Source organism: Pseudomonas sp. B21-048 (genome assembly GCF_024748615.1).
Classification (GTDB): domain Bacteria; phylum Pseudomonadota; class Gammaproteobacteria; order Pseudomonadales; family Pseudomonadaceae; genus Aquipseudomonas.
This window is the reverse complement of sequence record NZ_CP087168.1, coordinates 1,545,942-1,776,627: the sequence shown is the minus strand read 5'-3', so window position 1 is coordinate 1,776,627 and position 230,686 is coordinate 1,545,942. Positions and strand designations below refer to the sequence as shown.

At 57.1% G+C, this 230,686-nt stretch carries 205 protein-coding genes, 2 tRNA genes, 3 rRNA genes and 15 pseudogenes (2 of these 225 only partly in view); 96 read left to right on the top strand and 129 right to left on the bottom strand.

The annotated features are described in order from the left end of the window. From LOY56_RS08185 to LOY56_RS08160, 6 genes and pseudogenes are all read right to left on the bottom strand, one after another. A protein-coding gene (locus tag LOY56_RS08185) for a transporter substrate-binding domain-containing protein (protein WP_258620961.1) crosses the window boundary here: on the bottom strand, nucleotides 1-995 show its beginning. Its footprint begins 2,218 nt before the window's first position; only the first 995 of its 3,213 coding nucleotides appear in the window; it begins with the start codon at nucleotides 993-995; its stop codon lies off the left edge, out of view. 12 nt (nucleotides 996-1,007) lie between these two features. Then, entirely contained in the window at nucleotides 1,008-1,628 is a 621-nt protein-coding gene (locus LOY56_RS08180) for a response regulator transcription factor (protein ID WP_258620959.1), read from the bottom strand. A gap of 154 nt (nucleotides 1,629-1,782) precedes the next feature. Next, nucleotides 1,783-2,217 carry a response regulator gene (locus tag LOY56_RS08175; RefSeq protein ID WP_258620958.1) on the bottom strand — a complete coding sequence of 145 codons (435 nt, stop codon included), beginning with the start codon at nucleotides 2,215-2,217 and terminating at the stop codon, nucleotides 1,783-1,785. 156 nt (nucleotides 2,218-2,373) lie between these two features. Then, a pseudogene (locus LOY56_RS08170) lies at nucleotides 2,374-2,508 on the bottom strand (hypothetical protein); the annotation flags it as partial. A 3-nt stretch (nucleotides 2,509-2,511) separates the two neighbouring features. Continuing rightward, nucleotides 2,512-2,610, bottom strand: a pseudogene (locus LOY56_RS08165) (RNA polymerase subunit sigma); the annotation flags it as partial. 10 nt (nucleotides 2,611-2,620) lie between these two features. Continuing rightward, nucleotides 2,621-3,361 carry a thioesterase II family protein gene (locus LOY56_RS08160; protein ID WP_258620956.1) on the bottom strand — a complete coding sequence of 247 codons (741 nt, stop codon included), beginning with the start codon at nucleotides 3,359-3,361 and terminating at the stop codon, nucleotides 2,621-2,623. 172 nt (nucleotides 3,362-3,533) lie between these two features. On the opposite strand from LOY56_RS08160, the gene LOY56_RS08155 reads away from it, so the two are divergent. The 3 genes and pseudogenes from LOY56_RS08155 to LOY56_RS08145 all read left to right on the top strand — a co-directional run. Continuing rightward, nucleotides 3,534-5,357 carry a glycoside hydrolase family 15 protein gene (locus LOY56_RS08155; RefSeq protein ID WP_258620955.1) on the top strand — a complete coding sequence of 608 codons (1,824 nt, stop codon included), beginning with the start codon at nucleotides 3,534-3,536 and terminating at the stop codon, nucleotides 5,355-5,357. A 467-nt stretch (nucleotides 5,358-5,824) separates the two neighbouring features. Continuing rightward, entirely contained in the window at nucleotides 5,825-6,214 is a 390-nt protein-coding gene (locus LOY56_RS08150; protein ID WP_258620953.1) for a hypothetical protein, read from the top strand. Nucleotides 6,215-6,316: 102 nt separating this feature from the next. Next, a pseudogene (locus LOY56_RS08145) lies at nucleotides 6,317-6,418 on the top strand (alpha/beta hydrolase); the annotation flags it as partial. Here the strand turns inward: LOY56_RS08145 and LOY56_RS08140 are convergent. Continuing rightward, nucleotides 6,387-7,379, bottom strand: a complete 993-nt coding sequence (locus tag LOY56_RS08140; protein ID WP_258620951.1) for a GlxA family transcriptional regulator — start codon at nucleotides 7,377-7,379, stop codon at nucleotides 6,387-6,389. The pseudogene LOY56_RS08145 and the gene LOY56_RS08140 sit on opposite strands and share 32 nt — an antisense overlap. A gap of 91 nt (nucleotides 7,380-7,470) precedes the next feature. Between LOY56_RS08140 and inhA the strand changes: the two genes are divergently transcribed. Beyond that, the gene (inhA, locus tag LOY56_RS08135) at nucleotides 7,471-8,157 is read left to right on the top strand and encodes an isonitrile hydratase (RefSeq protein WP_258620950.1); all 687 of its coding nucleotides are present in this window, start codon (nucleotides 7,471-7,473) and stop codon (nucleotides 8,155-8,157) included. A 653-nt stretch (nucleotides 8,158-8,810) separates the two neighbouring features. On the opposite strand, the gene LOY56_RS08130 is transcribed toward inhA, so the two are convergent. Beyond that, nucleotides 8,811-9,299, bottom strand: a complete 489-nt coding sequence (locus LOY56_RS08130; RefSeq protein WP_258620949.1) for an SRPBCC family protein — start codon at nucleotides 9,297-9,299, stop codon at nucleotides 8,811-8,813. A 323-nt stretch (nucleotides 9,300-9,622) separates the two neighbouring features. On the opposite strand from LOY56_RS08130, the gene LOY56_RS08125 reads away from it, so the two are divergent. Next, the gene (locus LOY56_RS08125) at nucleotides 9,623-10,021 is read left to right on the top strand and encodes a GFA family protein (RefSeq protein ID WP_258620948.1); all 399 of its coding nucleotides are present in this window, start codon (nucleotides 9,623-9,625) and stop codon (nucleotides 10,019-10,021) included. 73 nt (nucleotides 10,022-10,094) lie between these two features. After that, complete coding sequence (locus LOY56_RS08120; RefSeq protein WP_258620947.1) at nucleotides 10,095-10,496, top strand: lysozyme inhibitor LprI family protein; 402 nt, start codon at nucleotides 10,095-10,097, stop codon at nucleotides 10,494-10,496. On the opposite strand, the pseudogene LOY56_RS08115 reads toward LOY56_RS08120, so the two are convergent. From LOY56_RS08115 to LOY56_RS08085, 7 genes and pseudogenes are all read right to left on the bottom strand, one after another. Next, a pseudogene (locus LOY56_RS08115) lies at nucleotides 10,445-10,731 on the bottom strand (DUF1652 domain-containing protein). The gene LOY56_RS08120 and the pseudogene LOY56_RS08115 sit on opposite strands and share 52 nt — an antisense overlap. 213 nt (nucleotides 10,732-10,944) lie before the next feature. Next, a complete protein-coding gene (gene mrdA / locus LOY56_RS08110) occupies nucleotides 10,945-12,837 on the bottom strand; it encodes a penicillin-binding protein 2 (protein ID WP_258620946.1) in 1,893 nt (630 codons plus the stop codon). 220 nt (nucleotides 12,838-13,057) lie between these two features. Further along, nucleotides 13,058-13,173 (bottom strand): 5S ribosomal RNA (gene rrf / locus LOY56_RS08105). A 148-nt stretch (nucleotides 13,174-13,321) separates the two neighbouring features. Beyond that, nucleotides 13,322-16,213: ribosomal RNA gene (locus LOY56_RS08100) — 23S ribosomal RNA — on the bottom strand. Nucleotides 16,214-16,448: 235 nt separating this feature from the next. Further along, a tRNA-Ala gene (locus LOY56_RS08095) sits at nucleotides 16,449-16,524 on the bottom strand. A gap of 30 nt (nucleotides 16,525-16,554) precedes the next feature. After that, nucleotides 16,555-16,631: transfer RNA gene (locus LOY56_RS08090), tRNA-Ile, on the bottom strand. An 82-nt stretch (nucleotides 16,632-16,713) separates the two neighbouring features. Then, nucleotides 16,714-18,250: ribosomal RNA gene (locus tag LOY56_RS08085) — 16S ribosomal RNA — on the bottom strand. The 16S, 23S and 5S rRNA genes sit together here with 2 tRNA genes alongside, the layout of an rRNA operon. A gap of 670 nt (nucleotides 18,251-18,920) precedes the next feature. Here LOY56_RS08085 and rhtA point away from each other — a divergent pair. Continuing rightward, nucleotides 18,921-19,808, top strand: a complete 888-nt coding sequence (gene rhtA, locus LOY56_RS08080; RefSeq protein ID WP_258620945.1) for a threonine/homoserine exporter RhtA — start codon at nucleotides 18,921-18,923, stop codon at nucleotides 19,806-19,808. A 168-nt stretch (nucleotides 19,809-19,976) separates the two neighbouring features. Next, nucleotides 19,977-20,258, top strand: coding sequence for a hypothetical protein (locus tag LOY56_RS08075; RefSeq protein WP_258620943.1), 282 nt, complete (start codon nucleotides 19,977-19,979; stop codon nucleotides 20,256-20,258). A 141-nt stretch (nucleotides 20,259-20,399) separates the two neighbouring features. On the opposite strand, the gene LOY56_RS08070 is transcribed toward LOY56_RS08075, so the two are convergent. From LOY56_RS08070 to LOY56_RS08055, 4 genes are all read right to left on the bottom strand, one after another. After that, nucleotides 20,400-22,208 carry an aminopeptidase P family protein gene (locus LOY56_RS08070; protein ID WP_258620941.1) on the bottom strand — a complete coding sequence of 603 codons (1,809 nt, stop codon included), beginning with the start codon at nucleotides 22,206-22,208 and terminating at the stop codon, nucleotides 20,400-20,402. A gap of 55 nt (nucleotides 22,209-22,263) precedes the next feature. After that, the gene (locus tag LOY56_RS08065; RefSeq protein WP_258620939.1) at nucleotides 22,264-23,430 is read right to left on the bottom strand and encodes a cysteine desulfurase family protein; all 1,167 of its coding nucleotides are present in this window, start codon (nucleotides 23,428-23,430) and stop codon (nucleotides 22,264-22,266) included. Nucleotides 23,431-23,635: 205 nt separating this feature from the next. Beyond that, nucleotides 23,636-24,250, bottom strand: a complete 615-nt coding sequence (locus LOY56_RS08060) for a LysE family translocator (RefSeq protein ID WP_258620938.1) — start codon at nucleotides 24,248-24,250, stop codon at nucleotides 23,636-23,638. Between the two features lie 100 nt (nucleotides 24,251-24,350). Beyond that, nucleotides 24,351-24,620 carry a hypothetical protein gene (locus tag LOY56_RS08055; RefSeq protein WP_258620937.1) on the bottom strand — a complete coding sequence of 90 codons (270 nt, stop codon included), beginning with the start codon at nucleotides 24,618-24,620 and terminating at the stop codon, nucleotides 24,351-24,353. A gap of 228 nt (nucleotides 24,621-24,848) precedes the next feature. On the opposite strand from LOY56_RS08055, the gene LOY56_RS08050 reads away from it, so the two are divergent. Continuing rightward, nucleotides 24,849-25,952, top strand: a complete 1,104-nt coding sequence (locus LOY56_RS08050; RefSeq protein ID WP_258620936.1) for a sigma-54-dependent Fis family transcriptional regulator — start codon at nucleotides 24,849-24,851, stop codon at nucleotides 25,950-25,952. Nucleotides 25,953-26,108: 156 nt separating this feature from the next. Further along, nucleotides 26,109-26,567, top strand: a complete 459-nt coding sequence (locus tag LOY56_RS08045; RefSeq protein ID WP_258620935.1) for a VOC family protein — start codon at nucleotides 26,109-26,111, stop codon at nucleotides 26,565-26,567. 111 nt (nucleotides 26,568-26,678) lie between these two features. Here LOY56_RS08045 and LOY56_RS08040 read toward each other — a convergent pair whose 3' ends face one another. From LOY56_RS08040 to LOY56_RS08030, 3 genes are all read right to left on the bottom strand, one after another. Continuing rightward, nucleotides 26,679-27,164, bottom strand: coding sequence for a GNAT family N-acetyltransferase (locus LOY56_RS08040; RefSeq protein WP_258620934.1), 486 nt, complete (start codon nucleotides 27,162-27,164; stop codon nucleotides 26,679-26,681). Between the two features lie 114 nt (nucleotides 27,165-27,278). Then, complete coding sequence (locus LOY56_RS08035) at nucleotides 27,279-28,604, bottom strand: ATP-binding protein (protein ID WP_258620933.1); 1,326 nt, start codon at nucleotides 28,602-28,604, stop codon at nucleotides 27,279-27,281. Further along, nucleotides 28,601-29,281, bottom strand: a complete 681-nt coding sequence (locus LOY56_RS08030; RefSeq protein ID WP_258620931.1) for a response regulator — start codon at nucleotides 29,279-29,281, stop codon at nucleotides 28,601-28,603. The genes LOY56_RS08035 and LOY56_RS08030 overlap by 4 nt, the downstream gene beginning before the upstream one ends. Nucleotides 29,282-29,434: 153 nt before the next feature. On the opposite strand from LOY56_RS08030, the gene dsbD reads away from it, so the two are divergent. The 3 genes from dsbD to dsbG are packed head-to-tail and all read left to right on the top strand — an operon-like array spanning nucleotide 29,435 to nucleotide 32,780. Beyond that, complete coding sequence (gene dsbD / locus LOY56_RS08025; RefSeq protein ID WP_258620930.1) at nucleotides 29,435-31,171, top strand: protein-disulfide reductase DsbD; 1,737 nt, start codon at nucleotides 29,435-29,437, stop codon at nucleotides 31,169-31,171. Further along, nucleotides 31,171-32,037: a TlpA disulfide reductase family protein gene (locus LOY56_RS08020; protein ID WP_258620929.1), complete on the top strand. Its 867-nt coding sequence runs from the start codon at nucleotides 31,171-31,173 to the stop codon at nucleotides 32,035-32,037. Before dsbD ends, LOY56_RS08020 begins: the two co-directional genes overlap by 1 nt. Beyond that, on the top strand, nucleotides 32,013-32,780 hold the full coding sequence (gene dsbG, locus LOY56_RS08015; RefSeq protein ID WP_258620928.1) for a thiol:disulfide interchange protein DsbG: 768 nt from the start codon (nucleotides 32,013-32,015) through the stop codon (nucleotides 32,778-32,780). Before LOY56_RS08020 ends, dsbG begins: the two co-directional genes overlap by 25 nt. Before the next feature lie 52 nt (nucleotides 32,781-32,832). Here dsbG and LOY56_RS08010 read toward each other — a convergent pair whose 3' ends face one another. Further along, nucleotides 32,833-33,657: an alpha/beta fold hydrolase gene (locus LOY56_RS08010; RefSeq protein WP_258620927.1), complete on the bottom strand. Its 825-nt coding sequence runs from the start codon at nucleotides 33,655-33,657 to the stop codon at nucleotides 32,833-32,835. A gap of 334 nt (nucleotides 33,658-33,991) precedes the next feature. Between LOY56_RS08010 and LOY56_RS08005 the strand changes: the two genes are divergently transcribed. Further along, a complete protein-coding gene (locus tag LOY56_RS08005; protein WP_258620926.1) occupies nucleotides 33,992-34,540 on the top strand; it encodes an RNA polymerase factor sigma-70 in 549 nt (182 codons plus the stop codon). A 115-nt stretch (nucleotides 34,541-34,655) separates the two neighbouring features. Here LOY56_RS08005 and LOY56_RS08000 read toward each other — a convergent pair whose 3' ends face one another. Continuing rightward, complete coding sequence (locus LOY56_RS08000) at nucleotides 34,656-35,450, bottom strand: ABC transporter substrate-binding protein (RefSeq protein WP_258620925.1); 795 nt, start codon at nucleotides 35,448-35,450, stop codon at nucleotides 34,656-34,658. Between the two features lie 92 nt (nucleotides 35,451-35,542). Further along, nucleotides 35,543-36,169 carry a TetR/AcrR family transcriptional regulator gene (locus LOY56_RS07995; protein ID WP_258620924.1) on the bottom strand — a complete coding sequence of 209 codons (627 nt, stop codon included), beginning with the start codon at nucleotides 36,167-36,169 and terminating at the stop codon, nucleotides 35,543-35,545. A gap of 133 nt (nucleotides 36,170-36,302) precedes the next feature. Here LOY56_RS07995 and LOY56_RS07990 point away from each other — a divergent pair. The 5 genes and pseudogenes from LOY56_RS07990 to LOY56_RS07970 form a co-directional block, all read left to right on the top strand. Further along, nucleotides 36,303-36,686: pseudogene (locus LOY56_RS07990) on the top strand (acyclic terpene utilization AtuA family protein); the annotation flags it as partial. 28 nt (nucleotides 36,687-36,714) lie between these two features. Continuing rightward, the gene (locus LOY56_RS07985) at nucleotides 36,715-37,629 is read left to right on the top strand and encodes an SDR family oxidoreductase (protein WP_258620923.1); all 915 of its coding nucleotides are present in this window, start codon (nucleotides 36,715-36,717) and stop codon (nucleotides 37,627-37,629) included. A 44-nt stretch (nucleotides 37,630-37,673) separates the two neighbouring features. Next, nucleotides 37,674-37,799 (top strand): annotated as a pseudogene (locus LOY56_RS07980) (biotin/lipoyl-containing protein); the annotation flags it as partial. A 71-nt stretch (nucleotides 37,800-37,870) separates the two neighbouring features. Further along, nucleotides 37,871-38,419 (top strand): exonuclease domain-containing protein, encoded by a 549-nt coding sequence (locus tag LOY56_RS07975; RefSeq protein ID WP_258620921.1) that lies wholly within the window; start codon nucleotides 37,871-37,873, stop codon nucleotides 38,417-38,419. A gap of 74 nt (nucleotides 38,420-38,493) precedes the next feature. After that, nucleotides 38,494-38,778 (top strand): pyrimidine/purine nucleoside phosphorylase, encoded by a 285-nt coding sequence (locus LOY56_RS07970; protein ID WP_007895072.1) that lies wholly within the window; start codon nucleotides 38,494-38,496, stop codon nucleotides 38,776-38,778. A gap of 73 nt (nucleotides 38,779-38,851) precedes the next feature. Here the strand turns inward: LOY56_RS07970 and LOY56_RS07965 are convergent, their stop codons facing one another. Continuing rightward, entirely contained in the window at nucleotides 38,852-39,658 is an 807-nt protein-coding gene (locus LOY56_RS07965; protein WP_258620919.1) for an MOSC domain-containing protein, read from the bottom strand. A gap of 136 nt (nucleotides 39,659-39,794) precedes the next feature. Further along, nucleotides 39,795-40,730, bottom strand: a complete 936-nt coding sequence (locus LOY56_RS07960) for a chemotaxis protein CheV (RefSeq protein WP_030132292.1) — start codon at nucleotides 40,728-40,730, stop codon at nucleotides 39,795-39,797. Nucleotides 40,731-41,190: 460 nt separating this feature from the next. On the opposite strand from LOY56_RS07960, the gene LOY56_RS07955 reads away from it, so the two are divergent. The 3 genes from LOY56_RS07955 (at nucleotide 41,191) to LOY56_RS07945 (ending at nucleotide 43,633) form a co-directional block, all read left to right on the top strand. After that, on the top strand, nucleotides 41,191-41,661 hold the full coding sequence (locus LOY56_RS07955; protein ID WP_258620916.1) for a hypothetical protein: 471 nt from the start codon (nucleotides 41,191-41,193) through the stop codon (nucleotides 41,659-41,661). 422 nt (nucleotides 41,662-42,083) lie between these two features. Then, entirely contained in the window at nucleotides 42,084-42,977 is an 894-nt protein-coding gene (locus LOY56_RS07950; RefSeq protein ID WP_258622587.1) for a sensor histidine kinase, read from the top strand. Next, nucleotides 42,974-43,633, top strand: a complete 660-nt coding sequence (locus LOY56_RS07945; RefSeq protein WP_258620913.1) for a response regulator transcription factor — start codon at nucleotides 42,974-42,976, stop codon at nucleotides 43,631-43,633. The genes LOY56_RS07950 and LOY56_RS07945 overlap by 4 nt, the downstream gene beginning before the upstream one ends. Nucleotides 43,634-43,695: 62 nt before the next feature. Here LOY56_RS07945 and LOY56_RS07940 read toward each other — a convergent pair. Further along, nucleotides 43,696-43,860, bottom strand: a pseudogene (locus tag LOY56_RS07940) (lipid kinase YegS); the annotation flags it as partial. A gap of 324 nt (nucleotides 43,861-44,184) precedes the next feature. Here LOY56_RS07940 and LOY56_RS07935 point away from each other — a divergent pair. Further along, on the top strand, nucleotides 44,185-44,493 hold the full coding sequence (locus LOY56_RS07935; protein WP_258620911.1) for a hypothetical protein: 309 nt from the start codon (nucleotides 44,185-44,187) through the stop codon (nucleotides 44,491-44,493). 64 nt (nucleotides 44,494-44,557) lie between these two features. Here the strand turns inward: LOY56_RS07935 and glp are convergent, their stop codons facing one another. Then, entirely contained in the window at nucleotides 44,558-45,784 is a 1,227-nt protein-coding gene (gene glp / locus LOY56_RS07930) for a gephyrin-like molybdotransferase Glp (RefSeq protein ID WP_258620909.1), read from the bottom strand. Then, nucleotides 45,768-46,307 carry a molybdenum cofactor biosynthesis protein B gene (gene moaB, locus LOY56_RS07925; RefSeq protein WP_258620908.1) on the bottom strand — a complete coding sequence of 180 codons (540 nt, stop codon included), beginning with the start codon at nucleotides 46,305-46,307 and terminating at the stop codon, nucleotides 45,768-45,770. Before moaB ends, glp begins: the two co-directional genes overlap by 17 nt. An 81-nt stretch (nucleotides 46,308-46,388) precedes the next feature. Between moaB and mobA the strand changes: the two genes are divergently transcribed. Further along, nucleotides 46,389-46,991 carry a molybdenum cofactor guanylyltransferase MobA gene (gene mobA, locus LOY56_RS07920; protein ID WP_258620907.1) on the top strand — a complete coding sequence of 201 codons (603 nt, stop codon included), beginning with the start codon at nucleotides 46,389-46,391 and terminating at the stop codon, nucleotides 46,989-46,991. A gap of 76 nt (nucleotides 46,992-47,067) precedes the next feature. Next, nucleotides 47,068-47,289 (top strand): YgdI/YgdR family lipoprotein, encoded by a 222-nt coding sequence (locus LOY56_RS07915; protein ID WP_039770418.1) that lies wholly within the window; start codon nucleotides 47,068-47,070, stop codon nucleotides 47,287-47,289. A 74-nt stretch (nucleotides 47,290-47,363) separates the two neighbouring features. On the opposite strand, the gene LOY56_RS07910 is transcribed toward LOY56_RS07915, so the two are convergent. From LOY56_RS07910 to LOY56_RS07900, 3 genes are all read right to left on the bottom strand, one after another. Continuing rightward, entirely contained in the window at nucleotides 47,364-48,254 is an 891-nt protein-coding gene (locus LOY56_RS07910) for a pseudouridine synthase (protein WP_258620906.1), read from the bottom strand. A gap of 71 nt (nucleotides 48,255-48,325) precedes the next feature. After that, on the bottom strand, nucleotides 48,326-48,646 hold the full coding sequence (locus tag LOY56_RS07905; RefSeq protein ID WP_258620905.1) for a transcriptional regulator: 321 nt from the start codon (nucleotides 48,644-48,646) through the stop codon (nucleotides 48,326-48,328). A gap of 164 nt (nucleotides 48,647-48,810) precedes the next feature. Next, nucleotides 48,811-49,047 (bottom strand): glutaredoxin family protein, encoded by a 237-nt coding sequence (locus tag LOY56_RS07900; protein ID WP_309474883.1) that lies wholly within the window; start codon nucleotides 49,045-49,047, stop codon nucleotides 48,811-48,813. A gap of 209 nt (nucleotides 49,048-49,256) precedes the next feature. Between LOY56_RS07900 and LOY56_RS07895 the strand changes: the two genes are divergently transcribed. Next, a complete protein-coding gene (locus LOY56_RS07895; protein WP_258620903.1) occupies nucleotides 49,257-50,969 on the top strand; it encodes a monovalent cation:proton antiporter-2 (CPA2) family protein in 1,713 nt (570 codons plus the stop codon). 1 nt (nucleotide 50,970) lies between these two features. On the opposite strand, the gene LOY56_RS07890 is transcribed toward LOY56_RS07895, so the two are convergent. Beyond that, nucleotides 50,971-52,179 carry an ammonium transporter gene (locus LOY56_RS07890; RefSeq protein WP_258620902.1) on the bottom strand — a complete coding sequence of 403 codons (1,209 nt, stop codon included), beginning with the start codon at nucleotides 52,177-52,179 and terminating at the stop codon, nucleotides 50,971-50,973. Between the two features lie 304 nt (nucleotides 52,180-52,483). On the opposite strand from LOY56_RS07890, the gene LOY56_RS07885 reads away from it, so the two are divergent. The 7 genes from LOY56_RS07885 to LOY56_RS07855 all read left to right on the top strand — a co-directional run bounded on the left by LOY56_RS07885 (nucleotide 52,484) and on the right by LOY56_RS07855 (nucleotide 59,707). Further along, a complete protein-coding gene (locus LOY56_RS07885) occupies nucleotides 52,484-52,798 on the top strand; it encodes a YqjD family protein (RefSeq protein ID WP_008009371.1) in 315 nt (104 codons plus the stop codon). A 1-nt stretch (nucleotide 52,799) separates the two neighbouring features. After that, a complete protein-coding gene (locus LOY56_RS07880; RefSeq protein WP_258620901.1) occupies nucleotides 52,800-53,189 on the top strand; it encodes a phage holin family protein in 390 nt (129 codons plus the stop codon). Beyond that, nucleotides 53,186-53,527 (top strand): hypothetical protein, encoded by a 342-nt coding sequence (locus LOY56_RS07875; protein WP_258620899.1) that lies wholly within the window; start codon nucleotides 53,186-53,188, stop codon nucleotides 53,525-53,527. The genes LOY56_RS07880 and LOY56_RS07875 overlap by 4 nt, the downstream gene beginning before the upstream one ends. Nucleotides 53,528-53,677: 150 nt before the next feature. Further along, nucleotides 53,678-55,009 carry a deoxyguanosinetriphosphate triphosphohydrolase gene (locus LOY56_RS07870; RefSeq protein WP_258620897.1) on the top strand — a complete coding sequence of 444 codons (1,332 nt, stop codon included), beginning with the start codon at nucleotides 53,678-53,680 and terminating at the stop codon, nucleotides 55,007-55,009. A gap of 168 nt (nucleotides 55,010-55,177) precedes the next feature. Then, entirely contained in the window at nucleotides 55,178-55,582 is a 405-nt protein-coding gene (locus LOY56_RS07865) for a response regulator (RefSeq protein ID WP_258620896.1), read from the top strand. A gap of 247 nt (nucleotides 55,583-55,829) precedes the next feature. Beyond that, on the top strand, nucleotides 55,830-56,456 hold the full coding sequence (locus LOY56_RS07860) for a response regulator (RefSeq protein ID WP_007895044.1): 627 nt from the start codon (nucleotides 55,830-55,832) through the stop codon (nucleotides 56,454-56,456). An 8-nt stretch (nucleotides 56,457-56,464) separates the two neighbouring features. After that, nucleotides 56,465-59,707: a transporter substrate-binding domain-containing protein gene (locus LOY56_RS07855; protein ID WP_258620895.1), complete on the top strand. Its 3,243-nt coding sequence runs from the start codon at nucleotides 56,465-56,467 to the stop codon at nucleotides 59,705-59,707. A gap of 74 nt (nucleotides 59,708-59,781) precedes the next feature. Here the strand turns inward: LOY56_RS07855 and LOY56_RS07850 are convergent, their stop codons facing one another. Both LOY56_RS07850 and LOY56_RS07845 read right to left on the bottom strand, forming a co-directional pair. Further along, on the bottom strand, nucleotides 59,782-60,264 hold the full coding sequence (locus tag LOY56_RS07850) for a GAF domain-containing protein (RefSeq protein ID WP_258620893.1): 483 nt from the start codon (nucleotides 60,262-60,264) through the stop codon (nucleotides 59,782-59,784). Beyond that, on the bottom strand, nucleotides 60,261-61,151 hold the full coding sequence (locus tag LOY56_RS07845; RefSeq protein WP_095055472.1) for an ATP-binding protein: 891 nt from the start codon (nucleotides 61,149-61,151) through the stop codon (nucleotides 60,261-60,263). The genes LOY56_RS07850 and LOY56_RS07845 overlap by 4 nt, the downstream gene beginning before the upstream one ends. 154 nt (nucleotides 61,152-61,305) lie before the next feature. Here LOY56_RS07845 and LOY56_RS07840 point away from each other — a divergent pair, with 154 nt between their 5' ends. Further along, on the top strand, nucleotides 61,306-63,627 hold the full coding sequence (locus LOY56_RS07840; protein WP_258620892.1) for a response regulator: 2,322 nt from the start codon (nucleotides 61,306-61,308) through the stop codon (nucleotides 63,625-63,627). Here LOY56_RS07840 and LOY56_RS07835 read toward each other — a convergent pair. From LOY56_RS07835 to msrB, 3 genes are all read right to left on the bottom strand, one after another. After that, nucleotides 63,611-64,072, bottom strand: a complete 462-nt coding sequence (locus LOY56_RS07835; RefSeq protein WP_258620891.1) for a MarR family winged helix-turn-helix transcriptional regulator — start codon at nucleotides 64,070-64,072, stop codon at nucleotides 63,611-63,613. The genes LOY56_RS07840 and LOY56_RS07835 overlap by 17 nt on opposite strands. Then, nucleotides 64,069-64,554, bottom strand: a complete 486-nt coding sequence (locus tag LOY56_RS07830; RefSeq protein WP_008009392.1) for a glutathione peroxidase — start codon at nucleotides 64,552-64,554, stop codon at nucleotides 64,069-64,071. Before LOY56_RS07830 ends, LOY56_RS07835 begins: the two co-directional genes overlap by 4 nt. Nucleotides 64,555-64,763: 209 nt before the next feature. Next, complete coding sequence (gene msrB / locus LOY56_RS07825) at nucleotides 64,764-65,159, bottom strand: peptide-methionine (R)-S-oxide reductase MsrB (protein WP_258622586.1); 396 nt, start codon at nucleotides 65,157-65,159, stop codon at nucleotides 64,764-64,766. A 225-nt stretch (nucleotides 65,160-65,384) separates the two neighbouring features. Between msrB and LOY56_RS07820 the strand changes: the two genes are divergently transcribed. Both LOY56_RS07820 and htpX read left to right on the top strand, forming a co-directional pair. Next, entirely contained in the window at nucleotides 65,385-66,596 is a 1,212-nt protein-coding gene (locus tag LOY56_RS07820) for a pyridoxal phosphate-dependent aminotransferase (RefSeq protein ID WP_258622585.1), read from the top strand. Nucleotides 66,597-66,913: 317 nt separating this feature from the next. Then, the gene (htpX, locus tag LOY56_RS07815) at nucleotides 66,914-67,801 is read left to right on the top strand and encodes a protease HtpX (protein WP_258620890.1); all 888 of its coding nucleotides are present in this window, start codon (nucleotides 66,914-66,916) and stop codon (nucleotides 67,799-67,801) included. Nucleotides 67,802-67,868: 67 nt separating this feature from the next. Here the strand turns inward: htpX and LOY56_RS07810 are convergent, their stop codons facing one another. Then, nucleotides 67,869-68,525 (bottom strand): thiopurine S-methyltransferase, encoded by a 657-nt coding sequence (locus LOY56_RS07810; RefSeq protein ID WP_258620889.1) that lies wholly within the window; start codon nucleotides 68,523-68,525, stop codon nucleotides 67,869-67,871. A 103-nt stretch (nucleotides 68,526-68,628) separates the two neighbouring features. Between LOY56_RS07810 and LOY56_RS07805 the strand changes: the two genes are divergently transcribed. Then, nucleotides 68,629-69,396, top strand: coding sequence for a class III extradiol ring-cleavage dioxygenase (locus tag LOY56_RS07805; protein WP_258620887.1), 768 nt, complete (start codon nucleotides 68,629-68,631; stop codon nucleotides 69,394-69,396). 68 nt (nucleotides 69,397-69,464) lie between these two features. Here LOY56_RS07805 and LOY56_RS07800 read toward each other — a convergent pair whose 3' ends face one another. Beyond that, nucleotides 69,465-71,138: a DEAD/DEAH box helicase gene (locus LOY56_RS07800; RefSeq protein WP_095055466.1), complete on the bottom strand. Its 1,674-nt coding sequence runs from the start codon at nucleotides 71,136-71,138 to the stop codon at nucleotides 69,465-69,467. Nucleotides 71,139-71,248: 110 nt separating this feature from the next. On the opposite strand from LOY56_RS07800, the gene LOY56_RS07795 reads away from it, so the two are divergent. Then, nucleotides 71,249-71,482, top strand: coding sequence for a hypothetical protein (locus LOY56_RS07795; protein ID WP_258620885.1), 234 nt, complete (start codon nucleotides 71,249-71,251; stop codon nucleotides 71,480-71,482). Nucleotides 71,483-71,571: 89 nt separating this feature from the next. Continuing rightward, nucleotides 71,572-72,363 carry a crotonase/enoyl-CoA hydratase family protein gene (locus LOY56_RS07790; protein ID WP_258620883.1) on the top strand — a complete coding sequence of 264 codons (792 nt, stop codon included), beginning with the start codon at nucleotides 71,572-71,574 and terminating at the stop codon, nucleotides 72,361-72,363. A 159-nt stretch (nucleotides 72,364-72,522) separates the two neighbouring features. Here LOY56_RS07790 and LOY56_RS07785 read toward each other — a convergent pair whose 3' ends face one another. After that, nucleotides 72,523-73,278, bottom strand: coding sequence for a spermidine synthase (locus tag LOY56_RS07785; protein WP_258620882.1), 756 nt, complete (start codon nucleotides 73,276-73,278; stop codon nucleotides 72,523-72,525). Between the two features lie 150 nt (nucleotides 73,279-73,428). Between LOY56_RS07785 and LOY56_RS07780 the strand changes: the two genes are divergently transcribed. Continuing rightward, nucleotides 73,429-74,775 (top strand): class II 3-deoxy-7-phosphoheptulonate synthase, encoded by a 1,347-nt coding sequence (locus tag LOY56_RS07780; protein ID WP_258620880.1) that lies wholly within the window; start codon nucleotides 73,429-73,431, stop codon nucleotides 74,773-74,775. A gap of 120 nt (nucleotides 74,776-74,895) precedes the next feature. On the opposite strand, the pseudogene LOY56_RS07775 reads toward LOY56_RS07780, so the two are convergent. Next, nucleotides 74,896-75,300: pseudogene (locus tag LOY56_RS07775) on the bottom strand (DNA glycosylase AlkZ-like family protein); the annotation flags it as partial. 64 nt (nucleotides 75,301-75,364) lie between these two features. Then, on the bottom strand, nucleotides 75,365-75,580 hold the full coding sequence (locus LOY56_RS07770) for a DUF1127 domain-containing protein (RefSeq protein WP_258620879.1): 216 nt from the start codon (nucleotides 75,578-75,580) through the stop codon (nucleotides 75,365-75,367). Nucleotides 75,581-75,676: 96 nt separating this feature from the next. Between LOY56_RS07770 and LOY56_RS07765 the strand changes: the two genes are divergently transcribed. Further along, nucleotides 75,677-76,531: a LysR substrate-binding domain-containing protein gene (locus tag LOY56_RS07765; RefSeq protein ID WP_258620878.1), complete on the top strand. Its 855-nt coding sequence runs from the start codon at nucleotides 75,677-75,679 to the stop codon at nucleotides 76,529-76,531. Here LOY56_RS07765 and LOY56_RS07760 read toward each other — a convergent pair. After that, nucleotides 76,521-77,255 (bottom strand): sulfite exporter TauE/SafE family protein, encoded by a 735-nt coding sequence (locus LOY56_RS07760; protein WP_408980378.1) that lies wholly within the window; start codon nucleotides 77,253-77,255, stop codon nucleotides 76,521-76,523. The two genes, LOY56_RS07765 and LOY56_RS07760, sit on opposite strands and share 11 nt — an antisense overlap. Nucleotides 77,256-77,379: 124 nt before the next feature. On the opposite strand from LOY56_RS07760, the gene LOY56_RS07755 reads away from it, so the two are divergent. From LOY56_RS07755 to LOY56_RS07740, 4 genes are all read left to right on the top strand, one after another. Beyond that, on the top strand, nucleotides 77,380-78,336 hold the full coding sequence (locus LOY56_RS07755) for a LysR family transcriptional regulator (RefSeq protein ID WP_258622584.1): 957 nt from the start codon (nucleotides 77,380-77,382) through the stop codon (nucleotides 78,334-78,336). A 75-nt stretch (nucleotides 78,337-78,411) separates the two neighbouring features. Continuing rightward, nucleotides 78,412-78,873, top strand: coding sequence for a MarR family winged helix-turn-helix transcriptional regulator (locus LOY56_RS07750; protein ID WP_258622583.1), 462 nt, complete (start codon nucleotides 78,412-78,414; stop codon nucleotides 78,871-78,873). Between the two features lie 344 nt (nucleotides 78,874-79,217). Beyond that, nucleotides 79,218-79,637 carry an organic hydroperoxide resistance protein gene (locus tag LOY56_RS07745; protein ID WP_258620876.1) on the top strand — a complete coding sequence of 140 codons (420 nt, stop codon included), beginning with the start codon at nucleotides 79,218-79,220 and terminating at the stop codon, nucleotides 79,635-79,637. Nucleotides 79,638-79,669: 32 nt separating this feature from the next. Then, the gene (locus LOY56_RS07740) at nucleotides 79,670-80,683 is read left to right on the top strand and encodes an alpha/beta hydrolase (RefSeq protein ID WP_258620875.1); all 1,014 of its coding nucleotides are present in this window, start codon (nucleotides 79,670-79,672) and stop codon (nucleotides 80,681-80,683) included. 113 nt (nucleotides 80,684-80,796) lie between these two features. On the opposite strand, the gene LOY56_RS07735 is transcribed toward LOY56_RS07740, so the two are convergent. Beyond that, nucleotides 80,797-81,366, bottom strand: a complete 570-nt coding sequence (locus LOY56_RS07735; RefSeq protein ID WP_028619992.1) for an elongation factor P — start codon at nucleotides 81,364-81,366, stop codon at nucleotides 80,797-80,799. 48 nt (nucleotides 81,367-81,414) lie between these two features. Continuing rightward, nucleotides 81,415-82,557, bottom strand: coding sequence for an elongation factor P maturation arginine rhamnosyltransferase EarP (earP, locus tag LOY56_RS07730; RefSeq protein WP_258620874.1), 1,143 nt, complete (start codon nucleotides 82,555-82,557; stop codon nucleotides 81,415-81,417). Nucleotides 82,558-82,680: 123 nt separating this feature from the next. On the opposite strand from earP, the gene LOY56_RS07725 reads away from it, so the two are divergent. Together LOY56_RS07725 and LOY56_RS07720 are read left to right on the top strand one after the other, a co-directional pair. Next, nucleotides 82,681-83,088, top strand: coding sequence for a hypothetical protein (locus LOY56_RS07725; RefSeq protein WP_258620873.1), 408 nt, complete (start codon nucleotides 82,681-82,683; stop codon nucleotides 83,086-83,088). A gap of 14 nt (nucleotides 83,089-83,102) precedes the next feature. Continuing rightward, a complete protein-coding gene (locus LOY56_RS07720) occupies nucleotides 83,103-83,585 on the top strand; it encodes a transcription elongation factor GreAB (protein ID WP_258620872.1) in 483 nt (160 codons plus the stop codon). A gap of 16 nt (nucleotides 83,586-83,601) precedes the next feature. On the opposite strand, the gene cysB is transcribed toward LOY56_RS07720, so the two are convergent. From cysB to LOY56_RS07695, 5 genes are all read right to left on the bottom strand, one after another. Next, the gene (cysB, locus tag LOY56_RS07715; RefSeq protein ID WP_007899921.1) at nucleotides 83,602-84,576 is read right to left on the bottom strand and encodes an HTH-type transcriptional regulator CysB; all 975 of its coding nucleotides are present in this window, start codon (nucleotides 84,574-84,576) and stop codon (nucleotides 83,602-83,604) included. A 112-nt stretch (nucleotides 84,577-84,688) separates the two neighbouring features. Further along, complete coding sequence (locus LOY56_RS07710) at nucleotides 84,689-85,192, bottom strand: universal stress protein (protein WP_258620871.1); 504 nt, start codon at nucleotides 85,190-85,192, stop codon at nucleotides 84,689-84,691. A 97-nt stretch (nucleotides 85,193-85,289) separates the two neighbouring features. Beyond that, nucleotides 85,290-86,195, bottom strand: coding sequence for a 5'-nucleotidase (locus tag LOY56_RS07705; protein ID WP_258620869.1), 906 nt, complete (start codon nucleotides 86,193-86,195; stop codon nucleotides 85,290-85,292). A gap of 25 nt (nucleotides 86,196-86,220) precedes the next feature. After that, nucleotides 86,221-87,177 (bottom strand): putative 2-dehydropantoate 2-reductase, encoded by a 957-nt coding sequence (locus tag LOY56_RS07700; RefSeq protein WP_258620867.1) that lies wholly within the window; start codon nucleotides 87,175-87,177, stop codon nucleotides 86,221-86,223. Next, on the bottom strand, nucleotides 87,174-87,560 hold the full coding sequence (locus tag LOY56_RS07695; RefSeq protein WP_258620866.1) for a co-chaperone YbbN: 387 nt from the start codon (nucleotides 87,558-87,560) through the stop codon (nucleotides 87,174-87,176). The genes LOY56_RS07700 and LOY56_RS07695 overlap by 4 nt, the downstream gene beginning before the upstream one ends. Here LOY56_RS07695 and LOY56_RS07690 point away from each other — a divergent pair. Together LOY56_RS07690 and LOY56_RS07685 are read left to right on the top strand one after the other, a co-directional pair. Then, nucleotides 87,559-87,987 carry a PilZ domain-containing protein gene (locus tag LOY56_RS07690; protein WP_258620865.1) on the top strand — a complete coding sequence of 143 codons (429 nt, stop codon included), beginning with the start codon at nucleotides 87,559-87,561 and terminating at the stop codon, nucleotides 87,985-87,987. The genes LOY56_RS07695 and LOY56_RS07690 overlap by 2 nt on opposite strands. Nucleotides 87,988-88,149: 162 nt before the next feature. After that, complete coding sequence (locus LOY56_RS07685) at nucleotides 88,150-89,226, top strand: 3-deoxy-7-phosphoheptulonate synthase (protein WP_258620864.1); 1,077 nt, start codon at nucleotides 88,150-88,152, stop codon at nucleotides 89,224-89,226. A gap of 69 nt (nucleotides 89,227-89,295) precedes the next feature. Here the strand turns inward: LOY56_RS07685 and LOY56_RS07680 are convergent, their stop codons facing one another. After that, nucleotides 89,296-89,577: a GNAT family N-acetyltransferase gene (locus tag LOY56_RS07680; protein WP_007899932.1), complete on the bottom strand. Its 282-nt coding sequence runs from the start codon at nucleotides 89,575-89,577 to the stop codon at nucleotides 89,296-89,298. A gap of 629 nt (nucleotides 89,578-90,206) precedes the next feature. On the opposite strand from LOY56_RS07680, the gene oprI reads away from it, so the two are divergent. Beyond that, nucleotides 90,207-90,458, top strand: coding sequence for an outer membrane lipoprotei OprI (gene oprI, locus LOY56_RS07675; RefSeq protein ID WP_003172710.1), 252 nt, complete (start codon nucleotides 90,207-90,209; stop codon nucleotides 90,456-90,458). Between the two features lie 123 nt (nucleotides 90,459-90,581). Here the strand turns inward: oprI and LOY56_RS07670 are convergent, their stop codons facing one another. From LOY56_RS07670 to LOY56_RS07660, 3 genes are all read right to left on the bottom strand, one after another. Next, a complete protein-coding gene (locus LOY56_RS07670) occupies nucleotides 90,582-91,553 on the bottom strand; it encodes a L,D-transpeptidase family protein (protein ID WP_258620863.1) in 972 nt (323 codons plus the stop codon). A gap of 177 nt (nucleotides 91,554-91,730) precedes the next feature. Further along, complete coding sequence (locus LOY56_RS07665; RefSeq protein WP_007899882.1) at nucleotides 91,731-92,024, bottom strand: hypothetical protein; 294 nt, start codon at nucleotides 92,022-92,024, stop codon at nucleotides 91,731-91,733. 56 nt (nucleotides 92,025-92,080) lie between these two features. Beyond that, on the bottom strand, nucleotides 92,081-92,686 hold the full coding sequence (locus LOY56_RS07660) for an arylesterase (RefSeq protein WP_258620862.1): 606 nt from the start codon (nucleotides 92,684-92,686) through the stop codon (nucleotides 92,081-92,083). A 10-nt stretch (nucleotides 92,687-92,696) separates the two neighbouring features. Between LOY56_RS07660 and LOY56_RS07655 the strand changes: the two genes are divergently transcribed. From LOY56_RS07655 to greB, 3 genes are read left to right on the top strand one after another with little or no spacing between them, the layout of a single operon-like run. Beyond that, nucleotides 92,697-93,380, top strand: coding sequence for an ABC transporter ATP-binding protein (locus tag LOY56_RS07655; protein ID WP_258620861.1), 684 nt, complete (start codon nucleotides 92,697-92,699; stop codon nucleotides 93,378-93,380). Continuing rightward, nucleotides 93,380-95,884 (top strand): ABC transporter permease, encoded by a 2,505-nt coding sequence (locus tag LOY56_RS07650; RefSeq protein WP_258620860.1) that lies wholly within the window; start codon nucleotides 93,380-93,382, stop codon nucleotides 95,882-95,884. The genes LOY56_RS07655 and LOY56_RS07650 overlap by 1 nt, the downstream gene beginning before the upstream one ends. Before the next feature lie 47 nt (nucleotides 95,885-95,931). Continuing rightward, entirely contained in the window at nucleotides 95,932-96,429 is a 498-nt protein-coding gene (gene greB / locus LOY56_RS07645) for a transcription elongation factor GreB (RefSeq protein WP_018929803.1), read from the top strand. Between the two features lie 18 nt (nucleotides 96,430-96,447). On the opposite strand, the gene LOY56_RS07640 is transcribed toward greB, so the two are convergent. The 3 genes from LOY56_RS07640 to LOY56_RS07630 form a co-directional block, all read right to left on the bottom strand. Next, the gene (locus LOY56_RS07640; RefSeq protein WP_258620858.1) at nucleotides 96,448-96,756 is read right to left on the bottom strand and encodes a class I SAM-dependent methyltransferase; all 309 of its coding nucleotides are present in this window, start codon (nucleotides 96,754-96,756) and stop codon (nucleotides 96,448-96,450) included. A gap of 251 nt (nucleotides 96,757-97,007) precedes the next feature. Then, nucleotides 97,008-97,442, bottom strand: a complete 435-nt coding sequence (locus LOY56_RS07635; protein WP_030132338.1) for a DoxX family protein — start codon at nucleotides 97,440-97,442, stop codon at nucleotides 97,008-97,010. A 103-nt stretch (nucleotides 97,443-97,545) separates the two neighbouring features. Further along, nucleotides 97,546-98,967, bottom strand: a complete 1,422-nt coding sequence (locus tag LOY56_RS07630; protein ID WP_258620856.1) for a transglycosylase SLT domain-containing protein — start codon at nucleotides 98,965-98,967, stop codon at nucleotides 97,546-97,548. A 236-nt stretch (nucleotides 98,968-99,203) separates the two neighbouring features. On the opposite strand from LOY56_RS07630, the gene LOY56_RS07625 reads away from it, so the two are divergent. The 3 genes and pseudogenes from LOY56_RS07625 to LOY56_RS07615 all read left to right on the top strand — a co-directional run. After that, entirely contained in the window at nucleotides 99,204-100,013 is an 810-nt protein-coding gene (locus LOY56_RS07625) for a TatD family hydrolase (protein ID WP_258620854.1), read from the top strand. 243 nt (nucleotides 100,014-100,256) lie between these two features. Next, nucleotides 100,257-101,738, top strand: coding sequence for a methyl-accepting chemotaxis protein (locus LOY56_RS07620; RefSeq protein ID WP_258620852.1), 1,482 nt, complete (start codon nucleotides 100,257-100,259; stop codon nucleotides 101,736-101,738). A 154-nt stretch (nucleotides 101,739-101,892) separates the two neighbouring features. Further along, nucleotides 101,893-102,105: pseudogene (locus tag LOY56_RS07615) on the top strand (terminase); the annotation flags it as partial. Nucleotides 102,106-102,114: 9 nt separating this feature from the next. On the opposite strand, the gene LOY56_RS07610 reads toward LOY56_RS07615, so the two are convergent. The 3 genes from LOY56_RS07610 to LOY56_RS07600 form a co-directional block, all read right to left on the bottom strand. Continuing rightward, the gene (locus LOY56_RS07610; RefSeq protein ID WP_258620850.1) at nucleotides 102,115-102,912 is read right to left on the bottom strand and encodes an acyl-CoA thioesterase II; all 798 of its coding nucleotides are present in this window, start codon (nucleotides 102,910-102,912) and stop codon (nucleotides 102,115-102,117) included. A 150-nt stretch (nucleotides 102,913-103,062) separates the two neighbouring features. After that, nucleotides 103,063-103,821: a CHAD domain-containing protein gene (locus LOY56_RS07605; RefSeq protein WP_258620848.1), complete on the bottom strand. Its 759-nt coding sequence runs from the start codon at nucleotides 103,819-103,821 to the stop codon at nucleotides 103,063-103,065. A 93-nt stretch (nucleotides 103,822-103,914) separates the two neighbouring features. Beyond that, complete coding sequence (locus tag LOY56_RS07600) at nucleotides 103,915-104,193, bottom strand: hypothetical protein (RefSeq protein WP_052964059.1); 279 nt, start codon at nucleotides 104,191-104,193, stop codon at nucleotides 103,915-103,917. A gap of 232 nt (nucleotides 104,194-104,425) precedes the next feature. On the opposite strand from LOY56_RS07600, the gene LOY56_RS07595 reads away from it, so the two are divergent. Further along, on the top strand, nucleotides 104,426-105,466 hold the full coding sequence (locus LOY56_RS07595) for a patatin-like phospholipase family protein (RefSeq protein WP_258620846.1): 1,041 nt from the start codon (nucleotides 104,426-104,428) through the stop codon (nucleotides 105,464-105,466). Nucleotides 105,467-105,633: 167 nt separating this feature from the next. On the opposite strand, the gene LOY56_RS07590 is transcribed toward LOY56_RS07595, so the two are convergent. The 6 genes from LOY56_RS07590 to kdpF all read right to left on the bottom strand — a co-directional run bounded on the left by LOY56_RS07590 (nucleotide 105,634) and on the right by kdpF (nucleotide 113,827). Next, entirely contained in the window at nucleotides 105,634-106,323 is a 690-nt protein-coding gene (locus LOY56_RS07590; protein ID WP_258620845.1) for a response regulator, read from the bottom strand. A gap of 48 nt (nucleotides 106,324-106,371) precedes the next feature. Continuing rightward, nucleotides 106,372-109,023, bottom strand: coding sequence for a sensor histidine kinase KdpD (locus LOY56_RS07585; RefSeq protein ID WP_258620844.1), 2,652 nt, complete (start codon nucleotides 109,021-109,023; stop codon nucleotides 106,372-106,374). A 156-nt stretch (nucleotides 109,024-109,179) separates the two neighbouring features. After that, a complete protein-coding gene (gene kdpC / locus LOY56_RS07580) occupies nucleotides 109,180-109,725 on the bottom strand; it encodes a potassium-transporting ATPase subunit KdpC (protein ID WP_258620843.1) in 546 nt (181 codons plus the stop codon). 226 nt (nucleotides 109,726-109,951) lie between these two features. After that, nucleotides 109,952-112,009 (bottom strand): potassium-transporting ATPase subunit KdpB, encoded by a 2,058-nt coding sequence (gene kdpB, locus LOY56_RS07575; RefSeq protein WP_258620842.1) that lies wholly within the window; start codon nucleotides 112,007-112,009, stop codon nucleotides 109,952-109,954. 10 nt (nucleotides 112,010-112,019) lie between these two features. Further along, a complete protein-coding gene (gene kdpA, locus LOY56_RS07570; RefSeq protein ID WP_258620841.1) occupies nucleotides 112,020-113,729 on the bottom strand; it encodes a potassium-transporting ATPase subunit KdpA in 1,710 nt (569 codons plus the stop codon). Between the two features lie 8 nt (nucleotides 113,730-113,737). Then, a complete protein-coding gene (gene kdpF, locus LOY56_RS07565) occupies nucleotides 113,738-113,827 on the bottom strand; it encodes a K(+)-transporting ATPase subunit F (RefSeq protein ID WP_007899818.1) in 90 nt (29 codons plus the stop codon). A 421-nt stretch (nucleotides 113,828-114,248) separates the two neighbouring features. On the opposite strand from kdpF, the gene LOY56_RS07560 reads away from it, so the two are divergent. Beyond that, nucleotides 114,249-114,416, top strand: a complete 168-nt coding sequence (locus LOY56_RS07560; RefSeq protein WP_258620840.1) for a DUF2897 family protein — start codon at nucleotides 114,249-114,251, stop codon at nucleotides 114,414-114,416. Nucleotides 114,417-114,535: 119 nt separating this feature from the next. Here LOY56_RS07560 and fabF read toward each other — a convergent pair whose 3' ends face one another. The 4 genes and pseudogenes from fabF to LOY56_RS07540 form a co-directional block, all read right to left on the bottom strand. Continuing rightward, on the bottom strand, nucleotides 114,536-115,810 hold the full coding sequence (gene fabF / locus LOY56_RS07555; protein WP_258620839.1) for a beta-ketoacyl-ACP synthase II: 1,275 nt from the start codon (nucleotides 115,808-115,810) through the stop codon (nucleotides 114,536-114,538). A 32-nt stretch (nucleotides 115,811-115,842) separates the two neighbouring features. Next, the gene (locus tag LOY56_RS07550) at nucleotides 115,843-116,637 is read right to left on the bottom strand and encodes an SDR family oxidoreductase (RefSeq protein WP_258620838.1); all 795 of its coding nucleotides are present in this window, start codon (nucleotides 116,635-116,637) and stop codon (nucleotides 115,843-115,845) included. Nucleotides 116,638-116,842: 205 nt separating this feature from the next. Then, nucleotides 116,843-117,178, bottom strand: a complete 336-nt coding sequence (locus LOY56_RS07545; protein ID WP_258620836.1) for a helix-hairpin-helix domain-containing protein — start codon at nucleotides 117,176-117,178, stop codon at nucleotides 116,843-116,845. 320 nt (nucleotides 117,179-117,498) lie between these two features. Then, nucleotides 117,499-118,303, bottom strand: a pseudogene (locus LOY56_RS07540) (nucleoside-diphosphate sugar epimerase/dehydratase); the annotation flags it as partial. 467 nt (nucleotides 118,304-118,770) lie between these two features. Between LOY56_RS07540 and LOY56_RS07535 the strand changes: the two are divergent. From LOY56_RS07535 to LOY56_RS07525, 3 genes are read left to right on the top strand one after another with little or no spacing between them, the layout of a single operon-like run. Further along, on the top strand, nucleotides 118,771-119,481 hold the full coding sequence (locus LOY56_RS07535; protein WP_258620835.1) for an SDR family NAD(P)-dependent oxidoreductase: 711 nt from the start codon (nucleotides 118,771-118,773) through the stop codon (nucleotides 119,479-119,481). Between the two features lie 12 nt (nucleotides 119,482-119,493). Next, the gene (locus tag LOY56_RS07530) at nucleotides 119,494-121,116 is read left to right on the top strand and encodes a hypothetical protein (RefSeq protein ID WP_258620834.1); all 1,623 of its coding nucleotides are present in this window, start codon (nucleotides 119,494-119,496) and stop codon (nucleotides 121,114-121,116) included. Then, entirely contained in the window at nucleotides 121,113-121,322 is a 210-nt protein-coding gene (locus tag LOY56_RS07525; RefSeq protein ID WP_258620833.1) for a hypothetical protein, read from the top strand. The genes LOY56_RS07530 and LOY56_RS07525 overlap by 4 nt, the downstream gene beginning before the upstream one ends. Nucleotides 121,323-121,451: 129 nt before the next feature. Here the strand turns inward: LOY56_RS07525 and LOY56_RS07520 are convergent, their stop codons facing one another. Both LOY56_RS07520 and LOY56_RS07515 read right to left on the bottom strand, forming a co-directional pair. Beyond that, entirely contained in the window at nucleotides 121,452-122,540 is a 1,089-nt protein-coding gene (locus LOY56_RS07520) for an acyltransferase (protein ID WP_258620832.1), read from the bottom strand. 57 nt (nucleotides 122,541-122,597) lie between these two features. After that, the gene (locus LOY56_RS07515) at nucleotides 122,598-122,756 is read right to left on the bottom strand and encodes a hypothetical protein (protein ID WP_258620831.1); all 159 of its coding nucleotides are present in this window, start codon (nucleotides 122,754-122,756) and stop codon (nucleotides 122,598-122,600) included. Nucleotides 122,757-123,653: 897 nt separating this feature from the next. Here LOY56_RS07515 and LOY56_RS07510 point away from each other — a divergent pair. The 7 genes from LOY56_RS07510 to LOY56_RS07480 all read left to right on the top strand — a co-directional run bounded on the left by LOY56_RS07510 (nucleotide 123,654) and on the right by LOY56_RS07480 (nucleotide 131,858). Next, nucleotides 123,654-125,096: a UbiA family prenyltransferase gene (locus LOY56_RS07510; RefSeq protein ID WP_258620829.1), complete on the top strand. Its 1,443-nt coding sequence runs from the start codon at nucleotides 123,654-123,656 to the stop codon at nucleotides 125,094-125,096. Next, a complete protein-coding gene (locus LOY56_RS07505; protein WP_258620827.1) occupies nucleotides 125,093-126,406 on the top strand; it encodes an FAD-binding oxidoreductase in 1,314 nt (437 codons plus the stop codon). The genes LOY56_RS07510 and LOY56_RS07505 overlap by 4 nt, the downstream gene beginning before the upstream one ends. Next, nucleotides 126,403-127,143: an SDR family oxidoreductase gene (locus LOY56_RS07500; protein ID WP_258620823.1), complete on the top strand. Its 741-nt coding sequence runs from the start codon at nucleotides 126,403-126,405 to the stop codon at nucleotides 127,141-127,143. Before LOY56_RS07505 ends, LOY56_RS07500 begins: the two co-directional genes overlap by 4 nt. A gap of 152 nt (nucleotides 127,144-127,295) precedes the next feature. Further along, nucleotides 127,296-129,227, top strand: coding sequence for a glycosyltransferase family 39 protein (locus LOY56_RS07495; RefSeq protein WP_258620821.1), 1,932 nt, complete (start codon nucleotides 127,296-127,298; stop codon nucleotides 129,225-129,227). Then, nucleotides 129,224-130,174, top strand: a complete 951-nt coding sequence (locus LOY56_RS07490) for an NAD(P)-dependent oxidoreductase (RefSeq protein WP_258620820.1) — start codon at nucleotides 129,224-129,226, stop codon at nucleotides 130,172-130,174. The genes LOY56_RS07495 and LOY56_RS07490 overlap by 4 nt, the downstream gene beginning before the upstream one ends. Nucleotides 130,175-130,176: 2 nt before the next feature. Further along, nucleotides 130,177-131,463: an NAD(P)/FAD-dependent oxidoreductase gene (locus LOY56_RS07485; RefSeq protein ID WP_258620818.1), complete on the top strand. Its 1,287-nt coding sequence runs from the start codon at nucleotides 130,177-130,179 to the stop codon at nucleotides 131,461-131,463. Further along, nucleotides 131,460-131,858: a GtrA family protein gene (locus LOY56_RS07480; RefSeq protein WP_258620816.1), complete on the top strand. Its 399-nt coding sequence runs from the start codon at nucleotides 131,460-131,462 to the stop codon at nucleotides 131,856-131,858. Before LOY56_RS07485 ends, LOY56_RS07480 begins: the two co-directional genes overlap by 4 nt. A gap of 168 nt (nucleotides 131,859-132,026) precedes the next feature. Here the strand turns inward: LOY56_RS07480 and LOY56_RS07475 are convergent. Both LOY56_RS07475 and LOY56_RS07470 read right to left on the bottom strand, forming a co-directional pair. Beyond that, nucleotides 132,027-132,165: pseudogene (locus tag LOY56_RS07475) on the bottom strand (IS5/IS1182 family transposase); the annotation flags it as partial. Then, nucleotides 132,160-132,518: pseudogene (locus tag LOY56_RS07470) on the bottom strand (transposase); the annotation flags it as partial. The pseudogenes LOY56_RS07475 and LOY56_RS07470, both read right to left, overlap by 6 nt. 320 nt (nucleotides 132,519-132,838) lie before the next feature. Here LOY56_RS07470 and LOY56_RS07465 point away from each other — a divergent pair. Continuing rightward, nucleotides 132,839-136,222 carry a glycosyltransferase gene (locus LOY56_RS07465; RefSeq protein ID WP_258620814.1) on the top strand — a complete coding sequence of 1,128 codons (3,384 nt, stop codon included), beginning with the start codon at nucleotides 132,839-132,841 and terminating at the stop codon, nucleotides 136,220-136,222. A 172-nt stretch (nucleotides 136,223-136,394) separates the two neighbouring features. Here LOY56_RS07465 and LOY56_RS07460 read toward each other — a convergent pair. Together LOY56_RS07460 and LOY56_RS07455 are read right to left on the bottom strand one after the other, a co-directional pair. Beyond that, a pseudogene (locus LOY56_RS07460) lies at nucleotides 136,395-136,705 on the bottom strand (glycoside hydrolase family 19 protein); the annotation flags it as partial. Between the two features lie 54 nt (nucleotides 136,706-136,759). Continuing rightward, nucleotides 136,760-137,887 carry an acyltransferase gene (locus LOY56_RS07455; protein WP_258620812.1) on the bottom strand — a complete coding sequence of 376 codons (1,128 nt, stop codon included), beginning with the start codon at nucleotides 137,885-137,887 and terminating at the stop codon, nucleotides 136,760-136,762. A 268-nt stretch (nucleotides 137,888-138,155) separates the two neighbouring features. On the opposite strand from LOY56_RS07455, the pseudogene LOY56_RS07450 reads away from it, so the two are divergent. From LOY56_RS07450 to LOY56_RS07410, 9 genes and pseudogenes are all read left to right on the top strand, one after another. Next, nucleotides 138,156-138,370: pseudogene (locus LOY56_RS07450) on the top strand (transposase domain-containing protein); the annotation flags it as partial. A 73-nt stretch (nucleotides 138,371-138,443) separates the two neighbouring features. After that, complete coding sequence (locus LOY56_RS07445) at nucleotides 138,444-138,635, top strand: hypothetical protein (RefSeq protein ID WP_258620810.1); 192 nt, start codon at nucleotides 138,444-138,446, stop codon at nucleotides 138,633-138,635. Between the two features lie 194 nt (nucleotides 138,636-138,829). Next, nucleotides 138,830-139,579 carry a hypothetical protein gene (locus LOY56_RS07440; protein WP_258620808.1) on the top strand — a complete coding sequence of 250 codons (750 nt, stop codon included), beginning with the start codon at nucleotides 138,830-138,832 and terminating at the stop codon, nucleotides 139,577-139,579. Between the two features lie 9 nt (nucleotides 139,580-139,588). Then, on the top strand, nucleotides 139,589-140,266 hold the full coding sequence (locus tag LOY56_RS07435; RefSeq protein WP_258620806.1) for an acetyltransferase: 678 nt from the start codon (nucleotides 139,589-139,591) through the stop codon (nucleotides 140,264-140,266). Continuing rightward, nucleotides 140,263-141,186 carry a hypothetical protein gene (locus tag LOY56_RS07430; protein ID WP_258620804.1) on the top strand — a complete coding sequence of 308 codons (924 nt, stop codon included), beginning with the start codon at nucleotides 140,263-140,265 and terminating at the stop codon, nucleotides 141,184-141,186. The genes LOY56_RS07435 and LOY56_RS07430 overlap by 4 nt, the downstream gene beginning before the upstream one ends. Next, nucleotides 141,183-142,157: a GNAT family N-acetyltransferase gene (locus LOY56_RS07425; protein WP_258620802.1), complete on the top strand. Its 975-nt coding sequence runs from the start codon at nucleotides 141,183-141,185 to the stop codon at nucleotides 142,155-142,157. Before LOY56_RS07430 ends, LOY56_RS07425 begins: the two co-directional genes overlap by 4 nt. Then, a complete protein-coding gene (locus LOY56_RS07420) occupies nucleotides 142,144-142,554 on the top strand; it encodes an FdtA/QdtA family cupin domain-containing protein (protein ID WP_258620800.1) in 411 nt (136 codons plus the stop codon). The genes LOY56_RS07425 and LOY56_RS07420 overlap by 14 nt, the downstream gene beginning before the upstream one ends. 172 nt (nucleotides 142,555-142,726) lie before the next feature. Next, a complete protein-coding gene (locus tag LOY56_RS07415; RefSeq protein ID WP_258620798.1) occupies nucleotides 142,727-143,830 on the top strand; it encodes a DegT/DnrJ/EryC1/StrS aminotransferase family protein in 1,104 nt (367 codons plus the stop codon). Next, complete coding sequence (locus LOY56_RS07410; RefSeq protein WP_258620796.1) at nucleotides 143,830-145,386, top strand: glycosyltransferase family 4 protein; 1,557 nt, start codon at nucleotides 143,830-143,832, stop codon at nucleotides 145,384-145,386. The genes LOY56_RS07415 and LOY56_RS07410 overlap by 1 nt, the downstream gene beginning before the upstream one ends. 299 nt (nucleotides 145,387-145,685) lie before the next feature. Here the strand turns inward: LOY56_RS07410 and LOY56_RS07405 are convergent, their stop codons facing one another. Further along, a complete protein-coding gene (locus LOY56_RS07405; protein WP_258620795.1) occupies nucleotides 145,686-147,680 on the bottom strand; it encodes a nucleoside-diphosphate sugar epimerase/dehydratase in 1,995 nt (664 codons plus the stop codon). A 669-nt stretch (nucleotides 147,681-148,349) separates the two neighbouring features. Here LOY56_RS07405 and LOY56_RS07400 point away from each other — a divergent pair. The 3 genes from LOY56_RS07400 to LOY56_RS07390 all read left to right on the top strand — a co-directional run bounded on the left by LOY56_RS07400 (nucleotide 148,350) and on the right by LOY56_RS07390 (nucleotide 151,565). Then, complete coding sequence (locus LOY56_RS07400; RefSeq protein WP_258620793.1) at nucleotides 148,350-149,150, top strand: ABC transporter permease; 801 nt, start codon at nucleotides 148,350-148,352, stop codon at nucleotides 149,148-149,150. A gap of 13 nt (nucleotides 149,151-149,163) precedes the next feature. Continuing rightward, nucleotides 149,164-149,907 carry an ABC transporter ATP-binding protein gene (locus LOY56_RS07395; RefSeq protein WP_258620791.1) on the top strand — a complete coding sequence of 248 codons (744 nt, stop codon included), beginning with the start codon at nucleotides 149,164-149,166 and terminating at the stop codon, nucleotides 149,905-149,907. 461 nt (nucleotides 149,908-150,368) lie between these two features. After that, nucleotides 150,369-151,565, top strand: a complete 1,197-nt coding sequence (locus tag LOY56_RS07390; RefSeq protein ID WP_258620789.1) for an acyltransferase — start codon at nucleotides 150,369-150,371, stop codon at nucleotides 151,563-151,565. Nucleotides 151,566-151,887: 322 nt separating this feature from the next. Here LOY56_RS07390 and LOY56_RS07385 read toward each other — a convergent pair whose 3' ends face one another. The 20 genes from LOY56_RS07385 to mtnA form a co-directional block, all read right to left on the bottom strand. Further along, entirely contained in the window at nucleotides 151,888-152,940 is a 1,053-nt protein-coding gene (locus LOY56_RS07385; RefSeq protein WP_258620787.1) for an NAD-dependent epimerase/dehydratase family protein, read from the bottom strand. 197 nt (nucleotides 152,941-153,137) lie between these two features. Then, entirely contained in the window at nucleotides 153,138-158,114 is a 4,977-nt protein-coding gene (locus tag LOY56_RS07380) for a glycosyltransferase (protein ID WP_258620785.1), read from the bottom strand. A 694-nt stretch (nucleotides 158,115-158,808) separates the two neighbouring features. Then, the gene (locus LOY56_RS07375; RefSeq protein ID WP_258620783.1) at nucleotides 158,809-160,746 is read right to left on the bottom strand and encodes a glycosyltransferase family 2 protein; all 1,938 of its coding nucleotides are present in this window, start codon (nucleotides 160,744-160,746) and stop codon (nucleotides 158,809-158,811) included. A gap of 130 nt (nucleotides 160,747-160,876) precedes the next feature. Further along, the gene (locus tag LOY56_RS07370; protein WP_258620781.1) at nucleotides 160,877-161,896 is read right to left on the bottom strand and encodes a glycosyltransferase family 4 protein; all 1,020 of its coding nucleotides are present in this window, start codon (nucleotides 161,894-161,896) and stop codon (nucleotides 160,877-160,879) included. Further along, a complete protein-coding gene (locus tag LOY56_RS07365) occupies nucleotides 161,893-162,855 on the bottom strand; it encodes an SDR family oxidoreductase (RefSeq protein ID WP_258620780.1) in 963 nt (320 codons plus the stop codon). Before LOY56_RS07365 ends, LOY56_RS07370 begins: the two co-directional genes overlap by 4 nt. Beyond that, nucleotides 162,852-163,775 carry a glycosyltransferase family 2 protein gene (locus LOY56_RS07360; RefSeq protein ID WP_258620779.1) on the bottom strand — a complete coding sequence of 308 codons (924 nt, stop codon included), beginning with the start codon at nucleotides 163,773-163,775 and terminating at the stop codon, nucleotides 162,852-162,854. Before LOY56_RS07360 ends, LOY56_RS07365 begins: the two co-directional genes overlap by 4 nt. A gap of 54 nt (nucleotides 163,776-163,829) precedes the next feature. Continuing rightward, nucleotides 163,830-164,720, bottom strand: a complete 891-nt coding sequence (rfbA, locus tag LOY56_RS07355) for a glucose-1-phosphate thymidylyltransferase RfbA (RefSeq protein WP_258620777.1) — start codon at nucleotides 164,718-164,720, stop codon at nucleotides 163,830-163,832. Continuing rightward, nucleotides 164,717-165,610, bottom strand: a complete 894-nt coding sequence (gene rfbD, locus LOY56_RS07350) for a dTDP-4-dehydrorhamnose reductase (RefSeq protein WP_258620775.1) — start codon at nucleotides 165,608-165,610, stop codon at nucleotides 164,717-164,719. The genes rfbA and rfbD overlap by 4 nt, the downstream gene beginning before the upstream one ends. Next, nucleotides 165,607-166,683 carry a dTDP-glucose 4,6-dehydratase gene (rfbB, locus tag LOY56_RS07345; protein WP_258620773.1) on the bottom strand — a complete coding sequence of 359 codons (1,077 nt, stop codon included), beginning with the start codon at nucleotides 166,681-166,683 and terminating at the stop codon, nucleotides 165,607-165,609. The genes rfbD and rfbB overlap by 4 nt, the downstream gene beginning before the upstream one ends. Before the next feature lie 227 nt (nucleotides 166,684-166,910). Beyond that, nucleotides 166,911-167,150 carry a LapA family protein gene (locus LOY56_RS07340; RefSeq protein ID WP_258620772.1) on the bottom strand — a complete coding sequence of 80 codons (240 nt, stop codon included), beginning with the start codon at nucleotides 167,148-167,150 and terminating at the stop codon, nucleotides 166,911-166,913. A 27-nt stretch (nucleotides 167,151-167,177) separates the two neighbouring features. After that, nucleotides 167,178-167,474 carry an integration host factor subunit beta gene (gene ihfB, locus LOY56_RS07335; protein WP_003369729.1) on the bottom strand — a complete coding sequence of 99 codons (297 nt, stop codon included), beginning with the start codon at nucleotides 167,472-167,474 and terminating at the stop codon, nucleotides 167,178-167,180. 149 nt (nucleotides 167,475-167,623) lie between these two features. After that, nucleotides 167,624-167,902 (bottom strand): hypothetical protein, encoded by a 279-nt coding sequence (locus LOY56_RS07330; protein ID WP_123357744.1) that lies wholly within the window; start codon nucleotides 167,900-167,902, stop codon nucleotides 167,624-167,626. Between the two features lie 217 nt (nucleotides 167,903-168,119). Then, nucleotides 168,120-169,811 (bottom strand): 30S ribosomal protein S1, encoded by a 1,692-nt coding sequence (gene rpsA, locus LOY56_RS07325; protein ID WP_030128738.1) that lies wholly within the window; start codon nucleotides 169,809-169,811, stop codon nucleotides 168,120-168,122. 120 nt (nucleotides 169,812-169,931) lie between these two features. Next, a complete protein-coding gene (cmk, locus tag LOY56_RS07320) occupies nucleotides 169,932-170,621 on the bottom strand; it encodes a (d)CMP kinase (protein WP_258620770.1) in 690 nt (229 codons plus the stop codon). After that, entirely contained in the window at nucleotides 170,618-172,825 is a 2,208-nt protein-coding gene (locus LOY56_RS07315) for a bifunctional prephenate dehydrogenase/3-phosphoshikimate 1-carboxyvinyltransferase (protein ID WP_258622582.1), read from the bottom strand. The genes cmk and LOY56_RS07315 overlap by 4 nt, the downstream gene beginning before the upstream one ends. 28 nt (nucleotides 172,826-172,853) lie before the next feature. Next, complete coding sequence (gene hisC, locus LOY56_RS07310; RefSeq protein WP_258620767.1) at nucleotides 172,854-173,966, bottom strand: histidinol-phosphate transaminase; 1,113 nt, start codon at nucleotides 173,964-173,966, stop codon at nucleotides 172,854-172,856. 12 nt (nucleotides 173,967-173,978) lie between these two features. Beyond that, nucleotides 173,979-175,073 (bottom strand): prephenate dehydratase, encoded by a 1,095-nt coding sequence (gene pheA / locus LOY56_RS07305; RefSeq protein WP_030128742.1) that lies wholly within the window; start codon nucleotides 175,071-175,073, stop codon nucleotides 173,979-173,981. Further along, nucleotides 175,073-176,158, bottom strand: coding sequence for a 3-phosphoserine/phosphohydroxythreonine transaminase (gene serC, locus LOY56_RS07300; protein WP_258620766.1), 1,086 nt, complete (start codon nucleotides 176,156-176,158; stop codon nucleotides 175,073-175,075). The genes pheA and serC overlap by 1 nt, the downstream gene beginning before the upstream one ends. 228 nt (nucleotides 176,159-176,386) lie before the next feature. Further along, complete coding sequence (gyrA, locus tag LOY56_RS07295; RefSeq protein WP_258620764.1) at nucleotides 176,387-179,071, bottom strand: DNA gyrase subunit A; 2,685 nt, start codon at nucleotides 179,069-179,071, stop codon at nucleotides 176,387-176,389. Nucleotides 179,072-179,374: 303 nt separating this feature from the next. Continuing rightward, a complete protein-coding gene (gene mtnA / locus LOY56_RS07290) occupies nucleotides 179,375-180,451 on the bottom strand; it encodes an S-methyl-5-thioribose-1-phosphate isomerase (protein ID WP_258620763.1) in 1,077 nt (358 codons plus the stop codon). 109 nt (nucleotides 180,452-180,560) lie between these two features. Between mtnA and LOY56_RS07285 the strand changes: the two genes are divergently transcribed. The 5 genes from LOY56_RS07285 (at nucleotide 180,561) to LOY56_RS07265 (ending at nucleotide 185,566) form a co-directional block, all read left to right on the top strand. Beyond that, nucleotides 180,561-181,895, top strand: a complete 1,335-nt coding sequence (locus tag LOY56_RS07285) for a TRZ/ATZ family hydrolase (protein ID WP_258620762.1) — start codon at nucleotides 180,561-180,563, stop codon at nucleotides 181,893-181,895. A gap of 57 nt (nucleotides 181,896-181,952) precedes the next feature. Then, complete coding sequence (gene ubiG / locus LOY56_RS07280) at nucleotides 181,953-182,651, top strand: bifunctional 2-polyprenyl-6-hydroxyphenol methylase/3-demethylubiquinol 3-O-methyltransferase UbiG (protein WP_046042598.1); 699 nt, start codon at nucleotides 181,953-181,955, stop codon at nucleotides 182,649-182,651. Nucleotides 182,652-182,655: 4 nt separating this feature from the next. Beyond that, the gene (gene mupP / locus LOY56_RS07275; RefSeq protein ID WP_258620761.1) at nucleotides 182,656-183,327 is read left to right on the top strand and encodes an N-acetylmuramic acid 6-phosphate phosphatase MupP; all 672 of its coding nucleotides are present in this window, start codon (nucleotides 182,656-182,658) and stop codon (nucleotides 183,325-183,327) included. Nucleotides 183,328-183,523: 196 nt separating this feature from the next. Continuing rightward, nucleotides 183,524-184,264 carry a YciK family oxidoreductase gene (locus LOY56_RS07270; protein WP_008031809.1) on the top strand — a complete coding sequence of 247 codons (741 nt, stop codon included), beginning with the start codon at nucleotides 183,524-183,526 and terminating at the stop codon, nucleotides 184,262-184,264. Nucleotides 184,265-184,639: 375 nt separating this feature from the next. Further along, nucleotides 184,640-185,566, top strand: a complete 927-nt coding sequence (locus LOY56_RS07265) for a GGDEF domain-containing protein (RefSeq protein ID WP_258620760.1) — start codon at nucleotides 184,640-184,642, stop codon at nucleotides 185,564-185,566. Nucleotides 185,567-185,642: 76 nt separating this feature from the next. Here the strand turns inward: LOY56_RS07265 and LOY56_RS07260 are convergent, their stop codons facing one another. Beyond that, nucleotides 185,643-186,404 carry a TenA family transcriptional regulator gene (locus LOY56_RS07260; RefSeq protein ID WP_408980377.1) on the bottom strand — a complete coding sequence of 254 codons (762 nt, stop codon included), beginning with the start codon at nucleotides 186,402-186,404 and terminating at the stop codon, nucleotides 185,643-185,645. A gap of 77 nt (nucleotides 186,405-186,481) precedes the next feature. After that, entirely contained in the window at nucleotides 186,482-188,941 is a 2,460-nt protein-coding gene (locus LOY56_RS07255) for an EAL domain-containing protein (RefSeq protein WP_258620758.1), read from the bottom strand. A gap of 229 nt (nucleotides 188,942-189,170) precedes the next feature. Between LOY56_RS07255 and LOY56_RS07250 the strand changes: the two genes are divergently transcribed. Beyond that, nucleotides 189,171-193,859 (top strand): deaminase domain-containing protein, encoded by a 4,689-nt coding sequence (locus LOY56_RS07250; RefSeq protein ID WP_258620756.1) that lies wholly within the window; start codon nucleotides 189,171-189,173, stop codon nucleotides 193,857-193,859. Nucleotides 193,860-193,925: 66 nt separating this feature from the next. On the opposite strand, the gene LOY56_RS07245 is transcribed toward LOY56_RS07250, so the two are convergent. The 5 genes from LOY56_RS07245 to LOY56_RS07225 all read right to left on the bottom strand — a co-directional run bounded on the left by LOY56_RS07245 (nucleotide 193,926) and on the right by LOY56_RS07225 (nucleotide 198,331). Beyond that, a complete protein-coding gene (locus LOY56_RS07245) occupies nucleotides 193,926-195,743 on the bottom strand; it encodes an ABC transporter ATP-binding protein (protein WP_258620754.1) in 1,818 nt (605 codons plus the stop codon). Then, on the bottom strand, nucleotides 195,736-196,338 hold the full coding sequence (locus LOY56_RS07240) for a DsbA family protein (protein ID WP_258622581.1): 603 nt from the start codon (nucleotides 196,336-196,338) through the stop codon (nucleotides 195,736-195,738). Before LOY56_RS07240 ends, LOY56_RS07245 begins: the two co-directional genes overlap by 8 nt. A gap of 39 nt (nucleotides 196,339-196,377) precedes the next feature. Further along, on the bottom strand, nucleotides 196,378-197,319 hold the full coding sequence (locus tag LOY56_RS07235; protein ID WP_258620753.1) for a rhodanese-related sulfurtransferase: 942 nt from the start codon (nucleotides 197,317-197,319) through the stop codon (nucleotides 196,378-196,380). A gap of 163 nt (nucleotides 197,320-197,482) precedes the next feature. Further along, the gene (locus LOY56_RS07230) at nucleotides 197,483-197,794 is read right to left on the bottom strand and encodes a BolA family transcriptional regulator (protein ID WP_258620752.1); all 312 of its coding nucleotides are present in this window, start codon (nucleotides 197,792-197,794) and stop codon (nucleotides 197,483-197,485) included. 12 nt (nucleotides 197,795-197,806) lie between these two features. Then, nucleotides 197,807-198,331: a DUF2059 domain-containing protein gene (locus tag LOY56_RS07225; protein ID WP_054593477.1), complete on the bottom strand. Its 525-nt coding sequence runs from the start codon at nucleotides 198,329-198,331 to the stop codon at nucleotides 197,807-197,809. A 192-nt stretch (nucleotides 198,332-198,523) separates the two neighbouring features. On the opposite strand from LOY56_RS07225, the gene LOY56_RS07220 reads away from it, so the two are divergent. Next, nucleotides 198,524-199,918, top strand: coding sequence for a class II fumarate hydratase (locus LOY56_RS07220; protein WP_258622580.1), 1,395 nt, complete (start codon nucleotides 198,524-198,526; stop codon nucleotides 199,916-199,918). A gap of 120 nt (nucleotides 199,919-200,038) precedes the next feature. On the opposite strand, the gene LOY56_RS07215 is transcribed toward LOY56_RS07220, so the two are convergent. Beyond that, nucleotides 200,039-200,998, bottom strand: coding sequence for a DMT family transporter (locus LOY56_RS07215; RefSeq protein WP_258620751.1), 960 nt, complete (start codon nucleotides 200,996-200,998; stop codon nucleotides 200,039-200,041). A 201-nt stretch (nucleotides 200,999-201,199) separates the two neighbouring features. Here LOY56_RS07215 and LOY56_RS07210 point away from each other — a divergent pair, with 201 nt between their 5' ends. After that, nucleotides 201,200-201,385 carry a DUF6316 family protein gene (locus LOY56_RS07210; RefSeq protein ID WP_258620750.1) on the top strand — a complete coding sequence of 62 codons (186 nt, stop codon included), beginning with the start codon at nucleotides 201,200-201,202 and terminating at the stop codon, nucleotides 201,383-201,385. 84 nt (nucleotides 201,386-201,469) lie between these two features. Here LOY56_RS07210 and pap read toward each other — a convergent pair whose 3' ends face one another. Next, nucleotides 201,470-202,993, bottom strand: a complete 1,524-nt coding sequence (pap, locus tag LOY56_RS07205) for a polyphosphate:AMP phosphotransferase (protein WP_258620749.1) — start codon at nucleotides 202,991-202,993, stop codon at nucleotides 201,470-201,472. 164 nt (nucleotides 202,994-203,157) lie between these two features. Between pap and mnmC the strand changes: the two genes are divergently transcribed. From mnmC to LOY56_RS07180, 5 genes and pseudogenes are all read left to right on the top strand, one after another. After that, complete coding sequence (gene mnmC, locus LOY56_RS07200) at nucleotides 203,158-205,140, top strand: bifunctional tRNA (5-methylaminomethyl-2-thiouridine)(34)-methyltransferase MnmD/FAD-dependent 5-carboxymethylaminomethyl-2-thiouridine(34) oxidoreductase MnmC (RefSeq protein ID WP_258620748.1); 1,983 nt, start codon at nucleotides 203,158-203,160, stop codon at nucleotides 205,138-205,140. Between the two features lie 124 nt (nucleotides 205,141-205,264). Continuing rightward, on the top strand, nucleotides 205,265-207,037 hold the full coding sequence (locus tag LOY56_RS07195) for an N-acetylglutaminylglutamine amidotransferase (RefSeq protein ID WP_258620747.1): 1,773 nt from the start codon (nucleotides 205,265-205,267) through the stop codon (nucleotides 207,035-207,037). Between the two features lie 3 nt (nucleotides 207,038-207,040). Then, nucleotides 207,041-208,786 (top strand): N-acetylglutaminylglutamine synthetase, encoded by a 1,746-nt coding sequence (ngg, locus tag LOY56_RS07190; protein WP_258620746.1) that lies wholly within the window; start codon nucleotides 207,041-207,043, stop codon nucleotides 208,784-208,786. A gap of 140 nt (nucleotides 208,787-208,926) precedes the next feature. Next, nucleotides 208,927-210,118: pseudogene (locus LOY56_RS07185) on the top strand (osmoprotectant NAGGN system M42 family peptidase). Between the two features lie 138 nt (nucleotides 210,119-210,256). Beyond that, the gene (locus tag LOY56_RS07180; RefSeq protein WP_258620745.1) at nucleotides 210,257-211,462 is read left to right on the top strand and encodes an MFS transporter; all 1,206 of its coding nucleotides are present in this window, start codon (nucleotides 210,257-210,259) and stop codon (nucleotides 211,460-211,462) included. Between the two features lie 123 nt (nucleotides 211,463-211,585). Here LOY56_RS07180 and LOY56_RS07175 read toward each other — a convergent pair whose 3' ends face one another. The 12 genes from LOY56_RS07175 to ccmA form a co-directional block, all read right to left on the bottom strand. Continuing rightward, nucleotides 211,586-211,990: a type II toxin-antitoxin system HicB family antitoxin gene (locus LOY56_RS07175; RefSeq protein ID WP_258620744.1), complete on the bottom strand. Its 405-nt coding sequence runs from the start codon at nucleotides 211,988-211,990 to the stop codon at nucleotides 211,586-211,588. Continuing rightward, nucleotides 211,990-212,202 (bottom strand): type II toxin-antitoxin system HicA family toxin, encoded by a 213-nt coding sequence (locus LOY56_RS07170; RefSeq protein WP_258620743.1) that lies wholly within the window; start codon nucleotides 212,200-212,202, stop codon nucleotides 211,990-211,992. The genes LOY56_RS07175 and LOY56_RS07170 overlap by 1 nt, the downstream gene beginning before the upstream one ends. A gap of 272 nt (nucleotides 212,203-212,474) precedes the next feature. Next, nucleotides 212,475-212,879, bottom strand: a complete 405-nt coding sequence (locus LOY56_RS07165) for a hypothetical protein (RefSeq protein ID WP_258620742.1) — start codon at nucleotides 212,877-212,879, stop codon at nucleotides 212,475-212,477. A gap of 14 nt (nucleotides 212,880-212,893) precedes the next feature. Further along, complete coding sequence (gene ccmI, locus LOY56_RS07160; RefSeq protein WP_258620741.1) at nucleotides 212,894-214,096, bottom strand: c-type cytochrome biogenesis protein CcmI; 1,203 nt, start codon at nucleotides 214,094-214,096, stop codon at nucleotides 212,894-212,896. Then, nucleotides 214,089-214,562 (bottom strand): cytochrome c-type biogenesis protein, encoded by a 474-nt coding sequence (locus tag LOY56_RS07155; protein WP_258620740.1) that lies wholly within the window; start codon nucleotides 214,560-214,562, stop codon nucleotides 214,089-214,091. Before LOY56_RS07155 ends, ccmI begins: the two co-directional genes overlap by 8 nt. After that, nucleotides 214,559-215,095, bottom strand: a complete 537-nt coding sequence (locus LOY56_RS07150; RefSeq protein ID WP_258620739.1) for a DsbE family thiol:disulfide interchange protein — start codon at nucleotides 215,093-215,095, stop codon at nucleotides 214,559-214,561. The genes LOY56_RS07155 and LOY56_RS07150 overlap by 4 nt, the downstream gene beginning before the upstream one ends. Next, nucleotides 215,092-217,095 (bottom strand): heme lyase CcmF/NrfE family subunit, encoded by a 2,004-nt coding sequence (locus LOY56_RS07145; protein ID WP_258620738.1) that lies wholly within the window; start codon nucleotides 217,093-217,095, stop codon nucleotides 215,092-215,094. The genes LOY56_RS07150 and LOY56_RS07145 overlap by 4 nt, the downstream gene beginning before the upstream one ends. Before the next feature lie 3 nt (nucleotides 217,096-217,098). Next, on the bottom strand, nucleotides 217,099-217,554 hold the full coding sequence (ccmE, locus tag LOY56_RS07140) for a cytochrome c maturation protein CcmE (protein ID WP_258620737.1): 456 nt from the start codon (nucleotides 217,552-217,554) through the stop codon (nucleotides 217,099-217,101). Continuing rightward, the gene (ccmD, locus tag LOY56_RS07135) at nucleotides 217,551-217,727 is read right to left on the bottom strand and encodes a heme exporter protein CcmD (RefSeq protein WP_258620736.1); all 177 of its coding nucleotides are present in this window, start codon (nucleotides 217,725-217,727) and stop codon (nucleotides 217,551-217,553) included. Before ccmD ends, ccmE begins: the two co-directional genes overlap by 4 nt. Then, entirely contained in the window at nucleotides 217,724-218,479 is a 756-nt protein-coding gene (locus tag LOY56_RS07130; RefSeq protein WP_258620735.1) for a heme ABC transporter permease, read from the bottom strand. The genes ccmD and LOY56_RS07130 overlap by 4 nt, the downstream gene beginning before the upstream one ends. Nucleotides 218,480-218,555: 76 nt before the next feature. After that, nucleotides 218,556-219,224: a heme exporter protein CcmB gene (gene ccmB, locus LOY56_RS07125; RefSeq protein ID WP_105339828.1), complete on the bottom strand. Its 669-nt coding sequence runs from the start codon at nucleotides 219,222-219,224 to the stop codon at nucleotides 218,556-218,558. Continuing rightward, nucleotides 219,221-219,856: a cytochrome c biogenesis heme-transporting ATPase CcmA gene (gene ccmA / locus LOY56_RS07120; RefSeq protein WP_205887229.1), complete on the bottom strand. Its 636-nt coding sequence runs from the start codon at nucleotides 219,854-219,856 to the stop codon at nucleotides 219,221-219,223. The genes ccmB and ccmA overlap by 4 nt, the downstream gene beginning before the upstream one ends. A gap of 198 nt (nucleotides 219,857-220,054) precedes the next feature. Here ccmA and LOY56_RS07115 point away from each other — a divergent pair, with 198 nt between their 5' ends. Both LOY56_RS07115 and LOY56_RS07110 read left to right on the top strand, forming a co-directional pair. Beyond that, nucleotides 220,055-221,629 (top strand): flagellar hook-length control protein FliK, encoded by a 1,575-nt coding sequence (locus LOY56_RS07115; RefSeq protein WP_258620734.1) that lies wholly within the window; start codon nucleotides 220,055-220,057, stop codon nucleotides 221,627-221,629. Continuing rightward, nucleotides 221,626-221,955 (top strand): EscU/YscU/HrcU family type III secretion system export apparatus switch protein, encoded by a 330-nt coding sequence (locus tag LOY56_RS07110; protein WP_258620733.1) that lies wholly within the window; start codon nucleotides 221,626-221,628, stop codon nucleotides 221,953-221,955. Before LOY56_RS07115 ends, LOY56_RS07110 begins: the two co-directional genes overlap by 4 nt. A gap of 158 nt (nucleotides 221,956-222,113) precedes the next feature. Here LOY56_RS07110 and LOY56_RS07105 read toward each other — a convergent pair whose 3' ends face one another. From LOY56_RS07105 to LOY56_RS07065, 9 genes are all read right to left on the bottom strand, one after another. Beyond that, nucleotides 222,114-222,623 (bottom strand): hypothetical protein, encoded by a 510-nt coding sequence (locus LOY56_RS07105; RefSeq protein ID WP_258620731.1) that lies wholly within the window; start codon nucleotides 222,621-222,623, stop codon nucleotides 222,114-222,116. A gap of 428 nt (nucleotides 222,624-223,051) precedes the next feature. Further along, nucleotides 223,052-223,444: a DUF2802 domain-containing protein gene (locus LOY56_RS07100; protein WP_258620729.1), complete on the bottom strand. Its 393-nt coding sequence runs from the start codon at nucleotides 223,442-223,444 to the stop codon at nucleotides 223,052-223,054. Continuing rightward, complete coding sequence (locus LOY56_RS07095; protein ID WP_007894224.1) at nucleotides 223,445-223,930, bottom strand: chemotaxis protein CheW; 486 nt, start codon at nucleotides 223,928-223,930, stop codon at nucleotides 223,445-223,447. 72 nt (nucleotides 223,931-224,002) lie between these two features. Further along, nucleotides 224,003-224,869, bottom strand: coding sequence for a CheW domain-containing protein (locus LOY56_RS07090; RefSeq protein ID WP_258620726.1), 867 nt, complete (start codon nucleotides 224,867-224,869; stop codon nucleotides 224,003-224,005). A gap of 30 nt (nucleotides 224,870-224,899) precedes the next feature. Beyond that, nucleotides 224,900-225,688, bottom strand: coding sequence for a ParA family protein (locus LOY56_RS07085; protein WP_030130563.1), 789 nt, complete (start codon nucleotides 225,686-225,688; stop codon nucleotides 224,900-224,902). A gap of 43 nt (nucleotides 225,689-225,731) precedes the next feature. Then, a complete protein-coding gene (gene motD / locus LOY56_RS07080; RefSeq protein ID WP_258620724.1) occupies nucleotides 225,732-226,625 on the bottom strand; it encodes a flagellar motor protein MotD in 894 nt (297 codons plus the stop codon). A 12-nt stretch (nucleotides 226,626-226,637) separates the two neighbouring features. Continuing rightward, a complete protein-coding gene (locus tag LOY56_RS07075) occupies nucleotides 226,638-227,378 on the bottom strand; it encodes a flagellar motor protein (RefSeq protein ID WP_030130561.1) in 741 nt (246 codons plus the stop codon). Beyond that, complete coding sequence (locus tag LOY56_RS07070) at nucleotides 227,378-228,514, bottom strand: chemotaxis response regulator protein-glutamate methylesterase (RefSeq protein ID WP_258620723.1); 1,137 nt, start codon at nucleotides 228,512-228,514, stop codon at nucleotides 227,378-227,380. The genes LOY56_RS07075 and LOY56_RS07070 overlap by 1 nt, the downstream gene beginning before the upstream one ends. Before the next feature lie 49 nt (nucleotides 228,515-228,563). After that, nucleotides 228,564-230,686, bottom strand: partial view of a chemotaxis protein CheA gene (locus tag LOY56_RS07065; RefSeq protein WP_258620722.1) — the 3' portion only. 130 nt of this gene lie beyond the right edge of the window; 2,123 of the gene's 2,253 nt are visible here — the last part of the coding sequence; its start codon lies beyond the right edge, outside the window — the gene reads right to left on this strand; the stop codon is at nucleotides 228,564-228,566.

Sequence of the window (230,686 nt, the reverse complement as noted above, 5' to 3'; positions counted from 1 at the left end):
TGGCTGATTATCGTCAGCAACTGCGCGGTCAACCCGCTGAGTCGACCTTGGGCATCGTAAAACGTCAGCGGGGCGAAGTTGTCGATCGCACCGACAGTGATCGTCGGATGCCGGTCCAGCCAGCGTTGTTCACCGGCGCTCAAATGCACCTGTTGTTGACCCGACGTATTGGCCCTGCCGGCACTCCAGCGCGTCTCGATGACCGCGCGTTGGTCCATCGGAATCGCCGCCAGCGCCTTGTCGATGATGCCTTTGAGACGCGGGTTATCCAACGCCAACGCGAAGCCGAACGAATTGGCATCCAGACCGGAAGGCCCCGCCAACTGAACGATATTCCGGTAATTATTGTTGATCAGGTAATTGGCGCTGATGAAGTCGCCCAGGTACACATCGTCAGGCCCGAATGCCACCGCTCCGAGCGCATCAAGGGCTGAGGGATAACGCCGCAAATTGGCATCGGGATAAAACGCTTCAACGGTCCGCGCCTGCAAATAGTCCTCGACCATGGCGATACGTTTGCCGGCAAGGTCGACGGGCATTCGTTCGTCCACTCGGGTAACGAGCATTGGCTGATCTTCGGCATAGGCTCGGGACCGGGTCAGCGCGGGGTCGTCTGCTTCGAAGTTGTTCGACGTCCCGAGCACATCCAGTTCATGGCGTTTGAGGGCATCCATGGCGGCTTCACGAGTGGCATAACGCAGCACATCAATCTTGACGTGCAGCAATTGCCCCAGCAGCTCGGCGTAATCAGCCGTGATGCCCTCCAGCTCATTGCGGTGACGCGTCACTTCGAACGGCGGGTAATCCGCCCCCGTCACCCCGAGACGCAGAACCCGTTTATCGCGTAGCCATTGCCAGTCTTTTTCATCCAGCCTGACCTGAAAACCCGCCACCGTGGATCGCCCCAGCAAATGCAAACTCTGCGGTTCGCCTGCCAGCGTCGACGGAATCTGCACGACAAGGCTCAGCATCAAGGCCATCAGGAACCTGCGCATGACCGGGCTCCTTCAGATCAGACGATTGCGTTTGGCGAAGTCACGCAGGTGCACCGCCGCGTTCACCCCTAACTTTTCGATCAAGCGCGTCTTGTAGGTGCTGACGGTCTTGTGACTCAAATGCATAAGCTCGCCAATCGCCTTGTTGGTCATGCCCCGAGCCAGGTGTTGCAGGATGGTCAGTTCGCGGTTGGAGAGTTTGTCGATCATCTGTTTTTCGCTGCGTTGCAGGGGGTTCTGCGATCCCGAAGGCAGCTGTGCGAAATAGGTGTAACCGGTCATGACCGCATGTACGGCCTTTTGCAGTTGACTCAGGACATTGGTCTTGGCGACATACGCCATGGCCCCCGCGCGCAGGCAACGGTCCTGGAAGAACCAAGGGTCGAGCGAGGAGAACACCAGCACGCGGCACGACAAATCACTGGCCTTGATCCGTTCCAGCACATCCAGCCCATCGCCTTCAGGCATGACCAGATCCAGCACCACCAACATGGGTGAATGCTCACGGAGCATCGACAACGCCTCGCTACCGCGGGCCGCTTCGTAAATCCGTTTGAAACCCTCCTTCTCCAGTACGATTTTGACTGCGGCGCGTACCACCGGATGATCGTCCACAATCAGCACTGACTTCATGGCAACTCCCTGTGCAAAAACTGACGATTTGCGCACGAATGCACTCCGGATAAGGACAAACCGGATACAACGGTTGCTCTGAGACTTTTGCATGGGCGGCGCAATGAAATATACCTGACAGAATTGATAGTACCGACGAACGGTAACCCCGAAATCAACCAATCTGTTGCCGATACCACTCATGATCCAGGGACTCAGCAGTTTTGTATGGGGTCGGATCGACAAGCGCCATCAGCCGTTGAATGGACGCAAGATCTGGTTGTGTCGCGTGGTTTACCTGGATTTTGCGCTGAGCATCGGCAGCAATCGATGGCCACTGAGCCTGCCGGCCATCGTAGATCACAGCATGACGAACCTGCCGGTTATCGAGAAAGAACCCCGGCAAGTCCAACCCTCCCTCCGCCAACGAGGCATTGATGAGTACCAGATCGAACGGCTCGCAACCGTACTCGATCAGCGTCAGCATTTGCGCAAGGCTTTGCACCGGTGCCACCCGGTAGTAACCGAGCTGGTTGAACAGACGCTCGGTTTTCATCAAGTGAAAATGCTCCTCGTCGGCGATCAGGATACGCAAGGCTTTATTTGGCAAGTGTGGCCCCTGGGAGGGTTTCAGATTCGTGAGGGCGCAAGGCTACGGAAGACCTTTCGTGCTTTCTGTAGGACTTTTCCTAAAAAGTAAGCACCCGTGTCGACGATGGTCGGTTTAAAGATTAAAAACCGCAGCCTGCGTTTGGCAGCATTACTGTCAGCCAAACCGTCGAGTGTAGAAACCCTTCACCGCCTGAGTCAGCGCCATGTACGCCAGCAGAATCACCGGCAGAAACACGAAATACAGCGACGGCAGTGCCTGCAGTTTGAAGTAATGCGCCAGCGGCCCCATCGATCAGGAAGCATCCCACTGGCGCAGGCGCACCCGACAATGCTTCATGGCATTGACGATGTGCTTTTGCACCAGCGCCCGGGAAATACCCAGGCGCTCGGCGCTGCGCGCGCTAAAAAACCGACACGGCCAGCTGCGCATGACGCCGGTGATGGGCTTCCAGATAATGCTTGATCATCCGGATCACCTTGGCTTCATGCTCATGAATGAAGAAGTGCCCGCCGGTCATCATGTCCACCGAGAAATTGCCCAGGGTTTCCTCGCTCCAGCCGATCAATTGCTCGGTGGTGGCCCTGTCTTCCTTGCCGCCGAGCACGTGCACGGGGCACTTGAGCCGCGGGCGCGGCATCGGACGCAAGCGTGCGCAGAGCATGAAATCGGCGCGCAGGACCGGCAGCGTCAGGCTCATCAACTCCTGATTGGCCAACACGTCCTCGTGGGTGCCCTGGAAGGAGCGCAGCTGGGCGATCAACTGTTCGTCAGTCTGGGGCTCGGCGAAGCCACGGTCGTAGTCACTGCGCATGGTCGGGGCGGCCGTGCCTGAAGCAAACAATGCCACCGGTTCAGGAGTACCCAGGGCACGAAAGGCGTGGGCCATCTCGCAGGCGAGCAATGCCCCCAGGCTGTGACCGAACAGGGCGTAAGGACCGTGCAAGGACGGCTTGTGTTCCCTGGCCAATTGCAGGGCCAGAGCGCGCATATCGGTCTGCAAGGGTTCGTCGTACCGAGCGCCCCGCCCCGGCAACTCCACCGGTTGCAACTGCAGCCACGGTGGCAACTGGCGCCGCCAACGGCTATAGACCATGGCGCTGGCGCCCGAATAGGGCAGGCACAGCAGTGTCAGCTTTGTCACCGCACTTACCTCAATGGGTTATCTGTTTAGGAGAACGGATGAGGTGCGCGGAGAATTAGTCTGTGGGATGGATCAGATTTATCTGTGGGCGCGACGGTTTGCCGACAACTGAACTCTCTGCGGCTCAAACCGGTCAGCTAGTTAGGCCTTCAATCCCCGGAGCTCTGCGGCAATGACTGATCATTCCGAACGACAAAGCGCCATCGACGCCCACGGCATTATTGGCGACATGCGCAGCGCGGCGCTGGTCAACGACAAGGGCAGCGTGGACTTTTTCTGCTGGCCGGAATTCGACAGTCCGTCGATCTTCTGCTCGCTGCTGGACAGCCCCGAAGCCGGCATTTTCCAACTGGCCCCGGACCTGCCCGACGCCCGTCGCGAACAGATTTACCTGCCCGACACCAACGTCCTGCAAACCCGCTGGATGAGCGACCACGCGGTGGTCGAAGTCACCGACCTGCTGCCCATCGGCGACAGCGAAGATGATTTGCCGATGTTGATGCGCCGGGTGCGGGTGGTCAGCGGACAAGCGACGATCCGCATGCGCTGCGCTGTGCGTCATGACTATGCCAGGGCTTCCACCAAGGCCCACGCACGTGATCGGAGCGTGTATTTCGAGGCCACCGGCCAGCCAGCCATGCAGCTGTGTTCGGATCAATCCTTGCGCGTCGAGGGCCATGCGGCCGTCGCCGAATTCATCCTCGAACAGGACCAGAGCGCCGAGTTCCTGCTCGGCGGCGTTGACGATGCGCGCCTCAAGGAAGGCGCCGCCGCACTGTGCCTGGAACGCACCTTGAAGTTCTGGCGCGACTGGATCGGCCAGTCCAATTATCGCGGTCGCTGGCGGGAAATGGTCAATCGCTCGGCCCTGGCCTTGAAGCTACTGACCTCGCGCAAGCACGGCGCCATCCTCGCCGCCGCCACCTTCGGCCTGCCGGAAACACCCGGCGGCGAACGCAATTGGGACTATCGCTACACCTGGATCCGCGACGCCTCGTTCACCGTCTATGCCTTCATGCGCCTGGGCTTCGTCGAGGAAGCTAACGCCTACACGCGCTGGTTGCGCGGTCGGGTCAGGGATTGTCACGGCAAGACCATGAAACTCAACATCCTCTACGCCATCGATGGCCGTCAGGAACTGCCGGAGGTCGAACTTGCGCACTTGTCCGGCCATGGCGGCGCGACACCGGTACGCATCGGTAATCAGGCCTGGGATCAAATCCAACTCGACATTTTCGGCGAGCTGTTGGACGCGGTGTACCTGGTTAACAAGCACGGAGAAGCGATCTCCCATGAAGGCTGGAAACACACCGTGGAAGTGGTCGATCAGGTCTGCGAAACCTGGCAGCAAAAAGACGTCGGCATCTGGGAAGTGCGCGGCGAGCAGTATCATTTCCTGCACTCGCGACTGATGTGCTGGGTGGCCGTGGACCGGGCCATCCGGCTGGCCTCCAAACGCTCGCTACCTGCCCCGTTCGCGCGCTGGGACCAGACCCGTCAAGCGATCTACAGCGATATCTGGAGCAATTTCTGGAATGAAGAGCGCGGGCATTTCGTCCAGCACATCGGCGGCACCGGCCTCGACGGCTCGATGCTGCTGATGCCGCTGGTGCGCTTCGTCAGCGCCAAGGATCCGCGCTGGATCGCGACCCTCGAAGCCATCGAGAAAACCCTGGTGCGCGCGGGCATGGTCTACCGCTACCGCAACGACGACAGCCAGATCGACGGCCTGCCCGGCACCGAAGGCGCCTTCGCCGCGTGCTCGTTCTGGTACGTCGAATGCCTGGCCCGGGCCGGCCAAGTGGAGAAAGCGCACCTGGAGTTCGAACAATTGCTGAAGTACGCCAACCCGCTGGGGCTGTATGCCGAAGAGTTCGACAGCCATGCCCGGCATTTGGGCAACACACCACAAGCGCTGACGCACCTGGCGCTGATCAGCGCGGCGAGTTTTCTGAACAGGAAATTGAGCGGGGAGAAAAGCTTTTGGCAGCCTTGAAACCAAGTCGCCTTCTTCGCGATCCGACTTGCCCGCGAAAGGGCCATCAGCCCAACACAAGCCTTACTGTCACCAAAGCCCGTCGGAACCCCCTGCTTTCGCTGCATTTTTTGTAGGAGAAAGGCTTACAGATAGTAAACAAAAACACATTCTACATACCCCTGTGACGAGGGAGCTTGCTCCCATTGGGGCGCTCAGCGGCCCTGAAACCTACAACCACATTCCTCCAAAAACACTACATTTGCTGGCTTTATGGCTGCTGCGCAACCGAACGGGGGCCTGCCCCCTCGCCACAGGATCGTAGGCCAAACACCTACATTTATTAAACAAACTCGCCCAATAAACACTCAATCACTCATTCCTACATCCAGAAATACCTTGTTGCCACCGCTTACATCCATCCCTACCATCCACGCTCAACGGGCACAGCGGAGCTGTCCAACAAAACCCGAATTCAAGGAACCAGAATGACCCAGCGCATCCATCGCAGCATCGATACCCCACTCCGATCTGGCCTGAACCGGACTGAACTGTGGGAGGGCCACGACAAAGGCCTGATCAAATGCTGGGAAATCGGCCGCCAACGCGCCGCCCGCTTCCCCGACCTCGCCCAACAATGCCTCACCGGCGAACTTCCGGTGTTGGGTTGGAAAGGGGGCGTCAGCCGCAGCCTGAAGAAACCCGAAAAATACGGATCCCTCAAATACCTTGCCGAATGGCAGGGGTTACGGGGCGAAGATCTGGATATTGATTTGAGTGCAGAACGGTCGTTGACCTGTTCCAGAACCAGAATGGTCGTGACGTTTACACCGGACCGGTCGAAGTATTTCAATCAGGTCGCAGACGTGGAAGCTTGAGAATAAGCCCCTCGGATCGATTTGGATCAGTTCCCTGAAAAAACTCTCGTCTACGAACAACACGGTCCCATCAGCGGCAACCCGGTTATCCTGCTCCCATGAGGCCCTTATAAACGCCGGGTACCGACGGGCGTCGGGCATAACATTGCCGAAGAAGCGCCCAAGGCGACCTTCAAGGCAATACTGGATCTGCTGGAGAGTTGACTGAAAACCGCTCGCGATAGGCTTGTGGTGTCACGCCCATGGCCCGCAGAAAACTGCGGCGCAAGGTCTCTTCACTGCCAAACCCGCATTGCACCGCGACCCGTTTGATCGGCATACCGGTGTCGCTGAGCAGCCGTCGCGCGGTCTCGACCCGAATCAGTTCGATGGCCCGCGCCGGGGTTTGGCCGGTGTCGGCGCGGTAATGACGGACGAAGCTGCGCTCGCTCATGCCGACCTGCAAGGCCAAGGTCGGGATGCCGAGGTCTTTGGTTAGATTTTCGCTGATCCAGGCGTGAAGGTCATCGAAACGGTTGCCTTCCTTTTGCAGGGACAGGGTCACGCTGAACTGCGACTGGCCACCCGGACGCTTGAGAAACACCACCAGTTGCCGGGCGACGTCCAGGGCCATGGTTCGACCGAGGTCTTCTTCGACCATCGCCAGGGCCAGGTCGATGCCCGCGGTGACACCGGCCGAGGTCCAGACCGGTCCGTCGTTGATGAAGATCGGGTTGGGTTCGACCTGTAGTGTGGGATGCAGGTGGGCCAACTGCTCGCAGCGGGTCCAGTGCGTGACCACCCGCCGCCCGTCGAGCCAACCGGTGGCCGCCAGCAAAAACGCCCCGGTGCACACCGATGCCACTCGCCGACATCCCTTGGCGTGCTCACGCACCCAAGCCACCAGCAGCTCGTCTTGAGCCGCCGCGTAAACGCCCCAGCCACCGGCAATGATCAAAGTGTCGCTGCCCTGATCCGGCAGTAGCTCTGCCAATAGCGCCAACCCCGCCGACGACATCACCGTCCCGCCACCGCTGGCAATCACCGATGGCGCATAGGGCGGTGGCAAACCTTGCTGGCGAGCAATATCGTTGGCCGAGGCGAATACCTGCAACGGCCCGGTGACGTCGAGCAGTTGCACGTTGGCAAAGGCCAGCACATGAATGGTTTTCGGGTTGTTCGGCATGCTTGGCGTAATTCGTGGGGTGATTGGCGTATACGCCAGATCCTACGAGCCTACAGTGAAGCCGTCCACCCCAACCAGGAGAAAAAACACCATGACGTTGCAGATCGGTTTTCTGTTGTTTCCACAGGTTCAACAACTGGACCTGACCGGCCCTTATGACGTGCTGGCCTCGCTGCCGGATGTGAAAGTGCATCTGATCTGGAAAGACCTGGTCCCGATCACTGCGAGTACCGGACTGGCGTTGAAACCGACCGTCACCTTCGACGATTGCCCGCCGCTGGATGTGATCTGCATTCCCGGTGGCGGCGGTGTCGGACCCTTGATGGAGGATGACCAAGCCCTGGCCTTCATCAAGGCTCAGGCCGCTAACGCGAAGTATGTCACTTCGGTTTGCACTGGCGCGCTGGTGCTTGGCGCGGCGGGGTTGCTCAAGGGCAAGCGCGCTACCACTCACTGGGCATATCACGAATTGCTCGGGGTTTTGGGAGCGACTCCGGTGAAGGATCGGGTGGTACGCGACGGCAATCTGCTGACCGGTGGCGGGATCACCGCGGGGATCGATTTTGCCCTGACCCTGGCAGCTGAATTGTTCGATAAGGACACCGCGCAATTGGTGCAGCTGCAGCTGGAATACGCCCCGGCGCCGCCGTTTGCTTCGGGAAGTCCCGAGACAGCGCCGGTCAGCGTGCTGGATGAAGCCCGCAAGCGCGCTGCCGCATCGTTGAAATTGCGCTCGGAAATCACCGCACGTGCAGCGGCAAAACTCGATCGCCAGTAGAAGAAATGGCTGTGGGAGCTAAAGCTCCCACAGCCAGTCATCGCCCGCGATGTGGTACGCCGACCCCATGAGCCCCGAAAACTGGTGCAGATGATCCTTCGGCAGCTACTACAGGTACAGGAACGGTTTTCAGTTTTTCTCACACGAAAAAAAACCCGCCGAAGCGGGTTCTCAAGACCATTGCGACATCCTGTCGGCAGCCATCCTGGCTAATGGTCGATCATCCGTGATCCTGAGCACATCCTGTGCTTCAGTTGATGGGTCCAGATTAGACGCATCAAAGAAAGTTAAAAAGACGATATATCATCGACTCAGTGTAAGCCATTGGCTACTCAGCACCTAAAAACCGGCCTATGTAGCAAGAGATCAGATTGCAATTTTCTGCACACGAAAAAAAACCCGCCGAAGCGGGTTTTTCCCAAGACCATATCGACTCCCTGTCGGCAGCGATCCTTGCTATGGTCGATCATCCGTGACCCTGAAGCACTTCCTGTGCTTCAGTTGATGTGGCTAGATTACGCTTGGGATCCAATCTGCAATAGACGACATAGCTACTACTTCGTGTAAGACATTCGCTATAGCCGCCCTTCCGAAAAACCTTAGACTAGCCAGCCATTATGCGTTGAAGCAAAGAGTTTCCTGGCCTGCATCCATCAACCTCCCTGACGCTCATGGGTCTTGGTACTTGTTTCCAGAAATTGTTCGATATTGCTCATCTGCTCATCCCAACCCCGGCTGTCCATGCGGAATGCCTTGAGCCTGCGCGACTGAGGGATGTGATCAAAACCGGACTCGACGACCGTCAATAACGTGTCTTCGTCCATATCCTGAAGTTCGAACTTCACCAGCGTAGTGGGTTCCTGAGAATAATCGGTGTCGGGTTCGACTGCATACGGGTGCCAGCGAAACGAAAATACCCGCTCCGGCTCGACCCGCTCCACCAGTACATTCCACAACAAGTGTTCATAACCAGGATAAGTAATCTGCCCCTGAGTCCACTCGCCGGCAACAAAGCGCTTACCTTCGAGTGCAACGCCGAACCATTGCCCGAAGGCTTCGGCATTGGCCAGCACGCGCCAGACCTGCGAGCGCGGCACCTTGAGCAGGATTTTCCTTTCGATTCGATCTGATGCGGGGTTCATAAGTCACCTCCTGTATTGAACAGTAGGCCTGTAAAGACCATAAGACCAACCTAAAAGTTGTATCAAACGGGTGCCGCAATCCCCCGTACCTGAAATATTCGGCCTCGGTTTTGGCCATAAGTTCTGATTTGAAGGGGGAGTCAGCGGGCTGAAACTGCTAACGTTTGCAACGACGTGGAACCCGCAGCCCATTATGGCCTTCAGGCCACTCCCCAGCGCTGGTTTGCGAAATTGCATCCGCGCGAAGACATCGAAACCACGGCTGCGGCCCTGCTTCTGGCCGCCACTGTCGACATCTCAGCCACACAACCAGGAAAAGCCCCATGAATAACTTGCATGGCAGCTGCTTGTGCAAAGCCATCGAATACGAACTTGATAGCCTCGACATGCCCATCAATCACTGCCACTGCCACACCTGCCGCAAGGCGCACGCAGCGGCATTCGCTTCAACGGCTGGGGTCATGCGTGAGCATTTTCGCTGGATAAAAGGACAGGACCGGCTAAGCACCTATGAGTCGTCGCCGGGCAAGCTTCGGCATTTCTGTTCGATCTGCGGATCGCATCTGATGGCGGAACGCTTGGTCCAACCCCATGTAATCGTTCGCGTGGCGACGCTCGACGATGATCCGAAAATGACCCCTCAAGTTCATATCTGGACATCCCACGACGTGTCCTGGCTTGAATATGAATCAAATGAGAAATGTCCTGAATGGCAAATATAGTTTTCCGGATATAGTCGGCTGGCGGCGCCCCGCTACCCTGCCCCCCAATCTTCCATCATCACAGCGAGCCCCCATGCCTCCACGTTTTCTCCTTGCATTGACACCACTGCTGTTCACCCCCCTTGCGCAGGCCATCGACTGCGCCAACGCCACCGACCAGACGACGATGAATCAGTGTGCGGCGCAGCAGAGCAAGACGGCCGATAAGGAGCTGAATGCGCTTTATCAACAGATCACCGCGCGATTGAAGGACAGCCCTGAGGCCAAAAAGTTACTGGTCGGCGCACAGCGTTCATGGATTGCGTTTCGCGATAACGAGTGCAAGTTCTCGGCGTCCGGGGTAGCGGGCGGCAGTATGTATCCGCTGATCTACAGCCATTGCACAACCGAGCTGACCAAGGCACGGGGCGAGGTGTTCAAGACTTACTTGAAATGCCAGGAAGGGGATTTGAGTTGTCCGGTGCCAGGGGCTTGATGCTGCACCTTGTGAGCTTCGATTTCTTGCCGCATATCAGCCACCAGCGATGCAATAGCGTGGGGGCTGTCCAGTGTCCATACCGGAACGTGGGTGGCCACCAGATCCACTTTTCCGGTCATGCAATCGCAGACCCGAATCGTCAGGGACTGGTCCGCCTCCAGGCTGCAAATACACACAGCGGGCAGAAACCATGCTCGATGATATTTTGAATTTCCAAGGTTGAAAGGAACATAGCTACCTCCCTCACACCAGATATGTGGCCGGGCAAATGCTCCGTCACTCACCCTTTCAACCTGAAAATTCTAGTCCTGAACAGCTGGTGTCTCAACATCGCAAACAGGTTGATTGTCGTCTTATCGACTCTCGCGGTTCGCCGCGGATCTATTTATGGAGAGCGTCCAGCATATGCCCAGTGTTCGCGGGTCTGTGCCGTGAAGCTGGATTGTTAGACGTGAGGGTCACCCGGCGCGTTGTTCGGCGCAGCGTATTGCGGCTTCAAATGACCGTTCTGATCGAGCAACCAGGCGTCCATGATTTGCCGCACCACGGGACCGGCGACGCGACCACCGGCTTCACCGTTTTCGATCATGACCGAGATGACAATCTTCGGATGTTCGGCCGGGGCGAATCCGACGAACAAGGCGTTGTCACGGTTGCGCTCCAGCGTTTTCGCGCGGTTGTAGCGTTCACCCTGTTTGATCGCCACCACTTGCGCGGTCCCGCTTTTGCCGGCGATGCGGTACTGGGCTCCCGCCGCCGCGGCTCGGGCAATCCCGCGCGCGTCGTGCATCACCATCTGCATGCCATGGTTGACCTGCTCCCAGTCACGCGGGTTCTTGAGGATGATATTGGGCATCGGATGCTCGTCCACCGGCGCTATGCCATCCACCGTTTTGGCCAGGTGTGGTCGGTTCCATACACCTTTGTTGGCGATCAACGCAGTGGCTTGGGCCAGTTGCAGGGGTGTGACCTGCATGTAGCCCTGTCCGATGCCGAGGATCACTGTCTCGCCAGGGAACCATGGTTGACGTCGAATCGTGCGCTTCCAGGCCTGAGATGGCATTAATCCCGCAGACTCTTCGAACATGTCCAGCGAGACCTTTTCGCCAAGACCGAACATCGCCATGTAGTCGTGCAAACGATCGATGCCCAGCTTGTGCGCTAGGTCGTAGAAATAGGTATCGTTGGAGCGCATGATCGCCGCATCCATGTCCACCCAACCATCGCCACTATGGTTCCAGTTACGGTACTTATGATCGAAATCCGGTAGCTGGTAATAACCCGGATCGAAGACACGGGTTTGCGCAGTGACCACCCCGGCGTCGAGGCCGGCAATCGCCACTTCCGGCTTGATGGTCGAACCGGGCGCGTAGAGACCACGCAGCACACGATTGAACAGCGGCCGGTCGATGGAATCGTGCAGCGCTGCGTATTCCTTGAAGCTGATGCCCGTCACAAACATGTTCGGGTCGAAGCTTGGCTTACTGACCATGGCCAGTACTTCACCGGTCGACGGGTCGAGAGCGACCACCGAGCCACGGCGATCGCCCAATGCCTGCTCGGCAGCTTCCTGAAGTTTGACGTCGAGGCTCAGTACGATATTTTTGCCGGGGACCGGATCGGTGTATTTGAGTACTCGCAGCACGCGGCCCTGGGCGTTGGTTTCGACTTCTTCATAACCCACATGGCCATGCAACTCGGACTCGTAGAACTTCTCGATGCCGGTCTTGCCGATGGATTGAGTACCACGGTATTCCACCGTATCCAGAGCTTTGGATTCTTTCTCGTTGATGCGGCCGACGTAGCCGATCGAGTGTGCGAAGTGTGCGCCCATCGGGTAGTGACGAACGAACTGTGGCTCTACGTCGATCCCTGGCAGACGGAATTCGTTGACTGCCAGCTCCGCAATCTGTTCTTCGCTGAGTTCGTAAAACAAGGTGACGGGCACGAAGGGGTGGCGAGCCTGCTTCATCGCCTTGTCGAACAGCGTGCGGTCTTCAGCTGGCAGGTGCAGAAGGCTGACCACGTCATCCAGTTCTTCTTTGACGTCGGAGGCGCGTTCACGGGTAATGATCAGGTTAAAACTGGGCCGATTGTCCGCTAGGACAATGCCATTGCGGTCATAAATCAATCCGCGGGTAGGGGGGATCGGCAATACGTGTACACGGTTGTTTTCCGAGATCGTCGAGTGGTAGTCGTGCTCGACCACCTGCAGGACATACAAGCGCACCACCAGCGCGCAGGTAATTGCGGCAACGAACAAGGCGCAGGCCATCAATCTTTTATTGACCAGGCGCGTCTCTTTTTCGTGATCCTTGATGGGTATTGGTTCAGGCATTTCTGCAGCAGCTCTTTGACTGTGGAGGGGGCGCCGATTCGTGGGCTTGAAATCAGTCGGTAAAAACGAGCTGCACCATACCAAAAACGGCGTGGTTACTTTAGCGCCCGTTCTACCGAAACTTCATGAACAATGCAGCCTGGTACAGCCATCACGGTACTTTCCTGCGGACAAAACAAAACCCCTACCTGCAGACGCAGATAGGGGTTTCGGAATTCAATCTTGACGATGACCTACTCTCACATGGGGAAACCCCACACTACCATCGGCGATGCATCGTTTCACTGCTGAGTTCGGGATGGGATCAGGTGGTTCCAATGCTCTATGGTCGTCAAGAAATTCGGGTACTGAGTCGTGACCAGCTGGCCTCGCTTCAGCAAATTGGGTATGTAATAGATTTGTGTGTTTGTTTCTCGAACTTTCGGTTCGTTGCGTCTTCACACACCGCAATCTGGCCTTTCGACGCAAATTGCTTGGGTGTTATATGGTCAAGCCTCACGGGCAATTAGTATTGGTTAGCTCAACGCCTCACAGCGCTTACACACCCAACCTATCAACGTCGTAGTCTTCGACGGCCCTTCAGGGGACTCAAGGTCCCAGTGAGATCTCATCTTGAGGCTAGTTTCCCGCTTAGATGCTTTCAGCGGTTATCTATTCCGAACATAGCTACCCGGCAATGCCACTGGCGTGACAACCGGAACACCAGAGGTTCGTCCACTCCGGTCCTCTCGTACTAGGAGCAGCCCCTCTCAAATCTCAAACGTCCACGGCAGATAGGGACCGAACTGTCTCACGACGTTCTAAACCCAGCTCGCGTACCACTTTAAATGGCGAACAGCCATACCCTTGGGACCGGCTTCAGCCCCAGGATGTGATGAGCCGACATCGAGGTGCCAAACACCGCCGTCGATATGAACTCTTGGGCGGTATCAGCCTGTTATCCCCGGAGTACCTTTTATCCGTTGAGCGATGGCCCTTCCATACAGAACCACCGGATCACTAAGACCTACTTTCGTACCTGCTCGACGTGTCTGTCTCGCAGTCAAGCGCGCTTTTGCCTTTATACTCTACGACCGATTTCCGACCGGTCTGAGCGCACCTTCGTACTCCTCCGTTACTCTTTAGGAGGAGACCGCCCCAGTCAAACTACCCACCATACACTGTCCTCGATCCGGATAACGGACCTGAGTTAGAACCTCAAAGTTGCCAGGGTGGTATTTCAAGGTTGGCTCCACGCGAACTGGCGTCCACGCTTCAAAGCCTCCCACCTATCCTACACAAGCAAATTCAAAGTCCAGTGCAAAGCTATAGTAAAGGTTCACGGGGTCTTTCCGTCTAGCCGCGGATACACTGCATCTTCACAGCGATTTCAATTTCACTGAGTCTCGGGTGGAGACAGCGCCGCCATCGTTACGCCATTCGTGCAGGTCGGAACTTACCCGACAAGGAATTTCGCTACCTTAGGACCGTTATAGTTACGGCCGCCGTTTACCGGGGCTTCGATCAAGAGCTTCGCGTTAGCTAACCCCATCAATTAACCTTCCGGCACCGGGCAGGCGTCACACCCTATACGTCCACTTTCGTGTTTGCAGAGTGCTGTGTTTTTAATAAACAGTCGCAGCGGCCTGGTATCTTCGACCGGCATGGGCTTACGCAGTAAATGCTTCACCCTCACCGGCGCACCTTCTCCCGAAGTTACGGTGCCATTTTGCCTAGTTCCTTCACCCGAGTTCTCTCAAGCGCCTTGGTATTCTCTACCCAACCACCTGTGTCGGTTTGGGGTACGGTTCCTGGTTACCTGAAGCTTAGAAGCTTTTCTTGGAAGCATGGCATCAACCACTTCGTGTTCTAAAAGAACACTCGTCATCAGCTCTCGGCCTTAGAATCCCGGATTTACCTAAGATTCCAGCCTACCACCTTAAACTTGGACAACCAACGCCAAGCTGGCCTAGCCTTCTCCGTCCCTCCATCGCAATAACCAGAAGTACAGGAATATTAACCTGTTTTCCATCGACTACGCTTTTCAGCCTCGCCTTAGGGACCGACTAACCCTGCGTCGATTAACGTTGCGCAGGAAACCTTGGTCTTTCGGCGTGGGTGTTTTTCACACCCATTGTCGTTACTCATGTCAGCATTCGCACTTCTGATACCTCCAGCAAGCTTCTCAACTCACCTTCACAGGCTTACAGAACGCTCCTCTACCGCATCACCTAAGTGATACCCGTAGCTTCGGTGTATGGTTTGAGCCCCGTTACATCTTCCGCGCAGGCCGACTCGACTAGTGAGCTATTACGCTTTCTTTAAAGGGTGGCTGCTTCTAAGCCAACCTCCTAGCTGTCTAAGCCTTCCCACATCGTTTCCCACTTAACCATAACTTTGGGACCTTAGCTGACGGTCTGGGTTGTTTCCCTTTTCACGACGGACGTTAGCACCCGCCGTGTGTCTCCCATGCTCGGCACTTGTAGGTATTCGGAGTTTGCATCGGTTTGGTAAGTCGGGATGACCCCCTAGCCGAAACAGTGCTCTACCCCCTACAGTGATACATGAGGCGCTACCTAAATAGCTTTCGAGGAGAACCAGCTATCTCCGAGCTTGATTAGCCTTTCACTCCGATCCACAGGTCATCCGCTAACTTTTCAACGGTAGTCGGTTCGGTCCTCCAGTTAGTGTTACCCAACCTTCAACCTGCCCATGGATAGATCGCCCGGTTTCGGGTCTATTCCCAGCGACTAGACGCCCTATTAAGACTCGCTTTCGCTACGCCTCCCCTATTCGGTTAAGCTCGCCACTGAAAATAAGTCGCTGACCCATTATACAAAAGGTACGCAGTCACCCAACAAAGTGGGCTCCCACTGCTTGTACGCATACGGTTTCAGGATCTATTTCACTCCCCTCTCCGGGGTTCTTTTCGCCTTTCCCTCACGGTACTAGTTCACTATCGGTCAGTCAGTAGTATTTAGCCTTGGAGGATGGTCCCCCCATATTCAGACAAAGTTTCTCGTGCTCCGTCCTACTCGATTTCATGACTAAGAGATTTTCGCGTACAGGGCTATCACCCACTATGGCCGCACTTTCCAGAGCGTTCCGCTAATCTCAAAGCCACTTAAGGGCTAGTCCCCGTTCGCTCGCCACTACTAAGGGAATCTCGGTTGATTTCTTTTCCTCAGGGTACTTAGATGTTTCAGTTCCCCTGGTTCGCTTCTTAAGCCTATGTATTCAGCTTAAGATACCTAACTTATGTTAGGTGGGTTCCCCCATTCAGACATCTCCGGATCAAAGTCTGTTTGCCGACTCCCCGAAGCTTTTCGCAGGCTACCACGTCTTTCATCGCCTCTGACTGCCAAGGCATCCACCGTATGCGCTTCTTCACTTGACCATATAACCCCAAGCAATCTGGTTATACTGTGAAGACGACATTCGCCGAAAATTCGCGATTAAACTCACAAATTTTACCTTAGCCTGAACAACACCAGTGAAAGTGCCATCCAGTCTATCTTTCTATCACATACCCAAATTTTTAAAGAACGATCTAATCAAAGACTAGAAATCAACATTCAACACCGTCTTGGTGGAATGCTCATTTCTAAGCTTTCAACAAACAGAAGCAGTAGTGGTGGAGCCAAACGGGATCGAACCGTTGACCTCCTGCGTGCAAGGCAGGCGCTCTCCCAGCTGAGCTATGGCCCCGTATTTCTACAGGCGTTTCCCACACAAAATTGGTGGGTCTGGGCAGATTCGAACTGCCGACCTCACCCTTATCAGGGGTGCGCTCTAACCAACTGAGCTACAGACCCAATTTCGGGCTGCTTCTTATCGTCTTCTTCAATGAATCAAGCAATTCGTGTGGGAACTTATGGAGCAGCTGATGTCGTCGATTAAGGAGGTGATCCAGCCGCAGGTTCCCCTACGGCTACCTTGTTACGACTTCACCCCAGTCATGAATCACACCGTGGTAACCGTCCTCCCGAAGGTTAGACTAGCTACTTCTGGTGCAACCCACTCCCATGGTGTGACGGGCGGTGTGTACAAGGCCCGGGAACGTATTCACCGCGACATTCTGATTCGCGATTACTAGCGATTCCGACTTCACGCAGTCGAGTTGCAGACTGCGATCCGGACTACGATCGGTTTTATGGGATTAGCTCCACCTCGCGGCTTGGCAACCCTCTGTACCGACCATTGTAGCACGTGTGTAGCCCAGGCCGTAAGGGCCATGATGACTTGACGTCATCCCCACCTTCCTCCGGTTTGTCACCGGCAGTCTCCTTAGAGTGCCCACCATGACGTGCTGGTAACTAAGGACAAGGGTTGCGCTCGTTACGGGACTTAACCCAACATCTCACGACACGAGCTGACGACAGCCATGCAGCACCTGTCTCAATGTTCCCGAAGGCACCCTTCCATCTCTGGAAAGTTCATTGGATGTCAAGGCCTGGTAAGGTTCTTCGCGTTGCTTCGAATTAAACCACATGCTCCACCGCTTGTGCGGGCCCCCGTCAATTCATTTGAGTTTTAACCTTGCGGCCGTACTCCCCAGGCGGTCAACTTAATGCGTTAGCTGCGCCACTAAGAGCTCAAGGCTCCCAACGGCTAGTTGACATCGTTTACGGCGTGGACTACCAGGGTATCTAATCCTGTTTGCTCCCCACGCTTTCGCACCTCAGTGTCAGTATCAGTCCAGGTGGTCGCCTTCGCCACTGGTGTTCCTTCCTATATCTACGCATTTCACCGCTACACAGGAAATTCCACCACCCTCTACCATACTCTAGCTCGTCAGTTTTGAATGCAGTTCCCAGGTTGAGCCCGGGGATTTCACATCCAACTTAACGAACCACCTACGCGCGCTTTACGCCCAGTAATTCCGATTAACGCTTGCACCCTCTGTATTACCGCGGCTGCTGGCACAGAGTTAGCCGGTGCTTATTCTGTCGGTAACGTCAAAACAATTACGTATTAGGTAACTGCCCTTCCTCCCAACTTAAAGTGCTTTACAATCCGAAGACCTTCTTCACACACGCGGCATGGCTGGATCAGGCTTTCGCCCATTGTCCAATATTCCCCACTGCTGCCTCCCGTAGGAGTCTGGACCGTGTCTCAGTTCCAGTGTGACTGATCATCCTCTCAGACCAGTTACGGATCGTCGCCTTGGTGAGCCATTACCTCACCAACTAGCTAATCCGACCTAGGCTCATCTGATAGCGCAAGGCCCGAAGGTCCCCTGCTTTCTCCCGTAGGACGTATGCGGTATTAGCGTCCGTTTCCGAGCGTTATCCCCCACTACCAGGCAGATTCCTAGGCATTACTCACCCGTCCGCCGCTCTCAAGAGGTGCAAGCACCTCTCTACCGCTCGACTTGCATGTGTTAGGCCTGCCGCCAGCGTTCAATCTGAGCCATGATCAAACTCTTCAGTTCAAACATCTTTGGGTTTTTAAGAAACCCTAAACTTGGCTCAGCAATCGTTGGTTACATCTTTGATTTCTCGCGGAGTAACTTGTGATGCTGATAATCTTGTTGACTATCAGTCTGACTCCACAAGCACCCACACGAATTGCTTGATTCAGTTGTTAAAGAGCGGTTGGTTAAGATCTTTCGTCTCAACCGAGGCGCGCATTCTACAGCAGCCTCTGTTGCTGTCAAGCGGTTATTTTCAGAAGTTTTCAAGGTTTTCCTTAACAACTTCAACCACTTGCGCTTTCGATCTCTCGTTAGCGGGAGGCGAATTCTACAGCGTTACTCGCTGCTGTCAACACCTCTTTTTTCCGCTTTCGACCGAGAAGATCGAACCGTCAAAAGAGCCAAACAACACCGCCCTTTCAACTCCTTCTGGCTTCGATGAACTGAAGCGTAACCACTGTCGAAAACTGCGTAACTCTTTGTTTACCAAGGAGTTTTTCCGTTTCGACTGCGCCGGAAGTGGGGCGAATTATAGGCTTTCAGAATCTGCCGTCAACCCCTGATTTTGTTTTTCTATCAGGCCTTCAAAAATCCCCGCTTATAATAGACGCGCCCGCGACGAATGCGCAGTATATTGCCCATCACATAAAATAATACTTTCGCTTGCCACTTCGGACGATGCCACGCAATGAATGACCACCCCCGCAGCCTTGCCTCGACTTTGTTCTCGGTTGGCCTGCTCTTGATAGCCATGGCATCGATCCAGTCCGGAGCCTCCCTGGCCAAAAGCATGTTTCCAGTTATCGGTGCTCAAGGAACGACCACCCTGCGACTGATCTTTGCCAGTGTGATCATGCTGCTTCTATTGCGCCCATGGCGGGCGAAGCTCACCGCAAAATCCCTGCGCACCGTTATCGTCTACGGAATGGCACTGGGCGGCATGAACTTCCTCTTCTATATGTCCTTGCGCACTGTCCCTCTGGGTATCGCCGTAGCCCTGGAGTTCACCGGCCCATTGGCAGTCGCTATTTATGCCTCACGTCGAGCGATCGACTTTCTATGGATCGCTCTGGCAGCCGTAGGTTTACTGCTATTGATTCCGACAGGCGCCGCGGGCACAGGCATCGATCTGATCGGCGCAGGTTATGCCCTCGGTGCGGGTGTTTGCTGGGCGTTGTACATCTTGTTCGGTCAGAAGGCCGGTGCTGATAACGGGGTTCAAACCGCCGCCTTGGGCGTAATAATTGCCGCTTTGTTCGTAGCCCCCATCGGCATTGTCCACGCTGGCGCCGCGTTGTTGACACCCTCGTTGATTCCCGTGGCTATTGGAGTCGCCATTCTGTCCACCGCCCTGCCCTATACCCTGGAGATGGTCGCCCTCACACGGATTCCAGCCCGAACCTTCGGCACGTTGATGAGCATCGAACCGGCGTTCGGCGCACTGTCTGGTCTGTTGTTCCTCCAGGAATACCTTTCCCTGTCACAGTGGATGGCTATCCTGTGCATCATTCTGGCTTCCGTCGGCGCGACCATGACCATGGGAAGTACCGCCAAGCCTGTGGTTGCAGCGGATTGAAACGAGATTGAGGAAGGTCTGGTATTTGTCGATCAATTAGGCCATGTTTAGGCTAGGTAACTCGGTGTCAGACATGGATTTTTTCAGATAGGGATATCAGAACGCTTCAAGCAAAAGCGAATGCAGGCAGACCCAGGCACAGATCCGGGGCCGCTATTAAGGACAGCAATGAAACGAATGTTGATACTGATCGCCGTACTTGCAACTGCGGGTTGTGCGGCCACCTCGAAACCTCACATGAAACACGGCAAGAAAGGACTGCATATCAACTGTTCGGGACTCTCGTCCTCTTGGGACAAGTGCTACACCAGCGCCGCCAATTCATGCGCGCCCAAGGGTTACAAGGTCATCGCCAAGTCAGGGGATGCGGTGGAAGAACCCGGAGACTATCCGTTTGGCCTCAACCCGGCGGGCTATACCAGCCGCAGCATGATTGTCATCTGCAAGTAACCCTCCCCTTCTATCCCTCTTCTATCGGGTTTGTGTACTGATCAGGGGCAGCTGGACTTCGTCCGTGAAGCCCTGCGTGCACAATAGCCAGCGCCTGTGGAGTGCTCCGGGCGCTGGAACCAGCGCCTGAACTCAAACCGCTCAAATAGCCGCGGTTCGGGTGTTCAACCATTCGAGGGCCGCACCGTCGAGCAACGGGCTCAAGCGTTCCCGCACTTCGGCGTGATAGCCGTTGAACCACTGCTTCTCATCTTCGGTCAGCAGCGACGGTTCCAGACAACGGGTGTCGATCGGGCACAGGGTCAGGGTTTCGAATTTCAGGAACTCACCGAATTCGCTTTTGCCCGCCTCGCGGTTCAATACCAGATTCTCGATCCGCACACCCCAGCGACCCGGGCGGTAAGTGCCCGGTTCGATCGACGTGATCATCCCCGGCTGCATCGCGGTTTGCGGTGCCGCCGCGGCCTGATAGGCGATGACTTGCGGGCCTTCGTGAACATTGAGGAAGTAGCCGACGCCATGACCGGTGCCGTGACCGTAGTCGACGCTTTCGGCCCAGATCGGGGCTCGGGCAATAGCGTCCAGCAACGGCGACAGAATGCCTCGTGGGAATTGGGCACGCGAGAGTGCAATCACGCCTTTGAGCACGCGGGTGCAATCGCGCTTCTGCTCGTCAGTCGGCGCACCCACCGGCACCATTCGGGTGATGTCAGTGGTGCCGCCCAGGTATTGGCCGCCGGAGTCGATCAACAACAGACCGTCACCCTCGATCACCGCATGTTCCTCTTCGGTGGCGTGGTAGTGCGGCATGGCGCCGTTGGCATTGAACGCCGCAATGGTGTTGAAGCTTAGAGACACATAATCCGGACGCCGGGTTCGTGCAGCGGTCAGGTGTTCGTCGATGGTCAGTTCGGTAATGCGCTCACGCCCCAACGCCGCTTCCAGCCAGGCGAAGAATTCGCACAGCGCCGCGCCATCCTGTTCCATGGCCCGACGAATGTGCTCGGCATCGGCCAGGCTTTTCTGCGACTTGGCCAGAGTAGTCGGGTTCAGGCCTTCGAGCAGTTTCACGCCGCTGTTCAGGTTATCCAGCAAACCGGCCGTGACTCGCGCCGGATCGACTTGCAGGCTCTCGCCACTCGGCACGGCACGCAAGGCGGTGGCCACTTCGCTGTAATCGCGCAGGGTCACGCCGTCCTGTTCAAGAATGGCGCGCAACTCGGCGCTCACTTTACTAAGGGCCACGAACAAGGTGGCCTGCTGCTGGCTGATCAGGGCGAAGGACACGAACACCGGGTTGAACGACACATCGCCGCCGCGCAGGTTGAACAGCCAGGCGATGTCATCGAGGGTGGCGATGAAGTGCCAGTCGGCACCGCGCTCTTTCAGCACCTCACGCAGTTTGGCGAGTTTTTCGCCACGGCTGACCGTCGCCTGAGGCGGCAAATGTTGATAGATCGGCTCGTTCGGCAGACTTGGACGATCACTCCAGACTTCACTCAGCAGGTCGATGTCGGTGCGCAGACGTGCGCCGCGCTCTTCGAGTTTGCTGCTCAAAGTACGCGCGGAGGCCACGGCCATCACCGCACCATCGACTGCGACGACACCGCCTTCAGGGGTTTGCTCGGCCAGCCAATCGAGCGGGCCGGGTTGACCCGGTTGCAGCTTGACCAGTTCGATGCCGCTGCCCTTGAGCTCCTTGCTCGCTTGTTCCCAATAGCGGCTGTCGGCCCAGACGCCGGCAAAATCCGGCGTGACAATCAGCGTGCCCACCGAGCCATGAAAACCCGACAGCCACTGCCGTCCCTGCCAATAGCCCGGCAGGTATTCCGACAGGTGCGGGTCCGCTGACGGCACCAGCAGAGCATGAATGCCCTCCCGGCTCATCAGCTCGCGGGTTTGCGCCAGGCGCTGGGGTACCAATCCATTGGTCAAAGGCTGTGTACTCATCGTGTCTCCTGCGAACCACTCATCATTATTATTCGGTGCCGATCAGAGTCGGCGCTTAAGGACCTGTCGCCCAGAATGCCGGAGCACTGGCGCAAGTTGCTTTAATCAGGTGTACCGCTTGATCGATATCCTGTTCGGTGGTGAAACGCCCCAGGCTCAAGCGAATGGTGCGACTGGCCGAGCGTGCGTCATGCCCCAGGGCCAGCAGCACATGGGACGGCGCATTGCTGGCGGAATTACAGGCCGAGGTCGCGGAAAACGCGATCGAGGTACTCAACGCCGCGGAACTGAATTCGCCTTCGTTGAAAGTCAGGCTCAGGGTATGGGGAATGCGCTGGGTCGGGCTGCCATTGAGGCGCACACCCGGAATGTTCAGCAGCGGCTCGAGCAAGCGCTCACGCAGACGCGTAATGGTGGCTTTTTCTTCATTGAACAATTGCGCCGCCAATGCGAAGGCCATTCCCATTGCGGCAATCTGGTGCGTCGCCAGAGTGCCGGAACGTAAACCTCCTTCGTGACCACCTCCGTGGATCTGCGCCTGCAGACGCGGCTGCGCACGAGGACCGACATACAGCGCGCCGATGCCTTTGGGACCGTAGACCTTGTGCGCCGAGAACGACATCAAATCCACCGGCCACCGGGCCAGATCGATCGCCACTTTGCCCGCGCCCTGGGCCGCATCGACATGGAACAACGCATCGCGATCACGCACCACTTGGCCGATGGCCGGGATATCGTTGACGGTGCCCAGTTCGTTATTGACCAGCATCAATGACACCAGAAAGGTGTCCTCGCGCATCGCTTCGCTGACCGCTTGCGGGGTAATCAGGCCTTCGGCATCGGGCACCAGATACGTCACCGCAACGCCTGCATCCTGCAATTGTTTTGCAGTGTCGAGAATCGCTTTGTGTTCGATCTGGCTGGTGATGATGTGGCCGCCGGATACACCGCGGGCCTGGGCCACGCCCTTGAGGGCAAGGTTGTTGGATTCGGTGGCGCCGGAAGTCCAGACAATCTGCTCCGCCAGGGCGCCCACCAATCCGGCGACCTGGCGCCGTGCCTGCTCGACCGATTGTCGGGCCTGTTGGCCGAAGGCATGGGAGCTGGACGCTGGATTGCCGAAGTTACCGGTGAAACCCAAACACTCGACCATGACCTTGATGACCCGCTCATCCACCGGCGTGGTGGCGGCGTAGTCGAAATACAACGGACGTTTATTCATAAAAGACTCGCAGAGCGTGTTCCGGGATCAGGAAGCTCGTCACTGGAAGTTTCAAAGCGCCGCCTCATGAGCGATGCCGAATTTTCAGAACGCCAGCAATACCTGACCGGAGGCCATTAAAGAAGAACAACTTCATTTAAAAGTGCGTAGGAACGCTCCTGAAGTCGAGCTTAACAGGCATCGGGCCACCGGATGAAGCAATGCGTCAGCTAAAGCTTTCGAGCAATAACGGATACAGCGAAGCCACCAACAACAAGGCCATGCCCCAGTTGAACAGCCGCAACCAGCGGCGATCGCGCAACACATTGCGCAACAGTGTGCCGCAACCGGCCCACACACTGACACTTGGCAGGTTGATCAAGGCGAAGACCGCGGCAATCACAATCACATTGGTGAAATAGCCCTGCATCGGTGTGTAGGTGCTGATGGCACCGATGGCCATGATCCAGGCCTTGGGATTGACCCATTGAAAGGCTGCCGCGCCCAAATAACTGATCGGCTTGCCCTCACCCTGTTCATCCTCGGCCACTGGCCCGGAATGAGCAATCTTCCACGCCAGGTACAGCAAATACGCCGCGCCGACATAGCGCAACGTCGTGTAAAGCAATGGATAGGTTTGAAACACCGCGCCCAGGCCAAACCCGACAGCGACCACCAGTACGAAGAAGCCGCAGGTGACGCCCAGCATGTGGGGAATGGTGCGGTTAAAGCCGAAATTCACCCCCGAGGCCAACAACATGGTGTTGTTCGGGCCAGGAGTAATCGAGGTGACAAGGGCAAACAGGGCAAAGCCCAGCAGCAGGTCGAGCGAGAGGGTCATGAAGGCAGTCCATCAAGGTCAGTCAAGTATTGACCCTATCGCACGCCTTGACGGAAACCCACGGACAGTTGTGTGAAAGTTCGAGCAGTACAGTCGTCGTTCAGCTTGGGCGACCGTGCAGCTGTATCGAACGTTCGGCGTTCATCTCGCCGTGTTTGTCGAAACTGAACGATTTTGGCGGCTGCCCGAGCAATTCAGCTTTCTTCGCATGGTACTCGTCAAAGGACAAACCGCGACGATTCAGGGCCTCCAGCGCCAGCTCCCGGGTTTCCTCAGCGGTGTAGGGCCGCAATTCCGGTGAAACATGGCTGGCACATCCGGCAAGAACGGAGACGGCGAGTAACAAGAAAGTGGCGAGTAGAGATTTCATTTCGGACGTCCGCAGAAGCTGGGTTCGGGGCAATGAACACAGGCTACCCGCGTGCCCTGAAGGGCAGAAATCAATGGACTCGATAGTGGGTATTGGATGAACGGATCGCCTCCGCATATTCCACAAATGCATATAAATATTATTTATATATCTTTTGCGGAATAACAGACAACCCTTATAAGCAACTCATGCGTCCATTCATAGCTTTCAACTCGTGGAACCTTTCCCATGCAATTGCTGACCTTACCGTCTTCGCCTGCCTTGGCCATCTCGATACGCGCCACGGCGCAGGTGTTCGAAGACCCTAAATCCCAGGCCCTGCTCGCGCACTTGCAGCAGGTCGCGCCGAGTGAAGCCAGCGTGCTGATTATCGGGGAAACCGGCACCGGCAAGGAACTGGTGGCGCGGCATGTCCACAATCTCAGCGCCCGTTGTAACCGCCCGTTCGTGGCGGTTAACTGCGGCGCTTTCTCCGAATCGTTGGTGGAGGCTGAGCTGTTCGGCCATGAAAAAGGCGCCTTCACCGGCGCGCTGAATGCCAAGGCCGGTTGGTTCGAAGAGGCCGATGGCGGTACCTTGTTTCTTGATGAAATCGGCGATTTGCCAATGGCAATTCAGGTGAAACTGCTGCGGGTGTTGCAGGAGCGCGAAGTGGTGCGGCTGGGATCGCGCAAGAGTATTCCTATCGATGTGCGAGTGCTGGCGGCGACCAACGTGCAACTGGAAAAAGCCATCAACGCCGGGCACTTTCGCGAAGACCTGTACTACCGCCTCGACGTGGTCAGCCTGGAACTGAGCCCGCTGCGCGAACGTCCCGGCGATATCCTCCCGCTGACCCGGCATTTTATCGATGTCTACAGCCAGCGCCTGGGTTACGGCAGCATCACCCTCAGCAGAGAGGCCGAACACAAACTGCGCAGTTACAGCTGGCCGGGCAACATCCGAGAACTGGAAAATGTCATCCACCACACCCTGCTGATCTGCCGCAACGGTGTGATCGAGCGTGATGATTTACGCCTGTCGAACATGCGCATAGAACGTCAGGACGACCATCACAGCGGTGTCGACGACTCATCGCAAGCCTTGCTCGATAGAGCCTTTCAAAAACTCTTCGAAGAACAGGCCGGCGCGCTGCACGAGAAAGTCGAAGATGCGTTGTTGCGGGCAGCCTATCGTTTCAGCCACTACAACCAGGTGCACACTGCCGCCCTGCTGGGGCTGAGCCGCAATGTGACGCGCACTCGGCTGATCAGGATCGGCGAACTGGCGGTGAACAAACGCCGACCGACGGAAAACCTGAAGGGCGAGCGTTTGATGCAGTTGTCGATCTAGCCGATCGCGATGACATCCTGCCAGTCGACGATGAGATTTTAGGAAATCATCTGCTGCTCGTCGGGCAATCGGTTGCGGGGAAGGGGCTGACCTATATTTACTCGACCGGAAATCGGCGAAGGAACACCTTAACCTCCCGACAAAAGGAGAACCGCCATGAGCGTCAAACCTATTCCAGAGGGGTATCACAGCATCACCCCTTATCTGGGCATACAGAAAGCTGCCGAAGCCATCGACTTCTACAAAAAAGCCTTTGGCGCCACCGAAGTCATGCGCCTGTCCATGCCCGATGGCGGCATCGGGCATGCCGAACTGCGTATCGGCGACTGCCCGATCATGCTCGGAACACCGTGTGACGAGGGACCACTGAGCAACCCGGACACGTCGCCGTCCGTGGGCCTGCATTTGTATGTGAACGATGTGGACAAGTCCTATAAACAGGCCATCGATGCCGGTGCCACGGTGGTGTCTGAGGTCAAGGATCAGTTTTACGGCGACCGTTCGGGGACCTTGAAGGATCCCTATGGGCATTTGTGGTTTTTGGCCACGCGTAAAGAGAATCTGACTCAGGAGCAGATCGAACAGCGGGCCAAGGAGATGTTCAAGCAGGGTTGAGGACTTCTGTATCTGATCCGGCCATCGTGAGCCTGCTCGCGATGGGCCATAACCCGATGTGCGAATGCAAACGCATCAGGACCTCAAGGATTTAGACCCTCGATCCGCTTTTCATGAAGATGGCGACAGCGTCTTGTGCATGGGAACGGCGTGGAGTCCGGCCACGGTAAAGGTTTCAGCGCAAGCCCGGTAACCCAGACGATGATAAAACGCTTCGCCGGTACGGGTGCTGTTGAGCCGCGCCTGAGGCACCCCCTGAGCGATCAACCACATCTCGAGGTCTTGCACCAACGCTTGTCCGGCGCCTCGTCGAAACCATTCCGGCTGCACATAACAAAACGCGACCTTGCCGCTGATTGCCGCCATGGCGACGCCGATCGGTTTTTCCTGCCGCAGGGCGATGTTCAGGTACAACCGCGGGTCCATCAGCCAGGGCTGAACGTGTTCGATGGTTTTATTGTGGGTCCAGGTGGCGACGGTTCGCGGATCGTTGCGGTGGTCGAGCGCGCAGCCGACGCGAATGGAGCGCTCGACAATCCGGCTGATGATGCCGGCGTCGGCAGGCGTTGCCTTGCAGATGTGTATCGATGCATCCATGGCGCTGTTACCTCAATCCATTGAGTCAAAGCTGCCGGGAACGATAACGCTGTGGGGGCCGGGTGGCTAATGGAGAGACGTTACTTTTGGTGTGTATGGAAGATTGCGAAGGCGTCAGACCGACTGCAACGGCATCGTCAATTCAACCCGCAAACCATCCGGCCGGCTGTCGAAATGCAGGGTGCAGCCGCAGCGCTGGACGATGGCCTGGACAATCGCCAGGCCGAGGCCACATCCGGTGCTCTGGCCATTGCGCCAGAAGCGTTGGGTCAGGTGTTGCAAATCATCTTCGGCAATCCCCGGGCCGTAATCGCGGACCAAAAAGTGCACGCGATTGTCGATGGTTTCCAGGCTCAATTGCACCGCCTTATCACTTGGGGTATGGCGCAGGGCGTTGTCGAGCAAGTTACGCAATGCCGCAATCGACAGCACCGCGGGCATTTGCAGCGGCGCCTCGGAGAATGTGGCTGGCAACTGAAACCTGATCCGCTGACGATCACCGTTGGCGGCATCCTGAATCGCCAGTTTCGCCACCTGCTCGGCGCTGCATTGCACCCCATCATCGAACGACAGACTACCCTCGACGCGCGCCAGCAGCAGCAATTGTTCAAGCGTGCGATGCAACCGGTCAGCGCCCTCTTCGGCTCGGGCCAAAGACTGATCCCGGGCGCTGCCTTCGGTCATGCGCGCCACTTGCAGATGGGTTTTGATGGCGGTTAGCGGGCTACGCAATTCGTGTGCAGCATCACCGGTCAGGCGTCGCTCGCGCTCGATGGTCTTGCCGATGCGCTGGAACAGCTGATTCTGGGTTTCCAGCAACGGTTGCAACTCACTGGGCAGCGGCTGGATCTGCAACGGTTCCAGGGAATCGGCATTGCGCCGCATCAACGCATCGCGCATACGATTGAGCGGTGCCAATCCCTGACCGATGCCGAGCCACAACAGGCACAAGCAGCCAAGCAGCGCCACGCCGACCGGTACCGAAGCCGCCAGCAGAATGGACATGTTCAGCGCTTCGCGCTCGATCTGCCGATCTGCTGTGGTAATCCGCACATCCCCCCGCGCCAGGGTGAAGCTGCGCCACGGCGCGCCGTCGATCATTTGATCGTGGAAGCCCATTTTTTCGGCTTCCAGGGTTTGTTCGGGGCTACTGTGGCTGCGGGCCAGGATTTCACCGCGCAACGAGCTGACCTGACAGGCCATGCCGCCAGGGATGCTCAGCTGTTCTGCACTGAAATGAGTCCCCTCGCCCTTGCTCGGCAAGGTCGGCAGTTGCTCCAGCAGCCCGGCGACCATCCGCGCCGACGCCACCAGCCGCTGGTCGAGGGAAAACATCATCTGGTTGCGCAGATCACTGAGCATCCAGGCGGCGGCCAGGGCCCAGATCAGCGCAAACGCGGCGCCGAGGGTCAGGCTCAGCCGCAAACGCAGGCTCATCACTTCGATTGCTCTCCGCCATCGGCCGGCCCCAGGCGATAGCCCAGGCCACGCACAGTCTCGACGATACCGTTACCGAGTTTGCGCCGCAGGTGATGGATATGGACGTTAAGGGCGTTGCTTTCCAGTTCGTCGTTGAAACCGTAGACGCTGTCCTTCAGTTGCTCGGTGGACAGTACCCGGCCACGGTTATGTAGCAGGGCTTGCAACAGCGATTGTTCGCGGCGCGATAAATCCACCGATTGACCGCCGAGCTGGGTTTCGCGGCTGCTCGGGTCATAGGTCAAACGACCGTGCTCAATCAGATTGACGCTGCGTCCCGCTACTCGTCGCAGCAAGGTGTGCAGGCGCGCGGCAAGTTCGCGCAGGTCGAACGGTTTGAGCAGGTAGTCGTCGGCGCCAGCCTGCAGGCCGGCGACCCGATCGGTGACCGAGTCCCGCGCGGTGAGGATCAGCACCGGGATTTCCAGGCCATGCTGACGCAACTGCTGCAACAGTTTCAGACCGTCTTCATCGGGCAGACCGAGGTCCAGCACCATGACGTCGAACTCCGCGACTTTGAGCATCGCTCGGGCCTTTGATGCGGTGGCGACGTGCTCGACAGTCAGACCTTGAGCGGTCAACCCGGCGACGATGCCGCTGGCGATCAGCTCATCGTCTTCGCAAACCAGTACGTGCATGGTGAGCCCCGTAGAAAAAAGGTGATTAGGCCGATAGCCGATTAAGCGGACATTATGCCGCAAGTGCCATAGTCACAAGGCGGGTGTGGTTAATCATCGGTTAATCTCCAGCCGCCACTGTGCACCTCACTTGCACAGGGATAAGGCTTACCCATGCGTCGATTGTTTTTATTCGTTGTTCTGTTGATCTCGGGCGTAGCCCAGGCAGCAACGAATCCGTTCGAGACCAAAGCCGATTTTCTCCCGGTGGAAAAAGCGTTCATCTTCACCTCCGAACGCCTTGAGTCCGGGGAAACCCAGCTCTATTGGCAAATTGCCGACAATTACTACCTGTATCAGAAACGCCTGAAATTCGACGGTCTGGCCCCGGAGCAAGTGCCGGTTCTGCCCGAGGGCGAGTCCCATCGCGACGAGTTCTTCGGCGAACAACAGGTCTATCGCCAGGGCCTGGAGCTGAAGATTCCGGCCGGAGCCACAGGTCAGATCAAAGTGAGCTTTCAGGGCTGCGCCGATGCCGGTTTGTGTTATCCACCGCAGACTCAAGTGGTCAACGTTGGCGCAAGTAATGTCCTCGCCGTGCTTGGTGAAGAGGCGCCCGACGAGGCCCTTGCCAGCGGCCTAAAGCAACGGGCTCTGGGCTGGAGCCTGCTGGTGTTCTTCGGCTTGGGGCTGCTGCTGGCTTTCACCCCTTGTTCGTTACCGATGCTGCCGATTCTGGCGGGTTTGATCGTTGGCAGTGGGGCGACGCCCAGACGCGGTTTTGCCTTGGCCGGCAGCTACGTGATCAGCATGGCGTTGGTGTATGCGGCGATGGGCGTTCTGGCCGCGCTGCTCGGGGCGAACCTTCAAGCGCTGCTGCAGAACCCCTGGTTGCTGGGCAGTTTTGCGGCGGTGTTCGTGCTGCTGGCCTTGCCGATGTTCGGTTTCTTCGAACTGCAGTTGCCAGTGGCCGTGCGAGATCGGCTGGAGCATGTTTCGCGCAATCAGCGCGGAGGCAGCCTGATCGGTGCCGGTGTACTCGGGGCTTTGTCCGGCCTGTTGGTCGGTCCTTGCATGACCGCACCGCTGGCGGGGGCCCTGCTCTATATCGCCCAGAGCGGCAATGCCTTGCACGGCGGCCTGATTCTGTTCGCTCTTGGTATCGGCATCGGTGTGCCGCTGTTGTTGCTGGTGACCGTCGGCAATCGCTTCCTGCCCAAACCCGGCGCCTGGATGAATCTGCTCAAGGGGGTGTTCGGTTTCCTCTTCTTGGCCACCGCGTTGCTGATGCTACGTCCAGTACTGGATGAATCGTTGTGGCTCGGTCTGTGTGGCGCCTTAATGTTGATCGCGGCCTACAGCGCCTGGAAACAGTCTGAAGGCTTTGGCCGCGTCGCCCAACTGTTCGGTGCCAGTTCGCTGTTGTTGGGACTGTGGGGCAGCCTGCTGGTGGTCGGTGCGGCGGGCGGCAGTGCTGATCCGTATCAGCCGTTGCAGGTGTACAGCGCCGGCCGTACCGGCACTGCCGCGCCGAGCGCGCATGAGGCATTCGCCACGATCAAGGAGCCCGCCGCCCTGCAACGCGAACTCGACGCGGCCAAGGCCCAGAGTCAATGGGTGCTGCTGGACTACTACGCCGACTGGTGTGTGTCGTGCAAAGTCATGGAAAAACAGGTCTTCGGTAAGCCGCAGGTCCTGCAAGCGCTCAGCGATGTGCGCTTGCTACGGCTGGACGTGACCGCCGACAATGCCGCCAGCCGCGAATTGCTCGGCCGTTACAAAGTGCCGGGGCCGCCAAGCCTGTTGTGGATTGGCACCGACGGCATCGAGCGCCGCAACCAGCGCATCACCGGCGAAGTCGATGCCGGCACCTTTCTGCAACGCTGGACCATCACCCGAGACGCTCGTTAATGCTGACCTTTACCCTCGGCACCTTTGCCATCGCGCTTAACCACCTGCTGCTGATCAGTGCCCTGGCGCTGGCGACCTTGGTCGGCTGGCGGGTGGCCAAGCGTGGTGGTGAGAACCCCGAGTCGGTGCTGTTCAGCCTGTTCCTGCTGGGCATGCTGGCGGCCCGGGTCGGTTTCGTGATCGCCTACTGGGCGCAGTATCGCAACGATCCGTGGCAGATCATCGACCTGCGCGACGGTGGTTTTCTCGCCTGGCCCGGGGTGGTCGTGCTGTTGCTCGCCGCCTTGTATCGAGGCTGGCGCCGCCCGGCCCTGCGTCGCCCGTTAGGCTTCGGCGTAGGCTGCGGTCTGGCATTCTGGCTGCTGGCGACGTTCTCCTTGAATATTTACGAACAAGGCACGCGCCTGCCGCAGATCACCCTGCGCAATGCCGCCGGCCAAACCATACAGCTCAGCGACTACCAGGGCGGTCCGCTGGTCATCAATCTTTGGGCCACCTGGTGCCCGCCGTGCCGCCGGGAAATGCCGGTGCTGGAAAACGCCCAACAACAACGCCCGGATCTGACCTTCCTGTTCGTCAACCAGGCCGAAAGCATGCAGAGCGTCAGCACCTTCCTCGAAACCCAGGGCCTGAGCCTGACAAACGTGCTGTTCGATGGCCGCGGTCGCTTGAGTCAGGCCGTGGGCTCCATGGCATTGCCGACTACGCTGTTCTATAGCCCCGACGGGCACCTGCTGGGCAGTCATCTGGGTGAACTCTCTGAAGCCAGCCTGGTTCGCGCCCTGGAAAACTTCGACACCCCGAACCCGGCCACCTCGGCCACGCCTTCAAGGAAACTGCCATGCTCCGCCTCCGCCACCTGCTGACGTTAACCCTGGGTGCCGCCCTGCTGCACCTGCCGTCGGTACAGGCCGAAGAGCTGCCTGAAGCGATCAAGAAGATCGAAGCCAAGGGCGCCAAAATTGTCGGCACCTTCGACGCGCCCGACGGCCTGCGCGGTTATGCGGCGCAATACCAGAATCGCGGCCTGGCGTTGTACCTGACCCCGGACGGCAAACATGTACTGTTGGGCAATTTGTACGACGCCGAAGGCAATGACCTGAGCAATGCGCCCTTGCAGAAACTGGTCTACGCGCCAATGGCCAAAGAAGTCTGGGGCAAGATGGAAGCCAGCAACTGGATCGCTGACGGCAACAAGGACGCACCGCGAATCGTCTATCTGTTCAGCGACCCGAATTGCCCGTACTGCAATATGTTCTGGGAACAGGCGCGGCCATGGGTCAAGGCCGGCAAAGTGCAGTTGCGGCACATCATGGTCGGCATCATTCGCGAAGACAGCCCGGGCAAATCCGCCGCGCTGCTGGCCGCCAAGGACCCGCAAAAAGCGTTGGCAGACCACGAGAAATCCGGCAAGGACAGTTCGCTCAAAGCGTTGAAAGACGTGCCGCCGGCGATTCAGGCGAAATTCGCCGCGAACATGCAGTTGATGGAAGAACTGGAACTGGCCGCCACCCCGGCGATTTTCTACATGGACGACAAGGGCCAGCTGCAACAGCAGCAAGGCGCGCCGACGCCGGATAAATTGGTGAAGATTCTGGGACCCAAATAGCAAGATCAAAAGATCGTCCGAAGGCTCGGGCCGCGTTCGGACGATCTTTTTTTCAGGCGCTACACGGATTTCTGTCGGCCAGAAACCTCAGCAGCGCCTCGGTGACGAATGCCGGATTTTCCAGATTGGAAATATGCCCCGCCTCCGGCACCAGCACATACGGGCAACCGATCAACCCGGCCATTTCTTTGGTTTCCGACGTTGGTCGCGGTTTGTCCTGATCGCCGCACATCAACAGCGTGGTTGCAGGGTTCAGTTCACCCAGACGCGGCAGCAAATCATCACGACTAAAGGTAATCCGCCCCATGGGCACGATACTTTCACGCAAGCGGTCGGCCGGCAGCGCAGCCAATTTAGCGCGAAAATCCTGATACAACGCCGATTGCGGATCGATGCCCGGACGGAAGAAGATCGGCACCACAATCTCGAGCAGTTGAGGCGAGATCACCCCGCTGTCTTCGATCTGCTTGAACAACGAGAAATAGTATTGGCGGGTCGGTTCCGGTTCGACGCCGACATAGGTGTCCATCAGCACCAGACCGTTGAGCCGTCGCGGCGCCGACAGCGCCAGTCGAACACCCCACATGGCACCGACCGAAAGACCGACCAGTGTGAGGCGATCGATATCCAGATGATCGAGCAAGGCCAGTGCCTGGCGCGCCACGTCATCCAGCGACGTCGTGCATTCGGGCATCCGCCCGGATTCGCCATGGCCCCACAGGTCCAGCGCGATGACCCGATAGTGCTGCGACAGCACCGCAATCTGCGGCGCCCACATGGCTTGGTCCCACAGGTAACTGCCGGCCAGCAGCACCGCAGGGCCTGTGCCTTGATCTAAGTAGTGAAGCGCTTGTCCATCAACCGTTACGAAGGGCATCGACTGTCTCCCTGGTGAAATTCGGATCCATTGAAAAGCACAGGAAGACTGTGCCGGCGGGGACCGGCAGTCAATCGGACCTTTGCGGGTGATTCGCGGTTGCAGCGCCGCTTCAAAAAATTCGACGTCGCAGGCCTGGTGGGTACGAGAGACGATTTGCATGGCCAGCGAGGTGAGTCAGCGTGTCGCTGTACTCAGGTGGCCAACTCCCGAGGAAATAATTCTATTTCTCAATTGACAGTAATTATCATTAATAATAATTTGGCGCTCGATGTGCAGGACGACTCCGATCCTCCATCGTCCCACGACTCTATTGGCAGCCAGGTGATTTCCAATGACGGAACAAGTATCCACAAGCACGTGCGATTCACCGCTACTTCAGGCCTTCGTCGACAACCGACCGATTCTGATCAAGATTGCCGCCCGCATCACTGGCTGCCGATCCCGCGCCGAAGACGTAGTGCAGGATGCATTCTTCCGCTTGCAATCGGCGCCACAAATCACCTCGTCAATCAAGGCGCAGCTCAGCTATCTGTTCCAGATCGTGCGCAATCTGGCGATCGATCATTACCGCAAGCAGGTGCTGGAGCAGAAGTATTCGGGCCCGGAAGAGGAAGGTCTGAACGTAGTCATTCAGGGCGCTTCGCCGGAAAACTCGCACATGAATTTCTCGACCCTGGAAAACATTGCCGATGCGCTGACGGAGCTTCCCGGCCGCACCCGTTACGCCTTCGAAATGTACCGCCTGCACGGTGTGCCGCAAAAAGACATCGCCAAGGAACTCGGCGTCTCACCAACCCTGGTGAACTTCATGATTCGTGATGCGCTGGTGCATTGCTGCAAGGTGTCGGGCAGTCGTGCGGATACCTTTGCACGCCGTTAAAAGCTTCGCGAAGGCTGACTCAAGACCGTAACGCTCACGCTGGCGGTCATGACCCGGAGCAGGATTTAAGCGCGTCACCAAACAAGCGATTCATGGTATTCATCAGGGGTACGAATCAGGGCTTGCGCACTGGCACCAGAGCAATTTTGTACGGATCGAAAATCTTCAGCATCTGCCCATTGTCCCGCAGGCCTTGCAGCAACTTGCCGAATGTTTCGCCCGTGATCGGTGCCTGGGGGCGGATCAGCGCGTAATGGTGATAAACCTGATCGATCCGTTGCGATACCAGCAATTGCTCGCCGACTTTCTCGTTACGCAGCAGGTAATCGCTCAGGTAGGAACGTGTTACCAACGCAATGTCCGCTCGTGCGCGCAGCACCATCAGCAAATTGCTGTCATGGGAATACGTCAGCGTGGCCTTGTAGGCGTCTGCCAGATACTTGGGATCGGCATTGAAATTGGCAAACTCGTAGTGATAGCCGCTGTACAGCGCCAGGCGCTTACCGTTCAGGTCCTTGAAATAATTCTCATCGCGATCAGGTTTCTTCTGCGCGACAAAGATTTCTGCGTCTTCCAGGCCCATGTCGACGAGGGTATGCGGGATGTCCTTCCAGCCCCAGTCCGGATTCTCGAAAATCGCCATGTCGACCCGGCCTTCCTTGAAGTCGTTGAAACGTCGAGGAATCGAGGTGGGGAGCAGCTCAAACCGATAGTCGGTTTGCAACTGATTCAGCGCTTCCACCAGTTGCGGTAACAGACCGGTGTCGGCACCGGACTCCGGGCGCACGGTATAGGGTGGAAAATGCGCGGCACCGACCCGCACCAGTTGTGCAGCCTGAGAAGGCAACACCCAGCACACAGCAAGCACCGCCAGCAAAAGCCGCGACGCCGTTCGAATTGGTGAAGACATCAAAACAGACCACTCCCCAAAAAAATACTCATCAATGCATACACGCTAGGCGGTTTCGCCAACTTAGCCAGTTTCTTGCCGAGATAGACGGCTTACTGCCGCTCTTCAAGCACAAGAATCAAGGCCTCATCGGCCAATTGATCGAGGCTCATGCTGCCGTCGGCACGAAACCAGGTGGTGGTCCAGGACAATGCGCCCATCAGGAAACGACGGGTGGTAAACACGTCGCCACGGATAAAACCGGCATCCTTGGCTTCGCCCAGCACCTGCAGCCAGATGTCTTCATAAATATCACGCAGCGCCAGAACCTGCGCCTGACCTTCCTCAGACAGCGAACGCCACTCATACACCAATACCGCCATGGCCTCGCCGCTGCCACCCATGATCGATTGCAATTCGCAGCGAATCAGCGCCAGCACCCGCTCCCGTACGCTGCCAGCCTCGGCCAGGGCTGCGCGCATTAATGCAGTGTTGTAGCGAATGGTTTCTTCCATCACTGCCTGCAGGATCTCGTTCTTGCTTTTGAAGTGATGAAAAATGCTGCCTGATTGAATGCCCACCGCACCAGCCAGATCGCGCACGGTGGTACGTTCATAACCTTTATTGCGAAACAGGTGAGCGGCCACTTGCAGCAGTTTGCCGCGGGCGCTGTCCGGGTCGGTCAATTGGCCGTTGTCGACCAATTCGCGCATCACCCTCAGGGCTTTTTGCTCGTCCACCCGTTCTCTCCTACAGTCGATCGATCAATTGCGCCGCTCATCCGCTAAAACAGCGAGTTTGCGCGGGCAATTTAAGCTGGCGGGGGCGACCAAGCAAGCGCTTGGGCAGAAGATAGCTCAGGCGTTTCACACCGACAGCGCCATGGTCAGCGCCGCGCTGGTGCATGAGTTCGGCTGGTCGTGGCACGACTACGACAAACTCGCCCAGGCGGCATTGGCCGGCCGCCTTATTGAAGGGGGTGCCCAGTGCACTGGCGGCAATTTCACCGATTGGCGCGACGTGCCCGATTACGAACACATCGGTTTTCCGATCGTCGAAGTCAGTGCCGACGGCCATTTTATCGTCAGCAAACCCGACAGCTCCGGCGGCCTGGTCACGACCCTGACGGTGGGCGAGCAAATGCTCTATGAAATCGGCGATCCGCAGGCCTATCTGCTGCCCGACGTGGTGTGCGATTTCAGTCAGGTCAAACTCGTGCAACAAGGCAAAAACGCGGTGCAGGTGCACGGCGCTCGCCGATCAGGTCAACTAGAGGACCGTCGCCATGGCTTATGACTCGATTTACAAACCCGACCTGTTCGCGGGCCAAAACATCATTATCACCGGCGGCGGCAGCGGCATCGGTCGTTGCACCGCCCACGAGCTCGCAGCCCTCGGCGCGCACGTACTGCTGGTGGGGCGCAATGCCGAGAAACTGAAAAAGGTCGCCGCTGAAATCACCGAAGACGGCGGTAAAGCCAGTTGGCAGGTCTGCGATATCCGCGATGAAGACGCGGTCATCCAACTGGTCAGCGAATTGATCCGCAAACACGGGCCGATTCATGGGCTGGTCAACAATGCCGGCGGGCAGTACCCCTCTCCGCTGGCGTCGATCAATCAAAAAGGTTTCGAAACTATATTGCGCACTAACCTGGTAGGCGGTTTTCTGATGGCCCGAGAGGTGTTCAATCAATCCATGAGCAAGCACGGCGGCGCCATCGTCAACATGCTCGCCGATATGTGGGGCGGCATGCCCGGCATGGGCCACTCAGGCGCCGCGCGCTCGGGCATGGACAACTTTACCAAGACCGCCGCGTTTGAATGGGGCTATGCCGGCGTGCGGGTCAACGCCGTCGCGCCAGGCTGGGTCGCCTCCAGCGGCATGGACACCTACGAGGGCGCGTTCCGGGCCGTGATCCCGACCCTGTGCGAACACGTGCCGCTCAAGCGCATCGGTACCGAGTCGGAAATCAGCGCGGCGATTGTTTTCCTGCTCAGCCCGGCAGCCGCGTTTGTCAGCGGCAGCACGTTACGCATCGACGGTGCCGCCAGCCTCGGCGGGCGGGCCTGGCCGATGCACAAGGCGCAGAACAGTCACTCGTACAACGGTTTTCACCGCGCCTATCTACCCGAGGTACTGCGACCCGACGCACTCAAACCGGACGAATCCAAACCAGACGAGCCAAGCGACAAGGAGTAACCATGCCGGTCATCCAAGGCAGGCTAGACCCCGTTCGCACGCAGATGGTGCTCGAAGCAATGAAAACGGAGCATCCGCTCAAATCGGCAATCGACGGCGTATTCAAACGCCTGCAGGTCAAGGTAGGCGATCAGGTAAAAAATCGTCAGATTTTGTTGGAGGTCGAATAAGCCGCTAGGCGGATCCGCCGGGTTTGGCTACGCTCAAGCCCTATCGGGACGCGGATACCAGGAACCCTGCGATGCCTCACTGGTTGGTCATTGATCTGGAAGCCACCACCGATGAGGGTGGCTGGCCAGTAACAGAAATGGAAATCATCGAAATCGGTGCCACTCTCGTGGACCGCAAAGGCCAGGAACTGGATCACTTCCAGCGCTTCGTGCGCCCGTTGCGCCGGCCCTTATTAACGCCGTTTTGCCAGGAACTGACCCACATCACCCAGGCCAATATCGATGCCGCACAGCCGCTCACCGACATCTGGCCGTTGTTCGAACGCTGGCTCGGCCAACATCACGCGCGCCTGGAAGGCTGGGCCAGTTGGGGCGATTACGACCGCAAACAACTGCTTCAAGACTGGCAGCGCCTGCAACTCGACAGCGCCTTGAGCCGGGTGCCGCACATGAACCTCAAGCAACGCTTCGCCAAGGCTCGTCGGCTCGAGCGCCCGCTGGGGCTTAATGGAGCCTTGCAACTGGCGGGCCTGCAGTTCAACGGTCAGCAGCATCGGGCGCTGGAAGACGCGCGCAATACGGCGCGTTTGTTACCGCTGGTTTTCCCTGCTAATCCTTGAGTGCAGGAGGTGACGCCTATCGACACCTTGTGCATACTGGCCGGCCCTTTTTAGCCCTTTTCGAGGAACCGCCCATGTTTAAAGTCAACGAGTACTTCGACGGCACCGTCAAGTCGATCGCCTTTGGCACCGCTGAAGGTCCAGCGACCATCGGCGTCATGGCACCGGGCGAATACGAATTCGGCACCAGCCAGCGTGAAATCATGCACGTGGTGTCCGGCGCCCTGACCGTCAAACTGCCTGACAGCGATACTTGGGAAACCTTCGCCGCCGGCAGCCAGTTCAACGTGCCCGCCAACAGCAAGTTCCAGCTGAAAGTGGCCGTCGACACCGCTTACCTGTGCGAATACCGCGGCTAACCCCCCGGGTTTCACAGCAACAAAAAAATGCCCGTGTTCTTGAACACGGGCATTTTTTCATTTTGAAGGGCTTTTATTCGAGGATCGTCACCGGCATGCCGACTTCCAGGCGGCCGTTACCGTCGTTGACCAGATTCTGACCGAACATCGCGCCGTCGGCCTCGGTGCGGTATTTCTGCAAGGTGGCCAGTGGTTCACGATCTTCGCTGCGTTCACCGGTTTGCGGGTCGATGGTGGTTAGAATGCAGCGTGAGCAGGACTTGACCACGCGAAACTCGACATCGCCAATGCGGATGCGCTTCCAGCTATCTTCGGCATACGCTTCACTGCCCTCAATCACCAGATTGGGCCGAAAACGCAACATCTCCAGCGGCCGCCCGACCTTGCTCGACAAGTCTTCCAGCGACGCCTGACCAATCAGCAACAACGGAAAGCCGTCGGCAAAAGCCACTTGATCGTCTTCCTTGCCGTAGCCAGTCTGGGTGGTCCGTGCGCGATCAAGCGGCACTTGCACCAGGCGCGTCGGCTTGCCGATGAACTCACTGACCCAGGCACCCGCCGCATCGCCGGCATCGGGGACGCGCAAGGTATCGCGCCAGATGGTCACACCACGCAGCTCTGCGTCGTTGGCGGGCAAGGCGATATCGATCGGTGAATGGCCCGGAGCACTGAGGGTCAAACCACCGTCGACATTCCATAACGCTGACAGCTGACTCATTTTCGCGACCGCGCGCTGGGTCAGAAAGCGCCCGCTGGCCTCGTCCACTAGCATCCAGCGTCGATCGCCGTCCAGCCCCAGCTTGTCCAGGCTGACTTGATTCAGGGGCTCGCCCTTGCCGGATTTCAACGGAAAACGATAAAGCGCGCTCAGACGCAGCATGGCCAGCTCCTTGGTGGGTAAAAACGCCACCCTATACGAGCTTGATTGCCGAATCAAAGGCCCTTGGCGAGGGGACTCGCCCCGTTGGGCTGCGCAGCAGCCCCAAACCCTGCCACCTCGCTCTTCCAGATCGCTATCAGGCAGGCACTGCATCGAGCATCAGGCGCTGGCGCACCACGTCGACGAGTTTGTCGGGCTGGAACTTGGAGAGGAAGTTGTCGCAGCCGACCTTCTTGACCATCGAGTCATTGAAGCTACCCGACAACGAGGTATGCAGGACCACATAAAGGCCGCGCAAACGGGGGTCGTTACGGATTTCGGTGGTCAGGCGATAGCCGTCCATTTCCGGCATTTCCGCATCGGTGAAAATCATCAGCAGCTTGTCCGTCATGACTTCACCCGTATCGGCCCAGGCCTTGAGCATGTTCAGCGCCTTCAAACCATCGCTGGCGATGTGCATCTTCACACCCAACTGACCCAAGGTATCGCGCAATTGCGACAGTGCCACGTTCGAGTCATCCACCAGCAGCACTTCACGGCCGCGGGCGCGTTCCAGCACCGGATCATCGAGTTTGTCGCGCGATACCTTGGCGTTGTACGGAACGATTTCGGCCAGGACTTTTTCAACGTCGATGATTTCCACCAACTGGTCATCGACCTTGCTGATGGCGGTCAGGTAATGCTGGCGACCGGCACTGGTCGGCGGCGGCAGAATGGCTTCCCAGTTCATGTTGACGATGCGGTCCACGCCACCGACCAAAAACGCCTGCACCGAACGGTTGTACTCGGTGACGATGATGGTACTGGTGGGGCTTGGCACCAGCGGACGCATGCCGATCGCCTGGGACAGGTCGATCACCGGCAGCGTCTGGCCACGCAGGTTGACCACCCCGCAGACAAAGGGATGACGCTGCGGCATCAGGGTCAGCTTCGGCAGCTGCAGCACTTCCTGGACCTTGAAGACATTGATCGCGAACAATTGGCGCCCGGCCAGTCGGAACATGAGAATTTCCAGGCGATTCTCACCCACCAGTTGCGTGCGTTGGTCTACCGTGTCGAGAATGCCGGCCATTGATGACTCCTGGGCTTGTTCTAATGAATTCACTAAAGGGAGTTATCGGCTGTTTCTGCCGGAGCTTGACCCCCAGTCAAAATGCCACGATCAAGCATTGATGTCACATTAACATCATGCTTTACTGGCTCCGTGAGTTTCATCTGCTTCAATCCCTTCGGGGCGACCTCGGTTTGCTCGTTAGGTTCCCCTGCGTAAGGGATTCCCCTAGTAACAATCAGGCCTAACCTGATATTCGCAATATCCAATAGCCATTAATGTGACGCCATTCTCATTGCATGAACGGAGTCAGGCTTTTGTGTGCAATCGCAGGTCAGTGGCCATCTACCCTCTCGAGCTCCCCAGTCTGTGCTCATTGCCGGAGTGCGATCTCACGGAGGCCTGGCAGCGCCAGGACACGCATGATTCTCGTCGGCACACACGACATTCCCTCATTTGACATGACGTTGTGGAGATAAGCATGCCAAACGACACCAACGAGTGGGCTCATCGATTTTCAGAGTTCCTCGTCGAGGCTGAAACACTCTTGGCCAAATCCGAGGAATGTCTGAGTCATTTGCAACTGATCAGCAATGACAAGGACGCCATCGATTGCATGCTCAGCACCCTTCTCAAGCTATCGAGCAAAGCCGATGCCCTGGCACTGGTGCCGGTTTCGGAGTTCTCGTTGCATATTCATGGATTGCTGAGCCAGGCTCAGCACCACATGGACCTGAACGATCAAGCTCTGGACGCGCTCAAGAACTGCTTCACCTTAATGGCTTGGCAACTCGAACTCATTGACCAGACGACCGGCAAACTCGGTCTCGATGACAGTGAACAAACTTCGCTGATTGAAGCGTTTGCGTTTCAGGTGGGACAACGTCGGTTTCAACCGCCACCCCATTCCAGACCGTTCAGGCTCGTTTCGCTTTCGGAACGGCAAGCGTAAAATTATCGGTCCTGTTCGTATTGCATTTTTTATTACCTGACATTGTCCTATAACTTGGGTGCGCTCATATCAATCATGACCCTGTCTATTTCAAACAGGGTCTATCAATAAAAAAAACCTTACTTTGGCTATCGGTCATCCTTCTACATTATCGAACGTTTTTCCATTATGGAACCATCGTCCACAACTGCATTTCCTGGCGATAGAGCGCTATATATCAAACGCGACCAACGGTATGTTAAGTGGTATTATGCCGACCATTAGTTGACGTCAATTAATGGCAGAGTGATTCCAGCCTGTCCTATTGAAGGTTGTATTTACTGCATTGCAGCTGTTTGACGGCGACTTGTATTTTCCACACAGAGACTCGTCAACCCTTTGGCCAGTCTGCCCGCAGCGAACATCCATTGGCTCCATCCGCTATGTACGCCAGCCTCAAGTCAATTACCCGATGGCCATCCTCTCGAAAAAACGCGCGCCTGTTCACACTTTCAATGTGCATTTGCTCGGCGCTTGGCAGCCTGCTGGTCTATAGCTTGTCCCTGCCTATACCGATGAGTTTGCTGGTGCTCAATAGTGTGGCGCTGGCGTGCGTCTGGGCGGGATATCGCCTTTCGCGCAAATCGATAAAGTTTCAACCTCAAGAACTCGCTGACCGTCTACTGGAAGTGCAGGAAAACGAACGACACCGACTCAGTCGAGAATTGCACGATGACATCGGTCAATTGCTGACCGCCGCAAAACTCCAAAGTGAATGGCTCAAACGCCGATTACCTCAAGCACTGCAAGATCAGTGTTCGGTACTGTGCGATACGCTGGACGAAACTTTGGCCAGGGTCCGTGACGTCTCGGCCATCCTGAATCCACGGCAACTCGCCAGCCTCGGGCTGGAAGCCAGTTTGCGTGCGCATTTACTCAAGACTTTGGCCAATACCTCCGTGCACTGGAGCCTGGAATGCCATCAACGCTTGACGGGCATACCGGAAGAAATGGCGGTGGCGGCGTTCCGAATCACTCAAGAGTCGATTACCAATGTACTGCGCCACGCCGAGGCCAGAAATTTGTTGGTTCGCCTGCAACGCCTGCCTCAAGGCCTGACGCTATTGATCAGCGACGATGGCCTGGGTTTCGCGCCAGCGGCACATCCCGCTCGCGAAGGGCAATGCGGAATGGCCGGAATGTCGGAACGAATCGATCAGTTAGGTGGCACACTGACCGTAATCAGCGAACCGGGCAAAGGCACTCAAATCGAAGCGCTCTTCCCCTGGGCGCCCCGTGCGCTGGAACGCGCCAGCACGAATAAGGTTATGCGTTGACTTGTAACTTACTTCTGGTGGACGACCACTCGCTGATCAGGGCTGGCGTGCGCGCTCTGGTATTGGATATTCCCGGCTACGCGGTAATCGGAGAGGCCAATGATGGCTCGCAACTGGTCGAGTTGGTCGAGCAGCTATCCCCGGACATCATTCTGCTGGATATTTCCATGAAGGAAACCGGTGGCCTTGAAGCCTTGCAACGACTTAAACGAGCACGCCCGCAGAGCAAAGTGCTCATATTGTCGATGCACACCGACGCGGCGCTCATCATGCAGGCCCTGGAATCAGGGGCTCATGGCTATTTGCTCAAAGACACCACGGCCATCGAGCTCGAACATGCTCTGGATGCCCTGCGCAATAACGAACGCTACCTGAGCCCGGCCATTGCCCACACCGTCATCAATCAGGCGCTGATCCGAACCCAGAAAACTCAAGCGAAAACCCAGGGCTCTCACAACCTGACGGCACGTCAGCTGGAAATCCTGCGACTGATCGTTCGCGGAAAATCTACCCGGGAAATCGCCAATGGCTTGGGGCTGAGCATAAAAACGGTCGAAACCCATCGCTCGCAGATCATGAAACGCCTGCAGATCTACGATGTGGCCGGCCTGGTGCTGTTCGCCGTGCGCGAGCAAATCATCAGTCTGGACGATTAGCTGGATTCAAGACGCTCAGCAGCGGCGAGCTCTCGGGAAAATGCACACGCAATGCCGCCGGGCGCCGTCAGCGCTTCCTCCACCCACCGCTGCGCATCACCGGTTTCCCAAGTCAGTTGAACAGCCAACTCCCAGCCCTGCTGGCGCTTGCCTTCGACAGCCGTACGGACCTCCTCATTGAGTGCCTGCTTGCCATGCAGAATCAATAGCGCCTTGCGCTCACTCATTTTTTACCACTCCCTTATTCCAATTCCATGGGATATGTTGACCCCACAGCCCCTCATAAAAATTTCCAGGATTTGAATTATGTCCAAGGGAAAGGAACATGAGTCCTACAGAGTGGTATTTTTTCTTACAAAACGTGAGGAATCGGCTCAATTGACCCACCAGGGCAATTGGTACACCGTGGTGTCTTCGTAATCAGTCATCACCCGTTAATTTACACAGGGACGTGAAACAAATGAAGGGAACCCCCATAAGGCCCTCAAAAAGCGCAAGCAATAACGGCATCGATCACTTGAGTGATTCTAATGCAAGGAGCCAGCTACTCCATGCATAGCCATGACTTCAGACTACCGGTAACTCCGGTCGCGCCGTTCGCAGAAAATCGCGCCCATCATCAGGCTGACTTCAAAAACAGCATAAAGCCCACCGGAGAAGTTGATATGGAACCTCGCGTCATTGAACTGGAAACACACCTCAAATACATTCGAAGAGACATGGATGAAGTCCGGGGTGACGTCAAATCCATCAAGCACAGGCTTGCCTATTCAGCTGGCGGAACAGCCGTGATCCTGGGACTTCTGACCTGGATCGCCAACAGCCGCTTCGACCAGGTGCTGACACTTTTGGCACATTAAGACATCGTCATGTACGCAAGCCCGATGTAACCACCCGGGCTTGCGTGAACAAACCAGCACCTGTTCAGCTCAAGACTTCATTCAGCGGGATGAAGCTCACCCAATCGCCTTCGATCAGCGTACGGTCCTCCAGCACTTCTACCAGACCGTCAGCCCAGGCAGCACTGCGCAATACGCCAGAGCTCTGATTTCTGTAGACAATTGCCCGGCCATTCTCCAGACGTCCGCGCAAGTACTCACGTCGGTGACCGGCCTTTGGCCAGACAAACCCTGCCGGCACCTGAAATTTCAGGGGTTCAACCTCTTTTGCGCCTTGGCGGCGCAACAGGTAGGGCCTTGCCAACAGAGCAAAAGTCACCAGGGTCGACGCCGGATTGCCGGGCAAACCAATCACAGGCACGCCGCGAAAATGCCCGAAGGTCAGCGGTTTGCCTGGCTTGATGGCAAGCTTCCACAGAGTCAATTCGCCCGCTTCCCGCAAGGCAATACCCAGAAAGTCGGCCTCCCCCACCGATACGCCACCGGTCGAGAGAATCAGGTCGACATCCTTCAGCTCACCCAGGCGGGCACGAGTGGCCGCTAAATCATCGGGAAGAATACCGGCATCAATCACCACACAACCCAAACGCTGCAACCAACTGCACAGCAATACTCGATTACTGTTGTAGATCTGTCCTGGCCCAAGGGCCTGACCTGGCTCAATCAACTCATCACCGGTAGACAAGACCGCAACACGAACCTTGCGAATCACGGCAAGCTCTGCGCAGCCCAGCGATGCCGCCAACCCCTGCTCGATAGGCCCCAGACGCGTTCCAGCGGGCAAAATCAACTCACCGACGGTGGCTTCCTGACCTTGTGGACGGATGTTCTGTCCTGGAGTCATGGTCTCGGTGAAACTCACCCGCTTATCCGCCTGAACCTCGGCGTTCTCCTGCATCTGGACACAGTCCGCACCCGCGGGCACTGGCGCGCCAGTGAAAATCCGCACGCAGGTACCCGGTTTCAAGGGCTCCGGTGCCTGACCTGCAAAAACCTTCTGGCTGACCACCAACGGCTCTCCCGTCCAGTCGGCCAAGTGCAAGGCATAACCGTCCATGGCACTGTTGGGCCAAGGTGGCAAATCAAGTGTCGAAATCAGGTCAGCGGCCAGTACACGCCCCTGAACCTGTGCCAACGGCAAGCGTTCATGCTCATGAATCCTCGAGGCGTCGGCCATTTCCAGTAAACGCGCCAGTGCCACCTCGACAGCCATCAGACTGCCAGTCTTGCCTGGCTTACCCGCGGGATTCACAGGGTGCCGCCTGTTTCAGATGGGCCACGAAATTGCACGGACGATGACGAGAATCCAGTTGCTCGGCGAGAATGCCGTCCCAACCGGTGCGAACGGCATTGGTCGAGCCCGGCAAACAGCATACCAACGTGCCATTGGCCAGACCGGCCAAGGCCCGGGACTGAACCGTCGAGGTACCGATATCCGCCACCGATATCTGCCGGAACAATTCACCAAAACCATCGACCTGCTTATCCAGCAGGCAATTCACGGCTTCAGGTGTACTGTCGCGACCAGTGAACCCGGTACCACCGGTGATCAGCACCACCTGCACGACCTCATCAGCAATCCAGTTGGCGACTTGCGCGCGAATTTTGTAGAGGTCATCTTTAAGCAGTACACGGGCCGCCAGGTTATGACCGGCAGCACTCAAACGGTCGACGAAGACCTGGCCTGAGGTATCGGTTTCCAGGGTACGGGTATCGCTGACAGTCAGCACCGCGATATTGAGCGGTGCGAAAGGTACATCAGCCTTGGCTTTCATAGGCTCGTCCAGTTGTAGGAGAAACAGCCCGGTGTTATATCACAGCGCCTCATTTTTTCGCCGCCCCCATGGAGAAGAGCGATGACCTCGAATACACCTCTGGCGCCTTGCTCCATTCTGCTCCTGGCGGGCGGGCGCGGCCAACGCATGGGCGGTCAGGACAAGGGTTTGCTGGATTGGCACGGCGAGCCACTGATCGCGCATCTGCACCGTAAGACGCGCCCGCTGAGTGATGACCTGATCATCTCCTGCAACAGAAACCTGGAAAAATATGCGCCTTATGCGGATCAGTTGGTGCATGACGATGAAGGCGACTTTCCGGGGCCATTGGCGGGTATTCGCGCAGGCCTGAAGGCGGCCCGTCATGCCTACTTACTCGTGCTGCCGTGCGATGTGCCACGCATCGATGCCGCGCTGCTCCAGAGTATGCGTGAAACCGCCGGACAGCATCCGGACAAACCGTTGATGCTGCGCCATGGCGAACACTGGGAACCTTTGCTGTGCATGATCCCCGTCGCTCTTTCAGCGGCTTTCGAGACCGCCTGGAACGAAGGCGAGCGCAGCCCGGGTCGCCTTATGCGCAAACTGGGCGCCACAGCCCTGCAATGCCCGGATAACGACGCTCGCCTGGCCAATCTCAATACGCCAGAACTGTTAAGCACGCACCACACTGTGGCAGACTGACCCGCGAAGGAACTTGCGCGTTTTGTATACGTCTCAAGCTCAGCAACCAAAAGAATTCCCATTCGGAGACACACTCATGACTCAACGGACCCTCGCCACTTTCATGCTCGCACTAGGCCTTGCCACCCTTGCCGGTTGTGCATCGCCTACAGTGATTACCTTGAATGACGGTCGAGAAATCCAGGCCGTCGACGCGCCTAAGTACGATGAAGATTCAGGCTTTTACGAATTCGAACAACTGGATGGCAAGCACACCCGCATCAACAAGGATCAGGTTCGTACCGTTAAAGAGCTGTAATCTTTGCGGCGTCAGCCACGAAAAAGCCCGCTTTAAAAGCGGGCTTTTTCGTGGCTGAAGAGTTGGCCCTATGATCACCATTGCAAGGTGATAGCACTTTCAAATTCTCTTTCATTACCCGTCACCGGATCGACAAATCGCAACCCTTGGGCCAACAGCTTCAAGGGATTAGCATAGTCATCTTCAACGTCCTTGAGCACCTGCGGATAGAACGGATCATTGCATATGCTGGCTCCCAGGGCTGTCATGTGAACTCGCAGCTGGTGTTTCTTGCCCGTCACCGGATACAGCGCATAACGCCAGAGTTCACCGTTTTTTTCCCTGACCTCGACAGCCGTCTCGGTATTGCTGACGCCCGGACCTTCCTGCATGCGAAAAAACGGCTCGCCGTCGATAAGTCGACTTTTATGGACCAGCGGGAAGGAGTGCTCAGGCAATGCCCGGGCGATTGCTTCATAGCGCTTTTCGATCTGGCGTGTAGGAAACAAGGATTGATACGCCGACCGACTCTGAGGGTTGGCTGAAAACAACACCAGCCCCGCCGTATGCCGGTCAATGCGATGTAAAGGCACCAGATGCGGGTTATCCAGTCGACGGATCAGCCGTCGCAGCAATGTCTGCTCCACGTATTCCCCCGCCGGAGTCACAGGCAGAAAGTGCGGCTTGTCCGCCACTACCAAATGCTCGTCGGCATAGAGGATCGACTCCACCACCGGGATCGGCTTTTCGTCCGGCACCTCACGAAAATAATGAATCCGCAGACCTTCCTTGTAACGCAGATCCAGAGCAATCGGCAGGCCTTGCCCATCGAGGACACGACCGCGAGCAATTCTGTCCAGCCATTGTTCACGACTGATGGCGCTGAAGTGTTCGCACAGGCAATCGAGTACGGTCTGCCACGGCCCCGGCGGCAGATAGAGCGTGCTGGCCTGGTTATGTGCAGCAGAAAAAGATGAAGTGGACATACGAAAAGCTCTAACCCTCAATGCAGGCGGCATTATCCAACAATGGCAGGAACGAACCTAGAAGAGAATCCTCAGGCCGGTATCGACTGCGTGCGTGCGGCCGCTTCGGTGTACTCCTTGAGCCAGCGCAGCACATCGACCGCTTCCCAGCGCCCCGGATCATAAAGCGCATACAACAAACCCTGATAGCCCACGACATCTAGCTCCCGGTGATAGCCCGCACGCTGGAACAAGGCTTCGATTTCGGCGAAACAGGTATTGAAATGCAATTTGTTGAAGGGCGTTTTTCCCTCCGTGACCAGGCCATCCAAACGCAATTCGAGGACGGCCTCACGCACCACGTCCGCCGACATCCGGTTCACGCTGTTCTTCAATTGCTCGACATTGACCAAGGTTCATCCCTCTGACGTCCGGGATCGGCTGCCAAACCCGAAACAGGGAAAAGCATGGCAGGCAATCGGAATAACTGTATACGCATACAGTATCCGAATAACATCGGTTTAGCCAAGGTATCAATCATAAAGTTCGACACGCGGGAACACTGTCGCCGTCCCCCCTACCGCAGGAACGCCACCACTTCATCGGCACCGAACGGCCAGCCCAGCTCAGCGCCGGTATCGACCCGACGCAACACCGGAATACGCAGACTGTAAGCTTCGAACCACGTTTCGTCCTCAGCGATATCCACCAGCTCCACCAACAAACCACGCTCGACAAATTCCATCAGCATGGCTTCGGCGACTTCACAGAGATGGCAACCAAGGGTGCCGAACAGCTGACATTCAGGAAGCATGACGACAAGACCCATCGAAGTAAGCGCTCATTCTAGGCCCGCTATCCAAAGCAGTCGAGCCGATGCCCCACCTGTCCGAGCAATGGCTGATTTCAAGAGATTTCGGCAAACTCCTGACGCAAATCATTCGCTTCAACTGCCCTTTGCGCGATGCTCGTTTCTTTTTTGCCTCTACGCTTGAGTAGCCAGACCCCTTACCGGAGCTTTTTGTGTTCGCCAATCTGTTGATCATCTTCACCGCCTCTCTGGTGGTGATTGCCCTATTCCAGCGCCTGCGCTTGCCACCGGTACTGGGCTACCTGTGCGTGGGGCTGATGATTGGGCCGACAGCGTTCAACTGGGTGAATGAAAGCGAAGAGTTACCCGACCTTGCCGAGTTGGGCGTGGTGTTCTTGCTGTTCTCCCTCGGGCTTGAGTTTTCCCTGTCGAAAATGCTCGCCCTGCGCCAGGTGGTATTTGGCCTGGGCAGCCTGCAAGTCCTGGGTTCCGGGATTGTGCTGGGAGTTTTGCTGGTGCTGTTCGGCATGCCGACCACGCCTGCACTGTTACTCGGTACCGGTTTGGCGCTGTCGTCCACCGCCATTGTCAGCAAGGAGTTGAGCAGTCTCGGTGAGATTTATAGTAGTCACGGTCAGAATGCCATTGCCGTGCTGCTGTTCCAGGACGTGGTCGCGGTGTTGCTGCTGACCCTGGTGCCGGTGTTCGCCGGTACCAGCGATCAGGCCTGGTATTGGGCGCTGCCGTTGACGCTGGGCAAGACCCTGATGCTGTTTATCGGTTTGCTGCTGGTCAGTCGCTGGCTTCTGCCACGGCTGTTCCATGAAGTCGCCGCATCACGGTCCGCTGAGCTGTTCGTGCTGTTGGCGCTGGTGATCGTTCTGCTGACGGCCTGGCTGACTCACCTTCTCGGCCTCTCCCCTGCCCTGGGCGCGTTTCTCGCCGGTATGTTGTTGGGAGAAAGCCATTACCGACATCAGATCGAGGCAGACATCCGTCCGTTCCGGGACATTCTGCTCGGGGTGTTCTTTGTCAGTATCGGCATGCTGATCGACTTGCGGCTGTTCGTCAGCCACGGCCTGCCGATTCTCGGTCTGACGCTGGGGTTGCTGCTGATCAAAGGCACTGTGGTCGCGCTGCTGGTCAAATGGCGCGGCAGCGATGGCGAAACCGCCTGGCGCAGCGGTCTGGCGTTGGCTCAGGGAGGTGAATTCTGCTTTGCCCTGATGGCGCAGATGCAGCAGAACAAACTGATGCCCGCCGATCTTGGTGGCCTGCTGTTGGCCGCCACTTTCTGCTCGATGCTGGCGACGCCTTTACTGCTGCGCGCCGCTCCCCACATCGCCACCCGCCTGCACCGCAAGCCCAACGAAGAAGCCGAACTCGAAGAAATCAGCGCGCTCAACGCAGGCTTGCACAATCACGTAGTGATTTGTGGCTATGGTCGCGTAGGTCAGTCCATCGGGCGCTTCCTGCGTCATGTTCATCAATCCTATATAGCGCTGGACACCGACCCGGTTCGGGTTCAGGAAGCAGCCGTCAATGAAAGCTGTGTTCATTACGGCGATTCACGTCGCGGCGAACTGCTGGTTGCGATAGGGCTGGAACGCGCCAGGCTGCTGGTGGTTGCCGTGGACAAAACGGACATCGCGCTGTTGATACTCAAGGAGGCACGCCGGTTCAACCCGAACGTGCCGATCCTGGTGCGCACACGGGACGACAGTCAGTTGGCCGAGTTGAAGGCGGCCGGTGCCAGCGAAGTCGTCCCCGAGTTGCTGGAGTCGAGCCTGATGCTCGCCTCCCACGCACTGATCATGCTGGGCATACCCGGCCAGCAGGTGCAAGACCGGGTTGACCAGGTACGGCATGACCGCTATCGCCTGCTACACGGTTTTTACCCTGGCGCTGACGATGAGGAACAGTAATTCAATCCTGACTTACGGCACCGATCTTGTGCACCGACAAGTCTGCGCCGTAATACTCCTCTTCCTGGCTCAAGCGCAGACCATGGAACGTCTTGATCGCGCCATACACCGCAAAACCGCCACCCAGCGCCACGATCACTCCCAGAGAAGTGCCGATCAACTGACTGATCAGGCTCACGCCCCCCAAACCACCCAAGGCGGTTTGACCGAAGATGCCGCAAGCGATCCCGCCCCAGACACCGCACAGTCCATGCAAAGGCCAGACGCCCAGCACATCGTCGATACGCCATTTGCCCTGAGCCGCGGTAAAGCACCAGACAAACAGAGCTCCGGCGATGGCACCGGTCACCAATGCGCCCACCGGGTGCATCAGATCCGATCCGGCGCAGATCGCTACCAGTCCGGCCAGCGGGCCGTTATGCAGAAAACCCGGGTCATTGCGTCCGACCACCAACGCCGCCACTGTGCCGCCAACCATGGCCATCAACGAATTCACTGCCACCAGCCCACTGACCCCTTGCAGCGTCTGAGCACTCATCACGTTGAAGCCGAACCAGCCGACTATCAGGATCCACGAACCCAACGCCAGAAAGGGAATGCTCGACGGCGCGAACGCCACCAGCTTTCCATCGCGATAACGACCTTGCCTCGGTCCGAGCAACAATACCGCCGCAAGTGCCAGCCAGCCGCCCACGGCGTGAACCACCACGGAGCCTGCGAAGTCATGGAAACTGGCGCCAAAGCGTTCCAGCAGCCAGGCTTGCAGACCAAAATTGCCATTCCAGATCATGCCTTCGAAGAAGGGATAGATAAACGCCACGATCAGTGCCGTCGCACACAACTGCGGGACGAATCGGGCGCGCTCGGCGATGCCGCCGGAAATGATTGCCGGTATTGCCGCAGCAAAGGTCAGCAGAAAGAAAAACTTCACCAGTCCATAGCCATGATCGGCAGTAATCACCGCCGCCGGTTGCATGAAAGTGACCCCATAAGAAATCCAATAGCCTATAAAGAAGTAGGCCAGGGTCGAAATGGCGAAGTCGCTGAGGATCTTCGACAGGGCGTTGACCTGGTTCTTTTGTCGAACCGTACCCACCTCCAGAAAGGCAAAACCGGCATGCATGGCCAGGACCATGACCGCACCGATAAGGATGAACAATGTGTTGGAGCTATGAACCAGACTGTCCACAGCACTTTGCAGATTTTCCATGGATGGGCAGACCTGAAGGTTAAAAAAGCACCAAAGAAGCTCGCTCGGACTATCGATGCACCAAGTTGCAGCTCATTCATCCCCTCGTACTGATCAGGATGAACCGCTTTGGCGTATCAGACCGGAGCCTTTGCGCAAGTTTTGATTATTTGAGTTAAGGTTTTTCTGAAATCATGCCCGGCAACAGCGCATCGGCGCCGGTCAACGCACCACGACATAGCAAAAGTTGTACCAGTCATTTGTACTGAACCTTCCCGCAAGGCTCATACTCGAACGCTTCACAAGCCACTCATGGAGATCACCAATGGCACGCACCACAGCAAAGACTGCTCAAGAAGTTCTGATGGAAGATTTTCAAACGCTGGTTACCGACACCGAACGGTTGTTGGAACACACCAAATCCCTGGCTGGCGATCAGGCCGACGAGTTGCGCCAGCAGATCCATGACAGTCTGCTGCGCGCGCGCGAAACCCTGAGATTGACCGAAGATTCTGTTCGCGAGCGCGGCAAAGCCGCTGTCACCGCCACGGAAGATTACGTCCAGGCCAACCCATGGCAATCGGTCGGAATCGCGGCTGGCGTGGGTTTCCTGATCGGCCTGCTGGCCACTCGGCGCTGATATGGCAATCGGCGAACCCGGCCCGTCCGCGACGGGCACCGGCTCATCACCGCGACGCCTCGGCGCCGCATTTCTTGGACTGCTGCACAGTCATGTCGAACTGTTCGGCATTGAATTGCAGGAACAAAAAGCACGCACCGTCAGCCTGTTGCTGTTTGCAGGCCTGACGCTGGTCTTTGCCTTGTTATTGCTGGTGGGCTTGTCGACGCTGGTGTTGATCCTGTTTTGGGACACCTATCGTCTGGCAGCAATCATCGGCCTCTGTGTGTTCTATACCCTCGCAGCGTTGTTCTGTGCGATGCGCTTGAGAGCAGCGATTTTCGATGAATCCTCGCCCTTCCATGGCACCCTGGAAGAGTTGGCCAATGATCGGGAGCGTCTGTTGCCATGAGCATGTCTGAACTTCCCCGCAACAGCTCGCGCACGGAAATGCGCAAGGCCCTGATCCGCCTGCGCATGGAAATGCATCGCCAGGAAATTCGCCACGAATCCCAAAACCTGCTGCACCCGTTGCAACGCGTGCGTGGCATGACGCAAAACCTGCAAGATGGCCTCGGCATCAAACACGCCCCGCTCTGGGGCATCGCGGCCGTGATCGGGCTGGGTTTTCTGACCGGCAAGGGTGCCAAGGGTGGCGGTATTGGCAGCCTGACTCGACTGGCTCGCCTGGGCATCACGCTGGGGCCACTGATCAAGCTGATCATGCAGAACTCTTCGCGAAAACATTGATCTGTCTTTTCTGGCTGCATGCTTGACCAGGTTTCCAAGGCTTGTTGACGGTTGGTCACGAACCAAACGTCAATAAACCCTGGCTCCCCTTGCAGGGACCCGTTTGAACCGGGAAGCTAGGGCATCAATCACCCGAAGGAGAAACCAGCCTTGGATTGGCAAACCCTGCTTACCCGCGAACGCCTCGGAAAGCCTGTGCACAGCCCGGAAGAACTCGGCCGCAGCCCTTTCCATAAAGACCACGACCGCATCATTTTCTCGGGCGCGTTTCGCCGTCTCGGGCGCAAGACCCAAGTTCATCCAGTTTCCAGCAACGATCACATCCACACGCGCCTGACCCACTCGCTGGAGGTCAGCTGTGTCGGCCGCTCGCTGGGCATGCGCGTCGGTGAAACCATCCGCAGCGCCCTGCCCGACTGGTGCGAACCAAGCGACTTGGGAATGGTGGTGCAATCGGCCTGCCTGGCCCATGACATTGGTAATCCGCCTTTCGGTCATTCCGGCGAGGACGCCATTCGCCACTGGTTCCAGCAAGCCGCAGGTCGTGGCTGGCTGGATGCGATGAGCGAAGCCGAACGCGATGACTTCCTCAATTTTGAAGGCAATGCTCAAGGTTTCCGGGTGCTCACCCAACTTGAATACCACCAGTTCGAAGGGGGGACCCGGCTGACCTACGCCACGCTGGGCACCTACCTGAAATACCCCTGGACGGCTCGGCATGCCGACTCATTGGGCTACAAGAAGCACAAGTTCGGCTGCTATCAAAGCGAACTGCCTCTGCTGGAGCAGATCGCTTATAAACTCGGTCTGCCCCAGCTGGAAGAACAACGCTGGGCGCGTCATCCGCTGGTGTACCTGATGGAGGCCGCCGACGACATCTGCTACGCGCTGATCGATCTGGAAGATGGTCTGGAGATGGAGCTGTTGGAGTACGCCGAAGTCGAGTCCCTGTTGCTGGACCTGGTGGGCGACGACCTCCCTGAAACCTATCGCCAGCTCGGTCCACAGGATTCACGTCGGCGCAAACTGGCAATCCTGCGGGGCAAAGCCATCGAACACCTGACCAATGCAGCAGCCCGAGCGTTCGTCGAGCAACAGGACGCGCTGCTGGCTGGCACACTGCCGGGAGACCTGGTGGAACACATGCATGGCCCCGCCAAACGCTGCGTCTTGAACGCCAAGGACATGGCGCGCAAAAAAATCTTCCAGGACAAGCGCAAGACGCTCCACGAAATAGGGGCCTACACGACGCTGGAAATCCTGCTCAATGCCTTTTGCGGCGCGGCACTTGAGCAGCACAATGGCCGTACGCCATCCTTTAAGAACCGCCGCATACTCGATCTGTTGGGCAACAATGCGCCCGATCCTCATGGCCCTTTACACACCTCCTTCTTGCGCATGATTGATTTCATCGCTGGCATGACCGACAGCTATGCCGGTGAAATGGCGCTGGAAATGACCGGTCGTTCAAGCCACGGATAGAAGCGTATCGATCAGCCGTATCAGAGATTTCTGAACGGTTGATCGAGCTTCTCGACATTTGTGTACTTCAACATCGACAGAATCGCCTTACACCCTGTGCAGAGCTGACTGATCGATTGTTCGATCCTCTCGCGAAATAATCACCTTCCCTTGCTCGAACGATGACGCATGAAAATCCCTACGTATAAATATGATTGGCGCATCTTGTTGGTGGAAGATCATCCCTTTCAGCTAAGAGCAACTCAATACCTGCTCGAAAGTTATGGCTTCACCCAACTGACTGCCACTGACAGCGCCAAAGGCGCCTTGCAACAAATGCTCAAGGCTGCGCAACCGTTCGATATTCTTCTGTGCGACCAATGCTTGCCAGACCTTCCAGGCCTCGACTTGATCGAATACGCCAGTCACCGGGGAATGATCAGACAGGCAATACTTCTGAGCTGCCTGACATCCCTCGAACTTGATGAACTTAAAGTCATGGCCTGCGAACATGGACTGCCCTTGCTCGGTTATTTGATCAAGCCATTGAAACAATCAGACTTGATAAACTTGTTATCCTTGGCCTCACCCTAAAAACCCAAACATACTAAAATCATCAACAAAGTACAGAATCACACCTCTATCTCAACGTATCCAACCACCTGACGCGCCCTACCGAACTTTGCCGTTCCTCATGTAGAACCTAGTTGGTACGTAGTCCTATTCTTCTTTAGATGTAGGACTTTTCCTATATTGCCGCTATAGCTCCCTCGGTTCATGCGGCCCCTCAACTATCTGAGCTAAGGTGCGCGCTTTATTTGTGTACGTATGGGATTTGATTATGAACTCCGTTTTTATTGTCGACGATCACCCTGTCATCCGCCTTGCTGTCCGAATGCTGCTGGAACATGAAGGTTACAAAGTCGTCGGCGAAACTGACAATGGGGTCGATGCAATGCAGATGGTTCGCGAATGCATGCCTGACCTGATTATCCTCGACATCAGCATTCCGAAACTGGATGGGTTGGAAGTGCTCTCTCGCTTCAACGCCATGAGCACACCCCTGAAAACACTGGTACTAACGGCACAATGCCCGACACTTTTCGGTATTCGCTGCATGCAGTCCGGTGCATCGGGCTATGTATGCAAACAAGAAGATCTCAGTGAACTGATGAGTGCGATCAAAGCGGTCTTATCAGGTTACAACTATTTCCCCAGTCAGGCGTTGAACCCCGTCCGTCGCGACGACGCGCGCTGGGCCGACCTGGAATTGTTTAAATCCGTTAACGATCGAGAGCTGATGGTATTACAACTTTTCGCCCAGGGTCGCACCAACAAAGAAATTGCCAAGGGTATGTTTCTCAGCAACAAGACCGTCAGCACTTATAAAAAACGGCTCATGCAAAAACTTAAAGCCAAATCCCTGGTTGAACTCATCGACATGGCAAAACGTAATGCGTTAGTGTGAGAAACAGGATGCTCAGCCATTTCAAGGATTATCTAATACTCATGGCCGCGGGATTATGCCTGAGCACCTCGGTTCTCGCGGCTCAGACGGCCAGCGAGCACTACACCCTGCTCAGTCGCTCCACGGCTGGGCTCACGGACGTCCAACTGGATACCTCACAACGACAATGGATTAAAAACAAACGTGAATTGATTCTGGGTACATCGGCTCCGGATTATCCTCCTTTCGACCTGACCCTCAGTGGCCAGGACTATGAAGGCTTCACTGCCGATTACGCAGGCATTCTCGGCAAGGCTATAGGGTTGCCGGTCAAGGTCCAGCGCTTCGCTTCCCGAGGAGCCGCGATCGAGGCGCTGGAAAAAGGCCAGGTCGATATGCTCGGCACCGCCAATGGCTTCGAGGCCAACAATGCCGACATCGCCCTATCCAAGCCTTATGCGGTGGATCAACCCGTCTTGGTGACACGAGAAGGAGAAACCCGTTCGCTGACCGATGGACTTGCCGGCATGCGGCTTAGCATGGTGTATCACTATCTGCCGCTGGACGAGGTCAGAGCGCTTTATCCGAACGCAATCATCACCTCCTACCCCTCCTATCAGAATGCAATCAATGCAGTTGCCTTCGGCCAGGCCGATGTTTTTCTCGGTGACACCATTTCAACTCATTACATGATCAACAAGGGGTACCTGAACAACATCCGCATGGCCAACTTCGGTAAACATGAAGCGCATGGTTTCAGTTTTGCCGTGCAGAAGAACAACCCGGATCTGCTCGGGATCATTAACGCAGTACTCAAAGCCACCCCCACCAGCGAGCGAGAAAACATCGCCAAACGCTGGAGTGCCGGCAGTGACATACTTCTCACCGATCAAAAATTGCAACTCAGCTATCACGAAGAACGCTGGCTGGCACGACATCCGGTTGTGCGCGTCGTGGTCAATGAAGCGCTTGCGCCACTGACGTTTTTCGACGGCAATGGTAACTTTCGGGGTGTCACCGCTGACCTGCTTGAACTGATCAGATTGCGCACCGGATTGCGTTTCGAAATCCAGCGCAGCCGAAGCGATGACGAGATGATCGAGCAGATCAATAACCATCAAGCCGACCTGATCGCCGCTCTCCTCCCCAGCATCCAGCGTGAAACGACGTTGAACTTCAGCCGTCCCTATCTGGAAAATTCCTTTGTACTGCTGACGCGCAAAGCGGCCGACAGCCCGACAAACCTCACGCAATTGCAGGATAAACGCCTGGCAATCGCCCAAGGCAATCCACTGGTGGATTACCTGCGCAGCGAATTCCCGCGGATCAACCTGATTGAAACCCCGGACACGTTCAGCGCCGTGGAATTGCTCGCCGATGGCCAGGTGGAAGGTGCGGTGAACTCACTGGTGATCGCCAACTATTTCATCTCGTCGCGGATCTTCGAACAGTCACTTCAGATCAGTACCACCATCGGCACCCGACAGGCAGCGTTTTCCCTGGCGACCGGGCGCGACGCCAAAGAACTGAATGCCATTCTCGACAAGGCACTGCTGAGCATCGCACCGGAAGAACTGGGCGTTATCAATAACCGCTGGCGTGGCTATTCAGCGGCCTCGCAAAGTACCTGGCGCAACTATCACCGAGTGTTCTATCAAATTGTTATCAGCGTCGGCGTGTTGCTGCTGATCTCCATTGCCTGGAACGCTTACATGCGTCGTCAGATAAAACAGCGACAGACGGCGAAAGAGCGTGCCGATGAAGCCAATCGAGCCAAAAGTACCTTTCTGGCGACGATGAGCCATGAGATCCGCACGCCCATGAATGCAATCATCGGTATGCTCGAACTGACGCTCAAACGTATCGATCACAACCACCCGGATCGGCCGGCCATCGACGTGGCTTACCACTCGGCGAAAGATCTGCTGGAACTGATCGGGGACATTCTCGATATTGCGCGCATCGAATCCGGACGTCTGAGCCTGAGCCCGGAGCGCGTCAATCTGGCTGAAACCGTAGCCTCGGTGGTGCGGATCTTCGATGGGCTAGCCCAGCAAAAGAATCTCGGGTTGCAACTGGAATTCAGCCCTGCCAAACCGGCGGCCGATATTCTGTTGGACCCTATGCGCTTCAAGCAGGTGCTGTCCAACCTCATCAGCAATGCCATCAAGTTTACGCAACAGGGCCAGGTCAGGATCAGCGTCGCCTTGCAGCCGACCGACAAACCCGACCGGGTCCATCTGCAATTGCTGGTTGAAGACAGTGGCGCAGGGATCAGCGAGCAGGATCAACAGCGGCTATTCGAACCATTTGCCCAAGCCGACAACTCCGGCCAGTTATCCAGAGGCGGAGCAGGTCTGGGCCTGGTGATCAGCCGCCATCTGTGCGAAATGATGGGCGGCAGTCTGAGCTTGAGCAGTCAGCCGGGGATTGGCACTCAAGTCCGGGTTTCGCTGCTTCTGGCAACCCTGCCGACGGAATGGATGCCGGAACCCATCGAGCCGCCAATTCACCCGAGCTCTGCCCCCTTGAACGTTCTGGTTGTCGATGATCACCCGGCCAATCGTCTACTCATGTGTCAGCAACTGGAGTTTCTAGGGCATAGGTTCACTATCGCAGCGGAGGGCAAAGCGGGGTTCGAGGCATGGAAAAATCAACCATTCGATCTGGTGATCGCCGATTGCAACATGCCCATCATGAATGGATATGACATGGCCCGGGCCATTCGCCAACATGAACAGCACATACAGCGCCCTCCCTGTACCGTGCTGGGTTTTACCGCCAATGCACAGCCTGAAGAAAGACAACGCTGCAAACTGGCCGGAATGGACGATTGCCTGTTCAAACCCCTCAGCCTGACGGCCTTGAGCCAATGGGTCGAAGGCATCACGCCGATGGTCCGCGAACCGGCCTTCAGCCTGGAGGGGCTGCACCTGTTGACCGGTGGCAACCCGACGCTGAATCAGCGACTGTTGACCGAACTGCTGAATAGCAACCGCCTGGACCGGCAAGCGCTCCTGGCGTTATCCGAATCAAAGGACCGGCAGTCACTTCTCGACCTCGCTCACAAAATCAAGGGTGCCGCCAGAATTGCCCAGGCCTGCCGATTGATCGACAGCTGCGAGGCGCTCGAACAGGCCTGCAGTAACAGATTCCACCACGATGAAGTGGTCGATTGCAGCAAGTCCATGGAGCACGCCATGCTCGAACTGGAGCAGGCATTGCAACAACAGATGGCACGCCACGACAAAAGCCGGATGAAGGAGCACTAATGCTCAGCGTGATGTTCACCTTTGTTGTTGCTGACGGGGTGACCGCTTCAAGGCGCGGCCGCTTGCAAGCTTGATCAGCAGTCGGTCAGGCGCAGGAAAATCGCCGCCAGTTGCTCGATACCGGCCTGATCGTCAGGGGTAAAACGCGCGAGCTTCGGGCTGTCGAGGTCCAGCACGCCGATCAGTCGACCGTCCTTGACCAGTGGCACCACCAGTTCACTGTTCGAGGCACTGTCGCAGGCGATGTGCCCGGGGAATGCGTGTACATTTTCGACCCGTTGGGTCTGCAAGGTGGCCGCCGCCGCCCCGCACACACCGCGACCGAATGGAATCCGTACACAAGCAATTTGCCCCTGAAACGGACCAAGCACCAGTTCTTCGTTGCGATTAAGGTAGAAACCCGCCCAGTTCAGATCGTCGAGCTGGTTGAACAGAAACGCTGAAAACTGCGCGGCGTTGGCGATGAAATCACGCTCGTCCGCCAGCAGCGATTCCAGTTGTGCCCACAACATGCCATAGCCCTCGAGGCCTTGGCCGCTTTTTTGCAAATCAATCATGCCTTGTGCTCCAACAGCTTCAGCCCGACCCAATAGCGGGCAAATTGATACGCGCAACGCCCATTGCGATTGCCCCGGCCTGTGGCCCAGCGCACCGCGAGGATGTCCAGCGCTTCATCACGCTGCCACTCAAGGCCGGCCTTGTCAGCCAATTGGCCGATCCAGTGTTCGACGACGTTGAGGAAATGCTCCTGAGTAAATGGATAGAACGACAGCCACAGACCAAAACGGTCCGACAGCGCGATCTTGTCTTCTACCGCCTCACTGGGATGAAGTTCGCCATCGACCCTTTTCCAGTTTTCGTTATCGCTTTCCTTCTCCGGCACCAGATGGCGACGGTTGGAGGTGGCATACAGCAGAACGTTGTCTGGCGCCTGTTCGAGCGAACCATCAAGAACGCTCTTGAGCACGCGGTAATCGCCCTCGCCCGATTCGAACGACAGGTCATCGCAGAACAGCACAAAGCGCTGCGGCAACTTGGCGATCTGCTCGACCACGCGCGGCAAGTCCGCCAAGTGATCGCGTTCGATCTCGATCAGCCGCAGGCCGCTCTTGGCGTGTTCCGACAGCAAGGCGCGCACCAGCGAAGATTTACCAGTGCCACGCGAGCCCCAGAGCAAGGCGTGGTTGGCCGGCATGCCGTCGAGGAACTGTCGGGTGTTGCGGCCCAGTTGCTCCAGTTGCCGGTCAACGCCGATCAGGTCGGACAAACGCGTGTCGAGGCTGACTTGCAGCGGCAACAGAAAACCGCTGCGTCCCTCGCGCTGCCAGCGCGCGGCCAGGCAGTGTGTCCAGTCGATGGCTTGCCGAGGGGCAGGCAACAGCGGTTCGATACGGGCCAGAACGGCATCGGCGCGTTCAAGAAAAGCATTCAATCGGGAATCCACGTCTTCTCCTCGGGGCACGTTCACGGTAATGATGGCGGTACAGCGACGAAACACAACATCTACACCCTTACAGGTGTTTTGCGAGAACATCGGTATCCATTGATGATCGACTATGCTTGAGCAGCGAAGGGAAACGGAAGTGGTTCAACATCCCATGGATATCAAGTTCAGCCACCGGCTGTCGTACAAACAAGCCCGGGTTACGGTGCTGGCCGGTTTCATTCTGGGCACGCTGCTCAGCCTGCTGCAAATAGGCATCGATTATGCCAGCGAAGATGCCTCCATCAACCGCGAAATACTGTCGTTGCTGGAAATCAGCCATAACCCTGCGTCCCGCATCGCCTACAACATTGATGCCGAACTCGCTCAGGAACTGGCCCTGGGGCTGTTGCGCTCCCCGGCAATCATCGGCGCGCAATTGACTGACAACAACAATACCGTGCTGGCCAGCGTCAAACGTCCGGGCCTGGAAAACAATGACCGGATGATTAGCGACTTCCTGTTCGGCGCCAACCGGCAGTTCGAAGACCGCCTTTACCTCGATCACTTGCCGGACGAATCCCTCGGGACCTTGCGCCTGGAAGTCGACACCTACACCTTCGGCAGCCGCTTCCTGCGCCGGGCCGAAGTGACCCTGCTCAACGGCTTCGCGCGCAGCCTGATTCTCACGGGCATTCTGCTGGCGTTGTTTTACGTGATGCTGACCAAACCGCTGGTGCGGGTCATCCGCGAACTCAGTGGCCGTGATCCGCGCAGCGCGGAACCGACGTTACTGGAGTGTCCGACGGGGCATGAAAACGATGAAATCGGAGTCTTGGTCGAGGTCGCCAATCAGCAGTTTGAAAACATCGCCACCGAAATCCAGCAACGGCGCAACGCGGAAAACCGCCTGACCGACTACCTCTCGCAACTGGAAAACATCGTCTCGGCACGCACCGCGGAACTCAAGGCGATCAATACCCGCCTCAGCCAATCCAACGAGGAACTGGAAGTCGCCCGCAGCACTGCCCTGGACATGGCCGAAGCGCGCTCGGTGTTCCTGGCCAACATGAGCCATGAAATCCGCACGCCCCTCAACGGTCTGCTGGGAATGATCGCGCTCTCGCTGGACGGTCCGCTCAATGCCGAGCAGCAGCAACAGCTGTCCATCGCCCATGACTCGGGCAAAGTGCTGGTGGAACTGCTCAACGATATTCTCGACCTGTCGAAGTTCGATGCCGGCCAGCTCGAACTCGAACACATTCCATTCGACCTTGGCTCGCTGATTGAAGACACCGCCAACCTGCTGTCCCAGAACGCCGCCCCGAGTGTCGAGTTGGCGTGCCTGATCGACCCGAAATTTCCCGCGCTGGTGCTCGGTGATCCGACCCGGGTCCGGCAGATCGTCAGCAATCTGTTGTCCAACGCCCTCAAGTTCACCCGTTTCGGGCGGGTCGATGTGCGACTTTCCACGTTCGAAGACGGCGTGCGCATCGAAGTCTGCGACACTGGCATTGGCATCGCCGAGGACGCACAGGTCAAAATCTTCCAGCCATTCACCCAGGCCGGTGCCGGAATTACCCGACAATTCGGCGGGACCGGGCTGGGCCTGGCACTGACTTACAGCCTCTGCGAAGCCATGCAAGGGCGTCTGACGATCAGTTCGGAAGCGGGCTTCGGCAGCCAGTTCTGCGCCGACCTGCCCCTGCCCTGCCATACCCGGGCCATTTCCCCGGCAGCCCTGCGGGGCAACATTGTCGCGATCACCGCCGCCAGCAGCGGTCTGGCGGAACTGTTGAGCAGTCTGCTGCCCGGCTGGGGGCTCGACTATCAGCAGCGCTCCATCGATGACCGGTTGATCGGTCTGAAGCCGGATGTGCTGATCACCGACTGTCCCGAATGCCTGTTTGGCCTGCGCCCTACCTTTACCGCGCCGATTTTGCTGGTGACCGCTTACGGCAGTTTCCTGCCCGGCGAGCAAGCCAACGCCTTGGCGCCCTTGCAGCAGCAGGCGCGGCCTTTGGCGCGCAACGCGCTTTACCAGGCCCTGCGGCGGATCTTGCAGCCGGAACTCACCACGATCAACGGCGCCCGGATCGAAGCCATCTCACCCCTGCGACGCGGACGCATCCTGCTGGTGGAGGACAATCCGGTCAATCAGTTGGTGGCCAAGGGAATGCTCGGAAAACTGGGTTGCGAAGTGAGCGTCGCGGCCCACGGCGCCGAAGCCCTGGATCAGCTTGAGCAGAGCGAATTCGATCTGGTGCTGATGGACTGCAATATGCCAGTGATGGACGGCTATGAAGCCAGTCGGCAGATTCGTCGCAGCGGGCGCTGGCCACAACTGCCCATCGTCGCCCTGACCGCCAACGCCATGTCCGAAGAACGTGAGCGCTGCCGTGCCGCGGGCATGAGCGACTACCTGGCCAAACCTTTCCGCCGGGAAGAACTGGCCGCCCTGCTCGACTTGTGGATACCGACTACGACAGCGCTTTGATTTGCCCCAACAAGTGATCGAGGCCATCGCGCAGATCATTCAGGCGATCCAGATCGATACCGCTATCGCACAACAACCGGGCCTTGAGCGGTCCGACCTGATCGCGCAACGCCTTGCCGGCGGGCGACAGGCTCAAGTGCACCTCACGCTCATCGCGCGTCGAACGCTGACGCTGCACCAGCTGCAGTTGCTCAAGCCGTTTGAGCAGCGGCGTCAGGGTCCCGGAATCCAGGGCCAGGCGCTCACCCAGCGCCTTGACCGTCGGCTGCTCGGGCGCCGTCTCCTGCCATTCCCACAGTACTAGCATCGCCAGGTATTGCGGGTAGGTCAGACCCAACTGATCGAGCATCGGCTTGTAGGCACGGATCACCGCCCGAGAAGCGGCGTACAGCTTGAAGCAAAGCTGACTATCGAGCTTCAGCGAATCAACGGACAACGTGTTCATTTGAGCAAGGCTTCAATCTCGCGGCTCAGGTCCTGCGGTTTGGTCGCCGGAGCGAAGCGCTTGACCAGTTGGCCGTCCTTGCCGATCAGGAACTTGGTGAAGTTCCACTTGATGCCTTGGGAACCCAGCACGCCCGGTGCGCGCTTTTTCAGTTGAACGAACAGCGGATGGGCATCGGCACCATTCACTTCGATCTTCTTGAACAGCGGGAAACTCACCCCGTAATTCAACTCGCAGAACTCGGAAATAGCCCCCTCGTTGCCCGGCTCTTGTTTGCCGAACTGATTGCAGGGAAAACCGAGCACCACCAGACCTTGATCCTTATAGGTCTGCCACAGCTCTTCGAGGCCTTTGTACTGCGGGGTGAACCCGCATTTGCTGGCGGTATTGACCACCAGCACCGCTTTACCGGCGAAATCGGCCAGGGTCTTTTGCTCGCCCTTGATGGTGGTGCAAGGGATACTCAACAGGTTATCGCTCATGGCACGAACTCCGAATGGAAGAACAAAGACCAAACATAGCGAGCAATTGAATTGCGTGCAATTTAATAAATCAATAGATGCCCGCACGCGCTCCTCATCGGAGCTGCCGAAGGCAGCGAGATCTTCAGCGGCCTAAAAGATCAAAAAATCGCAGCCTTCGGCAGCTACGTTAAGCAAGGTACATCCGCGACCCTGCGCAACGATGCAGATTATTCGCGAGGAACCAGGTCCAGGCATACCGAGTTGATGCAATAACGCAAACCGGTTGGCGGCGGACCGTCCGGGAACACATGCCCCAGGTGAGCATCGCATTTGGCGCAGACCACTTCGGTGCGGATCATGCCGTGGCTGACATCACGGATCTCGACCATCGCGCTGTCGCCGATCGGCGCGTAGAAGCTCGGCCAGCCGCAGCCGGAATCGAACTTGGTGTTTGAGTCGAACAGCGGCGCGTTGCAGCAAATGCAGTGGTAAACACCGTCGACCTTGCTGTCGTTGTACTTACCGGAGAATGGCCGCTCGGTGCCCTTGAGGCGGCAAACGTTGTACTGCTCCGGGTCGAGCATTTCACGCCATTCTTCCAGGGTTTTTTCCAACTTTTCCATCATCACACCTCAGCAGCTGAAAAAGCCCGATCTGTACCTTTTCCACAGATCGGGCGGCACGTATGATTGCGCCTCGTCAAACACCAGTCTGGCAGCCAGACCACGCGCATTCAAACGGATTATGAGTGCCGCCGCTCAAGGCGTCAGGCCTGTGTGAGTACGCAGGATTCCCAGTACGGTCGTTCATACGCCGCCTGGATCGTTCATTTTCGGGAACACATCGCCATGCAGGTCAGCAAATCGAACAAGCTCGCCAACGTCTGCTACGACATTCGCGGCCCAGTGCTCAAGCACGCCAAACGCCTGGAAGAGGAAGGCCATCGCATCCTCAAGCTGAACATCGGCAACCCGGCGCCCTTTGGTTTCGAAGCGCCGGATGAAATCCTTCAGGACGTGATCCGCAACCTGCCGACCGCCCAGGGCTACAGCGACTCCAAGGGCCTGTTCAGCGCCCGCAAGGCCGTGATGCAGTACTACCAGCAAAAAGAGGTGGAAGGCGTCGGCATCGAAGACATCTACCTGGGCAACGGCGTTTCCGAGCTGATCGTGATGTCGATGCAGGCCCTGCTCAACAACGGCGACGAAGTGCTGGTGCCGGCTCCCGACTATCCGCTGTGGACCGCCGCAGTGAGCCTGGCGGGCGGCAACGCGGTGCATTACTTGTGCGATGAACAGGCCAACTGGTGGCCGGATCTGGCCGACATCAAGGCCAAGATCACCCCGAACACCAAGGCGCTGGTGATCATCAACCCGAACAACCCGACCGGCTCGGTGTACTCGAAAGAAGTCCTGTTAGGCATGTTGGAACTGGCCCGTCAGCACAATCTGGTGGTGTTCTCCGACGAGATCTACGACAAGATCCTGTACGACGACGCCGTACACATCTGCACCGCCTCGCTGGCACCGGATTTGCTGTGCCTGACCTTCAACGGTCTGTCCAAGTCCTATCGCGTGGCTGGCTTCCGTTCCGGCTGGGTCGCTATTTCCGGTCCGAAACATCACGCCCAGAGCTACATCGAAGGCATCGACATATTGGCCAACATGCGCCTGTGTGCCAACGTGCCGAGCCAACACGCCATCCAGACCGCGCTAGGCGGCTATCAAAGCATCAACGATCTGGTGCTGCCGCAAGGGCGCCTGCTGGAACAGCGCAATCGTACCTGGGAACTGCTCAATGACATTCCGGGCGTGAGCTGCGTCAAGCCGATGGGCGCGCTCTATGCGTTCCCGCGGATCGACCCGAAGGTCTGCCCGATCCACAACGACGAGAAATTCGTGCTCGACCTGTTGCTCTCGGAAAAGCTGCTGGTGGTACAAGGCACGGCCTTCAATTGGCCATGGCCGGACCATTTCCGTGTGGTCACCCTGCCACGGCTCGACGACCTGGATCAGGCCATTGGCCGGATCGGCAACTTCCTCAAGTCCTACCGCCAGTAAGTGGCCTGTCACCGTGCGACGCTGACTAAAGTCGCACGGTGATTAATTCAGCAACACATCTGTGCGCCCCACCTCGCCTCGTTGTTTCAAGCGCTGACTGACGACTCATCTCATGCCCGCGCCTAACAACGGCGGGGGCCTGCGACGCTAATTGACTGACAACCGTTTCCCATATCGACGTCGGAAATGCCCTTCAAGCCGCTAGACTGTTGCTGTAGGACACAGTTTGAAATAGTCACCCGGTTGAATAGCCCGGTGCAGCACCTTATATACCCCGCAGTACGCTACATCTTTAGCACGAGGAGATTTCTACAACCATGATGCGCATTTTGCTGTTTCTGGCCACTAACCTGGCGGTCGTGCTGATTGCCAGCATTACCCTGAGCCTTTTCGGCTTCAACGGGTTCATGGCGGCCAACGGGGTTGATCTCAACCTCAATCAGCTGCTGATTTTCTGTGCGGTCTTTGGTTTCGCCGGTTCCCTGTTCTCGCTGTTCATCTCCAAGTGGATGGCGAAAATGAGTACCAGCACCCAGATCATCAGCCAGCCGCGCACCCGGCACGAGCAATGGCTGCTGCAAACGGTCGAGCAATTGTCCCGCGACGCCGGGATCAAGATGCCCGAAGTCGGGATTTTCCCGGCCTATGAAGCCAACGCCTTCGCCACCGGCTGGAACAAGAACGATGCCTTGGTCGCAGTCAGCCAGGGTTTGCTCGAGCGCTTCTCGCCGGATGAAGTGAAAGCCGTTCTGGCCCACGAAATCGGCCACGTGGCCAATGGCGACATGGTCACCCTGGCGCTGATCCAGGGCGTGGTGAACACCTTCGTGATGTTCTTCGCCCGGATCATCGGCAACTTTGTCGACAAGGTGATCTTCAAGAACGAAGAAGGCCAAGGCATTGCCTACTATGTGGCGACCATCTTCGCTGAACTGGTTCTGGGTATTCTGGCCAGCGCCATCGTCATGTGGTTCTCGCGTAAACGCGAATTCCGTGCCGACGATGCCGGTGCACGCCTGGCGGGCACCAGCGCAATGATCGGTGCCCTGCAGCGTCTGCGTGCAGAACAAGGGCTGCCGGTGCACATGCCGGACACCCTGAATGCCTTCGGCATCAACGGCGGTCTCAAACAAGGGTTCGCCCGCATGTTCATGAGCCACCCGCCGCTGGAAGAGCGCATCGACGCATTGCGTCGTCGGGGCTGACAGGCTCCGTGGTGACAAAAAAGGGGCGATCTGATCGCCCTTTTTTTCGTCTTGAAGATCAAAAGATCTAACGACTGGAAACCCGATAAACCCGCTCTTCAAGCCGCGTCACACCGGCCTCAAGAAACTTCCAGCTCTCACCCAGAACGTCCTGGTCTTCCAGAATCTTCAGCGCCCACACATCGCCGAACAACCGTTGCACTTCGTCATCAAGCACAGCAAACGGCGGCCCGGCCATTTGCGTCTGGTCGTAATCCAGAGTAATCAACAACCCCAGAGAATCCTTCGGAAGAATCCGCTTCAGATGCTCGGCATATTGCTCACGCATCGCCGACGGCAAGGCGATTAATGCCGCGCGGTCATACAGCGCGCCGCAATCGGCCACATCGCCTGCCGTCAACTCGAAGAAATCACCGCACCACAACTCGATCGACCCCGCCCGATAGACCTTGAACGGCCCCTGCTCACTGACGTCCGGGTCAAATTGATGCTCACTGAAGAAATCCTCCACGGCCTTTTCCGACAGCTCAATCCCCAAGACCTCATGACCTCGGTGCGCCAGCCACAGCAGATCCAGACTTTTCCCACACAGTGGCACCAGCACGCGAGCGCCCTCTTCCAGGCTCAACGCTGGCCAGAACCGTTGCAGATAAGGATTCACTTCCGGCAGATGAAAGCCGATCTGATTCGACGCCCATCGTTTGTGCCAAAACTCCGGCTGCATAATTAACCCCGAAAAATTCGATCAAAAGACCCTAAAACTTATATTAGATTTAGATCAATGATCTGACTGAAGATGGTGCCATCTTACTCTCAGGAGCTCATTCATGTTCCCCAGCCTGTATATCTCTCATGGCTCGCCGATGCTAGCCCTGGAACCCGGCGCCAGCGGACCGGCCCTTGCGCGCCTGGCCGCGGCATTGCCGAAACCCAAAGCCATCGTGATTGTCTCCGCGCACTGGGAAAGCAGCGAACTGTTGGTCAGCAGCACCTCTCAACCTGAAACCTGGCATGACTTCGGCGGCTTTCCTCAGGCCTTGTTCGAGGTGCAATACCCAGCCCCCGGCAATCCGCAACTGGCGGCGCAGGTGGTCGAACAGCTGAAAGCCGATGGCCTGCCGGCGCACATCGACAGCCAGCGACCGTTCGACCATGGTGTTTGGGTACCCTTGTCGTTGATGTATCCGCAAGCTGATATCCCGGTGGTGCAGATCTCGCTGCCCACCCGCGGCGGCCCTGCCCTGCAAACCCGTGTCGGCCATGCCTTGGCCAGCCTGCGCGAACAGGGCGTGCTGTTGATCGGCTCCGGCAGCATCACTCACAACCTGCGCGAACTGGACTGGCACGCCGGCCCGGAAAGCGTCGAACCCTGGGCCAAGGCGTTCCGCGACTGGATGATCGAGAGGCTTGAAGCGAATGACGAAGCCGCATTGCACGACTATCGTCAACAAGCTCCAAATGCTGTGCGCAACCATCCGAGTGACGAGCATCTGCTGCCGCTGTACTTTGCCCGCGCGGCCGGGGGTGAGTTCAGCATTGCGCATCAGGGTTTCACCATGGGGGCGCTGGGGATGGATATTTATCGCTTTGGCTGACACAGGCAAAAAAAATCCCCGAACCAGTCGGGGATTTTTTATGTGCGATCAATCAACTCGAGAGCGGATCAATCTTCGCGGTAGCGACGCAGCTTCAACTGCTTACCGGCAACGCGAGTGTCCTTCAGCTTGGTCAGGAGTTTCTCCAGACCATCTTCCGGCAGCTCGACGAGGCTGAAGCTGTCACGCACCTGGATGCGGCCGATGGCTTCACGCGCCAAACCGCCTTCATTCAGGATGGCGCCCAGCAGGTTCTTGGCAGCGATACCATCACGCGCACCCAGCGCGGTACGGCAACGAGCACGACCTTCGGCCAATGGAACCGGAGCACGACGCTCGCGATCACCACGGTCCGGACGATCACCGGAACGCTCTGGACGATCGCCACGCGGTGCGTTGTTCGGCACCAATGGACGTTCTTTCTCGATGGCGGCCAGGGTCAGCGCCTGAGCGTTGGTTGCCTTGCGCAGCAGAGCAGCGGCCAGTGCACGCGGGGTGCAACCGATGTCGGCGGTCAGGCGATCCAGCAGATCACCATGAGTCGATTCGGCATCAGCGACCAGCGGCGACAGGCTGTTGGTCAGTTTTTTGATGCGGGCATCGAGAACAGCCTGGGCGTCCGGCAGACGAACTTCGGCAACCTTCTGACCGGTTACACGCTCGATCACTTGCAGCATGCGGCGCTCACGAGGAGTCACCAACAGCAGTGCACGACCTTCGCGACCGGCACGACCGGTACGACCGATACGGTGAACGTAGGACTCAGGGTCGTACGGCATGTCAACGTTGAACACGTGAGTGATGCGCGGAACGTCCAGACCACGAGCAGCAACGTCGGTCGCTACAACGATGTCCAGACGGCCATCCTTGAGGGAGTCGATCACGCGCTCACGCTGGTTCTGAGCAATATCACCGTTCAGCGCAGCGGCTTTGTAGCCTTTGGCTTCCAGGGCACTGGCCAGGTCCAGGGTCGCTTGCTTGGTGCGCACGAACATGATCAGGGCGTCAAAATCTTCCACTTCCAGCAGGCTCAATACAGCCGAGGTCTTCTGGTCAGCGTGAACCAACAGGTGAGCCTGTTCGATCGCGGTAACGGTCTGAGTCTTGGTCTGGATCTTCACGTGTTGCGGATCGCGCAGATGGCGTTCGGCAATGGCACGGATCGACTGCGGCAGGGTGGCCGAGAACAATACGGTCTGACGGGTAGGTGGCAGCGCCTTGAAGATAACTTCGAGGTCGTCCATGAAACCCAGTTTGAGCATTTCATCGGCTTCGTCGAGAACCAGGTGGTTCACGGTGGCCAGGACTTTTTCGTCACGACGCAAGTGGTCGCACAGACGGCCCGGCGTGGCGACAACGATCTGTGCGCCATTACGGATTGCTTTCAGTTGTGGGCCCATAGGCGCGCCGCCGTAAACGGCCACAACGGTAACGCCCGGCATTTGCTTGGCGTAGGTTTCGAAAGCGGTTGCTACTTGCAGCGCCAACTCACGGGTTGGCGCCAGGATCAGGGCTTGCGGCTCGCGCTTGGCAGGATCGATGCGGTGCAGGATCGGCAGGGCGAACGCGGCGGTTTTACCCGTACCGGTTTGCGCCTGACCAATCATGTCGTGACCGGCCATGATGATCGGGATCGATTGCTGCTGAATAGCCGAAGGTTCTTCGTAGCCGGTCGCAATGACAGCTGCAAGAATATTCGGATTAAGATTAAAAGCGGCGAAGCCGCCGGTTTCCTGGGTCATGGGTCTGCCTCTAAGTGCATCCGCAAAGACCCATGCTCCAAAGCTGCGCATGCCGTGTAAGACTCAAGAGTCGCCCTGGCTGCTTTGTCGGCGGGGATTTGCGAAAACGAATGAATGAAAAAGATTCGTCAAGGAAGAGTCCGCTGTGCGGACGTGCAGCCGAAGCTGACTTCGGGGAATTGCGCTACCTAAACGCGGCCCGGTTAAAGGCCGGCGCGCACTATACCGGAATTCGCCCGAAAAGGGAGCTTTTTTTATCGGAAAAAACCGGCGTACAGCGTTGTGTCACGGGCTTTGCGGATAATCCTGTGCCGGTCTATTTTGCAAAGGCCCGGCCCTGCTGACGATGGCGCTAAAACGGTTCACTCTTGTGAGGCAGACCGTCGGTCTCTCATATACTTTTCCCGCCTCTTTTCGCCCGAGGAAATGTCCCATGAATCAGCCAAGCCCCAGTCGCGTAACCCGTGAACGACACGGTCATGTCCTGATGATCGGCCTGGATCGGGTGGCCAAACGCAATGCCTTCGACCTCGACCTGCTCAACGCACTCAGCCTGGCCTATGGCGAGTTCGAGGCCGACAGCGAGGCGCGGGTCGCGGTGGTATTCGGCCATGGCGAGCATTTCACTGCCGGGCTCGATCTGGTCAGCGCCGGCGCGGCCCTGGCCGAAGGCTGGCAGGCACCGCCCGGTGGCTGCGACCCGTGGGGCGTGTTCGCAGGCCCTCGGGTCAGCAAACCGGTGATCGTCGCGGCTCAAGGCTACTGCCTGACCGTTGGCATCGAGTTGATGCTGGCTGCCGACATCAACCTGTGCGCCAGCAATACCCGTTTTGCCCAGAAGGAAGTGCAACGCGGGATCTTCCCGTTCGGCGGCGCCACCTTGCGCCTGCATCAGGTCGCCGGCTGGGGCAATGCCATGCGCTGGTTGCTTACTGGCGATGAGTTCGACGCCCATGACGCCTTGCACCTGGGGTTGGTGCAGGAAGTAATGGCCAGCGAGGACTTGTTGCCACGGGCTATTGAATTGGCGGAGCGGATTGCCCGGCAGGCGCCACTTGGGGTTCAGGCGACGTTGATGTCGGCCCGGCAGGCGCGTTATGAGGGTGAAACGGCAGCCGCTCAGGCATTGCCGGCGCTGGTGAAGACATTGCTGAACAGCGAGGATGCCAAGGAGGGTGTGCGGTCGATGATCGAGAAGCGGCCGGGCGTTTTCAAAGGCTGCTGACATGTCAGCCTTTTGTGGCGAGGGAGCTTGCTCCCGTTGGGCTGCGAAGCGGCCCCAAAAAATCTTGGCAATCAATGCAGATTTTGTGAGTGCTACGCACTGGAGCGCCAGCCCGATCAAGCGGGAGCAAGCTCCCTCGCCACAAATGACCTCATCGCTTCACGTCGCCGGCCGAATCGCCTTGATCAACGACTGCAACGAATACCCCAACCGTGGCGCCAGGCCTTCAGCGCGAGCGATCAGCCCATCCATGTCCAGCACCTGATCCAGCTCCGATGGCACGATCAGAATCACGTTGCCCTCCTTCACCGGCAGTTCCCAGTAATGCCGGTGATAGAGACCGCGCAACAACGCCGCCCCCAACGGTCGACCATCGTCGGTGGCCCATTGGTTGATCACCAGCCAGCCCCCCGGATTCAAACGCTTCTGGCAGTTTTCCAGAAAACCCCAGGCCAGATGCCCGACACCCGGCCCGACATCGGTATAGAGGTCAACGAAAATCAGGTCCGCTGGCTCAGCCGTATCAAGTAACTCCAAGGCATCGCCGACGCGGATGTACAGCCTTGGATCGTCATCCAGCCCGAGGTATTCGATGGCTAGGCGCGGTACATCCGGACGCAGCTCGATGGCTTCGACATCTTCCAGCGGCAGGAACTTGAGGCAAGCCTGGGTCAGAGTGCCGGCGCCGAGCCCGAGGAACAGCGCGCTTTCCGGCTGTTCGTGGCACAGCGCGCCAATCAGCATCGCGCGGGTGTAATCGTACTCGAGCCAACTCGGGTCGGCGGTGAACACGCAGCTCTGTTCGATGGCATCACCGAACTCCAGAAAACGGTAATCGGCCACTTCCAGCACGCGAATCACGCCGAACTCATCCTGTACCTCGGCGAGCAGATGCTCGACGCGCTCCTCAGTCATTTCGTCTCCTGATCGTTACCGGGCCTGCAATGCAGTAAATAGCAGCGCAATAAGGCGGCAAAGGCGCGATTGTCCGCGAAGCGATGGGAGCAGGTCACGCACTAATTGCTGATAACATAACCGTCCGAGCGGAAAACACTAGAGACTGCAATGAGCCAACCCTGGAGCCCTGACAGCTGGCGCGCCCTGCCGATCCAGCAGCAACCTCAATACCCCGACGCGGCGCATTTGCTGCAGGTCGAGCAAACCCTGGCGAGCTATCCGCCGCTGGTATTTGCCGGCGAAGCCCGGGAGTTGCGCCGTCAGTTTGCCGAAGTGACTCAGGGCCGGGCGTTTCTGTTGCAAGGCGGTGACTGCGCCGAAAGCTTCGCCGAATTCTCCGCCGCGAAAATTCGCGACACGTTTAAAGTATTGCTGCAAATGGCGATCGTCATGACCTTCGCCGCCGGTTGCCCGGTGGTCAAAGTCGGACGCATGGCCGGCCAGTTCGCCAAACCCCGTTCGGCCAACGATGAAACCATCAACGGCGTGACACTGCCGGCCTACCGTGGCGACATCGTCAACGGCATTGGTTTCGACGAAAAAAGCCGCGTGCCGGACCCGGATCGTCTACTGCAGTCTTATCACCAGTCCACGGCAACCCTGAACCTGCTGCGCGCCTTCGCCCAGGGCGGCTTTGCCGACCTGCATCAGGTGCACAAATGGAACCTGGACTTCATCGCCAACTCGGCGCTGGCCGAGAAATACAGCCACTTGGCTGATCGCATCGATGAAACCCTGGCCTTCATGCGTGCCTGCGGCATGGACAGCTCGCCGCAACTGCGCGAAACCAGTTTCTTCACCGCCCACGAAGCGCTGCTGCTGAACTACGAAGAAGCCTTCGTGCGCCGCGACAGCCTGACCAACGACTACTACGATTGCTCGGCCCACATGCTGTGGATCGGCGACCGTACCCGTCAGCTCGACGGCGCGCATGTCGAATTCCTCCGTGGGGTGCACAACCCGATCGGCGTGAAGGTCGGCCCGAGCATGAACCCCGAAGACCTGATTCGCCTGATCGATGTGCTCAACCCGGACAACGACCCGGGTCGCCTGAACCTGATTGCGCGGATGGGCGCGAACAAGGTCGACGATCACTTGCCACAGCTGATCCGCGCGGTACAGCGCGAGGGCAAGCAGGTGCTTTGGAGCTCCGATCCAATGCATGGCAACACCATCAAGGCCAGCAGCGGCTACAAGACCCGCGACTTCGCGCAGATCCTTGGCGAGGTGAAACAGTTCTTCCAGGTTCACGAGGCGGAAGGCAGTTATGCCGGCGGTATCCACATCGAAATGACCGGGCAGAACGTCACCGAATGCATCGGCGGGGCGCGGCCGATTACCGAGGATGGCCTGTCGGATCGTTACCACACCCACTGCGACCCGCGGATGAATGCCGATCAGTCGCTGGAATTGGCGTTTTTGATTGCGGAAACCCTGAAACAGGTTCGACGCTAAACCGCATTGAACCCATCGCGAGCAGGCTCGCCCCCACAGGATTGCGCTGTACCTGTGCGGGCTTGCTCGCGAAGGCGTCAGCTCAAACAACACTGAATTGAGCCAATGCCACCCGCAACCGCGAATCGTGTCTTGCAGCTCATGACCGAAGCGCGCCAGTTGCTGATAGATGTCTTCGCCGCGGGTCGCGCGCTGCATGCGCCAACGCATCAAAGGGTACATCGACAAGGGCAGCAGAGACGCTTCGTGGCCCCAGTACTCGAACAACGTGCGTCGACGGCCCTGACTCCAGGCAGCCTGATCAAGCAAGTCGGATGAGTAATTGCCAAGACGGGAGAACAAGGGAAGGTAGTGCGAACGCACCAACGCATTGACCGAATCGATCTGCAAAATGCCCAGACGCTCGATCAGCCGGTTGAGCAGAACCGCTTTGAACGCGGTCGGCGACTGGCGCCCATTGAACCCTTGGGCGGCCAGCGCCAGACGCCGAGCCTGTTTGAGAGAAAAGGATTGTGTGGCGGGCATGAGCATCTCCTTGTCTGCTCGCAACCTACGTCACTCATAAGCGGTTTGTGTAGCAATGGCATCATCATTTATGCATCGGATCATCCCAGAACGGCCTTACCGTCTCATGCTCCACATCCGCGCGGCTCACGCCGATATCCTTCAGTGCTTCGTCGCTCAAGCCCGCCAACATTTCACGCTCATGGTGAAGTTCGTACCAGCGACTAAACTTGTGCAGCAGATCGGAGACAGCGTGGATTGAGAATTTTTGTTCCGTTACATGCTCGTTGTGACCTTTCATCGTGTAGCCCTCCTTCAGGGATGGCCCAAGTCTCGCGCCAGCGCTAAGATCAATCCAACGAATGTTTCTGATGGCATACATCTCGGAGATTGATGAATGTCCGCTTACCCCAGTATCGATACCGATGTACTGCGCACCTTCGTAGCGATCGCCGATCAGGGCGGTTTTACCCGCGCCGGTGAAATGGTCAACCGCACCCAGTCGGCGGTGAGCATGCAGATGAAACGCCTGGAAGAGGACGTGTTGCAGCGCCAACTGTTCGAACGCGACGGGCGCCAGGTCAAGCTGACCGCCGAAGGTCAGGTATTGCTGGGCTATGCGCGGCGCATCCTCAAACTCCACAGCGAAGTCTTCAATACCCTGCGCGAGCCGCACATGGTCGGCACGGTGCGCATCGGTACGCCCGACGATTACGTCATGCGCTTTCTGCCGGGCATCCTGTCGCGTTTCGCGCAGTTCTATCCGCTGATCCAGATCGAGGTTCACTGCGAATCGACCAAGCAACTGTTGCAGCGCCAGGACCTGGACCTGTCCATCGTCACCCGCGAGCCGGGTAACGAGATCGGCCAATTACTGCGCAAGGAGCGTTTTGTGTGGGCCGAAGCCCAATGCTTCAGCGCCCATGAGCAGACGCCGCTGCCGCTGGCAATGTTCAACAGTGATTGCTTCTGTCGCCTCTGGGCGTGCAATGCCCTGAACGCCATGGGCCGTGATTACCGCATTGCCTACAACAGCTCCAGCCTGTCGGCGTTGATGGCCGTGGTCAGCGCGGGTCTGGCGATCACCGCGCAGCTGGAAAGCCTGATCACACCGGACATGCGCATCCTTGGCGCCAACGAAGACCTGCCGCTGTTGCCGGAAGCCAGCATCATGCTGATCCGCAACCTGAACAACCCTTCGCCTATCACCGAATGCCTGGCCGAACACATCGTCGAAGGCTTCAAACTTTAAACGCGAGCATCACTGCGCAGACCACCAGAAAACCACAGAACAGCCCGCGCAGGAGTCGCTCCGGCAATGCGTGGGCAATTCTCACGCCCCAACTGATGCTCATCAGTCCACCGATCGCCAACGGCACACCGATCGCCCAATGCACCTGATGGTGCACCGCATAAGTCGCCAGGGTGACGCCCGTACTCGGCAACGCCAGCGCCAGCGCCAAACCCTGGGCAACCACTTGGGTGGTGCCGAACAGGCTGGTCAACACCGGCGTTGCCACCACCGCCCCGCCCACTCCAAATAGCCCGCCCATCGTCCCGGAAGCCGCGCCGAGCACACCCAGCCACGGCCAGGAATAGCGCATTTGCGCAGAGGCCGGTGCGTTGGCGGTGAACATTCGCATCAGGTTGTAGGCCGACAGCGCGATCAGAAAGGCGACGAAGCCCAGGCGCATGGTTTGCGCATCGATACCCACCGCCCAGATCGAACCGATCCAGGCAAAGCAGAACCCCATTGAAGCCAGTGGCAGCGCATGCCGCAATTCGATGCGATTGCGCTGGTGATAGCGCCACAGCGCCAGCATCACGTTTGGCACCACCATCACCAGCGCCGTGCCTTGGGCAATCTGCTGATCGAGACCGAACCACACGCCCAGCAGCGGGATCGCGACCAATCCGCCCCCAATGCCGAACAGGCCGCCGAGGGTTCCCAAGGCCGCGCCAAAAACCAGATACATCAAGAGCTCAATCACAGGCGATCTTCCTTTTGTCAGGCTGTTCATCCTACGCAGTCGGCTCTGGCGGGGAAACGCACAGCAACGCACAATGGCTGTGCCAATTTCGCACAAGCGCCGACAAACCATGAACCCCAATCAATTGACCGAACAACTTGGCCTGTTTCTCGATGTGCTGGAAAGCGGCAGTTTTTCCGCCGCGTCCCGACGCCATCCATTGACGCCTTCGGCAGTGGCGCGACGCATCGACAGCCTCGAAAACGCCGTTGGCAGTCAGCTGTTCATTCGCAGCACTCATGCGGTACGAGCGACCCCGGCCGGTTTGGCTTTTGCCGAACGCGCGCGGCGGATCGTCGCTGAGCTGCGCCTGGCCCGGGCGGAAGCGGTGTCCCTGAGCAGTGCGCCGGAAGGCTTGATTCGGGTGGATGCGCCAGCAGCGTTCGGGCGCCGACACCTGGCGCCGGTGATTGCCGACTTCCTGACGCTTTACCCCGGCCTCGACGTGCAATTGCACCTGATCGACAGCTTTGTCGATATGCAGGGCTCGAATCTGGGCAAGGTCGATCTGGTATTGCGTGCCGGGCAGATGGCCGATACCCGGCTGGTGGCCACGCCGCTGGCGAGCATGGTGCGCATCGCCTGCGCCAGCCCCGATTACCTGCAACGCCGTGGCGTGCCGACCGATCCGGCGCAGTTGGTCGACCATGACGGCCTCGACTGGGAAGGCCTGGCTCCGCCGTTCGCCTGGCGCTTCGAGCGGGATGACCAGATGCACTTGCACCGGCCAGCGCGAATCCGCATGAGCGCCAACAATGCCGAGGCGCTGGTCTGCGGCGCACTGGCCGGATTGGGCATCGCGCACTTGCCGACCTGGCTGGCCAGCGAATATTTATTACGTGGCGAACTGCTGCCGCTGTTCTGCGAAAACGGTCTGCCAAAACCGGAGAGCACCGGCATTTATGCGTTGCGCCTGGAGCAGCAACCCAGTTCGCGCAGCCGCTTGTTGCTGGAATACCTGAAGACCCGTTTCAGCCCCATCCCGCCGTGGGATCTGGCGCTGCAAACCAACCTGGACCGCCACTAGTCCAGAATTATCTGGCGCATTAAAGATTCGCCCGCTAGATTCATGACGATCACTGACCAAGGCTTTGACTTTGAAATGAACACCGAGCGCAACAACCCGGACACCTGTGACGACCTACTGCTGGACAATCAGGTCTGCTTCGCCCTGCATTCCACCTCGCTGCTGATGACCAAAGTCTACAAGCCGCTGCTGCAAGCGCTGGGCCTGACCTATCCGCAGTACCTGGCGATGATGGTGTTGTGGGAAAAGGATGGGCTGACGGTCGGCGAAATCAGCAGCCGACTGCTGACCGATCCCGGCTCCCTCACCCCGTTGCTCAAGCGTCTGGAAGCCGAAGGCCTGCTGAGCCGCACCCGCAGCCGTGAAGACGAACGGGTGGTGATTGTTGAACTGACCGAACAAGGGCGTGCATTGCGAGACAAAGCGCGCGGCATTCCGCAGTGCATTCTCGGCGCCAGCGGACAAACGCTGGAACAGTTGAAAAAGCTGCAAGCGGATCTCCAAGCGCTGCGTAGCCATCTGCAAGATAGCCTTTAGACCGCGTTATCGTTCTTCGCGGGCAAGTCGGGTCGCCGCACCGCTCTCTACAGGTTTGGGTCGTTTACAAACCGAAATCCGTTAGAGCGAGCGGTGCGGCGACCCGACTTGCCCGCGAAGGCGTCCTCCCCATCGCAAAAAAATTCTTCTCGTAAAAAATCCGCACGAAAGCCTCTATCTCAGACCTCTCCTTCCCAATCGAACTGTTGGATCTACGACTCGCATCTCATATTTTCTAAAATTTATATTGCGCACTAAATATTAGCGAGCTACATTCATCTCGAACTTATTTAGCGCGCAAACATTTAGCGCAAAAACATCAAAACTCGAATGAGGCTCTCACCATGCAAACGCTCTACACCGCAATCGCAACCTCCACCGGCGGCCGTGATGGTCGTGCGATCTCCAGCGACAACGTCCTCGACGTCAAACTCGCCACGCCTAAAGAACTCGGTGGTGCTGGCGGCGCCGCAACCAACCCTGAACAACTGTTCGCCGCCGGCTACTCCGCCTGCTTTATCGGCGCGCTGAAATTCGTCGCCAGCCAGACCAAACGCAAAATCCCGGACGATGTATCGATCATCGCCCATGTCGGCGTTGGCCAGATCCCTGGCGGTTTCGGTCTGGACATCGATCTGCACATCAGCCTGCCGGGGCTTGAGCAAGCCGATGCGCAAAGCCTGGTCGAAGCTGCCCACCAGGTTTGCCCGTACTCCAACGCCACCCGTGGCAATGTCGATGTACGCCTGCACGTTACCGTCTAACCGCTGACTCCAAGGTCGAACAGGAAATGAACATGAACACTTTCAGCAAAGTCTTGACCGGTACCCTTCTCGCCCTGTCCATCAACAGTGCATTCGCAGGCAATGGGGTTGACCACAACACCCAGGCCTTCCTCGATGTACTGAATGCCGGCACCGGCAAACCGATGGAACAGCTCACCCCTGCCGAAGCCCGTGCGGTGTTGGTGGGTGTGCAGGTCGGGGTGAAAGTGACACTGCCCAAAGCCGACGTCAGCGAGAAGACCATCCAGGTCGATGGCCAACCGATCAGCCTGACCATCGTTCGGCCGGCCGGGGTCAAAGGCGAGTTGCCAGTGTTCATGTTCTTCCACGGCGGGGGCTGGGTGCTGGGGGACTTCCCGACCCACGAACGACTGGTTCGGGACTTGGTAACGGGTTCGGGCGCGGCGGCGGTGTTCGTCAATTACACCCCGTCGCCGGAAGCACATTACCCGGTGGCGATTAACCAGGCGTACGCCGCGACGAAGTGGGTGGCCGAGCACGGCAAAGAAATCAACGTCGACGGCAAACGTCTGGCCGTGGCCGGCAACAGTGTCGGTGGCAACATGGCGGCCGTGGTTGCGCTGATGGCCAAGGACAAAGGCGCGCCGGCGATCAGGTTCCAGGTGCTGTTGTGGCCGGTGACGGATGCCAGCCTCGAAACGGCGTCCTACAATCAGTTCGCCGAGGGGCACTTCCTCACCAAAAACATGATGAAGTGGTTCTGGGACAACTACACCACCGATGCCAAACAACGGAATGAGATCTACGCCTCACCGCTGCGGGCGACCACCGCGCAACTCAAAGGCTTGCCACCTGCTCTGGTGCAGACGGCCAGTGCCGATGTACTGCGCGATGAGGGTGAAGCCTATGCCCGCAAACTCGACGAGGCTGGGGTACCGGTCACGGCAGTTCGCTACAACGGCATGATCCACGACTATGGTTTGCTCAACGTGGTGAGCCAGGTGCCTGCGGTGCGTTCGGCGATGCTGCAGGCCTGCGAAGAGCTCAAGCAACACCTGAAATAACGACCCTCTGTAGGAGCTGTCGAGTGGAACGAGGCTGCGATCTCTTGATCTTGATCATCGGCCACAAAAAAGCCCGACTCAATGGTCGGGCTTTTTCATTCCTGAAGCTGTGCTTATTTAGCACGGCCTTTGTAGGAACCGCCTTCGCGGGTATCGATCTCGATCTTGTCACCGATTTCGATGAAATCAGCAACTTGCAGCTCAGTACCGTTGCTCAGTTTGGCAGGCTTCATCACCTTGCCGGAAGTGTCGCCGCGAGCGGAACCTTCGGTGTAGTCAACTACACGTACGATAGTGGTCGGAAGTTCTACAGAAACCAGACGCTCTTCGAAGAAGATCGCTTCGCAAACATCGGTCATGCCTTCTTCAACGAAAGGCAGAACGGCTTCGATGTCTTCAGCGTTCAGCTCGTACATGGTGTAGTCGGTGGTGTCCATGAACGTGTAGGTGTCGCCGCTGATGAAGGACAGGGTCGCTTCTTTGCGGTCAAGGATTACGTCGTCCAGTTTGTCGTCGGCGCTGTAAACGATCTCGGTCTTGTAACCGGTCAGCAGGTTCTTCAGCTTGGTCTTCATGATCGCGCTGTTACGACCGGACTTGGTGAATTCAGCTTTCTGAACCAGCCAAGGATCGTTTTCGAGACGGATCACGGTACCGGGTTTCAGTTCTTTACCAGTTTTCATTGCGAATATCCGAATTTGGATGGGATTTACAAAAATCTAGGCCGCGTATCATATCCAATTTAGGTAAAACTGTACCAGCGCTGCGGCAAGATCTGCCTGCAAGGCTTGTTCCAGACACCATGTCTCGGCATGTTTTTCCAGTTCAGGCCAGTGTTTGCGGGTTGATTTCCAGTGATCGGTCATTGTCTCACCAGCGTTCCACCTCCGCCATAGACCGCTGATCGCCTCGCGGGCAGGCTCGGACAGGCCTTGGGTGTACAGAGCCAGGAAAGCATCGAGTTTGTCCAGATGGATGTCTTCGTCCTGCCGATAGATGTGCCAGAGCAGCGGACGACCTGCCCATTGGGCGCGGACAAAGGAGTCTTCGCCGCGCACGGCGTTGAAATCGCAGCTCCACAGCAGCAGGTCATATTGATCCTGTTGGACAAACGGCAGCACTTGCACGGTCAAGGCGTCGCGCACATGCACCGCGCTGGCTGCCAGCCCGTCCACGCCGAGCCAACGCTCGACATCGCCGAGAATCCGCCCTTCGGGTACCAGCAGATGAGTCGGCGTCGAATCGGCCGCCATTGTGTCGAGCCAACTGGCCAGCCCGGTATTTTCGTAGGCAAACAGCGAGACCAGTAGTGCATTCGGTGCACGATCAACTCCCAGGCCTTGCAGGAATTCTCGCTGAGCTTGCGGATTTTGCTGAAACTGCCGACGCCGCTCCAGCAATCCGCTTTCCCGCAGCAAGCCACCGGTGCCCTTGCGAAAGCCCGGGAAGAAAAAGAACTTCTGCACGTTCTTGTACTTCACCGACGGCAAGCCATGACAACCGACGACCCAGTCTTCGGCACTCAGATAATCGAGGTTCATCCACAGTGGCGGTTTTTTCCGTTTGGCCATGGCTTCCATATACGCACTCGGCAACTGGCAAGCGAAGGCTGCGATGACGACATCAGCGGCTTCGGTGGGCTGCCAGTCGGCCGACCACTGTCGCACCTCGACACCTTGCTGCCACTGCTGCGCAGCATTGATGTCGATATCCGGACACAAACGCTCAAAGGCCCGCAGGTCATCGACCCACAGGCGCACCGCCACGCAATGTTCGGCCACCAGTTGTCGGGCCAGGCGCCAGGTCACACCGATGTCACCGAAGTTGTCGACCACGGTGCAAAAAATATCCCAGCGGGTTTTCATTTCAGGCATTCCAGGCTCCCGTTGGCAAAGGCGCCGATTGTCCGCATAAATTACCCCGCGCAGAAGAGCCGACGGCGATTAATCTTCATGCGACAATCGCCACTTGCCGCGACCACCCGCCAGGAGGCAATAATGCCCTACCGTCCCAACCCGCGCCGTCCCTTGCCGATCCAGTTTAATGCGCTGCAACTGACCGGCAGCATTGCCCTTGGTTTGTGGCTGGGATTCATCGCGATTGCACTGACGTGCTGGCTCGCGTATCGACTGTTGTTCAACGAGCCACTGGCACCCTTGGCACAGGCAGTGGAGCAACTGGCCAAGCCGCTGGTGATTGAGCAACCGGCCCCACCTGCCCCACAAAACCCGATGTTCGAGCAGTACGAGGACCACCTGCGCAGGAATGAACAGCAGCAATTGGTGGAGCAGGCCAGAAGCAGCAAACACAATCTGTCCAATCCAAAATGCCAGTTCTGGCTGCAGCAGAATCAAACTGCGCCGAGCGAAAAAAGCCGCGCCAACGTCCTGCAATTCTGCGATTGATCATGAAGCTCTCTATGCACAAGCCGACCGTCCACCAACTGATTATCGACAAGCTGCGGATCGATCTCGACATCGCCGAGCGGGCCGCGCAAACCGCTTACGAAACCGCGACCCACGAAGAAAACATAGCCGAAAACAAATACGACACTCTGGGGCTGGAGGCGTCTTACCTGGCGGCCGGACAGGCAAGACGCGTGGAAGAAATCAGGCAGTCATTAGCCCTTTGCCAGAACCTGACACTGCGGCCTTATGATGATCAGCGCGGTATCGAAGTCGGCGCCCTGCTCGGTCTGGAAGACGAAAAGGGACGCGAACAATGGCTGTTCCTGGCCCCTGACGCGGCCGGGCTGAAGGTTGATCTGGTGGGGCAACTGATTACCGTCATCACCCCTCGCTCGCCGCTGGGCAAAAGCCTGCTGGGCAAGTTCGAAGGGGATGAAGTGGAGATTCTGGTGGCGGGCGCTCGGCAACAGTTTTCTGTTACCGAGGTGGTCTAGGCAAGAAGATTGACGATTAATGCACCGGCAATTCGACGCCGTCGAACAGCTCTTCCAGTTCCTGTTTGTTGTGGCACTGAATGGCCTTGGCCATCACTTCGCGGGTCAGGTGCGGCGCGAATTTCTCGATGAAGTCGCACATGAAGCCACGCAGGAACGTGCCGCGACGGAAACCGATTTTGGTAATACTGGATTCGAACAACTCGCTGGCATCAAGCACCACCAGGTCGCTATCGAGTTTGGTGTCGACCGCCATCTTCGCCACGATGCCCACGCCCAGACCCAGGCGAACGTAAGTCTTGATCACGTCGGCGTCGGCGGCGGTGAACACCACTTTTGGTGTCAGGCCACGATGACTGAAGGCTTCGTCGAGTTTCGAGCGGCCGGTGAAACCGAACACATACGTCACGATCGGGTATTCGGCCAGGGCTTCGAGGGTCAGCTTCGACAGCTTGGTCAGCGGATGGCCTTGAGGCACCACCACGCAGCGGTTCCAGCGGTAGCACGGCATCATCACCAGATCGCCGAACAGTTCCAGGGCTTCAGTGGCGATGGCGAAATCGACGGTGCCGTCAGCGGCCATTTCGGCGATCTGCATCGGCGACCCCTGGTGCATGTGCAGGGCAACGTCCGGGTATTGCTTGATGAAATTGCTGATCACTGGCGGCAATGCATAACGCGCCTGCGTGTGGGTGGTGGCAATCGACAGGGTGCCCTTTTTCTCGTTGGAGAATTCCTGGGCGATCTGCTTGATGCTTTCAACTTTGCGCAGGATCTCGCCAGCGGTGGTGATGATGCGCTCGCCGGCCGGGGTAACCCGGGTCAGGTGCTTACCGCTGCGGGCAAAAACCTCGACCCCCAATTCGTCTTCCAGCAGACGAATCTGTTTGCTGATGCCCGGTTGCGAGGTGTAGAGGCTTTGGGCAGTAGCTGAAACGTTGAGGTCGTGGTGCGCCACTTCCCAGATGTAGCGCAATTGTTGAAGCTTCATATGAATCCCTCAAAGCAGGTAGACGCCACGGGCATCAGCGACGATATATAACTATATTAATGGTTTGATTAATAAATCTAGAACTTTTTATCAAAATGCCATTATCCGGGTTCTAGCGATCCCCTTTGCGGCGACGCTCCATCAGTGGCACCAGATAGACCGGCACCCGGGCTAGCTGCAACACGCGCGCAGCGGTCCTGCCCAATGGCGTTTCCGCGCCAACGCCATGACTGTGACTCCCTACGATCAACAAATCGACGGAGAGTTTCTGCGCCTGGTCGAGAATCACTTCCGACGGATCGCCCTGCAGCACCCGCACAGCCCGAATTCGTTCCAGGTCTTGCTCCCCCTCATCCCCCAGCTCTTCGCGAAAACTGTCGAGCACCCGTTGCTCGATATTGGCAATCACGTTATTCAGGCCCTGACTGTGAAACTCGTTCAAGGCCTGCTCATCGAGGTAACTCTGAAGCACCGATTCGGCGAACAACCCCATCGGCTCAACCGCGTGCACCACATACAAGTCGGCATTGAATGTTCGAGCCAGTGCCAACGCATGCTGCATCACAAAAGGTGCGTACAGACCGAGGTCGGTGGCATACAGCATCGAATGAATCATAGTGACCTCCTTTAATGCCAACATGGCGGAGATGGATTCAGCTTAGCAGTGCCATGGCGAGAGCGGCGTTCGGCGCAACGTATTGAACCGCTGCGCTTTAAATCGACGGCTCGTTACTGATGCCATGCGGCACGTGACCGGTGGCGACCACTTCGCGGGCCAGCTCGCAATGGCCGGCCTGATCGTCGAAAAACACGTCGGCGGCAAAGGCTTCGAGAAAAGCCGATTTGGTCAAACCGCCGAGGAACAGCGATTCGTCCAGACGGATATCCCATTCGCGCAAGGTGCGGATCACCCGTTCATGGGCCGGCGCCGAGCGTGCGGTCACCAGTGCGGTGCGGATCGGACAGGCATCATCGGGGAACTCGCGCTGCAAAAGGTTGAGCGCTGCGAGGAAACCTTTGAACGGCCCGCCACGCAAAGGCTCGCGGGCTGACTCGCGTTCGCTGGCCTGAAACGCTGCAAGGCCTCCGGACTGATAAACCCGCTCCGACTCATCGGAAAACAGCACCGCGTCACCGTCGAAAGCAATGCGCAATTCATCGCTGGCGGCGCGACTGGCACCGCCCGATAGAATAGTCGCTGCGGCGAAACCGGCCTCCAGCGCACTGCGCACATCGTCGGAATGGGTCGAAAGAAACAGGTCGCAGCCAAAGGCCTTGAGGTACGGATAAGGACTGCGACCGCCGACAAATGCCGCACGCGATATCGCCAGGCCATAGTGATGAATCGAATTGAAAACCCGCAGGCCGGTGTCGGCGCTGTTGCGCGACACCAGGATTACCTCGACCCGGGCACGGCCGAGACTGGCGTTCAGGTTCAGGAGTTTTTCGACTAACGGGAACGCATCGCCGGGCTCAAGAATTTCGTCTTCGTGTTCGATCTGGTATTGCCTATAGGCCTCGACACCACTCGACAGATAAACCTTGTGGCTTTCACTCAAGTCGAACAGCGCTCGCGAAGAAATCGCCAATACCAGTTTGTCGTCTATGCCATTTGCCATGCCCTTCCCTCTCCTTTTGACCGACTCAGTGATTACGTCGGTCGATAAAACTCAAACTGCGATACAAGGCTTCGATGCGCGGCAACTCACATCCCGCCGCCTTCGCCGCGGCGAGTGGTCGAGTGTAGATCGCCTCCAGTTCCAGCGGCCGCTTGTGCAGAAAATCGTGGTGCATGCTCGGCCAGTAGTCGGGCATTTTCTCGGTCATCATGAACAGATAGTCGGCGTACCCCGGCGGCATGTCGTGACCACAGGCCTTGGCCCCCTGAACCACTTCGGCCATCAAGGCCTGAATCAGCGCGCGGCTGTCGGCATCCGCCATCAACGGAGTGGTGCTGGCCCCAAGCAGCACCGACAGACCGTTGTAGGGGATGTTCCAGATCAGTTTTTGCCAGCGGGCCTGATGCAGGTTCGCCATGGCCTGGGCGTCGATGCCGGCTGCGCGAAACAACCCGGCGCCCTCCTCGACAATGTTCATGCGCGCCTGTTCATCGGCGACGGGGCCGCTGTGATAGCCGACGTTCACAGCCCCTAGCGCCTGATGGGTAATGATCCCTGGGCCGGCGCGATGGACGCAGATCAGACAGAGCCCGCCGAGCAGGTGCAGCGAATCGGGGAGCAATTCGCGCAGACAGTCTTCGACGTCCAGGCCATTTTGCAGCAACAGCACTTTGGCATCGGGTGCCGCGGCTTGAATAATGGCCGGTGCCAGCTCTGCGTTACTGGTGGTCTTGGCGCCCACCAACAGCCAGTCACACCGCGGCATGTCGGCAGCGGACGAGTAGGCCTGGACCGGGTTCAGGACCAGCGGGCCCAACGACGCATGATCGAGATGCAAGCCGCGTTCGGCGACTGCCGAGAATTCACTGCGCAACAGAAAGTGCACATCAAAGCCGGCACGCGCCAGCATCACCCCATAGAAACCGCCGATTGCACCGGTCCCGATAATGCCTATCGTCGGCTTGGCCTTTTTGCCTGTCATGGTAACTCCTCTGCTTGTCGGCTCAACGCATGAGCCACGGCCTCGTTGAGCGCCGTGCGGGTCAGACGCGACTGAAGCGCGCCGAAAAATTCACCGTCGCGAACCACAAACAGCGCCGGCAAATGAAAAACCCGATAACGCTCGACCACCCCGCCATTGTTCCCGGCGTCGATCCAGCACAGTCGATCGACCGCCAGATCGAAACCAGGCAATTGTTCACGGGCAAAACGGCAACTGGCGCAGCCGACGCTGGTAAAAATCACCAGAGAAACACCGTTCATCGCCAACAGCCGTTGGTCGGCGTCGAAATCGGTCAATTCCGATTCGACCACTATACTGGGAGAAACGATGTCAGATGGCCGACACAGGGAGTCCGTGTTCATGAGACGTTATCTTCCTCATCCTGACGATGTACCCGTCGAATTAACGTTGTTCAAACTTGAGTGTATTTCGCGACAACAGCTGCACACAATCAGCCTCGGCGGCATGGCTTGCAATTACCACCGCGCATGGCGCCACGGTACGGCGCTGGAAGTACGCATGCCGACCCTGAACCCGGATTTGCGTTTTCTGGGTTATGTGGCTTGGTGCCTGCGACGCAAGCGCGGCTATCTGGTCGGCATCGCCTTTGTGGATGAACAGACGCTGTTCAGTGCCAGGATGGGCGAACAGGTGTGTCAGATCGAACGTTACCGCCGCCAGCATGACGCGCACGACGACCTGCAGGATATTCAGGCCCTCGCTCTCGAATGGGTCCAGATGCACGCCGACGAGTTCTCCCACGACACGGTTCGCAAGGCGTTTGCATAGCCAGTGCCGGTTTAGTGGGTGTTCTGCCCCCTAAACCAGTGTCTGCCCATTGTCGAGCCACGGTGTAACGCGCTAAGGTTCGGCTTCCCGACGCGCTTAATTTGCTGTGCTCCGCCGCGCGGGTTCGCTGGCGGCCGGCACCCGTGACCTGACGAGTAAACGATGGCTGATTTACCGATCAACGACCTTAACGTCGCCTCCAACGAGACCCTGATCACTCCCGATCAGCTCAAGCGTGATATCCCTCTGAGCGACGCTGCCCTGCGCACCGTCACCAAGGGTCGCGAAGTCATTCGCAACATTCTTGATGGCACTGACCACCGCCTGTTCGTCGTGATCGGGCCGTGCTCGATCCATGACATCAAGGCTGCCCACGAATACGCCGAGCGCCTGAAAGTGCTCGCGGCGCAAGTGTCCGATACCTTGTATCTGGTCATGCGCGTGTATTTCGAGAAGCCACGCACCACTGTCGGCTGGAAAGGCTTGATCAACGATCCGTACCTGGACGACTCGTTCAAGATTCAGGATGGCCTGCACATCGGTCGTCAGTTGCTGCTGGACCTGGCCGAAATGGGCCTGCCGACCGCGACCGAAGCCCTCGACCCGATCTCCCCGCAATACTTGCAGGACCTGATCAGCTGGTCGGCGATCGGCGCACGCACCACCGAATCCCAGACTCACCGTGAAATGGCTTCCGGCCTGTCCTCGGCTGTCGGCTTCAAGAATGGCACCGATGGCGGCCTGACGGTGGCCATCAACGCCTTGCAATCGGTTTCCAGCCCGCACCGTTTCCTGGGTATCAACCAGGAAGGTGGCGTGTCGATCGTCACCACCAAGGGCAACGCCTACGGTCACGTGGTGTTGCGCGGCGGTAACGGCAAACCGAACTACGATTCGGTCAGCGTCGCGCTCTGCGAGCAAGCGCTGAACAAAGCGAAGATCAAGCCGAACATCATGGTCGATTGCAGCCACGCCAACTCCAACAAGGACCCGGCCCTGCAACCGCTGGTGATGGAGAACGTCGCCAACCAGATCCTCGAAGGCAACCAGTCGATCATCGGCCTGATGGTCGAAAGTCACCTGAACTGGGGCTGCCAGGCGATCCCGAAAGACCTCGCCGACCTGCAATACGGCGTGTCGATCACCGACGCCTGCATCGACTGGACCGCCACCGAAAACACCTTGCGCAGCATGCACGCCAAGCTCAAGGATGTGCTGCCTAAACGCAATCGCAGCTGATCGCCGTTTCGTTTCACGCATAAAAAACGCCAGGCTTAAACCTGGCGTTTTTTTATGCGCTCGCTTTATTCACAGCTTGGCGGCATGCCGCGCGTGACGTTCCATGTAGCGCTCCACGTAGGAACACGATGGAATGACTGTGTAGCCCATTTCCTCGGCGTATTGCAGTGCTTGCTCGGTCAACGCCGCCGCGATGCCGCGACCACGCAGCGCGTTGGGCACAAAGGTACGATAAATATCCAGGGTCTGTTTTCCCAGATCCATATAGGTCAGGTAGGCACGATAACCGTCCACAGTGGTCTCGAACTGATGACCAGCCTGGTCATGGTGGATGGACAACGCCTCGCTCATCACTACTCCTCGCGGGTCTTTAATTCTGACCCCTACCTTACCGATGTTTTTCCGGCGAAGAAACATCTACGCCACCCCGTGCCTGAATGGACACCGAGAGAGCAACACCCATCTCGCGCAACCGAGCACGTACAAATAGTAGGCACCATTGGCAGAAATGCTCAAGGGACGCTCGTCATGCTGGCAGGCCAGTGCTGCTTGAGGTAATGCAGGGGCGGCTCGACCAGGATTTTCCCGGGTCGAAGCCTGAACATTGCCGGACATTGAGACTTAAGACGAGCGCCCTTTGTTTAAGTCACCTCAACATCGATAAAGATATGAGAGCCGCTGCGCAGAATCCGAAGAAAAGTGTGGACGATTGCATCTAGACAGACTTTAGCCAAGACTGAAAAACAGTGGCCGACCTCGGGAACTTTTTTTCGCCGTCTCGCTCAGCTCGGGCCTCGCAGCTGGATGTTTTTTATACAATGCACTTAAAAGTTGCTCGAAAAAGAATCAACGCCTACAATTTTTTTGCTTCTTGCGCTACGTCAGTTTACTTACTACAAGTAATGGGTAGTATGTACGCCGGCTATTTCCTCTCTCTGAGGAGACAGCTACTTAATAGAAAGTCCTTGAAGGGGAACACAATGAATAACGTTCTGAAATTCTCTGCTCTGGCTCTGGCCGCAGTTCTGGCTACCGGTTGCAGCAGCGTATCGAAAGAAACCGAAGCACGCCTGACCGCTACTGAAGACGCAGCTGCTCGCTCCCAGGCTCGTGCAGACGAAGCTTACCGTAAAGCTGATGAAGCTCTGGCTGCTGCTCAAAAAGCACAACAGACTGCTGACGAAGCTAACGAGCGTGCTCTGCGCATGCTGGAAAAAGCTAGCCGCAAGTAATAGTCCTTCGGGATTGTTATCAAGCCGACCCATTTTTTGGGTCGGCTTTTTTATTGCCCCGCGTTTCTGCAGGCCATAAAAAACCCGCCGATGCGGCCTGCATCGGCGGGTTGCTTTAACACATTACTGCTGCAAGTCGATCGGTGCACTCGACACCATCGGTGCCGATGCATTCGGTACGGCGATTTCCACGGGCAGGCCATCTTCAGCGGCAACCACGTCACGCACGACATCCCAGTTCATGCGCAAGTTGTTGGTAATGTCCTCGCGCTTGAGCATCGCATTGATCACTGCAGTGTGCTTGTCGACCACCGAAGGGTTGCCCTTGTCGTCCAGCGGCGTGTGCGCTTCCAGATAAACCTTGCCGCCACTGAGGCCGAATTTGTACGGGTCGTTGAGAATGCGCACCGACGTTCCGACTGGCACCATGCCGGCCATTTCCAGCACATTGTTGTTAAACATGCGGAAGCAACCGTGGCTGGTGCGCATGCCGATACCGAACTTCTTGTTCGAACCATGAATCAGGTAGCCCGGAGTGCCCAGCGTGAACTTGAACGGCCCCAGCGGATTGTCCGGGCCGGCAGGCACTACATTGGGCAGCGGATCACCATCGGCGGCATGCTCGGCCTTGATCGAGGCGGGAGGCGTCCAGGTCGGGTTCGGTGTCTTGGCGGTGATGCTGGTGTGCGCAATCGGCGAGCCCCAGCCTTCGCGACCGATACCCAGCGGGAAGGTGTACACCACGTTCCGGCCTTTCGGGAAGTAATAGAGACGGTATTCAGCCAGGTTAATGACAATACCTTCACGCGGACCCGGCGGCAGAATGAAGCGTGTCGGCAGTACCACTTCGGTACCCGCGCCCGGTAGCCATGGATCGACGCCAGGGTTGGCCGCAACCATTTCCGAGTAGCCCAGATCGTAGGTGGTACCAAGGTCAGCGAAGGTGTCTTCGTACTTGGCCTTGATCACTTGCACCTGGCCGACGATGTCTTCACCGGGTGGTGGCAGGGGTAGCTCCAATGCTGCTACAGGGCCCGCGACGCAGAGGGCGGCAAGAGACAGGCAGCGGGTGACGGCGGGAAAGCGCGGCAACATCCGGAAAATCCTTCGCATAATCGACAAGGGTATAAAAACGGGATTGTACACCGACGACCGTTATTTCGGGGAGACGTAAAGACCTGTGGTTGGGGGATCTGCGGTGAGGGGCTTGCCTGTGGGGGAGCTTGTCTATGGCAAGCCCCCCACTCACGGAAGTCCTCTGACCACAGGGCTCTAAAGCTCGAACCGCAACTCAGGCCAGATCGGCGAGGTGCCGCGTTTTTGCGACTCCAGAATGGCCCGGCACAATGAGCACAGGCGCTGGTCCTGGAACACTGTGCGGTCGACGCTCGACCAGCGCGGTTGCGCCGGCAGCAGGCTGCCGCACAAGGTTCGGTCCGCCGAGCCGCCCAACTCCAGCTGACGGGTCACCAGATGCACCCGCACTTCCTGGCAGGCGAACAGATCCAGCTGTTCGTCAGGCTCGATCAGTTGGTAGGCAAAAAGGGACCAGGCAGGACGCGGCATCGGGGGCTCCAAATCGGGGGCGCCACCTTAGCCGAAACACCGCCGCTAGAAAAGCGTCAAAGCAGCGGTTTCAGTGTCGGCCAGACATTTTCCAGCAACTTGTCCTGAGCCGCCGCAGCCGGGTGCAGGCCGTCGCCTTGCATCAGGTCCGGATGACCACCCACACCGTCGAGAAAAAACGGCACCAGCGGGATCTTTTTCTCGTTGGCTACCTTGGTATAAGCCTCGGCAAAGGCCTGGGTGTAACGCGCACCGTAATTGGGTGGCAGTTGCATGCCCAGCAGCAATACCTTGGCACCACTGGCGCGGGAGCTGTCGATCATCGACGCAAGATTTTGTTGCAATTGCGTTGGCAGCATTCCGCGCAACCCATCGTTGCCCCCCAATTCGAGGATAACCAGCGCAGGCTTATGCTCTGCAAGCAGCGCCGGCAGGCGCGCCCGGCCTCCGGCACTGGTGTCGCCGCTGATGGACGCATTGACCACTTTATCGTCGAAACCTTCGTGCTTGAGCCGTTGCTCGAGCAATGACACCCACCCCAAGCGGGTATCCAGGCCGAAACCGGCGCTGATACTATCGCCAACGATCAGGACTGTACCCGCCGCTGCGTTCTGGGCCATGCACATCAAGGCCAGGCCAGCACTCAAAAACCACACACGCATCGGATTCTCCATGGGCGTAAGCATTCTCACCGCGAAGAACCTCAGCAAAGTGGTTCCCAGCGCGGAAGGTGAACTGACTATCCTGCACGAACTCAGCCTGGAACTGAACAAGGGCGATAGCCTGGCCATCGTCGGCGCTTCCGGTTCCGGCAAATCCACCCTCCTCGGCTTGCTCGCCGGTCTCGACCTGCCGAGCAGCGGCGAAGTCACGCTTGCCGGTCAAGGCCTGAGCAATCTCGATGAAGATCAGCGCGCGCGCATCCGCGCCGAGCACGTGGGGTTTGTCTTCCAGTCGTTTCAACTGCTCGACAGCCTCAATGCCCTGGAAAACGTCATGCTGCCGCTGGAGCTCGATGGCCGCAAAGACGCCCGTGAGCGCGCCACCGAATTGCTCCAGCGTGTCGGCCTGGGCCAACGCCTGACTCACTCACCGCGCCAGCTTTCCGGTGGCGAGCAACAGCGCGTGGCGATTGCACGGGCGTTTGCCGCTGAGCCCGACGTGCTGTTCGCCGATGAGCCCACTGGCAATCTCGATAGCCACACCGGCGAGCGCATCAGCGATCTGCTGTTCGAACTCAACCAGGAAAGTGGCACGACCCTGGTGCTGGTGACCCACGACGAACGCCTGGCACATCGCTGCCGGCGCCTGATCCGCCTTGAAGCCGGCCTGCTGGTCGCCCCTCTGGAGCCTTGATGGCACGCCTGCCGCTGTTGCGCCTGTTCAGTCTCGCTATCCGTCAACTGTTGCGCGATGCCCGCGCCGGTGAGTTGCGTGTGTTGTTCTTCGCCTTGCTGGTGGCGGTGGCGGCAAGTACCGCCATCGGTTACTTCGGTGCCCGCCTGAATGGCGCCATGATGCTGCGCGCCACCGAGTTTCTCGGTGCCGATCTGGTGCTCGAAGGCAGCTCACCGGCGCGACCGGAACAGATAAGGAGCGGCACAGAGCTGGGTCTTGAACACGCTCAGGTGGTGGAGTTTTCCAGCGTTATCGCCACCGACAACGGCATTCAGCTGTCCAGCATCAAAGCCGCCGATGATGTCTACCCGTTGCGCGGCGAACTGAAAAGCGCCCCCGCGCCCTTCGCGCCGGAAGCACCCGGAGGCGGCCCGAAACCCGGCGAAGCCTGGGTCGAAGCGCGACTGCTGACCGCACTGGACTTGAAGATCGGCGACAGCATCGATGTCGGCATGAAAACCCTGACGCTGGCGCGAGTGCTGACCTATGAACCGGATCGCGCCGGTAATTTTTACAGCCTGACGCCCCGGGTGTTGATCAACCTTAGCGACCTTGAGTCGACCGGCGTGGTGCAACCCGGCAGCCGGGTCAGTTACCGCGAACTCTGGCGCGGCAAAGCCGAGGCGCTGGAAACCTATCGTCAACTGATCAAGCCCGGGCTGGCGGCCAACCAACACATCCAGGATGCCCGGGACGGCAACCGGCAGATCGGCGGCGCCCTGGGCAAGGCTGAACGTTATTTGAACATGGCCAGTCTGGTGGCGGTGCTGTTGTCCGGTGTGGCGGTGGCGTTGTCGGCTACACGCTTCGCCACGCGCCGATTCGATGCCAGCGCATTGCTGCGCTGCCTGGGCCTGTCCCGTCGGGAAACCATGGTGCTGTTCAGTCTGCAACTGACCGTGCTCGGACTGCTCGCCAGCATCAGCGGCGCCCTGCTCGGCTGGCTGGCACAGCTCGGGCTGTTTGCACTACTGCATGATTTGCTGCCGACCGATGTTCCACCGGGTGGCCTGTTGCCAGCCATCGCCGGGATCGGCACCGGGCTGGTCGCGCTGGCCGGTTTCGCCCTGCCACCACTGGCCGCCTTGGGTCGAGTGCCGCCGCTGCGCGTGCTGCGTCGCGACATGCTGCCGATTCCGTCCAGCACCTGGATTGTCTATGGCGCGGCATTGGGCGCCCTCGGCCTGATCATGTGGCGCTTGAGCCTGGACCTGCTGCTGACCTTCGCCCTGCTCGGCGGCGGTGTGATCGCGGCGCTGGTGCTGGGCGGTTTGCTGTTGCTGCTACTGAAGAGCCTGCGCCGGATGCTGGCGCGCGCCTCATTGCCCTGGCGCCTCGGGTTGGGCCAACTGCTGCGCCATCCACTGGCGGCGGCGGGTCAATCCCTGGCTTTCGGTTTGATTCTGCTGTCCATGGCGCTGATCGCTTTGCTGCGTGGCGAGTTGCTCGATACCTGGCAAAACCAGTTGCCGAAAAATGCCCCGAACTACTTCGCCCTGAACATTCTGCCGGCGGACAAACAGGCCTTTACCGATCGTTTGATGGAGCTGGCGGCACAATCAGCGCCGCTGTACCCGGTGGTGCCGGGACGCCTGATCAGCATCAATGGCGAACCGGTGCAGGACATCGTCAGCAAGGATTCGGCCGGTGATCGAGCCATTCAACGCGACTTGAGCCTGACCTGGGCGGCAGACCTGCCAGCGGGCAACATGCTCACCGCCGGCAACTGGTGGGACCAGCAACCCGCGGATGAAATACCCGGGGTTTCGGTGGAAGGTAAAGTCGCCGAAAGCCTCAAACTCAAGCTCGGCGATCACATGGTGTTTACCGTCGGCGGGGTCAATCGGGAGGCGAAAGTCACCAGCCTGCGGGAGATCAACTGGGACAACTTCCAGCCGAATTTTTTCATGATCTTCCAGCCCGGCACCTTGAAGGACTTGCCGGCGACCTACCTGACCAGTTTCTATCTGGCGGCCGGTCACGATCAGCAGATCGTCGACCTGTCCCGCAGCTTTCCGGCGGTGACCATTCTGCAAGTCGAAGCCTTGCTGGCGCAGCTGCGCAGCATCCTTGGCCAAGTCACCCTGGCAGTGGAATACGTACTGTTGTTTGTGCTGGCGGCAGGGATGGCGGTGTTGTTCTCCGGTTTGCAGGCAACGCTGGATGAACGCATTCGCCAAGGTGCATTGCTGCGAGCGCTAGGCGCCGAGCGGCAGTTGCTGGTCCGGGCCCGGCGGATCGAGTTCGGCCTGCTCGGCGCGGTCAGCGGGTTGTTGGCGGCACTGGGTTCGGAACTGGTGAGCCTGGTGCTCTACCATTACGCCTTCGACCTGCCCTGGCACCCGCATCCGTGGCTGTTGGTATTGCCATTGATCGGCGCCGTGCTGATCGGCGGCGCCGGTGTGTTCGGCACGCGCCGCGCCTTGAACGCCAGCCCCCTGACAGTCTTGCGCGAGGGTTGATAAACTCAAGCGCTCTGATCTCACGTATACAACCACAAGAAGTCGCCATGAGCCGTTATCGCCCTCCCCGCACCGCTGGCACCGCGCTGATCACCCCCGAAGGTGAAGCGCGGATGCGGGCCGAGTTTCATGAACTCTGGCATGTGCGCCGACCGCAAGTGACGCAATCAGTCAGCGAGGCGGCGGCACAGGGCGATCGGTCGGAAAACGCCGAGTACACCTACGGCAAAAAGATGCTGCGCGAGATCGACAGTCGCGTGCGCTTTCTCACCAAACGCCTGGAAGCGCTCAAGGTTGTCAGTGAGAAACCCAGCGATCCGAACAAGGTCTACTTTGGTGCTTGGGTCACGATTGAAGATGAAGATGGCAAAGAGTCGCGCTATCGCATCGTCGGGCCGGATGAGCTGGATCTGAAACTAGGCCTGATCAGCATCGACTCACCATTGGCGCGCGCCCTGATCGGCAAGGCGCTGGACGCCGAAGTGCGGGTCCAGACACCGACCGGTGAACAATGCGTGTATATCGTGGCGATCGACTATTTTTGAGCCGCTGCGCCATGAATCTCAGCGACGGGTAATCAACCCCTGACGAGCCACGCGAGTCAGCTGCCTGATCACTTCAGGCGCATCCTCGGCGTTGGGCGCCAGAATCACCGCCAGATCGAAACTGTCGTTGGCGAACCGTGCCAGTGACTCGCCGTCGTCGACAAACTGAATCAGGAAAGCAGCAGGCCCACCGCTACGACGTGGCCAGCCATCGAGGTAACGCAGCAGCGTCGGCTGATGTTTACCGCCAAGCAGGATTTTTGGATTGCGCTGGGAGAGGTGTGCCGTGATCGGCGCGGGGCGTACAACGGGGCTTAATGCATTCATTGTGTCGTGTCTCTGCCTCAAAAGTCTGCATGGCAGGTGAGAGGCAACACCGAACCAGCGCTTTAGCGGTATTTCGAAGCCTGTTTCAAGCTTCTATCGGCAACTTGATGAGTCACCTGGCGCCCCGCAAGTAGCTGTTTAAATCGGCGCATGAGCAGCATCCTAGAGAAGCTGACCGGACAGTGTCAAGAATCTCCGGCAACAAAAAAAGGCCTGCACAGTGCAGGCCTTTTTTTGTTGAACAAGAGCAGTCAGTCGGTGATGGCGCGGTCTACCGACAGCTTGCCTGCCCCCTCGATCAGCACCGCGAGGCTGCCACCGAGCAACGCCAGGGCGAATTCATAACCGTTGTTAGCCATGAACAGACCGTTGCTGATGTGCACGGTGAAAATAGCCACCAGCGAGAGGAAGGTCAGCCCCAGCGCTGCCGGGCGTGCCAGCAGGCCGATGATCAGCGCCAGACCGCCGAAGAACTCGGTACCACCCGCCAGGATCGCCATCAGGTGACCCGGTGCCAGCCCGATGCTTTCCATGTACTGCGCGGTGCCGGCAATGCCGTAGCCGCCAAATGCACCGAAGAGTTTCTGTGAGCCATGGGCCGCGAAGATGATGCCGACGAAAATACGCAGAATCGTCAGACCGTAGCCCGCGCGGGTGAACAATACCTTGTTGATCAGTGTGCTCATGCTGTGTCATCCATTGTGAGTGTGTGTTGGTTGGCCGCCATATTAATCAATAAAACCCATGTTAAAAGCGCAAAAAACCCACCATAACAATCAGCTTAGTCGATCATTTCCGTGAGGCAACTTTTTGCCCCTGGGGCTCCAACGACTCCCGCTCCCGATCGAACGCCAAGTAATACTTGTTCACGCTATTAACATAGCTGACAGCCCCCATTCCCACCTGCTCCATGGCGATGCGCTCGACCTGGAAAAACCACTGATTAGGATTCAAGCCGCGTCGCCGGGCTTCGGCGCGCATGCCTTGAACCCGCTCCGGTCCCATGTTGTAGGCCGCCAGCACGAACGCCATGCGCTCGCGTTCATTGAGTTTGGGGCTGGCAAAAAACTTGCGGCGGATCATCGCCAGGTACTTGGCGCCGGCCTGCACATTGGCGTCGAGGTTTTGAATATTACTCACCCCAACCCGCTGGGCGGCGGACGGGGTGATTTGCATCAGGCCGGTGGGGCCGCTGCCGCTTCTGGCGTTGGGTTGCAGCGCCGACTCCTTGAAAGCCAGCGCCGCCAGGTTCAGCCAATCCATGCCTTGGGCTTCAGCGTGTTTTTGCAGCACCGGTCGAAGTTTTTCCAGACGCTGCCGATCGGCCTTGGCCAAGGGATAGTGCACTTGATACAGGCGCCTGTAGATCCGCAGGAACGCTGCATCCTGATCCGACGGCTTTTTGTAGGTAGCCAGGAAGCGATCGATGCTCGACCGCAGCATTGAGGCGTCACGACGCACGAACCAGTATTCCTCGCCCGGTTCGCTGATAAGGACCTGTCGATCGAAGCGCAATTTGGGCAGGATCTTGCCCCAGCGTTCGGCAATCGGTTGCTCGACGATCGTCAGGTGAAAGATCCCGCCCTGGACCATTTCCAGCACGTCCTCGACCGCCAGGCTTGGATCGACCCACTCGATCTTCACCGGAGGCAATTTGTGCAGCGCGAGTTTCTGATTGATCTGACTGACGGCATCCCCGGCGGCGCTGCCGGTAGGCAGCGCGAGGGTTTTGCCCGAGAGTTGCTCGATATGGGTGTAACGTCGTTCCCCTTTGATCCCCACCAGCAGCAACGGCACATCACTGGCAATCGGTTCACTGGCGCTGACCGCGTGGCCCGATTGCGGATCGAGCAGTTCCCCCGGCGCGACCAGATCACCCTCCCCGCGCTGCAACGCGCCGAGCAGTTGATCCTTGGCTTTGGGAATGATCTTGAGGGTGATTTCCTGGCCGTCACGGGCATGGCCGTTGAGGTATTGTTCGAAAGCGCGCAAGCGGTGGTATTCGACGCCAATGGTCTGGCCCTGGACTTCACCGGAGCTGTTGCGGCTCTGATTGACCAACACCCGCAACACGCGACTGCTGCGAATCTCCGCCAGGTCACGGACCTTGGCCGCGGGCACGGCTTGTAACGGCCCGGCCAGACGCGCAACCGCCGGCAGGGGCAGCAGTAACGAGCAACACAGCAGTAACAAAATCGAGGGACGAATCATCCACTCTCCGGAAAGAATACTGGCCGACCTCATGAGTGATTTCATGACGTCGAGCGACAGAAACAGAGCGCCTGAAGCGCTGATAAAGTGCGAGAGAGTGGCACATTGATGGCTACTCTACCAACCCAACCTGTCTCGCAGCCTCAACAGACAGCTTTAACTCGTTGTAGTTCTTGGTTTTTCTTATAAATCGACAGCTCTGATATGCTTTCCGGCCTTTGGTCCGAGGTAGCACCATGCAACTCATCGATATCGGCGTCAACCTGACCAACCCCAGTTTCGCCGACAAACACCAGGCTGTACTCGACCGAGCCTATGCTGCCGGAGTCTGCCAACTGGTGCTCACCGGGACCAGCGTCGAGGGCAGTGAACAGGCTCTGGAGCTGTGCCAGCAATGGGACGAAAGCGCTCAGCGACTATTCGCCACGGCCGGTATTCACCCGCACTCGGCCAGCGACTGGAACGCCGACAGCGCTCAGCGTCTGCGCAGTTTGCTCAAGGAACCGAATGTGGTGGCCGTGGGCGAATGCGGCCTCGATTTCAATCGTGATTTCTCGCCCCGCCCGCAACAGGAAAAAGTCCTCGAAGAACATCTGGCGATGGCGGTCGAGCTGCAATTGCCGGTGTTCCTGCATGAGCGCGACGCCAGCCAACGGTTACTGGAGATTCTGCGTGACTACCGCGACCAGTTGCCGGCGGCCGTGGTGCACTGCTTCACCGGTGAAAAAAAGGCGTTGTTCAGCTATCTCGATCTGGATTTGCACATCGGCATCACCGGCTGGATCTGCGATGAACGCCGGGGTACGCACCTGCACCCGCTGGTCAAAGAGATTAAGCGCGGGCGCTTGATGCTGGAGAGCGACGCGCCGTATCTGCTACCCCGCAGTCTGCGTCCCAAGCCGAAGAATGGTCGCAACGAGCCGGCGTATCTGACTGAAGTGTTGCGTGAGGTGGCGCTGCATCGTGGGGAAAGTCAGGAAGACCTGGCAAACCACACCACAGCATGCGCACGGGCATTCTACGGGTTGCCTTCGATCCCCCAATAATCATAAACCCCCTGTGGAGTGAGCCTTTGTGGCGAGGGAGCTTGCTTCCCGTTGGGTCGCGAAGCGGCCCAAAAAAATGGGACTGCTACGCAGTCCAACGGGAAGCAAGCTCCCTCGCCACAAAGGCCTGCTCCCACAGGTTGGCGGTGGTGCCCGTTGATCCACATCAAGATTCTACGTCCTGCATAGCGGCACAATGCTGGCACCTTGCCAAAACTGTTTCCGCTATCAGAGAAGACCTCCATGGGTGCCTGGCTTAGCAATATCTCGCTGAAATACAAATTCTGGGCGGTCAACGCTGTCGCCTTCGTCACCACCCTGTTGCTGGTGCTGTACGCCGTGCAGCTCGAACAACAGGCTCGCAGCCATGCCGCCCAAGCGTCGGCCCAGGCACAGGCGCGATTGCTCAGTGCCTGGCCTGCCGGGCAGCCGCTGCCCAAGGCCGATCACCTGCTGACCTTCAATCGCGGGCAGGCGCCGTTACTGAACGGGCAACCGCTGCTGGAGCTCACCGATACCAACGGTTGGGTCGAGATCAACACCCTGCCGCTGTTCGGTGAAAACCCATTGATAGGCGCCGAGGTGTTCACTCGCCCTGACGGTCAACAGATCGCGGTGATTGCTTATGGCCCGAGCCTGAGCCAAGTGTTCGGCGAACGCTTCACTCACTACGCCGTAGCGGTGTTCATCCTGATGCTGGTAATGCTCGGCGCGTCGCAACTGTTGATCCGCTTCCTGCTCAGCCAGCTCAACACCCTGAAAGACGTGATGCTTCATGTCGAGAAAACCGGCGATTTGTCGGCCCGTGTGCCACTGGCCTGCAAGGATGAAGTCGGGCAGATGGCCAATGCCTTCAACGCCATGCAGGCCGGTTACCAGCGAGTGGTCAACACCGTCGCCAGCACCGCACGACAACTGGATGTCGGCGCCGCGCGGCTGGCCTCGAGCATGAACGAGGTGCGTCACGGCATGCTCGGGCAGCAAAGTGAAACCGATCAGGCCGCCACGGCGATCAACGAAATGACGGCCACGGTCCATCACATCGCCCAACACGCCGGCGCCACCCGCGACCTCTCGCAAACCGCCGACACCCTGGCCGGCAGCGGCCAGGAAGTGGTCAGTAGGGTGCAGAAATCGATTGGCGGGTTGTCCACTGGCGTGCAGCAAACGGCCGAGATGATTCAGCGTCTGGCCGAAGACAGCCAGAAGATCAACGGCGTGGTCAGCGTGATCCATAGCATCGCCGAACAGACCAATTTGCTGGCCCTTAACGCCGCCATCGAAGCGGCCCGGGCCGGCGAAATGGGTCGCGGGTTTGCGGTGGTCGCCGATGAAGTGCGTAACCTGGCCAAACGCGTCCAGGCGTCCACCGATGAGATCACCACCATGGTTTCAGCGCTGCAGGCCGGCACTCGGGATGCGGTGGACTTCATGCAGGAAAGCTCGTTCAAGGCGGACGACTGCATGCTGCAGGCGCAGGAAGCCAGTGTGGCCCTGGCAGAAATCACCAGTGCGGTGGCGCAGATGCGTGAAAGCAATACGCAAATCGCGGTGGCGGCCGAGCAGCAGAGCCATGTGGCGCAAGACATGAATCGGGCGGTGGTGAGCATTCGCGACGTAACCGAAAACACCGTGCAGCAGACCGTGAATTCGGCGATTACCAGCAATGAGTTGGCGATGTTGGCGGGGGAATTGAGCAAGGCCATCGGGCAGCTCAAGCTTTGAGGGCCCTATCGCGACCTGCTCGTGAAAGCGTCAGTCCAGTCAACATCAATATTGCCCATGCCCCCTATCACTTCGATAGCCAGCCTTGATTCGCCCACGGCTTTTACCAGGCCTATTCTTTATTCAAGCGCCTCACGAATAAAGGATAAACATCATGGGCAAACGTCACCCTCCCGCCTGGCAATGGCGAACGTCCCCGAATAATCACCAGCACCCGACCCATCGGGTGTTGCACCTGATTGCCGTGCCGCTGTTCATCGTGGCGTTTTTGCTAATGGTTTCGGGGGTGTTCAGCCTGGATCTGGCGAGCTTCGCGATCGGCGTTATCGGTCTGCTCGCTGCCTTGGGCCTGCAGCGTCACGGTCATCGTCATTGATCAGGCGAAAATCGTGACAGTCTGCCGGCTCATGGCGATCAACTGACCGTCTTCGCTCCACAATTTTGCAGCGGCGTGCCCGTAGCCATCAGCGGCATACTCGATGTCCACCAGGTACTTGCACCAGTCCAGCGTGCTCAACGCAAGCAACGGCTGAACGAATTCGATGGTCCAGGTCAGCGTGCTGCCGGCCGCCGGTTTCTTCAGATGCGACAGCAAGGACGGTGGCCAGGCGTCGACCAGCGCCAGAATATGCGCCTCGCTGACGGCCTCGCCCTTCACCTCCCCACGCAAACGCACCCAACCGCCCATTTCCCGAGAGGTGTTACCCGTGAACGGCGGCCCACCAACGCTCCAGCGCATTGCCATGTGACGCATGAACTCCGGGGTCACGCCTTTGATGTACGGCAGTTCCTGGCAGCCGTCCCAATGTTTCATTTCAGGAGCAGCGTTGGCCTTGACCGCCAACTCGGACGGTCGCGAGGCACCGAAGCTGCCTTGGACCAACGTCACCACTTGCCCCTTTTGCATCGCCCGGCCCAGCACCTGGCTGACGGCTTTGCCTTCACGCAACACATCGACTTCAAAACTGACCGGCACATCAGGCTCGACCGGGCCGACGAAGGTGATTGCCAGTGAACGCACCGGACGATCCGCCGGGACTTTTGCGCGCATGGCTTCGTATTGCAAAGCGGCTATCAAACCACCAAAACTCGCCCGCCCCTGGCCCCATTCGGGCGGAATAGACAGCCCCTGCGGCTGATTGCGAACAGCGTCGAGCAGATCGGAAAAGCGCATGGGAACCTCGGAGACAGGAAAAGGGTTGGAACGATCTTAACCAGCCCGCAGAGCCGACACAGCGCTTATTCCGGCCAAAATCACTGACAGATGAGCCGCGTCTGGTTCAAACATTCATTTCCCGGCGCCCACATTTGATCTGTGAGGTGTTCAGGATTTGAAGCAGGCGGCGCTGAGTTTGTCGAGGACGCGGTCGGCGTTTTCTTCGGCCTTGGCCAAGGTGGTTTTCCAGACCGCGACACAGGGCTGCAAATCGGGCTCTTCTTTGGCGCGTTCCAGCCATTGCCAGCTGTCGTGCCAATCGCCCAACGCCACCTGCGCCGACTTCAGTCTGGGCAGCGCCGCTTCCGGCAAACGATCCAGTTCGGGGTAGGCTTCGATGCCATAGCGCACGCGCTTGATCAGCAGGCGCAGACGATGGCGGTCATGGGCGGGATCATGCAGGGCCTGGTCGAGTTTCTTCCATTGTTTGCCCAGGCGTTTTTCGATGCGCTTGCGCAAGCCCTTGAGCAAGCCCTGACGCTGGGAAGCCCGCAGGAAACGCGGAAAGGCGTCGAGGATCATCAGCATCTGCGCCACTTCCGGGCTCGCCGCCACGATGGGATAAGCCTCGTCCATCCGCGCCATCCGCCGGTGTGCGGCCTCGGGTTGATCGTGCTGGAGCAGGTACGCCGCCAGCACTTCGCGATCACGCAACGGTGTGGTCAGGTCACCGACCCGGGATGCCGCCGCTTCCAGTTGCTCGACCCCAGGCAAACCGCGCAAGGGTCGGAGCAGGCTGCGCAAACGGCGCACGGTGGTGCGCAGATCGTGCAGCGCTTCAGAATCGGTGCGGGCACTCAAGCGTGCCTGACAGGCGAGCAGGCGCACGTCCAGGCCCAGAATATGAGCCACCAACCGATCAACCATGGTTTTCTCCGTAAACAACGCCAAGCTTCAGGCAGTAAGCCAAAAACCGGCACGACGCATTTGTCGCTTGCTGCTTACAGACTGTAGCTGCTTCTATCGGCCCGCGCGGGATTCACGAATGTAGAAGCGCGCCTTCTCGGCCTTCTTGGTACAACCCTCGTAGGCTTCGAACTGCTGCTGGGTCTTGGCACCGGTCAGCAACGACAGCGCCTTGGAGTAGCTGACGGTTCCGGCAAAACCTTCGACCTTGGCCAGGTCCAGTTCGTGCCAGGCGGCGTCGAGCTGGCTACCGCAGCTGTCACGGTAAGCGGTTTTACCGGCACAACCGGCGAGTGCCAGGGCAATCAACGGCACACAGATCCAGACTTTCATCACTCACACCTCAAAGATAGCTAAACATGCATGCACGTAAGACGGTCTGGCGCGTGAAAAGTGCCTTGGGCCGCAGTGGAAACCCGCCGTGGAAATCACAGCGCCCGCGAGAACACCCATTCGCCTTCCCGGAGTGTCAAAAAACGACGCACTGGCCACGCCGAACGACCACAGCGATTGAAGCTTGCCCCTCGATAGGTGCATTGTTGAACCTTGTCAGAGAGGTCGATTCATGAAAAAGCGTGTCGCACTGGTGTTGGGCTCGGGGGGCGCCCGGGGCTACGCCCATATCGGCGTCATTGAAGAGATCGAACGGCGCGGCTACGACATCGCCTGCATCGCCGGTTGTTCCATGGGCGCGGTGGTCGGCGGGATCTATGCCGCCGGTAAACTCAAGGATTATCGCGACTGGATCGAGAGCCTGGATTACCTCGATGTGTTGCGCCTGGTGGACGTCAGTTTTCGCCTGGGCGCGATTCGCGGGGAAAAGGTCTTCGGGCAGATCCGCAAGATCGTCGGCGAAATCAACATCGAAGACCTGCGCATTCCCTACACGGCCGTGGCCACGGACCTGACCAACCAGCAGGAAATCTGGTTCCAGGAAGGCTGCCTGCACCAGGCCATGCGCGCCTCGGCGGCGATCCCCAGCCTGTTCACGCCGGTGATGCAGGGCAATCGAATGCTGGTGGACGGCGGTATCCTCAACCCGTTGCCGATCGTGCCGGTGGTGTCGAGCCATTGCGACCTGATCATCGCGGTCAACCTCAACTCCACCAACCAGCGTCACTATCAACTGCCGGTGATCCAGCGCCCGGCCGCGTTCAAGACCCGCTTCGACAACCTGATCAACTCGCTGGGCTCGAAATTGCCCTTCCGCCGCACACAGGCCGAACAATTGCTGATGCTGGAGAAGGAAGCGTTGATGGCAGAAGCAGCGGACATCAACCCCTGGATCGAATCCGCCGAGCCCGAAGGCCAGCAACCGGCGGCGGCCCCGGAAAGCAACGGCGCACCGAAGTCCGCCACCGGGTCGTTCATCATCGACAACGTCGGGCCGGCGTCCTTGCTGGATTTGATCAACCAGAGTTTCGAGGTGATGCAGACGTCCTTGGCGCAGTACAAGATTGCCGGGTATCCGCCGGATATCCTGATCAACGTGCCCAAGCGGGTGTGTCGGTTTTTCGAGTTCTACAAGGCGCCGGAGTTGATCGCGTTGGGACGCGAGATTGCGCGGGATACGCTGGATCGGTATGAGAATGAGCGGGAGTCTTGAGGCCTGACGATCGTTCCACGCTTTGCGTGACGATCGTTCCCACGCTCTGCGTGGGAATGCATCCTGTGACGCTCCGCGGCATGACTTCAGAAGCGGACGCAGAGCGTCCATGGCGGCATTCCCACGCAGAGCGTGGGAACGATCAGCTACGCAGAGCGTGGGAACGATCAGGCATCAAGCAACCGATACCCCACCCCCGCCTCGGTGACGATAAACCGTGGCTGAGTCGGATCATCCGCCAGTTTCTGCCGCAGGTGCCCGATCACTATCCGCAAATAGTGGCTGTCTTCGGTGTGGGTCGGGCCCCAGATGTCCTTGAGCAATTGCTGCTGAGTGATGACCCGCCCCGGATGCCGCGCCAGTTGCGCCAGTACCGCATATTCCTTGCGCGTCAACGCCACTTCGGCGCCGTCCAATAGCACCCGGCGATACGCCAGGTCCACGGTGAGCGAACCGAAGCTGAGCGCCGCTTCCTGAGCTTCACCGGTCGGTGCCTGACGCAGCAACGCGCGCACCCTGGCGAGAAACTCCTGGATGCCGAACGGCTTGGTCACGTAGTCGTTGGCACCGCCATCCAGGGCTTGGACTTTCTGTCCTTCGCTGGCGCGCACCGAGAGCACCAATATCGGCACCGTCGACCACTCGCGAAACTCTTGCAGCACTTGCTGACCGTCCATATCCGGCAGGCCGAGGTCGAGCACCAGCAGGTCGGGTTTGTTCAATGCGGCCTGGGCCAGGCCTTCCGTGCCGGTGCCGGCCTCCAGCACTTTGTAGCCTTGGGAAGCGAGGCTGATGCGCAGGAATTTGCGGATCTGCGGTTCATCATCGATGACCAAAATGGTCGCGGTCTGGCTCATGAATTCACATCAACACAAAGAAGTGGCAAGAGAGTAGCGCAGGCGAGCTCAGGCTTCACTGTCCAATCCCGGCTGAGTCTGCAATGGCAAATGCAGTGTGATGCAGGTGCCACGCCCTTCGATGCCATCGGCGACGCTGATCCGCCCGCCATGGGCACCGACCATGCCCTGACAAATCGCCAGCCCCAGCCCGGTACCCTGTCCTCCGCGATCACCGCGAGCGGCGGTGTAAAACATATCGAAAATCTTCGCCCGCTCCTCCTCCGGAATCCCCGGCCCTTCATCGCTCACCGAAAAAAACAGCTCGCTGTCAGTGGTCCCTGCACGCAATTCAAGACGACCGCGGGGCGGTGAAAAACGCGCGGCGTTTTCCAATACGTTGACCAGCGCTTGCTCGATCAACGCGGCATGCACATAGAGCAGCGGCAGTTCGACCGGCACTTCGGTAATGACTTGCAACGACGCCAGCACCGCGCGCAGGCGATTGAGCGAACTGCCGACGATGTCTGCCGGCGACACCCAATCCCGCGCCAGCTTCAGGGCGCCGTGGCCGAGGCGAGTCATGTCCAGCAGGTTTTGAATATAGCGATCCAGCCGTTCGGCTTCATCGCGGGTGCCTTCGAGCAGTTCGCGGCGGTCCTCCAAGGGAATCGCCTCGCCAAGCGCCAACAGGCTGTCGATGCTGCCACGCATGGACGTCAGCGGCGTGCGCAAATCGTGGGACACCGAGGCCAGCAGCGCGCTGCGCAGTTGCTCGGTTTCGCCATGCAAGCGTGCCGCCTCAAGGTCATCGGCCAGTTGCGCCCGGGCCAACGCCTGGGCCAGTGGTTGGCTCAGTGCGGTCAGCAAGCGTCGACGCTGGCCGCTCAGGGTCTGACCTTCTTTGGCACACACGCCGAGCAGCGCCAGCGGCCCGTCGTCCACCGACAACGGCCACCACCACCAGCGCCCGAACGGCAAGGTGCCGGTGCCCGCGCCGGCCGGTTGGTCGTGTTGCCAGGCCCAATCGGCGGCGGCGCGCTCGGCTTCGGAGAACTCCAGCGGCCCGCCGGTTTCGACTTTCCAGCCACTCTGGCCATCGCGGTTGAGCAGGCACAGTTTCAGGTCGGTCCAGCCATTGAGGTGCTGCGCCGCAGCGCTGACCACTGCCTGACGGTCGGTGGCGGCGGTGAGTTTGCGCGACAGGTCGAGCAGTTCGCTGGTTTCTTCCTGGGTGTCACGCAACGCCTGCAATTGCCGCCGTTGTCGCGCCGCCAGGTTGCCGGTAAGAGCCGCCATCAGCAGAAAGAACAGCAAGGTCAGCACGTCTTCTTCACGCTGAATACTGAAAGAGAAATTCGGCGGAATGAACAGAAAGTCATAGGTCAGAAATGACAGCGCCGCGCAGGCCAGTGCCGGGCCGAGGCTGCTGCGCACCGCCACCAGCAACACCGCCGCGAGGAACACCAGCGAAATGTTGGGCAGCGGCAAGAGGCTCGACACCGCCCAGGCCAGGGCACTGGCAAGCACCGTCGCCACCAGCGCCAGCGCGTAGTCGAACCAGACCAGCGACTGCGCCGTGCGTTGGCGCGGCTGATGCTGCTCTTCGTCACTGTCGAGTACGTTGATTTCCAGCCCGCGGGCATCGCGCAGTAAACGAGACGCCAGACCGCCGCCGAATAGCCGTCGACGCAAACGCTGACGCGACTGCCCCACCAGCACCAGGCTGGCACGACGTTCGGCGGCGTGCTGGATCAACGTTCTCGCCACCTCGCCGGCGCGGAGCAACACCACTTCGCCACCGAGACGCTCGGCCAGTTGCTGGGCGCTTTGCAAGCGCAGTCGCGATTGCTCGTCGCGCACACGGCCGTTGTCCACATGCACCAGGCTCCACGGCAGATGTCGCCGCTGAGCCACGCGACTGGCGTGACGCACCAGACGCTCGGCTTGAGCATCGCCATCGACGCCCACCAGTAAACGACCGCGCACGGCAGGCGCGGTGTGCCCCAACTGGCGATAACCCTGGGCCAGATCGTTATCGACCTGAGCGGCTGCGGTTTGCATCGCCAGTTCGCGCAGGGCTGTGAGGTTGGTCTGGGTGAAAAACGCATCGATCGCCGCACGCGCCTGCTCCGGCACGTAGACTTTGCCGTCGCGCAGACGCTCCAGCAACTCACGCGGCGGCAGGTCGATCAGCAGCAATTCATAGGCTTCTTGCAACACCCAGTCCGGCAGGGTTTCGCGCACCTGTACACCGGTGATGCCGCGCACCTGATCGTTGAGACTTTCCAGATGCTGGACGTTGACCGTGGTGAACACGTCGATGCCGGCGGCCAGCAATTCCTGGATGTCTTGCCAGCGTTTGGCGTGACGACTGCCGGGGGCATTGCTGTGAGCGAGTTCGTCCACCAGCACCAGTTTCGGCTTGGCTTTGATCAGGCCGTCGAGGTCCATTTCTTCGAGCATCACGCCGCGGTATTCCGAGCGCACCAACGGCTGCTGCGGCAAGCCAGCCAGCAGCGCTTCGGTTTCGGCGCGACCGTGGGTTTCAACCACCCCGGCCATGACTTTCACGCCTTGGCGCAATTGAGTGTGGGCGGCTTGCAGCATGGCGTAGGTCTTGCCCACTCCCGGTGCGGCGCCGAGGAATACCTTGAGGCGGCCACGGCCATCGCGGGGCAGGTCTGCTAATAGCGCGTCGGCGCGGCCGGAGTTGCTCATGCTTGAAGTTCTCTCTAATTGATCGTTCCCACGCTCTGCGTGGGAATGCAGCCCGGGACGCTCCGCGTCCCAGCCGAAGCGGACGCAGAGCGTCCATAGATGCATTCCCACGCAGAGCATGGGAACGATCCTTCCAACCTTCCAACCTTTTAACCTTTACAACTTTTCCAGCGCCATATTCAGCGCCAACACATTCACCACCGGCGGCCCCACAAACGGTTGCTCGATGTGCGCGTCCAGCAGTTGTTCAAGCGTAGACACGGGCAGATTGCGCGCCGCCGCGATTCGCGCCAGTTGATAGGCAATCGCCGCCGGTGGCAAGTGCGGATCGAGGCCGCTGCCGGAGGTGGTAACCATCGCCAATGGCACTGGCCCCTGCCCCGGCACCAGCAGCTTGTTGGCATCGTCGATAACCCGAGTGGCCAGCGCCGGATTACTGGGCGAGAAGTTGCTGGCGCTGCTCGACACGGTGGCAAAGGCACCGGCCGATGGCCGTGGGTGGAACCAGGCGTCGCCGACGAAATCCTGGGCGATCAGTGACGAACCACGGACCTTGCCGTCGGCGTCGCGCACCAGGCTGCCGTTGGCCTGATCCGGGAAGGCGACCTGGGCCACGCCGGTGACCACCAAGGGGTAAGCGACGCCGGTGATCAGGGTCATCAGCATCAGCAGGCTCAGGGCCGGACGTATCAGTGTGGACATTTCAAAATCCTCGGTTCGAAGAATATTCATCACTCGGAAGGCACACAACATCACCTGTGGCGAGGGAGCTTGCTCCCGCCGGCCGATCCGCGCCCGGGCGTAGCAGTCGTAAACCTGGTGAATGCGGTGTACCTGAATAAACATGGTGGACTGAGGTGGGGCTGCTTCGCAGCCCAGCGGGAGCAAGCTCCCTCACCACAAAAATCTCTGCGCTCAGCAACAACCGCTAAACCAGATGCAACGCCGTCAACAGCATGTCGATCGCCTTGATGCCCACAAACGGCACCAGAATCCCGCCCAATCCATAGATCAGCAGATTGCGCCGCAGCAACGCCGCCGCACTCACCGCCTGCACCCGCACACCGCGCAGCGCCAACGGAATCAGCACCACAATGATCAGGGCGTTGAACACAATCGCCGACAGAATCGCGCTCTGCGGACTGCTCAGGTGCATGACGTTGAGCACACCCAGTTGCGGATAGATCGAGGCGAACAGCGCCGGCAGAATCGCGAAGTACTTGGCCACGTCGTTGGCGATGGAAAAGGTTGTCAGCGCACCGCGGGTCACCAATAACTCCTTGCCGATCTGCACCACGTCCAACAGCTTGGTCGGATCACTGTCGAGATCGACCATGTTCGCCGCTTCCCGCGCCGCTTGTGTTCCGTCGTTCATCGCCATGCCGACGTCCGCCTGAGCCAAGGCCGGGGCGTCGTTGGCGCCGTCGCCGCACATGGCGACCAGGCGACCGTCGTTCTGCTCGTGACGAATGCGCGCCAGTTTCTTTTCCGGCGTGGCTTCGGCCAGCACGTCATCCACACCGGCTTCGGCAGCAATCGCCGCAGCGGTCAGCGGGTTGTCGCCGGTGACCATGACCGTGCGAATCCCCAGCTTGCGCAACTCGGCGAAACGCTCGCGGATGCCAGGCTTGACCACGTCCTTGAGATGGATAACACCGAGTAATTTTCCGTCAGCGCAAACCAGCAACGGCGTGCCGCCACTCTGAGCGATCTTGTCGATTTCCCGCGAAAGAGGCGCGGCCAGATCGGTGCGTTTCAGGCCGACGAAGGTCAGCAGCGAATCCACCGCGCCTTTGCGATAGACCCGGCCCTGATAGTCGACGCCGGACAGGCGGGTTTCAGCGCTGAACGGAACAGCGGTCAATACGTCAGCGGATGGCTCAGGTTGCGGGTGAAGACCGCGCAGGTACTCGACGATGGATTTGCCTTCAGCGGTGTCATCGGCCAGGGAGGCGAACAACGCGCCTTCGGCCAGTTCCTTGGCGCTGACGCCAGGCGCGGCATAGACCGCGGAGCAACGACGGTTGCCGAAGGTGATGGTGCCGGTCTTGTCCAGCAACAGGACGTGAACGTCCCCCGCCGCTTCCACGGCGCGACCGGATTTGGCGATCACGTTCAGGCGCACCAGACGGTCCATCCCGGCGATACCAATGGCCGACAACAGACCGCCAATGGTGGTCGGAATCAGCGTGACCAATAACGCCACCAGGAACACCAGCGGCAGGCTGCCGTTGGCGAAGTGGGCGAACGGTTGCAGGGTGACGACCACCAGCAGGAAGATCAGGGTCAGGCCGATCAGCAGGATGTCGAGCGCCACTTCGTTCGGGGTTTTCTGGCGTTTGGCGCCTTCGACCAGGGCGATCATGCGATCGAGTGTCGACTCACCCGGGTTGGCGGTGATGCGCACCAACAGCCAGTCGGACACCAGTCGGGTGTTGCCGGTGACGGCCGAACGGTCGCCGCCGGACTCGCGAATCACCGGCGCGGATTCACCGGTAATCGCCGCTTCGTTGACCGCGGCGATACCTTCGATCACTTCGCCGTCACCGGGAATCATCTCCCCGGCTTCGACACGCACCACATCGTCTTTGCGCAGGCTGGTGGCGGGCACCACTTGAAAACTGCCATTGGCAGTTTTGCGACGAGCACTCAAGCCTTCGCTGCCGGCCTTGAGGCTGTCGGCGCGGGCCTTGCCGCGACCTTCGGCCAGCGCTTCGGCAAAGTTGGCGAACAGCACAGTGAACCACAACCACAATGCGATTTGCGCGGCGACGAAGGTCGGCACGGCGTTGTCGGGAATGAAGCACAGCACAGTGGTCAGGACAGCGGTCAGTTCGACCACCAGCATCACCGGCGCACGCTGCAATTGCCGTGGGTCGAGCTTGACGAAGGCTTGCACCAGCGCCGGGCGCCAGAGGGCCGAGATCGCGGTTTTCGGTTGTTCCGGCGCCGTGACGACGGCGGCTTTAGTTGCGGGCATATTCATCATTGACTCCTCAGCTCTTTAGTCCAAAAGCAGCCAAACTCAGGTGTTCTGCAATAGGACCCAGCGCCAATGACGGCAGAAAGGTCAGGCCACCCACCAGCAAAATGGTCACGGTCAACAGGGTCACGAACAGCGGGCCATGGGTCGGGAAGCTGTTCTGCCCAATCGGTGCGGTTTTCTTCATCGCCAGGCTGCCAGCCAACGCCAGAACCGGAAGGATGTAACCGAAGCGCCCGATCAACATGCCCAGCCCCAGCATCAGGTTGTGGAACGCGGTGTTCGCCCCAAATCCAGCAAACGCCGAACCGTTGTTGGCACTGGCCGAGGTGTAGGCATAAAGCAACTGACTGAAACCGTGAGCACCGGGGTTACTCACCGCCGCGACCGGGCCGGGCAGGCTGGCGGCAATTGCGCCGAGCACCAGCACCCCGACCGGCATCACCAGCAAGGTCACCACCAGCAACTGAACTTCCCGGGCTTGCAGTTTCTTGCCGAGGTATTCCGGGGTGCGGCCGATCATCAACCCGGCGAGGAACACCGCGATCAGCACGTTGAGCAACATGCCGTAGAGCCCGGCTCCGACGCCGCCAAAGATCACTTCGCCGACCATCATGTTGATCATCGCGACCATCCCGCTCAGCGGGTTGAGGCTGTCGTGCATGCCGTTGACCGAACCGTTCGACGCCGCAGTGGTGGTCACCGACCACAGCACCGTGGCGGTGGTGCCGAACCGCGCTTCCTTGCCTTCCAGCGGCGCGGTCTGTTCGACGGCGACGTTGACCAGGGTTGGATTGGGTTGGTATTCAGCCCACAACGAGGTCGCGCCGCCGATCAAAAACAGCGCCAGCATGCAGGCGATGATCGCGCGGCTCTGGCGCAGGTCTTTCACGTAGTGGCCGAAGGTGAACACCAGTGCCACCGGAATCAGAATGATCGAAGCGACTTCGAACAGGTTGCTCCACGCGGTCGGGTTCTCGAACGGATGCGCCGAGTTGACGCCGAAGAAACCACCGCCGTTAGTGCCCAATTGCTTGATCGCAATTTGGCTGGCGGCCGGGCCAAGCGGAATCACCTGATCGACGCCTTGCAGGGTCACGGCGTTCACGTAGTGGGCGAAGGTTTGGGGCACGCCCTGCCAGACCAGAAACAGCGCCAGCAACAGGCACAACGGCAACAGGCCATAGAGGGTGGCGCGGGTCATGTCGACCCAGAAATTGCCGAGGGTCTTGGTGGATTTGCGACCGATGCCGCGACACAGCGCAACCAACACCGCAAGCCCGGTGGCAGCGCTGACGAAGTTTTGCACGGTGAGGCCGACCATTTGACTCAGGTAGCTGAGGGTTGCTTCGCCGCTGTAGGACTGCCAGTTGGTATTGGTCATGAAGCTGACGGCGGTGTTGAACGCTTGCGTCCACTCCTGACCCGGCAGGTTTTGCGGATTCAGCGGCAAATAATCCTGAAACAGCAGGATCGCAAACAACAGCAAAAAACCCGCAAGGTTAAAGGCGAGCAAGGCCAGGGTGTATTTCTGCCAGCTCTGCTCAGCCTGTGGATCGACGCCGGCTACCCGATAGCAACCACGCTCCACCGGCCCGAGGATCGGCGAAAGCCAAGTGCGCTGCCCTTCCATCACCTTGTAGTAGAAGCGCCCCAGAAACGGTGCCGGGATCAGCACCACGGCGAAGAAGGCGATGATCAGCCAATAGTCATAACTGTGCATAGCCGCTCCTAGTTCCGGTCCGCGCGCAACAGCGCAACCAACAGATAAATGAACAACCCCACTGCCAATAGCAGTGACACTCCGTCCAGAACGCTCATGGAAGTTCTCCGTGTTACGGCGTATTGCCGCGTGTGGAGTGATTGTCTGCAGGGAGGCTGTAAAGGCGCGAGATCGAGGGGTGTGGCGGGGCATAAAAAATGTGTAAAGAGTGAGTTTATGGCGGGGTTACAGCGGTGTCAGGATGCTTGCTCGCAATAGGGCTAGAACGGGCGCCAACGTCCGTCCTTCATGCTGACGACGCAGTTGCGTCCCGATGCGCCGGCCGATGCGATGTTGACCGGGCTCTGACTTCACACACCGCGTCTACGGGGGAATGTGCAAGTTTCGAAGACGTGGCGCAGATGAACGGGACATAACAGGCCTAGAATGGAACCACTGCGAAATGCCATCGCTCAAACGTGGTATGCAGGATCGATCGGCGAACCCTCGCCCACCGACCTGCTTTTAAGGAGAGCCGTTATGCCCTGGTATGCCTGGTTGATTCTGATCGTTGCCATCGGCTCGATCGTTGGCGGATTGCTGCTGTTGCGCGACACCGCCAACAAGGTCGAATTGACTGAAGAGCAACGCAAACGCGTCGCCGAACGCAACGCGGAAGCGGATGCCAAGGATGCGCGGGACCGCTAACCGAAAATGGTGGCGAGGGGGCTAGCCCCGTTGCCACAGAAACGGTTCTATTTCAGTCGGGCATTCCAGACATTGAAGTCCCCGACTGCGGGCCAACGCTTGCCATCATCGGCCGTGAACTAGTCCTCCCAGTATTTGAACAACACGCTGGCGTTCACGCCGCCAAATCCGAAGCCGTTGGACATCGCGTACTCGATAGTCATTGGGCGCGCCTGACCGTGAACGATGTCCACGCCTTGGGCGGCCGGATCCGGGTTATCGAAATTGAGCGTGGCGGGCACCACCTGATCGCGAAGCGCCAACAGCGTAAAGATCGCCTCGATGCCGCCTGCGGCGCCGAGCAAATGCCCGGTCGCGGACTTGGTCGACGTCACGGCTATCTTGTTGTCCGAGCCGAACAACGACTTGATGGCCGCCAACTCCCCCAAATCACCAACCGGAGTCGAGGTCGCGTGAGCATTGAGATGCTGCACCTGCGCCGGCGAAATGCCCGCCTGAGCCAATGCCAGCGACATCGCCCGACGCGCACCACTGCCATCTTCAGGCCCCGCGGTCAGGTGATAGGCGTCAGCGCTGGTGCCATAACCGACCAGCTCAGCCAATGGTTGAGCACCGCGCGCCAAAGCATGCTCCAGGGATTCGATCACCAAAAGGCCCGAGCCCTCGCCCATCACAAAGCCATCGCGACCACTGTCGAACGGCCGCGAAGCGCGCTCCGGCGTATCGTTGTAACCGCTGGACAAGGCCCGAGCCGCCGCGAACCCGGCGAGGCTGACACGATCGATTGCCGCCTCCGCGCCGCCACACACCGCAATATCCGCCTCGCCACATCGAATCAACCGCGCCGCGTCACCAATCGCCTGAACCCCGGCCGCGCACGCCGTTACCGGAGCCCCCAAAGGCCCCTTGAAACCGTGCTCGATCGACACATGACCCGCCGCTAGGTTGACCAGAAACGAAGGAATGGTGAAGGGCGACAAACGTCGCGGGCCACGGCTGTCGGTGGTGCGCACCGCATCGGCAATCGCGCCGAAACCACCCACGCCAGAGCCGATAATGGTTGCAGTGCGTTCCTGGGCGTTGGCGTCCTGCGGTTGCCAACCGGCCTGCTCCAGTGCCTGACGCGCCGCCTCCATGGCAAACAGAATGAAGCGGTCCATCTTCTTCTGCTCTTTGGGCGGCGTCGCCCGGTCCGGATCAAAACCCGCCTCGGGATCTTCCGCCAGGGTTTGCACCGCGCCACCGACCTTGGTGGACAGATCAGCAACCACATCGTCCGGCAACGCCCGCAACCCCGAACACCCGGCCAGCAAACGCGCCCAAACTGCTTCGACGCCACTACCCAACGGCGACACCAGGCCCATGCCCGTGACCACCACTCGACGATTACTCATAACGCGAATACCTCAAGCCGATTCATGATGCCTCACTTGTAACGTGTGGCGGCCTTGCTTCTGGACAGATTCGGCGCCATCGCATGACGCGCCGCTACATACGATTCCCACTCAGAGAGATTCGGCAAGGAAGGAATGGTGGTTAACTCACCCTGATCCAGACCCGACAACGCCGCGTCAACCATCTCCCCCGCTTCCATGATCATGTCCGCCGGAATCTGGGTCGCATCGATACCGGAGCGCTCCCACATCTCGGTGCGTGTTACGCCCGGCAATACCGCTTGAACCTGGACCCCAGTGCCCGCGAGCTCCGCGCCCAATGACTGAGTCAGGCTCAACACATAAGCCTTGCTCGCGCTGTACGTCGCGTTGAACCGCTCCGGAAACAACGCCACCACCGATGCAATGTTGATGATCGTCCCGCGACCGGCCTTGGTAAAACTGGCCGCCGCCGCCGAGGCCAGCCGCGTCACTGTAGTGACGTTCAGCTGAATCAACCGCTCCAGCTGATCCATGTCCGCGTTGGCGAGCAAACCATCCGCCGCGACGCCGGCGTTGTTCAGCAAAAGACTGATACTCGAATCACTGCGCAGACGCTGCTCAAGCTTCAACACATCATCCTTTAGCGTCAGATCCGCCTTGAGCACCTCCACCTGAACGCCATGCGCCGCGCGCAACGTGCTCGCCGCAGCCTCCAGCCGTTCTTGATCACGGGCCACCAGCAACAAATCAAAGCCACGCGCCGCCAACCGCTCTGCGTAAACCGCGCCGATACCAGAAGAAGCGCCGGTGACTAGGGCCGTACCTTGGGTCTGGACAGAATTCATGACAATGCTCCTGGAGGATGCTTGAGGAAGGCGAGCGCCTGAGCGTCAGGGCGCCTCAGTGAATGACGGATTTATTATAGGCATAATCTTAATGCCATATGATAGCCGTAATTTTCTCCACCCCGATGAAAGGTGCCAGGTCATCCTCTGCGCCAATATGCAAAAGGCCGGTCAATGACCGGCCTCTTGGCGTGGATTTACAAGCTTAGTTCACTTCCAGCTTCTCGCGATTCTTGTCCAGAATGGCTTTGCCGATCCCTTTCACTTCCAGCAATTCGTCGACGGACGAAAATGGCCCATTACTCTCACGATACGCAACAATCGCCTTGGCCTTCGCCTCACCAATGCCGGACAGCTCACGCTGCAGAGTCGGCGCATCAGCCCCATTGAGATCGACTTTTCCGGTTTTAGCCTTGGTAGTAACGTCCAGCATCAACGGTGCCTTGGCAGCCTCCGGCGCCGCTGTCGGCGCGGCAATGGCCGCAATGGAGGCGCTGGTGAGCAGGGCAAAAACCAGAGAGTAGAAATAGCCAGTACGCATAAATGAAGCTCCATGACATCGATTGAGAAAGCAGCTTTTCCGAAGCTGCCTTCCAAACTTAGGCGATGTCTGGAGACTGTCAAAAATGTGTCCGTTACAGGATGTGAAACAATCAGGGTTCGAGGCGACGTCGCTGGTAGATCCAGTCAACGATATCGCCATCAGGGGTGTAGCCGCTGACGGTTTCACGCGAGCGTAATCGTCATGATCAACGGCAATCAGCAACTCCCTCAAACGGCCCTTGAGCACATCCCAAGGCAGCGTGGTAGACGGTGTCCACCCCCAGGTCTTCATCACATCCAGAAGTTTGTCCTGGTGGGTTGTGCAGGCACCGAATCGCGTCCCAGAAGGTCGGCGATATCAACTTCCTGGATGTCTTCGACCTTTACCCGGCCACTGGCTAGATTGGAAGTTGGGTACGCTTCAGATGTGAAGCGGAAAACGCTCCAGAATAGTGAGAATTTCCTGACGTCGTGCGCGGGTTGATGACGGCAGTGTTAGGAGGATTTCCTGACCGCCGGTTACGTCTATCAACTGTTGGATGTGTTTGGGTTTGTAGACTTGCAACCCGGCAATCGAACGATCCGCGATGCTCGGATCATCATCGATAAAAGCCACGGGACGCAAGACTCGGCCCATGCGAAGTGCTGCAACCAGCTGATTGCCGGCTACACCTGCACCGTAGATAGCGACTTTGGTGAGGCCATCATCCCGGTTGGCGAACGGTACATGCTGCGCGGCGGTGAACCAGTCGCCCATGAAATATGACGCATGTACAGGCGCAGACCGCCGATGATAACGAGGCTTAGCCACCAGTAGTTAAAGACTATTGAGCAAGGCACGACCGTTTCGTGATTGCTGTACCAATAAACCACGACCGCAGGATCAGAGATGAAAGGCTGACGGCCTTTATGATGGCAATCAATGCGTCATTACCAAAATAACGCATGACAGCTCGGTACATGCCGAAGCGGACAAAAAGTGGAATCGCAACCACAGCCGCGAAAAGGAATAACCAGAGATGCACTTGAAAGGATTGACCATCTCGTCAACACCCAAGCGCACCACGTAAGCGATCCACAGCGCAACCCATACCAGAACCACATCTGTGACGACTTGTAGCAGTCTTTTCTATCGACGCGGTAGCGCCAACAAAAACAGTCTCATTCTGTCCATACTCCTATCAAGCACCTAACTCCATTCAGCGGGCTAAAAAAAGCCCCGACACTATAAACCTGAATTACATCAATCACGCTTGGATCTATTTATGGACCAGACATTCCGGCAGTGGGGTCATCAGCGGTCCGAACAAACACAGGCCCTCCCTACAGCTGATGCTCCTGAGGCACACCTGAGGAATAAAGGGCTTTGCAATGAAAAATACTCACCGTCTATGGTTATGCCATAAGGTCTATCCGGGTGCGTCTCATTGGCACTGGATCCATGACGACAAGCGCTCTCTATGGTAACGTGCCCCGCAAAACTTAGTGTGGATGGTTGGCTAGCCATCACAGGAGCAAATATATCGCCTCCGGCGGCCTCCATCGACCTAACAAACTGATTTGTTAGTCCAGCATTCAAGGACAGTTCTTGTGACCCTCCCCCTCGTGGTTGACCTCGACGGAACGTTGTTGCGTTCGGACTTATTGGTAGAAACCGGCATGGCATTTATCCGTCGCCATCCATTTCAGCTCTATAAAACGGTAGGCTGGCTGGCGCAAGGTAAAACGGTGCTGAAGTCGCAACTGGCTTCTGCAACCGATATAGATGTTAATGTTTTACCTTACAACCCAGCCGTGCTGGAGTTGATAAAAATTGCAAAAAACGAAAATCGACTCATCGTACTTGCCACCGCCAGCCATTACACTCTGGCCGAGAAAATTGCAGAGTACCTGCAACTTTTTGATCTTGTACTGGCGACCAATGAAGAACGCAATCTGACAGCAGAGTCCAAGCGGCATTTATACGGCACAGCAAAAGCTGCCGTTTCCACATTCTGCGAGGGTTTGCGCGCAAGACTGTTCAAAGTCGGCGTTTCGGTGACTACCATCAAACCCGGTTTTGTTCAAACACCTATGACCAAGGAGCTCAACCTGCCTCCCCTGCTGATAGCACAACCTGAAAAGGTAGCACTTAGCATTGTCAAAGCGGTGCAAAATAAAACCAACACGCTGTACACTCCAACTCTGGGCACTGATAATGCTTATTATCAAACATTTACCAAACTTTATATTCAAGCGGATAAATCTATAGTCAGATTTACTGCAAGTGATAAAACTCTATACATCCAGCCTCATCGATAACAGGGCTCTTCAATGTCAGCTTTAAATACCCTAGGCAATCTGCTTCAAAGGCATTTATTACTAATTGCCCTAGCCATTGTCATTCTGTTGAATCTGTACTACCTGAACACGTACCCTATCAATATTGCTGCCTTTGACTATCCAAATTATGCTCAGATGATTTTCTCTAGAGTATCCAATCTTATCCACGCCAGTGGATATACTTTGGCCGCACGCTTCGCACTGGACTTTGCTGGCGTACCTAATGGAGTAGACATCTATAATTTTAAGTGGTTGCGACACTTACAGCACATTCACTTTTACTTCCATTTGCTCGCCATCGCAATTAGCACATTCATATGCAATAAAATATTTGGTAAAATCTCAGCCACACTTATGTGCCTAGCCTGGGGTGGCAGTCTGTTTTTCATGGGCGGGGTCAATTCCATCGGACCGGACTGGCTACAAGGAGACTTTCTTGCCATCGCACTGCTGACCGCTCTCTGGGCGTTCGATGTAAAAAATGATGCAAAAATAATTTTGTATATACTATCCGCAGTTATTCTTACGGCTGCCTACCTTGTAAAGTTCAATTCTTTGGTAATCGCCCCTGTCATTGCGATGTTAGTAATTTTTGACAGCAAGGACTGGACTTGGAAAATCGCGACAGCCATCGTTGCCCTATCGGCGAGCACCACACTTATATTTGTATTTGTCGAAACCTTTCACTACCCGACGACCAATTCACGGCAACTGAGTTACGATCATGCCTGGGTTCTAATTGACGCAATACCCGACAACTACATCACTCAGGAACCAAACAAGCTGGGAATCAACAGTTTGAGGTGGCGGGCCCTTGGCGCAATTTTACCACCGGAATATTTCAGGGCTGCCGCCTATCAAGACGTTGATTGGGGCGCACCAAAAGAAGTAAGAGCCCCCTACCTCGCACAATATAATTATCTGATGAACGCATCGCGCTCGGAGTTGATTGATTTCACGACCCAGCATCCCCTGCCTGAAACATTTAACATTCATATTTCGGCCATTCCCGGCTATTACTATATCGGGCTTCCGCAAACAGACGCCCTCGGTATAGCCGTGTATAAAGAATCGGTGCTGGCGATACCCGCCGCCTACATCGCGAAATTGATCACGGGGTGGTTAGCTTTTTTCATCGAAAAACCATTCCAACTCACACCTTTAAAATCAAATAGCTTGTATCTGCTTATTGGTGACACTATTCAAGCAGATGGCAGCGTTAAACTGACCCCTCCTCCGGGCCGTATACCTCAACATATGCTGTACTGGAATCCTGCCGAAAAAGCACAACACCAAGGCATGGCGTTTTTTGGTTGGATGAATTTTCTGACTCCGCCACCTTGGGTCTATGCCTTGCTGGCGTTCGTCTCATGTATCGCTATATCTAAAACACAAAACATCAGAAAAGCCTTCCAGGCAAGCTTGTTAGTCTTGTCTACAGCATTATTGGTTAGTTCTTCGTTGATGCTACTGAGTGTTCGATCCAAGGAAATGCTTGCAGTGTTGCCCATAGCAAGTATCTTTCTCAGTTTTGGTTTTTCCAGCTGCATCAATTACTGCCTGAAACGAAGATCCAACTTAAGTATGCTGGGCTTAAATGGAGAGCCAAAATGAAAACAATCCCTCCAGACGGAGCAGGTTTGGTCGGGCAAGATTTGGTGGCATGTTTAAAAAGCCGCGGACACACTGACATCGTGGGGCTCGACAAACACCGAACGAACCTCGCCATATTAAAGTCTGTTCACCCAGAACTGACCATTGAGTATACGGACCTTTCAAAAAAAGGTAGTTGGAGCGAACACTTTGTTGGAAGAAGCTGATCCATAAACCGGGCATTATGAATCCCTGGTGGGTTTTAGGATCGTCAGGCGTCTGCGCTGTCGCGGCAGACCCTGTAGCTCTTCATGGGTGACCTGAGTGACTGTTACATCATAAATACATACACTTGCTCAAGCCCCTGAATTGAGCTTCTCACCCACAACAGGATTTAACGCCGAATCGGCATCAACACCATTCGATACAAACCTGACTTTATTTTTTGGCTTGAATTTGAGAACCCTTTTCTCTATCAAATGCCAAGAGCCGTATCCCAAAACCAGAGTAATGACCACTGTAACAACAAGGTAGGTTGAATAGGCAATACCGGGGAATTTTAGCAAAACAAACTGCTGAACCGGAAAAGCATAGATATAAACACCGTAAGAGCAGTCACCCACTTTATTAACCAAGCTTCCCAACCAACTTCTGGAAAGTCCATATGCTAAGACGACATACGGCAACGTAAGCCATAGCAGGGGCTTGGAAATCGATGAATACGGCGCCAGAAGAAGGGTCATCATCACCATGACAGTTACGCCGGAGAGACTGAACCACCGTTCGAGCCCCCACTTCGCATAACATGCCCCAATCATGAAATAAATGCCTATCAACGGAATGTTTCTTACATCAGTACCATAAACCACCAGCAAAGGCGCATCTCGCCAGCACCAAAAAACCACAATCAGCGCAAACAATGCGGTGGTAATTGTGTATACAAGACGACCGCCATTGAATAGAAGCCCAAGCGCCACGACTACCAAATACATGAAAAACTCGATAGGCAAACTCCATAGAGGACCATTGATCACATTGGCAACCCTGGCGTGCTCCAGCACGCCCGGCAAATAGAATACTGGATTTAAAATTATATTCTTTAAATACATAACAAATGCCAGATCTGAGAAATACTGCTTGACTGTCAAAGTGGAAAAAATGGGACCAAGCAAAAACGAGGTTACCACGGTAACAACAATCAGGGCTGGAAATATTCGCAGCGATCGCTTAACTAAAAAACTAATGACCGAAGGATCAAAACTCCAACTTTTTGCAATCAAATAACCACTAATGACAAAAAATATCGCAATCCCGAGCCCGCCATAGGAATCAAGACCAATAAAGATCTCCGGGGAATTACCGTAAACATCGAATGAATGAGCATATAGCACCATCAGCGCGGCAACCAACCGTAACAAGTTCAAGTTATTATCTTTGTGCAGCATGTATTTCCGCCCTGATTTTAATTAAAAATAATAAGAAATTTCTATTCTTCCAACAGCTCATTGCCCGCGCAGGGCAATTGCCCGGCGCTTCGTCAGGGCGGAGCCGATGTCTTCGCTGCAGACCTCGATCACACGTATTCGCGTGCGGTCATTGATGACGCGGTGAGGATCATACAACGCCACTTGGTCCTCTTGCAGCTCAATCAGACTATGCACCGTCCAACTGCGAGCTGGAGCGCGCTGCTCCTCTGAAGGCGCTTGTGCTGCTGCTCTGCCAAGACGTCGTTGCGATAAAGCGTGTCGGGGGAGGTCAGAAGCGTAGGCGTTCCTGAGCCTTGGACCGCTCGTTACCTGTCGTTTCGGATCCGGCAGGTCTCGGTATTGCGAGTTTCGAGGAGCTCACACTATCGTGGCGTAGATCGCGCCCGACGCTGCTAAGAGGCGCCGTCGTTTATTCGTATGCAATCCACGAAGTACACCTACCACCAGATGTGCTTCCCGTTTACCGTGACTGGTGGGCGTACTTTTCTCCAGGATTCGAGTAGGAGGCAGGGTTGCCCCCGCCGTCCTCTCACACCATCGTACGTACGGTTCCGTATACGGCGGTTCCTGCCTACTGACAAACAACGTCAGCGAGCTTGGTTCCGTTGATGTTTCGCCTGCGGTATCTAAGCACCCAGACCGGCCCTCGGATCTTCCGGCTCCTACCTCCCGAGCGAATGCCACTGACCTGGAACGGCAGAGCGGAAGGATCAATTCAGCACTCGCGAGAAGCGGATCTGTGCCCAGATCGACGCCAAGGCGAGCGGAGTGGTCTACGGATAGAACGGTGAAAAATGGATGATTCTGACGTACCTCACTTTTTGTGCGAGATCCAATCAGGTTGACCAGGTGAGGTATGGGCCGCGTTTATATTCTGTGATCACCCGGATCACCGCATGCCCTGTCAGTCAATTTAGTAGCCACTTCCCGTGAAACCATGTGCCATCCGTGGTATTGTTGCGCGCAAATGAGAGCCTGCCGGCCTTTTAGTAGCCCTTACTAAGATCTCCATTGGTTTCCTGATCTTATTTCGTTTTTGTTTGAGTAGCCAATATTCAGGAAAGAGCTCTTGTGACTGTCCATATAACACCTCCCACTATTCCGCTTGTTGTCGATCTCGACGGTACCCTGCTGCGCTCCGATCTGCTGCTGGAAACAGGTATGGCTTTTGTTCGGCATAAGCCATTGAGCCTGTTTAAACCCTTTATTTGGTTAACCAAAGGCAAGGTAGCTTTAAAGGAAGGTCTCGCCCATGCCACCCATATTGATGTCAGTGTCCTGCCTTTCGATCCTGCGGTCATTGAACTAATTGAAGTCGAGCGGCGTAACGGTCGGACCGTAGTGCTGGCGACAGCCAGCCATTACAGCCTGGCCGAACGTATTGCTGAACATCTTCAATTGTTTGACCAGGTGCTAGCCTCTGATAGCAAGCGAAACCTGTCGGCCCACCGTAAACGCGATCTGTTGGTCGAGCACTATGGTGAGCAGGGCTTTGATTACGCGGGCAACTCTCATGACGACGTCCCAGTTTGGGCGGTTGCCCGGAAGGCTTATGTGGTCAATCCGGAATCCGGTGTTGAGCGTGACGCTCGGGCACAGGGCAATGTCGAACAGGTGATTCACTCCAATCCTTCCAGGCTGAAGGACTGGTTGAAGGCGTTGCGGCTGCATCAGTGGATGAAGAATGCGCTGATTTTTGTGCCTCTAATGGCGGCGCATCAATTGACCAACCCCATGCTCCTATGGCAGGGAGTATTGGCCTTTCTCTTTTTTGGGTTATGTGCCTCTAGCGTCTATGTGCTTAATGACTTGTTGGACCTCGCCGATGACCGGCATCATCACTCCAAGCGGCATCGTCCTTTTGCCGCTGGGCGATTGTCGATCAAGTCCGGGCTACAGCTCTTTCCCGTATTATTGGTTGGCGCTTTTTCCGGGGCTGCATGGCTTATGCCTTGGGAGTTTTCCGGAACCCTCATTGCATATTACATATTAACTCTCGCCTATTCGCTGTCATTGAAACGACAGATGGCTATCGATGTGATCACCCTGGCTGCGCTTTATACCCTGCGCATCATAGCTGGCGCGGCAGCATTCGGTTTGGAACTGACATTCTGGATTCTGGCGTTCTCGATGTTCATGTTCCTCAGCCTCGCACTAGTTAAGCGCTACGCAGAACTGCGCGAAGCAAGGCGCAAGGGCGATACCGGGAAAACCCGTGGGCGAGGCTACTATCCCGCCGACCTGGAAATGATTTCCTCGCTGGGCGCGTCTTCCGGTTATCTAGCGGTAATGGTCTTGGCTCTGTACATCCATGATCAGGCTACAACCGGGCTTTATGCCCATCCACAAGTGATCTGGCTAGCCTGCCCGCTGCTCTTGTTCTGGATCACTCGAGTGTGGATGCTCACTCATCGCGGGCAAATGCATGATGACCCTGTAGTGTTCGCCATCCGCGACCGCAGCAGTCTAGTCGTTGGCGCTTTGTTTGGGTTGGTGTTCTGGGTAGCAACATGAGTCGTCAGCTTTACTCTTGGGGATGCTATCCCTATGCCCCGCAGACTGCACACGCTTGTAGCTGGCGTAGCGAAGTCGAGGCTCTGCGCGATGCAGTGGTCGCCACGCACGGAAGCACCCTGCCCTATGGCAACGGACGTAGTTATGGAGACAGCTGCCTAGCCGCGAGCGATCAAGTGTTGCACATGCGGGCCCTAAATCGCTTCATCCAGGTTGATTGGCAGCAGGGAACCGTGCAAGCAGAGGCAGGTGTAACCCTCGCAGAGATCCTGGCGGTTTCCATCCCGCAGGGCTGGTTCCTATCCGTCACACCGGGCACCCAGTTTGCCACCCTCGGCGGGGCCATCGCTAACGATGTCCATGGCAAGAACCATCATCTGCGCGGCACCTTTGGCAACCATGTGCGGCGCTTGGGTTTATTGCGCCATAATGAAGGAATGCTGACCTGCTCCCCTACCGAGCATCCAGAATTTTATACTTCTACTATTGGAGGTTTAGGTCTGACTGGGATTATCGTGTGGGCAGAAATTCAGCTTATCCCCATTCGCACCAGCCAGATCGACAGCACCATAGTGCGTTTCGGCAACCTGGGCGAATTCTTCAGCCTGTCCGCCGAACTTGATCACCAGCATGAATACAGTGTCGCCTGGATCGACTGCCTGGCAAAAGGCACTCAGACCGGGCGGGGCGTATTCATCGTGGGTGACCACGCACGTTATGGTTCACTGGAAGTGGACGAGCGAGCGAAGTTGAGCATGCCGCTGACACCGCCAGTGTCTCTAATCAACAATCTGTCATTGCGAGCTTTCAATGATATGTATTGGAGAGTGCATCCTGCCCAGAGCACATGCAAACGCGGTGACTACGAGCCCTTCTTTTATCCGCTGGATCGCATACTGCATTGGAACCGTATCTACGGGCGCCGAGGTTTCCAGCAATACCAGTGCGTGATACCCGACGCAGTGGCCGAGGTAGTCATGCGCGAGTTGCTGGAAGCCATTGCAGACTCTGGCCAAGGCTCGTTTCTCGCCGTGCTCAAACGCTGTGGCAACATCGCCTCGCCAGGCCTGCTGTCCTTCCCTCTCCCCGGCACGTCTCTAGCCTTGGACTTCCCGCAGAAGGCTGATCTGGTGCGATTATTTGCAAGGCTGGATGCCATCGTTCGCGAGGGTGGTGGCCGCCTGTATCCGGCCAAGGATGCCCACATGACCGGCAGCGATTTCCGCCAAGCCTACCCCGCTTGGGAACAACTGGAAGCACTGCGTGATCCTTCTCTGAATTCCCACTTCTGGAAACGAGTTACCGCATGAAACGAGTTCTAATTATTGGTGCCACATCGGCCATTGCCGCTGCCTGTGCACGTCTTTGGGCCGAACAAGGCAGCGAGTTTTTCCTCGTGGCCCGTAACCTCGAAAAACTAGAGCAAACCGCAGCCGACCTAAAAGGTCGAGGCGCTAAATCAGTAACGCTTCACTGCATGGATGCCACCGACTTTGTTGCACACGGCGCAATGCTCGAAAGTTGCCTAGCGACCTTACAGCAAATCGATATTGCGCTCATTGCGCATGGCACATTGCCCGTTCAAAAAGTCTGCGAGCAGGACGTTGGCGTAGCGCTCCAGGAATTTGCTAACAATGGTACGTCGGTGATCGCCCTGCTAACGCTGCTGGCCAACCAATTTGAAACCCAACGCTGCGGCACTTTGGCGGTAATTTCCTCGGTAGCTGGTGACCGTGGTCGTCCGTCCAACTATTTATATGGTACCGCCAAGGCTGCGGTTTCCACCTTTTGCGAAGGTCTACGAGCACGTCTGTTCAAGGTCGGTGTACATGTCATCGACATCAGGCCGGGCTTTGTCGATACACCGATGACTCTAGGTCTACCATTACCTGCTGTTCTGCTGGCCAAGCCTGCCCAGGTGGCCCTACGCATTGTAAAAGGTACTGATCGCAAAGTTGACGTCCTCTACGCCCCGGGATTTTGGGTATTAATTATGATGATAATTAAGTTAATTCCTGGCGTACTCTTCAAAAAAATGAATATTTAAAATCACCCCACTTCCAGACGAGTGAACAATCACGTGAGCAACGTTAACATAGCGCAAAACAACAATAACCTGTTAGTTACAATAGTCTTTATTTTTGTTCAAAAAAAATAAATCTCTGATATTCGAACTTTTGCACGGACTGGGGTTGACCCTTGAAGCTATTCAAGTTGGTAGATAATGAGCTGCTGATCGAACGCAGTATCAAATGCATTGCCGTATTGACGGTGCTTTATGCGACCTATCTGGCGTTTCGCTTTTCGGGGCAGCCATTGCTCGAATTGTTCGGCTTTCGCCAGACCCAAACAGCGCTGACCTCCTTCTGGTTCATCAAGGAGGGCTTCAAGTTCGCCTACGAAACACCCGTCTCTGGCGCCCCCTGGTCAATCCCGTTCGAATTCCCGTTCTATCAGGCGCTGGTGGCGCTGATCACCAAGGTCACCGGCATCGACCTGGACAAGGTCGGCAGGATCGTTTCTTTCGTGTTCTTGGTGCTGTGCCTGCTGCCGGCTCGCTCCATTTGCCTGTCGTTGAAACTAGCCCCGCGCACCTTCTACATTTTCGCCGGTCTGCTGTTCTCCAGCCCTCTTTACCTGTTCTGGGGTCGCACCTTCATGATCGAGACGGTGGCGGTATTCTTCGCCGTTGCCGCGATTAAGTATTTCCTCGATTTCCTGGCCGCAGGTCGCCACCGGGACGCGATTTATTTCACCGCTCTGATTTCGCTTTCGATCCTGCAAAAAGCCACCACCGGCCTGCCGGTGCTGGCGGTGATGGCACTGGTATTCCTGGTCCACGAAATCCAGCGCAATGGGGGTCTGTTCAAGGCCATCAGTGCACGCAACATCACCTTGGGCATTCAGCTGTTCGCGCTGCCCATCGTGCTCGGGGTTGCCTGGACCCACTACACTGACATGCTCAAGAACCAGAATGAATTCGGCAGCGCCCTGACGTCCAGCGCGCTCTCGACATGGAACTGGGGTACTTTGCCTCAACGCTTTTCCAAGCTGTTGTATGGCGAAGTCATCTGGTCACGCATCGTCAAGGGCAACCTGTCGGGCGTCTTCGGTATCGCAATCATCCTTTGCGCCCTGTTGATGGCTCGCGACACCAGAACTCGCCTGGTGGTGCTGACGAGCTGCGTCCTGGCATTGCTGCCCCTGCTCATATTCACCAACCTTCATCTAGTCCATAGCTACTACCAGTCGGCCAGCGTCATTTTCATCATTTTCGCACTGGCCGTGGCGCTGTCCCAAGGCCTCGCTCATCCGCAGTCTCGCCTGTGGATATTGGGGCTGTTCGTTGCTTTGCTGGCCAACAACTACAGTACCTTTGCACAAGGGTATGGCGAAAACCTGCGACAGAAGATTGACCTGAGCAACTCCAGAGATCTGCTGGTGGCTGACACGCTGAAGCACAACATGAAGGACGGCGAGGCATTTACCCTGTACGGCAACGACTGGAGTTCGTCGATCGTCTACTACGCACAACACAAGTCATTCACCATTGCCAACAGCTTCAAGGATCTGGACAAGACCATCGAATCCCCCGAGACATTCCTGGGTGGCGCGCCCCTGGGCGCGGTAGTCGCGTGCCCGCCGGTTGAGAAGCCCAGCCTTGGCCAATTGGTTAACCAGCAACACAAAGACGGTCAGTGGAAGGTCGCCGAAGTATCAGGCTGCTACATCAGCCTGCCACAGACAAACGCAGGCCAGGACCTACCGAAGGCCTCAGCACAATGCATTGGCAGCCTCGACTTCGCGAACCCGACCACGCAGACGCTCGCAGGCGCCATTGAAGTCAAGGGCTGGACCGTCGTGGATGTGGCCCACAACCAGCTGCCATCACAGGTCTACATCATCCTCACCGATGCCCACCAGAACGTGCGTTACTATGATGCGGTCCAGTACGCACGCCCTGATGTAAACGACTTCTTCAAAAAATCCGACCTCGGCAACGCCGGCTTCGGCCGCGTTATCGACACCCGCGACCTCAAGGGCAGCTACGCCGTTGGCGTGGCCCGCGTTGTAGGCAAGGAACTGCAGTTGTGCCAATTTCGCAAAGACATCCAGGTTGACCCGCAATGACCGCTATTAATCTTAATGAACGTATCATCCTGCCCGGCGGTGCCGGGTTGGTCGGGCAGAATCTGGTTGCGCGCCTCAAGGCCAAGGGCTACAGCAATATTGTGGTCATCGACAAGCACCGCGAAAACCTGGCGATCCTCAAGCGCGTGCAGCCTGAAGTGACCACCATTTTTGGTGACCTGTCCATGCCCGGCGAATGGCAACAGGCCTTCGCGGATGCCAATGTGGTCGTAATGCTGCAGGCACAGATCGGTGGTATTGACTATCAGGAATTCGTCAAGAACAACGTTGATGCCACCCGCCTGATTCTTGAACAGATCAAGCTGCACAGCATCGACTATCTGGTGCACATCAGCTCTTCGGTGGTCGAATCGGTGGCCGACGACTTCTACACCAACAGCAAAATAGACCAGGAAAAAATGGTGCTGGAAAGCGGCATCCCCTGCCCGGTGCTGCGCCCGACTCTCATGTTTGGCTGGTTTGACCGCAAACACCTGGGCTGGCTGTCGCGCTTCATGAAGAAGGTTCCGGTCTTCCCGATTCCTGGTCATGGCCGCTACATGCGCCAGCCGTTGTACGTGGGCGATTTCTGCAATGTCATCATCAGCTGCATACAAAACCGTGTGCGCGACGGTATCTATAACGTATCGGGGCACGAAAAAGTCGACTACATCGATATCATTCGCGAAATCAAGCGTGCCACCGGCGCCAAGGCCATGATCGCGCGCATCCCCTACGGCCTGTTCTACAGCCTGATCTGGACGTGGAGCCTGTTCGACAAGAACCCACCCTTCACCACCCAGCAACTGGCGGCACTCAGTGCCAAGGACGAATTCGAGGTCAATGACTGGCCCGGCACCTTCGGCGTGACCTACACGCCGTTTGCCAAGGCGATACACGAAACCTTCAACGACCCCACTTACGGCAAAGTGGTTCTGGAGTTTTGACGATGGGACAAAGAGTTGCCGTGCTTGGTGCCGGCCCCATGGGCCTGGCAGTGGCCTACCAGTTGGCCAGGGACGGGCATAAACCCGTGGTATTCGAGGCGGATGACCGTGTGGGTGGAATGACCGCTGCGTTCGATTTCTCGGGCACCACCATCGAGCGCTACTACCACTTCCACTGCATTTCTGACCATGCCTTCCTGAAGGTACTGGACGAATTGGGCTTGGCGTCGAAAATGCGCTGGGTTGAAACCAAGATGGGCTATTGGTATCAGAACCGCTTGCAACCCTGGGGCAACCCCATTGCTCTACTCAAATTCAAGGGCCTGAGCCTGACAGCCAAGTTCCGTTATGGCCTGCACGCATTCCTGTCCACCAAGAGAAATGACTGGAAGCCCCTGGACAACGTCGAAGCCACGGGCTGGATCAAGCGCTGGGTCGGGGCCGAGGCCTGGGAAGTGCTATGGAGGCGCCTGTTCGACTACAAGTTCTACCATTACACCGATAACCTGTCGGCAGCCTGGATCTGGAGCCGCATTCGCCGCATCGGCCGCTCGCGCTATAGCCTGTTCCGCGAAAAACTCGGCTACCTGGATGGCGGTTCTGACACCCTGCTGCAAGCGCTGAAGGCCGACATCGAAAAACACGGCGGCATCATTTGCCTGAAGTCGCCGGTAAACCGCGTGATCATCGAACACGGCAAGGTTCAGGGTGTGGTCTGCGGGGAACAAATCCAGCGCTTCGACAAGGTCATCAGCACCGTGCCGCTGCCCTACGTGCCCTCCCTGATGCCGGACCTGCCACAGGATATTCTCGCGCGCTTCGCAGCCCTCAAGAACGTCGCGGTAGTCTGCGTGATCGCCAAGCTGCGCAAGCCTCTGACCGAGAACTTCTGGCTCAACACCAACGACCCCGAGATGGATATCCCCGGACTTGTCGAATACACCAACCTGCGGCCAATGAACGAACACATTGTCTATGTGCCGTTCTACATGCCCGGTGAACATCCTAAGTTCGCCGAACCGGACCAGGCTTTCCTCGAGAAGGTGCGTCGCTACTTAAAGAAGATCAACCCGACGCTGAACGATGAGGACTTCATCGATATCCGCGCCAGCCGCTATCGGCATGCCCAGCCCATTTGCGACCCGGGCTATCTGGACCGGCTGCCGCCGGTTTCGCTGCCCGTGCAAGGCTTGTGGGTAGCCGATACCTCCTACTACTATCCCGAGGATCGCGGTATTTCCGAGAGCATCGATTTCGGCAGAAACATGGCAAGGGATGCAGTTAAGTGAAACAACTGCTCAATCGACAGTTCCTTGCCTTTCTGGTGACGGGGGGTAGCGCCGCTACTGTCAACTTCTTCTCGAGGATCCTTTATAACCAGTGGCTGAGCTTTTCAGTCTCAATCGGGCTCGCCTACCTGACCGGCATGATCACCGCCTTTGTACTGGCACGAATGTTTGTCTTTACCGAAAGCCAACAGCCCATCCATCACTCGGCAATGTTCTTTGTACTGGTCAACCTGGTTGCGGTCGTACAGACATGGATCATCAGTATTGGCCTGGCATCGTACATTCTGCCTGCAATGGGCATGGAGTTCTTCAAGCATGAAATAGCGCACGCATTCGGCGTGGCTGTGCCGGTGTTTACCAGCTACTTCGGCCACAAGCGCTGGTCATTTCGCTGAAATCGCGCGCAGAGGCGCCCGGACCACATGGCCCGGACTCCGTCAATTAGCCGCCTTGGGCGGCGCCCACAGCACCTTCAACAATGCATGCGCATAAGCGGGCAATTTCAACGTGAATTGGTCTATGGGGCGTTAGAGTTGCGCTTGACGCCCCACGATACCGCGCAGCTCGCTGATCGAGAACCCGTTCTGCAACAGATGAATACGCAGCATGGTCTCCAACGGATAGCGTTTGCGACCACCGCCAGCCTTCGGGTAATACGGTTCGTATCAACCTCTTCAGACCGCTCCAGGGATCCGCGTTATCTTTCACTGAGTTGCGTTTTCTGGGTATCACGGCATTGGCACCTTCAACCTGTTCCCGTATGTCCTCACTGTCATAGCCCTTGCCCGCAATGATCATTTGAGCGGCGTGAACCTTGGCAATCAAGGCAGGCACCTGCGTGCAGTCGTTGATCTGGCCTCCCGTGATCTCAAACACGACGGGCAGCCCGCAGGCATCTACAGCCGGGTGAATCTTGCTGGTGCTGCCTGCTCGACTTTTCCCGATTGCTGATCCATACCGCTTTCAGCCCCTGCACTATGCTGGTGGGCTTTGACATAGCTGCCATCGATTTAAACCCACTCCATATCAGGATCAGTCACAAGCATTTGAAACACATTGAGCCGTTTGTTTGTAGACTTTGCTCCAGCCGCCGAATGCTTAGGGGTATCAACGCTCTCATCCACCAGTACCGGCCCAAAGGCACGCACTTGTCGGTTCGCAACCGGGGAGACACGAACGACATTGCCTAGCAATGAACCAGGGCGCCACTCAAACGCTTCGGCTTCAAATGCCCGCTCAGGTCATGGGTGAGTGATGCAAGGCGTCATGCCATGCAGCATAATGCCGCCTACATCCATTCAATGACCGTGTTGCACTCAGTTCCTGCATTCGCCCTGTTTACCAGCGCTGAATTTTTTCCAAGGACGATAACCATTTGACTGCCAAGAAAACAATCATAATTCTGAGCATACACCGCAGCGGAACCATCACACTTGCGCGTGCACTCAGTACCATGGGCGTTGAGCTTGGTGACCCCCTCCATCCGATGGGTATGGACCATACGGCCAGTTTTTGGGAAGACAGAGACGTCATTGCTGTCAATAACAAGCTGTTAAGCCGGCTAGATTCTGCCTCGGCGCTTGATCTATCAGCGCCGACCGAAGATGAGATATCGAAATACATCAATGAGTTTCTAAACCCTGGGGTGCGTCACGCTCAGCACCTCGAAAGCGAATGGTTCAACGGCCAGACTGAACCAAAAATACTTGCCGATGCCAAGCTGGAAAATATTTCTTTAAAAGCGCAGATCGAAGCGTTAATGACCGAGACTGAAGTGGCGCACCACGCCACAACATCCAACAGTAACTTACCGTCGAAGACGACTATGAAAAATAACGAACAAGCAGATCAAGAACAATCCGTCATCGTTAAACTTTCCGATGACAATGCCCGCCTCAAATCTGAACTGGCGGATCTAAGCTCCCAGCGCAAAAAACTGGAAATAAATCTGGAAGAATGGAAAGCCTCTGAAGTCCGTTTCGTGAGTCATCTCAGAAAGCTGGTAGACTCTTTAACAGAGTACAAAGTAGCGGCCGAAGCCGACTTGAAAAAGTATCGTCTTCTTGAAGAGCAGACACAACGTGAAGTCGGGCTAAAACAAGAGCTTATTCAAACACTGTCCAACTCGTGGGAGCGCTTCTTTAACTCACGATTCTGGCGCCTGATCAGTTTACCAGACATAAAAAAAAGGCTTCCGTCGATAATTCTTCCAAATGGAGAAGCGTTTGACGAAAAATACTACTTCGAAACTTATCCCGATGTGAAAGCCACCGGCATCCCTGCAGTTATACACTATCTGTGCCACGGCATCCAAGAAGGCCGCCTAGGTGCTCCAAAGTCGATACAGGTTCCTCGCGCCTTCACAGGCGAAAAGCAGGTTCTCGCTGGCGGACTGCTCCATGAACCGACGGAGCCATTCAATGCCGATTTCTACCGGGCCATGTATCCAGTTCTCGCCTCGCTCGCTGATCCGGAACGACACTTCCTGGATCACGGGCGGGCCGAAGGCCTGCTTGGCCGTATTCCGCTTATCGCTTTGAGTCGACCCATCGAGTCGCTGCCTATTGATAAGCCCACCATTCTGCTAGTCAGTCATGAAGCGTCGAGGACCGGCGCCCCTATTCTTAGCCTGAATATCGTCCAGCAACTCACCTCGCAGTTCAATGTAGTGACACTGCTGCTTCGTGGCGGCCCGTTGGAAGAGTCTTTTATCGAGGCTGGAGCGATAGTTGCCGGCCCTGTGGATCTTTACCACCAAGAGACATTCGCCAATTGGGTATTAGGCAAGTTCCTCGATACCTACTCATTTCAATTTGCGATTGTGAACAGTGTGGAATCCCATATAGCACTCAAGCCCTTGGCTGATCGCTATATCCCGACAATCAGTTTAATCCACGAGTTCGCTGTATATATTCGACCCCGTACAAAAATCCAAAATGCATTGTTATGGGCAAGTCAAACCGTTTTTTCTGCCGACATTACACTCGACAGCGCAATACAGGTACTGCCAGAAGTAACTTCGTGTAAACTTCCTGTGTGGGCGCAAGGAAAAAGCATTGTCCCTAGCGAGGCACATGATCCAGCTCATATCGAAGCAGAGAAGGCGATATTGCAAAAGCTTATGCGCCCAGATGGACCTGAAGATGACACGATCGTTATATTAGGGGCCGGCTGGGTACACATCCGCAAGGGTGTGGACCTGTTTATCGAGTGCGCGACGCGGGTAATCAATTCACCTATAGGTCACAAGTGCCGATTTGCATGGATCGGTAATAACTACGATCCGGAGCAAGACACTAATTACTCTATTTACCTTGAGGACCAGATTCAGCGCGCTGGAATCTCGGAGCGATTCAAGATCATTTCCGAAACGGCCGCCATTGAGCATGTCTACGCTCTGAGCGACATGATGCTGTTGACCGCCCGTTTGGACCCATTGCCCAATGTTGCTATTGACGCCATGGTACTGGGCCTGCCAGTTCTCTGTTTCGATAAGACAACGGGTGTTGCAGACATTCTTAAACGCAATGGCCTCCAGGAAGAGTGCGTCGCGCCCTATCTAGACACCCATAAGATGGCCGACAAAATCATTCGACTGGCTTCGTCGCAAGAAGCTCGGGATAAGGTCGGAGAGCAGGTCCAATCTCTGGCCGCACGCGAATTCAATATGTCCCGTTACGTCAAACAATTACTCGCCCTTACAGAGGGTAATGCAGCCCTGTCCCGTCAGGAGCAGGTTGATGCAGCCACGATACAACAGGCCGAGGTTGTTGATTTAGGCTACTACCCACCGGCAAGTGTGCAGCTTTCAGGGGCTACTGAAGCCATTCGTCGATACGTACGCTCGTGGACGCGCGGCATGTTGCGACGCAAGTTGTTCCCTGGCTTTGATCCCTGCGTTTACCAGGATATGAATGCCTCGGCGATCGGAGCTCAGGATCCGTTGGCGCACTTTCTGAGTGCCGGCCGCCCCGAGGGGCCATGGAACTGGCAGAACCTTTCGTGGGAAGGTCATTCCACCCTCTCCGCCGATAGTAAATCGCTGATATTTATCAGCCTGCGCTCTGCCGACTTTATCGGGCAAATCGCCAAGCTTCTCGTGAAAAAGCCAGCTCAGATTGATGTTGTCATTCTTGTCCCGGACGAGCTGGCCGCTCTTACCATGAAGGAATGTCTTCAGAAAGAGCAATACTCTGTACTGAGTATACTGGTGAGTGAAGATCAGCCATTACTTGCGATCCTCAAATACCTGGCGAGCGTTCCTTACCTGGATTACACAGCGATCGCGCATATCAATCTGAGCACCGACCCGATCGACATCGATTTCAGCGACCGGGAAACCTATCAGCAGTACCTGATTGAAAACATGATAGGCGGCAAATATGATGCATTGGAAGTCATCACGGGTCGCCTGAGCGGCGATTCATCCGATATGGCTCCGGGGCTGGTTTTCCCGGAAGATCCTAACATTCATGACGCTACCGCCGACTCGGTCATCATTTCAAGCCTTTGTCAGTCTCTTGGATTCGACGCGCCCGCTTCACACCACCTTCAGTACCCGGTGAATGGATCATTCTGGGGGGCACCAACAATTTTGAGCAGGTTGCTCGCCGATGCCGACTGTTGGATGTCGACGTTAAAGAACCTGAAGCTTACCCCAGCTGAGCAGGAACGGATCCTTGCCCGTCTGTTGGTTCAAGCCTGCCGCAACGATGGCAAACACATTGTCACCACCGTGGTTCCGGGCATCACCTATTAACACACGTGCAGGGCACCGCTAAAAAAAAGTAAATGCTCCATAAACCTCACCTTCCAAGAAGCAGGGTTTATGGAGCGGATACGCTCCGAGGAGCGGGCCTGAGAATGGCTGAATCGTCCCGGATTTTCTTTCCCCCAAGCTCATTGCGTAATACTTTTCAAATTCTACCGGTGACATCTAATTGTTGTGCGCTTACTGACAATGTCGAACGTAAGCGCTCCGTGATTTGGAACCCTTCGCGAACCTCGGTATTGCCCAAGTCCTTACGGCCTTCATCGCTCGCCTGAGCCGGTGTAGACCCCCAAAGCTCGCGGATGTAGATCAGCTGGCCTGATTCATGGCCGATCTGCGCAATGAACGCGGCGACACGTTTAGTGCCAACGATCTGGTAGCGCCGCATTGCTGTATTGAGAACGGTACAAAAACGCCGGCTCGTTTACCGGCGTTCGGGAGAATCTGCAGCAGCTGCTCGGTGATGGGCATATTTTTCTCCGGGCGTAAAAAACCCGCCGGAGCGGGTTTGTTTTAATTATTTGATCAGGTTAATGCAGTTGAATTTTGACTCTCTTTTTTTCGGCCCAGCTTAGAAAATATATTCTTTAGTTGGGCTTGGGCTGGCAGTTCAACAAATCGCCAGATACCATATGCAAAAACAAAAATAGCAATTAAAAGCAAAGGAAATATCATTTCTTTCGGTACAGATTCAAACATACCCCTGTGCACATCATAAAACCTGAACACAAGCTGATGAATTAGATACATGGAAAAACTTATTTCACCTAAAACCACAAAAAGTCGCCGCCTTAGGATTTGGGATATCAAGCCTTTGTTGATGGCAAAACACACCACCACCAAACCAAAAAACAAACCCAGGGCGCAGTGCACCCAGAATTCACCGGAAGCATTATTCTCAACGCCAATGAGCGAAATTGAAATAGTCTCCGCAATGCCTTGCGTCAAAAATACAACACTCGCTACGCAAAAAACCTCAAGCACAGTACACAGGGCAAATCCGAACCCCCTCCACCCTTTAATATAGTCAAACACCTTAAATAGCAGCATCCCCATAAAAAACTCTTGAATCCTGAATAGCGGATTGATATATGCGAGGCCATGCGCGGAAAATTCCGTCCATTTATCTGGAGAATAATAATTCACACCGGATAGGTCGATAATATAAGCGGACACACCGCCCAGCAAAAGCAAAGCCACCAGTTTAAAGTGCCAATTTTTATTCAGGCCTGCCAGTAGCAATGGAAACGCCGCATAGAAGAACAGCTCGGCGGAAATACTCCAAGAGACGCTATTGAATGAAAAATAATACGCCGGAATAGGCACGGCAGATTGAAGAAGCGATGCGTTAAGCAACGCTATAAACCACCCTTCATTTGCAGAGATAAGCACCATAACCAGCACAAACGTCAAAATATGCGGAGGCCATACTTTTGAGAATCGCGAAGTATAGAACTTATAAAGACCGATAGACCCCATTCGCCCCGAGTATACATAACTCAGTATGAATCCTGACAACACAAAGAAAAAACTCACCCCAGAAGGAAGAGGAACCCCCTTCATGAACTCGCTGGAAAAAACCAATCCTTTTGCGTGATGCAAGACGATGGCGAACGCCGCGAAAAAACGGAGCGAAGTCAGGCTGTCGATCATGCCCTTACTGTCCATGAAAGCTAATATCCTAGCGATAACTTGTTGGGGGCCGGAATGCTACCTTATCTTCATCCGCTCCGTAAGGATTTACAGATCATCGCACGCAAGTGCTATCTCGCCTGTATCCGAGACTCAGTTTGTCGGGGGCTATAGGCCGGTCCATGGCGGTCGGATAGCCCGACTGAGTATCGATCTTGTTCAGCGCCAATTGTTAAGCTGCGAAAGCCTTGAAGGTTGCGGTATCGTCCGCATCCCTGGCGGCACGGCAGCAGAGCGTTCGATCAGGCCCTTCGTGATCGGGCGCAAAAACTGGCTGTTCAGCGACACGCCCTAAGGTGCGACGGCCAGTGCTCAACTTTACAGTTTGGTCGAGACGACTAAAGCCAACGGCCAAGAGCCCTACGCGCGTGGCTGCGCCACGCACTTGAACGGTTGCTGCAACCCGCCGCAGTAGAAGACTTCGAAGCAAGGCTAAGGCGGTGATTGTCGCCATTGGTGTGCCCAAGCTGGAAGATGCCGCGAAAAACCCGAATTTCCTTTTCGAAGTCACCGATCAATGGATGACAGAAGTTCCTTCGAAACAAAAGCTGATGCCCAAGCTTGGGTGCGCATGATCGAAAGCGAAATCGACCGAGGCATTTTTGCCTCTCGCGTCGAGGCCGAATACTTTCTGGATCGACTCGTCTGGTATCTGAAAAACACTCAGGCGGCTACCGTCCAGGTGGGACGGATGACATTTTTTCTGTGAGCCGCCTCGGATTGTTTCATCTTTTCTGGGATGATGGGCTTCTGCGATCCCGGAAGTGATGGACTCCCCCCTGAATTGGCGGGAGGCAGGGATCAGCTTTTCTGAGATCCGACACAGGTTGTCGCTTTCGACATTAAAGAGATGGGCCCGAGCGTTGCAGCGTAAAGGGAAAGTGTTGTTCTAGAGGATTTAACATGGCGCCACCTAACCGAATTGAGCATGTTGGCTTCGATGATTTCCGACGCTTTGCACAGGATGAGTCGCTGTCCAAATATGAGCGCATCGGGTTTCCCGACTCATATCGTCAAGGTTATGAAGCAGTTATCTTCGCAGATATTTGCACAAAGCTGACCAACCTGAAGAAAGCTGGCCAGCAAGTTGTCGATATCGGTCCGGGCTGTAGCGATCTGCCCAAGATGTTGATCGACCAGTGCGCATCGAATGGTCATGCCTTGACGCTGATCGATAGCCAGGAAATGCTGGATCTGCTTGAGAACGCTCCCTTCATCGAAAAGGTGCCAGCGATGTATCCGCAATGCCCGGATTGGGTTGCGGGAAACGCAGGAAAGGTCGACGCGATCCTGTGCTATAGCGTGCTGCAATATGTCTTTGTCGATGTGGGGTTCTTTCGATTTCTCGATGTTTCGCTTTCCTTGTTGGCGTCTGGCGGACAGATGTTGATAGGCGACATACCCAATATTTCCAAGCGCAAGCGTTTTTTTTCCAGCGAAACCGGTGTGAGTTTTCATAAAGACTATATGAAGACGGATGAGGCGCCTGTCGTCGAGTTCAACCAGATCGAGCACGAACAGATTGACGATGCCGTCGTGATGTCGATCATCCAGCGGGCACGGCTCCAGGGATTCGATGCCTATCTGTTGCCGCAGGACCAGGCACTTCCGATGGCGAACCGGCGTGAAGATATCCTCATCATCAGACCTTGAGAGCAGGAAATGATAAAAACGAAAAAGGTTGTCATTCTGGGCGACAGTGCCTTCGCCGAGGTCGCTTATGAATGCTTTACTCGCGACTCTGAATACGAAGTCGTCGGCTTCTCTGTCAACTCTGCATTTCTTGAGCGCAATGAGTTGTTTGGTTTGCCTGTCGTGCCGCTCGAGGAGATTGAGCGCTTCTTCGATCCCGACCAGGTCGAGTTCTACGCGGCGCTTGTTTACTCCCAGCTCAACCGGCTGAGGACGCGGTTTTACGAGGAGGCGAAGTCGAAGGGGTATCGGCCAGCGAGTTACATCAGTAGCCGGGCGTTTGTATGGCCTAATGCGGTTTTGGGCGAACACTGCTTTATCTTTGAAGATAATACGATCCAGCCATTCGTCAAAATCGGCAATAACGTCGTGCTTTGGAGCGGAAACCACGTTGGCCATCATTCGGTGATCGAGGACAATTGCTTTATCTCCTCCCATGCTGTTATTTCCGGATTCTGCACCGTCGGAAAAAATACTTTTATTGGCGTTAATTCGGCAATTGCCAATAACGTTGTCATCGGTGCCGATAATTGGCTGGGTGTTGGGGTCAATATCCTCAAGAACACGGATTCTGATTGTATTTTCAAAAGCGAGCATCCGGAACCAGCCAAAGTATCCGCACGGCGTTTTTTCAAGGCCCGGACATGAAGTGGAATAAGCTGGGCGTTGTCTGGAAGCCTGATGGATCTCTCGATTGGGCCAGAACACATGCGATGGGCCCCATACCTTACCGACTTAACGATGATGTCATCCGTGTCTATCTGACATGCTTGGATGACAAGGGGCGCGGTCGCCCGGGTTATGTCGATGTATCAAGCTCGGATCCGACCCGGGTGTTGAAAGTCGCGACAGCGCCATTGCTCGATATCGGCGAACCGGGGGCGTTTGATGACAATGGTTTGATGGCCCTGAGTCTTGTCCCTGTCGATGCGCGAACCGTGTATATGTACTACGCGGGATTCGAGCTCTGCGTGAATGTGCGATACCGGATCTTTACGGGACTCGCTATCAGTCACGATGGCGGCGAGACGTTCGAGCGCTACAGCAAGGTCCCGATCCTGGATCGAAGCGATAGCGAGCGAATGTTTCGCTGTGGGAGTTTTGTCGTCAAGGAAGATGACGTGTTCAAGATGTGGTACATCGCAGGCAGCGACTGGACCGAATTGCGGGGAAAACTGATGCCTGTATACGACTTGCGGTATCAGGAGTCGACCGACGGAGTGACGTGGTCGGATCGCGGTATCTTGTCCATGGCGCTCACCGGTGACGATGAGCACGGTTTCGGCCGCCCGTGGATCGTCAAACGCGACAACGGTGATTATCAGATGTTCTATTCGATTAGACGCTGTTCTTTTGCCGCCTATCGTCTCGGCTATGCCGAGTCCAGCGATGGGGTTCAATGGGTACGTCAGGATCAAGAAATGGGACTCGATGTATCGCCGACGGGCGTAGATGCAGAGGCAATCATGTATTCCGCCGTGCTATCGGTCGGGGCCAAAACGTACTGCTTCTATAACGGCAATAACTTTGGTGAGCAGGGCTTCTGCGTCGCGGAGCTGATCCAGTGACCATCGAAATCGTGCGCTATCAACCAACACTGAGTGAAGCGTGGAATGCATTCTGCGCCAAGGCGGCAAACGCCACGTTCCTGCACTCGCGCCGTTTTCTCGAATACCATGGCGACCGGTTTCTGGATGTATCGGTTGTACTCATGCACGCCGACAGCATAGTCGGCGTTTTCCCTGCGGCGCAGTCCCCGGCAGATCGCTCCATGGTCATCAGCCACCCCGGTATCACCTATGGTGGCATCGTCCACAATGGCTACCTGTGCGGCGGCAAGATGATCGACGCGTTGGAGCGGTTGGGCGAGCACTACCGGAGGAGCGGATACGACCGTCTTCGCTATAAGGCCGTCCCCCATATCTACCAATCTCGACCGTCGCAGGACGATCTTTATGCCTTGTTCCGGCTCGGCGCACGCCGATCGCGCTGCGACTTGTCGTGCACAATTGATCTGGCCGATCGCGCAAAACCTTCCGAACGCCGCCGACGCGGGCTGAAAAAGGCGCTTAAATCGGTGTCAGTGGTGACGGGGACCGAGCAGGTGCGGGCATTGTGGCAGGTGCTGAACGATAATCTGGAGCGCAAGCACGGCGCGGCTCCAGTACACAGCGTGGAAGAGATGGAGCAGTTGATCACTCTTTTCCCTGAGGGGATCGAGTTGTTCTGCGCCAAGATCGATGGGCAAGTCGAGGCGGGGGTCGTGGTGTTCAAAGCGCGCACGGCATGGCATGCGCAATACATTGCGGCGAGTGAGGTGGCCTATTCGGTTTCCGCGCTCGATGCAGTGTTCGATCACGCCACGACCGAGGCCCTTTCAGCCGGGGTCCGGTATTTCGACTTCGGTACGAGCAACGAGTGCGAGGGCACGGTTCTCAATGAAGGCCTCTACCAGTACAAGCATGAATACGGAGGCGGAGGCGCTGTGCACGAATATTATGATATTGATCTACTAGGTATTCAGCATGTCTGTGTCTGATTGCAAAATCATCAATTTACCCAAGATCACCGATCCGCGGGGAAACCTGACTTTCATGGAAAGTGGACGACACGTTCCCTTCGATATCAGGCGCGTATTTTACCTGTACGATATCCCGACCGGGGAAGGCCGTGGCGCGCATGCGCACAAGGAACTGCACCAGCTGTTGATCTGCCTGTCCGGCAGTTTCGATGTCACGCTTGACGACGGGATGGAGAAGAGGACGATCCACCTCAATCGTCCGTGGCAAGGTTTGCATATTCCCCCCATGATCTGGGCGGCCGAGCTCAACTTCGATCCCGGGTCTGTCTGCCTGGTCCTTGTGTCCATGGAATTCGACGAGTCCGATTATTATCGGGACTACGACGAGTTTATCGCCGCCGTCCGGTCTCGTTGAGTTTCTGCGAGACCTGGCTGCCTCGATCGCCATACCTTCAGCAGGGACACCCCGCCGATACGACCGATGTGTCGTTCGGGGGGCGGGCGTCCAGTATGTGTTCGCGCATCGCCAATTATCGTCTGGTGTTACGAATGTGCGGCCAATGCAATTCCATTCGAGAGTTAGGAGCATGATTGTGAAAGTGCCATTTCTTGATGTCCGCAACGCCTATCTCGAGCTCAAGCCCGAACTCGATGAGGCGGTCGCGCGGGCTCTCAATTCTGGGTGGTATATCTTCGGGGAAGAAGTTACCCAATTCGAGAAATCTTTTGCCGACTATGCGGGCGCCCGTTTTGCGATCGGGCTCGGCAACGGGCTCGACGCCTTGCGTATCACCTTGATGGCGATGGGCGTGTCCGAAGGGGACGAAGTCATCGTGCCGTCCAATACCTATATTGCTACCTGGCTCGCCGTGACACAGTGCGGAGCACGACCCGTGCCTGTCGAGCCCGACGTCGACACCCTCAATATCGATCCACAACGCATTGAGCAGGCCATGACCAGTAAGACCAAGGTCATTCTGCCCGTTCATCTGTATGGGCAGCCTGCAGCAATGGGGCCGATCCTCGAACTGGCCCGCCACAAGGGGGTTCAGGTCCTCGAGGATGGCGCACAGGCGCACGGCGCACGTTATCGTGGTACGCGCATCGGCGGGCACGGAGATGCCGTGGCGTGGAGCTTCTATCCCGGCAAGAATCTCGGCGCGTTCGGTGACGGGGGCGGTGTCACTACCAACGACGCCGAACTCGCAGAGCGAATTCGGACGATTGCAAACTATGGTTCTAAAGTTAAATACGTCAATGAGGTTTGTGGCCTAAACAGCCGGCTCGACCCGATCCACGCCGCGGCACTGGCCGTCAAGCTGCCGCTCCTCGACGAATGGAACGCGCGTCGTGGGGAGATTGCCGCCTATTACCGGAAGCACTTGCAAAACACCGGTGTGAGGGTGCCGACTCCGCAACCGGATTGCACGTCGTCGTGGCATCTGTTCCCCGTTTTTTCGCAGCGGCGTGATGCTTTGCATGCGAGGCTGAAGGAGGCCGGTATTGAAACGCTGATTCATTACCCGATTCCTCCTCATATGCAGCAGGCTTACCAGTTTCTTGGTTTCGAAAAGGGCGCTTTCCCCATTGCGGAGGCACTGGCCGAGACTGAGCTCAGTCTACCGATCGGGCCACACATGCCCCTCGAGCACGCGGCTTACGTTTGTGAAACTATTGCGAGTTTCCAGTAATGAATGATTTCGATCTCGCCCGCTTGCAAGAAACGGTTGTGGAATATATTTGCCGATCGCAATACGGCGATGCGATGGCGTGCATCAAGTCATTTGCCGAGCAAGTCATCAACGATCCGGCGTCGATTGGTGTTGTGTTCGCGAGCCGCGAGCTCGATGCGCTGTGCCGAATGCTAGCCGATGCCTACTACTACTATGCCGATCGTTGCCATGTGCCCGAGAGGGAAGGCCAGGGCACCGTCATTCTGGTGTCCGAACTGGTCAGGGCCGGAGGGCATACCGAACTAATCAAGGACTATCTGGCTCTCGGACTGTTCGAGAGTCCGGTTCGCGTCGCCATGACCGATCTGTTCAATCGTATCGATCACGCCTCGATTAACGAGTGGGAGTCTCTGCTCGGCTGCGAAGTCTTCGTTGTGACCGAAACCGGGCTCGATGGCAAACTCGATGCCCTGACCGCGCGGCTTGGCGAGTGGAATCCTTCCACCGTTTTGACCCTCGGTCACAATCAGGACATCGTGTGCATCGTGGCGGCCCACGCCCCTGGCATCAGGAACCGCTATTACATTCACCATGGCGATCACCATCTGTCTCTTGGTGTGACTTGCGAAGCGTTTCAGCATGTCGACTTGCACAACATGTCATATGAGTTGTGCAAAAACGAGATTGGAGTCGTGCAACAGCTTTATTGGCCGATCAGCGCTGTCCGTACATCCCAAATCAAAACCCGATTCCTCGACCGAGGGGTCTTGACGACCTGCTCATGCGGTCGAATGTCCAAGTTCGAATCGGGATCATACGCGGTGCGCTATGAACGTGCAGTGGCTTGCATCCTAAAAGCCTCGCGCGGATACCATGTGCATATAGGGGAATTGTCCGATGAATTTCTGCAGAAAATCCACGAGGAACTCGATGCTGAGAACGTAAGCCATGACCGGTTCATTCATATACCGTGGGTCGCTTCACTCTCTCGGGCGCTGATCGAAAACGCGGTGGATGTATATGTTTCTTCTTTCCCGCTTGGAGGTGGCAAATCGTTAATCGAAGCGATGTCGATCGGGGTGCCTGTCCTTACTCACGAATCATATCGCTCCCGTTATCACGCCGGATCCGATCTTGCTTATCCTGATAGCTATACCTGGAGTCAATATGAAGAACTCGGTCGGATTTTCAAGCAGTGGGACCAGCCGTTGTTGAAACAGCACGCCGCATTCGCACTGCAGCATTTTGAGCGTTACTACTCGCAAGAAGCTTTTTTGAAAGCTTTTGCCAGCGGGCTGGACAGTGCTGCCCTTGTTCCGCCATTGCATGCGTATCACAGAAACCAGCTGCAGAATCACCTGGATATAAAACGCCAGAGAGTGCAAGAAATCGGGCGTTTGATATCTGAAGAGCACTCTGAGACGATCGCAGGGCTACAAGCGGTGATAGAGCAGCTGACACAGGAGAAGCTTGCGTTGGAAGTATCAGTCATGACTCAACGACAGAATGAGGGCGCTCCAGGATCGTGGAAAAGAAAGATCAGAAAGATCGCTGCCGTGATACTTGCTAAGTAAAGTTCAGTTGCTTTGCTTCGATAGAATCGACACATGCTATTTGCAAAATCGGCGGCATGACTTCGCTTCCTAATCTCGACCACTTTAACCCTGAACAACTGCGCGCTCTGGCGGCGCAGCTGATGCAGCGTGTCGAGAATCTCGCATCAGGGCAAAAATCAGAGAGCAGAAGCAGCCTGTACGTATAAGTGATGTTCCATGACACTGATAAGGAAGAACAGCTTTTCCGAAGCCGCCTCCCAAACCTGAGTCATGGGACAACTCGGCCGAAAATGTGCCTGTTACAGAGCGTGTAACAATCAAGGTTCGAGGCGACGCTGCTGGTAAATCAAGTCGACGATTTCACCATCCGGGGCGTAACCACTGACAGTGTCACGCAGAAGTTGGCGAACCCGCGAATAATCATCCCGCTCAACGGCAGACAGCAACTCCATCAAGTTGTGCTTGAGCACTTCCCAAGGCAAATGATCCTCTTTGGCGCTCATGATCATCGGGTGCCGGGTAGCGGACACGTTGTCGCCGATCAGCAACTCTTCGTAAAGCTTTTCCCCGGGACGCAGCCCAGTGAACTCGATGGCAATATCGCCTTGCGGATTTTTCTCCGAGCGAATGCTCAAGCCAGACAGGTGAATCATCTTCTCCGCCAGCTCAATGATCTTGACCGGCTCGCCCATGTCCAGCACAAACACATCACCACCCTGCCCCATTGAGCCGGCCTGTATTACCAGTTGTGCCGCCTCGGGAATGGTCATGAAGTAACGGGTAATTTTCGGGTGGGTAACCGTCAAAGGCCCGCCCGACTTGATCTGGCTGTGGAAAAGCGGAATAACCGATCCCGATGAGCCCAACACATTACCGAACCGGACCATGGTGAAACGGGTCTTGTTGACCCGGGACACATTGGACTTGTCCCCGAATAACACCGGCGCCAACTCACGACTGAGGGCCTGCAAGGTCAACTCGGCCAGCCGTTTGGTGCTACCCATGACATTGGTCGGGCGTACGGCCTTATCGGTCGAGATCAGCACAAAGTTTGCAACACCCGCCTCCAATGCAGCCTGAGCGGTATTGAGCGTCCCGATCACATTGTTCAGCACACCTTCGGCAATGTTGTGCTCAACCATCGGCACGTGCTTATAGGCCGCCGCGTGGTAAACCGTGTCCACATTCCAGGTCTTCATCACATCCAGAAGTTTATGGGGATGACGAATCGACCCCAGTATCGGCAACAACCGGACAGGCAACGACTCACGAGCAATACGATGCTCGAGCTCGGACAAAATGCTGTAGAGATTGAATTCGCTATGATCGAACAACAACAGCGTGGTCGGTCCCAGGGAGAAAATCTGCCGACAAAGCTCGGAACCGATCGAACCGCCCGCCCCCGTCACCAAAACCGTCTTGCCCTTGACACATCGAGCCAACAAATCAGGCTGCGCTGGCACCGAATCCCGCCCCAACAGGTCAGCAATGTCGACTTCCTGAATGTCGTCCACCTTGACCCGACCACTGGCCAAATCAGTGAAATTCGGAACACTGCGCACATGGAGCGGGAAGTCCTCCAGAAAATTGAGAATCTCCCTACGCCGCGCACGAGTCGAAGACGGCAACGCCAGAAGGATTTCCTGAGCGCCAGTCACGTCGATCATCTGCTGAATATGCTTGGGCTTAAAGACCTGCAACCCAGCAATCGAACGATCCGCGATAGAGGAATCGTCATCGATAAACGCCACAGGACGCATCACGCGCCCCATGCGCAACGCTGCAACCAACTGGTTGCCCGCGACGCCAGCGCCGTAAATGGCGACCTTGGTCAAACCATCGTCTCGATTGACAAACGGTACATGCTGCGCAGCGGTGAACCAATCGCCCATGAAATACTGCCGCATGCACAGACGCAGGCCGCCAATGATTACCAGGCTTAGCCACCAATAATTGAAGATGATGGAGCGCGGCACCACGACTTCGTGCCCGCTGTACCAGTAGACCACCACGGCGAGGATCAGCGAGGACAGACTGACTGCCTTGACGATGGCAATCAGCGCGTCATTGCCGAAGTAGCGCATGACGGCGCGGTACATGCCAAAGCGTACGAAAAGGGGAATGGCAATAATCGAGGCACTGACGAACAGCCAGAAATGCAACTTTAGCGGATTGTACATGTCGTCGATGCCGAGGCGGACGATAAAGGCCAGCCACAAGGCGACCCACACCAAAACCACATCGGTGGCGACCTGTATCAGTCTTTTTTGCCTACGAGGCAAACCCAGCAAAATTCTTCGTACTTTATCCATTCAAACTTTCGAGCACGCAGCCCCCTCCTTTTTACGCGGTCGTTGATCAGCATTGTAACCTCAACGAGGACGAGATCGCCCAATACTTGCACATGGCAGGGTCCAGGAAGGAGCATTTAACTGAAAGCGCCGCTATAATTCGCCCCACTGACCGGCCTGCCCGACAGACAACGCACGGAGGCGAAACTCGCTTGAAAACCACGAAACGTTGCTGCCGCGAAACTGTTCATCGGCAACCATTAGCTAATCGCTCCGCCCGCTTCCGAGCAGGCGATTTATTGGAGCGCTGACGATCAGACGCCGTCACTTAACCCAAAATGCGCTTCTGGAGTGAGGGAAATTTCTTGGGAGTTCTCCTCTGACCGTGGGATGATAGAGAAAGTGCGAATCATCTGACAGAGATTTTATTCATGATCGCTAGCACACCCGACCCACTCGACACAAGCACTTCTTTTTTAACGAATAGCTCAAGCTTGGCATGATAGCGAGCGCGCGCCATACGAAATAGCTGCAGACTTTATTCTCCATCCTTGCAACAGGGGGAGGCACTCTACGCGGAGTAGATCCCGCGATCGTGAAAAACTGGAAACTAGACGGGATGGAAAAAGTGACACTCCCCCCTCCTACAAGATTACAATCATTGACTGTTTTGACAACCCGGTGTTTCGAATGCTAAACAACTCAATTACCGTCGCCATGGCAGATATAGCGACGGCTGTAAAGCGCTATTCGCTGGTAGGCATGCTCGGATGGCAGGATGTACGTCAACGGTATAGGCGCTCTGCTGTCGGACCGTTTTGGCTAACCATCAGCATGGGGGTTATGATTGGTACTATTGGCCTCGTATTTGGCCAAATATTTAACTCCCCCATGAAAGACTTTCTGCCATTTCTTGCAGCAGGTATGATTCTCTGGAGTTTTATTTCTACCTGCGTGTTAGAGGGCTGCACCAGCCTCATCGCCGCAGAAAGTATTATCAAACAACTCCCCATCCCATTATTCGTGCATATTTTACGCACAATATGGCGCAATACTTTGATCCTCGCGCACAATATCGTCATCTTCCCGCTTGTCCTGCTGGCTGTTCAGAAACCATTGGGTCTTGGAGCACTGTTGAGTGTCCCGGGCTTTGCACTGCTTGTTCTCAATCTGGCATGGATCAGCTTGATATTGAGCCTTTTATGCGCGCGATATCGCGACCTCCCGCAGATCATTGCGAGCGTCTTGCAAATTGCCTTTTACTTGACGCCAATCATGTGGCTTCCAAGCCTGCTACCAGGACGAGCCGGCACCTATTTACTGGATTTGAACCCCATCTATCACCTCATACAAATCGTCAGGGCCCCCTTGCTCGGACAGGATGTGAGCACTGTTAGCTGGTGCGTGGCCGGGGGCATGGCTCTGTTTGGCTGGTGCATAGCGATCATCATCTATGGCCTCTATAAACGTCGCATTGCTTATTGGCTCTAAGAAGAAAACTATTATGGCTTGTATTGAATTTCATAACGCATGCGTTGATTTCCCTATCTATAACGCAAGTGCTCGCTCTCTGAAAAAGCGACTGATTCAAGTCGCTACAGGCGGCAAACTCAGTGCCAACGACCAAGGCCGAGTGATCGTCAGAGCACTGGAGGACCTTACTTTTTCTCTCAATGACGGAGACCGGGTTGGATTACTCGGTCATAACGGCGCTGGCAAAAGTACATTACTCAGACTGCTGAGCGGTGTATACGCCCCCTCCGCTGGCACCGCTAGTATCAGCGGCGAAGTCGCTTCCCTCATTGATATTTCATTAGGGATAGACCCGGAGGCATCCGGCAGGGAAAACATCTTCATGCGCGGCATCCTGCTTGGGATGACAAAAAGTGATATCGCAGAAAAACTCGACGAAATTATTGAGTTTTCAGAACTGGGTGACTTCATTGACATGCCGGTACGCACGTACTCTTCCGGCATGCACTTGCGCTTGGCCTTTGCGGTATCGACGACCATCAGACCTGAAATATTGATCATGGACGAATGGCTGTCGGTAGGGGACGAAGGCTTCAAGCACAAAGCAGAAGCTCGGATGAACGAACTGGTCCAAGCCACCAGCATTTTGGTGATAGCCAGCCACTCCCGTGATTTGGTGTTGCATACATGCAATCGGGTCATTTGGCTGGAGCACGGCAAAATAAAAATGGATTCGGACCCCGAAACAGTTACCCGAGCTTATTTTGGCCACTAATATTGTCGTTCGCGCCTGCAACCCTCATTAAGCTAATAACCGGTGAACTCATAAAGAATCTACTTTATCAAGTCAAGATAAACGTAGGTTCTGTATGAAAGTAGCCGCATAGCCATTGCAGCGTAAAAGCCAAAGCAACAAAGCCTCTTGCCAGCTACATCTTATGATGCGACCGACGTAAAAGCGGAAAAGGCTTATCTGTATCCACCCCCCCCAAAAAAAAATCTATCGATAGCCTCGCAATCCCGGTTGAACCGTTCATTGTGGTGAGGTTATTCACCCACCTGAGTTTTACGTGCTCGTCAACAAATCCGGTAATCGTGTGAAAATTTCCGCAGTGCGGAGAGAGACAACGCCACTGCAAGCCCCCCCCAAAGCTATCGGCCAAGGCTAGCCAAAACAAATAAATATGCCTATCATTCCGCACCTAAAGTTCAAACGATAAACATTCAAGGTCTGACATGTCAGCAAAATTGGAATACGGAAGCAATAGACTATTCCCTCTTGAAGCCTATAGAGGAATAGCTGCATTTATTGTGCTTGTTCACCATTTTTTTTTAGCGTTTTCTCCATACACAACAGGATTATCAGAGCAAACTCGAGACAAAGACAGCTTAATAGGGCAGCCATATTTTGCTCTTTTAAACGGCACAGCGGCTGTTGGTTTTTTCTTCACACTTTCCGGGTTTGTTTTGTGCTGGTCCTATTTTAATCATGAAAACCCGCAAAAACTTCTCCTTGCATTTCTTAAAAGATTTCCCAGACTGGCCGCCATCGTAACAATTACCACTGTCGTAAGTTACTGCTTATACGAGCTTGATTTTTATTACTTCCATGACGCCTCGCAACTTAGCTTGAGCCCATGGCTTGCGACATTTGCTCATGGATGGACGCCAGGGTTTGAGCCGAGCTTTTGGGAAGCTCTAACGCAGGGGATGACAACTTTTTTCACAGGCGAAGCCTTCTACAATACAAACCTTTGGACTATGAAAGCCGAGTTTTTCGGCAGCATGATTGTCTTTATGCTTGCATGCTTTATTTCCGTAATACTCGGATACCGCTATCTAATTTACGCCTTTATAATTATTTCAATATCAGCACTGTTCTATAGCGACTTCATATTCCCCTTTGTTGCCGGTACATTTCTTTCTGCCTATCTAGCGAAAAACAAAAAAGAAATCCCTTTCCCTGTCTCCATTGCGCTAATTATTTTTGGACTATACATGCTCGGTTATATGATCCCGGAAAAATCATACGCATGGGCTTCAGCCATCCCAATCATTATGAAAGTACACACCCAATCCCTACTCCACACACTTGGCTCCGCCTGCATAATATTCGCAACCATGACCAATCAAAAGGTGTTTAAAAACCTGAATGGAAAACTTTTAAGAGGCATCGGAAAAATTAGTTTCCCACTATATCTTGTCCATACTCTTGTGATCTGCTCGCTATCAAGCTACGCATATCTAAAACTTGCAAATCACGGAGTCAGCAATACATCAAGTTTAATTATCGTATTTATTGTCACGGCTACCACTTCAATAGCACTAGCAATACCACTCTCTCGTTTTGATGACTGGTGGGTTAAACAGGTTAATGCAACCACACTAAAACTCTTGAAAGAGAAAAAATTAGTCCTGAGCTCTACCCTATAAGACGCGCTTATCGATCACCGACAAATCAGGTACAGGCGCGTAAATAATCTTTCACGGATGACAGGAAACACAAAACAAGAACGCCGATTTGATTGATAATGTTCGCGGGTGCAAACATATCTAACAAATCGGCGCTCTTATACGTAATATTCCGGAAGGGCTTTTCTTTCGTCACAACCCAGCCGGATGGTGCCCCTCTACAGATTGATTTGACGCCTCATCCCCCCGCCTTTGAAGCCCCCCCCAAAGATCGTAACCGCCCCATAAGCTCATCTTCCAAGAAGTGGGCTTATGGAGTGTTTACATCGTTAAATCAATGTGCTTATTCCGGATTATCCAATAACCAAGCAGCAAAGCGTTCCAATCCATGATCGAAACTCACGAAAGGGACCCACCCCAAACCCAAAGATTGTTTGGCGCGCTCGATATCCAGGACACTGACAGGCACGTCAAATCCGCGACCCGACAAGTACTCACGACTGGTATTTCGCCGCGTGACTCTCTCGATCGCGTCAAGAACCTCATTGAGACTATGTCCGCGCCCTGAACCGATATTGAACACATGCTCTTCACCGGATTGCGCTGACGATGCCAACAACGCTCTCACCACATCAGAGACATGAATGTAGTCGCGTACAACCGTGCCATCGCCCCAAATCTCAACCGTCTCGCCACGCAGGACCTTGCCAAGGAATACGGCAACCGCGCCTTGGCTAGCATAGGTGCGCTGCCCCTCACCAAAGGGGTTTGCAAGACGTAGAACAGTATAATCAAGGCCGTATAAGCGATGGAAAAGCGCCAAATACTTCTCGATCGCTAACTTGGCAATTCCATAGGAACAGGCCGGGTCAGTAGCATGGGTTTCTGGAATAGGTACTTGCGTCGGGTCTCCATACACCGTGCCGCCGGAGGAGATAAAAACAATCTTCCTCAGCCCGGACTTCACCGCGAGGTTCAGCAGCCGGATGGTCGCAACGACATTGCTCTCCACATCGAAGACGGGATCAGCATTTGAAGACTTGGGGAGGGTAGTAGACACCAGGTGATAGCAAACATCGCAACCTTCCAATGCCTTGGCGACTTCGGCCTCACTGGTGAAGTCTCCTTCGCAAAGCTCGAAATTAGGATGACTGAAGTGGGATTCACCCAACGGCACCACATTGGGACGATCGAAACAGCGCACAAAATGCCCCTGATCAAGCAATGCGTCTATCAAGTGGGTGCCTATGAAACCACGCCCCCCCAAAACCAGGGATCGCTTAACGGGATTAGGGGAAGTGTTCTCGGAATTATTCAACGTTGCCCTCCAGCGCTTGATATGGTTGAAACTGCCGCCTTGTGCAGCAGCAGACAAGGCGGGCGTGACCTGCCCCATCCTTGGCAACCATTGCAACGACCTACACTTTATTATTTAAAGGAACACACTGTGACGGCTAATGATACGTCAAGAGAGGCGGCTTACCAAATTGCCGGAGACGACCGTCTCGCTCTCAGTGCAGGCCTGGCAATCAGCCGGACCGGCCCTGTGAGCCCTCCCCTTAACGCTAGCTGTCCTGCTTACAGCAAGTCCGGCTACAGGTCCTGGACAGTCATGCCAGAGCCTTCGGCCTTCGCCGACTCCGCCCTGCGCTGCTGAATGTCACGCTCGAACAAACGAAGATATTGAGAGGCAACGGCGTCAATTCGATATCGACTGGAAACGTCTTTCACCAAGCCGACGGCTTCCTGGTATTTCCGTTCATCTGTCGCGAACGCTGCAATGACGCGGGCCGTGCTCTCGATTGGGACGACCCAATCTTCCAACTCGATAATCTCCCCGGCAACGCCGCTCTCGATCGTCAACATGTTTTTGATGTCGCCTACGTCTGTGGCAATGTATGGCTTGCCGGCAAACAGACAATCGACAATGGTCAGAGGGAAACTCTCGGACCTGAAGGTCGATAACATGATGCCCATGTCCGCGGCAGCATAATGGCCTACGGAGTTATCACTAAAGCCAGCCAGGTAAACGAAGTCCGGCGCACCTGCTTGACAGTACTCATCGTACACCAGGCCATTACCAACCAATATAATACGGATGTCCCGGCCGGAAAGTGATCGCGCAAGTTCTACTGCCTGGATAGCTTCGCCCCAGCCTTTATCGGGAATTGCCCGACTGACACAACACAATACAAAAGCATCTTCCGGTATACCCATCTGCACGCGCGAGATTGGAACGATTTCCGGTGGCTGCAACCCGTTAGGAACCTTGACGAAACGGGGAGAAGACTTGTCGTACAGTGAAATGTCCGAGAAAGGAACAAGATTCTTCTCAGCGGTGTAGACCCATGTACTGACACCTTTGTCAGCAATGCGCAACTGTTCATCAGTCACTCCATTGCCATGTTCAATCATCCCGTGCAGAGCAGCCACATGGGCGCCAAGCTCGGAAAAAACATCCGGGACATCGACCGGGTACTTCTGAACGTACCACTGGTGGCTATTAAGTGCTTCAATTCCGAAATCATGAATGATCGCTTTCACTGATTCGATATTCGACGTCTCGATCACCGGCACGTCATTTCTCAGCATTTTGCGAACCCCGTCTTCGCGTTTTGGTATCCCGGCGCTAAACAAGGAAACGGAAATACCTTGGCGCTTAAACTCGTTTGCCAGTCGAATCGGAAGAATTTCGGCACCGCCCGGATAGAAGCCGATGGTCGAAACCATCACGTTCGGCAGTCGATCAGCCCTTGCACGAACAATCGAATCATGGTCGTACCAGCGTAAAAACTCTTCTGCGGAACCCCCGACATAGTGGTCATACAGCTTCTTGCTGGATTCCTCACAAGCCTCAAGCACCGACATCGGAACATTGTAGAGGGACTGGATCGTTCTGTTCGCCACCCCGAGTTCGCGATAAAAGACCTCTTTGCGATAAGTGGTGTTGGCAGTACTTGCATAATGTCGACGGAAAAAGTTTGTACCCTCAGTGGAGTAAGCAATCTTTCCGCCGCGCAGGATATGCAAATAGAAGACCCAGTCACCGGCAACTTTCATTGACAGCCACGACTGGTCATCCAACAGTGGCATATCAACGGGACGCTTGAAAATTACGCCACTGGCATTAGGTATTGTATTTTTAATACCCAACGCCGAGCGCACTTCGTTATGCGCCGTGCTTACATAGGAACCCGCCCATTTATTCGCACAATCCAGATCACTTACATAGTTAAGGAACTGGTCCGGCATAACCACTTCGTCCGTGGTTACGAACTCACATTTCGAGTACGCAAGCATGACCGCTTCATCATCAAAACAACTAACAAGCGCCGCCAGGAAACGCTCATCACAGTAATCATCGCTTTCAGCGACCCATACCAGGTCACCTGTGGCCGCCTTGATTCCCTTAGCCCACTGATGAAAAACGCCACCCGAGTTCGTCTCATTGAACAACAAGCGCGTTATATCTGGGTACTTTTCCGCATAACCAGTTAACACCGAACGGCTATCATCAGTCGAACAGTCATCCATCAGGATGACTTCTATATTCTTGTAAGTCTGCCCATAAATACTATCCAGCCGACGAGCGAGATAGCTCTCATGATTATAATTTGGAACAATTACCGAAATTTTTGGCATAACGACACTGGAATCAATATCCAGCAGAGCGCGTGTTGTTTCGTTCAATCGACCAAAACCAGTGATACTGTCCGGCTCAAGGTAAAGTCCTTCCTGCCAATTGTTCCAGGCATTCACGAACAGCAGACGGCGATCCTCGGGGAGAGCCTTTCTCGCGCCCCTGATCGCCGCGTCAAGCCAACGCCCATAGTCACGAATGTGAAAGCGCGAATAAACCAGAGGAGAATATTGCTTAAGCGCAGTTTCATCACGCCCTAATGAAATAGCGTGGAAAACCGGAGTAGCACGAAGATGTGCTTTCTGTGCTCGCACGATCCCTTGCGAAGCAACAAGATTATACGGAACGGTATCTATTCCATTCTTGTTTTGCGGTGGAAATACGCCAGTTTCGCCCGGCACAGGATCTGCAGAAAGATCAAGCGCGGCGTCACACAAACCATCCAGGTCCTGCGCCAACTCTTCCGAACCCGCGAAACCAAACTGAGCAATCAGGTACACGCCATCACACAGTTCATCCAATCGCTCACGGAGCTTGCGAATTGAATCAACTATGTCTTCGTCGTATTCATTGAGCTTAACCACGATGACGGGTCGCTCATCAACCTGCACACATCGCTTATCAGCCAGAACTGCAACGACAGGCGTAATCAAGTTGTTCGACAGACCGTCCTGATGCAAATCTATTTGAATGCAGAAATTAAAGTCGATTTCCGTATGGGCAAGAAAGGTATCCAGAGGCTGTGGCGACGCTTGCGCAACCGAATCTGCACTCAGCTTGAAACAAAAGCCGAAAAAGCCATGACTCTTGGCACTGAGTGCCTGCTGGGTGAGCACACTCCCGTCCAACGAATCATACAACCCAAGCATCTTATCAGGGCGTGATCGCTGCGGATTGCCCTTGGAAGCGAATCTGGCACTACGCAACGCCTCCCAGTCAGGCGATACATAGAACGCGAGCAACTTGATGTCGCTGTTAACTTCACCAAAACGGATGTCGTTTTCGTGATTAATGAGCGCGTCCGGTACCGCTATTCTATGCTCTGCCGCGCCAGTGACAATGTAATGCCAAAGCGGGTTGAGACCAATGTGTTGAATGTCTTTGTAAAGTGCGAGGTAGGCGCGGGTATCAAAGTCCATGGACGGATTTTTACCTTCGCGCCAGCCCTGTTCAGAGTAGTGCCTGAGCGGATCTACCGAGACCTGTGGTACATCGCTGTACATTGCAAGGTAGTACTTCTCGTCGAACAATCCTGACTTTTTGACGACTTCGATCTGTGCCTCAAGCACAGCCTTGAGTACCGGTATCGGTGTATATTCACCATACGGCTTGAAAACCGCATTACGCCCGACGGGACGACGCTTGACCGCCGTCATTTCGCAAATGCGAGCTGGCAATCTGACTGGACGACCTTCGAGCTGGCCACATTGAATGTAGTGAAGCAGCGGATGTACCTGAGCCTCGGCAACATCAGGGTTGGCCAACAGATAATCCGAAGGACTGAAAGCGGCGCAAGGATTGCGATTTTCTATCCAACCCTTGAGCATGTAGTGCTTGAGTGGATCAGTGCCTTTTGCACGCACATCTGCATTACTGGCAAGGTAATAATCCGGATCAAACAACCCGCTTTCGTGAATCTCACGAAGAGTGTTTTCGTTATACAGCTCTCGACGACGCCTTAACGAGTCGAGTACTTTACTCCATGTCAGCGTTCTGACGTTATGGACGGACTCTCGCACAAACCCTGAAACTATTCGCACAGGCGAGGTTAAACGCCAGGAATGCGAAAAGAGTAATGCATGGAATTCCTGCTGCATCTTGAGCAGATCAGCCTTCAGACTGATACCCTCTTTTTCGTGATCAACCAAGACGGCTTTGAGGTCGACTAACTGCCTGTTGAGCACACCCACAGATTGCTCAAGACTGGCAATATGTCGGTCGCGCTTAACCAAAGAACCCATGAGCTCTTTTAACTGCGATTCACGTTCAAACAGGGTCGGATTCAATGACGCAATTCGCTGATTAAAATCCTCGACCTGTTGAGTCAAGTCCTGGATTTTAAGGGCGCGCGCATCTATTTGTTGACGACTTTCCCGAATCAGCCTGGCCGCGTCAAACGCGAGATCCAACTGCTCTACCGAAAACGCTTCTGTACGTTCTGGTACCTGCCCGTCATATTCGAAAACATCAAAATCTTCGGCATACAACTCTTTAATCAAGCTCGCACTTCGTTCCGTTATAAAATCAGGAAGGAAGGGAATGATATTTTCACTTGGCGAAGGTTCTGCAAAAGGATCGGTGGTCTGCTCACCGAAGTGCTCCGATAATGCTTTATGGAGTCCAGAGGAATTTTCAATTTTGACCAACAAGGAATAATTGATCAAATCCGGACGCAATAGCGTGGCTTGAGGCGCCCAAAAATCCTTCTCAGGTGAAGATGCGCGATTGCTTGCGAGATACTCCAGAAACGCCTCAAAAGCCGAAGCAACATCCGCTACGCTTTTTACCGGCAGCTGTAACAACTCAAACTTTGGATACGATGCGACCTGCTGTGGATCTTGCAACAGTATTTTCGACTGCCATGCAGAGAAGATACGCTTGTATGGGTTTCGTACGGCGGCAAATCGAAAATATGTATCAGAGAGAAGGGATTCCAAAAGGTCGTCTATTTCCAGCCCGCTGACATGAGGCGCAACCTTGTGAAACTCGTGAACAACTTGATCAGAAGTGCTTCCCGCCGCCTCACCGACTCCACGCAAGGCCTGCGAACAACCTTCCAGTGACGCAAACCACCACTTCAGGGAAGTACTCGCAACCTTGGGGGCACTAACGTATAAAACCTTGTACTTCTCGGAACGGAAACTGTTCCACTTGAGATAGTCGAAGACTTTTTGTTTGTCCACTGATGACAAATCACTAATATTTAGCATATGCGTCAAAAAATCCTATGGGCATGCTGACTCTCAGCAACGCACTTCCAAACGAGTAAATTATCTGCACTAATACGAACACCCTGTAAGACGGCTACAACCATAGCCCTACAAAAAAGGGTAACACTTGCAAATGACCACTCCCTGGTTCCAGCGACGACTATACGTCGACGACGTTAGCCCCCTTGGGCCGAGTGAACCACAAACGCGGTCACCGACTCGGAGCAGACAAGCGCGAAACCAACCAAAACTGATTTATAACATTTTTTGGTCTTAACATTCAAAATAGCTCCGAAATATCGGGTTCCTTACCTATGGCCTAGCCGCAGCGCCCAACAAAAAAGGCTCAAGCCCCTACCGCCAAGAGCGAAAAACACCTCAAACCCAGTCACGTACACGGTGGACTGAATCGTTGACGGACACAGGACGGGCACCGCTCAAAACCATCCTGGCCCAGGCCTGCGCCCCTCCCGAAACAGCTTGATTTGCTTATTTAAAGGGCTGCCCCATCCGTCTGGAAAAAACCAGAATATTGAGGAGCAAAAAACCAATAAAGAGTCAACAAGCCGTATACAAAACCAACCACTTACTAACAAGCCAGAGCTACATCAGTAGAGAAATACAAAAAAAGAGCCACTCACACAGAATGACTCAATTCACAAAACTCAATACCCAAAACCGCTAAAGCACGAACTCAGGTATAACTCTTACACGTTTTCACTGCATGATTCTTGGCAATATAATAAGCTTCATGCAACTGCATATGCCGTTCCACCCTTACAGTGGGGTCACCAGGAGTTCTAAACAAAGACGTTGTTTTTGGCACATAAACGAACTTATTGCCATAACCATACCGCAACCAAAGGTTCCAGTCCTCGAGACTGCTCATATCGGTTTGAAATCCACCTCGTTGCAAGTAGAGATCCTTTTGAAAAAGGAGAGACTGGATCGCTATATAGTTGTGATCCAGCAGAACCTCATAGTCATATTCTTGCTTGAGAATCGGAGGTACAGCATGGCTAACCTCAAAATATTGCTCTTCCACGCCACTGACAACAGTACCGACTTCCAGCGCCAATGAGTAGGCTGCTACCGCATCAGAATTTTTCGCCACCGCACCAACAAGCACCTCGACATGATCCGCAAAAAGCAAATCATCATCATCGAGAAACATGCAATATTTTCCGGCTGCCTTTTCCAAACCATAATTACCGGTCACCGAACGACCGACCTTATCGAGGGAGTAGTAACTAACACTCATTCCCTCCGGAAATTCAAAATCAGCCACAACCGAGCTCATCGTAGAACCGCCATCCTCAACGACTATTAACTCGATATTCGGATACGTCTGATTAAGCACTGACATCATGGACTGCCTGAGAAACTCTCCTCGATTCTTGTAAGTTCGAGTAACCACAGTAACAAGAGGGTAATCGGTTAATGGCTCACCCACCTCCCAGAACGCCCCATCCCTGATCATTTCATAATCAAAGCCCCTGAAAGGGAAATAGCAGTTTTCACTCGGTCCCTTGCCCCGCATAAAATACCGAGCCTTCTTGAATATCACACCGAAGTTTCTGAACACATCCCGACGGGCGCCAGCATAGGGTTCTGGACGGAGCAAAAGCAGACACTGCAAGATAAAGCCACCCACTCTATCGCTCAAATTCCCATAGCGTAGCCTGATATAAGCATTGGCCAGCGTGCTGCCGGTATACTGAATCGGTTTTATATGATGCTCATGCTCATAGGTATAGTGATAGACGACGGCGGACGGGCAATACTTGAGTTGGTATCCATAGGACCTGAAGCGATAGGAAAGCTCGACGTCTTCGCCATACATGAAGATCTCGCGCTCGTAGCCACCGACTTCAACGTAAGCCGACCTTCTTACAAGTACGCAAGCATGGGACGACCAGTTGGTTTCCAACGTTACCGGATCATAATATTTAGGGTGCTCATAAGGTGCCTGCCTCAACTCCCAGGATGCCACCTCAGCCTTGGCATCAGCCAAAGCAGCGGCCACCACTCTGGTTATAGAGTCTTTGGCAAAAACGATATCCACATTACTAACAAGAAAATACTCAGAGTGTCCTTTACGGATTGCCTCTTCATGCCCGGCACCGAACCCGACATTGTCGCCTTCCATAATGTCGAAACCAGCCACTTCCTGATCAAGCAATGCCTGCCAACGCTGCAATGCTTCGAGGGTGCTGTCCGAAGATCCATTATCAACAAAGAACATATTCAATTTGCTGAGCGGGTAACTTTGCGCCCTTAACGATTCAAAAAAACCATCAACCCACTTGCCACTATTGAATGTCACCACCGACACATCAATAACTGGTTGCGCCTGGGCGATCGACGAGTTCTGAAACCGTGAGAAACGACGATTCAATATAGCCTGTATAGCCTTGGTATTATTTCTCGAATAAATCACTAACATTATGTTTTCGCGCAAACGCTTGAAAAACAGATGTATACGAACACGAATCCACACAAGGAAAGGAAACTTTTGGTAAAAGGGCCGAATAAACGCTTTAGACCTGGCCAAAAAAGAGCGTAGCCCTCGAGAAAAACGCATTACGACTTGCCAAATCTTTGAAGCAACCATACTAAATAAACCACTCATTAAATCGAACCCCCTAACCAATGCAACTTAGCGACCTGCAAATATCACAACATCAGCGGCAGGTACATTCTCTTTACAAGAGAGGCGACCATGCAAACTTGTGTTGATATGTGTTTCTGACGCTTTTTAATTACACTACTTGCTCCGACTCTCCAGCTTTGTAGGTGCATGCGATAAATAGCAGTGGAGCATAAGCTACGACCATACCAAAAAATCCGGAAATCCATCCACTTGCTACAGCGATCGATAACGGCATGAGCCATACAAAATTGATAGTGATCGATGCCAGCACTACTGTTTTATGGCTACGGTGCTTGCGAGAGGCATATTGGTAACCATGACTGCGGTGGGCTTCATATACTTTTTCACCTCGCAAAAGCCGGCGCATCAGGGTCCACGTCGCATCAACAATGAAAACGCCAAGCATGATCAACCAGCTCCAGAGCAACTCGGGCGACTTGGAGGCTGCCTCAATGGACATCCCTGCCAATACAATCCCCAAAAAACCACTGCCTGCGTCTCCCATGAAAATTTTCGCCGGCGGATAGTTCCAACAGAGAAAACCCGCGACCGCTGCCACCAGAGCCAGAGGCCCCCACGCCAGTTCGAGGTTTGCGCCAAACCAATAGACCAGCAACATTCCGAGGCAGACACTGATCGCTTCAGCACTTGCCAAGCCGTCAATGCCATCCATGAAGTTGTAAAGATTCAGCATCCAGACCAAATACAGCACAAACAAAATATTCCCAATCCACCCTGGATCAAGGGTGACACCAAAGAGCGTGACGCTAGGAGAGCCTCCCAGCCAATATAACGCCCATATTGAGGCAGCAAAATGGCCTAGTAGGCGCCACCTTGCAGCGATATGCCCGTGATCATCGGCAAAACCGATAAGCGCGACCAACAAGCCGCTCCCCAGCAAACCAACGAGCGTCGCCAGGCTCATCAAATCAAGCCCCCGAAGGATCAGAAGCGCCAACAGAAAGGCGACAACAATAGCTACACCTCCACCCCGAGGAGTAGGCACAGAGTGAGAGCTGCGCTCGTTTGGTGTATCCATCAAGCTATTGGCCAAAGCATAACGACGTAAAACAAGCGTCAGCCCCCAGGAAACAACGAATACTGCTAGTAGCAGCCACAAAAAAGTCATTTCGTCTGCGCGTCCAGATAGTGACCTGCGGTTTGGCGCATGGCTTCATCCATGTTGATGGGGGGGGTCCACCCCAATAATTCACGATTTTTGCTGATGTCGACCTGCAATGACCCGCAGATCCGTTGAGCAACGGATTGCTTTCTCAATGCCGAAGCCGCCACTACCAGCAACCACTTTGGCAATGGCAAGAGCCAGGCTTTTGTCCCGAGCGCATTGCCCAGGCGACGTAGTATTTCAGTTGTGGACAAGTCCTGGCCATCACTGACCAGAAAGGTTTGGTTCGCTGCGGCAGGATGATCGATACAGCTGATTACAAGGTCCACCAAGTTTCCGATCGCCACAAGGCTACGCTGATTCCGGACCGCTCCCAACGGTAACGGAATACCTTTGTTGAGCCAGCGCAGCATGCTCAGAAAATTGGCTTTAACCCCTGCCCCATAGATCAATGGCGGGCGAATAATCACCACTTCCATTCCAGTTTCACGAGCAAGTTGTCTCAGGCCTTGTTCAGCCTCGTGCTTGGACACGCCATAAGGATCCGCCGGGGCCGGAGTATCGTCAGCCTTGAACGGCTTGCCTGGCAGGGTGCTTTCGCCATTGACCTTGATCGAACTGATGAAGATGAAGCGTTTGACTCCCGATTCAGCGGCGCGCTTTGCCAACCGAAGAGTGCCCTCCACATTGACCTTGCGAAACTCGGCCAAGGCATCAGAAGCGATTTCGTTCATCACATGAACTCTGGCCGCCGCGTGGACGACCGCACTTACTTCCTTCAACTCAGACAAGGCTTCAGGATCATTCAGATCAAAGGGTACAACCGGGCATAAACCCTGTAACCGGGTGGGACTGCGAGCGGCTGCGATCGGAGCGAACTGTTTGTCCACCAACATCCTGAAAACCAGCGCCTCACCCACGAAACCGCCTGCCCCCGTGACCAATACCTTTGGGGCTGTCATTGAGCTTTGTTTCCTATCAACGCGGTGAACCAACAGATAAAAAAGAAGAAAATCTTGTCCCGTACCCGGCGCCTGCATTGCCAGGCACTGAAGGACAGTTTCATCAGTTCCGTACGCCGTAATTGCAGCAAGACGCCTTCAAAGGGCTTCGTCCCCTGCCCCACCAGATCTGCAATCAGGTGAACCTGACCGAACCACCAACCGTCATGAATGGTTTTGTAACGAGCGATCAACGGACTCAGGCCTGTGTTGGCACCGACCTGATTACGCTCGTGTTGCCGGTAATCCATGCTGGGTAACGGGTCGATATACCAACGGTAACCATAACTGCGCGCAAAGGCGTAGAAATACCAATCATGCAAAGTTACACCTTGCAGTTGCTGCCAGTTGGCGAGCATCGAGCCTTTCAAGGCTTCAATCAGGCTTTTTCTAAAAACATAGGTGCAGCCAGGCCCGGCTGCCTCGAACAAAAAATCCCAGGCGACCTGAGGCTGCGCCTTGTCCAGCAGCAGGGTTCTGCCGTTTGGCCAGAACGCCGTCACGTTACTGGAGTAGGCATCTACTCCTCGTGCCTGCAACACCTGGGTTGCTCTGTGCAGCTTATCGGGATACCAGATGTCGTCTTGGTCGGCAAAGGCGACGAAGTCGTAGCCATCGAAGTCAACGTCCCGGATCAACCGAAAGAAGTTGCGCGATGCTCCGCCGAAGCGGTCGGCATCCGGAAGCACTACAACTGCTGGATGCTCAGCCGCATAAGCTCTACACCACGCCTCGGTGCCGTCAGTAGAGGGGTCGATGCTAATGTACAGGGTAACGTCGACCGATAACTGGCCGAGAATCGAGACCAATTGCTCCTCAATCCACTGCATTCCGTTGTACGCAGCCAGCAAAACTGCAACCTTGGGATGTTTTACTGGCATGCTATTCCTGCTTGCTCGGATTAAACGCTAGGTTTGAAAGTAAACCCTCTCGACTCAGAGGGAATCCAAATCCAGCAGTTTTTGCAGGTACTGACCATAGCCAGTCTTCTTCAGCTTATCGGCCTGAGCGCCCAACTGTTCAGCGGTAATCCAACCGTTATGGTAGGCGATCTCCTCCAGGCAGGCCACTTTCAAGCCTTGACGGTGCTCGATCGTGTGCACGAAATGACTGGCCTCGAGCAACGAGTCGTGAGTCCCCGTGTCCAGCCAGGCAAAACCGCGTCCGAGCATTTCTACATTGAGGGTGTTCTGCTCGAGGTACACGCGGTTAACGTCGGTGATTTCCAGCTCGCCACGCTCGGACGGCTTGATGCTCTTGGCGATTTCGACGACCTGGTTGTCGTAGAAGTACAGCCCCGTCACCGCGTAGCTGGATTTCGGCTTAAGCGGCTTCTCTTCGATGCTCAAGGCGCGGCCGGCCGCGTCGAACTCGACGACACCAAAACGCTCCGGGTCGGACACGTGATAACCAAATACAGTCGCGCCGTGCTCTTGGGTGCTGGCGGAACGCAGGTTTTCCGAGAAGTGCTGACCGTAGAAGATATTGTCGCCTAGGATCAGGCAGCAAGGGTCTTGGCCGATGAATTCTTCGCCGATGATGAAGGCTTGTGCTAGGCCGTCCGGGCTAGGTTGCTCGGCGTAGGTCAGCTTGATGCCGTACAGGCTGCCATCACCCAGCAATTTTTGAAAACATGGCAGGTCTTCAGGGGTGGAGATAATCAGGATTTCGCGCATGCCGGCGAGCATCAGCACCGACAGCGGATAGAAGATCATCGGCTTGTCGTAGATCGGCAGCATCTGCTTGGAAACGCCGAGAGTCAGCGGATGCAGACGAGTGCCCGAGCCGCCAGCGAGGATGATGCCTTTACGATTTGTCGTCTTCATTTGTTCAGAACTTCCGTAAGCATTCGGGTGACACCACTTTGCCAATCTGGCAAGTGCAGAGAAAAATTGTCGCGCAGCTTCTGAGTGCTCAACCGTGAGTTCAGAGGGCGGCGCGCCGGTGTTGGGTAGGCGGTTGTGTCTATCGGATTGATTGACGTGACCGCGAGTTCTTCACCGTTGGCCTTGGCAAAATCGATCACATGGCTGGCATAGCCGTGCCAGGACACTTCGCCGGCGGCCGCCAGGTGATACAGGCCCGCCAGCTCAGGACGCTGAATGACTCGCTGAATGGCCAGCGCCGTCACGTCGGCAATCAAATCCGCGCCGGTCGGGGCACCGATCTGGTCGGCGATAACGCTCAGGGTGTCGCGGTCCTTGGCCAGGCGCAGCATGGTCTTGGCGAAGTTGTTGCCGCGCGCGCCATAGACCCAGCTGGTGCGGAAGATCAGGTGCTTGCAACCCGAGGCAGCAATCGCTTGCTCGCCGGCCAGTTTGCTCGCGCCGTAATGATTCACCGGGGCGACGGCATCTGTTTCTTGCCATGGCTTCAGGCCTTCACCGCTGAACACGTAGTCGGTCGAGTAGTGAATCAGCCAGGCGCCCAGGGACGCTGCTTCTTCAGCCATGACCTGACTCGCCTGACCGTTCACACAGTCGGCCAGCTCAGTCTCGGACTCGGCTTTATCGACAGCAGTGTAAGCCGCTGCGTTGACGATGATGTCGGGGTTGACCTGACGGATCGTCGCGCGCAGTGCATCGAGATCAGACAGGTCGCCGCTCAAACCATCGACCGGGTGACGGTCCAGGGCGATCAATTCACCGAGCGGCGCAAGGGAGCGTTGCAGCTCCCAGCCTACCTGGCCATTTTTTCCCAACAGGAGAATTTTCATGCGTTGTCCGAACGATCCGTGTAGTTCTGGTCGATCCATTGCTGGTAGCTGCCGCTCTTCACGTGAGCGACCCATTCAGTGTTATTCAGGTACCACTCGACGGTCTTGCGAATACCGGTTTCGAAGGTTTCTTCCGGCGTCCAACCCAGCTCGCGCTGAATTTTGCTGGCGTCGATTGCGTAGCGCTGGTCATGGCCCGGGCGATCCTGAACGTAGGTGATCAGGCTGGCATGTGGACGATGAGCGGAATCCGGACGCAGTTCGTCGAGCAGTGCGCACAGGGTATGCACCACTTCGATGTTTTGCTTCTCGTTATGGCCACCGATGTTGTAGGTCTCGCCGATCACGCCTTCGGTCACGACTTTGTAAAGTGCGCGGGCATGGTCTTCGACGTAGAGCCAGTCACGGACCTGATTGCCTTTGCCATAAACCGGCAGCGGCTTGCCTTCCAGTGCATTGAGGATGATCAGCGGGATCAACTTCTCAGGGAAGTGGCATGGACCGTAGTTGTTCGAGCAGTTGGTGACCAGGGTCGGCAGGCCGTAAGTACGAGCCCAGGCGCGAACCAGATGATCGGAACTGGCCTTGCTGGCCGAATACGGCGAGCTTGGCTGATACGGCGTGGTTTCGGTAAAGAGGTCTTCCGGACCTTCGAGGTCACCGTAGACTTCGTCGGTGGAAATATGGTGGAAGCGGAAGTTGGCTTTACGCGCATCATCCAGCGCAGCCCAATAATGGCGCGCAGCTTCCAGCAAGGTGTAGGTGCCGATGATGTTGGTCTGGATGAATTCAGACGGACCGGAGATCGAGCGGTCAACGTGGGACTCTGCGGCCAGGTGCATGATGGCATCCGGTTGGTGTTCACGCAGGACACGATCGACTTGATCGCGGTCGCAAATGTCGACGCGTTCGAATACATAACGCGAGTTCTGACTGACTTCGGCCAACGACTCAAGGTTACCGGCGTAAGTCAGTTTATCGACGTTAACGACAGAGTCGTTAGTGTTGGAGATGATATGACGAATGACTGCCGAGCCGATAAACCCGGCGCCGCCGGTAACTAGAATTTTCACGCGAAACCATACCCTTAAGTTGCTGACAGGACCGCCAACCGCGCACTGTCAAATCCATGAATGCAAAAGCCATCAAAGTCAGCCGTGGCTTCTGACAAAGTCAGTCTGAACCGATTCGGGAATGCCCTATCGACCAAGCGCAGCATTTTACAGCTTAATGAAGGTTTTACTAATGGATATGGACAAGCTGTGACACAAATTCGATACATACAACAGGCGTTTCGCTATCAGACAAGGCGCTTGCGTGACGCCTTGGACGTGCGTCCCAGAAACCAGCCGAGTATCGGCCCTATCACCATACCGATCAGCAGCGCAATCACCAGAATCAGCGACACCGGCAACTGTGGACCCGCCCAGCCCAGGAACAGCAATGACACGCCTTGCTGGTTCTCAAGAATGAATGCCAGGGTGACGAGAACGAGCAACAGAACAAATACAGCGAGAAGTACACGCTTGAGGTTATGCATCAGCGGTTCCTTGAAGTGCGGCAGCTGTCAAAGCCCTTCCTCCTCGTCCTCGTTCACGCGATCGCGCAGTTCTTTGCCTGGTTTGAAATGCGGAACGAATTTGCCGTCGAGGCTGACGGACTGACCGGTTTTAGGATTGCGACCTACGCGCGGTGCGCGATAGTGCAGGGAGAAGCTGCCAAACCCACGGATCTCGATTCGATCACCGGTGGCCAGACATTGGGACATTTGCTCAAGCATGGTCTTGATGGCCAGCTCCACATCCTTGGATGAGAGCAGCCCTTGATGGGTGACAATTCGTTCGATCAACTCCGACTTCGTCATATTTTTCCCTTCTTTTTCAAGCAGCTAGATCAGCGCTTCAAAGGTTTTAGCATGCCCGGAGGAATTTGAACAGCCCGAGTTCTTGACATATCGACCCTGACAATGAGAAGCCCGACTTCAGAGCAGCACGGGCTTGCTCAACCCCCTACTCATCGACAGATAACCAGCATGGTCCGCGTCAGATAACCCGCTGGATTGAAGCCGAAAGGGAATTCATCCTCTTCTTTTGCATCGTCGGATCTTACGACGACTTTATAGCCTGCACCCTTACACTCCTTGGCGGCTCGCTTGTGACACCTCTCCCATCCTGAGCCCAGCCCTGAACAATCGATCTCTATGCCACTGACTCCGCGTACCGCATGAGTCTTGGCATTGGTGGTACAGCCCGCCAATGTCAGTACTGCTATCACGACAATGAGCTTGTTCATTTATTTCCTTATGCCGGGCGCACTGCCCTGCGATCGTTCACTTCAGACTAAGCCTAGCCTTGAATAGACGATTGACCTGTATGAAGTTACAGACAGCTTATGCAGATCATTGGTTTCGCGAAAGAAATATCGCAGCATCAGCACGCTTGAGATTCATCAAATCGCAGGCGCAAAAAAGGGCGACCGAAGTCGCCCTTTTTCTATGGCCTGACAGAACTCAGTTCTGTTTTTCCATTTGTGCACGCAACAGGTCGCCCAGAGTGGTAGGACCAGCAGCGATGCTATCCGAAGGCTTGTCTTTCAAGCTTTGGATGGCTTCTTTCTCGTCTTCAACGTCTTTCGACTTGATCGAGAGCTGGATTACGCGGCTCTTGCGGTCAACGCTGATGATCTTGGCTTCTACTTCTTCGCCTTCTTTCAGAACGTTGCGCGCGTCTTCAACGCGGTCACGGCTGATTTCGGAGGCTTTCAGAGTCGCTTCGATATCGTCGGCCAGAGTGATGATGGCGCCTTTAGCGTCAACTTCTTTCACGATGCCTTTAACGATGGCGCCTTTGTCGTTCTCTTGAACGTACTCGGAGAACGGATCGCTTTCCAGTTGCTTGATACCCAGGGAGATGCGCTCGCGCTCTGGGTCAACCGACAGGATAACGGTGTCCAGCTCGTCGCCCTTCTTGAAACGGCGAACGGCTTCTTCGCCCACTTCGTTCCAGGAGATGTCGGACAGGTGAACCAGACCGTCGATGCCGCCGTCCAGACCAATGAAGATACCGAAATCGGTGATCGACTTGATGGTGCCGGAGATTTTATCGCCCTTGTTGAACTGGCCAGAGAAATCTTCCCATGGGTTAGATTTGCACTGTTTGATGCCGAGGGAGATACGACGACGCTCTTCGTCGATGTCCAGAACCATGACTTCCACTTCGTCGCCGACTTGTACGACTTTCGAAGGGTGGATGTTCTTGTTGGTCCAGTCCATTTCGGAAACGTGTACCAGACCTTCAACGCCTTCTTCCAGCTCAGCGAAGCAGCCGTAGTCGGTCAGGTTGGTTACACGAGCGGTAACGCGAGTGCTTTCTGGGTAGCGGGCTTTGATAGCAACCCATGGATCTTCGCCCAGTTGCTTGAGGCCCAGGGAAACACGATTGCGTTCGCGATCGTACTTCAGAACCTTGACATCGATCTCGTCGCCAACGTTGACGATTTCGGAAGGATGCTTGATACGCTTCCAAGCCATGTCGGTAATGTGCAGCAGGCCATCGACGCCACCCAGATCGACGAATGCGCCGTAATCGGTGAGGTTCTTGACGATACCTTTGACTTGTTGGCCTTCCTGCAGGGATTCCAGCAGAGCTTCACGCTCGGCGGAGTTCTCGGCTTCGAGGACGCTGCGACGGGAAACGACAACGTTGTTGCGTTTCTGGTCGAGCTTGATGACCTTGAATTCCAGCTCTTTGCCTTCCAGGTGCGTGGTGTCGCGCACTGGACGGACGTCAACCAGAGAACCTGGCAGGAACGCACGGATGCCGTTAACGTCGACAGTGAAGCCGCCTTTAACCTTACCGTTGATAACGCCCTTGACCACTTCTTCGGCTGCGAAGGCTGCTTCCAGAACAATCCAGCATTCAGCGCGCTTGGCTTTTTCACGGGACAGCTTGGTTTCACCAAAGCCGTCTTCAACCGAGTCCAGCGCAACGTGAACTTCGTCACCGACGTTGATGTTCAGTTCGCCAGCGTCGTTGTAGAACTGCTCAAGCGGGATGAGTGCTTCAGACTTCAGGCCAGCGTGAACGGTTACCCAGCGAGCTTGGTAATCGATATCAACGATAACACCGGTGATGATGGAGCCTGCCTGAAGGTTCAGGGTTTTTAGGCTTTCTTCAAAGAGTTCCGCAAAGCTTTCGCTCATTTTAATTCCTGTTGATGAGGGCGAAGAATACGCCCATCTCCACACCCCAGACGGTGTGGGTTAGTTTCATTTAAAAGAAGCCACCGCAGGACTATGACTGGTCTCCTGCGGCCTTCTTGGTCACCCGGCGATATCGCGAATGGCGATCTCGCTCATGATGCGTTCCAGCACCTGATCGATGGATAATTCCGTGGAATCCAGCTGTATGGCGTCAGCCGCCGGTTTGAGCGGGGCTACCGCTCGCTGGGTGTCACGCTCATCGCGTGCACGTATCTCATCTAGCAGACTCGACAGACTAACACCATCGACTTTGCCCTTCAACTGCAAGTATCGACGGCGCGCACGCTCCTCGGCACTGGCGGTGAGGAAAATCTTCAATGGCGCGTCGGGAAATACCACCGTGCCCATGTCGCGACCATCGGCCACCAGGCCCGGCGCTTCCTGGAACGCACGCTGGCGCTGCAGCAGCGCCTCACGCACGGCGGGCAACGCAGCGACCTGCGAAGCACCCGAGCCGATACTTTCAGTACGAATGACATCGCTGACTTCGTCACCTTCCAGAATGATGCGCTGCAGCTGACCGTCGGTCGCCGCGATGAATTGCACATCCAGATGAGCGGCAAGTTTTTTGAGCAATTCCTCATTGGTTAGGTCGACGCCATGGTTATGCGCCGCGAACGCCAGCAATCGATACAGCGCACCGGAATCCAGCAGGTTCCAGCCCAGGCGCTTGGCCAGCATGCCGGCGACAGTCCCCTTGCCAGAGCCGCTTGGCCCATCAATGGTGATGACCGGTGCGATGCTGATCACGATTGAGCCTCTTGCGCCACACGGATACCAACCTGCGCGCACAGCGCGAGGAAGTTCGGGAACGAGGTCGCGACGTTGGCGCAATCATGGATGCGGATCGGCGCGCTAGCGCGCAAAGAGGCCACGCTGAAGGCCATGGCAATCCGGTGATCGCCGTGACCGTGCACTTCGCCGCCGCCGATCTGGCCGCCGTCGATGATGAGGCCGTCCGGGGTAGGCTCGCACTTGACGCCCAGCGCCAGCAGACCATCCGCCATCACCTGAATCCGGTCCGACTCCTTCACGCGCAGTTCTTCGGCGCCGCGCAGCACGGTGCGCCCTTCGGCACATGCAGCAGCCACGAACAGCACCGGGAACTCGTCGATCGCCAGTGGAACCAGCGCCTCAGGGATCTCGATACCTTTGAGTTTAGCTGCCCGTACGCGCAGGTCAGCTACCGGTTCACCGCCGACTTCACGCTGATTTTCCAGGGTGATGTCAGCGCCCATCAGGCGCAGAATGTCGATCACACCGGTACGGGTCGGGTTGATGCCGACGTGCTCAAGCACCAGCTCCGAACCTTCGGCAATCGACGCCGCCACCAGGAAGAACGCCGACGACGAGATATCGCCCGGCACTTCAATGTGGGTCGCGGTCAACTTGTGGCCGGACTCGACCGAGGCAGTCGCGCCGTTGACGGTCACCGGGTAGCCGAAGCCACGCAGCATGCGCTCGGTATGGTCGCGAGTCGGTGCCGGCTCGGTGACGGTGGTCTTGCCTTCGGCATACAGACCCGCCAGCAACAGGCAGGATTTAACCTGGGCGCTGGCCATCGGCATGGTGTAAGTCAGGCCCTTGAGCTTGTTGCCGCCACGAATGGTCATCGGTGGACGACCTTCAGCGGCGGTCTCGATCACGGCACCCATTTCACGCAGCGGATTGGCCACGCGATTCATCGGACGCTTGGACAGCGAAGCGTCGCCGGTCAGCGTGCTGTCGAAGTTCTGCGCAGCCAACAGGCCAGACAGCAGACGCATCGAGGTGCCGGAGTTGCCCAGATAGATCGGGCCCGGCGCAGGCTTCAGGCCATGCAGGCCGACGCCGTGGATGGTCACACGACCATGGTGCGGACCTTCGATGACGACACCCATGTCGCGGAAAGCTTGCAGGGTCGCCAGAGCGTCTTCGCCCTCGAGGAAACCTTCCACTTCGGTGACGCCTTCGGCCAGGGAACCGAGCATGATCGAGCGGTGGGAAATCGATTTGTCGCCCGGTACACGAATCCGCCCAGTCAGGCGGCCACCAGGTTGTGCCAGGAAAATCAGATCGTTGGAATTCATAGCGTCCACATAGGCCCGGCGGGCCAGGATTTTACTGAAATGCTCGCGGGCAACCCGGGCGCGCGTGAACACGCCCAACAATTGGTGCCCATCCCCTGCATCGACCGCGTCGCGCAAGGCGTCGAGGTCGCTGCGAAATGTATCGAGTGTGCGCAGGACAGCTTCGCGGTTGGCGAGGAAGATGTCGTGCCACATGACCGGGTCGCTACCGGCGATTCTTGTGAAATCGCGGAAACCGCCCGCAGCGTAACGGAAGATCTCAAGATTTTCATTGCGTTTGGCCAACGAATCGACCAAACCGAATGCCAGCAAGTGCGGCAAATGGCTGGTCGCCGCCAACACTTCGTCGTGACGCTCGACCTGCATGTGCTCGACGTCGGCGCCCAGTTCGCGCCACAACCGGTCAACCACTGCCAACGCGGCCGGATCGGTTTGATCCAGCGGCGTCAGAATCACTTTATGGCGACGGAACAGCTCGGCATTGGAGGCTTCCACCCCGCTCTGCTCGGAACCGGCAATCGGATGCCCCGGCACGAAACGCGCCGGCATGCCGCCAAACGCTTCGGTCGCCGCGCGCACCACATTGCCCTTGGCGCTACCGACGTCGGTCAGAATCGCTTGCCCCAGGTCCATGCTCGCCAGCAGCGCGAGCAATTTCTCCATGGCCAGGATCGGCACCGCCAGCTGAATCACGTCAGCGCCCTGGCAAGCCTTAGCCAGGTCTTCTTCGCAGCGATCCACCACGCCCAACTCGACCGCCAGCTTGCGCGACTGCGGGTCGAGATCGACCCCGACCACTTCGCGGCATAGACCGCTTTCACGCAAGCCTTTGGCAAACGAACCGCCGATCAAGCCCAGACCGACCACCACCAGGCGACCGATCATAGGTGGCGCAGATTGCAGCGCAGTGACATCAACCACGAGCCATAACCTTGGCCAGCGCCTCGAGGAAGCGGCTGTTTTCCGCCGGCAAACCGATGGTGATACGCAGGTGGTTCGGCATACCGTAGTTGGCCACCGGACGCACGATCACGCCTTCGCGCAGCAGCCCCTCGAACACCGGAGCCGCAACGCGCCCCAGATCGACACAGATGAAGTTGCCTTTGGATGGAACCCAGCTCAGCCCCTGCTCACGGAAACCCGTTTGCAGCTGCTGCATGCCGGATTCGTTCAGGCGACGGCTTTCGGCCAGGTAGTCGACGTCTTGCAGCGCAGCACACGCGGCGGCCAGTGCGAGGCTGTTGACGTTGAATGGCTGACGCACGCGATTCAGCACATCGGCGACGATGGCCGAAGACAAGCCGTAGCCGACCCGCAGCGATGCCAGGCCATAGGCCTTGGAGAACGTGCGCGAAACCAGCAGGTTCGGATAGGCCGCGAGGAAGTCCAGGCCATCCGGCAAGTCGCTGCCTTCGGCGTATTCGATGTAGGCCTCGTCCAGCACCACCAGCACATGGGCCGGCACGTCCTGCAGGAAGTCATCCAGCGTCTGGGCGTCGAACCAAGTCCCGGTCGGGTTGTTCGGGTTGGCGATGAACACCACGCGGGTATCGGCATCGATCGCGGCCAGCATGGCCGACAGATCGTGGCCCCAGTCTTTGGCCGGGATCACTTTTGCCTGGGCACCAACGGCCTGGGTCACGATCGGATAGACCGCAAATGCATGGGCGCTGAACACCGCGTTCAGGCCTGGCGCCAGATAGGCACGCGCCACCAGCTCCAGAATGTCGTTGGAGCCATTGCCCAGCGTCACTTGGTTCAGCTCGACGCGGCACTGATCGGCCAGCAGGGTCTTGAGCGCAAAACCGTTGCCGTCCGGATAGCGGGTCAGCTCGGCCAGCGCGTCGCGAATCGCTGCCAATGCCTTGGGACTGGCGCCCAACGGGTTTTCGTTGCTCGCCAGTTTGACGATATTGGCCGGATCGAGGTTCAGCTCACGGGCCAGTTCGTCCACGGGCTTGCCCGGAACGTAAGGCGAAAGTTGTTGCACGCCCGGCTGTGCCAGAGCGAGGAAATTGCCACTCATTTGCTACCGCCCTTAGAGAACTGCTTTCGGGTAGGAACCCAGCACTTTGAGTGCTACTGCTTCCTGACTGATCTTTTCCAGCACACCTTTGATCAGCGGATCGCGATGGTGGCCGACAAAGTCGATGAAGAACACGTAGGTCCATTTACCGCTGCGCGACGGACGGGTTTCGATGCGCGTCAGGTCGATGCCATTGTCATGGAACGGCACCAGCAGCTCGTGGAGCGCGCCGGGTTTGTTGCTCATGGACACGATGATCGAGGTTTTGTCGTCGCCGGTCGGCGGCACTTCCTGGCTGCCGATCATCAGGAATCGCGTGGAGTTGTCCGGACGATCCTCGATTTTTTCGGCCAGACGCGTCAACCCGTACAGACCAGCGGCCATGTCGCCGGCAATCGCCGCCGAGTTCCACTCACCCTTGACCCGCTTGGCCGCTTCGGCGTTGCTCGAAACCGCTACGCGCTCGACATTCGGGTAATGGGCGTCCAGCCACTTGCGGCACTGGGCCAGGGACTGGGCGTGGGAATAGATGCGGCTGATGCTGTCGGTCTTGGTGTTTTCACCGACCAACAGGTGATGGTGAATGCGCAGTTCGACTTCGCCACAGATCACCATGTCGTGTTCGAGGAAGCTGTCGAGGGTGTGGTTGACTGCGCCCTCGGTGGAGTTTTCCACCGGGACCACGCCAAAGTTCACCGCACCGGCCGCGACTTCACGGAACACTTCATCGATCGCTGCCATCGGCTTGCTGATCACCGCATGGCCGAAGTGCTTCATGGCCGCCGCTTGGGTGAAGGTCCCTTCGGGGCCGAGGTAAGCCACTTTCAGCGGCTGCTCGAGGGCCAGGCACGAGGACATGATTTCGCGGAACAGCCGCGCCATCTCTTCGTTGCCCAGCGGCCCCTGGTTTCGCTCCATCACGCGTTTGAGCACCTGAGCCTCACGCTCAGGACGATAGAACACCGGCACTTCGCCTTCGGCCAGCGAGGCCATCTTTACTCGCGCAACTTCCTGGGCGCAGCGTGCGCGCTCACTGATCAGCTCCAGGACTTTTTCGTCCAGAGCATCGATGCGCAGGCGCAGTGCCTTGAGTTCTTGCTCAGACATTAGCCGTGTTCCTTCTCGAACTCTGCCATGTACGAAATCAGTGCGTTGACCGCAACGATATCGACGGCGTTATAGATGGAGGCACGCATGCCGCCCACCGAACGGTGGCCTTTAAGGTTCAGCAGGCCGCGTTCGTCGGCACCGGCCAGGAACGGCTTGTCGAGACGATCGTCGGCCAGACGGAATGGCACGTTCATCCACGAGCGGTCCGACTTGTTGATCGGGTTGCTGTACAAGCCGCTGGCATCGATGAAGTCGTACAGCGTGCGCTGCTTCACTTCATTGAGCTTGCCGATGGCTTCAACACCACCCTGCTCTTTCAGCCACTCGAACACCAGACCAGACAAGTACCAGGCCAGGGTCGGCGGGGTGTTGTACATCGAGCCGTTATCGGCCGCGACCTTGTAGTTGAGCATGGTCGGGCAAATGGAACGGGCGTGACCCAGCAGGTCTTCGCGAACGATGTTCACGACGACGCCGCTCGGGCCGATGTTTTTCTGCGCGCCGGCGTAGATCATGCCAAAGCGCGAGACGTCTACCGGGCGCGAAAGAATGTCCGAGGACATGTCGGCCACCAGCGGCACATCACCGGTTTCCGGAATCCATTGGAATTCCAGGCCGCCAATGGTTTCGTTTGGTGCGTAGTGAACGTAGGCCGCATCTTTCGACAGGTTCCATTCGTTCTGACCGGGAACAGCGAAATAGTCGTAAGGCTTGGCGGTGGCGGCAACGTTGACGTGGCCGTAGCGCGAGGCTTCTTCGATGGCTTTCTGCGACCAGATACCGGTGTCGATATAGTCGGCGGTGCCATTTTCCGGCAACAGGTTCAGCGGAATCTGTGCAAATTGCTGGCTCGCGCCACCTTGCAGAAACAGCACTTTATAGTTCGAGGGGATATTCAGCAGATCACGCAGATCCTGCTCGGCCTTGGTGGCAATGGACACGAACTCATCGCTGCGATGGCTCATTTCCATGACCGACAGGCCCTTGCCATGCCAATCAAGGAGTTCACCCTGGGCGCGCTTCAGGACAGCTTCGGGAAGCGCCGCAGGACCGGCACAGAAGTTATAGGCTCTCTTGCTCACATCCAATCTCGCTCTGATTTGGTGGTCACTTAAATCTTTCGGTCTGCGGATGATCGTTCCCATGCTTTGCGTGGGAATGCATCCAATGACGCTCTGCGTCATGGGACGCGGAGCGTCCCGAGCGGCATTCCCACGCAGAGCGTGGGAACGATCCTGTGCAGTGTCGCAAATTTTCAAACAGAACAAACAACAAGGGGGCGAATCTTCATCCGCCCCCTGCTTGCCCGCTTACTCTTGCGGCTCTTCGTCAGCGGCGGCGTCGAGTTGCTGGTCTTCGGCAACGTCGTCGATCACAACTTCACCGTCGAACACTGCACCCTCTTCACCTTCGAGCCCTTCACCTTCGAGCCCTTCGCCTTCCAGCTCTTCGCCTTCGACTTCCGACGGCTCTTGAACCCGCTCCAGGCCCACCAACGTTTCATCGCTGGCCAGCTTGATCAGGGTCACGCCCTGGGTGTTACGACCCAGGCTGGAGACTTCGTCGACACGGGTACGAACCAAAGTACCTTGGTCGGAAATCAGCATGATTTCCTCGCCGTCGAGCACCTGGACCGCGCCGACCAGACGGCCGTTACGCTCGTTGCTGACCATGGCGATAACGCCCTGACCGCCACGCTTGTATTCAGGGAACTCGGTGATCGCGGTGCGCTTGCCGAAACCACGCGCCGAAGCGGTGAGGATCTGGCTGCCTTCTTCCGGGATCAACATGGAAATCAGCTTCTGGCCTTCCGGCAGACGCATGCCGCGGACACCGCGAGCGGTACGGCCCATGGCGCGAACGTCGGTTTCCTTGAAGCGAGTGACCTTGCCGCCGTCGGAGAACAGCATGACTTCACGCTCGCCATCGGTAATGGCAGCAGAAATCAGCACGTCGCCTTCGTCCAGCTCCAGCGCGATCAGGCCGACGCTACGTTGACGGCTGAAGGATTCCAGCGGGGTCTTCTTCACGGTGCCTTTAGCAGTGGCCATGAAGATGAAGTGACCTTCGGTGTATTCCTCGACCGGCAACATGGTGGTGATGTATTCATCACTGTCCAGCGGCAACAGGTTGACCAGTGGACGACCACGGGCAGCGCGGGACGCTTCCGGGATTTCGTAGGTTTTCAGCCAGTACACTTTGCCTTTGCTGGAGAACAGCAGCAGCGTGGTGTGGCTGTTGGCGACCAGCAGGTGAGCGATGTAGTCCTCATCCTTGACGCCGGTGGCCGATTTGCCTTTACCGCCACGACGCTGAGCCTGGTACGCAGCCAATGGCTGGGTCTTGGCGTAGCCACCGTGGGAAATGGTCACGACGCGCTCTTCTTCCGGAATCATGTCGCCCAGGGTCAGGTCGAGACGGGCATCGAGAATCTCGGTGCGGCGCACATCGCCGTATTCGGCGCGGATCACTTCCAGCTCTTCGCGGATCACTTCCATCAGGCGCGTGGCGCTGCTGAGGATGCGGATCAGCTCGCCGATCTGGTTGAGGATCTCTTGATACTCGGCCAGCAGCTTTTCGTGTTCCAGACCGGTCAGACGGTGCAGACGCAGTTCCAGAATGGCTTGCGCCTGCTCTGGCGACAGGAAGTACTTGCCTTCGCGCAGACCGTATTGCGGGTCCAGAGTCTCTGGACGGCACGAATCGGCACCGGCACGCTCAACCATCGCAACTACAGCGGAAGATTCCCACGCAGTCTTGATCAGCGCTTCCTTGGCTTCCGACGGCGTTGGCGAGGCCTTGATCAGGGCGATGACCGGGTCGATGTTCGACAGGGCAACCGCTTGACCTTCCAGAATGTGGCCACGTTCGCGCGCTTTACGCAGCTCGAACACGGTACGGCGGGTCACCACTTCGCGACGGTGACGAACGAAGGCTTCCAGCAGGTCCTTGAGGTTCAGGATCCGCGGACGGCCGTCGATCAGCGCGACGATGTTGATACCGAACACCGCTTGCAGCTGGGTCTGGGCGTAGAGGTTATTGAGGATCACCTCAGGCACTTCGCCGCGACGCAGTTCGATCACGACGCGCATACCGTCCTTGTCGGACTCATCGCGCAGCTCGGTGATGCCTTCGAGCTTCTTCTCTTTGACCAGTTCGGCGATCTTCTCGATCAGACGCGCCTTGTTCAGCTGGTAAGGGAGCTCGGTGATGACGATCTGCTGACGACCACCGACCTTGTCGATGTCTTCGATCATCGAACGGGCACGCATGTAAATGCGCCCGCGACCGGTGCGGTAGGCTTCGATGATGCCGGCGCGACCGTTGATGATCGCGGCGGTCGGGAAGTCCGGACCAGGGATGTATTGCATCAGCTCATCGACGGTCAGTTCCGGGTTGTCGATGAGTGCCAGGCAACCGTCGATGACTTCACCGAGGTTGTGCGGCGGAATGTTGGTCGCCATGCCCACGGCGATACCGCTGGAGCCGTTGACCAGCAGGTTGGGAATACGGGTCGGCATGACCGCCGGGATCATTTCGGTGCCGTCGTAGTTCGGCACCCAGTCCACGGTTTCTTTGTGCAGGTCAGCCAGCAGCTCGTGCGCCAGCTTGGTCATGCGCACTTCGGTGTATCGCATGGCCGCGGCGTTGTCGCCGTCCACCGAACCGAAGTTGCCCTGACCGTCTACCAGCAGGTAACGCAGCGAGAATGGCTGCGCCATCCGAACGATGGTGTCGTACACCGCGGTATCACCGTGAGGGTGATACTTACCGATCACGTCACCGACAACACGGGCAGATTTCTTGTACGGCTTGTTGAAGTCGTTGCCCAGCTCGCTCATCGCGAACAGCACACGCCGGTGCACGGGCTTCAAGCCATCGCGCGCATCCGGCAGTGCCCGCCCGACAATCACGCTCATCGCGTAGTCGAGGTAGGACTGCTTCAGCTCGTCTTCGATATTGACCGGGAGGATTTCTTTGGCCAGTTCGCCCATGAGAAGCCTGATTCCTTTTTCTGGTGAAACTTCGTCACATCCATATGGGACGAACGAAGCTCGCCGATGCAGACTGAGTGCCGTGCACCGACTTACGACAAATCAACGAGTTATGCCATGGATCTGCGCAGTAAAGGCAGCCACATCAGGCTACCCTGGAAACCGCCGAATGTTATCACAAGAGCCGCCACGCACCTATCCCCCAGACGCGCATGGAGTGTAGTTAGTTGACTGGTGGCAGGCTTGAAGGGGACGAGAGGGGCTTAGAGGGACTATCAAGCCCGATTCGCGCGCCAGATACCTTTAATGCAACCGCTTACGGCACATCAACTGCGCCATTTTCGCCGTATCCGGGCGCTCGACGATACCCTTCTCGGTAACGATCGCGTCGATCAAATCCGCAGGCGTCACGTCGAACACCGGGTTGAACGCATCGACATCCGCCCCCACCCGCTTGCCGCCGACTTCCAGCAACTCGCGGCCATCGCGCTCTTCGATGGGAATCTCGTCACCACTGGCCAGGTTCATGTCGATGGTCGAACTCGGCGCCACCACCATGAAGCGCACGCCGTGGTGCATGGCGTTGACCGCCAGTTGATAGGTGCCAATCTTGTTCGCCACGTCACCATTGGCGGTGATGCGATCGGCGCCGACGATCACCCAGGTCACGCCTTTGGTTTTCATGATGTGCGCGGCGGCGGAATCGGCATTGAGGGTCACGGGAATGCCTTCATTGGCCAACTCCCATGCGGTCAATCGCGAACCTTGCAGCCACGGCCGGGTTTCATCGGCATAAACACGCTCGACCATACCCTCAATGAAAGCCCCGCGAATCACCCCCAGCGCCGTGCCGAAGCCGCCGGTGGCCAGCGCACCGGTGTTGCAGTGCGTGAGGATCGCCTGGGCGTTGCCCTGATGCTTGCGGATCAAGTCGACACCCAGTTGGGCCATGGTCAGGTTGGCTTCGCGATCACTTTCATGGATGGCGATGGCTTCGGCTTCCAGAGCCGCCAGAGGGTCTGCATCCTCCTTGAGGCGGTCCAGGCGGTCACGCATGCGACTCAAGGCCCAGAACAGATTCACCGCCGTTGGACGCGAATCAGCCAGCAACGCGTAATCCTCTTCCCACGCGGCCTGCCAGTCACCGCCCTCGGCCATTCGGGCTCGGGCAGACAGCACCATGGCATACGCCGCACTGATGCCGATGGCTGGGGCGCCGCGCACCACCATCGAGCGAATGGCTTCGGCCACACCCGCAGCGCTGGTGTAGGCGATCCAGGTTTCCTCGAACGGCAAAATACGCTGATCCAGCAGATACAGGGCGCCATCACGCCAATCGATGGCCTTCACCTTCTCCGCAGCCAACAGTCGATCGCGCATCCACTTACCCCGCACTCATGAACAAAAGCCGCCGATTATAGCGATCCCCCCGCGAAGACGCTCGGGTATACTTCGCCATCCTTTACAAAAGCACTGGAACCGACTTTCGATGCCGACCCCCACCGCTGCGCTCGACCTATTATTGCTGCCGACCTGGCTGGTACCCGTCGAACCGGCTGGCGTGGTCCTTAAAGAGCATGCCCTGGGCATCCGCGACGGTCGTATCGTATTCATCGGCCCGCGCGCGGCAGGCTTGAAGCTTGATGCAACCGAAATCCGCGAATTGCCGGACATGCTGCTCAGCCCTGGCTTGATCAATGCCCACGGGCATGCGGCAATGACACTGTTTCGCGGCCTGGCCGATGATCTGCCGCTGATGACCTGGCTGGAAAAGCACATCTGGCCGGCCGAAGCTAAATGGGTAGACGAAGCGTTTGTACGCGACGGCACTGACTTGGCCATCGCCGAGCAGATCAAAGGCGGCATCACCTGTTTCTCCGACATGTATTTCTTCCCGAAGATCGCCAGCGAACGCGTCCATAACAGCGGCATTCGCGCCCAGATCGCCATTCCGATCCTCGATTTCCCGATTCCAGGCGCCGCCACGGCGGATGAAGCCATTCGTCAGGGCGTCGAATTATTTGGCGATCTCAAGCATCACGAGCGGATCAAAATCACGTTTGGTCCCCATGCACCCTACACCGTGGGCGACGAAACCCTGGAAAAAATCCGGGTGATCGCCGAAGAGCTTGACGCCTCGATTCATATGCACGTCCACGAAACCGCGTTCGAAGTAGCGCAGTCGGTCGAGCAGTGCGGCGAACGCCCGCTGGCCCGCCTCGGCCGTCTGGGCCTGCTCGGCCCGCGCCTACAGGCCGTTCACATGACCCAGATCAGCGATGAAGACCTGGTGCTGCTGGTAGAAAGTAACACCAGTGTGATTCATTGCCCGGAGTCGAATCTGAAGCTGGCCAGCGGCTTCTGTCCGGTCGAGCGCTTATGGCAGGCTGGGGTCAATGTGGCGGTCGGCACCGATGGCGCGGCCAGCAATAATGACCTCGATCTGCTCGGCGAAACCCGCACCGCCGCGCTGTTGGCCAAGGCCGTTGCCGGCTCCGCCACCGCGCTGGACGCCCATCGCGCCCTGCGCATGGCCACGCTCAATGGTGCTCGCGCGCTGGGAATCGAAACAGACGTCGGTTCGCTGGAAATCGGCAAAGCGGCGGACATCGTTGCGTTCGATCTGTCGGGCCTGGCGCAGCAACCGGTCTACGACCCGGTTTCGCAACTGATCTATGCCTCCGGTCGTGATTGCGTGAAACACCTTTGGGTCGCCGGCAAGCAACTGCTCGACGACCGGCGCCTGACCCGCCTGGATGAAGCGCAATTGTGCGCCACGGCCAAGGCCTGGGGCCAGCGCATCAGCGGCCACACCGAATCGTAAGCACCCTGGACCAAAACCGGGGCAACAGGATTTTTCAAGTTTTAGAGGACTGACACCATGAGCAACGTCGACTACGCCGAAATCGCCAAATTCGAAGCCCTGGCCCATCGCTGGTGGGACCGCGAAAGCGAGTTCAAACCGCTGCACGACATCAACCCGCTGCGGGTCAACTGGATCGACGAGCGTGTCAATCTGGCCGGCAAAAAAGTCCTCGACGTCGGTTGCGGCGGCGGCATCCTCAGCGAAGCCATGGCCCAGCGCGGCGCCACCGTCATGGGCATCGACATGGGCGAAGCGCCGCTGGCGGTCGCGCAATTGCATCAGCTGGAATCCGGCGTGAGCGTCGAGTACCGGCAGATCACCGCCGAAGCGCTGGCTGAAGAAATGCCTGAACAGTTCGACGTCGTGACCTGCCTGGAAATGCTAGAGCACGTACCAGACCCATCGTCGGTGATCCGCGCTTGCTTTCGCATGGTCAAACCGGGCGGTCAGGTGTTCTTCTCCACCATCAACCGCAACCCGAAGGCCTATCTGTTCGCCATCGTCGGCGCCGAATACATCATGAAGCTGTTGCCGCGCGGCACCCACGACTTCAAGAAATTCATCCGCCCGTCGGAGCTTGGCGCCTGGAGCCGCATGGCTGGCCTGACCGTCAAGGACATCATCGGCCTGACCTACAATCCGCTGACCAAACACTACAAGCTGGCGGCCGATGTCGACGTCAACTACATGATCCAGACCCTGCGCGAGGAGTAAGCCGATGCGTATCAGAGCAGTTCTTTTCGACATGGACGGCACCCTGCTCGACACCGCGCCGGATTTCATCGCCATTTGCCAGGCGATGCGTGCTGACCGTGGCTTGCCGCCGATCAACACTCAACACATTCGCGATGAAATTTCCGGCGGCGCCAAGGCGATGGTCGCCGCGAACTTTTCCATGGACCCCGAATCGCCGGAGTTCGAGGAACTGCGTCAGGAATTCCTCGACCGTTACCTCAAGGATTGCGCGGTCCACAGCCATCTGTTCGACGGCATGGCCGAGGTGCTGGAAAAAATTGAAAAGGCCAACCTGATCTGGGGCGTGGTCACCAACAAACCGGTACGTTTCGCCGAGCCGATCATGCAGCAACTGGGCCTGGCCGAACGTTCGAAGGTGCTGATTTGCCCTGATCATGTGAAGAACAGCAAACCGGACCCGGAGCCGTTGATCCTGGCGTGCAAGATGCTCGACCTTGACCCGGCCAGCGTGCTGTTTGTGGGCGATGACCTGCGAGACATCGAGTCCGGCCGCGATGCCGGCACCAGAACCTGCGCGGTGACCTACGGCTACATTCATCCGGACGATAACCCCAAGCACTGGGGCGCGGACGTGGTGATCGATCATCCGCTGGCGCTTCTAGAGGTGCTGGATAACGCGTTGTGCAGCTGCTGAGCACAGAGCCTTTTGTGGCGAGGGAGCTTGCTCCCGCTGGGCTGCGAAGCAGCCCCTCTATCTATGAACGCATTCTTTCAGGACAGCGCATTTGCAGGTTTTACGACTGCTTCGCCCGAGCGCGGACCGGCCGACGGGAGCAAGCTCCCTCGCCACAGATACGATGCCTGCCTGTTGAATTGTTGTGAGGTTTTTTATGTTTGATTATTCCGCCCGCCCTGAATTGCTCAAGGACCGGGTCATCCTGGTCACCGGCGCTGGCCGTGGCATCGGTGCTGCCGCGGCAAAAACCTACGCCGCCCACGGCGCCACCGTGCTGTTGCTGGGCAAGACCGAAGCCAACCTGACTCAGGTCTACGATGAAATCGAAGCGGCCGGGCATCCACAGCCAGCCGTCATCCCGTTCAATCTGGAAACCGCCCTGCCCCATCAATACGATGAACTGGCGGCGATGATCGAGACCGAGTTCGGCCATCTTGACGGCTTGCTGCACAACGCATCGATCATCGGGCCGCGCACGCCGATCGAACAGTTGTCTGGCGAGAATTTCATGCGCGTCATGCAGGTCAACGTCAACGCCATGTTCATGCTCACCAGCACCCTGCTGCCGCTGCTCAAACTGTCTCAGGACGCCTCGGTGGTGTTCACCTCCAGCAGCGTCGGTCGCAAGGGTCGTGCGTACTGGGGCGCTTACGGCGTTTCGAAGTTCGCGACCGAAGGCTTGATGCAAACCCTGGCTGACGAAGTCGATACCGTGGCACCGGTGCGCTCCAACAGCATCAATCCTGGCGCCACCCGCACCAGCATGCGCGCTCAGGCCTACCCGGGTGAAAACCCGTTGAACAACCCGACACCGGAGGAGATCATGCCGGTCTACCTTTATTTGATGGGTCCGGACAGTACCGGCATCAATGGCCAGGCGTTCAACGCTCAGTAACGCCCGTGCGTCGCTTTTGTGCCGCGTCGACTTCCCGTCGCGGCACGCAAAGCCAGTGATACCTGCCGGTGTTTCCAGTCAAATAAATGTCACAGTGCTCACTAATATCCGCTCTGAACCCCTCCAGCCTTCTGATTTTGAACGCTTTTTCTTCGACTGAACCGAATGGCACGACTTTCGCTCTAATTTTGCTCAGACACGCCGTGTGAAAGCAAACGGGGCAACGCTTGAGTCGAGAAGTTACTAATCTTCGGCAAAGCAGACTAAACTCGTGCCAAATGTCCTACGGGACTGATGGACCAGTATGACGCGCAGCCCAAAGCCGCTCTCACCCAGCCTGTAAGACAGCCTTACTGCTTAGGGGCTCAACGCCATATGAAATCACTCTCCCAGACCAACGCAATTGACTTCGACAGCGCCAAATTGCAACGCCTGGGCTTTGGTCAGCCGCCTCCCCTGCTGGAGCGTCCCGCCGGCCTTGCGCAGTTGCGCCAGGCGCTGGGCCTGCAGCTGCAAACCAGTCTTGAGCCGCAACGCATTCTTGGACTTTTCTTCCGGGAAATTCAGCACCTTGTGCCGCTGGATGCCCTGAGTTATGAACATCAGCCCAGCGATTTGCGCCTGCAATTCGGCACGCGGGGTCATCACTCAATCAGCTACAGCCTCAGCCATGAAGGCGAGCAGTTGGGTGAGCTGGGGTTCCGTCGCAATCAGCGTTTCAGCGAACAGGAACAGGGCAACCTGGAGTCACTGCTGTCGACCCTGCTCTTTCCCCTGCGAAACGCCCTGCTCTACCGAGCGGCGACTCAAAGTGCATTGCGTGACCCGCTGACCGATACCGGCAACCGCATCGCCATGGATCAGACGCTGCACCGGGAAATCGAGATGTCGCGGCGACACTCGCAGCCCCTGTCACTGCTGATGCTGGACATCGATCACTTCAAACAGATCAACGACACTTATGGGCACAGTGCCGGCGATGAAGTGTTGAAGGCCGTTGCAGCCTTGATCAAAAACCAGTTGCGCAACGTCGACATGGTGTTCCGGTTTGGTGGCGAAGAATTCCTGATCCTGCTGTCCAACACCAGTCGGGAAGCGGCAGCCATGGTCGGTGAACGACTGCGGTTTGCGGCGCAGGCTCAGGACTATGTGGCCGAGGGCAAGATGATCGAGCTGACGGTCAGCATCGGCTGTTCGACGCTGCTGCCTGGCGAGTCTGCCAAGAGTCTGTTGCGACGGGCCGACAATGCGTTGTATGTGGCCAAGCGTGAGGGACGTAATCGGTTGACGATGGCGGGCTGATATTCAGCAACGCTGCATACCCCATGTGGGAGTGAGCTTGCTCGCTCCCACATGGGTTTGTGTTGCTTTCAGAGGATCAGCTTTCAGCCAGCTCCATCCGCTCACGGACTACCGGGGTTTTCACTGCCAGTTCCAACTGCATGCAACGTTCCAGGAACAGATACATGTAGTCGTAACTTTTGCAGACCGCCTGGCGCAATTCCACTTGCAGCGCTTTGCTCGGGTTCATGCCTGCCAGGGTGCAGATGATTTCCAGCGCTTCCCATGGATGGGCATCGTCATACTGGGCGTGCATCTTCAACCACTTCATGGCCCGCTTGCGATCTTCCTCGGGGAACGCAGCCGCGTAGACGCCAGTGGAACAAACCAGTGCCGACCACTCTCCGGTCGCACCCTCGATGGCGTAGTTGGTGGCGGCGATGGCCACGATCAGCGAATCCGACGAACTGGTGTGCCAGCACCAATGGCTCAATGCGTGAAGTTCAGGCGCTACCTGTTGCACTTGCAGATCTTCCAGGCTGACACCGTGAGCTCGGCTCCAGTGCAACCAGTAATCGGCATGGTTCAATTCGACGCGAATATTGCGCATCAGCCAACGGCGCGCCATGTCTTCGCCAGGGTGACGCGCGAAACGGGTCTTTGTCAGGTTCTGTGCCATGTATAACGCAAACTGCTCCACCACCGGCCAGCCACCAATAAGGTACTGGCGCATGGTTTTTGCACTGAGCTTGTTGTCTCGCATGCGTTGATACAGTTCGTGCCCAACTACCCGGCGTTTGCTCTCACTGCAATCCTGGATCAGTTGCTGAGCCCAGGCGGGATAACTTGCAGCTTCCATGAGGGGGCCGGTTCGGTTGAATGTGTCGATCACTGTCGCGCTCCTTTTGATTGTGATTTCAAGATCGACAAGAGATTTCAACGGAACGTGCCAGGCGCCTTGAACAACAAAGGTAGGGGCCGGGCAGGACGACTTTGCAAACTATCCGAGGTAAACAGATGCGGGCGTTCAATCACATACCCTTGAGCGTAATCCACCCCGATCTCCAGCAATGCCTGCTCGACCTGAGGTGTTTCAACGAACTCGGCAATCGTGCGCTTACCCATGACATGACCGATGTGATTGATCACTTCGACCATGGCGCGGTTAATCGGGTCGTCCAGCATATCCTTTACGAAACTCCCATCGATCTTCAGGAAGTCTACAGGTAAATGTTTCAAATAAGCGAATGAGGACATCCCGGCGCAAAAGTCATCCAGCGAAAAATTACAGCCTAAGCCCTTGAGATCATTGATAAATTTAATTGCATTGGGCAAATGTGAAATCGCACTGGTTTCTGTGATTTCAAAACAAATCATTTCAGGTGGAATTGAATATGCAACAAACTGTTCATGCAGGAAGTCCAGAAACGCCTCATCTCCGATAGTGATACCTGACAGATTTATCGCACACATGGCCAACGGTCCTTCGCCCTCTTGCGCGATGCACTGGGCAATGATTTTGAAAACGTTCTCCACTACCCAGCGGTCTAGCGACGTCATCAAACCATAACGTTCGGCCGCCGGAATGAAACTGTCCGGCAGAATCATACGCCCTGCTTCGTCATGCAGGCGCAGCAGGATCTCGATATGCCCGCCGCCCTGCTCGACATGGCCAAGAGGCGCTATTTCCTGGGCGTACAGGCAAAAGCGATCTTCCTCCAACGCCCTGTGCAAGCGCTGTATCCATGCCATCTCGCCAAAACGCAGGGACAACTCCGAGTCATCGGCGTGATAGACCTGAACCCGGTTGCGGCCCTTTTCCTTGGCCATGTAACAGGCCATGTCAGCGGCACACAGCGATGCTTCAAGGGTGGTCGGACTTTGGGCCACATGCACCAGACCAATGCTCACGGTCGTCACGAACGGCCGACCCTTCCAGACAAAATGCAGGTTCTGCACGGTCTGGCGCAGGCCTTCGGCGATTTTCTCGGCCGCTTCCGGCGCACAGTTCTCCAACAGAATGCCGAACTCGTCGCCTCCCAATCGGGCCAGGGTGTCGCCTTCACGCAAACCTGATTGCAGCAACGCGCAAATATGCCGCAATAGCTCATCGCCCGCCGCATGACCGCTGGTATCGTTCACCAGTTTGAATTGATCCAGATCGAGGAACATCAAGGTGTGACGCCCCCTCTGTCGCGCCAAGTCATGTAGCACCTGCTCCAGGCGATATTCGAACTCGCGACGGTTGGCCAGCCCGGTCAGGGCGTCGTGGCTCGCTTGCCAGGACAGATTGGCGATGTACTGCCGCTCCTGGGTCATGTCATGCAGGACGAGCACGGTGCCACTGACCTTGCCTGCGTTACGGATCGGCGCGCCCACCAGGGTAACCGAGACCGTACTGCCATCCAGCCTCTGGATCAGTCTGGAATGTTCTCGGCCACTGCTGAGCTGACCGCTCAAAATGTGCTCGATCAAGGTAAAACCGTCGGTCTGGGCATTTTCGTCCAGCAGATTGAACAGTGCCGCCAGTGGCAACCCCGCCGCCTGTTCGGCCCTCCAGTGAGTCAAGGCCTCGGCGGCCGGATTCATATAAGCGATCGCACCCTCGACATCCGTGGTGATCACCCCATCGCCAATCGATTGCAGGGTGATCTGTGCCCGGTCTTTCTCCAGCTGCAAGGCATTGGCGAAAGCATGGCGCTGCTCGAGTAGCTTGTGCGTACGCAACAGGGCCAACGCAATCAAACCCAGCGCGGTGGCGAGGTTCGTTGCCAGCAGCAACCGCAGAATCACCCGTGAGCCTTCACTCAAGGCATCGCTGAACGCTTTGGCAGCAGGCGTCACCCCTTCGTTGATGGCGAGGATCTGCCCCTTCCAGCGTTTGATGTCGACACCGGTGGCCTGGTCATCGGCAATGCGCTGATGCATTTCGCGCGCAACGTCATCGAGCCGCACCAGGTAGGCGTCACCGACCGTCCAGAGGTCGATGGCTTTTTCAAGGTAGCTGAAATGCCGAAAATTGAGGTACAGCCAAATCACGCGGGTGACGTCGTCCGGGTGGTTGCCGCCCTTGAGGATCGCGATTCGCGCCGCCTCGACATTGGGTGGTTGATGATCCAGCGCCAAACGCAACTCATGACCACCCTGAGGTACCGCAATCGCATTCTGGTACTTGAGAAAAATCGTTTCGTCGCGACTGTCGGCGTAGAGATTGAGGTAATAGATGGCGTCTTTCTGGCCCTTGGACCACAGGCTTTCCCCGCCGACATAGGCGCGAACTGCCGAAAGAACGTAAAGGCTGACGCCTCCTAACAGTGCCTGGAACAACACGACGGCGATAAACGGCCAGACGATGCCCAACAAGCGAGGGGTTCCGAGAGTCCGTTTTTGCTTCATGAGGTCCCTTGCTTGCACTGCCCGTTCGTCGTCCGGACTAAAATCGCTACAACGAGACTAGGTTGGGTTCCCAATCCCGGCAAGTGAGAATCTGTCGTCACCCGCAAACACCTTCGGCCCCTCATATATACATATACCGCACGGACTCTCTTCCAGGTCGTTGTAATCGGTAGCAATCCCCCCGCGGAACCGCAGGGAACGACCGAAACAAAACAAGAGAAGCCGCATCATGAAAACAATGCCTTCAAATGGTGCTTCAAGCGCCCAAAGCACTTTATCCCCTACCACCGTTCAGGTCCATCAGGGTCAACTTCAGGACTATGAACTGTTGTTATCTACTTTGTCCGGAGAAGTTGGTTCGCTAGATCATTTTTCAGAAACGCTACTCAGGCCACGCACTTTTTCACCCCTGGATCAGGAAAACGAAACCGGCCAAGGCGCGTTACAACAATTGCTTGAGGATCCCGACTACCGGGCGTTGTGCCAAAACAACAACGTGTCCCCGCACTACCTGATCGTCACTTTGAAAGATGGGGCCTTTGTCTATGAGACATCAAATCGCGAAGGTGCAAACAAGACCGAACTGACTCTGACAGGAAACGAAAACTGGCAAGCACTTAGAACCCGGATCGAAAAAGCTGCCACTTTGCTGGGCGGACAAATTCGCTATGACCGACTTGTCTCGGCGCCCAGAATTGCCACGTTTTACGGAATGGCCCCGTGGGATCCGACCAACACTATTAAACATCAGGCCGCCATCGACTTCCTTGAAGAAAAGATCGCAAGCTACGAGCTGGGGCTAGAGGAAGATTTCAACCTGCTGGACTTGAAGCCAGCTCAAACGGTAGAAGTCCGACAGGTGTCTCAAGGCGTCATGACAGTGGCCGCCCAAGACGAATTGCGTGCTCAGTTCATGACAGGCGAAATTAAAAATGCCATCCAAACGTTTCTGCCTGATGGGGCCTCGCCGCTGACTTATCTGGCCAAGGACATACTTGTGTCGGCGACGTCTGAAAGGGTTCGTGCCCAGCCAACGGTTTTTCTCAAGAAAATCCTGCAAAGCGCCGAAGCCAATAAGCTGGGAGACCTCTTACTCTCAACGATGGATTGGTACGGCGGAAAACAAGGTGAAGAGGCGTCGGCTCACATTCGCACCAAAGTGGTAGCCAATGCACTGCAGATTTGGTTCAAATCAAAATTCATTGAGTATCCCGACAGAATCGCCGGCTACGACCTGCAATCCCGCTCAAACTGGGGGAAGAGTTATAAAAATATATGGACTGAATTTGAAAAGCACTTGTTAACGTCCCCAAGACAAGCAACTTCGGAAAAAGAAGCCATTGTTATGGCGAGGTTGTTCCTCTGCCAGTTTCCAGCCGAATTCCGTATCACCGACATTCCAATAGATTTGCCTTACAGAAGCTCCGTTGTTTGGGTCAACTTTGTGAGCGGTGTAAATCTCATAAACCATACCGACGCCAAGGCGCTGTACAGAAAAACCTTCCAACAGCTGGTCAATAAACCCTTGAAAATAAGCGAGGGCGCGAAAGAAGATAAACTTCGCGCTGTCGCTCTCGCGAGGCTACTGCCAACAGTGGAGTGGGCGGAAACCCAGGGCTTAATTCCTCAAAAACGACATGAAGAATATACACAGACTGAAACTGACTTAGCTATATCAGAGCTGGACACATACACCAAAGATTTGAACGACGCGCTCAGCAAACTCACTGAAGCGACGCCCGAACGTCTGTCCATTGCAAAATCCGTCATCGATCATGACTTCCCTAAAGTATCTGACAAAGATTCCGTAATCGATTCCTTCTGGAGTGACCATGAACTGGCGGAGCCCGCTCGATACCTTAATTGGGCAAAAAGACATTCGATCATTGACGTCGTCGCGGACAATAACTTTGACAGCGAAAAAACATGGGCAGTTTTAAAAAAAAACAGTAACACCATCATATTTTACATTTGGTTAGACGAAGATAGAAAACTACACACTGGAAACACTTCATCCAGCAAAAAACACAACGCCATTTGCAATACCAAAGAACTATTCAAACAACACTTCGAAGACCACATAACTTCGCTAACCAATGCTTATAAAACACTGATAAAAAGCTTGCTGTCATCACTTGCGTTCTCTGACCGTCAGGCGCTGGAATTGGGAACGCTCAAGATATACACCCTGAGAAAGGAAACGTATAAAGAAGAGGCCAAGCACGAAACGCCTGAAAAAATATTACCGCTCCGCGCCCGTAATGGCCTGCTGTTGGTGACTACATACCGAGGTGTTACCAGCACATTTGAACTGCTGCCAAGAGCCGGAGTTATACGTCGCATCGGCAATCTAGAAACGCAGCTATTGGGCGGTCTACTCAAGTCCGAGACCTGGCACATAGGCATGACCCCCTACTCCGTCGAAGTCGTGCGCCATGAGACATTAAACTTTGACTGGAAAGCTCACTCAACAGGCAGTAAACCGCTGGGTGCAGCGCATTGCGAGGCCATCATCGAACAATTGGGCCACACGTTCATGCCCCCCGGCAGCACTATGGAGAACGCCGACGGACTAGCCCTGACGATAAACTCAAAACGCGGCCAAGAAATCAGTCATTTCATCGCTACCGAATTGCTGTTCGTTGATCCAAAAGCGCTTCACCACGCTGCTTATGGTCAGACAGAGTTTGACCGCGCCGAGGCCTCTCAGAAACGCTTCGAAAATTTCGCCAAGATTCTCGTACCGTTCTGGACGACTATCGAAGACATAACCTCCGATGATACAGAACGTAAGGTGAACGGTGCATTCGGCCTGTCGATGGACCTGGCTTCATTTGGCCTGCCCATCGGCAAACTGGCCTCCGGATCGATAAAACTGCTGGGCAATGCAAGCCGGCTGACGATACTCGCCAGAGTCACTGCATTTGCGTCACTGACTAAAGAGGTGTCGATTTTGGCCCTGCAAGCATTGAATCCGGTTGATGGAGTCGGATCGCTGCTCAAGGCACTGGGATCCCGAGGGGTAAAGTTGGGAAGATCCGGCATTTTCAGAATCAAAACCATGGCGGGTAAGGCCGGCCACTACGAATTTGCTCAGAGCCTGCCACAAATAAGCGATGCGGGCCGCTGGAAACCTTTGTCGAGCGGTGATCGACTCGCGTCAGTCAAAGGCATGGAAGATGTGCCTATACGCAACACCGGTTCCGCTGTATCGCCAGCCTTCCATGCAGTCGATCCCGTTTCAGGCAAACCGTTCGGACCGAGTTTATCCGCGAATGACATATCAATGGGCCCTTCTACTTATCAGCGTATAGGCATTGCGGATAACGAGGAGCTGTATGTAATTGCCGAAACAGCTAAAGTGAGAAAGACATTAGAGATTGATGGTAGAACAACGGTGTTCATCGACAACGTGCCATACCGAAATCATGAAAATGCTTTGTGCCGCGTCGACAACCTCGATGCAAGCAAGAGTCTCAAAACTGTACCTTGTCGTTCTCGCAGGAGCCCTGGAGAGGTCTGTAAAACCAAGTACGTCATCACCAACTTTCCCGCTGAGCGCCCCATCCCAGGCACTTTTATGGATGTTGAGGATAGTTGGGCACCTTGGTTCGGGGACGGCAAATTCACACCCTCGCAACCGACATCAGCTCAATCCCGTCAACTACTGGCGTTTGAAGGAAAAATTTACGAGGTTAGAAACGGCACGCTCACTACTTACAAAGGCAGGCCTGAAGCGATCGGCCTTACGCAAAACAAGCCTATTTCCAAGAACAACATCAACGCCCACCTCGAATTTCAGGAGGGAATCTATGGAGGCTTGAAAGTGACCGGTAGTGCCGAAAAAATCGATGATGTGCATGACGTCGGTGCGCTCGTAGTTTATTCCAAGGACAAAAGACATCGGTATGTATTCGCCAAGCTGAATACGGATGATTACTACATGGTCAAGCTTTCCGCCAGCGAAAGCGTCCAGGGGCCGTTGCAAATGAACAAGGTATCCAAACAACAATTTTTGGAAAATGCGGTCGAACAAGAACTACGACGCGTATACATAGGATCCTTGAATGCGAACAATATGGTGCGCCTTCATGGAAAAGACAAGGTTCATCAGGCGCTGGACAAACTCGATGAATACGCAGTAACCATTGGAGCGCCGGCGAACCCTGCCGATGAACTTCAGCAGTTGACCGTGACAGCCTATCCGGCATCATCATTATTGTTTGATGGAGCGACAAGGGCAATGGCCGCCACACTTCCAGAGGGTGCGAATTTATGGGCCAAAAGTACTATGACACCCCTCGAATTACAGCAAGGCGTTGCGAATAGATTCGACACCCTTTTTTTAAGGAGTACAAGTGACGTCCCCAACAGCACAAAAATTGACCAGGCAATGGCGGATCTACAAAAGCTCCTTCCATCCCATCATCAGCAAAAGCTGCGTAATATCGCTTTTGCCGAAGTCAAAACCGCTGCAGGAAATAATGAAGTTTACGTTAGCGTTTCTGGAGCCGGGAATAACACCAGACACCTCCCCCTGTTCAAGCGAAATTCAGTGGTTAAGTACGATGACTCGACCTATTTCAACGTAGACCAGTTAAGGGAGTCGATAATCCCTGACTCCTTAAAACTATCGAGTGGCGAGGCGTTGCTATCGATCCCTCACCCAATTACCGATCCGTCCCGACCCGACGTTATTCAGCGGGCAACATCCGTAGACAGCGAAAGTAAATTGATCGGTTACATCAGTAATAAATACCCAAATACTGGTGACATAAAATCGATCAACGTTGTCACTACCCTGCCGCCCTGCGACTCGTGCTCAATCATTCTGAAAGGGTTCGGTTTTGATCATGGGGTCGATGAGCTCAACGTGATATGGGGCAAGCGCCCTAATGCACGCCAAACCCAATCCTGACAACCTCAGCAAAAATTCCTGCAGCATTGGCAGCTCTTCGAGCAATCCAAACTAAGTTCAACCCGCTCAGTGTTGCTGCAAATGCCCATACAGCTTGGCGTATAAACCACCATCAGCAATCAATTGCTGATGGTCGCCATCCTCGGCAACCTGCCCTCCATCGAACACCAGCACCCGGTCAGCCTGCTTCACCGCGGATAACCGGTGCGCAATGATCAACGTGGTGCGGTGGCTCAAGAACCGCGCCAGTGCCTGGTGCAGGTTGTATTCGGTGGCTGCGTCCAGGGCGGACGTGGCCTCGTCGAGGATCACCACTTTGGGTTCGGCCAACACCATTCGCGCAATCGCCAGACGCTGGCGCTGCCCGCCGGACAAACGTACGCCGGAGCGCCCGACAATGCTGTCCAGACCATGGGGTAATTCACGCACCGTGTTGTGCAGTTGAGCAATTTCCAATGCCTGCCAGCAGGCTTCGTCGCTGCGTTCGCGGCCCATGGTCAGGTTGGCCCGCACGGTGTCGTTGAACAGCGCCGGATGTTGCAGGACCACGGCGACATTTTCACGCACGGTTTCCAGGCCGATCTCTTGCTGAGTCGAACCGCCGAAACGGATGGTGCCGGCCAGCGGTGTGTACAAGCCCAGCAGCAACTGCACCAAGGTGCTTTTGCCACCGCCACTGGCGCCGACAATTGCGACTTTTTCACCGGGGGCAATCGATAGGTTCATCTGGTTCAGCACCCACTCGTCGCCGTAGCCGAAACTCAGCCCCTGCACTTCGATACCCACTGTGTCGCGCCCTTGAAACGGATCGACACTACCGGCGTATTGCGGTTCATCGGCGCGGGCCAGTAATTCGTTGATTCGCGACAATGCACCGCCAGCGGCGTAAAAGGCGTATTGCAGGTTGAGCAGTTGTTCCACCGGACCGATCATGAACCACAGGTAGCTGAACACCGCCAGCATCTGGCCGATGGACAGGTCGGAAAACAGTACGGTGAGCATGGCCGCGGCGCGGAAAATATCGATGCCGAACTGGAACAGCAAACCGCTGGCACGGTTCGATGCATCGGTTTTCCACTGTGAGTTCACTGCGTAATCGCGCACTTCACGTGCTCGCTGCCCCAGCCGTCCGAGGAAAAAGCCCTGACGGTTACCGGCGCGTACTTCCTGGATGGCATCCAGGGTTTCGGTCAAGGCCTGGGTGAAGCGCGAGGTGCTGTCGTTCTCGAGTTTCTTCAGGTGTTTGACCCGTTTGCCCAACTGCACCGTGGCATAGATCACCAGCGGGTTGAACAGCAGGATCAGCAGCGCGAGTTTCCAGTGCATCCACATCAGGATGGAGGCGGTGCCCACCAGCGTCAGCATGGCCACGAGGAAGCGACTGAGGGTTTCGCCGACGAACTTGTCCAGCGTGTCCAGGTCGGTGACCAGGTGCGTGGTCACCGTGCCGCTGCCCAGGCTTTCGTATTCCCCCAGCGAGATACATTTGAGCCGTTCGATCAGGCGCACCCGAATCCGGTACACGATGTCTTTGGCCAGCGCCGCAAACAATTTCGCCTGCACCACGTTGAACAACAACGCAGCACAGCGCAGTGCCAGGGTCACCAGCAGCATCAGACCAATGTAACCCGCCGCTTTCTGCCAGACGTCGGGCAGCGCGTGGTTCATGATTTTCAGCGCGGCGTCGCCGTGGCCCAGCAGAACTTCGTCCACCAGCAACGGCAGTAGCAAGGGAATCGGCACACTGCACAGCGTTGCCAACACGGCGACGCCGTTGGCGATCCACAGGGATTTTTTATGGTGAAGGGCCAGGCGACGGATTTCCGCCCAGCTCAGACGGTCGACACGTGCCGGGGCTGGAACGTCGTCGGGCTGGTCATGCACAGGCTGCGCGCTCCAGCCAGCGACCGAGCAACGGAGACAACACACTCAATGGCTGATACCCATTGGTCAGCAACGCCAATTGACCATCACGCTCTGCCAGCAAGGTCGGGAAACCGGCAATGCCCAGGTCCTGGACCCAGGTGAAATCGGCAGCCGTCGCGGCATGCATATCGGCACGGTCGAACGCGGCGGCGAACTCGATGCGCGGCAAACCGGCCTGCTCCGCCAACTCCACCAACACGCTGGCGTGGGTGACGTCGCGGCCTTCGGCGTAGAACGCCTGCTGGATCAACCCGAGCAGTGTCCACGCGCAATCCGGTGCCAGGCTGCGCGCCGTCACCAGCGCCCGACACGCAGGTTCGGTGTCGTAGACAAACCCGTCGGGCAGCGCGCCGTCGAACTTGAACGGTTGGCCGGTGGCCTCGGTGACCGCCTGCCAGTGCTCAAGGATGTAACGCCGGGTGGTCGGCTCCAGCGCTGAGCCGCTGCCGGTGCGCAAACCACCGACGATCAAATGCACATCCACCCCCGCTGCCTGCGCCTGCTCGACCAGCGCCTTAGCCACTGGGGCAAAACCCCAGCACCAGGAACACATCGGGTCCATCACATAGAGCAGGCGACGTGCAGACATGGTTCAAGCCTCGGAAGGAGTTTGCTTGTAGTTGTAACCGATCGGGTGCGGCAGGTTGCGCGCCTTGGCCAGTTCGATCTGCTTCTGCCGGTCGATGGCACTGCGACGGGTTTTCTCGCTCAGCTTATCCCAGCAATGCGGGCAACTGATGCCGGCCACATAATGCTCGGATGCACGGTCTTCCACACTGACGGGCGTACGACAGGCATGACATTGATCGTAGTCGCCCTCGCTGAGGTCGTGACGAACGGTCACGCGGTTATCGAACACGAAGCAGTCGCCCTGCCATTTGGTTTCTTCCTGAGGCACCTCTTCGAGGTACTTCAGGATGCCGCCCTTGAGGTGGTAAACCTCGTCGAACCCCTGATTGAGCATGTAGCTCGAGGCCTTCTCGCAGCGAATACCACCGGTGCAAAACATCGCGACTTTCTTGTGCACGGCCGGGTCGAAATTGGCTTTGATGTAGTCAGGGAATTCGCGAAAACTGGTGGTCTTCGGATCGATAGCGCCTTCGAAGGTGCCAATCGAGACTTCATAGTCGTTGCGGGTGTCGATCAACAGCACTTCAGGATCGCTGATCAGCGCATTCCAGTTCTGCGGATCCACATAGGTGCCGACCTTTTTATTCGGGTCTACACCTTCAACGCCCAGCGTGACGATTTCTTTCTTGAGTTTGACTTTGGTGCGGTAGAACGGCTGATCATCGCAGTACGACTCTTTGTGGTCGATGTCGTCCATGCGTGGGTCGTTCTTGAGCCAGGCCATCAGCCCGTCAATGCCTTCGCGGCTGCCGGACACAGTGCCGTTGATGCCTTCTTCGGCGATCAGCAGCGTGCCTTTGATGCCGTTGTCGACCATTGCTTGCAGCAGCGGCTCGCGCAGGGCGACGTAATCTTCCAGGGTGACGAACTTATACAGTGCCGCCACGACAATCTGTTGTGTCATGGGTAATTCTCCAGGTGGCTACCCTCGTAAGGGGTGAACCGGATGCGAAAAAAAACGCGCCGGGTGAGCGGCGCGTTGCGGATTGTAGCAAAGGAGCAGCGGTTAGCGGCAAGCTTCAAGCGGCAAGCCAGAAGCACGATACCCTGAACTTGCAGCTTGCAGCTTAAAGCTGTTTTTGCTGCTTCTCTCCGCCCGCACAGGTCGGCGAGGCCGGGGCCGCGTCGATCTGTGCCCATTCTTGCGGCGTGTAGGTATGCAGCGCCAACGCATGGAACTCGCCCATCAGTTCGCCCAAAGTGCCATACACCTTCTGGTGACGCTTGACGCGATTGAGGCCTTCGAACTGCTGGCTGACTACTATCGCCTTGAAGTGGGTCTGTAACCCACGGCTGTGCATGTGGCTTTCATCCAGCACTTGCAGGTGCTCGGGCTGTAGCAGCCCCAGCGTCGATTCGATGCGTTGTTGCATGGTCATCCCGAACTCCGCTTATGGCTTTTTCTTGGCTGGAGCGGCCGCGTCTTTCGGCGTCAGCTCGGCCGTCATGTCAGCCAGTAATTTGTTGACCACAGGCACCGCGCTTTCGAGCTTGGCTTGAGTCATCTGGGCCGATTGCTGAGTCAGTTGCGGCATTTTCTCCAGGACTTTCTTGCCCAGTGGCGACTGGTAGAACGCCACCAGATCCTTGAGTTCGGATTCGCTGAAGTTGGTGGTGTAGAGCTTGACCATGTCCGGCTTCAGCTTGTTCCAGCCAATGGCTTGATCCAGAGCGGCGTTGGCCTTGGCCTGGTAGGTTTCCAGCAAGGCTTTTTTCGATTCAGGGGCTTTGGTCTGTTCAAAGCGCTGAGCGAACATTTGCTGCACTTGCATATACACCGGAGTGCCCAGTTTGTCAGCGTGCGCCAGGGTCAGGAAAGCTTCGGCACTGGCGTTGTGGCTGGCGGTATCGGCAAAAACCTGGCCGCTGGCGCAAACCAGTGCAACCGCGGTACAGATGGCACGAAGACGAGTCATCGAGTTTCCTTTTCTAGCAGGCGAGGCAAAACCTCAAGGGCGTCCATTCTGCACCTAAAAAAGTGTGTCACTCAACCCCAAGCCTTGTCGCGCCTGATTTAGAGGGGGTGAACGGTCAAATTCCAGACTGATGGAACCACGGCCGGCGATCACGGCCTAAACTGCGCTATCAGACCAACAGGAGTGTGCATGATGAGCCGTATCGAAACCGACAGCCTGGGCCAGGTAGAAGTCCCGGATGATGCTTACTGGGGCGCTCAGACGCAACGCTCGCTGATCAACTTCGCCATCGGCAACGAGCGCATGCCGCTGGCGGTGCTGCATGCCCTGGCCCTGATCAAGAAAGCCGCGGCGCGCGTCAACAATCGCAATGGCGACCTGCCCGCCGACATCGCCCGCCTGATCGAACAGACTGCCGACGAAGTGCTCGACGGCGATCACGACGACCAGTTCCCGCTGGTGGTCTGGCAGACCGGCAGCGGCACCCAGAGCAACATGAACGTCAACGAAGTGATCGCCGGTCGCGCCAACGAACTGGCCGGCAACCCGCGCGGTGGCAAGACTCCGGTGCACCCCAACGATCACGTCAACCGTTCCCAGAGTTCCAACGACTGCTTTCCCACGGCCATGCACATCGCGACGGCTCAGGCGGTGCAGCAGCATTTGCTGCCGGCGATCAGCGAGTTGTCTGGCGGGTTGGCGGAGTTGTCCGCGCGGCACATGAAACTGGTCAAGACCGGTCGTACCCATATGATGGACGCCACGCCGATTACCTTCGGCCAGGAACTCTCGGCGTTCATCGCACAACTGGATTACGCCGAGCGGGCGATCCGCAGTGCGTTGCCGGCCGTCTGTGAGCTGGCTCAGGGCGGCACGGCGGTGGGCACCGGATTGAACTCGCCCCACGGGTTTGGCGAAGCGATCGCGGCCGAACTGGCCGCCCTCTCCGGCCTGCCGTTCGTGACCGCCCATAACAAATTCGCTGCCCTGGCTGGTCACGAACCGTTGGTCACCCTCTCCGGCGCACTGAAAACCCTTGCCGTGACCCTGATGAAAATCGCTAACGATCTGCGTCTGCTGGGCTCCGGGCCGCGAGCAGGGTTTGCCGAAGTGAAACTGCCAGCCAATGAACCGGGCAGTTCGATCATGCCCGGCAAGGTTAACCCGACCCAGTGCGAAGCGCTGTCGATGCTGGCCTGTCAGGTATTGGGCAACGACGTCGCCATCGGTTTTGCCGCCAGTCAGGGCCACCTGCAATTGAACGTGTTCAAACCGGTGATCATCCACAATCTGCTGCAATCGATCCGCTTGCTGGGCGACGGCTGCAGTAACTTCCAGCAGCATTGCATCGCCGGGCTGGAACCGGATGCTGAAAAAATGGCAGAGCATCTGGAGCGAGGCTTGATGCTGGTGACGGCGCTGAACCCGCACATCGGCTACGACAAATCGGCGGAGATTGCCAAGAAGGCTTACAGCGAGGGGCTGACCTTGCGCGAGGCGGCGTTGCAGCTGGGGTATCTGACGGATGAACAGTTTGATGCGTGGGTAAGGCCGGAGGATATGTTGGAGGCTGGCAAGCAGGGGTGAATCGCCACCACCCCTGATCGTTCCCACGCGCAGCAAAGGAATGCCTCAATGGACGCTCTGCGTCCGCTCTTGGGACGCAGAGCGTCCCTGGCTGCATTCCTTTGCTGCGCGTGGGAACGATCATTCAACCGCCATTTTGGTCTTTCTGGCCCTGAGCCCCGCCATCAACGACGGCCCCAACGCCACCAGCGCCGACCCAAACACCACCAACACCGCACCGCCATAACCCAGGCCATTGATCTGTTCGGACTGCACATACGCCGGCCATAACCACGCAGCCACGGCCACGGCGGCAAAGGTCACCAGCGGCGTGATCGCCAGCGTCGCACTGACCCGCGAAGCCTCCCAATGGGCCAGCGCTTCGGCGAAGGCGCCATAAGCGATCAACGTGTTCAAACAGCACGCCAGCAGCAACCAGCCTTGCAGCGGGCTCAGTTGCAGCGCTTCCAGCGGATGCACCCATGGCGTCAGCAACAGGGCGCAGAACAGGTAAATCACCATCATCACCTGCAACGAATTCCACACCGTGAGCAACTGCTTCTGGCCCAAGGCATAGAAGGTCCAGACCGTGGATGCCAACAGCACCATCAGCACACCGGCGGTGTAATCGGTCAGGGAGGTGAGCAACTCACTCAAACGCTGATTGAAGAACAGCGCAAAGCCGATCAGCAGCACCAACAGGCCAATCCCCTGCCCCACGCTGAACCGCTCCTTGAACACGAACAGACTGGCGATCAGCAACATGATTGGCCCCATTTGCACCACCAGTTGCGCGGTGCCGGCGCTGAGCAGGTTCAGGCCCATCAGGTACAGCACGTAGTTGCCGACCAGTCCGAGCACCGCCATCAATACCAGCCAGCCACCGCGCGGGCCGAGAACTTTGCGACTCGGCAGGCGTTGGGTCGCTGCCAGATAAATGAACAGGCAACCGCCGGACACCAGCAGGCGAAACCAGGTCACCGTCACCGGGTCCATCACCAGCAGCACTTGCTTGAGCTTGATCGGCAGGATTCCCCACAGCAACGCGGTCAGCAAGGCCAGGCACAGACCATAAACCCAGCGACCCGATGAAATATGCATGCTGACCCCGAAGCCGATTGGCGAAAACGGTCATTCTAGGCTCAGACCGGGGCGCGACACAGGGACAGTTGCCGACGGGCCGCGAATGAAACTGTGCAGGTCGCACCCTGAAATTGACGACATGCCGTCGATCAGCTGGCCAGGCGTGGCAAGTGGTTCATGCATAAGCTCATTGAAACCGTCACCCGCAGGAGATCGCCCATGTACGGCATGCGCGCCCAAGACAACGCCCCCGCCACCCACTTTCGGTGTGACCGGTTGTGTCGTGTGAATGGAGAGCTGTATTTCACCACGCGGGAACATACGCTGGAGGGGCCTTTTGAAAACCAGGAGGCAGCGGTGCGTGAGATTCGGGCGTATATCGAGCGGATGCAATCTTGTGCATGAGCATGTCATCGAGGTGACTTGCACAATGGCGACGAATTGCCGGCGGTCACCGAGCCGTCTTCGGCAAACACCGCAGCCATCGGTTCAGCGTTTGCGTTTTTGCCGTTTTTTCTCGCGTTTGTCGGACTTTTCGAAGGCCTCTTCCAGCGCCTGATTGAGGGTGCGCAGAACCTTGATCCGCGCCCAACGCTTGTCGTTGGCTTCCACCAGCGTCCAGGGCGAAATCTCGGTGCTGGTGCGATCGACCATATCGCCGACCGCGACGCGGTAATCGTCCCATTTGTCGCGATTGCGCCAGTCGTCTTCTGTGATCTTGAAGCGCTTGAAGGGAATCTCTTCGCGCTCCTGGAATCGCTCCATCTGAGTCTGTTTGTCGATGGCCAGCCAGAACTTGACCACGATCACGCCGGCATCGGCAATCTGCTCTTCGAAGTCGTTGATCTCACCGTAGGCGCGCATCCAGTCCGCCTTGCTGCAAAAGCCTTCTATGCGTTCCACCAGCACCCGACCGTACCATGAACGGTCGAATACAGTGAATTTGCCCCGCGCCGGAATATGCCGCCAGAAACGCCAGAGATATGGCTGCGCCCGTTCCTCCTCGGTAGGCGCGGCGATCGGCACGATGTCGTACTGACGTGGGTCGAGCGCCGCGGCCACCCGACGGATTGCCCCGCCCTTGCCTGCCGCATCGTTGCCTTCGAACAACGCGATCAACGCGTGGCGACGCATGCGTTTATCGCGCATCAGCCCGGAAAATCGTGCCTGCTCGGTAATCAGTTGCTCTTCGTAATCGTCCTTGTCCAGCTGCAGGGTCAAGTCCAGGCTGTCGAGCAGATTCACTTGATCGACGCTGGGGAACAAGGGCGCTGCGCTGACTTTGTGCGGGTGAATCCTGGGTCTCTTCAGCGCGCTCTGCAGGCCCTCGAGCAATATCTTGCCGACCGTCAGACTGCGATAGTGCGCATCCACACCGGCGATCACATGCCACGGCGCATAGTCGCGGCTGGTGCGGCGCAGCACCCGTTCGCCGTACTTCACGAATTTGTCGTAAGTCTCGGATTGTTGCCAGTCCAGCGGGCTGATGCGCCAGCTGTGCAGCGGGTCATCGGCCAGCGCCTTGAGCCGCGCTTTCATTTGTTTTTTGGAGAGGTGAAACCAGAACTTGAAGATCAACGCGCCTTCGTCGCACAGCATCTTCTCCAACCGCTCGGCCCCGTTGATGCTTTGATCGAGTCGCGGATCCTTGAACAAACCATGAACCCGTCCTTGCAGCATCTGGCTGTACCAGTTGCCGAAGAAAATCCCCATGCGGCCCTTGGCCGGGAGCATCCGCCAGTAGCGCCAGGCCGGTGGTCGCGCCAGTTCTTCGTCGGTCTGCTGGTCGAACGTGCGCACCTCGATCAGACGCGGGTCCATCCATTCATTGAGCAGCTTGACTGTCTCGCCCTTGCCGGCGCCTTCGATGCCGTTGATCAAAATGATCACTGGAAAGCGTTGTTGCTGCCGGAGTTCAAACTGCGCTTCGAGCAAAGCCCCACGCAAGGCCGGCACTTCGGCGTCATAGGTTTCTTTGTCGATGGCATGACCGATTTCGGCGGATTCGAACATAGAGAGCAGCTCCTTCCAGGATTGAGCAAGACTAGCGGATTGACTGCTCATGTGTAGGACAAATCAGTCTTTGAGGCTGATACAAATCCTGTGGCACTTGCCATGGATCAAGCGCCGCAGCAGCGATCGGCTAGAATGGCCACCTTGCCGTTACCGAGCCTGCCATGAAACCTGTATTGCCCCACGCCCAGCTCGACTGGGACGACCAAGGTCGCCCGCGTTCACGGGTGTTCGATGATGTGTATTTTTCCGACCTATCGGGCCTTGAAGAAACCCGTTACGTGTTTCTGGAGCAAAACGATTTGCGTGACCGCTTCGCCGCCTTGCCGGTGGATGGTCGACTGGTGATTGGCGAGACCGGTTTCGGCACCGGGCTGAATTTTCTCTGTGCCTGGCAGTTGTTCGAACAGCACGCGGTGGCCGGTGCGCGGCTGCATTTTGTCAGCGTCGAAAAATACCCGCTGAGCGCGCCCGATCTGCAACGGGCCTTGACCTTATGGCCGGAGCTCAAGCCGTTTGCCGATCAATTGCTGGCGCAATACGTGGCGATTCATCAAGGCTTTCAACGCTTGGTGCTGGACAACGGCCGCGTCACCCTGACCTTGCTGATCGGCGATGCACTTGAGCAATTGCCGCAACTGGATGCGCAGATCGACGCCTGGTTTCTCGACGGTTTCGCTCCAGCGAGAAACCCCGACATGTGGACCGCCGAATTGTTTGCCGAACTGGCTCGCCTGGCGGCACCCGGCTCGACCATCAGCACCTTCACCAGCACCGGCTGGGTGCGCCGCCTGTTGAACGCGGCGGGCTTCAAGATGAAGCGCACGCCAGGCATTGGTCATAAATGGGAGATCCTGCGGGGTACGTTCCTCGGTTGGCCTGAAGACGTAGCCCTGCCTGCCGCGACAAAACCATGGTTCGCTCGCCCACAACCGCTGACCGGCGAACGCCGCGCCTTGGTGATCGGCGCCGGGCTGGCCGGTTGCGCGAGTGCCGCCAGTCTCGCCGCGCGGGGTTGGCAAGTGAGTTTGCTGGACCGCCACGAAGCACTGGCGCAGGAAGCCTCGGGCAATCCTCAGGGCGTGCTGTACCTCAAGCTTTCAGCCCATGGCACCGCGTTGTCGCAATTGATCGTCAGCGGTTTTGGCTACACCCGACGTCTGCTCGAACAGCTGCAGCGTGGCGTCGACTGGGACGATTGCGGAGTCTTGCAACTGGCCTTCAATGCCAAGGAAGCCGAGCGTCAGGCGCAATTGGCCGCGGCCTTTTCACCGAGCCTGGTGCACCCGCTCGATCAACCCCAGGCCCAAGCCAGGGCCGGCATCGAATTGGCGCACGGCGGCTTGTTCTACCCTGAAGGCGGCTGGGTTCATCCGCCCGCGTTGTGCCAGTGGCAGGCGTCCTCCACGAACATCCAGTGGCTGCCCCATCGCGAGGTGCTGGAACTGCGCAAGGTCGATGATCAGTGGCAGGCCTGGGACGGTGATGCACTGCTGGCCAGCGCGCCCGTGGTGATTCTGGCCGGTGCCGCCGAGATCAAGCGTTTTCCACACAGCGCCGACCTGCCCCTCAAACGCATTCGCGGCCAGATCACCCGACTGGCGCAAACCCCCGAAAGCCAGAGCCTGGCGACCGTCGTCTGCGCTGAAGGCTACGTGGCACCCGCACGCTTGGGCGAACACACACTCGGCGCCAGCTTCGATTTCAAAAGCGATGAGCTGACCCCGACCGTCGCCGAACATCTCGGCAACCTGGCGTTGCTCGAGGAAATATCCACTGACCTGGTCGCCCGTCTGCATGTTCCAGACCTGGACCCGCAACAGCTTGAAGGGCGCGCGGCATTCCGCTGTACCAGCCCGGATTACCTGCCGATCGTCGGACCGTTGGCTGAACAAGTCGCCTTCGCCGAGGCCTATGCCGCACTGAGCAAAGATGCCCGGCAAGTGCCCGATGCTCCCTGCCCATGGCTCGAGGGGTTTTACGTCAATAGCGGTCACGGTTCTCGCGGTTTGATCACCGCGCCACTGTCTGGTGAGCTGTTGGCGGCATGGCTTGAGAACGAACCTTTGCCCTTGCCGAAAGCGGTGGCTGAGGCTTGCCATCCCAACCGTTTTGCCTTGCGCCAATTGATCCGCGGAAAAGCCTGACGCGTAGCCTTATAACTTATCGGTCTAAAACTCCAGGGATTCACATGGGTCATGTTTCCGGGTACCCGCCGTTTTTGGCGAGGTACCGATTGACCCTCCCCAACGGAAAAACCGGTAAGGACTTATGTGCGGATTAGCTGGAGAATTACGTTTCGACCATCAACCTGCGGACCTCGCAGCCATTGAACGAATCACCCATCACCTGGCCCCTCGCGGTCCTGATGCGTGGGGCTTCCACAGCCAGGGGCCGATTGCCCTGGGCCATCGGCGCCTGAAAATCATGGACTTGTCGGACGGCTCGGCACAGCCGATGATCGACAACCAATTGGGCCTGTCCCTGGCCTTCAACGGCGCGATCTACAACTTCCCGGAACTGCGCACCGAGCTGGAAAGCCTCGGTTACGCCTTCTATTCCGGCGGCGACACCGAAGTGCTGCTCAAGGGTTATCACGCCTGGGGCGAAGCCCTGTTGCCCAAACTCAACGGCATGTTCGCCTTCGCGATTTGGGAGCGCGACGCCAAGCGTTTATTCATTGCCCGCGACCGTCTCGGCGTAAAGCCGTTGTACCTGTCGCGCACCGGTCAACGCCTGCGCTTTGCCTCGGTTCTGCCGGCATTGCTCAAGGGCGGCGACATCAACCCGATCCTCGATCCGGTGGCGCTCAATCACTATCTGAACTTCCATGCGGTGGTCCCGGCCCCGCGCACGTTGCTGGCGGGCATCGAAAAGCTGCCCCCGGCGAGCTGGATGCGCATCGACGCAGACGGCACCACCGAGCAGAAAACCTGGTGGACCCTGCCCTACGGCCCACACGCCGACGAGCTGAACCTGACTCTCGAAGACTGGCGCGACCGCGTGCTCGACAGCACCCGTGAAGCGGTGACGATCCGTCAGCGGGCGGCGGTGGATGTCGGCGTGCTGCTTTCCGGCGGCGTCGATTCGAGTCTGTTGGTGGGCCTGTTGCGCGAAGTCGGGGTCGAAGACTTATCGACCTTTTCCATCGGTTTCCAGGATGCCGGCGGCGAGCGCGGTGACGAGTTTCAGTACTCGGACTTGATCGCCAAACACTACGGCACCCAACACCATCAACTGCGCATCGACGAGAAAGAGATCATCGAGCAACTGCCCGCGGCGTTCCGCGCCATGAGCGAGCCGATGGTCAGCCATGACTGCATCGCGTTCTATCTGCTGTCTCGCGAAGTGGCCAAGCACTGCAAGGTGGTGCAAAGCGGTCAGGGCGCGGACGAATTGTTCGCCGGTTATCACTGGTATCCGCAGGTGGACGGTGCGAGCGATCCGTATGCCGCGTATCGCGATGCGTTTTTCGACCGCAGCTACGCCGACTACGCCGCCACGGTGCAGCCTAAATGGTTGACGGCTAACGACGCGGCCGGCGACTTCGTGAAGGAACATTTCGCTCAGCCCGGCGCCGACGCAGCCGTGGACAAAGCCCTGCGTCTGGACAGCACCGTGATGCTGGTGGATGACCCGGTCAAGCGGGTCGACAACATGACCATGGCCTGGGGCCTGGAAGCGCGTACGCCGTTTCTCGACTATCGCCTGGTGGAGTTGTCGGCGCGAGTACCGGGTAAATTCAAATTGCCGGATGGCGGCAAGCACGTCTTGAAAGAAGCGGCGCGGCTGGTCATTCCGAGTGAAGTGATCGACCGCAAAAAGGGTTACTTCCCGGTCCCCGGCCTCAAGCATTTGCAGGGCGACACGCTGAATTGGGTACGTGAACTGCTGCTCGATCCGAGTCAGGATCGTGGCCTGTTCAACCCCGCCATGCTCGACCGCCTGCTGACCGATCCGCAAGGTCAACTGACTCCGTTGCGCGGCTCCAAGCTGTGGCAATTGGCAGCCCTGAACCTGTGGCTCAGTGAACAAGGAATCTGATCGATGAAACCTCACGCCACGGCTTACAGCCAACGCTTGTTGCGCGGTCAGGCGCCCTCCTACGAACGTTTGCAGGCGCGTCTGGCCGAAGACGGCAGTGAATTGGGCGCCGCGCCAATCGCGGTGCATTGCGGCTGGGGGCGGTTGCTGATCGGCCATACTTTTCCCGATGCGGCGAGCCTTGCCCAAGAGCTGCTCAATGAGCAGCCCGGTGAGAGGGACATCGCCTTGTACGTGGCCGCTCCCCAGCAAGTGCTGGGGCTGGAGCCGGCTCAGCTGTTTCTCGACCCGTCCGACACGTTGCGCCTGTGGTTCAGCGATTACCGCCAGGCCACCCGGGTGTTTCGCGGTTTTCGCATACGTCGGGCGCAAAGCGAAGCGGACTGGCAGGCCGTCAATCAGCTGTATCAGGCACGCGGCATGCTGCCGATTGATGCGAGTTTGCTGACGCCTCATCACCAGGGCGGCCCGGTTTATTGGCTGGCCGAAGATGAGGACAGCGGCGCGATCATCGGCAGTGTCATGGGCCTGAATCATCACAAAGCCTTCAACGACCCGGAAAACGGCAGCAGCCTGTGGTGCCTGGCGGTCGATCCGCAATGTTCCCGCCCAGGCGTCGGTGAAGTGCTGGTGCGGCACTTGATCGAACACTTCATGAGCCGTGGGCTGAGCTACCTGGACCTGTCGGTGCTGCACAACAACCGTCAGGCGAAAAGTCTTTACGCCAAGCTCGGTTTTCGCGCCTTGTCGACCTTCGCCATCAAGCGCAAGAACGGTATCAACCAACCATTGTTCCTCGGCCCTGGCCCCGAAGCCGAGTTCAATCCATATGCGCGAATCATCGTCGAGGAGGCTCACCGGCGCGGTATTGAAGTGCAGGTGGATGACGCGCAAGCCGGCCTGTTCACCTTGATTCACGGCAGTCGTCGGGTGCGTTGTCGCGAATCCCTGAGCGACCTGACCAGTGCCATCAGCATGACGTTATGCCAAGACAAAAGCCTGACCCACAAGGTGCTGAAAAACGCCGGTCTCAAGCTGCCCGCCCAACAACGGGCGGGGAGCGCGGACGACAATCTGGCGTTTCTCGACGAGCACGAACGGGTGGTGGTCAAACCGCTGGACGGTGAACAGGGCCAAGGTGTGGCGGTGGATTTACGCACCCTCGATGAGGTCCGGCAAGCCATCGAAAGCGCTCGTAAATTCGATAGTCGAGTACTGCTGGAAAGCTTTCACGAAGGCCTCGACTTGCGGGTTCTGGTGATCGGCTTCGAGGTGGTCGCGGCCGCCATTCGCCGGCCGGCGGAAGTGGTGGGCGATGGTCAGCATTCCATCGGCGTGCTGATCGAGGCCCAGAGCCGTCGCCGTCAGGCGGCGACCAGCGGTGAAAGCAAGATTCCGCTGGACCATGAGACCCAGCGCACGTTGCAGGCTGCGGGTTATGACTACAGCAGCATTCTGCCGGCCGGCGAGCATCTGTTCGTGCGGCGCACGGCGAACCTTCATACCGGCGGCATTCTTGAGGATGTGACTGCAATCCTGCATCCGGCCTTGGTGGATGCGGCGGTACGCGCGGCGCGGGCGCTGGATATTCCGATGGTCGGGCTCGACCTTATGGTGCTGGCCGCTGATCAGCCGGAGTATGTGTTTATCGAAGCCAATGAGCGCGCCGGGCTGGCCAACCATGAACCGCAGCCGACGGCCGAGCGGTTTGTGGATTTGTTGTTTGCGCATAGTCAGCCGGTGGTCTAGCCCCCTCATGATCGTTCCCACGCTCCCGCGTGGGAATGACTCCTCGGACGCGCAGCAATCGCTTGGGACGCAGAGCGTCCCTGGCTGCATTCCCACGCAGAGCGTGGGAACGATCAGCTCTCACTTCATCAGGAGTTTCCATGACCCGCAAAATGCCCGAACCGGATCTCAATTACCTGCAAAAAGTCCTGCTGGAAATGCTCGCCATTCCCAGCCCCACCGGGTTCACCGACACCATCGTGCGTTACGTCGCCGAACGCCTCGAAGAGCTGGGCATTCCCTTTGAGATGACCCGTCGCGGTACCCTCCGCGCCACTCTCAAAGGCAAGAAAAAACAGCCCGGACCGCGCGGTCTCCGCCCACCTGGACACCATTGGCGCGGCGGTCCGCGCGATCAAGGATAACGGCCGCCTGACCTTGGCGCCGGTCGGTTGCTGGTCCAGCCGTTTTGCCGAGGGCAGCCGCGTCAGTCTGTTCACCGACAACGGCGTGATCCGTGGCAGCGTGTTGCCGCTGATGGCTTCCGGGCACGCGTTCAACACCGCCGTGGATGAAATGCCGATCAGCTGGGACCACATCGAATTGCGCCTTGACGCCTACTGCGCCACCCGCGCCGATTGCGATTCGCTGGGGATCAGCGTCGGTGATTTCGTCGCCTTCGACCCGTTGCCGGAGTTCACCGAAAGCGGCCACATCAGCGCCCGTCACCTCGATGACAAGGCTGGCGTTGCCGCGCTGCTGGCGGCACTGAAAGCGATTGTCGACAGCGGTGAAGCATTGATGATCGACTGCCATCCGCTGTTCACCATCACCGAAGAAACCGGTAGCGGTGCGGCGGCGGCCCTGCCTTGGGATGTCAGCGAATTCGTCGGCATCGACATCGCGCCGGTCGCGCCCGGCCAGCATTCCAGTGAACACGCGGTGAGTGTGGCAATGCAGGATTCCGGCGGGCCTTATGACTATCACCTGTCACGCCACCTGCTGCGCCTCGCCAGCGACAACGAACTGCCAGTGCGCCGCGACCTGTTCCGTTATTACTTCAGCGATGCTCATTCAGCCGTCACAGCCGGCCACGATATTCGCACCGCCCTGCTGGCCTTCGGTTGCGATGCGACGCACGGCTATGAACGCACCCACATCGACAGCCTCGCCGCCCTCAGCCGCCTGCTTGGCGCCTACATCCTCAGCCCGCCAGTGTTCGACAGCGATGCTCAACCGAGCACGGGATCGCTGGACCGGTTCAGTCATCAGATCGAACACGAGACACAGATGGAAAGCGATACCCGGGTGCCATCGGTGGATAGCCTGGTGGGGCCGCGGTCGGAAAGCTGAGTCGCAAACTTCATCGGCCAAACAGACACACCCTGTACAATTGCGCACAGGAATAATGACTATCACTTCAATCCCTCTTCCGCCGCTCCAGCCAGCCGATTAGCCTCTGCGCATTCTTCTTGTTCAGCGAGACCCGTTATGAACCCCGCGACTCAGGTGCCCCACGGTGCCGCGACAATGACCCGAGGCATGGTGCTGCTCTTCGCCTTCTGCTGCGGCGCTATCGTGGCCAACATTTACTACGCCCAGCCGATCATCGGCCTGATCGCACCGGATATCGGCCTGACCGATACCATGGCCAGCCTGATCGTTTCGCTCACGCAGATCGGGTATGCGCTGGGCCTGTTTTTTTTGGTGCCGCTGGGTGACCTGCTGGAAAACCGCCGCTTGATGATCATTACCACCGTGGTGGCGATTGCCAGTCTGCTGGGCGCGGCATTCACCGATCAGCCAAACGTGTTTCTGCTGATCTCGTTGCTGGTGGGGTTCAGCTCGGTATCGGTGCAGATCCTGATTCCACTGGCCGCCCACCTGGCGCCGGAAGAATCACGCGGCCGCGTGGTCGGCGGCATCATGGGTGGTTTGCTGCTGGGGATTCTGCTGGCTCGACCGGTGTCCAGCGTCATAGCCGACCACTTCGGCTGGCGTGCGATGTTCATCATCGCTGCGGTATTGATGGCGGCAATCAGCATCGTGCTGGCCCTGACCATTCCCAAGCGCCAGCCTGATCACAGCGCTTCTTATGGCCAGTTGTTGGGTTCGCTCTGGACATTGTTGCGTCAGCAGCCGGTGTTGCGTCAGCGCGCGTTTTACCAAGCCTGCATGTTCGCCACCTTCAGCCTGTTCTGGACGGCGGTGCCGCTGGAACTGGCACGCAATCATGGCTTGTCGCAAACCCAGATAGCGATTTTCGCCCTGGTCGGCGCCATCGGCGCGATTGCCGCGCCCATCGCCGGTCGACTGGCCGATGCCGGCCATACCCGCATCGCCTCGCTGCTGGCCCTGCTATTCGCCAGCCTGAGCTTTCTGCCCACCTTCATCCACCCGGTCTACAGCGTGATCGGCCTGGCGGTGACGGGGGTGGTGCTGGATTTCTGCGTGCAGATGAACATGGTCCTCGGCCAGCGCGCGGTCTATGCCCTTGACGCCAAAAGCCGCGGTCGTCTGAACGCGCTGTACATGACCAGCATCTTTATCGGTGGCGCATTCGGTTCATCGTTGGCCAGCGCGGTGTATGAGCATGGCGGCTGGTTGTGGATTGTGATTGTGGGCAGTGCGTTTCCACTGTTGGCGTTGTTGCGGTTTTTGAGTGTTTCGCAGAGGCGTTCGTTGGCAACGGCTTAAGCGCTAAAAGCTTCGCGGGCAAATCGGATCGCCGCACCGCTCGCTCCTACGGGCCTTACATTAATCCCGGAGCGAGCGGTGCGCGACCCGACTTGCCCGCGAAGGCGATTCGACTGATACCACTCAATGTCGAATCAGCTTCTCCATTGCCGCATCCGCGAGAAAGGAGGAGCGGCTTTTGACATTGTGCTCTCGCACATAGCGGTCAATGCGCTGGATCACGTAGCCAGGCAGCGTCACGTTGACCTTCTCGGTCTTGCCCAGATACGGCGAGATGTCGAGTTCCAGCATCCCCCAACCCATGTCGGCAAATTCCGGATTCTCGCGGTGCGCAGCCGCTGAGGTCGGCATAGGAATGGACTCCCCGTCTGCCATGATCTCCTGCAGCATGATGTGGGCAATTTCAACCGCCGCATTGTAAGCATCTTCAAACGTATCCCCGGCCGTTACGGCACCCGGAATATCGGGGATCTGAATACCGATGGCGGTGTTCTCGTCGCCCCACTCGATACAGATTGGGTATTGCATTATGGATCTCCTGCCAAACTGGCTCCCGGGCAATAAAGCCCGGCTCGCCTCCTGATGCTTTTGATCGTCCCGATCGGCAAATCCTTCTTCGGATGAGGGACGGGTATCGTGTAAGGGTTGTAACGGTGAGTGAAGAGGTGATGACTGCCGGTGACCCGGTCCAGTGTCCAGCCCGCCTCTATCAGTTCCTTGATCAATAACCTGCTCTGCACCACCAGCCTCCTTGCTCCGGCCCGACAAAAATAACTCTAGAGTTATATTTACTCAAGCACAAAAATCCGGATCACGACGCTCGGTTGTTTTACAGGGTGTTGATTTTGCCGATTAAGATGCCGCCAATGGATGTCGGCACCTATCTTGACCTGCTCTTTCGCCAAGGCCTGATTCAGTCGAGCAAGGCGTTGACCCACTATCGAGCGATTCTTTAATCGCCTATCACAAACCCCAAAAAGCAAAACGGCGATCCTCAGATCGCCGTTTCCATTCACTGCCCGAATTGTCTGCCCAACCCACCCGGCACGCCATGGATGTCCGTCTCTTCCCACGGCCCGTTGGGGCTGATCGAGCGGCTCCAGCCGTTGTTCCAGCGGTAGTAGGTGCGCTGGCGGTAGAAGGTGTTGGTTTGATCATCGAGGACGTAAACACCGAGTTTCGCGTCCCAATGGCTATTGCCCCCCGGTGGCGGGGCGAAGCTGGCGGAGGTGCGTGGCACTGGCTTCGAGGGTTTGACCGGGGTGCCTGGTTTGCTCGGTTTGATCGTTGGGGCCGGTTTGGTGCTCGGTTGCGAAGGCGGGATCGGCGGCAGCCGTTCAGGCTCGGGCTGCTGGACCGCACAGGCGCTTAGCCCCAAAACCATACTGAGGAGCGTGATACGAGCGATGGCGGTCATGTTGGCGTTTCCTGTTATTTATCCGGGCTGTCGATGGTCAGTTTTTGTGGCGCGGTGGTGCTGGTGGCCAAGGGTTGGCTGCGACCGATCCATTCGCCGGCAGTCGGTTGGCCGGCGCGGGAGATGCGCGCAACCAGTTGGACTTCAGGGAAGTTCGACAGTTTCAATTGCGGCATCATGGCATCGGCATCCCCCAGTTCGACGGTTGCCGGCAAGTCGGCAACGGTCAGACGCTTGGCAGCCAGCGGCGCGGGCGGGCCGGAGAGGGCACGGGCGAAAATGAACACACTGTCGCCCGGCTGGACCTTGGCTTTGAGCTCTGGCGCCAGATCGACTTGCACTTTGAGCAGCGCTGCAGCTTTGGCCGCAGGCGCCCGGGCAACCTTGCCACCGCTGGCTTCGAGTTTCTCGGCGGCCCGAGTAATGCCGCCTTGCAGCGCGACGCGGGATTTATCATCCGGCGGCAGTTGCGTCAGCAGGCGATTCCAATAGTCGATGGCGTCCTGGTAACGCTCGCCTTCAAAGGCCGCGATGCCCAGCAGACCGAGGCTGGTGACTTCCTTTGGATCGGTTTTCAACGCTTCATCGGTCAAAGCCTGGACCTTGTCCGACCACTTTTTACCATCGGCGAAGTATTGCGCCTGAGCCCACTGTCCAAGCAGTTCCGGCTGACGACCGGCCAGGGCCACGGTGCGTTCGAAGATCTTCGCCGCATCGCCCGGACGGTCCTGAGCCATGTAGGTGCGACCGAGGAAGTACAGGCCTTCGGCCGAATCCGGTTGGGCGGCAACCGCACGCTCCAGGCGGCGAGTCATTTCTTCCATCGACTGCGGCGCCTGGGCGAATTCGCGAGTCAGCTCGACTTTGTCGCTGGCGCCGAAATGCAGGTACAGCCCAAGGCCCAACACCGGCACCAGAATCGCCGCCAGCAAGGGCAACGGCTTGCCCAGACGCGACACCCGTGGCGCCTCGACGCCTTCGGTGTCGGCGAGCAGTTCACGGGCGGCTTCGGCGCGGCCAGTGTCCATTTGCTCGGCATTGAGCACGCCCTCTTCCTGCTGAGTCTGCAACTCAGCCACGCGCTCCTGATAAAGCGCGACGTTCAGTGCCGTGCGGTCCTCTTCAAGCTGAGCGCGGCGACCACGCAGAACGGGGATCAGTAGAAAACTCAGGGCAACCAGGAGCAACAGACCTGCAGCGAGCCAGAAATCAATCATGCTTGGTTTTATCCAACAGGTGGTCGAGGCGCTCGCGCTCCTCGGCAGAAAGCCCGTCCGGGCTGTCAGTGCGTTGCACGCGACGACGGCGGACGATCACGGCGATGAGCACAAAGCCGCCCAGCAACAGGCCGGCGGGACCGAACCAGAGCAAAGCGGTTTTAGCGTTCAAGGCGGGTTTATAGCGGACGAAGTCACCGTAGCGGTCGACCATGAAATCGATGATCTGCTGGTTGTCCTTGCCCTCGCCGAGCATGCGGAAAATTTCTTTGCGCAGGTCGGCGGCGATCGGCGCGTTGGAATCGGCGATGTCCTGATTCTGGCACTTGGGGCAACGCAGCTCTTTGGTCAGCTCGCGAAAACGCTCTCGGTCACTTTCTTTGGCGAACTCATAGGTGTCGATGGCCGCGTGGGCCACACCAGCCATGCTCAAGCCCAGAACGACGGCGGCAATCCAGCGCTTCATGGCTTGGCCTCATCGACCAGCGCCTGATACTTGGCCGCCAGTTTTTCACGCCAGACTTGCTCGTCGATCACCCCGACAAATTTGTCGCGGATGATGCCCTTGGCGTCGATGAAGAAGGTTTCCGGTGCGCCGTACACGCCGAGGTTCAGGCCCAGGGTGCCAGCATCGTCACGGATGTCCAGTTGATAGGGATTGTGGAACTCGGCCAGCCATTTCAGGGCATCGGTGTTGACGTCCTTGTAGTTGACGCCGTAGATCACCACGCCTTGCTGAGCCAACTTGTTCAGCACCGGGTGCTCGACCCGGCAGGAAATGCACCAGGTGCCCCAGACATTGACCAATGCCGGTTTACCCAGTAGGTCCGCTTTGGTCAGGGTTTTGTCACCCTGCACCGAGGGCAGCGAAAACTCCGGGAACGGTTTGTTGATCATTGCCGAAGGCAGTTCGGCCGGGTCCAGGTACAGACCTCGATACAGAAAAACAGCGACCACCAGAAAAATCGCCAGTGGCAACAGCATCAACCAACGTCTCATGCGGTGGCTCCCGTCATGCCGAGCGCTTCACGCACGCGGCTTTTCACCTTGACCCGATAACGACGATCCAGCGCCGCCAGCAACCCGCCGAGCCCCGTGAGCAACCCACCGAACCAGATCCAGCGCACGAACGGTTTGACGTGCACGCGGACCGCCCAGGCGCCCTCGCCCAGCGGCTCACCCAATGCGACGTAAAGGTCACGGGTAAAACCGGCGTCGATCCCGGCTTCGGTCATCACCGAGTTTTGCACGGTGTAGAGGCGTTTTTCCGGGTACAGCACGCTGATTTCCTTGCCATTGCGGATCACCCGGATGGTGCCCTTGTCGGAAGTGAAGTTCGGCCCTTCGTAGTGCTTGGCGCCTTCGAACACAAATTGATAACCGGCCAGGCTCATGGACTCACCCGGCGCTAGGCGCAGATCGCGCTCGGCACTGTTCTGGCTGGACAACACGACACCCAGCGCGCACACGGCAATGCCCAAATGCGCGATTTGCATGCCCCAATAGCTGCGGGTCAAGGTTGGCAGACCTTTGATCAGGCCTTTGTGACGGGTCTTGTCGAAGATATCCCGCACACCGGCCAGCAATACCCAGGCAGCGAGCATGAACGTCGCCAGCACCGCCCAGTTGAAATCGCCGTAAGCGACGCCGGCCACCACGGCCAGCGCGGCGCTACCGAGCAGGACCGGGGTTAACATGCCCATCAGCCATTTGACCGGGGTGTCTTTCCAGCGCACCAGCATGCCGACCGCCATCACTGCCAACAGTATCGCCATCAACGGAATGAACAGCGCGTTGAAGTACGGCGGGCCGACCGACAGCTTGGCGCCGGTCATCGCATCGAGAATCAGCGGGTACAAGGTGCCGAGCAGGATCATCGAAGCGGCCACCACCAGCACCAGGTTATTGCCCAGCAGCAGGGTTTCCCGGGACCAGAGGTTGAAGCCGACGTGGCTCTTGACCACCGGCGCGCGCAGGGCGAACAGCGTCAGCGAACCACCGACCACGAACAGCAGGAATATCAGGATGAACACGCCGCGCTCAGGGTCGGACGCAAAGGCGTGAACCGAGGTCAACACGCCGGAACGCACGAGGAAGGTGCCAAGCAAACTCAACGAGAACGCGGCGATGGCCAGCAACACCGTCCAGCTCTTGAACACGCCACGTTTTTCCGTGACCGCCAACGAGTGAATCAGCGCCGTGCCCACCAGCCAAGGCATGAAGGATGCGTTTTCCACCGGATCCCAGAACCACCAGCCGCCCCAGCCGAGTTCGTAATAAGCCCACCAGGAACCCAACGTAATACCGATACCAAGGAAGGCCCAGGCGACGATCGTCCACGGACGGGACCAGCGCGCCCATGCCGCATCGAGACGACCGCCCAGCAGTGCGGCGATGGCGAAGGCAAACGCCACGGAGAAACCGACGTAACCCATGTACAGCATCGGCGGGTGAACGATCAGGCCAATGTCTTGCAGCAGTGGATTAAGGTCCCGACCATCCGCTGGCATCTGCGGCAGGATGCGCGAAAACGGGTTGGACGTGACGATCAGGAACAGCAGAAAACCGCTGCTGATCATGCCCATCACCGCCAGCACCCGAGCCAGCATCACTTGCGGCAATTGCCGGGAGAACACCGACACCGCGAAGGTCCAGCCGCCGAGGATCAGTGCCCACAGCAGCAACGAACCTTCGTGAGCGCCCCATACGGCGCTGAATTTGTAGTACCACGGCAAGGCGCTGTTGGAGTTGCTGGCCACGTAAGCGACGGAAAAGTCGTCCGCCATGAACGCATAAGTCAGACAACCGAAAGCGAACAGCAGAAACGCGAACTGCCCCCATGCGGCCGGCTGGGCCAGGCTCATCCACAAACGGTCGCCGCGCCATGCACCGAGCAATGGCACCACGGCCTGCACCAGCGCGAAACACAGCGCGAGGATCATCGCCAGGTGGCCGAGTTCAGGAATAAACAGCCCTGAACTATAAAGTGCAGATGTCATCAGTTAGCCCTCTTTCGCGGGAGTGGGTGCCGACTGGCCGCTGTCTTTCAAGGCCTTGGTCACTTCCGGCGGCATGTACTTTTCATCGTGCTTGGCCAGCACTTCGTCGGCCACCACCACGCCGTCGGCGTTGAGCTTGCCGAGCGCGACGATGCCCTGCCCTTCGCGGAACAGGTCCGGCAGGATGCCGCGATAGCTGATGGTCACGGATTTGTTGAAGTCGGTGACGATGAATTTCACGTCCAGGGAATCGCCGGAACGTTGCAGCGAACCTTTCTCGACCATGCCGCCCGCCCGAATGCGCGTGTCTTGCGGCGCTTCACCGTTGGCGATCTGGGTCGGGGTATAGAACAGATTGATGTTCTGCTTCAAGGCGCTCAAGGCCAGGCCAACGGCAGCGCCGACACCGACCAGGATCGCAAAAATGATGACAAGACGCTTTTTACGCAGCGGATTCACTGGACGTTCTCCCGACGCAGACGACGCGCCTCTTGTTGCAGATACCGCTTGCGGGCCAGGATCGGCGCCGCCACGTTGAGGGCCAGCACCGCCAGGCTAATGCCATAGGCTGACCAGACATACAGGCCGTGATGGCCCATGGCGAGAAAGTCGCCGAATGAAGCGAAACTCATCGCGCGGCCTCCAGACTGTTCTGCACTTCGGTTTTCACCCAGCTCGCCCGAGCTTCGCGCTTGAGCACTTCAAGGCGCATGCGCAGCAACAGCACCGCGCCGAAGAAACAGTAAAAACCCAGCGCCGTCAGCAGCAATGGCAGCCACATTTCGACTGGCATCGCCGGTTTTTCAGTGAGAGTGAACGTCGCGCCCTGGTGCAGGGTGTTCCACCACTCCACCGAGTATTTGATGATCGGGATGTTGATCACGCCGACGATCGCCAGCACCGCGCAGGCCTTGGCCGCACTGTCACGATTGCTGATGGCGTTGCCCAGCGCAATAAGACCGAAGTACAGAAACAGCAGAATCAACATGGACGTAAGTCGCGCATCCCAGACCCACCACGAACCCCAGGTCGGCTTGCCCCAGATTGCCCCGGTGACCAGCGCCACGGCGGTCATCCAGGCACCGATCGGCGCGGCGCATTGCAGGGCGACGTCGGCCAGCTTCATCTTCCAGACCAGCCCGACGATGCCGCACACGGCCAGCATCACGTAGATGGACTGCGCCAGCATGGCGGCCGGGACGTGGATATAGATGATCCGAAAGCTGTTACCTTGCTGGTAGTCCGGCGGCGCGAAGGCCAGCCCCCAGATCACGCCGATGCTGATCAGCAGCAACGCCGCGGCGCTCAGCCACGGCAGCAGTTTGCCGCTGATGCCGTAGAACCATTTGGGCGAGCCGAGCTTGTGAAACCACGTCCAGTTCATACTGTTTCCATCACGGTTGCTGTGCATTGTCACGCACAGCCAGGGTCTTTACTGATCAAAATTTGATCAGACCTCATTATTCGCCGACGCTGATCTTCAGGCCAGCGGCTATTGCAAAAGGTGTCAGGGTTATCGCCAGGGCGGTCAGGCTACCAAGCCACAAGAGATAACCGGTCGCCGGCATGCCCTGCAATGCCGCCTGCAAGGCGCCACTGCCGAGAATCAACACCGGGATGTACAGCGGCAGAATCAACAACGCCAGCAACAGGCCGCCGCGCTTCAATCCGACCGTCAATGCCGCGCCTACCGCACCGAGCAGACTCAGCACCGGTGTACCCAGCAATAAAGAAAGCAGCAACACCGGCAGACAGGCGGCCGGCAAACCGAGCATCAACGCCAGCAAGGGTGCGAGTAAAACCAGCGCCAGGCCGGAAAAGGCCCAGTGTGCCAGCACCTTGGCCAGCACCAGAAGAGGCAGGGGGTGCGACGAAAGGACCCACTGCTCAAGCGACCCGTCTTCGAAATCACTGCGGAAAAGCCCGTCCAGCGAGAGCAAAACCGATAAAAGTGCTGCCACCCAGACCAGCCCTGGGGACAAGGTTTGCAACAATTGAGTCTCGGGGCCGACCGCCAACGGGAACAAAGAGACGACGATGGCGAAGAACACCAGCGGATTCGCCAATTCGGCAGGACGGCGGAACAGCAAACGTGCCTCGCGGGCGACCAACAGGCCGAAAACACTCATACGGCCCAGTTCCCCAAATCAATGTCGCGGTAGCCGGCCGGCATCCGGGTCAGGGTGTGGTGCGTGGTCAGGACCACCATGCCGCCCCGCTCGCAATGCGCCGCCAGGTGTTCTTCGAGTTGCGCCACGCCTTGTTTGTCCAGCGCGGTGAACGGCTCATCGAGGATCCACAGCGGCGGACTGTCCAGGTACAACCGCGCCAAGGCCACGCGCCGTTGCTGGCCGGCAGACAGGGTGTGACAGGGAACATCCTCGAAACCGCGCAGCCCCACAGCCGCCAGCGCCTGCCAGATCGCCTCATGGGAGGCCGGTTGATGCAGGGCGCAGAGCCAACTGAGGTTTTCCTCGGGGGTCAGCAGGTCCTTGATGCCGGCGGCGTGGCCGATCCACAACAGGTTGCGCGCCAGTTCGCTGCGTTGCTCGTTCAGTGGCTGGCCGTTGAGCAATACTTGACCGGCGGTCGGGTGCATCAAACCGCAAAGCAAACGTAAAAGACTGGTCTTGCCACTGCCGTTGGGGCCGCTGATCTGCAACATTTCGCCACTGGCCAGTCTCAATTCGAGATTTTCGAAGAGCAGCCGAAGGTCTCGCTCGCAGGCAAGGGCAACGGTTTGCAGGACAGGACTGGTCAAGAGATCACGGGCCTTTTGCGGTTCAAGTCGGCAGTGGAGTGGCCGCTAAAGAGATGCAGGATAGATGCATTGGCGGCCTGTTTTAGAGAGCTGCGTCAAAACAATTGCAATGTTTTCATCGCTCCCCGAAAGACGGGCGGCATTATACATGCCATGCCCGACTCTAAAGAGCGCAATTTCCACAGGTTGTGACCGTATATGACAGGCGAAATGAACATCCTTGCGCTCCCGCCGACCACGCCTGCGACTTCACGCCCGCTAGTGATCAGCGGTGAGTTGCTCAAGTTGCTGACGCCGATGGAAGGCCTGATCACCGCCGGTCAAACCGCCAAGGCCGAAGTGCTGTCGCTCAAGCAGTCGGATCAGACCTTTCAATTGCTGCTCAAAGTTACCCTCGACAGCGGCCGCCAGACCACGGTCCAGGTGACCAGCACCCAGCCGTTACCTCAAGGCACCCGCCTGGCGATCACCCAGCCATCGGCGGGCAATTTGGCGGTCACGGTGCAACAGGCCATCGCCTCCAGCGTCGCGACCCTCACCCGCATCGACACGGCGCAACTGCCGATCGGGACGTTGCTGCAAGGCAAAGTGCTGACCGCTCAGGCAATGCCGCAGGTGCCGGGTCAGCCCACGGTGTTTCGCTCGATGGTGAGCCTGCTCAACACCGCGCTGAGCGGCAGCACGCTGAGCATCGACAGCCCGACGCCACTGCGCATCGGCACCTTGTTGAGTGCCTTGGTCCAAGACACCCAGACCCTGAAATTCGTCCCGTTAAGCAGCCGCCAGGAACAGTTGGCGGTGACGCAACAATTGCTCAGCCAGCAAAGTCGCCAGGGTTCTCTGGATGGCTTGCTAAAAGTCCTGCAAAACCTGCCGCCGTCGGAGCAGACCTCCAGCGACCTGCGCGCCGCCGTGGATAAATTGCTCGCCGGCCTGCCAGATGTTCAGCAACTGAGCACGCCCAAAGGTCTGGCCCAGGCGTTGGCCAACAGCGGCTTGTTCCTTGAAGCGAAACTGCTGACCGGACAAAACCCGACGCTGACGCCTGACCTGAAGGGCGACCTGCTCAAGCTGATCGCACAATTGACGCCGAGCCTGCCGACCAACACCAATCTCAATGCGATTATCGCCGCCAATACACTGGCGCAAGCGCTGCCGAGCTTCGTGCGCAGCGCCCTCGGTATGCTCGGCCAGGTCAGCGCCAAACCATTGCCGACCCGTTTTCCGCTCCCCGAGCGACTCCTGCAAAGTCAGGACGGCGAAGGCGATCTGGAGCATTTGCTGCGCCTGGCAGCGGCGGCCGTTTCACGCCTGCAAAGCCATCAACTGTCGAGCCTGGAACAGACCGGCGTCACCGACGATGGTCGCCTGCTCAACACCTGGCAACTGGAAATCCCCCTGCGCAACCTGCAGGACATCGTGCCGTTGCAGGTCAAATTCCAGCGCGAAGAAGCGCCCGAAAAAGAACAACCTCACGAGCGCCGCGATGAACGCGAACCCAAGCAACAGTTGTGGCGGGTCGAACTGGCGTTCGACATGGAGCCGTTAGGGCCATTACAGATTCAGGCTCAGCTGATCAAAGGCAGCCTCTCCAGTCAGCTGTGGGCCGAACGGCCGTACACCGCGAGCCTGATCGAAAGCAATCTGGCCGCGCTGCGCGAACGCCTGCTGGCATCAGGCCTGACCGTCGGCGATCTGGATTGCCACCTCGGCACACCGCCACAAGGCCCTCAAACCCGCCTCGAACAACGCTGGGTCGACGAAACCGCATGAACGAATCCACCGCACCACGCCAGGCCATCGCCCTCAAATACGACGGCAGCCATGCCCCGACCCTCACCGCCAAGGGCGACGAAGAACTGGCTGAAGAAATTCTGAGGATTGCCCGCGATTATGAAGTGCCGATCTACGAAAACGCCGAACTGGTGAAACTGCTGGCGCGGATGGAATTGGGGGAGAGTATTCCAGAGGAGTTGTATCGCACGATTGCAGAGATCATTGCGTTTGCGTGGAATTTGAAGGGTAAATTTCCTGAGGGGCATGATCCAGAAGCGGTGATGGTAGAGAAGGATATTACCGAGCGCGGGGATGACTACTGATCGTTCCCATGCTCTGCGTGGGAATGCGGCCCGTGACGCTCTGCGTCACACAACAGCGGAACGCAGAGCGTCCCAAGAGGCGTTCCCACGCAGAGCGTGGGAACGATCTCCAATGTAGGCGCTGTCGAATGCAACGAGGCTGCGATCTTTTAATCTTCTCAGTTCTTGTGCATCTCTGCCGGCATCACGTTATCAGACCTGAACATGCGCAAAAGCTTGAGACTGCGACCGACAATCAAACCATTGATAAGGCCAGCCCCCAGTGCCGACCATCCCACCATTGACACTTCATTGGCCAGTTCTGGATACATGGCCGCCCGGTAACCACAGTAATAACGCCAGGCAAAGAAGCACCAATACACCATCAGCACCTTGATCGTGCCACCCAGCAACAGACCTTCAGGCTCGCGCTCCACATTGTTGTAAGAATAAAAGCGCAATGCCACTAACCATCCCGACAGTAACCCTAGCGCATAAGCCGAGAGCGGGATCGCGACACCTTGGGAGAGTTTCAGCGAAGCCAAGGATATGGCAACGAATATCGCCGGTGTGATCTGTAAAGACCTTTTCGATACACGATTCTTAAAGCAGGAAATGACGCCGTAACAAGTCAGGATACAAAAGACCGCATATACCCATAGCGGTGTACTACGCAAAATATCGAGCATAGGCCTCCTTGGCACTGCATATATCTGAAACGAGCGTCGTTGATCAGCGGCGATGGAATGCTGATTGCGATGATCAAGCTACCGATGGCGGGTTGCGATCGCAAGCCGGCTGAATCCGGTAAAGCTGTAGGCAGGAGACTATGACAGCGTAATCCCGGTCTGAGGACGGGCGAAGCCATTCTGAGATTGCCCGCGATTATGATGTGCCGAGCCGAGCTGGTGAAGCTGCTGGCGAGCGCGGGGATGACTACTGATCGTTCCCATGCTCTGCGTGGGAATGCGGCCCGTGACGCTCTGCGTCACACAACAGCGGAACGCAGAGCGTCCCAAGAGGCGTTCCCACGCAGAGCGTGGGAACGATCTCCATTATTGGGATGGTGTTCGCCCTGAGCTGTCGAGTGCAACGAGGCTGCGATCTTTTGACCTTCTCAGTTCCTGTGCAACTTACTCATCAACTCCGCCTCAGCTTGGGTCAACCCGCAAGACTGAGTCAGTTCATCGACGCTCGCCCCCATCCCCACCAGGCGCGCAGCCTGAGCGAATGAAAGACTCGACGGATCACGTTGCTCCAACTGAGCCAGTTTGTCCGGCAACGGCCCGACGACGGCGCGCAGTTCGTGCAGGTCTTCACCCATGCGCACGTTGCCGTTCTGGTAGTCGTCGACGCGTTTGGCCAGCTCCTTGATGCGCTGATCGCGCAGCGCATCGCCCTCGGCCTGTTGCGCGGCGATCTGCCGCTGAGCGCGGACATGCGCCAGGAACATCGCCAGCGTGCCTGCCCAGAAGAGGAACAGGACAATGACAGCCACCTCAAGAATCAATCAGATACTCTCCAGTTCCGACCATTCTTCTTCGCTCATCATCTTGTCCAGCTCGACCAGGATCAGCAGTTCGTTGTTCTTGTTGCACACGCCTTGAATGAACTTGGCGGACTCTTCGTTACCGACGTTCGGCGCGGTCTCGATTTCCGACTGACGCAGGTAAACCACTTCAGCCACGCTGTCGACCATGATCCCGACCACTTGCTTGTCGGCTTCAATGATGACGATGCGGGTGTTGTCGCTGATCTCGGCATTCATCAGGCCGAAGCGCTGACGGGTGTCGATCACGGTGACCACGTTACCGCGCAGGTTGATGATGCCCAGCACGTAGCTCGGAGCACCCGGGACCGGGGCGATTTCGGTGTAACGCAGGACTTCCTGAACGCGCATCACGTTGATGCCGTAGGTTTCATTGTCCAGTTTGAAGGTTACCCATTGCAGGATCGGATCTTCAGAACCTTTTGCATTCGTCGCTTGATTACTCATACCCTGACCCCTCGAAAAACCGCCTTGGCGGTGTGCGTTCGGTGCGACGGCAGTCACTGCCCTCGCCTGTTTTTATGTTGGTTTGTGTGGCGGCTTGCTGCTGCTCATGTGCCTGGCCCCACCGCTGGCAATCAGCTCGGCCAGAGCGGAAATGTCGAGCAAGGCACACATGTGCTCAATCACCGTGCCCGCCAGCCATGGCCGTTGACCCCGGTGGCTGCGCCATTTGATTTCATTCGGGTCCAGGCGCAACGAGCGACTGACCTGGTGTACCGCCAGCCCCCACTCGTAGCCCTGAACCGAAATAACGTATTGCAGGCCCTGGCGGAAATCATCGCGATAGCGATCCGGCATGACCCAGCGCGCGGTATCCAGTACTTTCAGGTTGCCGGCCTGACTTGGCAGGATCCCGAGGAACCATTCCGGCTGACCGAACAACGGCGTCAACTCGTGACCGGCCAGGGAATAAATCGAGCCCAGGCACACCAGCGGCACCGCCAGGGTCAACCCGGCGACGTCGAACAACAGGCACTCGAACGGCTCGGCGGCCCATGCCGGACGACCGTCGGTTTCCACCGGTGGCGGCGTGTCGCTTGGCGGTAGATGCACTTCGACGATCGGCGGCACCAAGGCTTGCAGCAGTGGTGCGATGGTCGACACGGGCGCCAGAATCGGTGCTTGCGCTTCGATCACCGCCACCGGCGCTTTCACCACTGGTGCAACGATGGGGGCAGCGGTCACTGCCGGTTTCTGCGCATCGCGGGCCTGTTCTTCAAGCACGGCGGCCTGGAACTCATCCAGCGCAACTTCAACCTCGACAACCTCGGGCAGCGCCTCGACTTCTGGCGGCAACTCTTCAGTCGCGTCCTGCAGCAAGGCGTCCAGATAGGATTGGAGGGCCAGTTGCGGACGCGAGGTGATCTGCACCGGCCGATTCATGAGCGCTCCCCTGTAGGAATTGGCTTCATCTCAAGCCACCTGCGGAACAAGTTGCGCCGCCAGCAAATGCTTGAGCAGTGCACGGTAAGCGAGAACACCACGGCTCTTGCCATCGAATTGCGAAGGCGTCAGCCCTGCCCGGCTCGCGTCACGCAAGCGGGTGTCGATCGGGATGTAGCCTTGCCAGATTTCTTCCGGGTACTTGTCGCGCAGCACGCGAAGGGTGCCGAGGGAAGCCTGGGTGCGGCGGTCGAACAGGGTCGGCACAATGCTGAACGGCAGCGCCTGTTTGCGCGAGCGGTTGATCATCGCCAGGGTGTTGACCATGCGTTCCAGGCCTTTGACGGCCAAGTGCTCGGTCTGCACCGGAATGACCAACTGCTGGCTGGCCGCCAAGGCATTGACCATCAGCACACCGAGCAACGGCGGGCTGTCGATCACCGCGTAATCGAAGTCCTGCCACAACTGCGCCAGGCTCTTGGCGATCACCAGGCCCAAACCACTCTGACCCGGCGACTGACGCTCAAGGGTTGCCAGCGCGGTGCTCGATGGCAACAGGGAAATGCGTTCGTCACTGGTGGGCATCAGCAACTGACCGGGCAAGCCTTGCGGCACGCTGCCCTTGTGCAGAAACAGGTCGTAGCTGCTGTGTTCCAGGCTGTCGGGGTCGTAACCGAAATAGCTGGTCATGGAGCCGTGGGGGTCGAGATCGACCACAACCACGCGCTTGCCCGCCTCGGCCAGCAAACCGGCTAAAGCGATGGAGGAAGTGGTTTTACCGACACCACCCTTTTGATTGGCGACTGCCCAGACTCTCATTCGGATTGTTCCTCCCGGTCGAAAAGGTCGACCGAGAAATAGCTCAACGTATTAATGCGGGTGACGGAGAATTGACGGCGCTCTCTCGTCCCGGCGACTTGACCGGGGACGGTGCAGTTTGTGTGCCAGCCCGCTTCAACGCGGCATCCGGTTGCGCATGAGCTGTTCCGGTACCAGTGAGGCTGCGGCGTACATCGAGATTGCGAGAAACCACCAGCACCACCCGACGGTTACGCGCCCGGCCTTCGGCGGTGGCATTGTTGGCCACCGGCTGGAATTCACCATAACCCACCGACGCCAGACGACCGGGGTTCACGCCCTGCATCGCCAGCATGCGCACGATGCTCGCCGAACGGGCCGAAGACAGCTCCCAGTTGGTCGGGTATTGCGCGGTGCGAATCGGCTGATCGTCGGTAAAGCCTTCGACGTGGATCGGGTTGTCGAACGGGCTCAGGATCGCGGCAATCTTGTCGATGATGTTGAACGCGATGTCGCTGGGCATGGCATCGCCACTGCCGAACAACAGGCTGGAATTGAGTTCGATTTCGACCCACAACTCATTGCCGCGCACGGTCATCTGGTTGGAGCTGATCAGGTCGCCGAACGCCGCGCTGATGTCGTCGGCGATGCTTTTGAGCGGATCTTTGGCGGCCTGGGCGATGCCGGCGTCGATCTGTTCGCTGTCCTTGACCAGCGGCTTGGCCGGGGTCACGGTCTTCGGTCGCTCTTCGCCGATAGGAATCGGCTTGAGGGCGCGATCGGAATCGGTAAACACCCCGATCAATGCCTCGGAAATGATCTTGTACTTGCCTTCGTTAATCGAAGAAATCGAGTACATCACCACGAAAAAAGCGAACAGCAACGTAATGAAGTCGGCGTAGGAAACGAGCCAGCGTTCATGGTTCACATGTTCTTCGGGTTGCCGGCGACGAGCCATAAGGTTATTCCCTTAATCCATGAAGCCCTGAAGCTTCAACTCAATGGAGCGAGGGTTTTCACCTTCGGCAATCGACAGAATCCCTTCCAGCAACATTTCGCGATAACGCGACTGCCGCAACGCGATGGACTTGAGCTTGGCGGCAATCGGCAGCAGCATCAGGTTGGCACTGGCCACGCCATAAATGGTGGCGACAAAAGCGACGGCAATGCCGCTGCCCAGCTGCGACGGATCGCCCAGGTTACCCATGACATGGATCAGGCCCATCACCGCACCAATGATGCCGATGGTTGGCGCGTAGCCGCCCATGCTTTCAAAGACTTTGGCAGCTTCGATGTCGCGGCTTTCCTGGGTGTAGAAATCCACTTCCAGAATGCTGCGAATCGCTTCCGGCTCAGCGCCGTCTACCAGCAGTTGCAGGCCTTTTCGCGAGTAGCTGTCGGGTTCAGCGTCGGCCACCCCTTCCAGACCCAGCAAACCTTCCTTGCGGGCGGTCAGACTCCAGTTCACGACGCGATCGATGCCGCCAGCCAGGTCCACGCGAGGTGGAAACAGGATCCAGGCGAGAATCTGCATGGCGCGCTTGAAAGCGCTCATCGGCGATTGCAGCAGCGCCGCACCGATGGTCCCACCGAGAACGATCAATGCCGCCGGACCGTTGGCCAGCGCGCCGAGGTGCCCGCCTTCAAGGTAGTTGCCGCCAATGATGGCGACGAACGCCATGATGATCCCGATCAGGCTGAGTACATCCATCAGAGGCACGCCTCGACCAGGTGTCGACCAATATCGTCCAGGCTGTATACCGCGTCTGCGAGTTCGGCTTTGACGATTGCCATGGGCATGCCGTAGATCACGCAGCTGGCTTCATCCTGAGCCCAGATCGCACTGCCGCCCTGCTTGAGCAGACGCGCGCCTTCGCGACCGTCGGCGCCCATGCCGGTCAGTACCACCGCCAGAACTTTGTCGCCGTAGGATTTGGCCGCGGAACCGAAGGTGATGTCCACGCACGGTTTGTAGTTCAGACGCTCATCGCCCGGCAGGATTTTCACCGCGCCACGGCCGTCGATCATCATTTGCTTGCCACCTGGTGCCAACAGCGCCAGGCCCGGACGCAAGATGTCGCCATCCTCGGCTTCCTTGACGCTGATGCGGCACAGTTTGTCCAGACGCTCGGCGAAAGCCTTGGTGAAGGCAGCCGGCATGTGCTGGATTAACACGATCGGCGCCGGGAAATTGGCCGGCAACTGCGTCAACACCCGTTGCAGAGCAACCGGACCACCCGTGGAGGTACCGATGGCGACCAGTTTGTAGGCTTTGCGTTTGGGCGCTGGAGACGACGGCGTCGCTGCATGGCTGCGAGCCGGAATCGGTGCCGGTGCCGGTGCCGCACGCGCAGGCGCGTTGCTGCCGTAGCTGCTGACGCTCGTAGGCGCAGGCGTCGGGGCTGGGGCAGCCACCGGGGCCGGGGCGCTGTAAGTGCTGGCGCGACGGTTACTGCGCGAGATGCTGAGAATCTTCTCGCACAGCAGTTGCTTGACCTTCTCCGGGTTACGCGAGATGTCTTCGAAATTCTTCGGCAGGAAGTCCACCGCACCGGCGTCCAGCGCATCGAGGGTGACCCGCGCGCCTTCGTGAGTCAGCGAGGAGAACATCAACACCGGGGTCGGGCAGCGCTGCATGATGTGCCGCACTGCCGTGATGCCATCCATCATCGGCATCTCGTAGTCCATGGTGATCACGTCTGGCTTGAGGGCCAGCGCCTGATCGATCGCCTCTTTGCCGTTGGTCGCCGTACCGACGACCTGGATATTCGAATCCGCTGAAAGAATTTCTGAGACGCGGCGGCGGAAAAACCCCGAATCGTCCACCACCAGGACTTTGACTGCCATAAACACTCCATTAGACGGAGCGAGGCTCAGTCGCCCCGCTCCCGCAGAATCAAATACGCCGTGCGGCGTAACGCGTGAGCATGCTCGGCACATCGAGAATCAGTGCAATGCGGCCGTCACCGGTGATGGTGGCGCCGGACATGCCCGGGGTTCCCTGGAGCATTTTGCCCAATGGCTTGATGACCACTTCTTCCTGGCCCACCAGTTGATCGACGACGAAGCCGATCCGCTGAGTGCCCACCGAAAGGATCACCACATGGCCTTCGCGCTGCTCTTCATGAGCGGCGGAGCTGACCAGCCAGCGTTTGAGGTAGAACAGAGGCAGCGCCTTGTCCCGCACGATCACCACTTCCTGGCCGTCTACCACGTTGGTGCGCGACAGGTCGAGGTGGAAGATCTCGTTGACGTTCACCAGCGGGAACGCGAACGCCTGGTTGCCGAGCATGACCATCAGCGTTGGCATGATCGCCAGGGTCAACGGGACCTTGATGACGATCTTCGAGCCCTTGCCCTTGGTCGAGTAGATATTGATAGTGCCGTTGAGCTGGGCGATCTTGGTTTTCACCACGTCCATGCCCACGCCGCGCCCGGAGACGTCGGAAATTTCGGTCTTGGTCGAGAAGCCCGGCGCGAAGATCAGGTTGAAGCAATCCGACTCGCTGAGACGGTCCGCCGCATCCTTGTCCATCAGGCCTTTCTTCACGGCGATGCCGCGCAGAACATCGGCGTCCATGCCTTTGCCATCATCGGAGATGGACAGCAGGATGTGGTCGCCTTCCTGTTCAGCGGACAGGATCACCTTGCCGCTGCGAGGCTTGCCCATCGCTTCGCGATCAGCCGGCTCTTCGATACCGTGGTCGACTGAGTTGCGCACCAAGTGGACCAGCGGGTCGGCCAGGGCCTCGACGAGGTTCTTGTCGAGGTCGGTTTCTTCGCCGACCAGTTCCAGGTTGATCTCTTTCTTGAGCTGGCGAGCCAGGTCGCGAACCAAGCGCGGGAAGCGCCCGAAGACTTTCTTGATCGGCTGCATCCGGGTCTTCATGACCGCGGTCTGCAGGTCGGCCGTGACCACGTCGAGGTTCGACACGGCCTTGGACATGGCTTCGTCGCCGCTGTTGAGGCCCAGACGGACCAGGCGGTTACGCACCAGTACCAACTCGCCGACCATGTTCATGATTTCGTCGAGGCGCGCGGTATCGACCCGCACGGTGGTCTCGGCTTCGCTGGCCGGTTTTTCCGGTGGTGGCGCAGCCGGGGCACGAGCAGGCGCCGGGGCGGCGGTGGCAGCAGGCTTGGGCGCTTCGGCTTTTGGCTCAGGCGCTTTGGCGACAGGCGCCGGTGCCGGTGCCGGTGCAACAGGCTTGGCGACGGGTGCCACTACCGCAGAAGCAGCGGAACCCACTTCAGTGAATTTGCCCTTGCCATGCAATTCGTCGAGCAGCGATTCGAACTCATGATCGGAGATCAGATCGCCGCCAGCCGCTTTAGCGGTTGGCCCAGCCGGGGCCGGGGCCGACGCAATCGCCGACTCCAGTGCATCGACCGCAAAGTTGCCTTTGCCATGCAGCGTGTCGAGCAGTGCTTCGAATTCGTCGTCGGTAATGTCGGAGCTGTCGCCTGCCGCTTTCGGAGCAGCCGGTGCGGTAGGTGCTGCGACCACGGCATCGGCAGCGAACTGGCCTTTGCCGTGCAATTGATCGAGCAACGACTCGAACTCGGCATCGGTGATTTCGTCACTGGCCGCCGTATCGCTGGTCGGTGCCGGAACAGCGGCGGGCGCCTCGGCCTGGGCCTTGACGGCATTCAGCGAGTCCAGCAGTTGTTCGAATTCGTTATCGGTGACGTCACCTGATTCGCTTTCAGCGGCAGGCTCTTGCACCACTTCAGCGACGGGTGCCGCTTCATCGGCGGTTTGCGGCTCGGCCAGACGAGCCAGAGCAGCCAGTAATTCAGGCGTGGCAGCCGTGATCGGGCTGCGTTCGCGGACTTCGCTGAACATGCTGTTCACCGCGTCCAGTGCTTCGAGAACCACGTCCATCAGTTCCGAGTCAACGCGACGCTCACCCTTGCGCAGGATGTCGAACACGTTCTCGGCGATGTGACAGCACTCCACCAGCTCGTTGAGCTGGAGGAAGCCGGCGCCCCCTTTTACAGTGTGAAAACCGCGAAAAA

Coding starts and splice junctions, on each gene's coding strand:
- LOY56_RS07330 (WP_123357744.1), bottom strand. CDS start 167,902: ATGAACAAGCTCATTGTCGTGATAGCAGTACTGACATTGGCGGGCTGT.
- LOY56_RS08030 (WP_258620931.1), bottom strand. CDS start 29,281: ATGCACGTACTGGTTTGCGAAGACGATGAGCTGATCGCCAGCGGCATC.
- LOY56_RS08070 (WP_258620941.1), bottom strand. CDS start 22,208: ATGAGTACACAGCCTTTGACCAATGGATTGGTACCCCAGCGCCTGGCG.
- LOY56_RS07230 (WP_258620752.1), bottom strand. CDS start 197,794: ATGACCATGCAACAACGCATCGAATCGACGCTGGGGCTGCTACAGCCC.
- LOY56_RS07370 (WP_258620781.1), bottom strand. CDS start 161,896: ATGACTTTTTTGTGGCTGCTACTAGCAGTATTCGTTGTTTCCTGGGGG.
- LOY56_RS08040 (WP_258620934.1), bottom strand. CDS start 27,164: ATGGATGCATCGATACACATCTGCAAGGCAACGCCTGCCGACGCCGGC.
- LOY56_RS07835 (WP_258620891.1), bottom strand. CDS start 64,072: ATGAACACGTTGTCCGTTGATTCGCTGAAGCTCGATAGTCAGCTTTGC.
- pheA (WP_030128742.1), bottom strand. CDS start 175,073: ATGTCTGAGCAAGAACTCAAGGCACTGCGCCTGCGCATCGATGCTCTG.
- LOY56_RS07960 (WP_030132292.1), bottom strand. CDS start 40,730: ATGGCCGGCATTCTCGACACGGTAGACCAACGCACGCAACTGGTGGGT.
- LOY56_RS07915 (WP_039770418.1), top strand. CDS start 47,068: ATGACTCAACGGACCCTCGCCACTTTCATGCTCGCACTAGGCCTTGCC.
- LOY56_RS08045 (WP_258620935.1), top strand. CDS start 26,109: ATGAGCGTCAAACCTATTCCAGAGGGGTATCACAGCATCACCCCTTAT.
- LOY56_RS07235 (WP_258620753.1), bottom strand. CDS start 197,319: ATGACACAACAGATTGTCGTGGCGGCACTGTATAAGTTCGTCACCCTG.
- LOY56_RS07250 (WP_258620756.1), top strand. CDS start 189,171: ATGAAAACAATGCCTTCAAATGGTGCTTCAAGCGCCCAAAGCACTTTA.
- LOY56_RS07965 (WP_258620919.1), bottom strand. CDS start 39,658: ATGCTGCGTCTGAGCGCGCTTTATCGTTTTCCGTTGAAATCCGGCAAG.
- LOY56_RS07740 (WP_258620875.1), top strand. CDS start 79,670: ATGAACACTTTCAGCAAAGTCTTGACCGGTACCCTTCTCGCCCTGTCC.
- LOY56_RS07620 (WP_258620852.1), top strand. CDS start 100,257: ATGGGTGCCTGGCTTAGCAATATCTCGCTGAAATACAAATTCTGGGCG.
- LOY56_RS07490 (WP_258620820.1), top strand. CDS start 129,224: ATGACCGCTATTAATCTTAATGAACGTATCATCCTGCCCGGCGGTGCC.
- LOY56_RS07690 (WP_258620865.1), top strand. CDS start 87,559: ATGAGACGTTATCTTCCTCATCCTGACGATGTACCCGTCGAATTAACG.
- LOY56_RS07265 (WP_258620760.1), top strand. CDS start 184,640: ATGAAATCACTCTCCCAGACCAACGCAATTGACTTCGACAGCGCCAAA.
- LOY56_RS08180 (WP_258620959.1), bottom strand. CDS start 1,628: ATGAAGTCAGTGCTGATTGTGGACGATCATCCGGTGGTACGCGCCGCA.
- LOY56_RS07660 (WP_258620862.1), bottom strand. CDS start 92,686: ATGCGTGTGTGGTTTTTGAGTGCTGGCCTGGCCTTGATGTGCATGGCC.
- LOY56_RS08050 (WP_258620936.1), top strand. CDS start 24,849: ATGCAATTGCTGACCTTACCGTCTTCGCCTGCCTTGGCCATCTCGATA.
- LOY56_RS07635 (WP_030132338.1), bottom strand. CDS start 97,442: ATGAGCACACTGATCAACAAGGTATTGTTCACCCGCGCGGGCTACGGT.
- LOY56_RS07180 (WP_258620745.1), top strand. CDS start 210,257: ATGAACCCCGCGACTCAGGTGCCCCACGGTGCCGCGACAATGACCCGA.
- LOY56_RS08065 (WP_258620939.1), bottom strand. CDS start 23,430: ATGAATAAACGTCCGTTGTATTTCGACTACGCCGCCACCACGCCGGTG.
- LOY56_RS07800 (WP_095055466.1), bottom strand. CDS start 71,138: ATGACCCAGGAAACCGGCGGCTTCGCCGCTTTTAATCTTAATCCGAAT.
- hisC (WP_258620767.1), bottom strand. CDS start 173,966: ATGAGTGGCAATTTCCTCGCTCTGGCACAGCCGGGCGTGCAACAACTT.
- LOY56_RS07585 (WP_258620844.1), bottom strand. CDS start 109,023: ATGAGCAACTCCGGCCGCGCCGACGCGCTATTAGCAGACCTGCCCCGC.
- LOY56_RS07605 (WP_258620848.1), bottom strand. CDS start 103,821: ATGGTTGATCGGTTGGTGGCTCATATTCTGGGCCTGGACGTGCGCCTG.
- LOY56_RS07210 (WP_258620750.1), top strand. CDS start 201,200: ATGTACGGCATGCGCGCCCAAGACAACGCCCCCGCCACCCACTTTCGG.
- LOY56_RS07770 (WP_258620879.1), bottom strand. CDS start 75,580: ATGAAAGGTCACAACGAGCATGTAACGGAACAAAAATTCTCAATCCAC.
- LOY56_RS07790 (WP_258620883.1), top strand. CDS start 71,572: ATGAATCAGCCAAGCCCCAGTCGCGTAACCCGTGAACGACACGGTCAT.
- LOY56_RS08130 (WP_258620949.1), bottom strand. CDS start 9,299: ATGAACCCCGCATCAGATCGAATCGAAAGGAAAATCCTGCTCAAGGTG.
- LOY56_RS07950 (WP_258622587.1), top strand. CDS start 42,084: ATGTACGCCAGCCTCAAGTCAATTACCCGATGGCCATCCTCTCGAAAA.
- kdpF (WP_007899818.1), bottom strand. CDS start 113,827: ATGAGCGTTCTGGACGGAGTGTCACTGCTATTGGCAGTGGGGTTGTTC.
- mtnA (WP_258620763.1), bottom strand. CDS start 180,451: ATGCGCGATCGACTGTTGGCTGCGGAGAAGGTGAAGGCCATCGATTGG.
- LOY56_RS07720 (WP_258620872.1), top strand. CDS start 83,103: ATGCACAAGCCGACCGTCCACCAACTGATTATCGACAAGCTGCGGATC.
- LOY56_RS07780 (WP_258620880.1), top strand. CDS start 73,429: ATGAGCCAACCCTGGAGCCCTGACAGCTGGCGCGCCCTGCCGATCCAG.
- kdpC (WP_258620843.1), bottom strand. CDS start 109,725: ATGTCCACACTGATACGTCCGGCCCTGAGCCTGCTGATGCTGATGACC.
- LOY56_RS07680 (WP_007899932.1), bottom strand. CDS start 89,577: ATGAGCGAGGCGTTGTCCATCCACCATGACCAGGCTGGTCATCAGTTC.
- LOY56_RS07130 (WP_258620735.1), bottom strand. CDS start 218,479: ATGAACTGGACGTGGTTTCACAAGCTCGGCTCGCCCAAATGGTTCTAC.
- LOY56_RS07880 (WP_258620901.1), top strand. CDS start 52,800: ATGGCAATCGGCGAACCCGGCCCGTCCGCGACGGGCACCGGCTCATCA.
- ngg (WP_258620746.1), top strand. CDS start 207,041: ATGAAACCTCACGCCACGGCTTACAGCCAACGCTTGTTGCGCGGTCAG.
- LOY56_RS07850 (WP_258620893.1), bottom strand. CDS start 60,264: ATGATTGATTTGCAAAAAAGCGGCCAAGGCCTCGAGGGCTATGGCATG.
- LOY56_RS08010 (WP_258620927.1), bottom strand. CDS start 33,657: ATGCCCTTCGTAACGGTTGATGGACAAGCGCTTCACTACTTAGATCAA.
- moaB (WP_258620908.1), bottom strand. CDS start 46,307: ATGAAAGCCAAGGCTGATGTACCTTTCGCACCGCTCAATATCGCGGTG.
- LOY56_RS07400 (WP_258620793.1), top strand. CDS start 148,350: ATGCTAAACAACTCAATTACCGTCGCCATGGCAGATATAGCGACGGCT.
- LOY56_RS07395 (WP_258620791.1), top strand. CDS start 149,164: ATGGCTTGTATTGAATTTCATAACGCATGCGTTGATTTCCCTATCTAT.
- LOY56_RS07610 (WP_258620850.1), bottom strand. CDS start 102,912: ATGCGCTTTTCCGATCTGCTCGACGCTGTTCGCAATCAGCCGCAGGGG.
- LOY56_RS07095 (WP_007894224.1), bottom strand. CDS start 223,930: ATGAGTAATCAAGCGACGAATGCAAAAGGTTCTGAAGATCCGATCCTG.
- LOY56_RS07955 (WP_258620916.1), top strand. CDS start 41,191: ATGCCAAACGACACCAACGAGTGGGCTCATCGATTTTCAGAGTTCCTC.
- LOY56_RS07650 (WP_258620860.1), top strand. CDS start 93,380: ATGGCACGCCTGCCGCTGTTGCGCCTGTTCAGTCTCGCTATCCGTCAA.
- dsbD (WP_258620930.1), top strand. CDS start 29,435: ATGCGTCGATTGTTTTTATTCGTTGTTCTGTTGATCTCGGGCGTAGCC.
- LOY56_RS07890 (WP_258620902.1), bottom strand. CDS start 52,179: ATGGAAAATCTGCAAAGTGCTGTGGACAGTCTGGTTCATAGCTCCAAC.
- LOY56_RS07085 (WP_030130563.1), bottom strand. CDS start 225,688: ATGAGAGTCTGGGCAGTCGCCAATCAAAAGGGTGGTGTCGGTAAAACC.
- LOY56_RS07110 (WP_258620733.1), top strand. CDS start 221,626: ATGAACGAATCCACCGCACCACGCCAGGCCATCGCCCTCAAATACGAC.
- LOY56_RS07805 (WP_258620887.1), top strand. CDS start 68,629: ATGTTCCCCAGCCTGTATATCTCTCATGGCTCGCCGATGCTAGCCCTG.
- LOY56_RS07640 (WP_258620858.1), bottom strand. CDS start 96,756: ATGAATGCATTAAGCCCCGTTGTACGCCCCGCGCCGATCACGGCACAC.
- LOY56_RS07150 (WP_258620739.1), bottom strand. CDS start 215,095: ATGAGACGTTGGTTGATGCTGTTGCCACTGGCGATTTTTCTGGTGGTC.
- kdpA (WP_258620841.1), bottom strand. CDS start 113,729: ATGCACAGTTATGACTATTGGCTGATCATCGCCTTCTTCGCCGTGGTG.
- greB (WP_018929803.1), top strand. CDS start 95,932: ATGAGCCGTTATCGCCCTCCCCGCACCGCTGGCACCGCGCTGATCACC.
- LOY56_RS07215 (WP_258620751.1), bottom strand. CDS start 200,998: ATGCATATTTCATCGGGTCGCTGGGTTTATGGTCTGTGCCTGGCCTTG.
- LOY56_RS07935 (WP_258620911.1), top strand. CDS start 44,185: ATGCATAGCCATGACTTCAGACTACCGGTAACTCCGGTCGCGCCGTTC.
- LOY56_RS07445 (WP_258620810.1), top strand. CDS start 138,444: ATGGATGACAGAAGTTCCTTCGAAACAAAAGCTGATGCCCAAGCTTGG.
- LOY56_RS07810 (WP_258620889.1), bottom strand. CDS start 68,525: ATGCAGCCGGAGTTTTGGCACAAACGATGGGCGTCGAATCAGATCGGC.
- LOY56_RS07560 (WP_258620840.1), top strand. CDS start 114,249: ATGCCCTGGTATGCCTGGTTGATTCTGATCGTTGCCATCGGCTCGATC.
- cysB (WP_007899921.1), bottom strand. CDS start 84,576: ATGAAGCTTCAACAATTGCGCTACATCTGGGAAGTGGCGCACCACGAC.
- LOY56_RS08120 (WP_258620947.1), top strand. CDS start 10,095: ATGCCTCCACGTTTTCTCCTTGCATTGACACCACTGCTGTTCACCCCC.
- rfbA (WP_258620777.1), bottom strand. CDS start 164,720: ATGAAGACGACAAATCGTAAAGGCATCATCCTCGCTGGCGGCTCGGGC.
- LOY56_RS07625 (WP_258620854.1), top strand. CDS start 99,204: ATGCAACTCATCGATATCGGCGTCAACCTGACCAACCCCAGTTTCGCC.
- earP (WP_258620874.1), bottom strand. CDS start 82,557: ATGCCTGAAATGAAAACCCGCTGGGATATTTTTTGCACCGTGGTCGAC.
- ccmB (WP_105339828.1), bottom strand. CDS start 219,224: ATGAGTGTTTTCGGCCTGTTGGTCGCCCGCGAGGCACGTTTGCTGTTC.
- LOY56_RS07175 (WP_258620744.1), bottom strand. CDS start 211,990: ATGCAATACCCAATCTGTATCGAGTGGGGCGACGAGAACACCGCCATC.
- LOY56_RS07420 (WP_258620800.1), top strand. CDS start 142,144: ATGTCTGTGTCTGATTGCAAAATCATCAATTTACCCAAGATCACCGAT.
- LOY56_RS07365 (WP_258620780.1), bottom strand. CDS start 162,855: ATGACAGCCCCAAAGGTATTGGTCACGGGGGCAGGCGGTTTCGTGGGT.
- LOY56_RS07765 (WP_258620878.1), top strand. CDS start 75,677: ATGTCCGCTTACCCCAGTATCGATACCGATGTACTGCGCACCTTCGTA.
- gyrA (WP_258620764.1), bottom strand. CDS start 179,071: ATGGGCGAACTGGCCAAAGAAATCCTCCCGGTCAATATCGAAGACGAG.
- LOY56_RS07860 (WP_007895044.1), top strand. CDS start 55,830: ATGAACTCCGTTTTTATTGTCGACGATCACCCTGTCATCCGCCTTGCT.
- LOY56_RS07840 (WP_258620892.1), top strand. CDS start 61,306: ATGGATATCAAGTTCAGCCACCGGCTGTCGTACAAACAAGCCCGGGTT.
- LOY56_RS07270 (WP_008031809.1), top strand. CDS start 183,524: ATGTTTGATTATTCCGCCCGCCCTGAATTGCTCAAGGACCGGGTCATC.
- LOY56_RS07340 (WP_258620772.1), bottom strand. CDS start 167,150: ATGCATAACCTCAAGCGTGTACTTCTCGCTGTATTTGTTCTGTTGCTC.
- dsbG (WP_258620928.1), top strand. CDS start 32,013: ATGCTCCGCCTCCGCCACCTGCTGACGTTAACCCTGGGTGCCGCCCTG.
- LOY56_RS07455 (WP_258620812.1), bottom strand. CDS start 137,887: ATGATCGACAGCCTGACTTCGCTCCGTTTTTTCGCGGCGTTCGCCATC.
- LOY56_RS07705 (WP_258620869.1), bottom strand. CDS start 86,195: ATGGCAAATGGCATAGACGACAAACTGGTATTGGCGATTTCTTCGCGA.
- LOY56_RS07070 (WP_258620723.1), bottom strand. CDS start 228,514: ATGGCAGTCAAAGTCCTGGTGGTGGACGATTCGGGGTTTTTCCGCCGC.
- kdpB (WP_258620842.1), bottom strand. CDS start 112,009: ATGAATATGCCCGCAACTAAAGCCGCCGTCGTCACGGCGCCGGAACAA.
- LOY56_RS07875 (WP_258620899.1), top strand. CDS start 53,186: ATGAGCATGTCTGAACTTCCCCGCAACAGCTCGCGCACGGAAATGCGC.
- LOY56_RS07545 (WP_258620836.1), bottom strand. CDS start 117,178: ATGCGTACTGGCTATTTCTACTCTCTGGTTTTTGCCCTGCTCACCAGC.
- LOY56_RS07975 (WP_258620921.1), top strand. CDS start 37,871: ATGCCTCACTGGTTGGTCATTGATCTGGAAGCCACCACCGATGAGGGT.
- LOY56_RS08150 (WP_258620953.1), top strand. CDS start 5,825: ATGACCCAGCGCATCCATCGCAGCATCGATACCCCACTCCGATCTGGC.
- LOY56_RS07090 (WP_258620726.1), bottom strand. CDS start 224,869: ATGAATCGGCCGGTGCAGATCACCTCGCGTCCGCAACTGGCCCTCCAA.
- LOY56_RS07115 (WP_258620734.1), top strand. CDS start 220,055: ATGACAGGCGAAATGAACATCCTTGCGCTCCCGCCGACCACGCCTGCG.
- LOY56_RS08020 (WP_258620929.1), top strand. CDS start 31,171: ATGCTGACCTTTACCCTCGGCACCTTTGCCATCGCGCTTAACCACCTG.
- mobA (WP_258620907.1), top strand. CDS start 46,389: ATGACCTCGAATACACCTCTGGCGCCTTGCTCCATTCTGCTCCTGGCG.
- LOY56_RS07375 (WP_258620783.1), bottom strand. CDS start 160,746: ATGAGTGGTTTATTTAGTATGGTTGCTTCAAAGATTTGGCAAGTCGTA.
- LOY56_RS07505 (WP_258620827.1), top strand. CDS start 125,093: ATGAGTCGTCAGCTTTACTCTTGGGGATGCTATCCCTATGCCCCGCAG.
- LOY56_RS07665 (WP_007899882.1), bottom strand. CDS start 92,024: ATGCCGCGTCCTGCCTGGTCCCTTTTTGCCTACCAACTGATCGAGCCT.
- LOY56_RS07430 (WP_258620804.1), top strand. CDS start 140,263: ATGAAGTGGAATAAGCTGGGCGTTGTCTGGAAGCCTGATGGATCTCTC.
- LOY56_RS07760 (WP_408980378.1), bottom strand. CDS start 77,255: ATGTATCTGGTTTTTGGCGCGGCCTTGGGAACCCTCGGCGGCCTGTTC.
- LOY56_RS08155 (WP_258620955.1), top strand. CDS start 3,534: ATGACTGATCATTCCGAACGACAAAGCGCCATCGACGCCCACGGCATT.
- oprI (WP_003172710.1), top strand. CDS start 90,207: ATGAATAACGTTCTGAAATTCTCTGCTCTGGCTCTGGCCGCAGTTCTG.
- LOY56_RS08140 (WP_258620951.1), bottom strand. CDS start 7,379: ATGCCGAACAACCCGAAAACCATTCATGTGCTGGCCTTTGCCAACGTG.
- LOY56_RS07485 (WP_258620818.1), top strand. CDS start 130,177: ATGGGACAAAGAGTTGCCGTGCTTGGTGCCGGCCCCATGGGCCTGGCA.
- LOY56_RS07695 (WP_258620866.1), bottom strand. CDS start 87,560: ATGAACACGGACTCCCTGTGTCGGCCATCTGACATCGTTTCTCCCAGT.
- LOY56_RS07500 (WP_258620823.1), top strand. CDS start 126,403: ATGAAACGAGTTCTAATTATTGGTGCCACATCGGCCATTGCCGCTGCC.
- LOY56_RS07725 (WP_258620873.1), top strand. CDS start 82,681: ATGCCCTACCGTCCCAACCCGCGCCGTCCCTTGCCGATCCAGTTTAAT.
- LOY56_RS07710 (WP_258620871.1), bottom strand. CDS start 85,192: ATGATTCATTCGATGCTGTATGCCACCGACCTCGGTCTGTACGCACCT.
- LOY56_RS07750 (WP_258622583.1), top strand. CDS start 78,412: ATGAACACCGAGCGCAACAACCCGGACACCTGTGACGACCTACTGCTG.
- LOY56_RS07900 (WP_309474883.1), bottom strand. CDS start 49,047: ATGCTTCCTGAATGTCAGCTGTTCGGCACCCTTGGTTGCCATCTCTGT.
- LOY56_RS07970 (WP_007895072.1), top strand. CDS start 38,494: ATGTTTAAAGTCAACGAGTACTTCGACGGCACCGTCAAGTCGATCGCC.
- LOY56_RS07410 (WP_258620796.1), top strand. CDS start 143,830: ATGAATGATTTCGATCTCGCCCGCTTGCAAGAAACGGTTGTGGAATAT.
- LOY56_RS07240 (WP_258622581.1), bottom strand. CDS start 196,338: ATGTGTTCCTGGTGCTGGGGTTTTGCCCCAGTGGCTAAGGCGCTGGTC.
- LOY56_RS07745 (WP_258620876.1), top strand. CDS start 79,218: ATGCAAACGCTCTACACCGCAATCGCAACCTCCACCGGCGGCCGTGAT.
- LOY56_RS07855 (WP_258620895.1), top strand. CDS start 56,465: ATGCTCAGCCATTTCAAGGATTATCTAATACTCATGGCCGCGGGATTA.
- ccmI (WP_258620741.1), bottom strand. CDS start 214,096: ATGATTGATTTCTGGCTCGCTGCAGGTCTGTTGCTCCTGGTTGCCCTG.
- LOY56_RS08060 (WP_258620938.1), bottom strand. CDS start 24,250: ATGACCCTCTCGCTCGACCTGCTGCTGGGCTTTGCCCTGTTTGCCCTT.
- LOY56_RS07735 (WP_028619992.1), bottom strand. CDS start 81,366: ATGAAAACTGGTAAAGAACTGAAACCCGGTACCGTGATCCGTCTCGAA.
- LOY56_RS07985 (WP_258620923.1), top strand. CDS start 36,715: ATGGCTTATGACTCGATTTACAAACCCGACCTGTTCGCGGGCCAAAAC.
- LOY56_RS07435 (WP_258620806.1), top strand. CDS start 139,589: ATGATAAAAACGAAAAAGGTTGTCATTCTGGGCGACAGTGCCTTCGCC.
- LOY56_RS07440 (WP_258620808.1), top strand. CDS start 138,830: ATGGCGCCACCTAACCGAATTGAGCATGTTGGCTTCGATGATTTCCGA.
- LOY56_RS08000 (WP_258620925.1), bottom strand. CDS start 35,450: ATGTCTTCACCAATTCGAACGGCGTCGCGGCTTTTGCTGGCGGTGCTT.
- LOY56_RS07415 (WP_258620798.1), top strand. CDS start 142,727: ATGATTGTGAAAGTGCCATTTCTTGATGTCCGCAACGCCTATCTCGAG.
- LOY56_RS07685 (WP_258620864.1), top strand. CDS start 88,150: ATGGCTGATTTACCGATCAACGACCTTAACGTCGCCTCCAACGAGACC.
- LOY56_RS07105 (WP_258620731.1), bottom strand. CDS start 222,623: ATGCTCGATATTTTGCGTAGTACACCGCTATGGGTATATGCGGTCTTT.
- LOY56_RS07550 (WP_258620838.1), bottom strand. CDS start 116,637: ATGAATTCTGTCCAGACCCAAGGTACGGCCCTAGTCACCGGCGCTTCT.
- LOY56_RS07525 (WP_258620833.1), top strand. CDS start 121,113: ATGAAAACAATCCCTCCAGACGGAGCAGGTTTGGTCGGGCAAGATTTG.
- inhA (WP_258620950.1), top strand. CDS start 7,471: ATGACGTTGCAGATCGGTTTTCTGTTGTTTCCACAGGTTCAACAACTG.
- LOY56_RS07655 (WP_258620861.1), top strand. CDS start 92,697: ATGGGCGTAAGCATTCTCACCGCGAAGAACCTCAGCAAAGTGGTTCCC.
- LOY56_RS07600 (WP_052964059.1), bottom strand. CDS start 104,193: ATGAAAGTCTGGATCTGTGTGCCGTTGATTGCCCTGGCACTCGCCGGT.
- LOY56_RS07075 (WP_030130561.1), bottom strand. CDS start 227,378: ATGGATGTACTCAGCCTGATCGGGATCATCATGGCGTTCGTCGCCATC.
- LOY56_RS07315 (WP_258622582.1), bottom strand. CDS start 172,825: ATGATCGGTCGCCTGGTGGTGGTCGGTCTGGGCTTGATCGGCGGTTCG.
- LOY56_RS08125 (WP_258620948.1), top strand. CDS start 9,623: ATGAATAACTTGCATGGCAGCTGCTTGTGCAAAGCCATCGAATACGAA.
- LOY56_RS07630 (WP_258620856.1), bottom strand. CDS start 98,967: ATGATTCGTCCCTCGATTTTGTTACTGCTGTGTTGCTCGTTACTGCTG.
- ccmD (WP_258620736.1), bottom strand. CDS start 217,727: ATGAGTTTCGCTTCATTCGGCGACTTTCTCGCCATGGGCCATCACGGC.
- LOY56_RS08005 (WP_258620926.1), top strand. CDS start 33,992: ATGACGGAACAAGTATCCACAAGCACGTGCGATTCACCGCTACTTCAG.
- LOY56_RS07820 (WP_258622585.1), top strand. CDS start 65,385: ATGCAGGTCAGCAAATCGAACAAGCTCGCCAACGTCTGCTACGACATT.
- LOY56_RS07530 (WP_258620834.1), top strand. CDS start 119,494: ATGTCAGCTTTAAATACCCTAGGCAATCTGCTTCAAAGGCATTTATTA.
- LOY56_RS07520 (WP_258620832.1), bottom strand. CDS start 122,540: ATGCTGCACAAAGATAATAACTTGAACTTGTTACGGTTGGTTGCCGCG.
- LOY56_RS07910 (WP_258620906.1), bottom strand. CDS start 48,254: ATGTCCACTTCATCTTTTTCTGCTGCACATAACCAGGCCAGCACGCTC.
- LOY56_RS07670 (WP_258620863.1), bottom strand. CDS start 91,553: ATGTTGCCGCGCTTTCCCGCCGTCACCCGCTGCCTGTCTCTTGCCGCC.
- LOY56_RS07255 (WP_258620758.1), bottom strand. CDS start 188,941: ATGAAGCAAAAACGGACTCTCGGAACCCCTCGCTTGTTGGGCATCGTC.
- LOY56_RS07590 (WP_258620845.1), bottom strand. CDS start 106,323: ATGAGCCAGACCGCGACCATTTTGGTCATCGATGATGAACCGCAGATC.
- htpX (WP_258620890.1), top strand. CDS start 66,914: ATGATGCGCATTTTGCTGTTTCTGGCCACTAACCTGGCGGTCGTGCTG.
- LOY56_RS07195 (WP_258620747.1), top strand. CDS start 205,265: ATGTGCGGATTAGCTGGAGAATTACGTTTCGACCATCAACCTGCGGAC.
- LOY56_RS07885 (WP_008009371.1), top strand. CDS start 52,484: ATGGCACGCACCACAGCAAAGACTGCTCAAGAAGTTCTGATGGAAGAT.
- LOY56_RS07595 (WP_258620846.1), top strand. CDS start 104,426: ATGAAAAAGCGTGTCGCACTGGTGTTGGGCTCGGGGGGCGCCCGGGGC.
- LOY56_RS08055 (WP_258620937.1), bottom strand. CDS start 24,620: ATGAAATCTCTACTCGCCACTTTCTTGTTACTCGCCGTCTCCGTTCTT.
- LOY56_RS08075 (WP_258620943.1), top strand. CDS start 19,977: ATGAAACGAATGTTGATACTGATCGCCGTACTTGCAACTGCGGGTTGT.
- LOY56_RS07755 (WP_258622584.1), top strand. CDS start 77,380: ATGAACCCCAATCAATTGACCGAACAACTTGGCCTGTTTCTCGATGTG.
- LOY56_RS07360 (WP_258620779.1), bottom strand. CDS start 163,775: ATGCCAGTAAAACATCCCAAGGTTGCAGTTTTGCTGGCTGCGTACAAC.
- LOY56_RS07795 (WP_258620885.1), top strand. CDS start 71,249: ATGAATGAAAAAGATTCGTCAAGGAAGAGTCCGCTGTGCGGACGTGCA.
- motD (WP_258620724.1), bottom strand. CDS start 226,625: ATGGCTCGTCGCCGGCAACCCGAAGAACATGTGAACCATGAACGCTGG.
- msrB (WP_258622586.1), bottom strand. CDS start 65,159: ATGGAAAAGTTGGAAAAAACCCTGGAAGAATGGCGTGAAATGCTCGAC.
- LOY56_RS07285 (WP_258620762.1), top strand. CDS start 180,561: ATGCCGACCCCCACCGCTGCGCTCGACCTATTATTGCTGCCGACCTGG.
- LOY56_RS07405 (WP_258620795.1), bottom strand. CDS start 147,680: ATGGATAAAGTACGAAGAATTTTGCTGGGTTTGCCTCGTAGGCAAAAA.
- fabF (WP_258620839.1), bottom strand. CDS start 115,810: ATGAGTAATCGTCGAGTGGTGGTCACGGGCATGGGCCTGGTGTCGCCG.
- LOY56_RS07830 (WP_008009392.1), bottom strand. CDS start 64,554: ATGAGCGATAACCTGTTGAGTATCCCTTGCACCACCATCAAGGGCGAG.
- rhtA (WP_258620945.1), top strand. CDS start 18,921: ATGAATGACCACCCCCGCAGCCTTGCCTCGACTTTGTTCTCGGTTGGC.
- LOY56_RS07155 (WP_258620740.1), bottom strand. CDS start 214,562: ATGAAGCGCTGGATTGCCGCCGTCGTTCTGGGCTTGAGCATGGCTGGT.
- mrdA (WP_258620946.1), bottom strand. CDS start 12,837: ATGCCTGAACCAATACCCATCAAGGATCACGAAAAAGAGACGCGCCTG.
- ubiG (WP_046042598.1), top strand. CDS start 181,953: ATGAGCAACGTCGACTACGCCGAAATCGCCAAATTCGAAGCCCTGGCC.
- ihfB (WP_003369729.1), bottom strand. CDS start 167,474: ATGACGAAGTCGGAGTTGATCGAACGAATTGTCACCCATCAAGGGCTG.
- LOY56_RS07385 (WP_258620787.1), bottom strand. CDS start 152,940: ATGGGGCAGGTCACGCCCGCCTTGTCTGCTGCTGCACAAGGCGGCAGT.
- LOY56_RS07165 (WP_258620742.1), bottom strand. CDS start 212,879: ATGACCGCCATCGCTCGTATCACGCTCCTCAGTATGGTTTTGGGGCTA.
- LOY56_RS07390 (WP_258620789.1), top strand. CDS start 150,369: ATGTCAGCAAAATTGGAATACGGAAGCAATAGACTATTCCCTCTTGAA.
- mnmC (WP_258620748.1), top strand. CDS start 203,158: ATGAAACCTGTATTGCCCCACGCCCAGCTCGACTGGGACGACCAAGGT.
- LOY56_RS07700 (WP_258620867.1), bottom strand. CDS start 87,177: ATGACAGGCAAAAAGGCCAAGCCGACGATAGGCATTATCGGGACCGGT.
- LOY56_RS07865 (WP_258620896.1), top strand. CDS start 55,178: ATGAAAATCCCTACGTATAAATATGATTGGCGCATCTTGTTGGTGGAA.
- LOY56_RS07380 (WP_258620785.1), bottom strand. CDS start 158,114: ATGCTAAATATTAGTGATTTGTCATCAGTGGACAAACAAAAAGTCTTC.
- LOY56_RS07225 (WP_054593477.1), bottom strand. CDS start 198,331: ATGACTCGTCTTCGTGCCATCTGTACCGCGGTTGCACTGGTTTGCGCC.
- LOY56_RS07785 (WP_258620882.1), bottom strand. CDS start 73,278: ATGACTGAGGAGCGCGTCGAGCATCTGCTCGCCGAGGTACAGGATGAG.
- LOY56_RS07220 (WP_258622580.1), top strand. CDS start 198,524: ATGAGCCGTATCGAAACCGACAGCCTGGGCCAGGTAGAAGTCCCGGAT.
- pap (WP_258620749.1), bottom strand. CDS start 202,993: ATGTTCGAATCCGCCGAAATCGGTCATGCCATCGACAAAGAAACCTAT.
- LOY56_RS07260 (WP_408980377.1), bottom strand. CDS start 186,404: ATGGAAGCTGCAAGTTATCCCGCCTGGGCTCAGCAACTGATCCAGGAT.
- mupP (WP_258620761.1), top strand. CDS start 182,656: ATGCGTATCAGAGCAGTTCTTTTCGACATGGACGGCACCCTGCTCGAC.
- rpsA (WP_030128738.1), bottom strand. CDS start 169,811: ATGAGCGAAAGCTTTGCGGAACTCTTTGAAGAAAGCCTAAAAACCCTG.
- rfbD (WP_258620775.1), bottom strand. CDS start 165,610: ATGAAAATTCTCCTGTTGGGAAAAAATGGCCAGGTAGGCTGGGAGCTG.
- LOY56_RS07145 (WP_258620738.1), bottom strand. CDS start 217,095: ATGACATCTGCACTTTATAGTTCAGGGCTGTTTATTCCTGAACTCGGC.